This window comes from Pseudomonas sp. BNK-45 (genome assembly GCF_047456255.1).
Lineage (GTDB): Bacteria > Pseudomonadota > Gammaproteobacteria > Pseudomonadales > Pseudomonadaceae > Aquipseudomonas.
In genome coordinates this window covers 1,302,322-1,529,188 of the sequence record NZ_CP179909.1, presented here as the reverse complement: position 1 = coordinate 1,529,188, position 226,867 = coordinate 1,302,322, and the positions used below count along the sequence as shown (strand labels likewise).

Annotated in this window: 204 protein-coding genes, 1 tRNA gene and 1 riboswitch (2 of these 206 running past the window's edge); of the genes, 102 read left to right on the top strand and 103 right to left on the bottom strand. The window is 63.4% G+C overall.

All coding sequences use genetic code 11. From position 1 onward, the window contains the following. Positions 1-473, bottom strand: partial view of an N-acetyl-gamma-glutamyl-phosphate reductase gene (gene argC, locus ACMGG8_RS07030; protein WP_108545156.1) — the beginning only. The gene continues 562 nt to the left of window position 1, outside the view; 473 of the gene's 1,035 nt are visible here — the first part of the coding sequence; its start codon is at positions 471-473; its stop codon lies off the left edge, out of view. Between the two features lie 135 nt (positions 474-608). Between argC and hemJ the strand changes: the two genes are divergently transcribed. From hemJ to coq7, 6 genes are all read left to right on the top strand, one after another. Then, positions 609-1,040, top strand: coding sequence for a protoporphyrinogen oxidase HemJ (gene hemJ / locus ACMGG8_RS07025; RefSeq protein ID WP_060841350.1), 432 nt, complete (start codon positions 609-611; stop codon positions 1,038-1,040). 32 nt (positions 1,041-1,072) lie between these two features. Then, a complete protein-coding gene (locus tag ACMGG8_RS07020; protein ID WP_414159367.1) occupies positions 1,073-2,041 on the top strand; it encodes an NAD(P)H-dependent flavin oxidoreductase in 969 nt (322 codons plus the stop codon). Between the two features lie 96 nt (positions 2,042-2,137). Continuing rightward, complete coding sequence (locus ACMGG8_RS07015) at positions 2,138-3,055, top strand: DUF805 domain-containing protein (protein ID WP_060841352.1); 918 nt, start codon at positions 2,138-2,140, stop codon at positions 3,053-3,055. A gap of 61 nt (positions 3,056-3,116) precedes the next feature. After that, the gene (locus tag ACMGG8_RS07010; RefSeq protein WP_060844779.1) at positions 3,117-3,905 is read left to right on the top strand and encodes an SDR family NAD(P)-dependent oxidoreductase; all 789 of its coding nucleotides are present in this window, start codon (positions 3,117-3,119) and stop codon (positions 3,903-3,905) included. Positions 3,906-3,974: 69 nt separating this feature from the next. Continuing rightward, complete coding sequence (locus ACMGG8_RS07005; RefSeq protein ID WP_016963742.1) at positions 3,975-4,313, top strand: histidine triad nucleotide-binding protein; 339 nt, start codon at positions 3,975-3,977, stop codon at positions 4,311-4,313. 131 nt (positions 4,314-4,444) lie between these two features. Next, the gene (gene coq7, locus ACMGG8_RS07000) at positions 4,445-5,092 is read left to right on the top strand and encodes a 2-polyprenyl-3-methyl-6-methoxy-1,4-benzoquinone monooxygenase (protein WP_011063796.1); all 648 of its coding nucleotides are present in this window, start codon (positions 4,445-4,447) and stop codon (positions 5,090-5,092) included. A 73-nt stretch (positions 5,093-5,165) separates the two neighbouring features. Here coq7 and ACMGG8_RS06995 read toward each other — a convergent pair whose 3' ends face one another. Next, positions 5,166-5,588 carry an OsmC family protein gene (locus ACMGG8_RS06995; protein ID WP_009045862.1) on the bottom strand — a complete coding sequence of 141 codons (423 nt, stop codon included), beginning with the start codon at positions 5,586-5,588 and terminating at the stop codon, positions 5,166-5,168. Positions 5,589-5,822: 234 nt separating this feature from the next. On the opposite strand from ACMGG8_RS06995, the gene crp reads away from it, so the two are divergent. Continuing rightward, complete coding sequence (gene crp / locus ACMGG8_RS06990) at positions 5,823-6,467, top strand: cAMP-activated global transcriptional regulator CRP (RefSeq protein WP_060841354.1); 645 nt, start codon at positions 5,823-5,825, stop codon at positions 6,465-6,467. Here the strand turns inward: crp and ACMGG8_RS06985 are convergent. From ACMGG8_RS06985 to ACMGG8_RS06920, 14 genes are all read right to left on the bottom strand, one after another. Beyond that, positions 6,464-7,165, bottom strand: a complete 702-nt coding sequence (locus tag ACMGG8_RS06985) for a biotin/lipoate A/B protein ligase family protein (RefSeq protein WP_060844781.1) — start codon at positions 7,163-7,165, stop codon at positions 6,464-6,466. The genes crp and ACMGG8_RS06985 overlap by 4 nt on opposite strands. A gap of 67 nt (positions 7,166-7,232) precedes the next feature. Further along, a complete protein-coding gene (gene trpC, locus ACMGG8_RS06980; RefSeq protein WP_060841356.1) occupies positions 7,233-8,069 on the bottom strand; it encodes an indole-3-glycerol phosphate synthase TrpC in 837 nt (278 codons plus the stop codon). Further along, a complete protein-coding gene (trpD, locus tag ACMGG8_RS06975; RefSeq protein ID WP_414159366.1) occupies positions 8,066-9,115 on the bottom strand; it encodes an anthranilate phosphoribosyltransferase in 1,050 nt (349 codons plus the stop codon). The genes trpC and trpD overlap by 4 nt, the downstream gene beginning before the upstream one ends. 9 nt (positions 9,116-9,124) lie before the next feature. Continuing rightward, positions 9,125-9,718: an aminodeoxychorismate/anthranilate synthase component II gene (locus ACMGG8_RS06970; RefSeq protein ID WP_060841357.1), complete on the bottom strand. Its 594-nt coding sequence runs from the start codon at positions 9,716-9,718 to the stop codon at positions 9,125-9,127. A gap of 12 nt (positions 9,719-9,730) precedes the next feature. Beyond that, positions 9,731-11,218: an anthranilate synthase component I gene (gene trpE / locus ACMGG8_RS06965; RefSeq protein ID WP_060841358.1), complete on the bottom strand. Its 1,488-nt coding sequence runs from the start codon at positions 11,216-11,218 to the stop codon at positions 9,731-9,733. A gap of 71 nt (positions 11,219-11,289) precedes the next feature. Next, a complete protein-coding gene (locus ACMGG8_RS06960; RefSeq protein ID WP_414159365.1) occupies positions 11,290-12,108 on the bottom strand; it encodes a phosphoglycolate phosphatase in 819 nt (272 codons plus the stop codon). Beyond that, on the bottom strand, positions 12,105-12,779 hold the full coding sequence (rpe, locus tag ACMGG8_RS06955; RefSeq protein WP_060841360.1) for a ribulose-phosphate 3-epimerase: 675 nt from the start codon (positions 12,777-12,779) through the stop codon (positions 12,105-12,107). The genes ACMGG8_RS06960 and rpe overlap by 4 nt, the downstream gene beginning before the upstream one ends. Positions 12,780-12,859: 80 nt before the next feature. Continuing rightward, on the bottom strand, positions 12,860-14,008 hold the full coding sequence (locus tag ACMGG8_RS06950) for an iron-containing alcohol dehydrogenase (protein WP_414159364.1): 1,149 nt from the start codon (positions 14,006-14,008) through the stop codon (positions 12,860-12,862). A 142-nt stretch (positions 14,009-14,150) separates the two neighbouring features. Beyond that, positions 14,151-14,975, bottom strand: a complete 825-nt coding sequence (locus tag ACMGG8_RS06945) for an ABC transporter permease (RefSeq protein WP_016963813.1) — start codon at positions 14,973-14,975, stop codon at positions 14,151-14,153. Between the two features lie 13 nt (positions 14,976-14,988). Continuing rightward, positions 14,989-16,236 (bottom strand): ABC transporter permease, encoded by a 1,248-nt coding sequence (locus ACMGG8_RS06940; protein WP_060841362.1) that lies wholly within the window; start codon positions 16,234-16,236, stop codon positions 14,989-14,991. 148 nt (positions 16,237-16,384) lie between these two features. Further along, positions 16,385-17,428: an ABC transporter substrate-binding protein gene (locus tag ACMGG8_RS06935; protein WP_060841363.1), complete on the bottom strand. Its 1,044-nt coding sequence runs from the start codon at positions 17,426-17,428 to the stop codon at positions 16,385-16,387. 43 nt (positions 17,429-17,471) lie between these two features. Continuing rightward, positions 17,472-18,596, bottom strand: a complete 1,125-nt coding sequence (locus ACMGG8_RS06930) for an ABC transporter ATP-binding protein (protein ID WP_060841364.1) — start codon at positions 18,594-18,596, stop codon at positions 17,472-17,474. A 261-nt stretch (positions 18,597-18,857) separates the two neighbouring features. Beyond that, positions 18,858-19,487 carry a response regulator transcription factor gene (locus ACMGG8_RS06925; RefSeq protein ID WP_060841365.1) on the bottom strand — a complete coding sequence of 210 codons (630 nt, stop codon included), beginning with the start codon at positions 19,485-19,487 and terminating at the stop codon, positions 18,858-18,860. A 13-nt stretch (positions 19,488-19,500) separates the two neighbouring features. After that, on the bottom strand, positions 19,501-21,900 hold the full coding sequence (locus ACMGG8_RS06920; protein WP_060841366.1) for a PAS domain S-box protein: 2,400 nt from the start codon (positions 21,898-21,900) through the stop codon (positions 19,501-19,503). A gap of 74 nt (positions 21,901-21,974) precedes the next feature. Here ACMGG8_RS06920 and ACMGG8_RS06915 point away from each other — a divergent pair, with 74 nt between their 5' ends. Then, the gene (locus ACMGG8_RS06915) at positions 21,975-22,964 is read left to right on the top strand and encodes an alpha/beta hydrolase family protein (RefSeq protein ID WP_414159363.1); all 990 of its coding nucleotides are present in this window, start codon (positions 21,975-21,977) and stop codon (positions 22,962-22,964) included. Positions 22,965-23,024: 60 nt separating this feature from the next. On the opposite strand, the gene ACMGG8_RS06910 is transcribed toward ACMGG8_RS06915, so the two are convergent. The 3 genes from ACMGG8_RS06910 to ACMGG8_RS06900 are packed head-to-tail and all read right to left on the bottom strand — an operon-like array spanning position 23,025 to position 25,490. Continuing rightward, complete coding sequence (locus tag ACMGG8_RS06910) at positions 23,025-23,792, bottom strand: TerB family tellurite resistance protein (protein WP_060841368.1); 768 nt, start codon at positions 23,790-23,792, stop codon at positions 23,025-23,027. A 1-nt stretch (position 23,793) separates the two neighbouring features. Then, complete coding sequence (murU, locus tag ACMGG8_RS06905) at positions 23,794-24,468, bottom strand: N-acetylmuramate alpha-1-phosphate uridylyltransferase MurU (protein ID WP_414159362.1); 675 nt, start codon at positions 24,466-24,468, stop codon at positions 23,794-23,796. After that, the gene (locus ACMGG8_RS06900) at positions 24,465-25,490 is read right to left on the bottom strand and encodes an aminoglycoside phosphotransferase family protein (RefSeq protein ID WP_414159361.1); all 1,026 of its coding nucleotides are present in this window, start codon (positions 25,488-25,490) and stop codon (positions 24,465-24,467) included. Before ACMGG8_RS06900 ends, murU begins: the two co-directional genes overlap by 4 nt. Before the next feature lie 130 nt (positions 25,491-25,620). On the opposite strand from ACMGG8_RS06900, the gene ACMGG8_RS06895 reads away from it, so the two are divergent. The 11 genes from ACMGG8_RS06895 (at position 25,621) to ACMGG8_RS06845 (ending at position 39,749) form a co-directional block, all read left to right on the top strand. Further along, positions 25,621-28,452: an LPS-assembly protein LptD gene (locus ACMGG8_RS06895; protein WP_414159360.1), complete on the top strand. Its 2,832-nt coding sequence runs from the start codon at positions 25,621-25,623 to the stop codon at positions 28,450-28,452. Further along, positions 28,433-29,749 (top strand): peptidylprolyl isomerase SurA, encoded by a 1,317-nt coding sequence (surA, locus tag ACMGG8_RS06890; protein WP_042942111.1) that lies wholly within the window; start codon positions 28,433-28,435, stop codon positions 29,747-29,749. The genes ACMGG8_RS06895 and surA overlap by 20 nt, the downstream gene beginning before the upstream one ends. Beyond that, a complete protein-coding gene (gene pdxA / locus ACMGG8_RS06885) occupies positions 29,746-30,735 on the top strand; it encodes a 4-hydroxythreonine-4-phosphate dehydrogenase PdxA (protein ID WP_108545147.1) in 990 nt (329 codons plus the stop codon). The genes surA and pdxA overlap by 4 nt, the downstream gene beginning before the upstream one ends. Beyond that, a complete protein-coding gene (gene rsmA / locus ACMGG8_RS06880) occupies positions 30,732-31,544 on the top strand; it encodes a 16S rRNA (adenine(1518)-N(6)/adenine(1519)-N(6))-dimethyltransferase RsmA (RefSeq protein ID WP_016967935.1) in 813 nt (270 codons plus the stop codon). Before pdxA ends, rsmA begins: the two co-directional genes overlap by 4 nt. A 126-nt stretch (positions 31,545-31,670) precedes the next feature. After that, positions 31,671-32,051 (top strand): Co2+/Mg2+ efflux protein ApaG, encoded by a 381-nt coding sequence (gene apaG, locus ACMGG8_RS06875; RefSeq protein WP_060841373.1) that lies wholly within the window; start codon positions 31,671-31,673, stop codon positions 32,049-32,051. Next, positions 32,051-32,920, top strand: coding sequence for a symmetrical bis(5'-nucleosyl)-tetraphosphatase (locus ACMGG8_RS06870; RefSeq protein ID WP_414159359.1), 870 nt, complete (start codon positions 32,051-32,053; stop codon positions 32,918-32,920). Before apaG ends, ACMGG8_RS06870 begins: the two co-directional genes overlap by 1 nt. 33 nt (positions 32,921-32,953) lie before the next feature. Then, a complete protein-coding gene (gene glpE, locus ACMGG8_RS06865; protein WP_060841375.1) occupies positions 32,954-33,283 on the top strand; it encodes a thiosulfate sulfurtransferase GlpE in 330 nt (109 codons plus the stop codon). 299 nt (positions 33,284-33,582) lie between these two features. Continuing rightward, positions 33,583-35,505, top strand: coding sequence for a PrkA family serine protein kinase (locus ACMGG8_RS06860; protein WP_011063831.1), 1,923 nt, complete (start codon positions 33,583-33,585; stop codon positions 35,503-35,505). Positions 35,506-35,623: 118 nt separating this feature from the next. After that, positions 35,624-36,895, top strand: a complete 1,272-nt coding sequence (locus ACMGG8_RS06855; RefSeq protein ID WP_060841376.1) for a YeaH/YhbH family protein — start codon at positions 35,624-35,626, stop codon at positions 36,893-36,895. Beyond that, the gene (locus ACMGG8_RS06850) at positions 36,892-38,454 is read left to right on the top strand and encodes a SpoVR family protein (protein ID WP_060841377.1); all 1,563 of its coding nucleotides are present in this window, start codon (positions 36,892-36,894) and stop codon (positions 38,452-38,454) included. The genes ACMGG8_RS06855 and ACMGG8_RS06850 overlap by 4 nt, the downstream gene beginning before the upstream one ends. A 65-nt stretch (positions 38,455-38,519) precedes the next feature. Beyond that, the gene (locus ACMGG8_RS06845) at positions 38,520-39,749 is read left to right on the top strand and encodes a multifunctional CCA addition/repair protein (protein WP_414159358.1); all 1,230 of its coding nucleotides are present in this window, start codon (positions 38,520-38,522) and stop codon (positions 39,747-39,749) included. A gap of 52 nt (positions 39,750-39,801) precedes the next feature. On the opposite strand, the gene folK is transcribed toward ACMGG8_RS06845, so the two are convergent. Further along, positions 39,802-40,317 (bottom strand): 2-amino-4-hydroxy-6-hydroxymethyldihydropteridine diphosphokinase, encoded by a 516-nt coding sequence (gene folK, locus ACMGG8_RS06840; protein WP_060841379.1) that lies wholly within the window; start codon positions 40,315-40,317, stop codon positions 39,802-39,804. Further along, positions 40,308-40,661, bottom strand: a complete 354-nt coding sequence (gene folB / locus ACMGG8_RS06835) for a dihydroneopterin aldolase (protein ID WP_060841380.1) — start codon at positions 40,659-40,661, stop codon at positions 40,308-40,310. Before folB ends, folK begins: the two co-directional genes overlap by 10 nt. Before the next feature lie 74 nt (positions 40,662-40,735). Between folB and plsY the strand changes: the two genes are divergently transcribed. Then, a complete protein-coding gene (gene plsY / locus ACMGG8_RS06830; protein WP_060841381.1) occupies positions 40,736-41,305 on the top strand; it encodes a glycerol-3-phosphate 1-O-acyltransferase PlsY in 570 nt (189 codons plus the stop codon). A 45-nt stretch (positions 41,306-41,350) separates the two neighbouring features. Here plsY and tsaD read toward each other — a convergent pair whose 3' ends face one another. Continuing rightward, positions 41,351-42,376 carry a tRNA (adenosine(37)-N6)-threonylcarbamoyltransferase complex transferase subunit TsaD gene (gene tsaD, locus ACMGG8_RS06825; protein WP_060844790.1) on the bottom strand — a complete coding sequence of 342 codons (1,026 nt, stop codon included), beginning with the start codon at positions 42,374-42,376 and terminating at the stop codon, positions 41,351-41,353. A 200-nt stretch (positions 42,377-42,576) separates the two neighbouring features. On the opposite strand from tsaD, the gene rpsU reads away from it, so the two are divergent. Then, positions 42,577-42,792: a 30S ribosomal protein S21 gene (gene rpsU / locus ACMGG8_RS06820; RefSeq protein WP_002551877.1), complete on the top strand. Its 216-nt coding sequence runs from the start codon at positions 42,577-42,579 to the stop codon at positions 42,790-42,792. Between the two features lie 336 nt (positions 42,793-43,128). Here rpsU and ACMGG8_RS06815 read toward each other — a convergent pair whose 3' ends face one another. Beyond that, positions 43,129-43,275 (bottom strand): hypothetical protein, encoded by a 147-nt coding sequence (locus ACMGG8_RS06815; protein ID WP_159426288.1) that lies wholly within the window; start codon positions 43,273-43,275, stop codon positions 43,129-43,131. On the opposite strand from ACMGG8_RS06815, the gene dnaG reads away from it, so the two are divergent. The 4 genes from dnaG to ACMGG8_RS06795 all read left to right on the top strand — a co-directional run bounded on the left by dnaG (position 43,274) and on the right by ACMGG8_RS06795 (position 51,109). Further along, positions 43,274-45,247 (top strand): DNA primase, encoded by a 1,974-nt coding sequence (gene dnaG / locus ACMGG8_RS06810; protein ID WP_060841383.1) that lies wholly within the window; start codon positions 43,274-43,276, stop codon positions 45,245-45,247. The two genes, ACMGG8_RS06815 and dnaG, sit on opposite strands and share 2 nt — an antisense overlap. Positions 45,248-45,314: 67 nt before the next feature. Beyond that, positions 45,315-47,162, top strand: coding sequence for an RNA polymerase sigma factor RpoD (gene rpoD / locus ACMGG8_RS06805; RefSeq protein ID WP_016967955.1), 1,848 nt, complete (start codon positions 45,315-45,317; stop codon positions 47,160-47,162). Between the two features lie 111 nt (positions 47,163-47,273). Further along, complete coding sequence (locus tag ACMGG8_RS06800) at positions 47,274-51,017, top strand: EAL domain-containing protein (RefSeq protein ID WP_414159357.1); 3,744 nt, start codon at positions 47,274-47,276, stop codon at positions 51,015-51,017. A gap of 15 nt (positions 51,018-51,032) precedes the next feature. Next, a tRNA-Ile gene (locus tag ACMGG8_RS06795) sits at positions 51,033-51,109 on the top strand. A 108-nt stretch (positions 51,110-51,217) separates the two neighbouring features. On the opposite strand, the gene ACMGG8_RS06790 is transcribed toward ACMGG8_RS06795, so the two are convergent. Next, entirely contained in the window at positions 51,218-52,123 is a 906-nt protein-coding gene (locus ACMGG8_RS06790) for a LysR family transcriptional regulator (protein ID WP_060841385.1), read from the bottom strand. Positions 52,124-52,239: 116 nt separating this feature from the next. On the opposite strand from ACMGG8_RS06790, the gene ACMGG8_RS06785 reads away from it, so the two are divergent. Then, the gene (locus ACMGG8_RS06785; protein WP_060841386.1) at positions 52,240-53,082 is read left to right on the top strand and encodes a type 1 glutamine amidotransferase domain-containing protein; all 843 of its coding nucleotides are present in this window, start codon (positions 52,240-52,242) and stop codon (positions 53,080-53,082) included. Between the two features lie 221 nt (positions 53,083-53,303). Then, the gene (locus tag ACMGG8_RS06780) at positions 53,304-54,017 is read left to right on the top strand and encodes a type 1 glutamine amidotransferase domain-containing protein (protein ID WP_060841387.1); all 714 of its coding nucleotides are present in this window, start codon (positions 53,304-53,306) and stop codon (positions 54,015-54,017) included. A gap of 180 nt (positions 54,018-54,197) precedes the next feature. Here ACMGG8_RS06780 and ACMGG8_RS06775 read toward each other — a convergent pair whose 3' ends face one another. After that, positions 54,198-56,573 carry a glucose/quinate/shikimate family membrane-bound PQQ-dependent dehydrogenase gene (locus tag ACMGG8_RS06775; RefSeq protein ID WP_060841388.1) on the bottom strand — a complete coding sequence of 792 codons (2,376 nt, stop codon included), beginning with the start codon at positions 56,571-56,573 and terminating at the stop codon, positions 54,198-54,200. A 206-nt stretch (positions 56,574-56,779) separates the two neighbouring features. Here ACMGG8_RS06775 and ACMGG8_RS06770 point away from each other — a divergent pair, with 206 nt between their 5' ends. The 10 genes from ACMGG8_RS06770 (at position 56,780) to ACMGG8_RS06725 (ending at position 67,785) form a co-directional block, all read left to right on the top strand. After that, positions 56,780-57,241 (top strand): Lrp/AsnC family transcriptional regulator, encoded by a 462-nt coding sequence (locus ACMGG8_RS06770; RefSeq protein ID WP_011063845.1) that lies wholly within the window; start codon positions 56,780-56,782, stop codon positions 57,239-57,241. Between the two features lie 176 nt (positions 57,242-57,417). Continuing rightward, entirely contained in the window at positions 57,418-59,100 is a 1,683-nt protein-coding gene (locus ACMGG8_RS06765) for a flavin monoamine oxidase family protein (RefSeq protein WP_047306368.1), read from the top strand. Positions 59,101-59,198: 98 nt separating this feature from the next. After that, entirely contained in the window at positions 59,199-59,993 is a 795-nt protein-coding gene (locus tag ACMGG8_RS06760) for a carbon-nitrogen hydrolase family protein (RefSeq protein WP_414159356.1), read from the top strand. A 48-nt stretch (positions 59,994-60,041) separates the two neighbouring features. Next, a complete protein-coding gene (pqqF, locus tag ACMGG8_RS06755) occupies positions 60,042-62,504 on the top strand; it encodes a pyrroloquinoline quinone biosynthesis protein PqqF (RefSeq protein ID WP_414159355.1) in 2,463 nt (820 codons plus the stop codon). 156 nt (positions 62,505-62,660) lie between these two features. Next, positions 62,661-62,735 carry a pyrroloquinoline quinone precursor peptide PqqA gene (gene pqqA, locus ACMGG8_RS06750; RefSeq protein WP_003194766.1) on the top strand — a complete coding sequence of 25 codons (75 nt, stop codon included), beginning with the start codon at positions 62,661-62,663 and terminating at the stop codon, positions 62,733-62,735. A 103-nt stretch (positions 62,736-62,838) separates the two neighbouring features. Further along, positions 62,839-63,750, top strand: coding sequence for a pyrroloquinoline quinone biosynthesis protein PqqB (gene pqqB, locus ACMGG8_RS06745; protein WP_414159354.1), 912 nt, complete (start codon positions 62,839-62,841; stop codon positions 63,748-63,750). Between the two features lie 74 nt (positions 63,751-63,824). Beyond that, positions 63,825-64,577 carry a pyrroloquinoline-quinone synthase PqqC gene (gene pqqC, locus ACMGG8_RS06740; protein WP_060841392.1) on the top strand — a complete coding sequence of 251 codons (753 nt, stop codon included), beginning with the start codon at positions 63,825-63,827 and terminating at the stop codon, positions 64,575-64,577. Beyond that, positions 64,574-64,849 (top strand): pyrroloquinoline quinone biosynthesis peptide chaperone PqqD, encoded by a 276-nt coding sequence (gene pqqD / locus ACMGG8_RS06735; RefSeq protein WP_016964625.1) that lies wholly within the window; start codon positions 64,574-64,576, stop codon positions 64,847-64,849. The genes pqqC and pqqD overlap by 4 nt, the downstream gene beginning before the upstream one ends. Then, complete coding sequence (gene pqqE, locus ACMGG8_RS06730; RefSeq protein WP_060844795.1) at positions 64,821-65,987, top strand: pyrroloquinoline quinone biosynthesis protein PqqE; 1,167 nt, start codon at positions 64,821-64,823, stop codon at positions 65,985-65,987. Before pqqD ends, pqqE begins: the two co-directional genes overlap by 29 nt. Next, entirely contained in the window at positions 65,953-67,785 is a 1,833-nt protein-coding gene (locus ACMGG8_RS06725) for a S9 family peptidase (RefSeq protein WP_414159353.1), read from the top strand. The genes pqqE and ACMGG8_RS06725 overlap by 35 nt, the downstream gene beginning before the upstream one ends. Positions 67,786-67,826: 41 nt before the next feature. Here ACMGG8_RS06725 and ACMGG8_RS06720 read toward each other — a convergent pair whose 3' ends face one another. From ACMGG8_RS06720 to ACMGG8_RS06710, 3 genes are all read right to left on the bottom strand, one after another. Further along, a complete protein-coding gene (locus tag ACMGG8_RS06720) occupies positions 67,827-67,985 on the bottom strand; it encodes a YqaE/Pmp3 family membrane protein (protein ID WP_011063854.1) in 159 nt (52 codons plus the stop codon). Positions 67,986-68,340: 355 nt separating this feature from the next. After that, complete coding sequence (locus ACMGG8_RS06715) at positions 68,341-69,624, bottom strand: aspartate aminotransferase family protein (protein WP_060841396.1); 1,284 nt, start codon at positions 69,622-69,624, stop codon at positions 68,341-68,343. Further along, a complete protein-coding gene (locus tag ACMGG8_RS06710) occupies positions 69,621-70,319 on the bottom strand; it encodes an MOSC domain-containing protein (RefSeq protein ID WP_060841397.1) in 699 nt (232 codons plus the stop codon). Before ACMGG8_RS06710 ends, ACMGG8_RS06715 begins: the two co-directional genes overlap by 4 nt. 102 nt (positions 70,320-70,421) lie before the next feature. Between ACMGG8_RS06710 and ACMGG8_RS06705 the strand changes: the two genes are divergently transcribed. Further along, positions 70,422-71,351 carry a LysR family transcriptional regulator gene (locus tag ACMGG8_RS06705; RefSeq protein ID WP_060841398.1) on the top strand — a complete coding sequence of 310 codons (930 nt, stop codon included), beginning with the start codon at positions 70,422-70,424 and terminating at the stop codon, positions 71,349-71,351. 237 nt (positions 71,352-71,588) lie between these two features. On the opposite strand, the gene ACMGG8_RS06700 is transcribed toward ACMGG8_RS06705, so the two are convergent. From ACMGG8_RS06700 to bioB, 10 genes are all read right to left on the bottom strand, one after another. Continuing rightward, entirely contained in the window at positions 71,589-73,367 is a 1,779-nt protein-coding gene (locus tag ACMGG8_RS06700; protein WP_060841399.1) for an acyl-CoA dehydrogenase C-terminal domain-containing protein, read from the bottom strand. 185 nt (positions 73,368-73,552) lie between these two features. Further along, positions 73,553-75,349, bottom strand: a complete 1,797-nt coding sequence (locus ACMGG8_RS06695) for an acyl-CoA dehydrogenase C-terminal domain-containing protein (RefSeq protein ID WP_414159352.1) — start codon at positions 75,347-75,349, stop codon at positions 73,553-73,555. 91 nt (positions 75,350-75,440) lie between these two features. Continuing rightward, on the bottom strand, positions 75,441-76,733 hold the full coding sequence (locus tag ACMGG8_RS06690; RefSeq protein WP_060841401.1) for a GGDEF domain-containing protein: 1,293 nt from the start codon (positions 76,731-76,733) through the stop codon (positions 75,441-75,443). Positions 76,734-76,953: 220 nt separating this feature from the next. Continuing rightward, positions 76,954-78,759: a phenylacyl-CoA dehydrogenase gene (locus tag ACMGG8_RS06685; RefSeq protein WP_060841402.1), complete on the bottom strand. Its 1,806-nt coding sequence runs from the start codon at positions 78,757-78,759 to the stop codon at positions 76,954-76,956. 299 nt (positions 78,760-79,058) lie between these two features. Beyond that, positions 79,059-79,355 (bottom strand): hypothetical protein, encoded by a 297-nt coding sequence (locus ACMGG8_RS06680; RefSeq protein WP_060841403.1) that lies wholly within the window; start codon positions 79,353-79,355, stop codon positions 79,059-79,061. Positions 79,356-79,462: 107 nt separating this feature from the next. Next, positions 79,463-80,143: a dethiobiotin synthase gene (bioD, locus tag ACMGG8_RS06675; RefSeq protein ID WP_060841404.1), complete on the bottom strand. Its 681-nt coding sequence runs from the start codon at positions 80,141-80,143 to the stop codon at positions 79,463-79,465. Beyond that, entirely contained in the window at positions 80,140-80,952 is an 813-nt protein-coding gene (gene bioC, locus ACMGG8_RS06670) for a malonyl-ACP O-methyltransferase BioC (RefSeq protein WP_414159351.1), read from the bottom strand. The genes bioD and bioC overlap by 4 nt, the downstream gene beginning before the upstream one ends. After that, complete coding sequence (locus tag ACMGG8_RS06665) at positions 80,945-81,676, bottom strand: alpha/beta fold hydrolase (protein ID WP_060841406.1); 732 nt, start codon at positions 81,674-81,676, stop codon at positions 80,945-80,947. Before ACMGG8_RS06665 ends, bioC begins: the two co-directional genes overlap by 8 nt. Further along, a complete protein-coding gene (gene bioF, locus ACMGG8_RS06660; protein ID WP_414159350.1) occupies positions 81,669-82,847 on the bottom strand; it encodes an 8-amino-7-oxononanoate synthase in 1,179 nt (392 codons plus the stop codon). The genes ACMGG8_RS06665 and bioF overlap by 8 nt, the downstream gene beginning before the upstream one ends. Before the next feature lie 132 nt (positions 82,848-82,979). After that, complete coding sequence (gene bioB, locus ACMGG8_RS06655; protein WP_060841408.1) at positions 82,980-84,035, bottom strand: biotin synthase BioB; 1,056 nt, start codon at positions 84,033-84,035, stop codon at positions 82,980-82,982. Between the two features lie 91 nt (positions 84,036-84,126). On the opposite strand from bioB, the gene ACMGG8_RS06650 reads away from it, so the two are divergent. The 5 genes from ACMGG8_RS06650 (at position 84,127) to rarD (ending at position 89,956) form a co-directional block, all read left to right on the top strand. Further along, positions 84,127-84,867 (top strand): ComF family protein, encoded by a 741-nt coding sequence (locus tag ACMGG8_RS06650; protein ID WP_060841409.1) that lies wholly within the window; start codon positions 84,127-84,129, stop codon positions 84,865-84,867. A gap of 64 nt (positions 84,868-84,931) precedes the next feature. Then, the gene (locus tag ACMGG8_RS06645) at positions 84,932-85,696 is read left to right on the top strand and encodes a TOBE domain-containing protein (RefSeq protein ID WP_414159349.1); all 765 of its coding nucleotides are present in this window, start codon (positions 84,932-84,934) and stop codon (positions 85,694-85,696) included. 83 nt (positions 85,697-85,779) lie between these two features. Continuing rightward, positions 85,780-87,684 (top strand): PhoX family protein, encoded by a 1,905-nt coding sequence (locus tag ACMGG8_RS06640; RefSeq protein ID WP_414159348.1) that lies wholly within the window; start codon positions 85,780-85,782, stop codon positions 87,682-87,684. 158 nt (positions 87,685-87,842) lie between these two features. Next, entirely contained in the window at positions 87,843-88,817 is a 975-nt protein-coding gene (locus tag ACMGG8_RS06635) for a serine/threonine protein kinase (protein WP_060841411.1), read from the top strand. Between the two features lie 251 nt (positions 88,818-89,068). After that, positions 89,069-89,956, top strand: a complete 888-nt coding sequence (gene rarD / locus ACMGG8_RS06630; protein WP_414159347.1) for an EamA family transporter RarD — start codon at positions 89,069-89,071, stop codon at positions 89,954-89,956. 225 nt (positions 89,957-90,181) lie between these two features. Here the strand turns inward: rarD and ACMGG8_RS06625 are convergent, their stop codons facing one another. Then, on the bottom strand, positions 90,182-90,700 hold the full coding sequence (locus tag ACMGG8_RS06625) for a glycine cleavage system protein R (RefSeq protein ID WP_060841413.1): 519 nt from the start codon (positions 90,698-90,700) through the stop codon (positions 90,182-90,184). A gap of 570 nt (positions 90,701-91,270) precedes the next feature. Here ACMGG8_RS06625 and ACMGG8_RS06620 point away from each other — a divergent pair. Further along, positions 91,271-93,448, top strand: a complete 2,178-nt coding sequence (locus ACMGG8_RS06620) for a malate synthase G (RefSeq protein ID WP_414159346.1) — start codon at positions 91,271-91,273, stop codon at positions 93,446-93,448. Positions 93,449-93,525: 77 nt separating this feature from the next. On the opposite strand, the gene ACMGG8_RS06615 is transcribed toward ACMGG8_RS06620, so the two are convergent. After that, on the bottom strand, positions 93,526-93,972 hold the full coding sequence (locus tag ACMGG8_RS06615; RefSeq protein WP_060841415.1) for a response regulator: 447 nt from the start codon (positions 93,970-93,972) through the stop codon (positions 93,526-93,528). A 259-nt stretch (positions 93,973-94,231) separates the two neighbouring features. On the opposite strand from ACMGG8_RS06615, the gene ACMGG8_RS06610 reads away from it, so the two are divergent. The 7 genes from ACMGG8_RS06610 (at position 94,232) to ACMGG8_RS06580 (ending at position 102,638) form a co-directional block, all read left to right on the top strand. Beyond that, positions 94,232-96,166: a putative nucleotidyltransferase substrate binding domain-containing protein gene (locus ACMGG8_RS06610; protein WP_414159345.1), complete on the top strand. Its 1,935-nt coding sequence runs from the start codon at positions 94,232-94,234 to the stop codon at positions 96,164-96,166. A 10-nt stretch (positions 96,167-96,176) separates the two neighbouring features. Next, positions 96,177-96,884, top strand: coding sequence for a PolC-type DNA polymerase III (locus ACMGG8_RS06605; protein ID WP_060841417.1), 708 nt, complete (start codon positions 96,177-96,179; stop codon positions 96,882-96,884). 279 nt (positions 96,885-97,163) lie between these two features. After that, positions 97,164-97,682, top strand: a complete 519-nt coding sequence (locus tag ACMGG8_RS06600) for an RNA polymerase sigma factor (protein WP_060844805.1) — start codon at positions 97,164-97,166, stop codon at positions 97,680-97,682. Then, positions 97,679-98,656 (top strand): FecR domain-containing protein, encoded by a 978-nt coding sequence (locus tag ACMGG8_RS06595; protein ID WP_060841419.1) that lies wholly within the window; start codon positions 97,679-97,681, stop codon positions 98,654-98,656. The genes ACMGG8_RS06600 and ACMGG8_RS06595 overlap by 4 nt, the downstream gene beginning before the upstream one ends. A gap of 182 nt (positions 98,657-98,838) precedes the next feature. Beyond that, positions 98,839-101,268, top strand: coding sequence for a TonB-dependent siderophore receptor (locus ACMGG8_RS06590; RefSeq protein ID WP_414159344.1), 2,430 nt, complete (start codon positions 98,839-98,841; stop codon positions 101,266-101,268). 63 nt (positions 101,269-101,331) lie between these two features. Then, positions 101,332-102,453 (top strand): PepSY-associated TM helix domain-containing protein, encoded by a 1,122-nt coding sequence (locus ACMGG8_RS06585; RefSeq protein WP_414159343.1) that lies wholly within the window; start codon positions 101,332-101,334, stop codon positions 102,451-102,453. Further along, the gene (locus ACMGG8_RS06580; protein ID WP_060844809.1) at positions 102,450-102,638 is read left to right on the top strand and encodes a hypothetical protein; all 189 of its coding nucleotides are present in this window, start codon (positions 102,450-102,452) and stop codon (positions 102,636-102,638) included. Before ACMGG8_RS06585 ends, ACMGG8_RS06580 begins: the two co-directional genes overlap by 4 nt. Here the strand turns inward: ACMGG8_RS06580 and ACMGG8_RS06575 are convergent. Further along, positions 102,585-103,037, bottom strand: a complete 453-nt coding sequence (locus ACMGG8_RS06575) for a hypothetical protein (protein WP_060841423.1) — start codon at positions 103,035-103,037, stop codon at positions 102,585-102,587. The genes ACMGG8_RS06580 and ACMGG8_RS06575 overlap by 54 nt on opposite strands. Positions 103,038-103,137: 100 nt before the next feature. On the opposite strand from ACMGG8_RS06575, the gene ACMGG8_RS06570 reads away from it, so the two are divergent. Then, a complete protein-coding gene (locus ACMGG8_RS06570; protein WP_414159342.1) occupies positions 103,138-103,767 on the top strand; it encodes a glutathione S-transferase N-terminal domain-containing protein in 630 nt (209 codons plus the stop codon). Here ACMGG8_RS06570 and ACMGG8_RS06565 read toward each other — a convergent pair. From ACMGG8_RS06565 to ACMGG8_RS06545, 5 genes are all read right to left on the bottom strand, one after another. Beyond that, positions 103,764-103,934, bottom strand: coding sequence for a hypothetical protein (locus ACMGG8_RS06565; protein ID WP_170002889.1), 171 nt, complete (start codon positions 103,932-103,934; stop codon positions 103,764-103,766). The two genes, ACMGG8_RS06570 and ACMGG8_RS06565, sit on opposite strands and share 4 nt — an antisense overlap. Next, positions 103,927-105,303 carry a cell envelope integrity protein CreD gene (creD, locus tag ACMGG8_RS06560; RefSeq protein WP_414159341.1) on the bottom strand — a complete coding sequence of 459 codons (1,377 nt, stop codon included), beginning with the start codon at positions 105,301-105,303 and terminating at the stop codon, positions 103,927-103,929. Before creD ends, ACMGG8_RS06565 begins: the two co-directional genes overlap by 8 nt. 91 nt (positions 105,304-105,394) lie before the next feature. Next, positions 105,395-106,813 carry a two-component system sensor histidine kinase CreC gene (creC, locus tag ACMGG8_RS06555; protein WP_414159340.1) on the bottom strand — a complete coding sequence of 473 codons (1,419 nt, stop codon included), beginning with the start codon at positions 106,811-106,813 and terminating at the stop codon, positions 105,395-105,397. Further along, entirely contained in the window at positions 106,813-107,493 is a 681-nt protein-coding gene (gene creB, locus ACMGG8_RS06550) for a two-component system response regulator CreB (RefSeq protein ID WP_060842022.1), read from the bottom strand. The genes creC and creB overlap by 1 nt, the downstream gene beginning before the upstream one ends. Before the next feature lie 59 nt (positions 107,494-107,552). Beyond that, complete coding sequence (locus ACMGG8_RS06545; protein ID WP_016963060.1) at positions 107,553-108,053, bottom strand: ATP-dependent zinc protease; 501 nt, start codon at positions 108,051-108,053, stop codon at positions 107,553-107,555. 218 nt (positions 108,054-108,271) lie between these two features. Here ACMGG8_RS06545 and ACMGG8_RS06540 point away from each other — a divergent pair, with 218 nt between their 5' ends. Continuing rightward, positions 108,272-109,159: an acyltransferase gene (locus ACMGG8_RS06540; protein ID WP_414159339.1), complete on the top strand. Its 888-nt coding sequence runs from the start codon at positions 108,272-108,274 to the stop codon at positions 109,157-109,159. On the opposite strand, the gene ACMGG8_RS06535 is transcribed toward ACMGG8_RS06540, so the two are convergent. The 4 genes from ACMGG8_RS06535 to ACMGG8_RS06520 form a co-directional block, all read right to left on the bottom strand. Then, entirely contained in the window at positions 109,160-110,314 is a 1,155-nt protein-coding gene (locus ACMGG8_RS06535) for a glutathionylspermidine synthase family protein (RefSeq protein ID WP_414159338.1), read from the bottom strand. Next, on the bottom strand, positions 110,311-111,078 hold the full coding sequence (locus tag ACMGG8_RS06530) for a DUF1190 domain-containing protein (protein WP_414159337.1): 768 nt from the start codon (positions 111,076-111,078) through the stop codon (positions 110,311-110,313). Before ACMGG8_RS06530 ends, ACMGG8_RS06535 begins: the two co-directional genes overlap by 4 nt. A 10-nt stretch (positions 111,079-111,088) precedes the next feature. Next, the gene (locus tag ACMGG8_RS06525) at positions 111,089-111,517 is read right to left on the bottom strand and encodes a DUF350 domain-containing protein (protein ID WP_060841430.1); all 429 of its coding nucleotides are present in this window, start codon (positions 111,515-111,517) and stop codon (positions 111,089-111,091) included. 160 nt (positions 111,518-111,677) lie between these two features. Further along, positions 111,678-112,241, bottom strand: a complete 564-nt coding sequence (locus tag ACMGG8_RS06520) for a DUF2780 domain-containing protein (protein WP_060841431.1) — start codon at positions 112,239-112,241, stop codon at positions 111,678-111,680. Positions 112,242-112,426: 185 nt separating this feature from the next. Here ACMGG8_RS06520 and ACMGG8_RS06515 point away from each other — a divergent pair, with 185 nt between their 5' ends. The 3 genes from ACMGG8_RS06515 (at position 112,427) to ACMGG8_RS06505 (ending at position 114,456) form a co-directional block, all read left to right on the top strand. Further along, a complete protein-coding gene (locus tag ACMGG8_RS06515) occupies positions 112,427-113,071 on the top strand; it encodes a sigma-70 family RNA polymerase sigma factor (RefSeq protein WP_235759502.1) in 645 nt (214 codons plus the stop codon). Beyond that, entirely contained in the window at positions 113,068-113,742 is a 675-nt protein-coding gene (locus ACMGG8_RS06510) for an anti-sigma factor domain-containing protein (RefSeq protein WP_060844818.1), read from the top strand. Before ACMGG8_RS06515 ends, ACMGG8_RS06510 begins: the two co-directional genes overlap by 4 nt. A gap of 150 nt (positions 113,743-113,892) precedes the next feature. Beyond that, positions 113,893-114,456: a hypothetical protein gene (locus tag ACMGG8_RS06505; protein WP_414159336.1), complete on the top strand. Its 564-nt coding sequence runs from the start codon at positions 113,893-113,895 to the stop codon at positions 114,454-114,456. 62 nt (positions 114,457-114,518) lie between these two features. On the opposite strand, the gene ACMGG8_RS06500 is transcribed toward ACMGG8_RS06505, so the two are convergent. Together ACMGG8_RS06500 and ACMGG8_RS06495 are read right to left on the bottom strand one after the other, a co-directional pair. Continuing rightward, positions 114,519-114,833: a type II toxin-antitoxin system YafQ family toxin gene (locus tag ACMGG8_RS06500; protein ID WP_060841435.1), complete on the bottom strand. Its 315-nt coding sequence runs from the start codon at positions 114,831-114,833 to the stop codon at positions 114,519-114,521. Then, entirely contained in the window at positions 114,799-115,089 is a 291-nt protein-coding gene (locus ACMGG8_RS06495) for a type II toxin-antitoxin system RelB/DinJ family antitoxin (RefSeq protein WP_060841436.1), read from the bottom strand. The genes ACMGG8_RS06500 and ACMGG8_RS06495 overlap by 35 nt, the downstream gene beginning before the upstream one ends. A gap of 451 nt (positions 115,090-115,540) precedes the next feature. On the opposite strand from ACMGG8_RS06495, the gene ACMGG8_RS06490 reads away from it, so the two are divergent. Then, entirely contained in the window at positions 115,541-115,813 is a 273-nt protein-coding gene (locus ACMGG8_RS06490) for a hypothetical protein (protein ID WP_414159335.1), read from the top strand. A 229-nt stretch (positions 115,814-116,042) separates the two neighbouring features. On the opposite strand, the gene fdhA is transcribed toward ACMGG8_RS06490, so the two are convergent. The 8 genes from fdhA to ACMGG8_RS06450 all read right to left on the bottom strand — a co-directional run bounded on the left by fdhA (position 116,043) and on the right by ACMGG8_RS06450 (position 126,178). Next, on the bottom strand, positions 116,043-117,242 hold the full coding sequence (gene fdhA / locus ACMGG8_RS06485) for a formaldehyde dehydrogenase, glutathione-independent (RefSeq protein WP_047289632.1): 1,200 nt from the start codon (positions 117,240-117,242) through the stop codon (positions 116,043-116,045). Positions 117,243-117,413: 171 nt separating this feature from the next. Next, on the bottom strand, positions 117,414-118,271 hold the full coding sequence (gene purU / locus ACMGG8_RS06480) for a formyltetrahydrofolate deformylase (protein ID WP_047306415.1): 858 nt from the start codon (positions 118,269-118,271) through the stop codon (positions 117,414-117,416). Positions 118,272-118,419: 148 nt separating this feature from the next. Beyond that, a complete protein-coding gene (locus ACMGG8_RS06475; RefSeq protein WP_016964293.1) occupies positions 118,420-119,052 on the bottom strand; it encodes a sarcosine oxidase subunit gamma in 633 nt (210 codons plus the stop codon). Positions 119,053-119,185: 133 nt separating this feature from the next. Further along, positions 119,186-122,203 (bottom strand): sarcosine oxidase subunit alpha, encoded by a 3,018-nt coding sequence (locus ACMGG8_RS06470; protein ID WP_060844821.1) that lies wholly within the window; start codon positions 122,201-122,203, stop codon positions 119,186-119,188. After that, positions 122,200-122,502 (bottom strand): sarcosine oxidase subunit delta, encoded by a 303-nt coding sequence (locus tag ACMGG8_RS06465; RefSeq protein ID WP_011063902.1) that lies wholly within the window; start codon positions 122,500-122,502, stop codon positions 122,200-122,202. Before ACMGG8_RS06465 ends, ACMGG8_RS06470 begins: the two co-directional genes overlap by 4 nt. Before the next feature lie 14 nt (positions 122,503-122,516). Then, complete coding sequence (locus ACMGG8_RS06460; protein ID WP_060841439.1) at positions 122,517-123,767, bottom strand: sarcosine oxidase subunit beta family protein; 1,251 nt, start codon at positions 123,765-123,767, stop codon at positions 122,517-122,519. A gap of 23 nt (positions 123,768-123,790) precedes the next feature. Further along, positions 123,791-125,044: a serine hydroxymethyltransferase gene (locus tag ACMGG8_RS06455; protein ID WP_108545118.1), complete on the bottom strand. Its 1,254-nt coding sequence runs from the start codon at positions 125,042-125,044 to the stop codon at positions 123,791-123,793. 393 nt (positions 125,045-125,437) lie between these two features. After that, positions 125,438-126,178, bottom strand: a complete 741-nt coding sequence (locus ACMGG8_RS06450) for a TraX family protein (protein WP_108545117.1) — start codon at positions 126,176-126,178, stop codon at positions 125,438-125,440. A gap of 100 nt (positions 126,179-126,278) precedes the next feature. Here ACMGG8_RS06450 and ACMGG8_RS06445 point away from each other — a divergent pair, with 100 nt between their 5' ends. The 3 genes from ACMGG8_RS06445 to ACMGG8_RS06435 all read left to right on the top strand — a co-directional run bounded on the left by ACMGG8_RS06445 (position 126,279) and on the right by ACMGG8_RS06435 (position 130,150). Beyond that, positions 126,279-127,319 carry a low specificity L-threonine aldolase gene (locus ACMGG8_RS06445; RefSeq protein WP_060841442.1) on the top strand — a complete coding sequence of 347 codons (1,041 nt, stop codon included), beginning with the start codon at positions 126,279-126,281 and terminating at the stop codon, positions 127,317-127,319. Positions 127,320-127,883: 564 nt separating this feature from the next. Further along, positions 127,884-129,329 carry a purine-cytosine permease family protein gene (locus ACMGG8_RS06440; protein WP_060841443.1) on the top strand — a complete coding sequence of 482 codons (1,446 nt, stop codon included), beginning with the start codon at positions 127,884-127,886 and terminating at the stop codon, positions 129,327-129,329. Next, complete coding sequence (locus ACMGG8_RS06435; RefSeq protein ID WP_108545116.1) at positions 129,326-130,150, top strand: nitrilase-related carbon-nitrogen hydrolase; 825 nt, start codon at positions 129,326-129,328, stop codon at positions 130,148-130,150. Before ACMGG8_RS06440 ends, ACMGG8_RS06435 begins: the two co-directional genes overlap by 4 nt. Before the next feature lie 56 nt (positions 130,151-130,206). Here the strand turns inward: ACMGG8_RS06435 and gbcB are convergent, their stop codons facing one another. Then, entirely contained in the window at positions 130,207-131,307 is a 1,101-nt protein-coding gene (gene gbcB / locus ACMGG8_RS06430; RefSeq protein ID WP_060841445.1) for a glycine-betaine demethylase subunit GbcB, read from the bottom strand. Between the two features lie 290 nt (positions 131,308-131,597). Here gbcB and gbcA point away from each other — a divergent pair, with 290 nt between their 5' ends. After that, positions 131,598-132,893 carry a glycine-betaine demethylase subunit GbcA gene (gene gbcA / locus ACMGG8_RS06425; protein ID WP_060841446.1) on the top strand — a complete coding sequence of 432 codons (1,296 nt, stop codon included), beginning with the start codon at positions 131,598-131,600 and terminating at the stop codon, positions 132,891-132,893. Positions 132,894-133,089: 196 nt separating this feature from the next. On the opposite strand, the gene ACMGG8_RS06420 is transcribed toward gbcA, so the two are convergent. From ACMGG8_RS06420 to ACMGG8_RS06380, 9 genes are all read right to left on the bottom strand, one after another. After that, the gene (locus tag ACMGG8_RS06420) at positions 133,090-134,355 is read right to left on the bottom strand and encodes a metallophosphoesterase family protein (protein WP_108545115.1); all 1,266 of its coding nucleotides are present in this window, start codon (positions 134,353-134,355) and stop codon (positions 133,090-133,092) included. Positions 134,356-134,402: 47 nt separating this feature from the next. Next, positions 134,403-136,271 (bottom strand): hypothetical protein, encoded by a 1,869-nt coding sequence (locus ACMGG8_RS06415; protein WP_108545114.1) that lies wholly within the window; start codon positions 136,269-136,271, stop codon positions 134,403-134,405. A 129-nt stretch (positions 136,272-136,400) separates the two neighbouring features. Further along, positions 136,401-139,853 carry a GMC oxidoreductase gene (locus tag ACMGG8_RS06410; protein WP_060841449.1) on the bottom strand — a complete coding sequence of 1,151 codons (3,453 nt, stop codon included), beginning with the start codon at positions 139,851-139,853 and terminating at the stop codon, positions 136,401-136,403. 1,298 nt (positions 139,854-141,151) lie between these two features. Beyond that, positions 141,152-141,922, bottom strand: a complete 771-nt coding sequence (locus ACMGG8_RS06405) for an electron transfer flavoprotein subunit beta (RefSeq protein WP_060841450.1) — start codon at positions 141,920-141,922, stop codon at positions 141,152-141,154. 9 nt (positions 141,923-141,931) lie between these two features. After that, positions 141,932-143,152 (bottom strand): electron transfer flavoprotein subunit alpha/FixB family protein, encoded by a 1,221-nt coding sequence (locus ACMGG8_RS06400; protein ID WP_060841451.1) that lies wholly within the window; start codon positions 143,150-143,152, stop codon positions 141,932-141,934. Further along, complete coding sequence (gene dgcB, locus ACMGG8_RS06395) at positions 143,152-145,101, bottom strand: dimethylglycine demethylation protein DgcB (protein WP_414159334.1); 1,950 nt, start codon at positions 145,099-145,101, stop codon at positions 143,152-143,154. Before dgcB ends, ACMGG8_RS06400 begins: the two co-directional genes overlap by 1 nt. A 227-nt stretch (positions 145,102-145,328) precedes the next feature. Beyond that, the gene (gene dgcA, locus ACMGG8_RS06390) at positions 145,329-147,389 is read right to left on the bottom strand and encodes a dimethylglycine demethylation protein DgcA (protein WP_060841453.1); all 2,061 of its coding nucleotides are present in this window, start codon (positions 147,387-147,389) and stop codon (positions 145,329-145,331) included. Positions 147,390-147,404: 15 nt separating this feature from the next. Continuing rightward, positions 147,405-147,935 (bottom strand): 4-vinyl reductase, encoded by a 531-nt coding sequence (locus ACMGG8_RS06385; RefSeq protein WP_016962810.1) that lies wholly within the window; start codon positions 147,933-147,935, stop codon positions 147,405-147,407. A 162-nt stretch (positions 147,936-148,097) separates the two neighbouring features. Then, complete coding sequence (locus ACMGG8_RS06380; RefSeq protein ID WP_414159921.1) at positions 148,098-149,075, bottom strand: dipeptidase; 978 nt, start codon at positions 149,073-149,075, stop codon at positions 148,098-148,100. A gap of 235 nt (positions 149,076-149,310) precedes the next feature. Between ACMGG8_RS06380 and ACMGG8_RS06375 the strand changes: the two genes are divergently transcribed. Then, a complete protein-coding gene (locus ACMGG8_RS06375) occupies positions 149,311-149,712 on the top strand; it encodes a lysozyme inhibitor LprI family protein (RefSeq protein ID WP_414159333.1) in 402 nt (133 codons plus the stop codon). A 122-nt stretch (positions 149,713-149,834) separates the two neighbouring features. On the opposite strand, the gene ACMGG8_RS06370 is transcribed toward ACMGG8_RS06375, so the two are convergent. The 3 genes from ACMGG8_RS06370 to ACMGG8_RS06360 are packed head-to-tail and all read right to left on the bottom strand — an operon-like array spanning position 149,835 to position 152,087. Next, positions 149,835-150,185, bottom strand: coding sequence for a hydroxyisourate hydrolase (locus tag ACMGG8_RS06370; protein WP_414159332.1), 351 nt, complete (start codon positions 150,183-150,185; stop codon positions 149,835-149,837). Further along, positions 150,182-150,691 carry a nucleoside deaminase gene (locus tag ACMGG8_RS06365; RefSeq protein ID WP_060841456.1) on the bottom strand — a complete coding sequence of 170 codons (510 nt, stop codon included), beginning with the start codon at positions 150,689-150,691 and terminating at the stop codon, positions 150,182-150,184. The genes ACMGG8_RS06370 and ACMGG8_RS06365 overlap by 4 nt, the downstream gene beginning before the upstream one ends. Before the next feature lie 58 nt (positions 150,692-150,749). After that, a complete protein-coding gene (locus ACMGG8_RS06360; RefSeq protein ID WP_414159331.1) occupies positions 150,750-152,087 on the bottom strand; it encodes a nucleobase:cation symporter-2 family protein in 1,338 nt (445 codons plus the stop codon). Positions 152,088-152,265: 178 nt separating this feature from the next. On the opposite strand from ACMGG8_RS06360, the gene ACMGG8_RS06355 reads away from it, so the two are divergent. The 4 genes from ACMGG8_RS06355 (at position 152,266) to ACMGG8_RS06340 (ending at position 154,292) form a co-directional block, all read left to right on the top strand. Next, positions 152,266-153,180, top strand: coding sequence for a LysR family transcriptional regulator (locus tag ACMGG8_RS06355; RefSeq protein ID WP_060841458.1), 915 nt, complete (start codon positions 152,266-152,268; stop codon positions 153,178-153,180). A 99-nt stretch (positions 153,181-153,279) separates the two neighbouring features. Next, positions 153,280-153,534, top strand: coding sequence for a type II toxin-antitoxin system RelE family toxin (locus ACMGG8_RS06350; protein ID WP_092309033.1), 255 nt, complete (start codon positions 153,280-153,282; stop codon positions 153,532-153,534). Continuing rightward, positions 153,518-153,841 (top strand): helix-turn-helix domain-containing protein, encoded by a 324-nt coding sequence (locus ACMGG8_RS06345; RefSeq protein ID WP_414159330.1) that lies wholly within the window; start codon positions 153,518-153,520, stop codon positions 153,839-153,841. Before ACMGG8_RS06350 ends, ACMGG8_RS06345 begins: the two co-directional genes overlap by 17 nt. 34 nt (positions 153,842-153,875) lie before the next feature. Then, positions 153,876-154,292: a DUF3010 family protein gene (locus ACMGG8_RS06340; protein WP_060841459.1), complete on the top strand. Its 417-nt coding sequence runs from the start codon at positions 153,876-153,878 to the stop codon at positions 154,290-154,292. A gap of 55 nt (positions 154,293-154,347) precedes the next feature. Here ACMGG8_RS06340 and ACMGG8_RS06335 read toward each other — a convergent pair whose 3' ends face one another. Beyond that, positions 154,348-155,307 (bottom strand): GlxA family transcriptional regulator, encoded by a 960-nt coding sequence (locus ACMGG8_RS06335; RefSeq protein ID WP_235759482.1) that lies wholly within the window; start codon positions 155,305-155,307, stop codon positions 154,348-154,350. A gap of 194 nt (positions 155,308-155,501) precedes the next feature. On the opposite strand from ACMGG8_RS06335, the gene ACMGG8_RS06330 reads away from it, so the two are divergent. From ACMGG8_RS06330 to ACMGG8_RS06310, 5 genes are all read left to right on the top strand, one after another. Beyond that, positions 155,502-156,446 carry a choline ABC transporter substrate-binding protein gene (locus ACMGG8_RS06330; protein WP_060841461.1) on the top strand — a complete coding sequence of 315 codons (945 nt, stop codon included), beginning with the start codon at positions 155,502-155,504 and terminating at the stop codon, positions 156,444-156,446. Between the two features lie 87 nt (positions 156,447-156,533). Next, the gene (locus ACMGG8_RS06325; protein WP_060844836.1) at positions 156,534-157,421 is read left to right on the top strand and encodes a 3-keto-5-aminohexanoate cleavage protein; all 888 of its coding nucleotides are present in this window, start codon (positions 156,534-156,536) and stop codon (positions 157,419-157,421) included. Between the two features lie 157 nt (positions 157,422-157,578). After that, on the top strand, positions 157,579-158,544 hold the full coding sequence (locus ACMGG8_RS06320) for an L-carnitine dehydrogenase (protein WP_129405947.1): 966 nt from the start codon (positions 157,579-157,581) through the stop codon (positions 158,542-158,544). Between the two features lie 109 nt (positions 158,545-158,653). Continuing rightward, positions 158,654-159,130, top strand: coding sequence for a thioesterase family protein (locus ACMGG8_RS06315; RefSeq protein WP_129405946.1), 477 nt, complete (start codon positions 158,654-158,656; stop codon positions 159,128-159,130). A 24-nt stretch (positions 159,131-159,154) separates the two neighbouring features. Continuing rightward, entirely contained in the window at positions 159,155-160,315 is a 1,161-nt protein-coding gene (locus tag ACMGG8_RS06310) for a gamma-butyrobetaine dioxygenase (RefSeq protein WP_129405945.1), read from the top strand. 316 nt (positions 160,316-160,631) lie between these two features. On the opposite strand, the gene ACMGG8_RS06305 is transcribed toward ACMGG8_RS06310, so the two are convergent. Genes ACMGG8_RS06305 through ACMGG8_RS06295 form a run of 3 tightly spaced genes read right to left on the bottom strand, consistent with a single transcriptional unit; the run spans position 160,632 to position 162,381 of the window. Next, positions 160,632-161,060: a DUF4952 domain-containing protein gene (locus ACMGG8_RS06305; protein ID WP_082729344.1), complete on the bottom strand. Its 429-nt coding sequence runs from the start codon at positions 161,058-161,060 to the stop codon at positions 160,632-160,634. Between the two features lie 3 nt (positions 161,061-161,063). Beyond that, positions 161,064-161,831: a hypothetical protein gene (locus ACMGG8_RS06300; RefSeq protein WP_129405944.1), complete on the bottom strand. Its 768-nt coding sequence runs from the start codon at positions 161,829-161,831 to the stop codon at positions 161,064-161,066. A gap of 10 nt (positions 161,832-161,841) precedes the next feature. Then, positions 161,842-162,381: a PAAR domain-containing protein gene (locus tag ACMGG8_RS06295; RefSeq protein ID WP_267899586.1), complete on the bottom strand. Its 540-nt coding sequence runs from the start codon at positions 162,379-162,381 to the stop codon at positions 161,842-161,844. Between the two features lie 238 nt (positions 162,382-162,619). On the opposite strand from ACMGG8_RS06295, the gene ACMGG8_RS06290 reads away from it, so the two are divergent. Beyond that, positions 162,620-162,883 (top strand): hypothetical protein, encoded by a 264-nt coding sequence (locus ACMGG8_RS06290; protein ID WP_016962894.1) that lies wholly within the window; start codon positions 162,620-162,622, stop codon positions 162,881-162,883. Positions 162,884-162,949: 66 nt separating this feature from the next. Further along, positions 162,950-163,396, top strand: a complete 447-nt coding sequence (aac(6'), locus tag ACMGG8_RS06285) for an aminoglycoside 6'-N-acetyltransferase (RefSeq protein WP_129405942.1) — start codon at positions 162,950-162,952, stop codon at positions 163,394-163,396. On the opposite strand, the gene ACMGG8_RS06280 is transcribed toward aac(6'), so the two are convergent. Next, positions 163,397-164,500 carry a GlxA family transcriptional regulator gene (locus ACMGG8_RS06280; RefSeq protein WP_060841469.1) on the bottom strand — a complete coding sequence of 368 codons (1,104 nt, stop codon included), beginning with the start codon at positions 164,498-164,500 and terminating at the stop codon, positions 163,397-163,399. A 446-nt stretch (positions 164,501-164,946) separates the two neighbouring features. After that, positions 164,947-166,323, bottom strand: coding sequence for an L-serine ammonia-lyase (locus ACMGG8_RS06275; RefSeq protein ID WP_414159329.1), 1,377 nt, complete (start codon positions 166,321-166,323; stop codon positions 164,947-164,949). Between the two features lie 427 nt (positions 166,324-166,750). Between ACMGG8_RS06275 and ACMGG8_RS06270 the strand changes: the two genes are divergently transcribed. From ACMGG8_RS06270 to choV, 3 genes are all read left to right on the top strand, one after another. Continuing rightward, a complete protein-coding gene (locus ACMGG8_RS06270) occupies positions 166,751-167,698 on the top strand; it encodes a choline ABC transporter substrate-binding protein (protein ID WP_060841471.1) in 948 nt (315 codons plus the stop codon). 65 nt (positions 167,699-167,763) lie between these two features. Then, positions 167,764-168,609, top strand: coding sequence for a choline ABC transporter permease subunit (gene choW / locus ACMGG8_RS06265; protein WP_060841472.1), 846 nt, complete (start codon positions 167,764-167,766; stop codon positions 168,607-168,609). After that, positions 168,606-169,784: a choline ABC transporter ATP-binding protein gene (gene choV, locus ACMGG8_RS06260; protein ID WP_060841473.1), complete on the top strand. Its 1,179-nt coding sequence runs from the start codon at positions 168,606-168,608 to the stop codon at positions 169,782-169,784. Before choW ends, choV begins: the two co-directional genes overlap by 4 nt. Before the next feature lie 187 nt (positions 169,785-169,971). Here choV and ACMGG8_RS06255 read toward each other — a convergent pair whose 3' ends face one another. Beyond that, the gene (locus tag ACMGG8_RS06255) at positions 169,972-171,924 is read right to left on the bottom strand and encodes a BCCT family transporter (protein WP_233789252.1); all 1,953 of its coding nucleotides are present in this window, start codon (positions 171,922-171,924) and stop codon (positions 169,972-169,974) included. A 486-nt stretch (positions 171,925-172,410) separates the two neighbouring features. Here ACMGG8_RS06255 and betI point away from each other — a divergent pair, with 486 nt between their 5' ends. The 9 genes from betI (at position 172,411) to yccS (ending at position 186,115) form a co-directional block, all read left to right on the top strand. Beyond that, on the top strand, positions 172,411-173,031 hold the full coding sequence (gene betI / locus ACMGG8_RS06250; protein WP_060841475.1) for a transcriptional regulator BetI: 621 nt from the start codon (positions 172,411-172,413) through the stop codon (positions 173,029-173,031). A gap of 81 nt (positions 173,032-173,112) precedes the next feature. Beyond that, positions 173,113-174,585, top strand: coding sequence for a betaine-aldehyde dehydrogenase (gene betB, locus ACMGG8_RS06245; protein ID WP_414159328.1), 1,473 nt, complete (start codon positions 173,113-173,115; stop codon positions 174,583-174,585). A gap of 144 nt (positions 174,586-174,729) precedes the next feature. Beyond that, positions 174,730-176,433: a choline dehydrogenase gene (gene betA, locus ACMGG8_RS06240; RefSeq protein ID WP_060841477.1), complete on the top strand. Its 1,704-nt coding sequence runs from the start codon at positions 174,730-174,732 to the stop codon at positions 176,431-176,433. 214 nt (positions 176,434-176,647) lie between these two features. Beyond that, positions 176,648-178,090 carry a TldD/PmbA family protein gene (locus tag ACMGG8_RS06235; RefSeq protein WP_414159327.1) on the top strand — a complete coding sequence of 481 codons (1,443 nt, stop codon included), beginning with the start codon at positions 176,648-176,650 and terminating at the stop codon, positions 178,088-178,090. Then, positions 178,090-179,427, top strand: coding sequence for a TldD/PmbA family protein (locus ACMGG8_RS06230; protein WP_060841479.1), 1,338 nt, complete (start codon positions 178,090-178,092; stop codon positions 179,425-179,427). Before ACMGG8_RS06235 ends, ACMGG8_RS06230 begins: the two co-directional genes overlap by 1 nt. Before the next feature lie 74 nt (positions 179,428-179,501). Then, the gene (gene mdtD, locus ACMGG8_RS06225) at positions 179,502-180,932 is read left to right on the top strand and encodes a multidrug transporter subunit MdtD (protein WP_060841480.1); all 1,431 of its coding nucleotides are present in this window, start codon (positions 179,502-179,504) and stop codon (positions 180,930-180,932) included. Positions 180,933-181,165: 233 nt separating this feature from the next. After that, positions 181,166-182,503 (top strand): ATP-dependent RNA helicase DbpA, encoded by a 1,338-nt coding sequence (gene dbpA, locus ACMGG8_RS06220; RefSeq protein WP_414159326.1) that lies wholly within the window; start codon positions 181,166-181,168, stop codon positions 182,501-182,503. A gap of 39 nt (positions 182,504-182,542) precedes the next feature. Then, positions 182,543-183,721, top strand: a complete 1,179-nt coding sequence (locus ACMGG8_RS06215; RefSeq protein WP_414159325.1) for an NAD(P)/FAD-dependent oxidoreductase — start codon at positions 182,543-182,545, stop codon at positions 183,719-183,721. A gap of 219 nt (positions 183,722-183,940) precedes the next feature. After that, a complete protein-coding gene (yccS, locus tag ACMGG8_RS06210; RefSeq protein ID WP_060841482.1) occupies positions 183,941-186,115 on the top strand; it encodes a YccS family putative transporter in 2,175 nt (724 codons plus the stop codon). Between the two features lie 84 nt (positions 186,116-186,199). On the opposite strand, the gene ACMGG8_RS06205 is transcribed toward yccS, so the two are convergent. Further along, a complete protein-coding gene (locus ACMGG8_RS06205) occupies positions 186,200-186,937 on the bottom strand; it encodes a substrate-binding periplasmic protein (RefSeq protein ID WP_060841483.1) in 738 nt (245 codons plus the stop codon). Between the two features lie 277 nt (positions 186,938-187,214). Between ACMGG8_RS06205 and ACMGG8_RS06200 the strand changes: the two genes are divergently transcribed. Continuing rightward, the gene (locus tag ACMGG8_RS06200) at positions 187,215-187,667 is read left to right on the top strand and encodes a GNAT family N-acetyltransferase (RefSeq protein ID WP_414159324.1); all 453 of its coding nucleotides are present in this window, start codon (positions 187,215-187,217) and stop codon (positions 187,665-187,667) included. Positions 187,668-187,670: 3 nt separating this feature from the next. Here the strand turns inward: ACMGG8_RS06200 and ACMGG8_RS06195 are convergent, their stop codons facing one another. From ACMGG8_RS06195 to ACMGG8_RS06185, 3 genes are read right to left on the bottom strand one after another with little or no spacing between them, the layout of a single operon-like run. Beyond that, complete coding sequence (locus ACMGG8_RS06195) at positions 187,671-187,967, bottom strand: winged helix-turn-helix domain-containing protein (RefSeq protein WP_011063952.1); 297 nt, start codon at positions 187,965-187,967, stop codon at positions 187,671-187,673. A 23-nt stretch (positions 187,968-187,990) separates the two neighbouring features. Then, positions 187,991-188,503: a M48 family metallopeptidase gene (locus ACMGG8_RS06190; RefSeq protein ID WP_060844847.1), complete on the bottom strand. Its 513-nt coding sequence runs from the start codon at positions 188,501-188,503 to the stop codon at positions 187,991-187,993. 42 nt (positions 188,504-188,545) lie between these two features. After that, the gene (locus ACMGG8_RS06185; RefSeq protein ID WP_060841486.1) at positions 188,546-190,669 is read right to left on the bottom strand and encodes a putative bifunctional diguanylate cyclase/phosphodiesterase; all 2,124 of its coding nucleotides are present in this window, start codon (positions 190,667-190,669) and stop codon (positions 188,546-188,548) included. A 319-nt stretch (positions 190,670-190,988) separates the two neighbouring features. Here ACMGG8_RS06185 and ACMGG8_RS06180 point away from each other — a divergent pair, with 319 nt between their 5' ends. Then, positions 190,989-191,660, top strand: a complete 672-nt coding sequence (locus ACMGG8_RS06180) for a polysaccharide lyase family 7 protein (protein ID WP_060841487.1) — start codon at positions 190,989-190,991, stop codon at positions 191,658-191,660. A 124-nt stretch (positions 191,661-191,784) separates the two neighbouring features. Here the strand turns inward: ACMGG8_RS06180 and fba are convergent, their stop codons facing one another. The 6 genes from fba to tkt all read right to left on the bottom strand — a co-directional run bounded on the left by fba (position 191,785) and on the right by tkt (position 198,118). Continuing rightward, the gene (gene fba, locus ACMGG8_RS06175; protein WP_003229012.1) at positions 191,785-192,849 is read right to left on the bottom strand and encodes a class II fructose-bisphosphate aldolase; all 1,065 of its coding nucleotides are present in this window, start codon (positions 192,847-192,849) and stop codon (positions 191,785-191,787) included. A 210-nt stretch (positions 192,850-193,059) separates the two neighbouring features. Then, on the bottom strand, positions 193,060-193,389 hold the full coding sequence (locus tag ACMGG8_RS06170; protein ID WP_092308962.1) for an MliC family protein: 330 nt from the start codon (positions 193,387-193,389) through the stop codon (positions 193,060-193,062). A gap of 60 nt (positions 193,390-193,449) precedes the next feature. After that, positions 193,450-193,671: a hypothetical protein gene (locus ACMGG8_RS06165; protein ID WP_060841488.1), complete on the bottom strand. Its 222-nt coding sequence runs from the start codon at positions 193,669-193,671 to the stop codon at positions 193,450-193,452. A gap of 32 nt (positions 193,672-193,703) precedes the next feature. Continuing rightward, on the bottom strand, positions 193,704-194,867 hold the full coding sequence (locus tag ACMGG8_RS06160; RefSeq protein WP_060841489.1) for a phosphoglycerate kinase: 1,164 nt from the start codon (positions 194,865-194,867) through the stop codon (positions 193,704-193,706). A gap of 17 nt (positions 194,868-194,884) precedes the next feature. Next, entirely contained in the window at positions 194,885-195,964 is a 1,080-nt protein-coding gene (gene epd / locus ACMGG8_RS06155; RefSeq protein ID WP_414159323.1) for an erythrose-4-phosphate dehydrogenase, read from the bottom strand. Between the two features lie 156 nt (positions 195,965-196,120). Further along, on the bottom strand, positions 196,121-198,118 hold the full coding sequence (tkt, locus tag ACMGG8_RS06150; RefSeq protein ID WP_414159322.1) for a transketolase: 1,998 nt from the start codon (positions 198,116-198,118) through the stop codon (positions 196,121-196,123). Between the two features lie 258 nt (positions 198,119-198,376). On the opposite strand from tkt, the gene ACMGG8_RS06145 reads away from it, so the two are divergent. The 4 genes from ACMGG8_RS06145 to ACMGG8_RS06130 all read left to right on the top strand — a co-directional run bounded on the left by ACMGG8_RS06145 (position 198,377) and on the right by ACMGG8_RS06130 (position 202,990). Continuing rightward, positions 198,377-199,372, top strand: a complete 996-nt coding sequence (locus ACMGG8_RS06145) for an ArsR/SmtB family transcription factor (RefSeq protein ID WP_414159321.1) — start codon at positions 198,377-198,379, stop codon at positions 199,370-199,372. A 19-nt stretch (positions 199,373-199,391) separates the two neighbouring features. Beyond that, the gene (gene metK, locus ACMGG8_RS06140; protein WP_414159320.1) at positions 199,392-200,582 is read left to right on the top strand and encodes a methionine adenosyltransferase; all 1,191 of its coding nucleotides are present in this window, start codon (positions 199,392-199,394) and stop codon (positions 200,580-200,582) included. Between the two features lie 213 nt (positions 200,583-200,795). Beyond that, positions 200,796-202,469, top strand: coding sequence for an NAD-dependent DNA ligase LigB (gene ligB, locus ACMGG8_RS06135; protein WP_414159319.1), 1,674 nt, complete (start codon positions 200,796-200,798; stop codon positions 202,467-202,469). Positions 202,470-202,594: 125 nt separating this feature from the next. After that, complete coding sequence (locus ACMGG8_RS06130) at positions 202,595-202,990, top strand: DUF1090 domain-containing protein (RefSeq protein WP_060841494.1); 396 nt, start codon at positions 202,595-202,597, stop codon at positions 202,988-202,990. A 28-nt stretch (positions 202,991-203,018) separates the two neighbouring features. On the opposite strand, the gene ACMGG8_RS06125 is transcribed toward ACMGG8_RS06130, so the two are convergent. Next, on the bottom strand, positions 203,019-203,468 hold the full coding sequence (locus ACMGG8_RS06125; protein ID WP_060841495.1) for a c-type cytochrome: 450 nt from the start codon (positions 203,466-203,468) through the stop codon (positions 203,019-203,021). Between the two features lie 131 nt (positions 203,469-203,599). Between ACMGG8_RS06125 and ACMGG8_RS06120 the strand changes: the two genes are divergently transcribed. Next, complete coding sequence (locus ACMGG8_RS06120) at positions 203,600-204,775, top strand: murein transglycosylase A (protein WP_414159318.1); 1,176 nt, start codon at positions 203,600-203,602, stop codon at positions 204,773-204,775. An 81-nt stretch (positions 204,776-204,856) separates the two neighbouring features. Here the strand turns inward: ACMGG8_RS06120 and ACMGG8_RS06115 are convergent, their stop codons facing one another. Next, on the bottom strand, positions 204,857-205,240 hold the full coding sequence (locus ACMGG8_RS06115) for an MAPEG family protein (protein WP_060841497.1): 384 nt from the start codon (positions 205,238-205,240) through the stop codon (positions 204,857-204,859). Between the two features lie 36 nt (positions 205,241-205,276). Next, positions 205,277-206,110, bottom strand: a complete 834-nt coding sequence (locus ACMGG8_RS06110; protein ID WP_414159317.1) for an EamA family transporter — start codon at positions 206,108-206,110, stop codon at positions 205,277-205,279. A 350-nt stretch (positions 206,111-206,460) separates the two neighbouring features. Between ACMGG8_RS06110 and ACMGG8_RS06105 the strand changes: the two genes are divergently transcribed. Next, on the top strand, positions 206,461-207,720 hold the full coding sequence (locus tag ACMGG8_RS06105) for a cation:proton antiporter (protein ID WP_060841499.1): 1,260 nt from the start codon (positions 206,461-206,463) through the stop codon (positions 207,718-207,720). Here the strand turns inward: ACMGG8_RS06105 and ACMGG8_RS06100 are convergent, their stop codons facing one another. Together ACMGG8_RS06100 and ACMGG8_RS06095 are read right to left on the bottom strand one after the other, a co-directional pair. Then, positions 207,721-208,608 carry a formate/nitrite transporter family protein gene (locus ACMGG8_RS06100; protein ID WP_060841500.1) on the bottom strand — a complete coding sequence of 296 codons (888 nt, stop codon included), beginning with the start codon at positions 208,606-208,608 and terminating at the stop codon, positions 207,721-207,723. 100 nt (positions 208,609-208,708) lie between these two features. Further along, complete coding sequence (locus ACMGG8_RS06095; protein ID WP_060841501.1) at positions 208,709-209,104, bottom strand: acyl-CoA thioesterase; 396 nt, start codon at positions 209,102-209,104, stop codon at positions 208,709-208,711. A gap of 188 nt (positions 209,105-209,292) precedes the next feature. Next, a riboswitch (S-adenosyl-L-homocysteine riboswitch) is annotated at positions 209,293-209,399 on the top strand. A 21-nt stretch (positions 209,400-209,420) separates the two neighbouring features. Here ACMGG8_RS06095 and ahcY point away from each other — a divergent pair. The 5 genes from ahcY to ACMGG8_RS06070 all read left to right on the top strand — a co-directional run bounded on the left by ahcY (position 209,421) and on the right by ACMGG8_RS06070 (position 215,996). Further along, positions 209,421-210,830 (top strand): adenosylhomocysteinase, encoded by a 1,410-nt coding sequence (ahcY, locus tag ACMGG8_RS06090; RefSeq protein ID WP_060841502.1) that lies wholly within the window; start codon positions 209,421-209,423, stop codon positions 210,828-210,830. 189 nt (positions 210,831-211,019) lie between these two features. Then, the gene (metF, locus tag ACMGG8_RS06085) at positions 211,020-211,865 is read left to right on the top strand and encodes a methylenetetrahydrofolate reductase [NAD(P)H] (RefSeq protein ID WP_060841503.1); all 846 of its coding nucleotides are present in this window, start codon (positions 211,020-211,022) and stop codon (positions 211,863-211,865) included. 88 nt (positions 211,866-211,953) lie between these two features. Continuing rightward, positions 211,954-213,036 (top strand): hypothetical protein, encoded by a 1,083-nt coding sequence (locus ACMGG8_RS06080; RefSeq protein ID WP_414159316.1) that lies wholly within the window; start codon positions 211,954-211,956, stop codon positions 213,034-213,036. A 56-nt stretch (positions 213,037-213,092) separates the two neighbouring features. Continuing rightward, complete coding sequence (locus ACMGG8_RS06075; RefSeq protein ID WP_060841504.1) at positions 213,093-213,890, top strand: substrate-binding periplasmic protein; 798 nt, start codon at positions 213,093-213,095, stop codon at positions 213,888-213,890. Between the two features lie 240 nt (positions 213,891-214,130). Continuing rightward, positions 214,131-215,996: a DEAD/DEAH box helicase gene (locus ACMGG8_RS06070; protein WP_414159315.1), complete on the top strand. Its 1,866-nt coding sequence runs from the start codon at positions 214,131-214,133 to the stop codon at positions 215,994-215,996. Between the two features lie 304 nt (positions 215,997-216,300). Here ACMGG8_RS06070 and ACMGG8_RS06065 read toward each other — a convergent pair whose 3' ends face one another. Both ACMGG8_RS06065 and ACMGG8_RS06060 read right to left on the bottom strand, forming a co-directional pair. Beyond that, positions 216,301-216,897, bottom strand: a complete 597-nt coding sequence (locus tag ACMGG8_RS06065; protein WP_060841506.1) for a YceI family protein — start codon at positions 216,895-216,897, stop codon at positions 216,301-216,303. A 32-nt stretch (positions 216,898-216,929) separates the two neighbouring features. Beyond that, positions 216,930-217,481, bottom strand: a complete 552-nt coding sequence (locus ACMGG8_RS06060) for a cytochrome b (RefSeq protein ID WP_016968753.1) — start codon at positions 217,479-217,481, stop codon at positions 216,930-216,932. A 319-nt stretch (positions 217,482-217,800) separates the two neighbouring features. On the opposite strand from ACMGG8_RS06060, the gene ACMGG8_RS06055 reads away from it, so the two are divergent. Both ACMGG8_RS06055 and ACMGG8_RS06050 read left to right on the top strand, forming a co-directional pair. Beyond that, positions 217,801-219,207: an adenosylmethionine--8-amino-7-oxononanoate transaminase gene (locus ACMGG8_RS06055; protein WP_414159314.1), complete on the top strand. Its 1,407-nt coding sequence runs from the start codon at positions 217,801-217,803 to the stop codon at positions 219,205-219,207. Between the two features lie 152 nt (positions 219,208-219,359). Continuing rightward, a complete protein-coding gene (locus ACMGG8_RS06050; protein ID WP_414159313.1) occupies positions 219,360-220,079 on the top strand; it encodes a 16S rRNA (uracil(1498)-N(3))-methyltransferase in 720 nt (239 codons plus the stop codon). Positions 220,080-220,207: 128 nt separating this feature from the next. On the opposite strand, the gene ACMGG8_RS06045 is transcribed toward ACMGG8_RS06050, so the two are convergent. From ACMGG8_RS06045 to ACMGG8_RS06035, 3 genes are read right to left on the bottom strand one after another with little or no spacing between them, the layout of a single operon-like run. Beyond that, the gene (locus ACMGG8_RS06045) at positions 220,208-221,110 is read right to left on the bottom strand and encodes a transporter substrate-binding domain-containing protein (protein ID WP_060841509.1); all 903 of its coding nucleotides are present in this window, start codon (positions 221,108-221,110) and stop codon (positions 220,208-220,210) included. A 29-nt stretch (positions 221,111-221,139) separates the two neighbouring features. Next, positions 221,140-221,490 (bottom strand): RidA family protein, encoded by a 351-nt coding sequence (locus tag ACMGG8_RS06040; RefSeq protein ID WP_060841510.1) that lies wholly within the window; start codon positions 221,488-221,490, stop codon positions 221,140-221,142. A gap of 20 nt (positions 221,491-221,510) precedes the next feature. Continuing rightward, positions 221,511-222,752, bottom strand: coding sequence for a D-amino acid dehydrogenase (locus ACMGG8_RS06035; RefSeq protein WP_414159312.1), 1,242 nt, complete (start codon positions 222,750-222,752; stop codon positions 221,511-221,513). 122 nt (positions 222,753-222,874) lie between these two features. Here ACMGG8_RS06035 and ACMGG8_RS06030 point away from each other — a divergent pair, with 122 nt between their 5' ends. Beyond that, entirely contained in the window at positions 222,875-223,780 is a 906-nt protein-coding gene (locus ACMGG8_RS06030; RefSeq protein WP_414159311.1) for a LysR family transcriptional regulator, read from the top strand. 390 nt (positions 223,781-224,170) lie between these two features. Here ACMGG8_RS06030 and trhA read toward each other — a convergent pair whose 3' ends face one another. Next, a complete protein-coding gene (gene trhA, locus ACMGG8_RS06025) occupies positions 224,171-224,788 on the bottom strand; it encodes a PAQR family membrane homeostasis protein TrhA (RefSeq protein WP_060841512.1) in 618 nt (205 codons plus the stop codon). Positions 224,789-224,941: 153 nt separating this feature from the next. On the opposite strand from trhA, the gene ACMGG8_RS06020 reads away from it, so the two are divergent. Continuing rightward, positions 224,942-225,859, top strand: coding sequence for a LysR substrate-binding domain-containing protein (locus ACMGG8_RS06020; RefSeq protein ID WP_016968746.1), 918 nt, complete (start codon positions 224,942-224,944; stop codon positions 225,857-225,859). A 181-nt stretch (positions 225,860-226,040) separates the two neighbouring features. On the opposite strand, the gene madM is transcribed toward ACMGG8_RS06020, so the two are convergent. After that, positions 226,041-226,808 carry a malonate transporter subunit MadM gene (gene madM, locus ACMGG8_RS06015; protein WP_016968745.1) on the bottom strand — a complete coding sequence of 256 codons (768 nt, stop codon included), beginning with the start codon at positions 226,806-226,808 and terminating at the stop codon, positions 226,041-226,043. Positions 226,809-226,813: 5 nt separating this feature from the next. Continuing rightward, a protein-coding gene (madL, locus tag ACMGG8_RS06010; RefSeq protein WP_060841513.1) for a malonate transporter subunit MadL crosses the window boundary here: on the bottom strand, positions 226,814-226,867 show its final stretch. It continues 339 nt past the right edge of the window; only the last 54 of its 393 coding nucleotides appear in the window; the start codon falls outside the window, past its right edge; its stop codon occupies positions 226,814-226,816.

The following is a 226,867-nucleotide window of genomic DNA, read 5'->3' as shown; positions in this document are numbered from 1 at the left end:
CCCAGCTGGGTAGCGGTTGGATAGCAGCCCGGAACAGCGATCAGCCGAGCCTTCTTGATCTGCTCGCGGTTGACTTCCGGCAAGCCGTAGACCGCCTCATCCAGCAGTTCGGGAGCGCCGTGGGGCTGGCCGTACCACTTGGCCCACTCATCGGCATCCTGCAAACGGAAGTCCGCCGACAGGTCGATGACCTTGGTTCCCGCCGCCAGCAACTCCCCGGCCAGGGCATGGGCTACCCCGTGAGGCGTGGCGAAGAACACCACATCGCAAGCCCCCAGGGTCTTGATGTCCGGCACGCTGAAGGCCAGGCCGTCATAGTGACCGCGCAGGTTCGGATACATGTCGGCGACGGCCAGGCCGGCTTCGGATCGCGAAGTGATGACCTCCACTCGCGCTTGCGGATGCTGTGCCAACAGACGCAGCAGTTCGACACCGGTGTAACCCGTGCCGCCGACGATACCGACCTTGACCATAAACCTGCCCTCAACGAACCCACTGGAAAGCTGCCGATAATAGGGGCGGCGCGCCCCTGCGACAACCGTCAAGGTGACGTGCGGCCGCTCTACCCTCTACTATCTTCGCCACCGTGAATCTGGGAATAACTAAAAATGCTCTATCTATGGCTCAAAGCCTTTCATATCGTCAGCGTGGTCTGCTGGTTTGCCGGCCTGTTCTACCTGCCACGCCTGTTCGTCTATCACGCCCAAAGCGAAGACAGCGTCAGCCGCGAGCGCTTCTGCCTGATGGAGCGCAAGCTGTACCGCTTCATCATGGGCCCGGCGATGATCGCGGCGCTGATCTTCGGCATCTGGCTGATCAGCCTCAACCCCAGCGCCTACTTCGGCCAGGGCGGCTGGATGCACGCCAAGCTGACCCTGGTGGTGATCCTGATCGGCTATCACCACATGTGCGGCGCTCAAGTGAAACGCTTCGCCCGTGGCGAGAACACCCGCAGCCATGTCTTTTATCGCTGGTTCAATGAAGTACCTGTTCTGCTATTGCTGGCTATCGTAATTTTGGTCGTTGTCAGGCCGTTCTAACACTGACTAGTCACTTGCCTGGGGGTACTCCAATGTCACTGCCCGTTCTGCTCGAGCAACACCTGCACCTGCCCCTGGTGGCGGCGCCGATGTTCCTGATCTCCAACCCCGAACTGGTCCTGGCCTGCTGTCGCAATGGCGTGGTCGGCAGCTTCCCGGCCCTGAACCAGCGCGAAAGCAGTGGCTTCAAGGCCTGGCTCGAAGAGATCGAGGCGGGGCTGGACAAATTGGAGAACCCTGCCCCCTACGCGGTAAACCTGATCGTGCACAACAGCAATCCGCGCCTGCAGGCGGATCTGCAGATCTGCATCGAACACCAGGTGCCGATCGTCATCACCAGCCTGGGAGCGGTCAAGGAGGTCGTGGACGCCGTACACAGCTACGGCGGCCTGGTGTTCCATGACGTGACCACGCGCCGGCACGCGGAGAAAGCCGCAGAAGCCGGAGTCGATGGACTGATCGCCGTCGCCGCAGGGGCCGGCGGCCATGCTGGCACCTGGAGCCCCTTCGCCCTCATCGCCGAAATCCGCCAGTTCTTCGACAAGACCCTGCTGCTGGCCGGCTGCCTGAACCGCGGCCACGAGATTCTCGCCGCTCAATTGCTCGGTGCCGACCTGGCGTATCTGGGTACACGCTTTATCGGCACCCGCGAAAGTCACGCACCGGACGCCTACAAGGAGATGCTGCTCAGCTCCCGCGCTGCGGACATCGTGCACACCGCCGCCGTGTCCGGGGTGCCCGCCAGTTTCATGCGCCAAAGCCTGGAGAATGCCGGTTTCGACCTGGCTGCCCTGCAGGGCAAGGGTGAAATCAATTTCGGTTCCAAGCTCAAGCCCATCAGCGACGAGGCCAAGGCCTGGAAAACCGTATGGTCAGCCGGCCAAGGCGTAGGCGAAATCGACGACCTGCCCAGCGTCGATCAATTGATCGCCCGCCTGGACAGCGAATACCAGGCCGCCCAGGCACGCGCCGCGCAGTTGGGCAATCGCTGGCCACGTTAACCCGTTCTCATTGTTTTTTGGCCAGCGGGGGGGCGCTGGCCTTAAACTAGCCGCCTTTTATGTAAGCCTTCTTTTCAAAAGACAGGGATGCCCCCCATGAGCGAAACTCGCTACAAGATTGTTTTCGACGGCGCGCTGCTGCCCGGCGTCGAGAAGTCCACCGCCCAACTGAACCTGGCCGAACTGTTCAAAAGCGATGCTGCCGCAGTGGAGCGTCTGTTCAGCGGCCAACGGGTAGAGCTCAAACGCGATCTGACCCAAGCGGATGCCCAGCGCTACCTGGAAGCCCTGAAAAACGCCGGCATCGATGCCCGTATCGAAGCTGAACAGGCACTGGACCTGAACCTGGACGCGGTCACCCATGCCCCGAGCCCGGCGCCGATCAGCGAGTCACCCTACGCGCCTCCCCAAGCCACGGTCGGCGAAGCTCTGCCGCAATACGCCACACTCAATGTCTTCAGCTTCGAAGGCCGCATCGGTCGCCTGCGCTACCTGGCCTGGACCCTGGTCCTGACGGTCGCGATGCTGGCCGTGGTCGGAGTCGGTGCGTTCTTCGGCATTCTTTCCGCTGCTGTGCTCAACTCCACGCTCCTCACTGGAGTGGGGATCGTCGGCGGCATCGTGGTGTTCATCGGTTTCATCGTCGTCAGCATCCAGATCAGCGTGCAGCGCCTGCATGACCTGGGCTGGTCCGGCTGGCTGTGGCTGCTGAACTTCGTGCCAATCGTCGGCAGCATCTTCCCCCTGGTGCTGATGGTCAGCCCGGGCAGCAACGTCGCCAACCGCTACGGCGCCCCACCACCGCCCAATACCACCGCGGTCAAGGTCCTGTCGTGGATGTGGGTGGTACTGATCGTGGCATTGATCGTTGGCATGGTGGCCGGTGGCCTGAGTTCTCTGGAAGATCGCTACAGCGAGACCAGCTACAGCGAAAGCGTGGACTCCGGCAGCGTTGACGAAGATGCTGAACCCGCCGACAGCGCCGCGGCCCCTGTAGAATCCGAGCAAGAATAAACGCGTCCGAGCCTGCGACCCTTCCTGTCGCAGGCGACCGGCCGTTGCGATGGAGAAATGCATGACCCGTTACGCTCTGATCACCGGCGCTTCCAGCGGCATAGGCCTGGCCCTGGCCGAAGCACTGGCCCGGCGTGGGCGCAACCTGCTTCTGGTGGCCCGCCAGCGTGATCAGCTGGAAAGCATCGCCCTGGAGTTGACCCAACGTTTTGGTGTCGAAGTGCTGTTTCGCGCCTGCGACCTGGGGGAGCCCTTGCGCCTGTCCGGCTTCCTGCTGGAACTGGAGGAAGGCGAGCGTCAGATCGATCTGCTGGTCAACTGCGCCGGCATCGGCACCTGCGGCCCCTTCCTGGCCCAGGACTGGATGACCGAACAGGACCTGATCGAGGTCAACATCCTCGCCCTGACCCGCCTGTGTCATGCCCTGGGTAACAGCATGGCGCTGCTGGGCGGCGGACAGATTCTCAACGTCGCCTCGGTAGCCGCCTTCTATCCGGGCCCGTGGATGAGCACCTACTACGCCAGCAAGGCCTATGTTCTGCACTTTTCCGAGGGCCTGCGCGAAGAACTGAAGAAATGCGCCGTCAAGGTCTCGGTGCTGTGCCCCGGTCCGACTCGCACGGGCTTTTTCCGCACGGCACAAATGGACACTCAAAGGCTCAACGACAGCAAACTGCTCATGAGCCCCGAGGAAGTGGCCCTGTACGCGGTCCGCGCGCTGGAGAAGAACCGCGCCATCATCATTCCCGGCCGCCTGAACCGCTGGATGGCTTTCAGCAGCCGCCTCGGCTCGCGCTGGCTGACCCGCAAGATCGTCGGTTACGTCAATCGGGCCTATTGCCCACGTTAGATGCCGGGCTGGGCGCACAGGATGAGCCTGAGTACACTCAGCCCGGACCAACCCAATGGAGAAACAGCTGTGGATACTCTGTTCACCAAGATCATCAACAGAGAAATACCCGCGAAGATCATCTACGAGGACGACCAGGTTCTGGCCTTCCACGACATCGCCCCGCAAGCGCCGGTGCACTTCCTGGTGATTCCGAAAAAGCCCATCCGCACCCTCAACGACCTCACCGAGGACGACAAGGCCCTGGCCGGGCATATTCTGTTCACCGCCCAGCGACTGGCCAAGGAACAAGGCTGTGAAGACGGCTTCCGGGTGGTGATGAACTGCAATGAGCTGGGCGGACAGACCGTCTACCACATTCACATGCATGTGCTGGGTCAACGTCAGATGAACTGGCCTCCGGGCTGATTGCCCCACCCACGCCCCCCCCTGCACGGCGCCCTCTCGTCCGGTCTGCGACGAGGGTGCGCTGATCCAGCGCAGTTTTCGCCCCATCGATTAGAGTAAACTGGCCGCCGTGATTCTTCCCGGAGATAAGCATGACTACCCAACGTCACTACTCGCCGATTGACCGCCTGCTGCTGCAGGCCGATATGGCCATGCGCACGCTGTTGCCGTTCAGTGGCCAACCTTATCGCCCGTCGCCGGCCATCGTGCAGCCGGAAGCGCAGATGAGTGACGAGGACACCCGGCATGTTGCCGGCCTGATGCGCATCAACCACACCGGGGAAGTCTGTGCCCAGGCGCTGTACCAGGGCCAGGCGCTGACCGCCAAGCTGCCCCAGGTACGCCAGGCCATGGAGCATGCCGCCGAAGAAGAGATCGACCACCTGGCCTGGTGCGAACAGCGCATCCGTCAGCTGGGCAGCCATCCCAGTGTGCTCAATCCATTGTTCTACGGCCTGTCGTTCGGCATCGGCGCAGCGGCCGGCCTGATCAGCGACAAGGTCAGCCTGGGTTTCGTCGCTGCCACTGAAGATCAGGTCTGCAAACACCTGAACGAGCACCTGGAACAGCTCCCGGCCGAGGACGAAAAGTCCCGAGCCATTCTCGAGCAGATGCGGATCGACGAAGAACACCACGCCGAAACCGCCCTTGAAGCCGGCGGCTTTCGCTTCCCGGCACCGGTCAAGTTCGGCATGAGCCTGTTGGCCAAGGTCATGACCAAAAGCACCTACCGGATCTGACCCCGCTACTGCCGCTGACAAAAAAGGGCGCTCCATGAGCGCCCTTTGCTTTGCCCGAAACAATCGACGCCAATCAGCCGAGCTCGACGATTTCGTAATCGTGAGTGATGGCCACGCCAGCGGCGCCGAGCATGATCGAGGCCGAGCAGTATTTCTCGGCCGACAGCTCGATAGCGCGCTTGACCTGGGCTTCTTTCAGGCCCCGCCCCTTGACCACGAAGTGCATGTGAATCTTGGTGAAGACCTTGGGATCTTCGGTCGCGCGTTCGGCGTCAAGGAAGGCCTCACAACTTTCCACAGCCTGGCGCGATTTCTTCAGAATGCTGACCACATCGAAGTTGCTGCAACCGCCCACGCCCAACAGGAGCATTTCCATGGGGCGAACACCCAGATTACGTCCACCGGCTTCTGGTGGGCCGTCCATCACCACGACATGACCGCTGCCCGACTCACCGAGGAACATGGCTTCGCCAGCCCATTGGATGCGTGCCTTCATCGCCAAGACTCCACTGCTAAAAAAGGGTCGCCAGCTTAGCACAGGGTTTTGCCCGGGCCGCGCTTTGCCCGCTGTAGGCCTATTGCCGATCCTTACCAAGAAAAATCTTAAATCCGCTTAGGATGTGTCTGTTAAGCTGACGCCAAATGAATGGCGCATCGCCAGCGTCAAACAGCTTCGCTGTTCGCCCCATAACAAACACCTCATACCGTGCAGTCTTTTCGGGATACAACCATGGTTGCTATTGCCCCCACCTCCAGGATCAAAAATCTCGACAAGTTGCTGATGCACTGTCAACGCCGCCGGTACCAGGCCAAGAGCAACATCATCTGCGCCGGCGACGTGTCCGACAGCCTGTACTTCATCATCAAGGGTTCGGTGACCATCCTCATCGAAGACGACGACGGCCGGGAGATGATCATTGCCTACCTCAACGCCGGGGACTTCTTCGGCGAGCTTGGGCTGTTCGAAGAGGCCGGGCAGGAGCAGCAACGCAGCGCCTGGGTGCGCGCCAAGGTGGAATGTGAAGTGGCGGAAATCAGCTATGCCAAGTTCCGAGAGCTGTCGCAGATCGATCCGGACATTCTGTACGTGCTGAGCGGGCAGATCGCCCAGCGCCTGCGCAACACCACGCGCAAGGTCGGCGATCTGGCGTTCTTCGATGTGACCGGACGGGTTGCCCGCTGCTTGCTGGAGCTGTGCAAGCAACCGGATGCCATGACCCATCCGGACGGCATGCAGATCAAGATCACCCGCCAGGAGATCGGCCGGATCGTCGGCTGTTCACGGGAGATGGTCGGCCGCGTCCTCAAGGACCTGGAAGAACGCAATCTGGTTCACGTCAAAGGCAAGACCATGGTGGTGTTCGGCACCCGCTAACCCGGCAGAAAGCCCTTGAGCATCTCGCGGTAGAGACTGTCCAGCCGGCCGATGGCATCGGGGGCGGCAAAAGCCTCATGCAAGGCGATATGGCTTTCGGCCCGGCAACGCTGCTCCAGTCCACAGGCCTGATTGAAGCTATTGACCGCTTCCACCATCGAGGCGCGCTCGTTATCCAGCAACAAGGCTCCGTGTACCAGCCCCACCGGCCGCTGCCCGCCCTTGCTCTGGCGCCAGCGCTGGGCAGTGCCGACCAGTTTGCGACCGTCCAGATTGACGTTGAAGCGCCCATCGCAAAAGGCACCGTCCACCTCTCCCAACGACGGATTGCCTCCCAGCTCAGTGAGCAGGTCGCAAATCGGTTGGCACAAGCGTCGATAGGCCGTTTCAATCCGCCCCTGATCCCCCTCGCTACGCGGCGGCGCGTAGACCAGCGCAATGTTCACCGTGGCCGCCGACTGCGGCACCGGCTCGCCACCGGTTTCCCGCAGCAACACCGGCCAGCCATTGGCAGCCGACACCTGGCAAGCCTGCTCGAATCCGGGCAGGCGGCTCAGGCGCCGCGGCATCACCAGCGCCCGGTCACTGGGTTGCCAGAACAGCAGGCCAAACTCCTGCTCTGTGGCACACACCTGAGCCAGCAGATCCTGCTCGGCCTGCAGGCCGGCTTCGACGGTCAAGGCAAGGGGTTGAGTCATGACAGGGAAAGTCCTTGGCAGTGGATATGAAAAAGCCGGCATCGCCGGCTTGTTCAGTGTTTCAGGTTCAGTCCAGGGTCGAACCGCTGACCGGGACGCCTCGTTCAGGGAAGAACAGGCGTTGCAGCTCGCTGCCCGGACTTTCGGCGCGCATGAACGCCTCGCCCACCAGGAACGAATAGACGTTGCTGATTTCCATCAGCTCAACATCGGCACGATTGAGAATGCCACTCTCGGTAATCACCAGGCGGTCGCGGGGAATCCGCGGCAGCAGGTCGAGGGTGGTTTCCAGGTCGACATCGAAGGTGTGCAGGTTGCGGTTGTTGATCCCCACCAACGGCGTGTCGAGAGTTTTCAGTGCCCGCTCCAGCTCATCGCCATCGTGCACTTCCACCAGCACATCCAGGCCAACGCCTTTGGCCACCGCGGCCAGCTCGGCCATTCGCGCGTCATCCAGCGCGGCGACGATCAGCAGCACACAGTCGGCCCCCAGGGCACGGGCTTCGACGATCTGATAGGGATCGATCATGAAATCCTTGCGGATAACCGGCAACTTGCTGGCAGCCCGAGCCTGTTGCAGGTAAGCATCGGCGCCCTGGAAAAAGTCGACGTCGGTGAGCACCGACAGGCAGGTGGCGCCGCCCTTCTCATAACTCCTGGCAATGTCCGCCGGCACAAAGTTCTCGCGGATCACACCTTTGCTGGGGGATGCCTTCTTGATCTCGGCGATCACCGCCGGTTGCTTGAGCTTGGCCTGCTCCTGCAGAGCCTTGGCGAAGCCACGCGGGGCATCGGCGGCTCGCGCCAGGGTTTCCAGCTCGGCCAGGCTGACACGCGCGCTACGCTCGGCAACCTCCTGCACCTTGCGGGCGAGGATCTTTTCCAGAACAGTCGGCACACTCATCCTTCATTCTCCTGCTTGAACACCGCGGTAAAGGCGCCCAGTTCCTCAAGCTTTTCCCGGGCCAGGCCCGTGTGCAAGGCATCGTGAGCCAGGGCCACGCCCTCTTTCAGGCTGCTGGCATGATCCGCGGCATACAGCGCCGCACCGGCATTGAGCACAATCATTTCGGCGGCCTTCTGGCCATGCTCGGTCTTGCGTCGTCCCAGGGCATCGCGAATCAGCTCCAGGGACGCCGCCGGGCTCTCCACCACCAGGCCAAACAGGCTCTGGCTCTTCATGCCCAGGTCCTCGGGCTGCACCCAGTACTCGCTGATCTGGTCATTCTTCAGCTCGGCCACATAGGTCGGTGCAGCCAGGCTGAACTCGTCCAGGCCATCCTGGGAGTGCACCACCAGCACATGCTTGCTGCCCAGTCGTTGCAAAACCTCGGCCAATGGCCGGCACAGCGCCTGGGTGAACACGCCCACCACCTGATGTTTCACGCCGGCCGGATTCGTAAGCGGGCCAAGCATGTTGAACAGGGTGCGCAGACCAAGGTCGCGACGCGGGCCAGCGGCATATTTCATGGCGCCGTGATGAGACTGGGCAAACATGAAGCCGATACCGACGTTGTCGATGCAGCGAGCCACCTGGACCGGCGTCAGGTTCAGGTAGACCCCGGCCGACTCCAGCAGGTCGGCACTGCCGCTCTTGCCGGACACCGCGCGATTGCCATGCTTGGCGACCGTGCAGCCGGCCGCCGCCACCACAAAAGAAGAAGCCGTGGACACATTGAAAATGTTCGCACCGTCACCGCCGGTGCCTACCACATCCACCACACCGTCGAGGGTCTTGAGCTCGACCTTGTCCGCCAACTCGCGCATCACCGACACCGCGCCGACGATTTCGTCGATGCTTTCGCTTTTCATGCGCATGGCCATCATGAAGGCACCAATCTGCGCATCGGTGCATTGACCGGTCATGATCTCGCGCATCACATCGCGCATCTCGTCGGTGCTCAGGTCCAGATGGCCGACAATACGGCTCAGGGCAGTCTTGATATCCATGAAAAGTCCTTAGCGCGTGCCGCCGCTCTGTTTGAGGAAGTTGGCGAACAGCTCGTGGCCCTGCTCGGTGAGAATAGACTCGGGGTGAAATTGCACACCCTCGATATTCAATGTCTTGTGGCGCAGCCCCATGATCTCGTCGACGGAACCGTCTTCCAGTTGAGTCCAGGCAGTGACTTCGAGGCAGTCGGGCAGGCTGTCCCGCTTGACCACCAGCGAGTGGTAGCGGGTCACCGTCAGCGGCAGGTTCAGGCCGCTGAATACCCCCAGGTCACGATGGAACACCGGGCTGGTCTTGCCGTGCATCACTTGCCGGGCACGTACCACCTGGCCGCCAAAGGCCTGGCCGATGGACTGGTGACCCAGGCACACGCCGAGAATCGGCAGCTTGCCGGCGAAATGCTTGATCGCCTCGATGGAGATACCGGCTTCGGTGGGTGTGCAAGGACCGGGCGAAACCACGATGCGCTCAGGCTTGAGCGCCTCGATTTCAGCCACGGTCAGCTCGTCATTGCGCACCACCTTGACCTCGGCACCCAACTCGCCCAGGTACTGGACGACGTTATAGGTGAAGGAGTCGTAGTTATCGATCATCAGCAACATAGTGGAAACTCCTCAAGCCTTGGATGCGGGGGTTTGTTCAGCCAGTGCCACGGCACGGAACATTGCGCGACGCTTGTTCAGCGTCTCTTCCCACTCCAGGGTCGGCACCGAGTCGGCAACAATCCCGCCGCCGGCCTGTACATGCAGCTCACCGTTCTTGATCACCGCGGTGCGAATGGCAATCGCGGTGTCCATGTTGCCGTTCCAGGCGAAATAACCCACGGCGCCGCCGTAGATGCCGCGCTTGACCGGTTCCAGTTCGTCGATGATTTCCATGGCCCGGATCTTCGGCGCCCCGGACAACGTCCCCGCCGGCAGGATCGCCCGCAGGGCATCCATCGCTGTCAGCCCGGCCTTCAATTGACCGGTGACGTTGGAGACGATGTGCATCACGTTGGAATAACGCTCGATGACCATCTTCTCGGTGAGCTTCACGCTACCGATTTCGGATACGCGACCGGTGTCGTTGCGCCCCAGGTCGATCAGCATCAGGTGCTCGGCAATTTCCTTGTCGTCCGACAGCAGGTCCTGTTCCAGGGCCAGGTCGGCTTCCTCGGTAGCGCCCCGCGGACGGGTGCCGGCAATCGGCCGCACGGTAATCAGGTTGTCCTCGACCCGCACCAGCACCTCCGGCGAACTGCCCACGACATGGAAGTCACCGAAGTTGAAGAAGTACATGTAAGGCGTCGGGTTGAAGCAGCGCAGCGCCCGGTACAGGTCGATGGGCGCGGCCGAAAAATCGATGGACATGCGCTGGGACGGCACCACCTGCATGCAGTCACCGGCCAGGATGTACTCCTTGATAGTGTCCACCGCGCGCTCATAGTCGCCCTGGGTGAAGCTGGAGCGGAACACCGGCTCCGCCGCCGACTGCTTGCTGAAATCCAGCCCGGGGCGTGGGGTGATCGGCTGGCGCAGCTGTGCCAGCAACTCCTGCAGACGCGCCTGGCCGGCTTCGAACGCATTGTCCTGGCTCGGATCGGCCAGCACGATGGCGTGCATCTTGCCCGCCAGGTTGTCGAACACCACCACTGCATCGGAAACCATCAGCAGGATATCCGGCACGCCGATCGGATCCGGATTCGGGCACTGGCCCAAGCGCGGCTCGACATAACGCACGCAGTCATAACCGAAGTACCCCACCAGGCCGCCGTTGAAACGCGGCAGGCCGGCGATGGTCGGTACGTTGTAGCGGGCTTTGAATTCCTCGACGAAGGCCAGTGGATCGGCCACTTCATGGCTTTCGATCTCGATCCCGTCATGGGTCACGCTGACCCGGTGCCCCTGCACACGCAATACGGTGCGGCACGGCAGGCCAATGATCGAATAGCGCCCCCACTTCTCGCCGCCCTGCACCGACTCCAGCAAGTAGGAGTTGGGCTGATCGGCCAGTTTCAGGTAGATCGACAGCGGCGTGTCGAAGTCGGCAAGGGTTTCGCAGGCCAGCGGGATACGGTTGTAACCGGCTGCGGCCAAACGCAGGAATTCTTCGCGAATCATGGGATGCCTCGTGGCTTGAGGGTCTAACAGTCAGGTATGCAAACACGCCGGCAGGGCCGGCCAGACAAAAATCAGGCGCGCCAACGCCAACGGGCCAAGGCCTTGATGACTTTCATCCAGAGTTTGCGAGTGACCACCACGATGGAATTTCCAGAAGGGGATGGAACAGCGTCGGGCAACGTTATCTCAGCGGCAGGTTCTAAGCAACCGGGGATCAGCGCCCGCAGGTTGTCGATCACCAGCGCCGGGGATTCCTCGGCAATCGGCCGACCATGGTTATAGCCGTAGCTCAGCGCCACGCACTTGACCCCTGCGGCCTTGGCCGCCAGCACGTCACTGCGCGAGTCGCCGACGAACAGCGACTGCGAGGCCGGCACGCTGGCCATCTTCATCACGAAGAACAGCGCCGCCGGGTCCGGCTTCTTCTGCGGCAGGGTGTCGCCACCGATGATCCAGCGGAAATACCGGCCGATCTTCATCTGATCCAGCAAGGGGGCGACGAAACGCTCGGGCTTGTTGGTGATCAGGGCCATTTCCACGCCCTGCTTGTGCAGCCACTTGAGGGTTTCGCGCACGCCGGGATAGACCACGGTCAGCTCATGACTGTCCTCATAGGCCGCATTGAACAGCTCAAGAGCGTGCTCGGCCTCGACATCGTCGACGTCCTGGGCCTCCAGGCTGTTGGCCAGGGCCCGGCGCACCAGCATCGGCGCGCCATTGCCGACCCACTCGCGCACCGCGTCGATACCCGCAGGCTTGCGCCCCAGCTTGAGCAGCATCTGATCCACGGCGGCCGCGAGGTCCGGCACCGAATCGACCAGAGTGCCATCCAGGTCGAACATCACCAGCCGCGGCAGACGCCCCGGGAACAGATGCTCAAATGCGCTCATGAGCGCGCCAGCGCCAGTTCGGCGCGCATCTTCTCGATGACTTCCCGGTAGTTCGGCGCATTGAAGATCGCCGAGCCGGCAACAAAGGTGTCAGCGCCTGCTGCGGCGATCTCACGGATGTTGCCGACGTTCACCCCACCGTCGATCTCCAGGCGGATATCACGGCCGGAGGCATCGATCAGGGCCCGTGCCTCACGCAGCTTGTCGAGGGTCCCAGGAATGAACTTCTGCCCGCCGAAACCCGGGTTGACGCTCATCAGCAGCACCATGTCGACCTTGTCCATCACGTACTTGAGCACGTCCAGCGGGGTTGCCGGGTTGAACACCAGGCCCGCCTTGCAACCGCCTTCGCGGATCATCTGCAGGGAGCGATCCACGTGCAGGGTGGCTTCCGGGTGAAAGGTGATGTAGGTCGCGCCCGCCTCGATGAAGTCGCCGATGATGCGGTCCACCGGGGTCACCATCAGGTGCGCATCGATCGGCGCGGTGATCCCGTACTTGCGCAGCGCCGAGCAGACCATCGGGCCGATGGTCAGGTTCGGCACATAGTGGTTGTCCATGACATCGAAGTGGACGATATCGGCACCGGCGGCCAGGACATTGTCCACTTCCTCGCCCAGACGGGCGAAGTCGGCGGAGAGAATCGACGGAGCAATAGCGAAGGGCTGCATGACGCACCTTTTTTGAGCGGAATCACGATGGCGCGCATTGTATACCTCATGCTTTGGGGCGCACACCGTAACCGCGATGTTCAGTAAGCCGCGCGATAGATCTTCTCGATATCGGCGGGGCTCAGCTTGCGCGGATTGTTGCGCATCAGACGCTCGATCCCCGCAGCCTCCACGGCCATGGCGGGAATCGCCTCCTCGGGCACGCCAAAGCTGCGCAAGCCACTGGGAATTTCCACCGCGGCGCACAGGGCGGTCATCGCCTCCACGGCCCGATCGGCGGCCTCGCCGGCACTCAAGTGCGCGATCTGCACCCCCATGGCGTCGGCGATATCCTGCATACGCTCGACACAGGCCATCTTGTTCCAGGTCATGACATAGGGCAGCAGCAAGGCATTGCTGACCCCGTGGGACATATGGAAACGGCCACCCAGGGGATAGGCCATCGCATGCACCGCCCCCACCCCGGCATTGCCGAAGGCCATGCCCGCCATCAGGCTGGCGGTGGCCATATCCTCCCGGGCCTGCAGGTTGGCCGGATTGGCAAAGGCCTTGGGCAGCGCCTTGACGATCAGCTTGATGGCGCCTATGGCCAGGGCATCCGTGATCGCGGAGGCACTCAGCGACAGATAGGCTTCAATCGCGTGCACCAGGGCATCGACGCCACTGGCGGCGGTCACGCTGCGGGGGCAGGTCAGGGTCATCTGCGGACTGACCAGGGCCACGTCCGGCAACAGGTAGTCGCTGACAATGCCCTTCTTCATTTGCGCGGCCCTGTCGGACAGTATCGCCACGTTGGTGACTTCCGAACCGGTGCCGGCGGTGGTGGGGATGGCAATCAGCGGCGGCCCCTTGCGCGGCACCTGATCAATGCCGAACAGGTCTTCCAGGGCGCCGTGATAGCCGGCATAGGCCGCGACACTCTTGGCAATGTCGATGGCGCTGCCGCCCCCCAGCCCGATCAGACCGTCATGCCCGCCTTCGCGGTAAACCTGCATGCAGTCTTCGACGATGGCGATTTCCGGATCGGGCAGCACCCGGTCGAAGATCTCGTAATCGCGCTCCCCCAGATGGGCCAACGCCAGCGCCACCGTGCCCGACTCGAGCAGCGCGGCATCAGTGACGATCAGCGGGTTGTCGACATCCAGGCGGGTCAGCTCAGCAGCCAGTTGCTCGATGGCGGTACTGCCGGTGAGCAGCTTATGAGCGATCTTGAAAGAGGAAATACTCATGTGCGCAGCCTCTTATATAGAAGGTGGAAGCTGGCACAAGCGTAGACGTGGATTATCGGTTGTCGCCTATTCAGCGGACGAATGCCCTGCCGCCCCTCGCCCGGGACCACAGTCAGTGGTCCGGGCGGGGAAAGCGAAGGGTTTACACCTGGGCGGTGCGCAGCTTCTCGCTGCGTCCGCGCAGCCATTCCAGGGTCAGCAGCAGAATCACCGAAAAGGCGATCAGCAGCGTCGCCGCCGCGGCAATGGTCGGGCTGAGGTTTTCACGGATGCCGCTGAACATCTGCCGTGGCAGGGTCGCTTGCTCCGGACCGGCCAGAAACAGCGTCACCACCACCTCGTCGAACGAGGTGGCAAAGGCGAACAGCGCGCCACTGATGACCCCGGGCGCGATCAACGGCAAGGTCACCCGGCGGAAGGTGGTCAAGGGCGAAGCCCCGAGGCTCGCCGCGGCGCGCACCAGGTTATGGTTGAAGCCCTGCAGGGTCGCCGACACGGTGATGATCACGAAAGGTACCCCGAGCACCGCATGCACGATGATCAGCGAGAAGAAACTGTTGCCCATGCCCAGCGGCGCGAAGAACAGGTAGCTGGCGACACCGATGATCACCACCGGCACCACCATCGGCGAAATCACCAGGGCCATGACCAGCGCCTTGCCGGGAAAGTCGCCACGGGTCAGGCCGATGGCCGCGAGCGTGCCGAAGACCATGGCCAGCAGCGTGGCGGCCGGGGCCACGATGATGCTGTTCTTCAGGGCCCGCATCCATTCGGCGGAGGCGAAGAAGTCCTGATACCAGTGCAGCGAGAACCCCTGCAACGGGTACACCAGGAAGCTGCCCGAGTTGAACGACAGCGGGATGATCACCAGCACCGGCAACACCAGGAACAACAGGATCAAGCCGCAGAGAATCCGCAAGCTGTAGAACCAGACCCGTTCGACGGGAGACATGTAGGGGCTCAGCATTTCGATTCTCTCCTTAGCTCAGACGCAGGCGGCTGGCGCCCACCAGCCAGCTGTAGATCAGATAGAGCACGACGGTCGCCAGCAACAGCAGGCCGCCCAGGGCCGTGGCCATGCCCCAGTTGATGCTGGTGTTGGTGTAGAAGGCGACGAAGTAACTGACCATCTGATCGTTCGGGCTGCCCAGCAATGCCGGGGTGATGTAGTAGCCGATGGCCAGGATGAACACCAGCAGGCAACCGGCGCCGACCCCGGCGTAGGTCTGCGGGAAGTACACCCGCCAGAAGCTGGCGAACGGATGGCAACCCAGGGAAATCGCCGCACGCATGTAGGTGGGCGAGATACCTTTCATCACGCTGTAGATCGGCAGGATCATGAACGGCAGCAGGATGTGCACCATGGAGATGTAGACCCCGGTGCGGTTGAACACCAGCTCCAGGGGCTTGTCGATCACCCCCATGGCCAGCAGCGCGCTGTTGATCAGGCCACCGGATTGCAGCAGCACGATCCAGGCCGCGACCCGCACCAGGATCGAGGTCCAGAACGGCAGCAGTACCAGGATCATCAAGAGGTTGCTCTTGCGTGCCGGCAGGTTGGCCAGCAGGTACGCCAGGGGATAGGCCAGGGCCAGGCAGATGGCAGTGATCACCAGGCCCATCCAGAAGGTCCGGGCGAAGATGTCCAGGTAGATGGCCTGGTCCGGGGTGGCCGGGGCCAGTTCGCCCAGGTCATCGATGCGATGGTCCACCGCCGCCAGCAGGTAGTAAGGGGTCAGGCTGCTGGTGTTGCGACGGATCGCCTGCCAATAGGCCGGGTCGCCCCAGCGCTCGTCCAGGCTTTCCATGGCTTCTTTATAGGATTCGGGCTCGGCCTTGAACGGCAAGGCGCGGGCGGTTTTGGTCAGCAGGCTGCGGTAGCCGGCCAGTTCCATGTTCAGGCGCTTGGACAGGTCGCCCAGGGTCTGATTCTTGCGGGCGTCCGCCAGGTCTTCGCTCAAGGCCTTGTAGGCCCCTTCGCCGGGCAGGCCACGACCGTCCCAGGCACTCACGGCCGCCACCGTGCGCGGCATGCCGCCGACCACTTCCGGGTTGCCGACGCTCTTGTACAGCAGCGCCACGATCGGTACCAGGAACACCAGCAACAGAAACAGCACCAGGGGCGCGATCAAGGCCTGCGCCTTCCAGCGGTTGACCCGCTCGGCACGGGCCAGCCGCTGCTTCAAGGTCGGGCCGGTGACCGCGTTCAGGGGAACGGTGATGGTCATGACAAACTCCGCGAATCGATCTTTCGAATACAAGCCACCAGGCGGCAGGAGCGGGCTTGGCCGCAAATCGAAGGGCGTCCTTCAACATCAGGGTTGATGCTGATGACGCCTTCGCGAGCAAGCTCGCTCCTACAACGGCAGGGGGTGGTTACTTGGCTGCCCAGGCGTTGAAGCGCTGTTCCAGCTGCTCGCCGTTGTCAGCCCAGAAGCTGACGTCGATCTGCACCTGGTTGGCGATGTTTTCCGGGGTGGTCGGCATGTCCTTGAGGATGTCCTTGGCCAGCAGCGGCACGGCCTGGGTGTTGGCAGGACCGTAGGCGATGTTTTCCGAATAGGTTTTCTGCTGTTGCGGCTGGACCGAGTAGGCGATGAACTTCTTCGCCGCTTCGGCGCGAGCCTTGTCCAGGCCTTTGGGAATGGCCCAGGCGTCGAAGTCGTAGATGCCGCCGTTCCACACCACCTTCAGGTTGCTTTCCTTCTGCACTGCGGCGATCCGGCCGTTGTAGGCCGAACTCATGACCACGTCGCCGGAAGCCAGGTACTGCGGCGGCTGGGCGCCAGCTTCCCACCACTGGATGTTGGGCTTGAGCTCATCGAGTTTCTTGAAGGCACGATCCTGGCCGTCCTTGCCGGCCAGCACCTTGTACACGTCCTTGGGCGCGACGCCGTCAGCCATCAGGGCGAATTCCAGGGTGTACTTGGCGCCCTTGCGCAGGCCGCGTTTACCCGGGAATTTCTTGGTGTCCCAGAAATCGGCCCAGCTGCTGGGGGCTGCTTTCAGCTTGTCGGCGTTGTAGGCCAGCACTGTGGACCAGACGAAGAAGCCCACGCCGCACGGCTGGATAGCGCCCTTGACGTAATCTTCGCTCTTGCCGAACAGCGCCGGGTCCAGTTGCTCGAACATGTCCTCGTCGCAACCACGGGACAGTTCAGGGGATTCCACTTCCACCAGATCCCAGGACACGCTCTTGGTATCGACCATGGCCTTGATCTTGGCCATCTCGCCGTTGTATTCACCAGCGACGATCTTGCCGTTGCCCGCTGCTTCCCACGGTGCGTAGAAGGCTTTGACCTGAGCCGCCTTGTTCGCCCCGCCAAAGGACACCACGGTCAGGTCCGGGCCCGCCGCCATGGCGTGCGCCGCACCCATCATGCCCAATGCCAGGGCGGTGAATTTCAGGGATCTCAACATTTATTGTGTTCTCCACGTGCAGGTTGGTGTTGCAGGGGGGCGATCAATTCGCCTCTAGAAGCGGGTCAAGCGCGCGAACGTGCTCGACTTGCCAGCCAAGCGGCACCACGTCACCCACTGCCAGCGCAGGATCGAGCTCGGCAATCGGCTGTTTCACGAAGAAGTCGCTCTTGCCGCAGACTTCCAGGCGCACCCGGACGTGGTCGCCCAGATAGATGAATTCCGCCACCCTCCCGGAGAAGCGGTTGACGCAGCTTTCGCTGGAACCGTTGAGGCTCACGCGCTCCGGGCGGATGGACAGGGTCACAGGCTCGCCGATGCGGCCGACGTTCACCGCCAGCGCTTCGACTTTCTCGCCACGCCCCAGCTCCACCACGCAGCGCTCGCCGTTATGGCTGTGCAGGCGGCCGTTGAGACGGTTGTTCTCGCCAATGAAGTTGGCGACGAAGGTGTTCTTCGGTTCTTCGTAGAGGGTCCGCGGCGGAGCGATCTGCTGGATCTCGCCCTGATGGAACACCGCCACCCGGTCGGACATGGTCAGGGCTTCGCCCTGGTCGTGGGTCACGTAGACCACGGTCACGCCCAGGCGCTGGTGCAGGTGCTTGATCTCCATCTGCATGTGTTCGCGCAACTGCTTGTCGAGGGCGCCGAGGGGTTCGTCCATCAGCACCAGCTGCGGCTCGAACACCAGGGCGCGGGCCAGGGCCACCCGCTGCTGTTGGCCGCCGGACAGTTGCGCCGGATAGCGCTGGGCGAAGGCATCGAGCTGGACCATGCTCAGCACGCGCTTGACCCGCTCGCTGATGTCGGTCTTGCCCAGGCCCCGCACCGACAGCGGAAAGCCGAGGTTCTCGGCCACGGTCATGTGCGGGAACAGGGCGTAGTTCTGGAACACCATGCCGATGTCGCGCTTGTGCGGCGGCACATTGTTGATGGCGCGGCCGGCCAGCTGGATCTCGCCGGCGGTCGGGGTTTCGAAACCGGCCAGCATCATCAGGCTGGTGGTCTTGCCGGAGCCGGACGGCCCCAGCAGGGTGAGGAACTCGCCTTTGCGAATTTCCAGGTTGAGGTCTTTGACGATCAGGTTCTCGCCGTCGTAGCTCTTCTGCACACCACGAAAACTGACCAGAACATCGTTGGCCCCAGCGCTTGAAACGACCTCGCTCATACCCACACCTTTTGTTTTAGACGGCTGTGGAGCAAGCCTAGTGGAGCGCGCAGGTCACGCAAATCGGGGCTCAGGAGAGATTCGCCTCAGCCGCCTGGAAGGTTGTCTGTAGGGATTGCCCTACAAGGATGGCGGGATTGGGTAAGGGCAGTGGCCAGCGACACGCTGCAAGCGGCAAGAAACGGCAAAAGCCTGAGGGCGAGGATGTCGCAAATGGATAAGTGCCCTCCCCGGGAGGTGAAGAGAGCACTGGAGCAGGTGTCAGAGCAGCTTGTGCTCCATGGCGTACTTCACCAGCTCGGCGAGGGACGTGACGTTGAGCTTTTGCATCAACCGCGCCTTGTGGGTGCTGATGGTCTTGCTGCTCAGCGCCAGTTGCTGGGCGATGTCGTTGACATTGGCTCCTTGGGCCAGGCGTTCGAAGACCGAGAATTCGCGCTCGGACAGCAGCGAATGCAAGGGGCGGGCGTCGGTCAGACCGACTTCGAAGACCATGCGGTCCGCCAGATCCGGATCGATGTAGCGCCCGCCCGAGGCCACCTTGCGGATCGCGGTCAGCAGCAGCGATGGGTCGCTGTCCTTGGTGGCGTAGCCGGCAGCGCCGATCTTCAACGCCCGGGCGGCCATCTGCGCCTCATCGTGCATCGACAGCACCAGAATCGCCGGCGGGTTGTTCAGCGCGCGAATCCGCGGAATCGCCTCCAGACCGTTCACCCCGGGCATGGAGATATCCAGCAGCACCACCTCGCAGCTCACCTGGCGCAGGGTTTCCAGCAGTTGCTCGCCGTTGCTCGCCTCCCCCACCACGGTGAGATCCTTGGCCAACCCGATCAGCTGCTTGATGCCCTCGCGGACAATGGTGTGGTCTTCGGCTACCAGTACACGGATCACGCGCTTCTCCTCGTTATTGTTCTGGATCCAGGGGCACCCGGACGCTCAAGGTGGTGCCTTCGCCCTGCTCGCTTTGCAGCACCAGGCTGCCGCCCATGATCAGCACCCGCTCGCGCATGCCCACCAGCCCAAAGGAGGTTGGCCGTGCCGAAGCGGTGTCGAAACCAAGACCGTCATCGCTGATGCTCATGCACAGTTCCGCGCCTTCCAGGGTCAGGGACAGTTCCACAGTATGCGCCTGGGCATGACGCATGACATTGGTCAGGGCCTCCTGGAGGATGCGGAACAGGCCGATGGCCTTGGCGTCGCTCAAACGCGGCAGGTTGTCCGGCACCTGCACCAGGCAGGGAATCTGGGTCCGTGCCTCGAACCGCCGGGCCTGCCATTCGATGGCCGAAGCAATGCCCGCATCGAGGATCGGCGGCCGCAGGGCGGTGGCCACGTCTCGCACCAGCTGGAACAACTGGGCAATCAGGCGCTTCATGCTGTTGAGGCGCTCATGCAGGCCCGGGTCGAGCTGGGCATAGGCCAGCTCGCACATGGACGTTTCCAGCTTGAGCACGGTAAGCATCTGCCCCAGTTCGTCATGGACTTCCCGGGCAATGCGGGCCTTTTCTTCCTCGCGCACGCTCTCCAGGTGCGCCGACAGCTCGCGCAATTGCTCCCGGGAGCTGGCCAGTTCCAGCTCGATGCGCTTGCTTTCGCTGATGTCCCAGACGATACCGTCCCAAACGAAGGCGCCGTCATCCAGGCGCCGGGTAATGGCCTTGATCTCGGCCCAGCGCTGCTGGCCCTGACGGGTCAGGATGCGGCCCTGCCAGGACCAGTCGCTGTCGGTATCCAGGGCCTGGTCCTGGGTCTGGTGGTAGCTGGCCTTGTCGTCCGGGTGCACCAGGCTGCGCAGACCGGTGTCCCGGTGAGCCAATACCGCCGGTGGGTAGCCCACCAGGGTTTCGCTGCCTTCGCTGATGTAGGCAAAGTCGATCTGCCCGGTGACCGGCGCCCGTTCCAGGCGAAACACCAGGCCCGGAACGTTGGCGGCAATGCCCTGCAGGCGCGCTTCGCTTTCACGCAGGGCCGCCAGGGCCCGCCGGCGCTCGGTGACGTCGTTGAGATAGACCACCAGGTACTCGCTGTCGCGAAAGCGCAGGAAGCTCAATGACACGTCCGCCGGCAGGATACTGCCATCAGCGCGCACACACTCCGTCTCGAAGCTTTGTACGCCCTCCTCGCTGGCCCGGGCCCGTTTCCACAGGTTGAGCCAACGATCCATGTGCAGGTTGGGTTCGAAATCGATCAACGGCCGGTCGATCACCCCGCCCGCCGGATAGCCGAGCATCTCCTCGGCGGCGCGGTTGGCGTAGCGCACGTGGCTGTCCCAGTTGACCCAGAGAATGCCCACGGTGCTCTGGTCGATGGAAAACTGCGTCAGGCGCAGGGCTTCCTCGCTGGCGGCGCGCAGAGCGATGTCCTCGCGAGCCGCCAACAGCCGCTGCTCCAGGGTGCGTTGCTGACGGCGCTGCCAGAAGACGATCGCCAGGCTGGCCAACAGCAGGATCACCAACAGCAGGCTGAGGTTCTGCCAGACGCCGGGGGACTGCCCCAGCCGCGGGTACTTGGGCTGCAGCCAGCGACTGTGGAGTTGTTCCAGATCCTTGGCCGGAATCGCATGCAGGGCTCTTTCGACGATGCTGGCCAGCTCCGGCCAGTCGCGCCGGGTCGCCACCCGCAACAGCTGCGGCAGGCCAATGTCGCCCACCACCGCCAGCCCGGCGAACTCCGCCTCCCCCGACAGGCGACTGAGCTGGGCCTCGTCCACTACCGCATAACGGGCCTGTTGGCTCAGCAGCAACTGCAGGGCCTGGCGCTCAAGGGGCACCCCTTGCAGGTTCAGATTGGGATAGGTCTGACGCAGGTAGTCGGCCACCGCGCTGGGCATCCGCACCGCGACCCGGGCCTGGCTGTCGAGCTTTTCCAGCTCGACTGCGCCCGCCCCCTTGCGCTCCCCCACCACCAGTTGCGGCACGCGCATGTAAGGGTCGCTGAACAGCCACAGGCGCAGGCCGGCAGGTGTCTGGGTCAGGCCCGGAGCCATGTCCACTTCGCCGTCGCGCAAGGCTCTTTCCAGTTGCGCCTGATCAGGGAAGTTGCGCCAGCTGAGCTCGATCTTCAGCGCCTGGGCCAACGCCTGCATCAGTTCGACGTTGGCGCCGGACAAGCGCTGCAGGCGCCGGTCGTACTGAGCGAAGGGCGCCTGCAGCACCAGTCCCACGCGCAATTCCGGGTGCTGCTCAAGCCATTGCCGCTGCTCCTGGCTCAAGGCCGCCATGGGCCCGGGAGACGTGGGCGCCGCCCAGCCTATCAAGGGAAGGCAGACACAGCCGATAAGCAAAAGGCAGCGAAAAAGCATCATCTGAAGTCTCACACCCTGACAAATACTGACCAACCCATTAGGCTGCCGGAATTACTTCTGGCCTGGAATATCCGATGCCCCTTGTCCACCGCTCGGCACTGCCTGCATTGTGCCTGTCGCTGATCCTGCCCTGGACCTTTTCTGCACAAGCCGCCGATCCGGTTCCGGAAACCAAGGCTCCCGAGGAACAACCGGCGCAACGCCAACCCCTGCCCGAGCGCAGCCAGGAAGACGCCAGCGCCCTGGCACGTCAGTTGCCGGCCCAGGAGCAGCAACAACTGCAAGCCGGCGGTGACACCTTCCTGGCCCTGTGGAAGCCGGCCAACACCAGCGACCCCAAGGGCGTGGTGATTATCCTCCCCGGCGCCGGTGAAACCGCTGACTGGCCGCAAGCCGTGGCGCCACTGCGCAACAAATTGCCAGACACCGACTGGGGCAGCCTGAGCCTGACCCTGCCGGACATGCTCAGCGAAGCGGCCCAGCCGCGGGTAGTCGAGGCGGCTCCAGCCCCCACCGACAAGAGCAACACCGCCAAGGACGCCAGCACTGAAGCCAAGCCCATCGAACAGGTGGCCGGCGGCGAGACCGACGTGGCCGACCGTGTCGTCGCGGAAAGTACCGAGGAGCAGGTCAAGGCCGACGCCGAGCGTATCTTTACCCGGATCGACGCGGCCCTGGCCTTCGCCGAACAACAGAATGCGCGCAGCATCGTGCTTCTGGGTCACGGCACGGGCGCCTACTGGGCTGCCCGTTACCTGAGCGAGAAGCAGCCCTCGCAAGTGCAAAAACTGGTGATGGTGGCCGCTCAAGCGCCGGCCAACGGCAAGCCCCAACTGGCGGAACTGACACCGACCCTGAAATTGGCCACTGCGGACTTTTTCTACGCCGACAAGAGCGCCGCACAGAAAGCCGCCCTGGAGCGGCTGCAAGCCAGCAAGCGCCTGAAGCATTCGAACTTCAGCCAGATCCCGCTCAAGGCCGTGCCGGGCAATGCTGCCGCCCAGCAAGAGCAATTGTTCCGCCGGGTCCGCGGCTGGCTGAACCCACAACCGACCGACAGCTGAAGACACCGGCCGCCATCGCCTGAGTAACGACGACGGCGGCGCGGCCCAGGCTTATCGATCTCAGCGAAAGTCCCGGCGCTGGCGGATCAGGGCATAGGCACTGTGCAGCTCCCGGGTCTTTTCCGTGGCCTCACGTATCTGCTCCGTACTGGCACCACTGCCGGCAATCTTGTCCGGGTGATGGCGGCTGAGCAGTCGTCGATAGGCACGCTTGATCTGCGATGGCTCGCTGGTGGCGGCGACCCCCAGCAGACGTAGCGCCTCCTGATAGGTCAACGGCGCTTCGGCCAGCGCGCGTCTTGCCGGACCATACTCCTGTGCCAGGGCCTGGATCTGCTCCGACGTCCAGCCCAGCCACTTGCCCCAGAGCTGGATCAGTTCACGCTCCGCCGGCCCTACCCGGCCATCGGCCCAGACCATGCGCCAACAGGCACGCAGCACCCCTTCCGCAGCGTGGGGCTGGGCTTTGAGGCGCCGCAGATAGCCGCGCAGACGATCATTGCCCGACTTGCCCCGGTTGAACGCCGCTATGGCCCTGCGCTGTGCTGTTTCATTCATGTCCAGCGAGCGCATTTCCTGGCGTGCTTGCTGAATGTGCCCATCCACCACCCGACCGTCACTTTTCGCCAGGCGCCCCAACAGCACGAACAACAGTTCATCGTTGCGCAACGCAGAGGGTCCACCCAGACGCTCACGCACATGTGCCCAGCTGTGCAGTTGCAGACGCCGGTCCAGCGCCTGCCCCAACAATGCCCCAAGCATGGCCCCCGGAATGCTGGCAATTGCAAAACCCGCTCCGGCTCCGATCAGAGTCCCTGGCCACCACATATCAGCGACTCGCTTGCAGCAGGCGCTCAACCTGCGCCAGGCGCTCGACCGTGCCGACGTCGATCCACTGTCCCTGCATGTGCTCGCCGCTGACCTGGTCCCGGGCCATGGCCTCGCGCAGCAGTGGCGCGAGCTTGGAAGGACCGGCCACGCAGTCTTGGAACAAGTCGGGATGCAGGACCGAAATACCGCTGAAGGTCAGGGCCGCCACTCCAGGGCGAGCGTCGTGCAACATCCCGTCCTCCAGGCAGAAATCACCACCGCTGGGGTGATGAGCCGGGTTGTCCACCATGACCAGGTGAGCAAGCCCGGTCAGCGGGCGGCGTAATGTGGCGAAGTCGTAATCGGTCCAGATATCGCCATTGACCACCAGGAACGGTTGGTCACCCAGCAATGGCAGGGCCTGGAAGATTCCGCCTGCGGTTTCCAGCGGCTCGCTTTCAGCCGAGTAGCGGATGTTCAGGCTCCAGCGTTGGCCATCGCCCAACGCATCCTCGATCTGCTGGCCGAGCCAGGCGTGGTTGATGACGATGTCGCGAAAGCCCGCCCGAGCCAGGGCCCGCAGGTGGTATTCGATCAGAGGGACGCCAGCCACCGGCAACAATGGCTTGGGGGTGGTCAGGGTCAGGGGGCGCATGCGCTCGCCTTTGCCGGCCGCCAGAATCATCGCCTTCATGCCTCACTCCCCGCGGACTGGCGCAGGCTGCACAGCAATTGCCCAAGTTCGACCAGCTCGGGACGGCGGGACAGTACCGCTTCTATATAAGCAAGGAAGCGCGGCACATCCGTGAGGTAACGCGGCTTGCCGTCGCGATGGCAGATCCGCGAGAAGATCCCGATCACCTTGAGGTGACGCTGCACGCCCATCAGGTCGCTGGCACGCAGAAAGGCTGCAAAATCGTCCTGCACGGGAATCCCCAGCGCCCGGGCGCGATTCCAATAGTCGCTGAGCCAGCTATGGACCCGAGGCTCCGGCCAGCTGAGGAAAGCATCCTTGAACAGGCACGTGACGTCATAGGTCACGGGTCCGTAGACCGCATCCTGAAAATCCAGAACCCCCGGGTTCGGTTCACTGAGCATCAGGTTGCGCGGCATGTAGTCGCGGTGCACCAGCACCTTGGGCTGCGCCAGCGCGCTGTCGATCAACAGATCGCTGACCCGCTGCCACTGTTCACGTTGCTGCGCGCTGAAGGTGATCCCCAGCTCGCGTCCGACGTACCACTCGGGAAACAGCTCGAGCTCACGACGCAGCAGAGCCACATCGTAGCTGGGCAGCGGCGCCTCCATCGGCAGTTGCTGAAACGCCAGCAACGCCTGCAATGCGTCGTCAAACAGCGCATCGGCGTTGTGCTCGTCGATCACGTCGAGATAGGTCTTGTTGCCCAGGTCATTGAGCAGCAGGAAGCCGCGCGCCAGGTCCTGTGCATAAATTTTCGGCACGTTGATGCCTGAAGTCGCCAGCAAATGGGCGATATCCACGAAGGGTTTGCAATTTTCCTGGGGGGGCGGGGCATCCATGACCACAAAACTGCGGTCAGCACCCTGCCAACGGAAATAACGGCGGAAACTCGCGTCGCTACTGGCCGCGGTCAATGTTGCCGGGGGCACTTCGCCCCAGCCTTGCTCTGCGTAAACAATCGCCAACTGCTCATCGAGCCAAACTTTCAGGTGTTGCAAGCGTACATCTTGGTCAGGCATTACAAGGGTCTCCGACGGCGCTAGCCGTCAAGCGGGTCATGCTTTATTATCCAGCATCTTTTTCAGACCATCGAGAGGCGTGCGGCCCACACCGCGGGCAGATGGCACGCAGGAAGCCCGGACTAATAAGATGGCATTGAAATCCCCCGCGTTTCGTAAAAAATTCCCGTTGCTGGTTACCGGCGGTTTGCTGGCCCTGCAACCTCTAGCCACTTCCTTCGTGGTCGCTGCGGAACAGTATGACTGCTCAGTCTCTGCTTCGGGTGGCTGGGCCTGTGCGCCGAAAACCAGCGCAGCCCAACTGCCTCCGCGGCCGGTTCACGACGCCAACTCGGTCAGCTCCAGCGTTGCTACAGCGGCTGATGCCGGCGCTGCGGGCGAAGCAGCCAGCGGCGACAAGCCGACGCTGGTGACCGAAGCCAAAGGCCGTGGACTGAAATCCCGCAGTGCGGACTACAGCCACCTCGACTGGGTGCCGCGTGAGAAGCTCACCGCCGCTCAATTGGCCGAGACTGGTCCTTACTGCTCTGGTTCCTATATCGAACCGATTCGTCCTGGCATGAATGACAAGACGAATAAAAGTGACGCCCCGACCTTTATCGGCGCCAAGGCCTCGCGTTATCAGCAGGAAGCACAAGTGGCGACCCTGGCCGGTGACGTGGTCATGCGCCAGGGCAGCATGCAGGTCGAGGCCGACGAGGCCAACCTGTACCAGGCCGAGAACCGTGGCGAACTGAGCGGCAACGTACGGATTCGCGACAACGGCACGCTGATGGTCGGCGACCACGCCGACGTGCAACTCGACACCGGTGAAGCCAAGGTCGACAACGCCGAATACGTGATGCACAAGTCGCGGGTACGGGGCAGCGCGCTGTACGCCAAGCGTGCGGAAAACGCCATCATCCGCCTCAAGGATGGTACGTACACCACCTGCGAACCGAACAGCAACGCCTGGCAGCTCAAGGGCAACAACATCACCTTGAACCCGGCCACCGGCTTCGGTACCGCGACCAACGTGACCTTGCGGGTCAAAGATATTCCGGTGCTCTACACCCCGTATATCTACTTCCCGATCGACGACCGTCGCCAATCCGGCTTCCTGCCACCGAGCATCAGCAGTGGTGGCGACACCGGCTTCATGCTAGTCACGCCGTACTACTTCAACCTGGCACCTAACTACGACGCCACGTTGTACCCACGCTACATGGCCAAGCGCGGCCTGCTGATGGAAGGCGAATTCCGCTACCTGACCAAGAGCAGCGAAGGTCAGTTCGGCGCGGCCTACCTCAACGACGACGATACCGATCGCAGCAAGCAGACCGACTACGAAAAAACCCGCTACATGCTCAACTGGCAGCACAAGGGCGGGCTTGATTCGCGTCTGATGACCGAGGTCGACTACACCAAGATCAGCGATCCTTATTACTTCCAGGATCTGCAGACCGATCAGCTCGGCGTGAAGTCGGCCACCGACTACGTCAACCAGCAAGGTGCCGTGACCTATCGTGGTGATGACTACACCGCTCGCCTCAACGTACAGGCGTACGAGCTGGCCAGCGTGTCCAACATCACCCCGTACAACCGCCTGCCGCAAATCACTTTCAACGGTGCCTTGCCATATCACCCACAAGGCCTGGATTTCACCTACGAGACCGAGCTGGTGCGCTTCGAGCGCGACCTGAGGAAAGGCAACTACTTTGACAAGGACGGCGGCCCATTCGATGCTAATGGCATTGCAATCGGAACTCGCCGCCTGGATGAAAACGTTGCCGGGCTGGCCCGTTCCAACGGTGACCGCCTGAACCTCAAGCCTGGCGTCAGCCTGCCGCTGAACTGGAGCTACGGCTACCTGACACCGTCCCTCAAGTACATGTACACCCAGTACAATCTTGATCTGGATGCGCAAGGCAAAGGCGACTTGGTCAGCAATAGAAACAACGCCTCGGCATTGGGCGAGTCCTACAAGAGCTCGCAGAACCGCGGCGTCCCAATCGCCAGCCTCGACGGTGGCCTGTACTTCGACCGCAACACCCAATGGTTTGGCAAGAACTACCGCCAGACCCTGGAACCCCGCGCGTTCTACCTCTATGTACCCGAGGAAGACCAGAAGGACATCCCGGTGTTCGATACCGGCGAATACACCTTCAACTACGCCTCGCTGTTCCGCGACAACCGCTTCTCGGGCTCCGACCGCGTCGGCGACGAGAACAAGTTGTCCCTGGGCGTAACCAGCCGCTGGATCGAGGACAACGGTTTCCAGCGTCAACGCATCAGCGTCGGCCAGGCTCTGTACTTCAAGGACCGCACCGTCCAGCTCCCGGGTATCGACTACCGCACCCGTGCGGATGCCAAGTCCAACGTCTCGCCTTACGCGCTTGAATACGAATACCGCTACAACCGCGACTGGCGTACCACTGCCGACTACAACTGGGACCCGGACAGCCACAGCCCGCGTTCCGGCAGTGCGATGCTCCACTACCAGCCTGAAGACAACCCGAACAAGGTCATCAACGCCGGCTATCGCTACCGCAACGACCAGATCCGCTATGACCAGAACAGCGGCACCTGGAAAATGGGCGGCGACTACGGCACTCCGGGCCAGCCTGGCTACGTGAAGGACTACTACAAGATCCAGCAGCATGACTTCTCGGTGATCTGGCCGATCGTGCCGCAATGGAACGCCATCAGCCGTTGGCAGTACGACTACAACCGTAACCGCACGCTCGAGGCCTTCGGTGGTTTCGAATACGACAACTGCTGCTGGAAACTGCGCCTGATCAGCCGTTACTGGGTCAAGTATGACGAGTTCAGTCAGAACGCTCCGGAAAACGAGAAAGGCGACCGCGGCATCTTCCTCCAAATTGTTCTGAAGGGTCTCGGTGGCGTCATGGGCACCAAAGTAGAGAGCTTCCTCGACAAAGGCATCCAAGGTTATCGTGAACGTGAAGACCAAGCTTTCTGATTGTCTGCGCCCGCTGATGCTGGGCGCGCTGTTCCTGAGTACCGCGGCCAGCGCCGCGGTGCAGTCCATCGACAAGGTCGTGGCCATCGTCGATAACGACGTGGTCATGCAGAGCCAGTTGGACCAGCGGGTTCACGAAGTCCAGCAAACCATCGCCAAGCGTGGCGGTGGCGTGCCACCTACCAGCGTTCTGGAACAGCAAGTTCTGGAGCGCCTGATCGTTGAAAACCTGCAACTGCAGATTGGCGAGCGTTCCGGCATCCGCATCACCGATGAAGAGCTGAACCAGGCCATCGGCACCATTGCCCAGCGCAACAGCATGAGCATCGAGCAGTTCCGCGCCGCCCTGGCTCACGATGGCCTGTCTTATGAAGACGCGCGTGATCAGGTTCGCCGCGAGATGATCATCAGCCGCGTGCGTCAACGCCGTGTGGCCGAACGCATTCAGGTGTCGGAGCAGGAGGTGAAGAACTTCCTGGCCTCGGACCTGGGCAAGATGCAGCTCTCCGAAGAACTGCACCTGGCCAATATCCTGATCCCGACCCCGGAAAGCGCCAACTCCGAAGCGATTCAGAGTGCCGCCCGCCAGGCCATGGACGTGTACCAGCAACTCAAGCAAGGTGCGGACTTCGCCCAACTGGCGATTGCCCGCTCCGGCAGTGATAACGCCCTGGAAGGCGGCGACATGGGCTGGCGTAAAGCCGCTCAACTGCCTCCACCGTTCGACCGCGAGCTGAGCGCAATGGCCGTTGGCGACATCACCCAGCCAGCACGCACCCCAGGCGGTTTCATCATCCTCAAGCTGCTGGACAAGCGCGGTGGCGGCAATCAGGTGCGTGACGAAGTGCATGTACGCCACATCCTGATCAAGCCAAGCGAAATTCGCAGCGAAGAAGAGACCAAGCGCCTGGCGCAGAAGCTCTACGAGCGCATCGAAGCCGGCGAAGACTTCGCCGAACTGGCGAAAAGCTACTCCGAAGACCCAGGCTCGGCACTCAACGGCGGTGATCTGAACTGGATCGACCCGAACGCCCTGGTACCGGAATTCCGCGAAGTGATGGCCAAGACCCCACAAGGTCAGCTGTCCAAGCCGTTCAAGAGTCCTTATGGCTGGCACGTACTGGAAGTCCTTGGCCGTCGCGCCACCGACAGCACCAGCCAGGCCCGTGAGCAACAAGCCATGACCGTCCTGCGCAACCGCAAGTACGACGAAGAGCTGCAGACCTGGTTGCGGCAGATCCGTGACGAGGCCTACGTCGAAATCAAACTGCCTGGCGCTGAACAGGCGGCACAGTGAAACCCAGACGTTTCGCTCTGACACCCGGCGAACCGGCGGGTATAGGTCCTGACCTATGCCTGCTGCTCGCCTCGCAACCCCAGCCTTACCCCCTGATTGCCATTACCAGCCGCGACCTGCTCCTTGAGCGGGCCGCGCAACTGGGTGTGGCAGTCAATCTGCTGCCGGTGACCCTGGAGCAACTGCCGAGTCAACCCGCCCCCGCAAACAGCCTGTATGTCTGGGACACCCCCCTGGGCAAACCGGTGGTCAGCGGCCAGCTGGACCAGGCCAATGCCGCCTTCGTCCTGGAAACCCTGACTCGCGCCGGCCAGGGCTGCCTGGATGGGCACTTTGCCGGCATGATCACGGCCCCCGTGCACAAGGGCGTGATCAACGACTCCGGAATCGCCTTTTCCGGGCATACCGAATTTCTCGCGGACCTGACCCTCACCGAACAAGTGGTGATGATGCTGGCCACCCGTGGCCTGCGCGTGGCCCTGGTGACCACCCACCTGCCCTTGCGGGAGATTGCCGACGCCATCACCGTCGAGCGCCTGGAGCGGGTCACACGGATCCTGCATGCCGACCTGCAGCATAAGTTCGGCATCCCCCAGCCACGCATCCTGGTGTGTGGGCTCAACCCTCATGCCGGTGAAGGCGGACACCTGGGCCGCGAAGAAATCGACATCATCGAACCCACCCTAGAGCGCCTGCGCAATGAAGGCATGGACCTGCGCGGTCCATTGCCAGCCGACACTCTGTTTACCCCCAAATATCTGGAGCACTGCGACGCAGTGCTGGCGATGTACCACGACCAAGGCTTGCCCGTGCTGAAATACAAAGGCTTCGGCGCGGCCGTCAATGTGACGCTCGGCCTGCCGATCATCCGCACCTCCGTCGACCATGGCACCGCCCTGGATCTGGCCGGCAGCGGCAAGATCGACACCGGCAGCCTGCAGGTCGCCCTGGAAACCGCCTACCAGATGGCCGAGAACCGTTTATGAGCGAGCAATACCAACACCGGGCGCGCAAGCGCTTCGGTCAGAACTTCCTGCACGACGCCGGCGTCATCGACCGCATCCTGCGGGCCATCCACGCCAAACCCGAAGACCGCATGCTGGAAATCGGCCCGGGCCAGGGCGCCCTGACCGAAGGCCTGCTGGGCAGCGGCGCGCAGCTGGATGTGGTGGAGCTGGACAAGGACCTGATCCCGATCCTCAACCAGCAGTTCGCCGGCAAGAGCAACTTCAACCTGCATCAGGGCGATGCCCTGAAGTTCGACTTCAACACCCTGGGCGCGGCGCCAAGCAGCCTGCGGGTGGTCGGCAACCTGCCCTACAACATCTCCACTCCGCTGATCTTCCACCTGCTGCAGAACGCCGGACTGATCCGCGACATGCACTTCATGCTGCAAAAGGAAGTGGTCGAGCGTCTGGCAGCCGGACCCGGCGGCGGTGACTGGGGCCGCCTGTCGATCATGGTCCAGTATCACTGCCGCGTGGAACACCTGTTCAATGTCGGTCCCGGCGCCTTCAACCCGCCACCGAAAGTCGACTCGGCCATCGTGCGCCTGGTGCCCCATGCGGTACTGCCACACCCAGCCAAGGATCACCGACTGCTGGAACGCATCGTGCGCGAAGCCTTCAACCAGCGCCGCAAGACCCTGCGCAACACCCTCAAGGCCCTCCTCAGCAGCGCCGAGATCGAAGCCGCCGGCGTCGACGGCAGCCTGCGCCCCGAGCAATTGGACCTGGCCGCTTTCGTGCGCCTGGCCGATCAGCTGGCCGACCAGCCCAAGCCTGCTGCCGACTGAGCGTTACCTCTGCCCGAGATCGGGTAGGACGCCGGACAGGATGTCTGGTTTACTACCCGGTACTTGACCTAGACTGACTTCCATCAGCTTTGTCCCGCGCCCCGCTTTGCTTTAAAGGCCTCTTGCATGTCCGATCCTCGTTATCAGGTCGATGTCAGCGTCGTCACCCGCTTTCTGGCAGACCAATCGCAACCCGAGCAGAACCGCTTCGCATTCGCCTACACCATCACCGTTCATAACAATGGCTCGCTCCCGGCCAAGCTGCTGTCCCGGCACTGGGTGATCACCGACGGCGACGGTCACGTGGAAGAAGTGCGCGGCGCCGGCGTGGTTGGCCAGCAACCGCTGATCGCCGCCGGCAAAAGCCACACCTACAGTAGCGGCACCGTGATGACCACCCGGGTCGGCAACATGCAGGGCAGCTACCAGATGCTCGCCGAAGACGGCAAACAGTTCGACGCCATCATCGCGCCCTTCCGCCTGGCGGTCCCCGGAGCCCTGCACTGATGGCAACTTACGCTGTCGGCGACCTGCAAGGCTGCCTGGAGCCACTGCAGTGCCTGCTTGAACAAGTCGCCTTCGACCCGGCCCGGGATCACCTGTGGCTGGTGGGCGACCTGGTCAACCGTGGCCCGCAGTCGCTGGAAACCCTGCGCTACCTGTACTCGATCCGCGATTCGCTGGTCTGCGTGCTGGGCAATCATGACCTGCACCTGCTGGCCGCCTGGCGCAACATCGAGCGCTTGAAAAAGTCCGACACCTTGCGCGAGATCCTTGAGGCCCCCGACCGCGAAGAACTGCTGCAGTGGTTGCGCCAGCAAAAACTGCTGCACTACGACGAAGCCCGCCATGTGGCCCTGGTGCATGCCGGCATCGCCCCTCAGTGGTCGCTGAAAAAAGCCCTCAAATGCGCCGCCGAGGTGGAAGAGGCGCTGCGCGACGACAACCTCTTCGAACCCTTTCTGGACGGCATGTACGGCAACGACCCGGCGAAATGGGACAGTGACCTCAAAGGCGTGACCCGCCTGCGGGTCATCACCAACTATTTCACCCGCATGCGCTTCTGCACCAGCGAGGGCAAGCTCGATCTCAAGAGCAAGGAAGGACTGGATACCGCCCCGGCGGGCTATGCCCCCTGGTTCAGTCACAAGGAGCGCAAGACCCGGGACCTGAAGATCATCTTCGGCCACTGGGCGGCCCTGGAAGGCCATAGCAACCAACCCGGCATTTTCGCCCTCGACAGCGGCTGCGTCTGGGGCGGCGCCATGACCCTGCTGAATGTCGACAGCGGCGTGCGCCTGACCTGTGATTGCGATGCTCAGGGACACGCCGCACACCCTTCCCCCAACCCCTTGCCTGTCTCGGCAAAGCGCTAGTCGGCGCTGACTATCAAGCTCCAGGAGCCCGCCATGAGCGAATTCAAACGCATTCCCCCAGAACAGGCCCAGGCGCTGCGCGAGCAAGGTGCCGTGGTGGTGGACATCCGCGACCCGCAAACCTATGCCCTGAGCCACATCAGCGGCTCGCAGCATCTGGATAATCACTCCATTTCCGACTTCATTCGCAACGCCGACCTGGACGCCCCGCTGGTGGTGGTCTGCTATCACGGAAACTCCAGCCAGAGCGCCGCCGCGTATCTGGTGAGCCAGGGTTTTTCCGATGTCTACAGCCTCGACGGCGGCTTCGAGCTGTGGCGCAGCACCTACCCGACGGAAACCGCCCAAGGCGGCGCCGAATAATTTTTTTCCTCAGCTCCAGCCCGCGTACTACGTGGGCTGACGCGCCACCGGACGAACGGTAGTGCGCAACTAATTCCCCATCTCGCCTTGACCTCCCGGATTCCGAACTATCCTTAGCCTCAGGCCATCCAAATCAGGGGAGAGCCGGTACACCGGCGAGTGGGTCATCGGTACTAGCTTTCAAGGTCGATAGCTTTGGAAGTGTTCTGGGGGGTAAACGGCAACTGGATTTTCAGTTGCTCGCCAGCACTTGACTGACTGATCCGACGCCGGCTCAACGTATCGAGCGAGGTGACGTCATGAGTATTTTTAGCCACTTCCAACAGCGCTTCGAATCCACACGCCAGGAAGAGTTCTCACTGCAGGAATACCTGGAGCTGTGCAAGAAGGACCGAAGCGCCTACGCATCCGCCGCCGAACGCCTGCTATTGGCCATCGGCGAGCCGGAACTGCTGGACACTTCGACCAACTCGAGGCTGTCACGAATCTTTTCCAACAAGGTGATCCGGCGTTATCCGGCCTTTGAAGACTTCCATGGCATGGAAGAATGCATCGACCAGATCGTCTCCTACTTCCGACATGCCGCTCAGGGCCTGGAAGAGAAGAAACAGATCCTCTACCTCCTGGGTCCGGTGGGCGGTGGTAAATCGTCCCTGGCCGAGAAGCTCAAGCAACTGATCGAAAAAGTGCCCTTCTACGCCATCAAGGGTTCCCCGGTCTTCGAATCGCCACTGGGGCTGTTCAACGCCACGGAAGATGGCGCGATTCTCGAAGAAGACTTCGGCATTCCCCGGCGCTATCTCAACACCATCATGTCGCCCTGGGCCACCAAGCGCCTGTCGGAGTTTGGCGGTGACATCAGCCAGTTCCGCGTGGTGAAGCTGTACCCGTCGATTCTCAACCAGATCGCCGTGGCCAAGACCGAGCCCGGGGACGAGAACAACCAGGACATTTCGGCACTGGTCGGCAAGGTGGATATCCGCAAGCTGGAAGAATTCCCGCAGAACGATGCCGATGCCTACAGCTACTCCGGGGCACTGTGCCGGGCCAACCAGGGCCTGATGGAATTCGTCGAGATGTTCAAGGCCCCCATCAAGGTGCTGCACCCATTGCTGACCGCCACCCAGGAAGGCAACTACAACAGCACCGAGGGGCTGGGGGCGATCCCCTTCACCGGTATCCTGCTGGCCCACTCCAACGAATCGGAGTGGCACACCTTCCGCAACAACAAGAACAACGAAGCCTTCATCGACCGGATCTATATCGTCAAGGTGCCTTACTGCCTGCGCGTCACCGATGAGGTGAAGATCTACGACAAGCTGCTGTTCAACAGCTCCCTGGCCAAGGCCCATTGCGCCCCCGACACCCTGAAAATGCTGGCGCAGTTCACTGTGCTGTCGCGCCTCAAGGAGCCGGAGAACTCCAACATCTACTCGAAGATGCGGGTCTATGACGGTGAAAACCTGAAGGACACCGACCCCAAGGCCAAGTCGATCCAGGAATACCGCGACAGCGCCGGCGTAGATGAAGGGATGAATGGCCTGTCGACCCGGTTCGCTTTCAAGATCCTGTCAAAAGTCTTCAACTTCGACCCCCATGAAGTGGCGGCCAACCCGGTGCACCTGCTGTACGTGCTGGAACAGCAGATCGAGCAGGAACAGTTCCAGGCAGAAACCCGCGAGCGTTACCTGCGTTTCCTCAAGGAATACCTGGCGCCGCGCTACATCGAGTTCATCGGCAAGGAGATCCAGACCGCTTACCTGGAGTCCTACAGCGAGTACGGCCAGAACATCTTCGACCGCTACGTGCTCTATGCGGACTTCTGGATTCAGGATCAGGAATACCGCGATCCGGAAACCGGCGAGATCCTCAATCGCGTGGCCCTCAACGAGGAGCTGGAGAAGATCGAAAAACCGGCCGGTATCAGCAACCCGAAAGATTTCCGCAACGAGATCGTCAACTTCGTCCTGCGTGCCCGGGCCAACAACAACGGCAAGAACCCCACCTGGCTCAGCTACGAAAAACTGCGGGTGGTCATCGAGAAGAAAATGTTCTCCAACACCGAGGACCTGCTGCCGGTCATCAGCTTCAACGCCAAGGCCAGCAAGGAGGATCAACAGAAACACAACGACTTCGTCACACGAATGGTCGAGCGCGGCTACACCGACAAACAGGTTCGGCTGCTGTCCGAATGGTATCTGCGGGTCAGAAAATCGCAGTGATGCAGCTGCAAGCTTCTAGCTACGAGTTGCAAGCGCGATGCTGCGGAGCCTTCCCGGGCCCCGCCGCTACGCCGCTTGCGGCTTGAGGCTTATGTCTTGAAGCTCCCCGGAGGGGCCCATGAGCTATGTGATCGACCGACGTCTCAATGGCAAGAACAAGAGCACGGTGAACCGCCAGCGCTTCCTGCGGCGTTACCGTGACCATATTAAAAAGGCCGTCGAAGAGGCCGTCAGCCGCCGCTCCATCACCGACATGGAGCACGGCGAACAAATCAGCATTCCCGGGCGGGATATCGACGAACCGGTGCTGCACCACGGCCGTGGCGGCAAGCAGACCGTGGTCCATCCCGGGAACAAGGAATTTACCGCCGGCGAACATATCGCCAGGCCTCAGGGCGGCGGCGGTGGCGGCGGCCGCGGCAAGGCCGGCAACTCCGGCGAAGGCATGGACGAATTCGTCTTCCAGATTACCCAGGAAGAATTCCTCGAGTTCATGTTCGAAGACCTGGAACTGCCCAACCTGGTCAAACGCAACCTGACCGGCACCGACACCTTCAAGACCGTGAGAGCGGGGATCAGCAACGAAGGCAACCCGTCGCGGATCAACATCATCCGCACCTTGCGCTCGGCCCACGCCCGACGCATTGCCCTGTCCGGCAGCAGCCGGGCCAAGCTGCGGGAGGTGAAAGAAGAGCTGGAACGCCTGAAACGCGAAGAACCGGACAACTTCGGCGATATTCAGGAACTTGAAGCAGAAATCGAACGCCTTAGCGCGCGCATTCATCGCGTGCCTTTTCTCGACACCTTCGACCTCAAGTACAACCTGTTGGTGAAACAGCCCAACCCCAGCTCCAAGGCGGTGATGTTCTGCTTGATGGACGTCTCCGGCTCCATGACCCAGGCCACCAAGGACATTGCCAAACGCTTCTTCATCCTTTTGTACCTGTTCCTCAAGCGCAACTACGACAAGATCGACGTGGTTTTCATCCGCCATCACACCAGTGCCCGTGAAGTGGACGAGGAAGAGTTCTTCTATTCCAGGGAAACCGGCGGGACCATTGTCTCCAGTGCCCTGAAACTGATGCAGGAGATCATGGCCGAGCGCTATCCAAGCAACGAATGGAACATCTACGCCGCACAGGCTTCCGACGGCGACAACTGGAACGATGACTCGCCCATCTGCCGCGACATCCTGATCAACCAGATCATGCCTTTCGTGCAGTACTACACCTACGTGGAGATCACTCCACGAGAGCACCAGGCCCTGTGGTTCGAATACGAACGTATCGCCGAGGCCTTCTCCGACACGTTCGCCCAGCAACAATTGGTTTCGGCCGGCGATATCTATCCGGTCTTCCGTGAACTCTTCCAGCGCAGGTTAGTGACATGACCGCCAGAGAGCAGAAGCGCCAACCCATCTCCACCGGCTCGGAATGGACGTTCGAGCTGATCCAGGCCTACGACCGCGAAATCAGCCGTATCGCGGCTCGCTATGCTCTGGATACCTACCCCAACCAGATCGAAGTGATCACCGCCGAGCAGATGATGGATGCCTACGCTTCGGTGGGCATGCCCTTGGGTTATCACCATTGGTCCTACGGCAAGCACTTTCTCAGCACCGAAAAGTCCTACAGCCGCGGGCAGATGGGACTGGCCTACGAGATCGTGATCAACTCAGACCCTTGCATCGCCTACCTGATGGAGGAGAACACCATCTGCATGCAGGCCCTGGTCGTCGCGCATGCCTGCTATGGCCACAACAGCTTCTTCAAGGGCAACTACCTGTTCCGCACCTGGACCGATGCCAGCTCGATCATCGATTACCTGGTGTTCGCCAAGCAGTACATCATGCAGTGCGAGGAGCGCCATGGCATCGATGCCGTGGAGGATCTGCTGGACTCCTGCCATGCCCTGATGAACTACGGCGTCGATCGCTACAAGCGGCCTTACCCGATCTCCGCCGAGGAAGAACGGCGCCGCCAGAAGGACCGGGAAGAGCACCTGCAGAAACAGATCAACGATCTGTGGCGCACCATTCCCAAAGGCGCGGACAAATACAGCGACAAGGACAATGCTCGCTTCCCCGCCGAGCCTCAGGAAAACATCCTGTACTTCATTGAAAAGCACGCACCCCTGCTGGAGCCCTGGCAGCGGGAGATCGTGCGCATCGTGCGCAAGATCGCCCAGTACTTCTACCCGCAGCGCCAGACCCAGGTAATGAACGAGGGCTGGGCAACCTTCTGGCACTACACCCTGATGAATGACCTGTATGACGAAGGCCTGGTGACCGACGGCTTCATGATGGAATTCCTCGCCTCCCATACCAGCGTGGTTTACCAGCCGGGCTTCGACAGTCCTTACTACAACGGCATCAACCCCTACGCCCTGGGCTTTGCCATGTACCGGGACATCCGCCGCATATGCGAGGAACCCACGGAAGAGGACCGCCGCTGGTTCCCGGAACTGGCTGGCACCGACTGGCTGTCGAGCATCAAATTCGCCATGAGCAGCTTCAAGGACGAGAGCTTTATCCTGCAGTACCTGTCACCCAAGGTGATCCGTGATCTCAAGCTGTTCAGCATCATGGACGACGACCAGAAGGACGACCTGCTGGTGCCGGCGATCCATGACGAAAGCGGCTATCGGATCATCCGCGAAACCCTGGCCGCGCAATACAACCTGGGCAACCGGGAACCCAACGTGCAGATCTGGAGCATCGACCGCCGCGGCGACCGCTCACTGACCCTGCGCCACCAGCAACATGATCGCAAACCCCTTGGCGACTCCACCGACGAGGTACTCAAGCACCTGCACCGCCTGTGGGGCTTCGACATTCACCTGGAAACCCTGCAGGGCGATCAAGTGGTGAAAACCCATCACGTCCCGCCAAGAAGCGATCACAACGAAAACGACTACGGTCGGCTGGACCTGGCAGTCATCCACCTCTGAGTCCAACAACAGTCCTCCGTCAGCGCGACACAAGAGTTATTCTGTCGCGCTAACGGAGGTTTTTTATGCGGATTTACAAAGTCGGCGGCGCAGTGCGCGATCGCTTGCTGGGCAGGCCGGTCACCGATATCGATTGGGTGGTAGTCGGTGCCAGCGCAGAAGACATGATCGCTCAGGGCTTTCGCCCGGTTGGCGCCGATTTTCCGGTGTTTCTGCACCCCAAGAATGGCGAGGAATACGCCCTGGCCCGAACCGAGCGCAAGAGCGGACGGGGTTACGGCGGATTCACCTTCCACGCCAGCCCGGAAGTCACCCTGGAAGAGGACCTGATTCGCCGCGACCTGACGATCAACGCCATGGCTGAGGATGATCAGGGTGTCGTGACCGACCCATATAACGGCCAGAAGGATCTTCAAGAACGGCTGTTACGTCATGTTTCCCCGGCATTCGCCGAAGATCCCCTTCGAGTACTGCGGGTAGCGCGATTCGCCGCGCGCTATGCCGGCCTGGGTTTCAGGGTGGCCGCAGAGACGCTCGAACTGATGCGAGAACTCAGTGAGTCAGGCGAGCTGCAGGCCCTCACCGCGGAGCGCAGCTGGAAGGAGATTTCCCGGGCCCTGATGGAAGAACAGCCCCAGGTCTTCATCCAGGTGCTCCGGGACTGCGGCGCCCTGGCGGTGCTGATGCCCGAGGTCGACGCCCTGTTCGGCGTTCCCCAGCCAGCCGCGCACCATCCGGAGATAGACACCGGCCTGCACACCCTCAGCGTTTTGCAGCAAGCGGCACTGCACCATCAGCCCCTCTCGGTACGCTGGGCCTGCCTGCTGCACGACCTGGGCAAAGGCCTTACTCCCGAGCAGGAGTGGCCACGGCACATCGGACACGAACACAAGGGTCTGGAGCTGATCAAGGCCGTCAGCGAGCGGTTCAAGGTGCCACGGGAATGCCAGGAACTGGCATTGCTGGTAGGCCAGTACCACACCCAGGCCCACAAGGCGCAGGAACTGAAGGCCTCGACACTGCTAGAGCTGCTGCAAAGCTTTGACGTGTTCCGTCGCCCGCAGCGCTTCGAAGAGTTCATTGCCGCTTGCGAGATGGATGCCCGCGGACGGTTGGGATTGGAGTCGCGCCCCTACCCCCAAGCGGACTATCTGCGCGGCGCGGCCAATGTGGCCCGGGCAGTGGCGGTCCAGCCGTTGCTTGAGCAAGGCTTCAAAGGCCCGGCACTGGGCGAAGCGCTGAGACTGGAACGACTGAAAGCGCTCAAGGCCTACAAGGAGCCGCCCACACCTTGAGCCCCGCGGGCAAGGCACAAGCCTTGCCCGCCTCACGAGCCGAGGCTGGGGACTACAGCCCGGGAGGCGTCAGTTGCCGGCCCCGCCATTCGAACGGCACCGGCGCCAACACCTGATCGATCTGCGCTTCATGCCAGAGCGCCGCCAGGCTCTTGCCGGCCAGCGGATGCACTCGCTCAGGGGCCATCAGCGACAACGGCCAAAGCACGAAGGCATTCTTCAGGATCTCTGCCCGAGGCAGGATCAGACCATCGAAATTGCCGGTCAGATCGCCATACAGCAGCACATCGATGTCCAGCGGCAAGCCTTTGCGGTCCGGAGCATAGCGGCCGTTGTCCGCCTCGATGAACTTCAAGCGCCGATCCAGTTCAATCAACGGCAGATCGGTATAGCCCGACACCACCAGATTGAAGAACGGGCCGCTCTTGATCCCCACCGGCTGGCTCTCGAACACCGCCGAGCAACGCATATCCACCAGAAAGCCGGCCAGGGCATCAAGCCCGGCGCACAGGTGAACTTCACGCTCGATATTGCTACCGAGCCCCAGAAACACCTGAGTCAGCGACATCCGCGCTCGATCTCCACGCCCACGCCCGCGGCAGCCGGAACGGCACCCGGCTTGGTCAGCTTCAAATGCAGCCACGGAATGTGGAACTCGCTCATCAGCACTTCGGCAAGACGCTCGGCAAAGGTTTCCACCAACTGGTACTGGGCCTGCTCGGCAAACGCCTGGATCCGCGTGGAAACGCTGGCGTAATCCAGCGCCAGCGTCAGATCATCCCCAGCGGCGGCCGGGCGATTATCCCAGGCAAAGCTCAGATCAAGACGCAGGCACTGTCGGATGCCACGCTCCCAGTCGTAGGCTCCAATCACGGTGTCCACTTCCAGTCCTTCGATAAACACTCTGTCCAAGCACTCTTCTCCGCAGCACGACAAGGGCGCAATGCGCCGTTAGAATCAGGGCGTCCTCGCCCGGAATAGTTAGCATGTTTTGGTTACTGGCGATTCTCGCCTACCTGCTTGGCTCTCTGTCCTTTGCCATTTTGCTCAGCCGCCTGACGGGCAATCCCGATCCGCGAATGAGTGGCTCGGGTAATGCCGGCGCCACCAACATGCTGCGCCTGGCCGGCAAGAAACTCGCAGTCCTGACCCTGCTGGGGGATCTCTGCAAGGGCCTGGTGCCCGTGCTGATCGCGCACCTTGCGGGACTCTCGCTGCAACAACAGGCCTGGGTCGGACTCTACGCCGTCCTTGGCCACCTGTTCCCTTTGTACTTCCGCTTTCGCGGCGGCAAAGGTGTCGCCACCGCCGCCGGCATGCTGCTGGGGCTTTATCCTCCAGCCGCCCTGCTGGCCGTCGCCGCCTGGGCGCTGACCTTCTACCTCACCCGTACCAGCTCACTGGCCGCCCTGATTGCCACGCCCCTGACCCTGCCGCTGCTGGCCTGGCAGGCGCCCGAAGCGCTGCTGCCGATGAGCGTACTGACGCTGCTGATCGTCTGGCGCCATCGCGGCAATCTACGCGACCTGTTTGCCGGCCGCGAACGGCATTTCTAAGTCCTCGACGATCAAAAGACTCAAGATTACGCCGCCGCGCACCCTCTAAAGGGCCGACAACTGCTCCATCGGCCAACGCGCCTGCACAGTGATTGCCAGGCTTTCCTGCTGACCGGCCTGCAAACGCTGACAACCGGCAAAGGCGATCATCGCGCCGTTATCGGTGCAGAACTGGGGGCGAGCATAGAACACATTGCCGTTCATCTCCGCGAGCATCTTTTCCAGAGCCTCGCGCAAGGCCTTGTTCGCGCTCACGCCCCCGGCGATCACCAAGCGCTTGAGGCCGGTCTGCTTCAGTGCGCGCTTGCACTTGATGGTCAAAGTCTCCACCACTGCCTGCTGGAACGCGAGGGAGATGTCGCAACGGGTTTGCTCACCGTCGTCTCCAGCGCTGACGCACTGCTGCCAGGTGTTGAGGGCGAAGGTCTTCAAGCCGCTGAAACTGAAATCGAGGCCAGGACGATCGGTCATCGGCCGAGGGAAGACAAACCGCCCCGGTACGCCTTGAGTGGCCAGACGCGCAATTTCAGGGCCGCCGGGATAATTCAGACCGATCATCTTCGCGGTCTTGTCGAACGCCTCGCCCGCCGCATCATCCAGCGTCTCGCCCAGCAGCTCGTATTGGCCGATGCCATCGACCCGAACCAGCTGGGTATGACCGCCGGACACCAACAAGGCGACGAACGGGAATTCCGGTGGCTGCTCTTCCAGCATTGGCGCCAGCAGGTGACCTTCCATGTGATGCACGCCCAGGGCTGGAATGCCCCAGGCGAACGCCAGCGCCTGGGCGCAGGAAGCCCCAACCAGCAGCGCGCCGACCAAGCCGGGACCGGCCGTATAGGCAATGGCGTCGATCTCGGTGGGCACACAGTCGGCCTCCGCCAGAACCTGACGGATCAGCGGCAGCATGCGCTTGACGTGATCACGGGAAGCCAGCTCCGGCACCACGCCGCCGTAGACGCGGTGCAGGTCGATCTGGCTGAACAGCGCATCGGCCAAAAGGCCGCGCTCGCTGTCATAAAGCGCGACGCCGGTTTCGTCGCAGGAGGTTTCTAATCCCAGTACTAGCATGGGTTTGCGCCTTGTAGAGGCTGAATTCGAAGGCGCGCATAATAGTCGCCACTCCCGCGCCCGACCAGCGGTTTTCGATCAGAGGCTTTGCATTCCGAGCGTTGAGGGGTTAACATCCGCAACCCTTAAAAACCGACGACCTCAGCCGCGATTTTTGCGACGAGAACGTTGACCCCGGTAATGAATGAAGGTAGCTCTGGATGCCAGCCGTCAAAGTTAAAGAGAACGAACCCTTCGACGTAGCTCTGCGTCGTTTCAAGCGCTCCTGCGAAAAAGCCGGTGTTCTGGCTGAAGTTCGTAGCCGCGAATTTTACGAGAAGCCGACTTCCGAGCGTAAGCGCAAAGCAGCTGCTGCTGTTAAGCGTCACGCCAAGAAAGTTCAGCGCGAACAGCGCCGCGCCGTACGTCTGTACTAATACACAGACGTTCGCTGCAAGCTTCTGCCAAGCCCGGCCCTCAGCCGGGCTAATGGCATTTGCGGAATACGCTTGATGCTTCACCGTCGAAGCCGCCCATGCGACCCAGACGAATCTGCTTCACCACGTCAGACCTGGCTCTTGCCAGCGGTGCACGTCTTTTCTGACGAGCCTTCCAAGGCTACTGACGAGCACACCCTTACTGATTCCTACAGACGATCAGCCCAAGGCGCACTTCTCCGGCGCCCGCTTAATGAGCTATCCGAGGCCACCCAAAGGCCACTGTCGGACTCAGCGCAATACCTTCAAATAGTCGAATACTGATAGAAACTAACGTCAGTGGACGTTCGGCAGATACACTTCCCGACTGCGATCACGCCGAAAACCCGGACCGAGCCGCGCCACCTTCACGCCTCGCTGCATCCGGTCTTTCGACAGCGTCGCCAGGGCTATTTTTTCCCGCAGTGATGACGAGAACGCCATGGCCGGGCTCATTCCCCAGAGCTTTATTGACGACCTTCTGAACCGCACCGACATCGTCGATGTCGTCAGCTCGCGCCTGCAGATCAAGAAAGCCGGCAAGAACTACACCGCCTGCTGCCCGTTCCACAAGGAAAAGACCCCCTCCTTCAGCGTCAGCCCCGACAAGCAGTTCTACTACTGCTTCGGCTGTGGCGCGGGCGGCAACGCCCTCGGCTTCATCATGGACCACGACAACCTGGACTTCCCCCAGGCCGTCGAGGAACTGGCGAAAGCCGCCGGCATGGAGATTCCCCGCGAGGAAAGCACTCGCGGCCAACGCAAACCCCGACAGCCCACGGACTCCCCGCTCTATCCCCTGCTCACTGCCGCTGCCGACTACTATCGCCAGGCCCTGAAAAGCCACCCGGCGCGCAAGGCGGCGGTGGACTACCTCAAGGGACGTGGCCTCACCGGCGAGATCGCCCGCGACTTCGGCCTGGGCTTCGCCCCGCCCGGCTGGGACAACCTGTTCAAGCACTTGAGCAGCGACACCCTGCAGCAAAAAGCCATGATCGACGCCGGCCTGCTGATTGAAAACGCCGAGACCGGCAAACGCTATGACCGCTTTCGCGACCGGGTGATGTTTCCCATCCGCGATACCCGCGGCCGGATCATTGCCTTTGGCGGCCGGGTGCTGGGGGACGACAAACCCAAATACCTGAACTCCCCGGAAACCCCGGTGTTTCACAAGGGCCAGGAACTCTACGGCCTGTACGAGGCCCGCAAGAACAACCGCAACCTCGACGAAATCATCGTCGTCGAGGGCTACATGGACGTGATTGCCCTGGCCCAGCAAGGGCTGCGCAATGCCGTCGCGACCCTGGGCACCGCCACCAGCGAGGAGCACCTCAAGCGCCTGTTCCGCATCGTGCCCAACGTACTGTTCTGCTTCGACGGCGACCAGGCCGGACGCAAGGCCGCCTGGCGCGCCCTGGAAGCCACCCTGAGCTGCCTGCAGGACGGACGCCGCGCACGTTTCCTGTTCCTTCCGGAAGGCGAAGACCCGGACACCCTGGTGCGCTCCGAAGGCACCGACGCCTTCCGCGCGCGGATCAATCAGCACGCACAGCCGTTGGCGGATTACTTTTTCCAGCAACTGATCGACGAAGCAGACCCGCGCTCTCTGGAAGGCAAGGCCCACCTGGCCACGCTGGCTGCGCCGCTGATCGAAAAGATCCCTGGCGCCAACCTGCGCACCCTGATGCGCCAGCGCCTCAGCGAGATCACCGGCCTGACCAGCGAAACCGTCACGCAACTGGTCCACAACGCCGCGCCGGAAGCGCCGCCAGCCTACGACGCCGGCATTGATTACGACGCAATGCCGGATTACGCCGACTACCATGAGCCCCACCAGGAAACCTACGTCCCTCAACAGGAGTGGACGCCGAAGAAAAATGGCGGCGGCAAGAAGTGGGAAAACAAGCCCTGGGACAAGAACGGCAAGGGCAAGCGCCAGGGCGATCGCGACCAGCCCAGGGGCCCGCGGGTCCCAGCAGCGGTGGAGCCTCCGACACTGGCAGCCCTGCGCACCTTGCTGCATCACCCGCAGTTGGCAGAAAAAGTTGAAGATGCCGGGCACTTTGCCGATGACGACAACATCAATACACAGTTGCTGGTCGCCCTGATCGAAGCCGTGCAGAAAAATCCTAAGCTACGCTCTATTCATCAGTTGATGGCGCGCTGGCACGGCACTCAGCAGGGCCACCTGCTGACTGCCCTGGCAGAAAAAGAGTGGTTGATCGACGGAGATAACCTTGAACAACAGTTTTTCGACACCATTAATAGCTTGTCCGCTCGCCAACGCGAGCGTGTTTTAGACCAACTTCTCAGGAAATCGCGTCAAAGCGAGCTCAGCAGCGAAGAGAAAATTCAGCTGGTTGAGCTTTTAAAACGCAATGTTCCCGCATCGAACCCGACCTCAACTGGCGCGTGAGGTCATAGCTCGGGTATAATCCTCGGCTTGTTTTTTGCCCGCCAAGACCTTCAGTGGATAGGGTGTTATGTCCGGAAAAGCGCAACAGCAGTCTCGCCTCAAAGAGTTGATCAGCCGTGGACGTGAGCAGGGTTACCTGACTTACGCGGAGGTCAACGACCACCTGCCGGAGGATATTTCAGATCCGGAACAGGTGGAAGACATCATCCGCATGATCAACGACATGGGGATCAACGTATTCGAGAGTGCTCCGGATGCGGATGCCCTTTTGTTGGCCGAAGCCGACACCGACGAAGCAGCAGCTGAAGAAGCCGCCGCAGCGTTGGCGGCTGTGGAAACCGACATTGGTCGCACTACCGACCCAGTGCGCATGTACATGCGCGAAATGGGCACGGTAGAGCTGCTCACACGTGAAGGCGAAATCGAAATCGCCAAGCGTATCGAAGAGGGCATCCGTGAAGTGATGGGCGCAATCGCGCACTTCCCTGGCACGGTTGATCACATCCTCGCCGAATACACTCGCGTCACCACCGAAGGTGGCCGCCTGTCTGACGTTCTCAGCGGGTACATCGATCCGGACGACGGTATTACGCCGCCTGCCGCCGAAGTGCCGCCGCCTGTCGACACCAAAACCGCGAAGGCGGATGACGACAGCGACGACGAAGAAGCTGAAGCCACCGAAGACGAAGAAGAAGCCGAAAGCGGTCCGGATCCTGTTATCGCCGCACAGCGCTTTGGCGCTGTCGCCGATCAGATGGAGATCACCCGCAAGGCGCTGAAGAAGCACGGCCGCGAGAACAAGCAAGCCATCGCCGAAATGCTGGCCCTGGCCGAATTGTTCATGCCGATCAAACTGGTTCCGAAGCAATTCGAAGGCCTGGTTGAACGTGTACGCAGCGCCCTGGATCGCCTGCGTCAGCAAGAGCGCGCCATCATGCAGCTCTGCGTGCGTGATGCCCGCATGCCGCGTGCCGACTTCCTGCGCCAGTTCCCGGGCAACGAAGTGGATGAAAGCTGGACCGACGCCCTGGCCAAAGGCAAGACCAAATACGCCGAAGCCATTGCCCGCCTGCAGCCGGACATCATCCGTTGCCAGCAGAAGCTGACCGCTCTTGAAGTCGAAACCGGCTTGAAGATCGCCGAGATCAAGGACATCAACCGTCGCATGTCGATCGGCGAGGCCAAGGCCCGCCGCGCGAAGAAAGAGATGGTTGAAGCCAACTTGCGTCTGGTGATCTCCATCGCCAAGAAGTACACCAACCGTGGCCTGCAATTCCTCGATCTGATCCAGGAAGGCAACATCGGCTTGATGAAAGCGGTGGACAAGTTCGAATACCGTCGCGGCTACAAGTTCTCGACCTATGCCACCTGGTGGATCCGTCAGGCGATCACTCGCTCGATTGCCGACCAGGCCCGCACCATCCGTATTCCGGTGCACATGATCGAGACGATCAACAAGCTCAACCGCATTTCCCGGCAGATGCTGCAGGAAATGGGTCGTGAACCGACGCCGGAAGAGCTGGGCGAACGCATGGAAATGCCTGAGGACAAGATCCGCAAGGTATTGAAGATCGCCAAAGAGCCGATCTCCATGGAAACCCCGATCGGTGATGACGAAGACTCCCATCTGGGCGACTTCATCGAAGACTCGACCATGCAGTCGCCAATCGATGTGGCCACCGTTGAGAGCCTCAAAGAAGCGACCCGCGAAGTACTCTCCGGCCTCACTGCCCGTGAAGCCAAGGTCCTGCGCATGCGCTTCGGCATCGACATGAATACCGACCACACCCTCGAGGAGGTTGGTAAGCAGTTCGACGTGACCCGTGAACGGATTCGTCAGATCGAAGCCAAGGCGCTGCGCAAGCTGCGCCACCCGACGCGAAGCGAGCATCTGCGCTCCTTCCTCGACGAGTAAGCCCAAGACCCCCAGCCCAGCTGGGGGTTTTGCTTTTTGCAGATCCTCGCTCTCCCTCGCCGCATAGCCCGTCTACACTCGAAACATTCCCCGTGCCATAACGAGACGGTTATGCCCAGACTGTCGGCCATGCTACTGCTGGCGCTGCTTACCTGGACGGCAACGGCTGGCGCGCTGACTCTCACCGATGAAGAACGTGGCTGGCTCAAGGCTCACCCGCAACTGCGCCTGGGGGTAGATGCCTCCTGGCCGCCATTCGAATATCGAGACGAGGAAGGTCGCTACCAGGGCCTTGCAGCGGACTACATCCACCTGATCCAGGAACGCCTGTCGGTGAGCCTGACGCCCATCGAGCCCGCCAGTTGGACCGAGGTGCTCGAGGACGCCAAGCAGGGCAAGCTGGACCTGCTGCCCGGGATCATGTCGACCCCGGAGCGCCAGAGCTACATGGCGTTCACCCGCCCCTACCTTGATTTTCCCATCGTCATCCTCGCCCACAGCGGCGGTGCGCAACCGCGCAACCTTCAGGACCTTTACGGCCTGAAAGTGGCCGTGGTGGAAAACTACGCCCCCCACGAACTGCTGCGCACCCATCATCCGGACCTGAACCTGGTCGCCCTGCCCAACATCAGTTCCGCACTGCAGGCCCTGGCCACCGACGAAGTGGACGCCGTGGTCGGTGACCTGGCCTCCAGCGTCTGGAGCCTGCGCCAGCTCAAGCTCGAGGGCCTGTATGTCAGCGGCGAAACCCCCTATCGCTACCAGTTGGCGATGGGCGTCCCGCGCGACAGCAAGATCCTGGTGGGCATTCTCGACAAGGTGCTGGCCGACCTCAGCCCCGATGAAATCAGTGCCATTCAGCAACACTGGGTCGGCAGCGTGCTCGACCATCGAACCTTCTGGTCCGACGTGCTGCTCTACGGGCTGCCCGGGCTGCTCCTGCTGGTCACCGTGCTCGCGGTGGTGATCCGTATCAACCGCCGCCTGAGCTCGGAGATCTCCCGCAGGGTGGCCCTGGAACAGGAGCTGCGCAGCAGCGAATACCACTATCGCAGCCTGGTGGAGAGCCTGTCCGCCATCGCCTGGGAAGCCCGCGTCAGCGACTTCACCTACAGCTACGTCTCGCCCCACGCCGAAGCGCTGCTGGGCTATCCCCTGGCTCACTGGCTGGTTCCCGGGTTCTGGCGCAACATCATCCACCCCGCCGACCTGACCCGGGCCCAGGCGTTCTGCGACCACGAGGTCCAGGCCGGGCGCGACCACAGCCTCGACTACCGGGTGATCACCGCCGACGGTCGCTGTCTCTGGGTACGCGACATCGTCAGCCTGATCGAGCACGGCCAGGAACCGGTGATGCGCGGGCTGATGATCGACATCAGCGAAGCCAAGCACACCGAAGAAGCGCTACGCCTGTCCGAGCAGAAGTTCGCTTCGGTGTTCCAGCAGTGCCCGGACATCCTGGTCATCGCACGCCTGTCCGACGGCTGCCTGCTGGAGGTCAACAAGGCCTTCGAGGAACAGATCGGCCTGAGTGCCGAAACGGTCATCGGCCAGACCGCCACCGAGCTGAACATCTGGGGGATCCCGGGGGTCGGCCCCAGCCTCTTGCAGCGCTTGCAGGCCGGCAGCATCCGCAACCTGGAGATGCCCTTTCGCCGCCACGGTGGCCAGCTGTTCACCGGGCTGATCTCCGCCGAGCCCTTTGACCTCGACACCACCCCGGCGCTGGTGGTGGTGGTGCGCGATATCAGCCAGCTCAAGGAAACCCAGCAGCAACTGCAGACCTCCGAAGAGAAGTTCGCCAAAGCCTTCCACGCCTCCCCGGACGGACTGCTGTTGAGCCGCCAGCGCGATGGCCTGCTGATCGAGGTCAACGAGGGCTTCAGTCGCATCACCGGCTTCAATAGCGCCGTGTCGCTGGACCGCTCGACTCTGGAACTGGGGATCTGGGTCAATCTCAACGAACGCAAACAGATGCTCGATCTGCTGCAACGCGACGGCTACGTCCGCGACTTCCGTTGCCATATTCGCCGCAACGATGGCCAGATCCGCCTTTGCGAGCTGTCCAGCCGGCCGCTGCCCATCGGCGAAGAAGACTGCATGCTGACCATTGCCCGGGACATTACCGATCGCCAGCAAATGCAGGAAAAACTGCAACAGGCCGCCACAGTGTTTGAAAGCACCGCCGAGGGCGTGATGATCACCGATACCCAGCAGCGCATCAGCGCGGTCAATCGGGCCTTCAGCGAAATCACCGGCTACAGCGAAAGTGAAACCCTGGGCCAGACCCCGCGCCTGCTGGCATCGGGGCTGCACGACAGCGCCTTCTACGCCGCGATGTGGCATCAACTGACCCTGGAAGGCCACTGGCAGGGCGAGATTTCCAACCGCCGCAAGAACGGCGAGCTCTACCCCAACTGGTTGACCATCAACGCCGTGCGCAACAAGGAGCGGCAGATCACCCATTTCGTGGCGGTGTTCGCCGATATCTCCAGCCTCAAGCACGCCCAGGCACGGCTCGACTATCAGGCCCACCACGACCCCCTGACCGGCCTGCCCAATCGCACCCTGTTCGAAAGTCGCCTGCTGGCCGCGCTCAACGGCCAGCAGGACAGCGGCGGCCAGGGCGCGGTGCTGTTCCTCGACCTGGATCGCTTCAAGCACATCAACGACAGCCTCGGCCACCCGGTGGGCGATCTGCTGCTCAAGGGCATCGCCGTGCGCCTCAAGGAACAGCTACGAGACATCGACACCGTGGCTCGCCTGGGCGGGGACGAATTCATCATCCTGCTGCCCGGGCTGCACCAGGCCAGCGATGCCGACCACATCGCCACCAAGTTGCTGAACTGCTTCACCGCGCCGTTCCAGGCCGGTGAACATGAGTTCTTCATCAGCGCCAGCATCGGCACCAGCCTCTACCCCAAGGACGGTTGCGACGTCGCCACCCTGATCAAGAACGCCGATGCCGCCATGTACCGCTCCAAGGCCAAGGGCCGCAACCGCGTGGAACGCTACACCCGCGACCTGACCGCCCAGGCCAGCGAGCGGGTGGCCCTGGAACACGAACTGCGTCGGGCCATCGAACGCGATGAGCTGTCGCTGTACTTCCAGCCCAAGATCAGCCTCAGCAACCATGAACTGGTGGGCGCCGAGGCGCTGATCCGCTGGCACCACCCCACCTTCGGCGATGTCCCGCCCGAGCACTTCATTCCTCTGGCCGAAGAAAACGGCATGATCCTGCTGATCGGCGACTGGGTCCTGGAACAGGCCTGCCAGCACCTGCATAGCTGGAACCAGCACTACGAGCACTTCGGACCACTGTCGGTGAACCTGGCCGGCGCGCAACTGCGCCAACCCAATCTCCTGGGCCGCATCGAACAACTGCTGCGCGACTACGACCTGCAGCCTGGTTTGCTGCAGCTGGAGATCACCGAGAACTTCATCATGAGCCAGGCCGAAGAAGCCCTGGAGGTGTTGCACCAGCTCAAGCGCCTGGGGGTGCAACTGGCCATCGACGACTTCGGCACCGGCTACTCGTCCCTGAGCTACCTCAAGCGCCTGCCCCTGGACTTCCTCAAGATCGACCAGTCCTTCGTCCGTGGCCTGCCGGACGACCCCCACGACGTGGCCATCGTCCGCGCCATCATCGCCCTGGGCCGCAGCATGCAATTCACGGTGATCGCCGAAGGGGTGGAAGACCATGACCAGCAGACCTTCCTCGCCCAGGAAGGCTGCGAGCAGATCCAGGGCTATATCGTCAGCCTGCCCCTTGAGGCAGATGAGTTCTGTGCGGCCTTCCTGCGGATCCGGGTTTCCGATTTTTCGGATAGCACAGCCGAGAAACCATCGTTATAATTCGCCGCCTGCTGAGGGCCTATAGCTCAGTTGGTTAGAGCAGAGGACTCATAATCCTTTGGTCCACGGTTCAAGTCCGTGTGGGCCCACCAAATTGAAAGCCGCGCAATGCGCGGCTTTCGCGCTTCTACGGTTCGAAAGACCTCGAATTAAAATCTGCTAACCGTCCACAAAACGTCCACATCAGCCGCTTGAATCGCTCAGGCTTGGGTGTTGTCCAGGATGAACTCGATCAGCGCCCGGGATGCGGCTGACAATTGCCGGTGAGGCGGGTAAATAATCGAGAACGGCCGACTGCGCCCACTCAATTGCGCAAGTATTTCCACCAATTGCCCGCGCTGAATTTTGTCCCGGACGATGAAATCATAGGTCTGGCAGATGCCCAGACCGCTTTCCGCCAGCGAAACGATCCCCAGAACATCATCCGAAACCTCCACATTGGCTTGCGGTAGCCATTCGATATTTTTCCCGTCAAGACAGAACAACCACGATCCGACCTTGCCACTGCTGGGCATGATGAATGGCAGACAAACGTGCTCGCCTAACATCTCAAGCGTCGTAGGGATGCCGGCGCGAGCCAGGTATTGGGGAGACGCGACGAGGCAAAGCCGCGCATCTTCCAGTTTGCGGCCCACCAGACCACTGTCCGGCAACTGCCCCAGACGAATCGCCAGATCGTAGCCTTCGGCGACTAGGTCGACATTGCGATTGGTGATGCTCAGTTCCACCCGCACAGCCGGGTATTGCCGGGCAAACTCACTGAGCAGCGGTGGCAGACGATGATGCCCGTAAGTCGTTGGGACGCTCATCCGAACGCGCCCGCTCAACTCGCCTTCCTGGCCGCAAATATTGCGCTCCGCCTCTTCAATCTGTGAAAAGGCCAAACGGGTTTGTTCCAGGTACAACTTGCCGGCGTCTGTCAGGCTGAGCCTTCGGGTAGTACGTCGCAACAATTGCACGCCAAGGCGCGACTCGAGCCTCGTCAACGCCCGGCTGAGCACCGAAGGCGTGGTCGCCAGGGCAGTGGCTGCAGCACTGACAGTGCCCTGCTCCACCACGCGAATAAAGGCTTCCACATCCCCAAGATGGTCAAATCTACGCGCCATTATTGCCTACAAAGTCCAAATGAATTCCATTTTAGGTAGTTTATCGCCAAATCATACATCAATAGAGTATCCAGGCAGGGGCGGCAACCGTTCGCCCGATAAATTCTGGACACGACATGAGAAAACTGACCCGTATTGCATTAGCCATGGCCCTCGCCAGCACCAGCCTGGCAGCCAGCGCTGACAACGTGCTTGTGGTGCTTTCCGATTCGGCGAAGCTCGATTTGAAGGACGGCAAGGTCTTTGCCACCGGCTTCTACCTGAACGAGCTTTTGCAACCGGTAAAGATGCTGCTCGACGCTGGCCATAACGTCACCTTTGCCACCCCGAACGGCAACGCGCCGACAGTGGACAAAACGTCCATCGATAAAATGTACTTCAACAACGATGAGGCAGCGCTTCAGACCTATAAGAACTTGCTTGACCAACTGAAACTGACCTTGCCGGAACAGTCACCGGTCATCAGCCTTTCTCGGGTAGAGCAGATCGGTTATGCGCACTTTGATGCGGTCTACATTCCCGGCGGCCACGCCCCCATGCAGGACCTGCTCCACAGCCGTCAGCTGGGTCGCTTGCTGGCGAATTTCCATGGACAAGACAAGACCACCGCACTCGTCTGCCATGGCCCGATCGCCCTGCTGTCGACCTTGCCTGACGCCGAAAAATTCACCCGCCAACTCCAGAGTGCGAAACCTGAGAGGGGCAGCGCCGACTGGATTTATGCGGGCTACAAGATGACCGTTATCAGCAATAAGGAAGAGGAAGAAGCCAAAGGTCTGCTCAACGGTGGTGTTATGAAGTTCTACCCGCAAACCGCGCTGGAACAAGCCGGTGGGGTGTACCGCAGCAACACTTCCAATTGGACGCCTAATGTGGTCATCGATCGCGAGTTGATCACTGGCCAGAATCCAGCCTCGGCCATTGAGGTCGGCAAGGCACTGCTCGATCGATTGAAATAACACGACTGCAGCACTGCGCCCTCCCTCGACCCCGGTTTCTGACGGGTATTTGGAGCACTGTAATGAAACCTCACACTTTCCTTATTACCGGTGCGTCAGTCGGTAAAGCGACTTTCTAACGACAACATTTGCGGCTCAGCCGCTCCAGCGAATTCCCCGACTGTGCCAGTGGGCACTGCCACCGGCATTGCTCCTTCAGCTTGAACTCTAGAGAAAAAATCATGACGCCCTCATCCGCAAACCAACACAAACCACTATTGATGGTCCTCACCAGCCACGCCAGCAAAGGCGATGGTGGCGAGCCAACTGGCTTTTACCTCGCCGAAGTCACCCACCCGCTTGCCGTACTCGAAGCGGCCGGCTTTACAATCGAGTTCGCCTCGATCCAGGGCGGCGAACCTCCGGTCGATGGTCTCGACCTGAATGATGTCACCAACGCACGCTACTGGAACGACAGTCGCTTTCGCGCCGCCATTGCCAACACACAACGCCTGGACGCCCTGGATGCGTCGAAGTACGCCGCTATCTTCTTTACCGGCGGCCACGGTGCGATGTGGGATTTCCCGACTAGCCCTGCCGTGCAAAGCATGACCCGCGACCTCTTCGAAGCCGGTGGTGCAGTGGCCGCAGTCTGTCACGGCCCCGCGGCACTGGTGAACGTGACGCTCAGCGATGGCAGCTACCTGGTTGCCGGCAAAAACCTCAGTGCGTTTACCGACGACGAAGAACGTGCGGTCAAGCTCGACAACATCGTGCCTTTCTTGCTGGCCAGCACCCTGAGTGCGCGTGGTGCGCATCATCACGGCGCAGCAAACTGGACTGCCAACGTGGTGGTCGATGGTCGGCTCGTCACGGGACAAAACCCTCAATCCGCCACCGGAGTGGGTGAAGCGCTACGCGATCTGCTGCTCGTTCAGCCAAGCTGTTATCGCTGATGCAGAATTAACCCGGATGCCGACTTAACGCTGCACCATTAGTGGTCAGCTCAAATTCAGACCTGCTAATACTGACAACGCCAAGGCAGGCCCCTGGGCACCACCACCATCGCCAGCCATTTCTTGCCCCCATGAAAAAGCCGCGCATTGCGCGGCTTTTCACTGTGTCGCCGGCTGTCCTTATTTGGGCAGCGCGTAGGCAATCACATAGTCACCGCGATCGGTCGACTGCCGTGCGCCACCGGCCGTGAGCAGGATGTACTGGCGCCCGGTCTTGGGCGATACGTAAGTCATCGGCCCCGACTGACTGCCCACTGGCAGACGCGCTTTCCAGATTTCATTACCGTTGCCGGTATCGAAGGCCCGCAGGTAGAAGTCCTGGGTGCCGGCGAAGAACAGCAGGCCGGATTGGGTCGCCAGGGACGCGCCCAGGGTCGGCATGCCAATCGGGATCGGCAGGTGCATGCGAATCCCCAGCGGGCCGGTGTCCTGCACGGTGCCCACCGGCACCTGCCACATCAGTTTGCGGGTCTTCAGGTCGATGGCCGACATGGTGCCGAACGGCGGCTTCTGGCAGGGAATGCCCACCGCCGAGAGGAAGCGCTGGCGCATGGCGCCGAACGGCGTGCCTTCCTGGGGCACCACGCCCATTTCGATGCCACTGGCACCGGCGCCAATCTGCTCCCGAGGGATCATGTAGTTGGCCAGGCCCAGGCGCATGTCGTTGACGAACATGTAGTGGCTGGTCGGGTCCACCGACACGCTGCCCCAGTTCATGCCACCCAGGGAGCCGGGGAACTGCAGTGCGTGATCCAGGCCAGGCGGGGTGTACACGCCCTCATGGCGCATGCCCTTGAACTGGATGCGGCACAGCAACTGGTCGAACGGAGTTGCACCCCACATGTCGGACTCGGTCAGCGTCTGATTGCCAATCGACGGCATTTCCACCGAGAACGGCTGGGTCGGCGAATAACGCTCCCCCGGCACATTGCCCTGGGGCACCGGACGCTCTTCGACCCGGGCAATCGGCTTGCCGGTTTCGCGGTTGAGCAGGAAGATCTCGCCCTGTTTGGTGACCTGGGCCAATGCCGGTTGCACGCCGCCCTTGTCGTCCGGAATGTCGTACAGCAGCGGCTGCGCCGGAAGGTCGAAATCCCAGAGGTCATGGTGGGTGGTCTGGAAATGCCAGCGCACCTGGCCGGTCTTCACGTCGAGAGCGACGACCGAGGAGCTCCACTTGTCATCGAACTCGCTGCGCTGACCGCCGAAGAAGTCCGGCGTGGCGTTGCCGGTGGGCAGGTACACCAGGCCCAGCTTGGCGTCATAGGACATCGCCGACCAGACGTTCGGGGTGCCACGGGTATAGGTTTCACCCGCCGGCGGACGTTTGGTGGTGGCCGGGTTGCCCGGGTCCCAGGCCCACATCAGCTCGCCGCTGCGCACATCAAAAGCCCGCACCACGCCTGGCGGCTCGCCCGTGGAGAAGTTGTCCGCCACCCGGCCGCCCACGATCACTACAGTGCCCGCCACCAGAGGCGTCGAGGTTTGCTGGTAGTAACCCGGCTTGATCTCGCCCATGTCGGTTTTCAGATCGACCGTGCCCTGGTGGCCGAAGTCTTCACAGGGCTTGCCGGTTTCAGCATCGAGCGCAATCAGGCGCGCATCGCCGGTCGGCAGGAACAGGCGCCTGGTGCAAGCCGCAGGAGCAGCGGCGGGCGCCGAGGACTGGCTTACCGGGACCGCGGAGGCGTCGAAATAGCCCAAGCCACGGCAGCGCTGCCAGTTGGGTGCATAGCCTTGCGGGTCGAACTTCCAGCGCTCGGCGCCGGTGTCGGCGTCCAGGGCGAACACCTTGCCGTAGGCGGTGCAGGTGTAGACGGTATCGCCGATCTGCAGCGGGGTGTTCTGGTCTTCGGCGCCGGCGCCGGTGCTTTGGGGCAGGTCACCGGTGCGGAAGGTCCAGGCCACTTGCAGTTGGCCGATATTGCCCTTGTTGATCTGGTCCAGGGCAGCAAAGCGGTTGCCCGCCGTGGTGTTGCCCCAGTGGGCCCAGTCTTTCTGCTGCTCGGCGGGAGCCACCGGCTGGATGGCCGGTACGCTGTCGGCCTTGACCACATGGGTCGGCACGAACATGTAGGCCAGGGTCGCCACTATGCCAACGCCCAGCAGCCCCGCCAGCCCATGAGCCGCACGCCCGGCGCGGGCACCGGAGGCGCGCATCAGGGTCGGATAGATCAGCGCCACCACCAGGCCGATCACGGCAAAGGTCAGCACCCGCGAAACCAGCGGCCAGTATTCCAAGCCGGCATCCCAGACCGCCCAGATCGCGGTCAGCACCAGGGCCACGCCGTACAGCCTGGCGCCACGAGGATTGGCCCGGGCAATCAGAATGCCGGACACCAGCATCGCCAGGCCCATCAACAGGAAATAGGCGCTGCCTCCCAGACTCAGGAGATAGCCACCACCTCCCGCCAGGCCCAGCCCGATCAGGGCAATCAGAATGCCCAACCCCGCCAGGAGCCATCGGCTGCCGGTGGCAGCCCCCGTGTTTTTCATGTCAAACCTCTGCCATTTGTAAAACTAGGTTGCGAGAATGTACTAACTGGTTACTTATGACAACTTGTCGCAGGCTATTTGTTTCAAAAAAAGTCCCGATGGCGAAAGCTCAGTCCCTGGCCAGAACAGACAATCGGCAGCAGCAGCCAGGGTTTGCCCGAGGCTGTAACATGCTCGCTCCCTCGATAGCCGTGCTGGAGCCCCCCTTGTCCGATAGCCGCCCTCCCGTTCTTGATGAAGTCGATCGCCAACTGATCGCCGCCCTGCAGATCAATGCCCGCGAAAGCGTGGCCATGCTGGCCCGGCAGCTGGGTATTGCTCGCACCACCGTGACTTCGCGTCTGGCGCGCCTGGAAAAGACCCGGGTCATCACCGGCTACGGCGTGCGCCTGGGTCAGAGGGTGGTCGACGGCGGCTTGCAGGCGTATGTGGGGATCAAGGTCCAGCCGCGCTCCGGCAAGGAAGTGCTGCGGCGCCTGAGCGGCATGGCTCAGGTCCAGCAACTGTGCGCGGTGAGCGGCGAGTTCGATTACGTGGCCTGGCTGCGCACCGACTCGCCGGAACAGTTGGACCAATTGCTGGACCAGATCGGCAGCGTCGACGGCGTGGAAAAGACCACCACCTCGATCATCCTCAGCAGCAAGATCGATCGCGGGCATGCGCTCTGAAGCCCCACAGCTGAAAGCGCTCCATCGTCAATCTGAATCATCTATTCGTCAGGTTGATAAATAACAATGCATAACGACGACAGTTTGCGTCTTATTTACGTGTTTCTCCCTCTCTAGAATGGCTGCCATCTTTTCCTATACTCAGCACTCTGCTGAGCCGCCCGCCAAGGTCAGCCATGAACAAGAACAATCGCCATCCTGCAGACGGTAAAAAACCGATCACCATCTTCGGCCCGGATTTTCCTTTCGCCTTCGACGACTGGATCGAGCACCCCGCCGGCCTGGGCAGCATCCCCGAAGCCCAGCACGGCACCGAAGTGGCCATCGTCGGCGCGGGTATCGCCGGCCTGGTCGCCGCTTACGAACTGATGAAGCTGGGCCTCAAGCCGGTGGTCTATGAAGCGTCGAAAATGGGCGGCCGCCTGCGCTCCCAGGCCTTCGAAGGCGCCGAAGGCATCATCGCCGAACTCGGTGGCATGCGCTTTCCGGTGTCGTCCACGGCCTTCTATCACTACGTCGACAAGCTCGGCCTTGAGACCAAGCCCTTCCCCAACCCGCTGACCCCGGCGTCGGGCAGCACGGTCATCGATCTCGAAGGCCAGACCCACTACGCCCAGAAACTCGCCGACCTGCCGGCCCTGTTCCAGGAAGTCGCCGACGCCTGGGCCGACGCCCTGGAGGACGGCTCGCGCTTCAGCGAGATCCAGCAAGCCATCCGCGATCGCGACGTGCCGCGCCTCAAGGAGCTGTGGAACACCCTGGTGCCGCTGTGGGACGACCGCACCTTTTACGACTTCGTCGCCACCTCCAAGGCCTTTGCCAAACTGTCATTCCACCATCGTGAAGTGTTCGGCCAGGTGGGCTTCGGCACCGGCGGCTGGGACTCGGACTTCCCCAACTCGATGCTGGAAATCTTCCGCGTGGTGATGACCAACTGCGACGATCACCAGCATCTGGTGGTCGGCGGCGTCGAACAGGTGCCCCTGGGCATCTGGCGCCACGTGCCGGAGCGTTGCGCCCACTGGCCGGCCGGCACCAGCCTCAGCTCGCTGCACCATGGCGCGCCACGCACCGGAGTCAAGCGCATTGCCCGGGCCGCCGACGGCCGCTTCAGTGTCACCGACAACTGGGGCGATACCCGGGAATACGCGGCGGTCCTGACCACCTGCCAGAGCTGGCTGCTGACCACCCAGATCGAATGCGAAGAGTCGCTGTTCTCGCAGAAGATGTGGATGGCCCTGGACCGCACCCGCTACATGCAGTCGTCGAAGACCTTCGTCATGGTCGACCGGCCGTTCTGGAAGGACAAGGACCCGGAAACCGGCCGCGACCTGATGAGCATGACCCTCACCGACCGCCTGACCCGCGGCACCTACCTGTTCGACAACGGCGACGACAAGCCGGGGGTGATCTGCCTGTCCTACTCGTGGATGAGCGACGCCCTGAAGATGCTCCCGCAGCCGGTGGAAAAGCGCGTGAAGCTGGCCCTGGACGCCTTGAAGAAGATCTACCCGAAAGTCGACATCGCCAGCCGCATCATCGGCGACCCGATCACCGTGTCCTGGGAGGCCGATCCGCATTTCCTCGGTGCCTTCAAGGGCGCGCTGCCGGGCCATTACCGCTACAACCAGCGCATGTACGCGCACTTCATGCAGGACGACATGCCGGCCGAACAGCGCGGCATCTTCATCGCCGGCGATGACGTGTCCTGGACCCCGGCCTGGGTCGAGGGCGCGGTGCAGACCTCGCTCAACGCCGTGTGGGGCATCATGAAGCACTTCGGCGGCGCCACCCATCCCGAGAACCCGGGACCGGGGGACGTGTTCCACGAAATCGGACCGATTGCCCTGGCGGACTGAGCAACGGGCCATGGCGCGCGGCAAGTCCCTGGCGGGGCTTATCGCCGCCTGCGCCAGCCGCTACAGTGGTCGGCCAGTCAGTCAGAGGAGTGAAGACCATGCACGTCGCCTTGTACCAGTGCCCGCCCGCGCCACTGGATGTGGCCGGTAACCTGCAGCGCCTGCACCGGGTGGCCATGGAGGCCACGGATGCCGATTTGCTGGTGCTGCCGGAGATGTTCCTCAGCGGCTACAACATCGGCGCCGAAGCGGTCGGCGCCCTGGCCGAGGCCCAGGACGGCCCCTCGGCCCAGCACATCGCCGCCATCGCCCAGGCCGCCGGCACGGCGATTCTCTACGGCTACCCGGAGCGCAGCAGCGACGGCCAGATCTACAACGCCGTGCAGTTGATCGACGCCCAGGGCCAGCGCCTGTGCAACTACCGCAAGACTCATCTGTTCGGTGATCTGGATCACTCGATGTTCAGCGCCGGTGCGGATGACTTCCCCCTGGTGGAGCTCAACGGCTGGAAGCTCGGCTTCCTGATCTGCTACGACATCGAATTTCCGGAGAACGCCCGACGCCTGGCCCTGGCCGGTGCCGAGCTGATCCTGGTGCCGACGGCAAACATGATTCCCTACGACTTCGTCGCCGATGTGACGATTCGCGCCCGGGCCTTCGAAAACCAGTGCTATGTGGCCTACGCCAACTACTGCGGCCGGGAAGAGCAGATCCGCTATTGCGGCCAAAGCTCCATCGCCGCCCCCGACGGCAGCCGGATCGCCCTGGCCGGGCTGGACGAAGCCCTGATCATCGGCACCCTGGATCGTACGCTGATGAACCAATCCCGGGCGCTGAACCGCTACCTTGCCGATCGTCGCCCCGAGCTATACGACGACCTGAGCAAGCGCTGATCCGCCCATATCCGCTAGCATGGGCGCCTCTCTGTTCTGGAAGTGCTCATGCCCGCGCTGAACCACCCCCTGCCTCACTTGCAAACCCTGGCCAACGGCCTGCGGGTGTCCCTGCGTCATGCCCCTCACCTGAAACGTTGCGCCGCGGCACTGCGGGTCTGCGCCGGCAGCCACGATGCGCCGGCGGCGTGGCCGGGGCTGGCGCACTTTCTGGAGCACCTGCTGTTTCTCGGCACCGAGCGCTTTCCTGCCGAACAAGGGCTGATGGCCCATGTGCGAAACCAGGGCGGACAGCTCAATGCCAAGACCTGTGAGCGCGCGACCGAGTTCTTCTTCGAGCTGCCGCCCAGTGCTCTTGCCGCCGGCCTGGAACGCCTGTGCGACATGCTCGCCCACCCGCGCCTGGACCTTGACGACCAGCGCCGGGAGCGGGAAGTGCTGCACGCGGAATTTATCGCCTGGTCCCGGGATCAGGCGGCGCAGCGTCAGTTCGCGCTGTTCGACGGTCTGTCTGGCGCTCATCCGCTGCGGGCCTTCCATGCCGGCAACCGTTACAGCCTGAACCTGGCCAGCCGCGGTTTTCAGCAAGCGCTACAGCAGTTTCATCAAAAGTTTTACCAGGCCGGGCAAATGACCCTGAGCCTGGTCGGCCCCCAGCCTATGGAAGAACTTCGCGAACTGGCCGAACGCTACGGCGCGACTCTGGCCCAGGGCCGGCATCTTGAGCAGCGCCGACCTCCCGCGCTGTTGCCGAGCGGCACCCGCAGCTATCAACAGCTCGAGGCACAACGCCTGGACCTGCTGTTCGCCTTCGAACAACTGCCCGACGGCGCAGCACCCGCCCTGGACTTTCTCTGTACCTGGCTGCAATCGGCCAAGCCGGGAGGGCTGCTTGCCGGGCTCCAGCAACGCCAGTTGGCCCAGGGCCTGAAGGCACAGACGCTGTATGAATTTGCCGGGCAGGCCTTGTTGCACCTGCAGGTGACCCTAAGCACCCGGGCAACGACAGCCGCGGCCCAGGTCAGCGAGCTGCTCGGAGACTGGCTGGGCTTCTTCAGGACCCAGGGCGATTGGCCCGAGCTGCGGGAGGAATATGCCTTGCTGCAACAACGCCCGTTGCAGGTCGCCAGTGCTCTGGCATTGGCCCAGCGGGACAGCCGCCAGAGCATCGGTGAGCTGAATGCGCAGGGGCTCGCGGCGCTCAAGGCGGTGCTTGCGCAGTTGCAGCCCCAGGTTGTGGATAACTTCAGCAGCGAATGGCGCCTGCCAGCGGCCAACCCTTTCCTGCGCAGCGCTGCCGAGGCGCCGCGGGCGGGACTGATTCGTGGACAGACCAGTGCACACCGCGGGCTGCGCACCTTCGCGCAGGATCGCTCGCGAAGCCGCCGAGAAACCTCGGCACTGCACCTGAGCCAGGCCCTGCCCACGGACGGTCATGAAGGGGCCCTGATTCTACGTTGGCGCCTGGCCTCGCCCGCTCCGGCCGACTTGCACGAACGGCTGCAGCACAGCCTCGCGCCCCTGCGCAGCGACGCCGCCCAGGCCGGTGTGCAATTGAGCTTTGCCAGCGCTGGCGAAGACTGGTTGCTGACACTCAGCGGCCTGCAGCCCCCCCTACCGGCGGTGCTGCAACAGGCCTTGATACAACTGACCCAGCCCGTCGACTCGTTCTGGCAGAAGAACCCTGCCGCCCCCGACGAAGCACCGTTGATGCCAATCCGGCGGCTGCTCAAGGCCTTCAGCGAGCAGCCACAAGCCACCGACGCCCGCTACACGCAGGCATCGGATCTGCAAGCACTGTGGGCCGACGCCCGCTGGGATGGCCTGGCCCTGGGGTTGCCCGCAGGCATTCAGGAGGCCCTCGGTCGGGTGCTGCAGCGGATGCCCGGCAGTGCGGATGCCGGGCTCTGCCAGCCGCCGGCAGCCGAGGCCGTCCGCCGCTGGCAGAGCCTGCCCGGAGATGCCGGGGAACAGGCGCTGTTGCTGTTCTGCCCCACGCCCGGCGCGCAACTGGCCGATGAAGCAGCCTGGCGCCTGCTGGGCCAGCTCTGCCAGACGCCGTTCTATCAACGCCTGCGGGTGGAGTTGCAGCTGGGCTATGCGGTGTTCAGCGCCGTGCGCCAGCGCAACGGCCAGACCGGCCTGCTGTTCGGCGTGCAATCGCCCAGCGCGACGCTCAGCGAAATCCTTCAGCACGTGGAGCAATTTCTCCAGCAATGGCCGGAGCATCTGCGCACGCTCGACGAGGCGTTCTGGAACGAACAGCGACAGGCTTTGGCCCAGCAGTTCCAGGCCTCGCTGCTGCCCCTGGAACAGGCTGCGCAATGGCTCTGGCAGGCGCGACTGGCCGGCCATCCGTCGGATTACCTGACGCAACTGCACGCCAGCATCCTGGCCCTCACGCCCGACACCGTGATTCAGGCCGCCCAGGCCCTGCAGGCGGCGGCCGGTGGCTGGACAATACTGGCCACCGGGCCTTGCCCGGGAGCCCCTTGGCAAGTGGCGCAATGATCATTACCGGCGCTGCAATGAGCTTTCTTAAGATTTGCAGGCAACCTTTTGCGGGAATTTAGTAAGATAGCCCCCTAAGCATCTGAACATCTCCCGCCGGAGGTGGACTATATGTATAGGCAATACCCGTCCCACCCACCTCAAAGGAGCATTTTTATGACCTGGTCCAAACCTGCTTACACCGACCTGCGTATCGGCTTCGAAGTCACCATGTACTTCGCCAGCCGCTGATTTCTGCCTCTGGCCGAAACACGCAGCGCAACGCCTCGGCCCGTCCGGGGCGTTTTTATTTTCAGTTGCCCACCTTGTTCACGTCGTCACCCCGGGAGTGTCCATGTTTGTCCAGATTCTAGGTTCCGCCGCCGGCGGTGGTTTTCCGCAGTGGAACTGCAACTGCGTGAACTGCGCAGGGTTTCGCGACGGCAGCCTGCGGGCCCAGGCCCGCACCCAATCGTCCATCGCCATTTCCGATGACGGGGTGAACTGGGTACTGTGCAACGCCTCCCCGGACATCCGCGCCCAACTGCAGGGCTTCGCCCCCATGCAACCGGGCCGGGCCCTGCGCGATAGCGGAATCGGCGCCATCATCCTGATGGACAGCCAGATCGATCACACCACCGGCCTGCTCAGCCTGCGTGAAGGCTGTCCGCATCAGGTCTGGTGCACCGACATGGTCCACGAAGACCTGAGCACCGGCTTTCCGCTGTTCAAGATACTCAGCCACTGGAACGGCGGCCTGAACTGGAACCGCATCGAACTGGACCAGAGCTTCAGCATCCCCGCCTGCCCCAACCTGCGCTTCACGCCGCTGCCCCTGCGCAGCGCGGCGCCGCCCTATTCTCCGCACCGTTTCGACCCGCACCCGGGGGACAACATCGGCCTGATCGTCGAAGACCTGCGCAGCGGCGGCAAACTCTTCTATGCCCCGGGCCTGGGCAAAGTCGATGCGCCCCTGCTGGAGATCATGGCCGCCAGCGACATGCTGCTGGTGGACGGCACCCTGTGGGAAGACGATGAAATGCAGCGCCGTGGCGTCGGCACCCGCACCGGCCAGGAAATGGGCCACCTGGCGCAGAACGGTCCCGGCGGCATGCTCGAGGTGCTGGAGCAACTGCCCCGCCAGCGCAAGGTGCTGATCCACATCAACAACACCAACCCGATCCTCGACGAAGACTCCGCCGAACGTGCCGAACTGGTACGTCGAAAGGTGGAAGTGGCTTACGACGGAATGAGTATTGAGCTGTAGGCCATATCGCCTACAAGCTCGCTTTGCGTAGGAGCGGGCTTGCCCGCGAAAGGACAGCCCCCCGGAGAACACACATGACCGACACCCCCCTGTCCCCTGCCGAGTTCGAGCAGGCACTGCGCGCCAAGGGCGCCTATTACCACATCCATCACCCCTATCACGTGGCGATGTATGAAGGCCGGGCAAGCCGCGAACAGATCCAGGGCTGGGTCGCCAACCGCTTCTACTACCAGGTGAACATCCCAATGAAGGATGCGGCGATCCTCGCCAACTGCCCGGACCGGGAAGTTCGCCGCGAGTGGATCCAGCGCCTGCTGGACCACGACGGCGCCCCCGGTGAGGACGGCGGCATCGAGGCCTGGCTGCGCCTGGGCCAGGCGGTGGGCCTGGACCCGGAGCAACTGCGTTCCCAGGAACTGGTACTGCCCGGAGTGCGCTTCGCCGTGGACGCCTACGTCAACTTCGCCCGCCGCGCCAGTTGGCAGGAGGCCGCCAGCAGCTCGCTGACCGAGCTGTTCGCCCCACAGATCCACCAATCGCGCCTGGACAGCTGGCCCCAGCATTACCCGTGGATCGACCCGGCCGGCTACGAGTACTTCCGCACCCGACTGGGCCAGGCCCGGCGCGATGTGGAACACGGCCTGGCCATCACCCTGCAGCACTACACCACCCGTGCCGGCCAGGAACGCATGCTGGAAATTCTCCAGTTCAAACTGGACATCCTTTGGAGCATGCTCGACGCCATGAGCATGGCCTATGAACTGAACCGCCCGCCTTATCACAGCGTTACCGATCAGCGGGTCTGGCATAAAGGGATCCCTCTATGAGTTTCGACCGCAGCAAGACCCCACGCTGGCGCCCCGGCTACCGCTTCCAGTACGAACCGGCGCAAAAGGGCCACGTGCTGCTGTACCCGGAAGGCATGATCAAGCTCAACGACAGCGCGGCACTGATCGGTGGCCTGATCGACGGCGAGCGGGACGTGGCGGCGATCATCCAGGAGCTTCAGGTGCAGTTCCCCGGAGTGGCCGAGCTCGGTGACGATATCGAGCAGTTCATGGAGGTCGCCCGTGCCCAGCACTGGATCGAACTCGGCTGAAGCCGTCGTGCCCGACAAACCGCCAGTCGGCCTGCCACTGTGGTTGCTGGCCGAGCTGACTTACCGCTGTCCGCTGCAATGCCCCTACTGCTCCAATCCCCTGGATTTCGCCGAGCAGGGCAAGGAGCTGAGCACCGAGCAATGGATCAAGGTGTTTCGCGAGGCGCGGGAGATGGGCGCCGCGCAGCTGGGCTTTTCCGGCGGTGAGCCTCTGGTGCGCCAAGACCTGGCCGAACTGATCGGCGAGGCGCGCAAGCTGGGTTTCTACACCAACCTGATCACCTCCGGCATCGGCCTCACCGAACAGAAGATCAGCGACTTCAAGAAAGCCGGCCTGGACCACATCCAGATCAGCTTCCAGGCCAGCGACGAGCAGGTGAACAACCTGCTGGCCGGCTCGAAGAAAGCCTTCGCGCAGAAGCTGGAAATGGCCCGTGCGGTCAAGGCCCACGGTTACCCGATGGTGCTGAACTTCGTCACCCACCGGCACAACATCGACAGAATCGACCGCATCATCGAGCTGTGCATCGCCCTGGAAGCCGACTTCGTCGAGCTCGCCACCTGCCAGTTCTACGGCTGGGCCCAGCTCAACCGCGTCGGCCTGCTGCCGACCAAGGAGCAGCTGGTGCGCGCGGAACGCATCACCAACGAGTACCGCGCCAAGCTGGAAGCCCAGGGCCATCCCTGCAAACTGATCTTCGTCACTCCGGACTACTACGAAGAGCGCCCCAAAGCCTGCATGAATGGCTGGGGCAGCATCTTCCTCACCGTGACCCCGGACGGCACCGCCCTGCCCTGCCACGGCGCGCGGCAGATGCCGGTGCAGTTCCCCAATGTGCGCGACCACAGCATGCAGCACATCTGGTACGACTCCTTCGGCTTCAACCGCTATCGCGGCTACGACTGGATGCCCGAGCCGTGCCGCTCCTGCGACGAGAAGGAAAAGGACTTCGGTGGCTGCCGCTGCCAGGCCTTCATGCTCACGGGGGATGCCAGCAATGCCGACCCGGTGTGCAGCAAATCGGAACACCACGGGATGATTCTCAAGGCCCGCGAAGAATCCGAAACCGCCACCCAAACCATTGAGCAACTGGCCTTTCGCAATGAACGAAACTCACGCCTCATCGCCAAGGGTTGAGCCCTTCAGCGCCAACCAGGCCACCGCCGCCGGAACCGATTTTGCCGAACTGCAACTGACGCCCCACGGCCTGTTCTGGAATGAATACCGTCCCGCAGACGCCAGTTGCCGGATCTGGCATTGGCAGCAAGGCCAGGCCCGTTGCCTGACCCCGGCGGGTTTCAGCGCCCGCAGCCGGGTCTACGAATATGGCGGCGGCGCCTTCTGCATCAGCGGCGAACACCTGGTGTTCGTCAATGACGCAGACCAGCAGCTGTATCGCCAGCCCCTGGCCGGCGGCGCGCCAGAAGCCCTGACCCGGGGCGCTTGCCGCTACGGAGATCTGCAGGCTCACGCCGATCAGGTCCTGGCCGTGGAAGAGTGCGCCAACGAGCACCGGCTGGTGGCCATCGGCCTCCGCGACGGGGGTCGGCAGCTGCTCGCCGCCGGGGCCGACTTCTATGCCGCTCCGACCTTGAGCGCCAACGGCCAACGCCTGGCCTGGATCGAATGGGATCGCCCTCATCAGCCCTGGACCTGCACTCGCCTGATGCTCGCCGAGCGCCAAGGCGACGGCACCTGGGGTGAACCGCGCTGCGTAGCCGGGGACGGCGAGCAGGAATCCCTGCAGCAGCCACGCTTCGACCAGGACCAGCAACTCTACTGCCTGACCGATCGCCAGGGTTTCTGGCAACCCTGGGCCGAATCCGGCAGCGGCTTGCGGCCGCTGCCCTGTGCCGCGGCCGACCACGCGCCAGCGCCCTGGCAGCTGGGCTGCAGCACCTGGATGCCCCTGGGCGGTGACGCCTGGTTCGGCAGCTGGACCGAGAATGGCTTCGGCCGTCTCGGCCTGCACCACGCCGACGGTGCGCAACAGGACTTCAGCGGCGACTACAGTCGCTTTCGCGGCCTGGCGCTGGATCAGCGCTACCTGTATTGCATCGCCGCCTCCCCCGTCAGCCCCTCGGCCGTGATCACCATCAAGCGGGAAACCCGGCAGGTACAGGTACTGGCCGGCGGCGTGGCGCCGCTGCCGGCGGAACACATCAGCCGTCCGCAAACCCTGTGCTACCCCAGCGGCGATGGCCAGGCCCATGGTTTCTTCTATCCGGCCATGAACGGGGTCAAGCGACCGCCCCTGGTGGTGTTCATCCACGGAGGTCCGACCTCGGCCTGCTATCCGATACTCGATCCGCGCATCCAGTTCTGGACCCAGCGCGGCTTCGCCGTGGCCGATCTGAACTACAGGGGCAGCAGCGGCTATGGCCGGGTCTATCGCCAGGCCCTGCACCTGCGCTGGGGCGAAGTGGATGTGGAAGATGCCTGCGCGGTGGTGTCCTACCTGGACCAGCAAGGGCTGATCGACCCACGGCAGGCATTCATCCGTGGCGGCAGCGCGGGGGGCTATACCACCCTCTGTGCCCTGGCTTTCGCCAAGGTGTTCTGCGCCGGCGCCAGCTTGTACGGGGTCAGCGACCCCATTGCCCTCAGCCGTTCCACGCACAAGTTCGAGGGCGACTATCTGGACTGGCTGATCGGCGATCCGCAGCAGGACCGGCAGCGCTATCTGGCCCGCACACCGCTGCTGCACGCCGGCGACATCCGCGTCCCGGTGGTGTTTTTCCAGGGCGAGCTGGACGCCGTGGTGGTGCCGCAACAAACCCGCGACATGCTCAAGGCACTCAAGGACCAGGGCATTGCCGCCGAGGCGCATTACTACCCGGATGAACGCCACGGCTTTCGCAAGGCGGACAACCAGGCTCACGCCCTGGAGCAGGAGTGGCGGTTCTATCAGAAGGTGCTGCAGGCGCAGCCTTGAGCAAGGCCCGCCCGTTCCAGCGGAACGGGCGGGCCGGACCATCAGCGTTTGGCGATGATGTAGACCGCGTGGACGATACCGGGGATGTAGCCACACAGGGTCAGCAGGATGTTCAGCCAGAAAGCGCCGCCAAAGCCCACTTGCAGAAATACCCCCAGGGGCGGCAAGAGAATGGCGAAGATGATGCGGATCAAGTCCATAGGGCAGCTCCTGTTGGAAATCGGCTCGGTTGAGCCTTGCCTGCAATCGACCCCGGCCGCGGGCCAGGGTTCAGAACAATCACCCGCCAACCCGCAGGGCGATCTTGTTGCAGTGGCTCTGCCCCAATGGCATTCAGCCGATGACAGCGACGGCCCGGGTCGATAGGCGCAACGAGCCAGCAAGCGACCGAGGTTTCAGGGGCCACACCGGACGCTGAACAACACGGAGACAAAAAAACGCCCCGTGCGAAAAATCGGACACGGGGCGATGCGTTATACCGCGAGACGGTTCAGGAATTCAGTCAACGTGAGGTGGCAGCAAACCTCGGTGAAGCGCGCCGGATCGGCCTGGATATCAGACCACCACCCCCTTGCGGCATTGCAGTTGTGCAGTGCGCACCCGGGAGAACGCCCGGGCCAGGCGCAGCAGCATTTCATCGATATTGCCCTTGCTGACACTCAGGGCCGGGGTGAAGCGCAGGCAGTCCGGTTGCGGGGCACTGAGCAACAGCCCTTCGAGCAGCGCCGCCTTGACCACCGCCTCAGCCGAGGCATCGGCCAGGCTCATGCCCCAGAGCAGTCCATGGCCACGCACTTCGCCCTGTGCATAACGGCTCGCCAGGCGCGTCAGCCCCTGCCCCAGGTACTGGCCATGGGTGCGCACCTGCTGCAGAAAACCGTGCTCCTGCAGACTGTCCAGCACCGCCAGGCCGGCCGAAGTCATCAGCGCATTACCGTGATGCGTGCCGTCCAGTTCGCCCGCTTCGAAACAGCAGGCCTTGCCCCGCGCCAGCAGCGCCGCCAGCGGCACGCCGCCGCCCAGGCCCTTGCCCAAGGCAATGATGTCGGCGCGCACGCCATACAACTGTTCGGCCAGCAGCGTGCCGCAGCGGCCGATGCCGGTCTGCACCTCATCGAGAATCAACAGGATGCCCAGCTCACGACACAGACGTTCCACGCCCTTGAGGTAGTGTTCAGTCGCTGGAATGACCCCGGCCTCACCCTGGATCGGCTCCAGCATGATGGCCACGGTTTGCGCATCCACTGCCGCGTGCAAAGCGGGCAGATCATTGAACGGCACCTGGCTGAAGCCCGGCAGCTGGGGCTCGAAGCGATTGCCCGGGGCACCACGCCCCGCCGCCGACAGCGCGGCAAAACCCCGACCATGACAACTGCGACTGGCGGTGATGATGCCGGCCGCGCCGCCTCGGTGCAGTTGTCCCCACTTGCGGGCCAGCTTGATCGCGGCCTCGCAGGCTTCGCTGCCACTGCTCAACAGATAGGCCTGGTCGCTGCCGGTGCTGCGGCACAGGCGATCGGCAAGCTTGAGCATGCCGCGGTTGTAGAAACCCGAGCCGGGGTTGATCAGCGACTGGGCCTGGGCGGCCAGGGCATTGACCACGACCGAAGGGCTATGGCCCAGGCTGTTGGCGGCTCCGGCCTGGGTGAAGTCAAGATAGGTGCGGTCATTGCTGTCCCATAACCAGGAACCCTGGCCACGGACGAACACCGTCTGGGGGCGCGGCACGCTGGGCATCAGGCACTCACTGGCACAGCCATCGTCCGCGGCAGCCAGACAGGGCTCGACGGCCAGATCCTCCAGACTGGGCGGGGTACGGCGCAGATTGAACAGATTCATGCCCGCAAGCCCTCCAGGGGCAGTCCCAACAAGCGCGAGGACCAGTCCTCGACACGACCGGTGCGCAGGCGCTTGATGGCAATATCGCGCCAGCGCGAGGACAGCGCGGGGCAGTCAATCAGGGTTTTCAGACCGACAGGCTCCAGGGGCTCCCGGAAAAAACAGCGTAGGGCCCAGGCCACGGTCAGGCCGGGATAACTGCGCTGGATCAGTTCCAAGGGTTCGTCCGCCTGGACGAAGCCGGGTTTGAGCACCCGGTAGAACCAGCCACAGCGGCCATTGTCCTGGGCCTGCTGGGGCAGATTGACCAGCCCCCAGCGCCGGCTCAGGCGGTAGCAGGGGGAACGGGGCTGACTGACCTGCAACAACGCACCGCCCCAGCGGAACATGTCCCCCAGGCACACCTGCTCTTCGGTCAGGCCGCGGGTCGAGAGATTTTCGCCAAAGGCCGGGGCCGACCAATCGAACTGTGGATAACGTTTGCGCCAGTGGGCGTAGTGCTCGGCGGGATAGTGATGCAGGGCCCGTTCAGGACCGCTATGAAAGCGCGGATCACCCTGTTCATCGCTGCCCAGGCCTTGTGGCCACAACCAGAGACGGTTTGCAACCGGGTGCTTGTCGGTATCTATGACCAGACCCTGGCCGAGATTTTTTGCCTTGCCTATGTAAACACCATCGACGTAAACGGTATTCATCGCCCTTCTTGGCCCTGTAAGCCTTATGAATAGGCGCTAGACTAGGCGCCTTGCGGGCTCCGGGCCATTTCGATTTTTAAGCTTTTTCGATAAGAAATACTTATGGATTTTAAGCAACTGCGTTATTTCGTCGCGGTGTATGAAGAAGGCCACGTGGGCCGTGCTGCAGAGCGCCTGTCGATCTCACAACCGGCACTGTCCCAGCAGATCCGCCAACTAGAGCAGAACCTCGACGTCAGCCTGTTTGAACGCAGCAGCAAGCGGCTCTTGCCGACCCTGGCCGCCCACACCCTCTACAATCACGCCCTGCCCCTGCTCGATGGCCTGCAACAGGCCCGCGAAGCCTTGCGCAACTTCAAGGGCCAGGCCCTGCGCACCCTGGCCATCGGCGTACTGCAAACGGTGCACACCAGTCTGGTGCCGCAGATGCTCGAACGGGTACGCAAGGCCCAGCCCCATCTAGTGGTGCAGATCTACGAACTGACGGGCCTGGAGATCGAACGGCGCTTGCTCAATGGCTCGCTGGATATCGGCATCAGCTACCTGCCGCCACGCCAGCCCGGCCTGCATGGCGTTCCGCTCTATGAAGACGAGCTGACACTGGTCATCCCCGCGCAACACCCGTTGCGCGAATTCAAGAAGGTGTCCATGAGCCAGGCGGCGGAACTGCCGATGTTGCTACTGGGAGAGGAGTTTCAGGTGCGCCAGATCTGGCAGGCACAACTGGCCAATCTGGGACGGCGCCCGCAGGTACAGGCGGAACTGAACAATATGGCCGGCATCCTCGACAGCCTGCCCCACACCCAGCTGGCCACCGTGCTTCCGGGGCGTTCGCAACAGCAGCACAGCAACAGCGAATTGCTGTGGAAGCCCTTGAGCGAACCCAGGGTGCCATTGAAAGTCGGATTGGTCTGTCGCGATCTGCAGCGTCAGCAGGGGACGCTGGAATTGCTGCGAACCTTGCTGGAAGATTCGATGAGCACCCACGACGGACGCCTGGGCACAACGGTGGTGCCGGACATCCTGGGCTGAACTCGCCGGAATAAAAAAGCCGGGCAAAAGAAAACCCCGCCGAAGCGGGGTTTTGCAGACTGTTTCCCTGACATCCTTTTCACTCCACCATCCTGGCGGAATCCTACGTGTCCGTGTTGTTGCTTTGCGCTTCCTGCGCGACGTCCATGTGAAGTAGATTAGCCTCAGCCGTCATCTACCGATATGGACGATCAGCAGCACGTTATGTAAGAGATTACTTACAAAGTCCCTTGCCCGTTAAAACTGCTCAGCCGGCAGCAGGAACAGCGATTCGCTACCCGCTTTCACCGAGGCGGTCAGGGAGTGAATACGCGGCAGCAGACGTGCAAAGTAGAACCGCGCAGTCCCCAGCTTGCTGGCATAGAACGCCTCTTCCTGCTCCTTGCCCAGGGCCGCCTTGGCCATCAACGCCCACATGTAGGCATAAGCGGTGTAGCCAAACACCTGCAGGTATTCCACCGAAGCCGCACCGATTTCATTCGGGTTGCTGATCGCTCGATCCAGCAGCCAGGCGGTCAGCTCATCCAGATTGTCCAGAGCCGCATTCAACGGCCGGGTGAACTCTGCCAACTGCCCATCGGCCGTCGCGGTGAAATGGCGGATCTCATCGGCGAACAGGCGGTAGAAAGCCCCGCCGCTGCCCACGATCTTGCGCCCCACCAGATCCAGGGCCTGGATGCCGTTGGTGCCTTCGTAGATCTGGGTGATCCTTACGTCGCGCACCAGCTGTTCCTGGCCCCATTCACGAATGTAGCCGTGCCCACCAAAGATCTGCTGGCCATGCACCGTGGTTTCCAGGCCCAGGTCGGTGAGGAATGCCTTGGCCACGGGGGTCAGCAAGGCCACCAGGCTTTCCGCCCGCTGGCGGGTCTGGGCGTCCTCGCTGAACTTGGCGGTATCGAGCTGCATCGCCACATAGGTGGAAAATGCCCGACCGCCTTCGTTGGCGGCCTTCATGGTCAGCAGCATGCGCCGCACGTCCGGGTGCACGATGATCGGATCGGCGACCTTGTCCTTGGCTTGCGGCCCGGTCGGCGCACGACTCTGCAGACGGTCACGAGCATACTCGACAGCGTTCTGATAGGAGCGCTCACCGGTGGCCAGCCCCTGGATACCCACGCCCAGGCGCTCGTAGTTCATCATGGTGAACATCGCCGCCAGGCCCTTGTTCGGCTCGCCTACCAGGTAACCGATGGCCTGATCGAAGTTCATCACGCAGGTGGCCGAAGCCTGGATCCCCATCTTGTGCTCGATCGAACCGCAGCTCACCGGGTTGCGCTCGCCCAGGCTGCCATCGGCGTTAACCAGGAACTTGGGCACCAGGAACAGGGAAATCCCCTTGGGACCGGCCGGGGCGTCCGGTAGCTTGGCCAGCACCAGATGGATAATGTTTTCCGTCAGGTCGTGCTCACCACCGGTAATGAAGATCTTGGTCCCGCTGATGGCGTAGGCACCGTCGGCCCGGGGTTCGGCCTTGGTACGGATGATGCCCAGGTCGGTACCGGCATGAGGCTCGGTCAGGCACATGGAACCGGCCCAGACACCGGCATACATGTTCGGCAGGTAAGTGGCTTTCAGCTCTTCGCTGGCGTGGGCGTTGATCGACAGGCAGGCGCCCGCCGTCAGCATCGGATACAGGCCAAAGGCCAGGCTCGCGGAGTTGACCATTTCCTCGACCTGGGCGGAAACCGCCTTGGGCATGCCCATGCCGCCAAATTCGGGATCACCGCCCACGCCCACCCAACCGCCTTCGGCGTAGGTCTGATAGGCCTGGGGGAATCCCTGGGGAGTGGTGACCGCGGTGTCGTTCCAGTGACAGCCTTCCTCGTCGGCAGCGCGGCTCAGCGGAGCGATACTGCGGGCAGTGACCTTGCCCGCTTCCTCCAGAATCGCCTCAACCGTCTCGGCATCCACAGTCTCAGCCAATGCCGGTAACTGGGCCCAGAGTTTGGCGACCTCGAAAACTTCATTGAGGACGAAGCGCATATCGCGCAGGGGCGCTTTGTAGTCAGCCATGGCAAACCTCGCAGGATCTAAACAAGCGGACCGCAACGGGCCCATTGACGAAAAGCCGAGTGTACCCGAACAACTTTTGCGACACATAGGGTCAACTAGTGACTTTATTGTTATTTTTGGTCACAGCCATGAATGCGCAAGACAAAGCCCGCGCGAAGCGGGCTTCATCCAGGCACCCCGGCTATTTACAGAGCGAACCAACGTGCCGGGAGCTGCATCAGGCAATCACTGCCGGCGTCGATCGCCGCCAGATGCGCAGCGGTACGCGGCAACAGGCGCTTGAAGTAGAACTCACAGGTCGCCAGCTTGGCGCGGGCAAAATCGCTGTCCCCCTGGCCGGCATCGAGCTGTTGCTGAGCCGCCAGGGCCATGCGCAGCCAGAGATAGGCCAGGACGATGTAACCGCTGTACATCAGGTAATCCAGGGCCGCCGCCCCCACTTCGTCCGGGTTCTTCAGCGCGGCCATGCCGATCCGGATGGTCAACTCGCCCCACTGCCGGTTCAAGCCATCAAGTTGCGCGATATAGGCCTTGAGCTGAGGATGCTCGGCATGGGCCCCACAGAACCTGTGCACGATCTTGGTGAACCCCAGCAACAGCTTGCCCTGGCTGCCCAGAACCTTGCGTCCCAGCAAGTCCAGAGCCTGGATGCCGTTGGTGCCTTCATAGATCAGGGCGATACGACAATCGCGCACCAGTTGTTCCATGCCCCATTCACGAATGTAGCCGTGACCGCCAAACACCTGCATGCCGTGGTTGGTCACTTCAAGGCCGGTCTCGGTCATGAACGCCTTGCAGATCGGGGTCAGGAACGCCAGGAGGTTCTCGGCATCCTGACGCTGGGCCGGGTCAGTGTTCAGGTGGGCCACGTCCAGCAACTGGGCGGTGAAATAGGCCAGGGCACGGTTGCCCTCGTTGAAGGCTTTCATGGTCAACAGCATGCGCCGCACATCCGCATGGACGATGATCGGATCCGCCGCCTTGTCCGGGGACTTGGGTCCGCTCAGGGAGCGCATCTGCAAACGATCGTTGGCGTAGCGGACCGCGCCCTGGAAACTGGCTTCCCCCAGGCACAAGCCCTGCATCCCGGTGCCCAGGCGCGCGTGGTTCATCATGGTGAACATGCAGTTCAGGCCCTTGTTGGCCTCGCCCAGCAGAAAGCCCCTGGCCCCGTCGAAGTTCAATACGCAAGTGGCCGAGGCCTTGATCCCCATCTTGTGCTCGATGGAGCCGCAACTCAGCGCATTGCGCTCGCCGGCCTCTCCTGCCGCATCCGGCAGGAACTTGGGCACGATGAACAGGGAAATGCCCTTGGTCCCGGCCGGTGCGTCCGGCAGCTTGGCCAGCACCAGATGAATGATGTTCTCACTCATGTCGTGCTCGCCGGCAGAGATGAAAATCTTGCTCCCCGACACGGCATAGCTACCGTCGGCCTGGGGTATGGCGCGGGTCTTGATCAGCCCCAGATCCGTGCCGCAGTGGGCTTCGGTCAGGCACATGGTGCCGGTCCATTGCCCGGCGGTGAGTTTGCGCAGGTACAACTGTTTCTGCTCATGGCTGCCATGGGCATGAATCGCCGACATGGCACCATGGGTCAGCCCCGGGTACATGCCCCAGGAGGTGTTGCTGGAACCCACCATCTCGCCGATCACCAGTCCCAGGGACTGGGGCAGCCCCTGGCCGCCATAGGCCGGATCGGCGGCCAGGCCATGCCAGCCGCCTTCGACGTATTGCGCAAAGGCCTGCTTGAAGCCCTTGGGGGTGGTCACTGCGCCATTGTCAAAATGGCAGCCTTCCTCGTCGCCCGAGCGATTCAGCGGGGCCAGGACGTTCTCGCAGAACTTCGCGCCTTCCTCAAGGATCGCGTGGACCATGTCCGGGCTGGCATCGCTGGCACCCAGCGCGGCATAGCCGGCATGAAAGTCAAAGACGTGATCGATCAGAAAGCGCATGTCGCGCAGGGGAGCTTGATACTCGGGCATGGTGGTTTCTCCGGCAGCAGATCAGCCCAACCTACTGCCGTCGCCCTCAGCCTGCCAATGACGCTGCAGTCGCTGAATGCACCGTCATCAGTCAACCCGCAGCGGTATCCATGCGCACCGCACCGCGGCGGTTCTGCCCGAACGCCATGACACAGTTACGGCCAGCACCCTTGGCGCTATAGAGCGCCTGGTCGGCGGCCTTGAGCACTTCCTCGGGGGTCCGGTGCTCCATCAGCCGCTCGGCGACACCGATACTGATGGTCACCGAAACACTGGATGCTCCCGCCGCGCCACGGCGCTGGCGCCCCTGTTGGTCATCCTGGGGACGGCTGTCCTGGTTGCGCAGCTGAATGTTGTAGGTGGCGATGATCTCGCGAATCATCTCCAGGTGCGGCATGCATTCATCCAGGGTCTTGCCGGCGAACACCACGGCGAACTCTTCCCCGCCATAGCGATAGGCCCGCCCGCCGCCGGTGACTTTCGACAGCTTGCTGGCCACCAGCCGCAACACCTGGTCGCCCACGTCGTGGCCGTGGGTGTCGTTGAATTTCTTGAAGTGGTCGACGTCGGTCATGGCCAGCACATAGTTGCGCCCCAGGCGCTGCATCCGCTCGTTGAGCGCCCGTCGCCCCGGCAGGCCAGTGAGCTCGTCGCGAAAGGCCATCTGATAGGCCTCATGGGCCACCGCCGCGGCGATCATCAGCATCACCTGGCTGCACATGATGTTCAGGGTGAAGGGCAGGATGAAGGTCTTGGGCAGCATCCAGAACAGCCCCAGCAGGCCCACCAGCTGCGCCGCGTGCAGCGGTCGCGGACTGCGCCAGTACTGGATCGCCAACAACAGGAAGGCGGCGAAGAACACCGGATACGACAACTGGATCAGGCTCATCCAGCTGCCGTGCAAGGCCGGCCAGCGAATCTCCGCCAGCCAGTTCAGCAAGGCCTGCGGGTAACTCTGCTCCAGGCCCAGGGCCACACTGCCAAATGCCAGCAGCACGGCAAAGCGCGCCACCATGTCCTGAAACAGATGGGTGCGCTCCTGCCAGGCGGCGAACAGGCCAAACAGCAAGGGCAGCAGCAGACAGCACAGATGAAACACCACCGCCGCATCTTCGCGGACCCGGCCGTTATCCCGATAGAAGTCGGTCTGGGTATCCAGCAGGAAATAGGCGATGTACACCGTGACCATCAGGAACAGTTCGCGCTGACGACGATACACCGCGCAATAGGCTCCGCCGAGCAACAGCACCAGGGTTGGCAGCACGTTGAACAGCGAAGTGAAGAAGACGTTGAGGTCCTTGACGTAGGCGGCCGCCAGCCCCGCAAGCAAGAGCAGTAAAGACGGTAGAAAGTGACTGAAACGTACAGCGGAAGAACGCGGCAAGGGTAAAACTCCGACCCGGCTGATCAATAGATGGCATTGTGCCTTCGTTTACTGAAGTTGAGCACACTTGCTGTGACGGACATCACATTGCCATCTCTTTAACGGCAGGAAATCGCATCTGCTTAGCGTTTTAGTCGGGAATTTTCATGAAGAATCTGCGGGCACAAAAAAGCCGCTCGACCCGAAGGGCGAGCGGCTTGGCAAAGGCGTTCAGTCAGGCTCAGTAAGCCAGGCCGAAGTCCTCTTCCTTCATGTCCATCAGGTTGTTGGCACCCGACAGCATGCTGGCAACGTGCGTGCGGGTACGCGGCAGGATGCGCTGGAAGTAGAAGCGCGCCGTCTGCAGCTTGGCGGTGTAGAACGCCTCTTCGGTCGTACCGGCTGCCAGTTTTTCAGCCGCCAGGCGCGCCATGTCGGCCCAGAAGTAGGCCAGGCAGGCGTAACCGGAATACATCAGGTAGTCCACCGAAGCAGCACCGACTTCCTCACGGTCCTTCATCGCGGCCATGCCCACTTTCATGGTCAGCTCGCCCCACTCCTTGTTCAGTGCGGCCAGCGGTGCAACGAACTCCTTCACGGCCTCGTTGCCTTCGTTGTTCTGGCAGAACTTGTGGACGATCTTGGTGAAGCCCTTGAGCGCCTCGCCCTGAGTCATCAGCACTTTACGGCCCAGCAGGTCCAGAGCCTGGATGCCGGTGGTGCCTTCGTACAGCATCGAGATACGGCTGTCGCGAACGTTCTGCTCCATGCCCCACTCGGCGATGAAGCCGTGGCCACCGTAGATCTGCACACCGTGGTTGGCGGATTCAAAACCGACTTCGGTCATGAAGGCCTTGGCGATCGGCGTCATGAAAGCCAGCAGTGCATCGGCTTTCTTCTTCTCTTCTTCATCCACGCCGTACTTGACGATGTCCACCTGCTTGGCGGTGAAGTAGACCATCGCCCGGTTGCCTTCGGCGAAGGCTTTCATGGTCAGCAGCATGCGACGCACGTCAGGGTGCACGATGATCGGGTCAGCGGCCTTGTCCGGCGCTTTCGGGCCAGTCAGGGAGCGCATTTGCAGACGGTCGCGAGCGTATTTCAGACCACCCTGGAAGCCGATCTCGGCGTGGGCCAGGCCTTGCAGAGCAGTACCCAGACGCGCGGTGTTCATGAAGGTGAACATGCAGTTCAGGCCTTTGTTCGCCGGGCCGATGAGGAAACCGGTGGCCGCGTCGAAGTTCATCACGCAGGTGGCGTTACCGTGGATGCCCATCTTGTGTTCCAGGGAGCCGCAGCTCACCGCGTTGCGCTGGCCGACGCTGCCGTCGGCGTTGGGCAGGAACTTGGGCACGATGAACAGCGAGATGCCTTTGGTGCCGGCAGGTGCATCCGGCAGGCGGGCCAGAACGATATGGACGATGTTGTCGGCCATGTCGTGTTCACCGGCGGAGATGAAGATCTTGGTGCCGGTAACCTTGTAGGAACCATCAGCCTGAGGCTCGGCCTTGGTCCGCAGCATGCCCAGGTCGGTGCCGCAGTGCGGCTCGGTCAGGCACATGGTGCCGGTCCACTCGCCCGACACCAGCTTGGTCAGGTAGGCCTCTTGCTGCTCGGGGGTGCCGTGCTCGGAAATGGTGTTCATCGCGCCATGGGACAGGCCTGGGTACATGCCCCACGACCAGTTGGCCTCGCCGACCATTTCGCTCACTGCCAGGCCCAGGGACTCAGGCAGGCCCTGGCCACCGTGCGCGACGTCGTGAGCCAGGCTTGGCCAGCCGCCTTCGACGAATTGCTTGTAGGCTTCCTTGAAGCCGGTCGGGGTCTTAACGCCGGATTCACTCCAGGTGCAACCTTCCAGGTCGCCCACACGGTTCAGCGGAGCAAGCACCTGCTCACAAAACTTCGCACCTTCCTCGAGAATGGCGTCAACCATGTCCGGAGTGGCGTCCTGGCAAGCCGGGAGGCTCTGATAGTGCGCCTCATAGCCGAGCAGCTCGTCACGAACGAAGCGAATATCACGCAAGGGGGCCTTGTAGTCAGGCATAGCGATAAACCTCTGCTGATGTAACCGGGAATGAACGACCGCGTTGATTTTTTATAGCGGTCAAACAGGTGTTTGAAACATACGTTTAGGCCCAAATCTTGTCAAGCGCCGCTCCAATGCCTTTCGTCATCGAAACAAAACACACGCGCAGGCCAATACCCACAGCGCTGCCGTGAAGTGTAGGAGCCGGCTCACCGGCGATCAGTTACACAAGGAAATGAAGAAGAGGAACTACAGAAGGGAAAGGCATGAGCAAAAGCCCGCATCCCCTCAGGGAAACGGGCTTTTGCACAAAGCGATCAAGCGTAGGTATCGATCAGGGTACCGAGCGCCTCATCAGAGGCCTTGGCAACCTTGACTCCCAGCTCCACCTGGATCTTGCCCATGGACATATCGACCATGCTGCTGGCCAGGTCCGACTCCTGGCTGCGATCCACGCCGTTCAGGCGATTGACCTGATCGGCAGACGCCCGGCTGTCGGAAGAGCGCTCGACGGCGCTGCTGGCGATCTGGCTGGAACCTTGATCGACACGATTCTGTCCGGCCTGAATGGCATTCAGTCCGGCGTAGAAAGCGCTGTTCCCGGAAATTTCCATGGAAGGACTCGACCTTGAAAATGAGTGACGGGTGTCATTGAAGCAGACGCGTCAAGAAAACACCCGTCAAAAACACTAATGGCAATATGCCTCTTCATAGGCAAAATCTAGTCCAGCAAGTCCAGTTGCAGGTGCTCGGCCACCGCCTCGGCGCTGGCCGGCTTGAGTCGCGGCACTCTGCCAAGGCACGGCGCAGGCAAGCGTTCAGCCAAAGTCGCCAGGTTTTCTTCCAGACGAGAGGTCTTCGGCTCGATGATATTGGCCACCCAGCCCGCCAACTGCAGACCGTCCTGGGCAATCGCCTCGGCGCTCAGCAATGCGTGATTGATGCAACCCAGGCGCACGCCCACCACCAGAATCACCGGCAACCCCAGGGCCATGGCCAGGTCCGACAGATTGTCCTGATCGGCCAGGGGCACCCGCCAGCCCCCGGCCCCTTCAATCAGGGTGAAATCCGCGCCCTTGGCCAGCAATTCACGCATCGGCATCAACAGCGATTGCACCGTCAACGCCACACCGGCCTCCCGCGCCGCGAGATGGGGCGCGATGGCCGGCTCGAAGGCGAACGGGTTGACCTCTTCATAGCTCAGTGGCAACGACGACTGGGCCAGCAACGCCAGGGCATCGGCATTGCGCAGGCCCTTGGGACCCACCTCGCAACCGGAAGCCACCGGCTTGCCCGCCGCGGTGCTCAACCCGGCCAGACGCGCCGCGTGGAGCAGCCCGGCAGCGATGGTGGTCTTGCCCACATCGGTGTCGGTGCCGGTAATGAAATAGGCAGGACTCATGGCGCTTTCTCCAACACGGCGTAGACCACCTGATAAGTCGCCGGCAGCCCCCTGGACTGACGAAAGCCTTCATAAGCCTCAATCAGCCCGGCGATACGCGCCCGTCCAGTGAGGCCGCCGGGGCGACCGGGGTTCAGATTGTGCGCACCCAAGGCCTTCAACTCATGGGTCAGGCTGCGCACATCCGGGTAATACAGCACATGGGGGCTCTTCTCCAGGCTGCGCACCTGCAGGCCGCTGGCCTCACACAACTGACGATAGCGTTCGAACTCACGGAAACGATTGACGTGCACCTGCCCGTCGACCCGCCCCCAGCTCTCGCGCAACTCGTGCAAGGTGCCGACACACAAGCTGGCAAAGGCCAGCACGCCCCCCGGTTGCAGCACCCGCCGAGCCTCGCTGAGCACCGCCGAAAAATCCGCACACCACTGCACCGCCAGGCTGGAAAAAATCAGTACGCAACTGTCGTTCTGCAAGGGCAGGCGCTCGGCGTCGCCGGCGATGAAATGCTCGGCCCCGCCCAGAGGCCGCGCATGTTCGAGCATGCCCTGGGCGATATCCAGGGCCAGCCCCTGGCTGCCCGCAAAGCGTTGCCCCAGCACACGACTGAAATGCCCGGTGCCGCAACCCAGGTCCAGCCATCTGGCGGGGACGAGTCCTGCAGGCAAGCGATTCAACAACTGCTGGCCGACCGCTCGCTGCAACTCGGCGACACTGTCGTAACTGGCCGCAGCGCGGGAAAAAGAAGCCGCCACCTGACGCTTGTCAGGCAGGCCTGCGGGCAAGACAGCAACAGACAGATCAGTCATCACCGGACTCATGCAAGAAAGCCTGGATCGCCCCCGCCACTCCATGGGGATCCTCCAGAAGAAAACCGTGGCTGGCCTGCTCGATCAGGCCAACTTCTATATCCGGCAGCAAGGCCAGCAACTCGGCGGCCGCCTCGGCAGGCACCAGAGCATCCAGCCCGGCGAACAGGTGCAACTGCGGGCCGCGAAACCCCAGCAGGGCTTCGCGCGTATCCAGCTGCGCCAACAACTCCAGGCCCGCCATCAGCACCGGCCCCGGCGTGGTCGGCGCGCCGCCCAGCAGCATCCGCGACAAGCCGCGGGGATCGGCCGCACCCTGGGCACACAGCAGGGAAAAGCGCTTGAGGGTGGTGCGCGGATCAGCGGCGCAGCCGGCCAGGAAGCCGTCGAACGTCTCACCGGCCATGGCACTGGACCATTGCTCGTGCGCAACGAAACTGGGGTTGCTGGCCAGGGTCAACAAGCCGCAGCAGCGCTCGCCGCGTCGGGCCGCCAGCTCCGCGGCGAGCATACCGCCCAGGGACCAGCCCCCCAGCCAGGCGTCATCCGGCACCGCGTCATCGAGTTCGTCCAGCCATGCCTGCGGATCGCTGGAGGTCAGTTCCGGCAGGGGTTCGATCTCCACCCGCAAGTGTTCATCCAGCCCCTGCAACGCGGCAGCCAGGGGTTCCAGGGGCGACACGCCCAGCCCCCAGCCCGGCAACAGAATCAGTCGATCACGCATGGCTCGGCCTCGTTTGCAGTTCACTGAAACAATCCGCCAACGCGCTTAACAATAGCTGCACCTGCGCCTCGCTGTGGGCGGCGGACAACGTCACCCGCAGCCGCGCACTGCCGGCCGGCACGGTCGGCGGACGGATGGCGGTGACCATGATTCCCCGCGAGCGAAGCATCCGTGACAACTCCACGGCCCGGGCACTGTCGCCGACCATGATCGGCTGGATCGGGGTAAAGCTGTCCATCAGCTCCAGGCCAATCTGCTCGGCTCCCAGCCGGAACTGGCGGATCAGATTGGCCAGGTGCTCGCGCCGCCAGTGTTCGCTGCGCAGCAACTCCAGGCTCTTGCGCGTGGCGCAGGCCAGCGCTGGCGGTTGGCTGGTGGTGTAGATGTAGGGCCGGGCGAACTGGATCAGGGTTTCGATCAAGTCCTCGCTGCCAGCGACAAAGGCCCCGGCGGTGCCGAACGCCTTGCCCAGGGTGCCCACCAGCACCGGCACTGCATCCAGCCCCAGGCCGAAGTGCTCCACCAGTCCGCCGCCATTGGCCCCCAGCGGGCCGAAACCATGGGCGTCGTCCACCATCAACCAGGCACCGCGGGCCTTGGTTTCCCGGGCCAGGGCCGGCAGGTCGGCGACATCGCCGTCCATGCTGAACACCCCGTCGGTGACCACCAGGGTATTGCCGGTGGCCTTTTCCAGGCGCTTGGCCAGGCTGGCTGCATCGTTATGCAGATAGCGGTTGAAGCGGGCTCCCGAAAGCAGCCCGGCATCCAGCAGCGAGGCATGGTTGAGGCGATCCTCCAGCACCGTATCGCCCTGCCCGACCAGGGCCGTGACCGCACCGAGATTGGCCATGTAGCCCGTGCTGAACAGCAACGCCCGCGGGCGCCCCGTAAGGTCCGCCAGGGCTTCTTCCAACTCGTGGTGAGGCGTGCTGTGGCCAATCACCAGATGCGAGGCCCCACCGCCCACGCCCCAGCGGCTGGCCGCGTCGCGCCAGGCTTCGATCACTTGCGGATGATTGGCCAGGCCCAGGTAGTCGTTGTTGCAGAAGGCCAGCAACGGCTGCCCGTCCACCACCACTTGCGGCCCCTGGGGGCTTTCCAGCAGCGGACGCTGGCGATACAGATGTTCGGCACGGCGGGCAGCGAGGCGCGCGGCGAGATCAAAAGACATGCAGGCCTCGATGTTGGCTCACAGACACATTACCCGTAGGAGCGGGCTGGCCCGCGAAGCGAACAACCCGCCACCCGCCGGATTCGCGCGGTTCACGGGGTTCGCCGGCAAGCCGGCTCCTACGGCACAGGGTCAGACGGCGGCGTTGTAGAACTGCTCGCTGCTTTTCTGCTCCACCAGGGCCTGCTCGATAGCCGCCTGATGCACTTCGTCGGCATGCTCTTCCCGGGCTTCGGGCTGGATGCCCAGGCGGGCGAACAGTTGCATGTCCTTGTCGGCCTGGGGGTTGGCGGTGGTCAGCAGCTTGTCGCCATAGAAAATCGAGTTGGCACCGGCGAAGAAGGCCAGGGCCTGCATCTGCTCGTTCATCGCTTCGCGACCGGCGGACAGACGCACGTGGGATTGCGGCATGAGGATCCGCGCCACCGCGAGCATGCGGATGAAGTCGAACGGATCCACGTCTTCGGCGTTCTCCAGCGGGGTGCCGGCCACTTTCACCAGCATGTTGATCGGCACCGACTCCGGATGCTCCGGCAGGTTGGCCAGCTGGATCAGCAAACCGGCGCGGTCGTCGAGGGATTCGCCCATGCCGAGGATGCCGCCGGAGCAGATCTTCATCCCCGCGTCGCGCACGTAGGCCAGGGTCTGCAGGCGCTCACTGTAGGTGCGGGTGGTGATGATGCTGCCGTAGAACTCCGGCGAGGTGTCGAGGTTGTGGTTGTAGTAGTCCAGGCCGGCCTTGGCCAGGGCTTCGGTCTGCTCCTGATCCAGGCGCCCCAGGGTCATGCAGGTTTCCAGGCCCATGGCCTTCACGCCTTTGACCATCTCCAGCACATAGGGCATGTCCTTGGCCGACGGGTGTTTCCAGGCGGCGCCCATGCAGAAACGCGTGGAACCAATGGCCTTGGCCCGGGCGGCTTCTTCCAGGACCTTCTGCACTTCCAGAAGTTTTTCCTTTTCCAGGCCGGTGTTGTAGTGACCGGACTGCGGACAATATTTGCAATCTTCCGGGCAGGCGCCGGTCTTGATCGACAGCAGCGTGGAAACCTGGACCCGATTGGCATCGAAATGCGCGCGGTGCACCGTCTGCGCCTGGAACAGCAAGTCATTGAACGGCTGGACGAACAGGGCTTTGACTTCAGCCAAAGTCCAGTCATGACGCAGGGTAGCGGTGGTGCTGGCGCTCATGGGCGATTCCTTGATTATGCTTGGCAAGCGGCGCTGGACAGGGAAGGTCCACGGCCGCGACACGGATGTCCGGCATATTTATGGAAGCGCCATGCACTGTCAACCCGATTACAAAGGACCGGTTTACATCTGGTCAAAAAACACACAGACCTGCCTGCTGTGCGATGAGCCCAGCGATTCGCTCCTGGCCCTGTGCAGCGCCTGCCAGGATGAGCTGCCCTGGCTGGGCGCCCAATGTTCGGTCTGTGCCCTGCCGCTGCCCGCCGCCGACCTGACCTGTGGCCAGTGCCTGCAACGCCCTCGCGCCTTTCAACGGGTCATCGTGCCCTGGCGCTACGACTTTCCGCTGGACAGCCTGATCAGCCGCTTCAAGCATCAGGAGAAATGGCCTTTTGGCCGCCTGATGGCCGAACTTCTTGCCCAGTTCCTGCGTTTTCGCTTCGACGAGGGCCTGCCCCGGCCCGACTGCCTGCTACCGGTGCCGCTGTCCCGCCGACGCCTGCGAAAGCGGGGGTTCAACCAGGCCGAGATGCTCGCCCGATGGCTCGGACAGCCCCTGCACCTGGCAGTGGAGCCTGACCTGCTGCGACGCATCCAGGACACCCCGGCACAGCAGGGCCTGAGTGCACGGGCCCGGCGACGCAACCTGAGCCAGGCATTCGCCCTCACCGCCAACGCACCCGTGGCGGGCCGGCACCTGGCCCTGGTGGACGACGTCCTCACCACCGGAGCCACCGCCCAGGCCCTGGCGCAGTTGCTGATGGAGGCCGGTGCCCGACAGGTGGATGTCTATTGCCTGGCCCGCACGCCAGGGGCCGAGCACCGCGACTGACTTGACTCTCATTGCCCAAGTCGCAAACTCCCTGTCCACCTTCAGTGCCCGAAGCCGCCCAGCCATGTCCCTGCCCACTCTGTTGACACAGCACATCGTCCGCCGCCCGCAGCGCATAGCCCTGCTCCAGCACATTGCCGAACAGGGCTCCATCACCCGCGCAGCCAAAAGCGCCGGCCTGAGCTACAAGGGCGCCTGGGACGCCATCGACGAGCTGAACAACCTGGCCGCAAGCCCGCTGGTCGAGCGCAGCGTCGGCGGCAAGGGCGGCGGCGGTGCCAGGCTGACGCTCGAAGGCCAGCGCGTGCTGCGCCTCTACCAACGCCTGCAAACCCTGCAAACCCAGGTCCTGGAAGCCGCGGAGGAGGCCAGCGACCTCGACCTGCTGGGACGCCTGATGCTGCGCACCAGCGCCCGCAACCAGCTGCACGGCAAGGTCCAGGCCATCGCCCGTCAGGGCTGCAACGACCTGATCAGCCTGGGGCTGGCCGAGGGCCTGATTCTCAAGGCGCAAATCACCCACGACAGCACCCAGCGCCTGGAACTGGCCGCCGGCACCGAGGTGGTGGCGCTGATCAAGGCCGGCTGGCTGGAGCTGCACCCCATCGGCGCCCCGGCAACAACTGGACACAATTGCCTGAACGGCACCATCGAGCAGATTCTCGACGCCGAAGATGGCCCCTGCGAAGTCAGAGTGCTCCTGCCCAACGGCCAGACCCTCTGCGCCCTGGCCGAGCCCTGCCGGCTCAAAGACCTCGGGCTTGGAGAACGCCAGGCCGTCCAGGTGCACTTCTCCCCCGCCCAGGTCTTGCTCGGCACCCCGCTCTAAGCCGTAACCGGCGTCTTGCGACTGCAACCTGTTCGTCATAGAGGCTCACTAAGGTGGCTGCAAAAACCTTCAGGGAGCCTGATATGAGCCTGCTATTGGAAGAAGACCAACCCACCGACCTGGAACAGATGGTCGGCCTCAGCCGCCGCGGTTTCATCGGTGCCGGAGCCCTGTGCGGCGCCGCGCTGTTTCTCGGTGGCGGACTGCTCGGCCGCAGCGCCCTGGCCGCCAGTGTCAGCGCCGGCAACAGCCAGTTGCTGGGCTTTACCGGCATTGCTGCGGCCACCAGCGACAGCATCACCCTGCCACCGGGCTACCGGTCCTCGGTGCTGATCAGTTGGGGCCAGCCGCTGGCCAAGAACGGACCGGCCTTCGACCCCAGCGGCAATGGCACCGCCCAGGCCCAGGAAGTGCAGTTCGGCGACAACAACGACGGCATGAGCCTGTTCGCCTTTGCGGACGACAAGCACCGGGCGCTGATGGCGATCAACAACGAATACACCAACTACCGCTACCTCTATCCCCATGGCGGCCAGCCACAGTCGGCCGAAGACGTGCGCAAGGCCCAGGCCAGCGAAGGGGTGTCGGTGATCGAAGTGCAGTACAGGAACGGACAATGGCAGTTCGTCCAGGGCTCGCGCTACAACCGGCGCATCCACGGCAACACACCGACCCGCCTCAGCGGCCCCGCCGCCGGCCACGACCTGCTCAAGACCGCGGCCGATCCCAAGGGCAAGAAGGTCCTCGGCACCTTCCAGAACTGCGCCAACGGCAAGACGCCCTGGGGCACCTACCTGACCTGCGAAGAGAACTTCACCGACTGTTTTGGCAGCAGCAACCCCGAGCAGAAGTTCGACGCCGCGCAGAAACGCTACGGCGCCGTGGTGGCCAGCAAGGAGATCAACTGGCATCCCCACGATCCGCGCTTCGACCTGGCGAAGAACCCCAATGAACTCAACCGCCACGGCTGGGTGGTGGAAATCGATCCCTTCGATCCGCAATCGACCCCGGTCAAGCGCACCGCCCTGGGCCGCTTCAAGCATGAAAACGCCGCCCTGGCGCAAACCCGTGACGGACGCGCCGTGGTCTACATGGGCGATGACGAGCGCGGCGAATTCATCTACAAGTTCATCAGCCGCGACAAGATCAACCACCGCAACCCCAAGGCCAACCGCGACCTGCTGGACCACGGCACCTTGTACGTGGCGCGCTTCGATGCCGGTGACGGCAATCCGGACCGGCCCAAGGGCCAGGGCCAGTGGATCGAGCTGACCCACGGCAAGAACGGCATCGACGCCAGCAGCGGCTTCGCCGACCAGGGCCAGGTGCTGATCCAGGCGCGCCTGGCCGCCAGCGTGGTCCAGGCCACCCGCATGGACCGTCCGGAATGGATTGTGGTCAGCCCCAAGGACGGCCAGGTCTATTGCACCCTGACCAACAACGTCAAACGCGGCGAAGACGGCCAGCCGGTGGGCGGGCCCAACCCGCGGGAGAAGAACGTCTACGGGCAGATCCTGCGCTGGCGCACCGGCAACGACGATCATGGCGCCCTGAGTTTCACCTGGGACCTGTTCGTGGTCGCCGGCAACCCCGGCGTGCATCCCGGCCAAGCCAAGGGCGGCTCGTCCAACATCACCCCAGAGAACATGTTCAACAGCCCCGACGGCCTGGGTTTCGACCAGGCCGGACGCCTGTGGATCCTCACCGACGGCGACTACAGCAACAGCGGCGACTTCGCCGGCATGGGCAACAACCAGATGCTCTGCGCCGACCCGGAGAGCGGCGAGATCCGCCGCTTCATGGTGGGGCCCGTGGGTTGCGAGGTCACCGGGATCGCCTTCGCCCCGGACCAGAAGACCCTGTTCGTCGGCATCCAGCACCCCGGAGAAAACGGCGGCTCGACCTTCCCCGAGCACCTGCCCAACGGCAAGCCGCGCTCCTCGGTAATGGCCATCACCCGGGAAGACGGCGGCATCATCGGCGCCTGATCCTGCTTCCCGTCCGGCCGGTCCCTACCCGTGCAGGGGCCGGCTCGCCGACGAGCCCGGCGCCCTGCCCGACCGCCGGAAAACCCTCCCCCGCTGGCCCGCCGTCTGCGTTACCATGCCTGGCCGGACGCGGCAGCCTGCTGCGAGCAGGAGTAAGCATGTCGCACCCGTTTGAAACACTGACCCCCGACCTGGTCCTGGACGCCGTTGAAAGCATCGGTTTTCTCAGCGACGCCCGTGTATTGGCGCTCAACAGCTACGAAAACCGCGTCTATCAGGTAGGCATCGACGAAAGCGAACCACTGATCGCCAAGTTCTACCGGCCCCAGCGCTGGACCAACGAAGCCATTCTCGAAGAGCACCGCTTCACCTTCGAACTGGCCGAGTGCGAGGTTCCGGTGGTGGCGCCCATCGTCCACGACGGCGCCAGCCTGTTCGAACACGCGGGCTTTCGTTTCGCCCTGTTTCCCCGCCGCGGCGGCAGGGCCCCGGAACCGGGCAACCTGGACCAGCTCTATCGCCTCGGCCAGCTGCTCGGGCGCCTGCACGCCGTGGGCGCGACCCGCCCCTTCGAGCACCGCGAGGCCCTGGGGGTGCAGAACTTCGGCCACGAGTCCCTGGCCACCCTGCTGCAAGGCAACTTCATTCCCAAGAGCCTGCTGCCGGCCTACGAGTCCGTGGCCCGGGACCTGCTCAAGCGGGTGGAAGAGGTGTACCAGGCCACCCCGCACCAGAACATCCGCATGCACGGCGATTGCCACCCGGGCAACATGATGTGCCGCGACGAGATGTTCCATATCGTCGACCTGGATGACTGCCGCATGGGGCCTGCCGTGCAGGACCTGTGGATGATGCTCGCCGGCGATCGCCAGGACTGCCTCGGCCAGCTCTCGGAACTGATGGACGGCTACAGCGAGTTCCACGATTTCAACCCGCGGGAGCTGGCCCTGATCGAACCGCTGCGGGCCCTGCGCCTGATGCACTACAGCGCCTGGCTGGCCCGGCGCTGGGACGATCCGGCGTTCCCCCACAGCTTTCCCTGGTTCGGCAGCGAGCGTTACTGGGGCGAACAGATCCTGGCCCTGCGCGAACAGCTGGCGGCCCTCAACGAAGAACCTCTCAAGCTGTTCTGACCCTGCCTGCAGGAGCTGGCTTGCCAGCGAAGGGGCCCATGAGATCGCCTTCGCCGGCAAGCCGGCTCCTACAAGAATCCGCCTTGATACAGCGCCAACTGTAGGAGCCGGCTCGCCAGCGAAGAGGCCCGTAAGTTCGCCATTGCCCACAAGCCCTCCCCCAAAGAAACGGGCGGCGCAAAAGTCAGGACAGGTCTAGACAATTGTCCTTACAATTGCCGCTTTGTTAGCTGCCTAAGCAAGGACTCTGCATGCAAGCCGCCAACCCGCGTCGCGGGTACATTCTGGGCCTGACCGCCTACATCATCTGGGGTCTGTTTCCGCTCTATTTCAAAGCCATCGCCAGCGTTCCCGCCGTGGAAATCATCATCCACCGGGTGCTCTGGTCGGCGCTGTTCGGCGCCCTGTTGCTGATGGTGTGGAAGCATCCGGGCTGGTGGCGCGAGCTGCGGGACAACCCCAAGCGCCTGGCGATCCTGGCCCTGAGCGGCACCTTGATCGCCGGCAACTGGCTGACCTATGTCTGGGCGGTGAACAACGGACGCATGCTCGAAGCGAGCCTGGGCTACTACATCAACCCCCTGGTCAATGTCCTGCTGGGCATGCTGATTCTCGGCGAACGCCTGCGCCGCCTGCAGTGGCTGGCGGTGATCCTGGCGGCGCTGGGGGTGGCCCAGCAAGTGTGGCAGGTGGGCAGCCTGCCCTGGGTGTCGCTGATACTGGCCCTGAGCTTCGGTTTCTATGGGTTGATCCGCAAACAGGCACCGGTCAAGGCCCTGCCCGGGCTGGTGGTGGAAACCTGGATGCTGGTGCCCATCGCCCTGGCCTGGCTCTTGCTGCACCCCGATGCCAGCAGTGCCCATGCCGAATTCTGGAGCAGCTCCCAAGCCTGGTGGCTGGTGGCCGCCGGTCCAGTCACGCTGATTCCCCTGGTGTGCTTCAACGCCGCCGCCCGGGACCTGCCCTACACTACCCTGGGCTTCCTGCAATATCTGGCGCCGACCCTGGTGCTGCTGCAGGCGGTGCTGCTGTTTGGCGAACAGCTGTCCTCCAGTACCCTGCTGGCCTTCATGTTCATCTGGGCGGGACTGGCGGTGTACAGCGTCGATGCCTGGTTCAGCCTGCGCGCCCGGCGCTGATCAAAAAACACCCAACACTCTGCAGGCCAAGCCAGTCGTGGCCTGCAGCGGTTCTTCCCAAGGTTATCCACAACCTGATCCCCGCCCTTTGTGCACAAGCCCTTGAAATTGATGGTTTTTTGATCAAGCTCCGGAAAGCCGCGGCGCCGTTGGGCTAGCGCCGGGTCTCTACAGGTTATCCACAGGCGCATGCACGGTTTACTGGGATAACCCGCAGGGCGACACTCAGACCTCGCTGCGCAGCACCAACTCCACCATCAGGTCGTCGGCCAGGGTTTCCAGGCGCGACTGCAATACATCCAGCGACAGGGTCAGAGGCACCGCCAGAATCGCCTCCGCGTGAAACAGCGGCTCGCTGCTCATGGGCGCCGGGCGCACCTCGGTCACCAGCCGTTCGAGATTGACCCCCTGCTCCGCCAGCAAGCGCGTGATGTCGCGAACGATCCCCGGGCGGTCGTTGCCCACCAGCTCCATGGCGATGGGTTTCCAGGTGCAGGACTGTTCGATGCCACTTTCGGCGATCAACACCCGGATACCCTGGGCCGACAAACCCTGCAAGGCATCCACCAGCTCGTCGTAGGCCTCGGCCGGCACCCCGACCCGCAGGATGCCGGCAAACTGCCCGGCCATGCGCGAGAGGCGGCTTTCCAGCCAGTTGCCCCCATGTTCGGCGATGCACTGGGCGATCCGCTCGACCTGTCCGGCCTTGTCCGGGGCGAATACCGTGAGAACGAGATGGTCCATGGCGCAGCCCTCTTGGGTGAGTGAAAGAGCAATTATAGGCAGCCTCATTCCCCGCGCCTTGCCGCTCCATCGCAAGGGGCAAGGATCAAAGCGGGCGGGTGCAGGGGCTGGCATGCCAGCCAAGGCGCGGGAAAGACCGGCACAGACCCCAAGGATCCTTTCGCCGGCCAGCCGACACCTGGAAGCGCGTGCAGGGCAAAACACAAATCGTGTACAACTTTTTGTATTTATATGGAACAATCCACCGGCTTTTTGAGAACACCGCGTCCCCCAGCGTGACCGCACTGCATTCTTAAGTCGCGGAACGACGAATTTAGTCTAATTTTCACAACCGCAATTCATCATGTAGTATGCCGCAGCGCGCACTACATAACGTTGGAACGATGTCCGCCAAGGCCTGACTGCAACCCCTGCAACCCCCCATCAGCAAGGCTCTGCCGTTGATTGGAAGCACCCAGCCGCCCGCAATGGCATGTACTGGTGAACAGGGTTGTGCTTTAAATGGCCGCCGGCTTCATTGTTAATTTGAAGAGCTGAAAAGCGAAATAGCTGAGCAGAGTGAGGCAAGCAATGACTGAACACGTTCAAGTCGGTGGCCTGCAGGTCGCCAGAGTCCTGTTCGACTTCGTGAACAACGAAGCCATTCCCGGTACCGGCCTCACCGCCGACGCGTTCTGGGCCGGTGCCGACAAGGTCATTCACGACCTGGCACCGAAGAACAAAGCCCTACTCGCCAAACGCGACGATTTCCAGGCGCGCATCGATGCCTGGCACCAGTCCCGTGCCGGCCAGGCACACGATGCCGTGGCCTACAAAGCCTTCCTGCAAGACATTGGTTACCTGCTGCCAGAAGCGGCGGATTTCCAGGCCACGACGCAAAACGTCGATGAAGAAATCGCCCACATGGCCGGCCCGCAGCTGGTGGTGCCGGTGATGAATGCACGCTTCGCCCTCAACGCCTCCAACGCCCGCTGGGGCTCGCTGTACGACGCGCTGTACGGCACCGACGCCATCAGCGAAGCCGATGGCGCGCAAAAGGGCAAAGGCTACAACAAGGTCCGCGGCGACAAGGTCATCGCCTTCGCCCGCGCCTTCCTCGATGAGTCGGCCCCGCTGACCGCCGGCTCCCACGTGGATTCGGTGAGCTACAAGATTGTCGGCGGCAAGCTGGTGGTGGGCCTCAAGGGCGGCAGCAACAGCGGCCTGCGCGACGACGCGCAACTGATCGGCTACCAGGGCGATGCCGCGGCCCCTACCGCGATCCTGCTCAAGCACAACGGCCTGCACTTCGAGATCCAGATCGACGCCGCAAGCCCGGTCGGCCAGACCGACGCCGCCGGGGTCAAGGACCTGCTGATGGAAGCGGCCCTGACCACCATCATGGACTGCGAAGACTCGGTCGCCGCCGTCGATGCCGATGACAAGGTGGTGATCTACCGCAACTGGCTCGGTCTGATGAAGGGCGACCTGGCGGAAGAGGTTTCCAAGGGCGGCCAGTCCTTCACCCGCACCATGAACGCCGATCGCGAATACACCGGCGTCAACGGCGAGCCGGTGAAACTGCACGGTCGCTCGCTGCTGTTCGTGCGCAACGTCGGCCACCTGATGACCATCGACGCGATCCTCGACAAGCACGGCAACGAAGTGCCGGAAGGCATCCTCGACGGCCTGGTCACCAGCCTCGCGGCGATCCACAACCTCAACGGCAACACCTCGCGCAAGAACAGCCGCACCGGCTCGGTGTACATCGTCAAGCCGAAGATGCACGGCCCTGAAGAAGCCGCGTTCACCAACGAACTGTTCGGCCGCATCGAAGAGGTGCTGAACCTGCCGCGCAATACCCTGAAAGTCGGGATCATGGACGAGGAGCGCCGCACCACGGTCAACCTCAAGGCCTGCATCAAGGCGGCCAGCGAGCGCGTGGTGTTCATCAACACCGGCTTCCTCGACCGCACCGGCGACGAGATCCACACCTCCATGGAAGCCGGCGCCATGGTGCGCAAGGCCGACATGAAGGCCGAGAAATGGATCGGCGCCTACGAGAACTGGAACGTCGATATCGGCCTGTCCACCGGCCTGCAAGGCCGTGCGCAGATCGGCAAGGGCATGTGGGCCATGCCGGACCTGATGGCCGCCATGCTCGAACAGAAGATCGCCCACCCGCTGGCCGGTGCCAACACCGCCTGGGTGCCGTCGCCAACCGCCGCCGCCCTGCACGTACTGCACTACCACAAGGTCGACGTGTTCGCCCGTCAGGCCGAACTGGCCAAGCGCCCCCGCGCTTCGGTGGACGACATCCTGACCATCCCTCTGGCCAGCGACACCAACTGGTCGGCCGAGCAGATCAAGAACGAACTGGACAACAACGCCCAGGGCATTCTCGGCTACGTGGTGCGCTGGATCGACCAGGGCGTGGGTTGCTCCAAGGTGCCGGACATCAACGACGTTGGCCTGATGGAAGACCGCGCCACCCTGCGCATCTCCAGCCAGCACATCGCCAACTGGCTGCGCCACGGCGTGGTGACCCAGGAGCAGGTGCTGGAAAGCCTCAAGCGCATGGCCCCGGTGGTTGATCGGCAGAACGCCGGCGACCCGCTGTACCGCCCGCTGGCGCCGGACTTCGACAGCAACATCGCCTTCCAGGCCGCCCTGGAGCTGGTGATCGAAGGCACCCAGCAGCCTAACGGCTACACCGAGCCGGTATTGCACCGTCGTCGTCGCGAGTTCAAGGCCAAGAACGGCCTGTAACATCGCCTGGCCACGCCCATGAAAAAGCCCCGGTCCAGTGGACCGGGGCTTTTTTTGTTCAGCGTGTCGAAAGCCTTCTACCGCACCACGCCCAGCTCATGCTTGACCAGGGCCAGCAGCTTGCCGGTATCGATGGGCTTGAGCAGGAAATCCACCACGCTCAGGTGCATGGCGGCAATCGCATCCCGCACATCGGCGTCGCCGGAAATGATGATGATCGGCAACGCGGCGCGCTCCGACTCACGCACCTGGCGAATCAGCTCCAGGCCACTGCAGGGCGCCATGCGCAGATCGGTGATCAGCAGGCCGATGGATTTGTTCGATTCGAGCAATTTGAGAGCGGCCTTGCCGCTGGCTGCGGTCATGCAGCGAATGCCATCCAGACCCAGAATCTCCGCTAGCAGCTCCCGGGCATCCTTGTCGTCATCGGCAATGAGCACACGCTGAGCGGGCAGGTCCGGCTCGAGCATGGCCTCGCTCAGAGCCTCGCGCTCGGCGTCACTCAAAATATCGTGGTCGGGCATACATTTCTCTACATGAACCAATCAATCCCCTAGCACTGTGGTCAGACATCGCTAAGCAGGTTTCCAATGTGCACTTCGTCGGAAAAATTGCCAAGTGCCCCGATCAGAGCTTTTTCGCATGGATGACTGCAGGCTCAAAGCCAAATGCCCTGGAACGCGAGCGCTACCTAGACTTACGTCCAATGGGCACTCCCGCCCCAGGCGCCGACCATTGCCGTGATCCGACCACAACAACTCCAAAAAGACTGCGGTAATCGTTATGAGTAAAGCGGACGCCTTCACCCAGGCCGGCAAGACCGCGGTGTTGCAGAACATCCAGGGGACCGTGCAGTTCCTGCAGCGCTTCCCGCCCTTCAACCAGATGGAAAACCTCCACCTGGCCTACCTGGTGGAACAATGCCAGCTGCGCTTCTATGGTCCGGGCGACAGCATCATCAAGCCGGCCGACGGTCCGGTTGAGCACTTCTACATCGTCAAGCAGGGGCGGGTGGTGGGCGAACGCACCCACGCCGCCAAGGGCAGTACCGAAACCACCTTCGAAATCACCACCGGCGAGTGCTTTCCCCTCGCCGCCTTGCTCGGCGAACGGGCGACCCGCACCGAGCATCGAGCCGCCGAAGACACCTTCTGCCTGCAACTGAACAAGAACGCCTTCATCAAGCTGTTCGCCCTGTCCGCGGAGTTCCGCGATTTCGCCCTGCGCGGGGTCAGCAGCCTGCTGGACCAGGTCAACCAGCAGGTCAAGCAGAAGGCCGTGGAAACCCTCGGCACCCAGTACTCGCTGAACACTCGCCTCGGCGAGCTAGCCATGCGCCATCCGGTGGCCTGCAGTCCGCACACACCGTTGCGCGAAGCCGTGGCGCTGATGCACGAGCAGCAAGTGGGCAGCATCGTGGTGGTGGACGAAAACAAGGCGCCCCTGGGGATCTTTACCCTGCGCGACCTGCGCCAGGTGGTGGCCGACGGCAGCCAGGACCTCAACCAGCCCATCGAACGCCACATGACCCAGGCGCCGTTCTTTCTCAGCCCGGACCACAGCGCCTTCGACGCCGCCATCGCCATGACCGAACGCCATATCGCCCACGTCTGCCTGGTCAAGGACCAGCGCCTGTGCGGCGTGGTGTCCGAACGCGACCTGTTCTCCCTGCAACGGGTCGATCTGGTGCACCTGGCCCGGACCATCCGCAACGCCCCCCGGGTCGAGCATCTGGTGGCGCTGCGGGGCGAGATCGGCCAGTTGGTGGAACGCATGCTGGCCCACGGCGCCTCCTCGACCCAGATCACCCACATCATCACCCTGCTCAACGATCACACCGTATGCCGGGTGATCGAAATGACCCTGGCGGACAAGGGCGACCCCGGTGTGCCCTTCAGCTGGCTGTGCTTCGGCAGCGAAGGCCGGCGCGAACAGACCCTGCACACCGACCAGGACAACGGCATCCTGTTCGAAGCCCGGGACGCTGCCCATGCCGCGGAAATTCGCGGCAAGCTGCTGCCCATTGCCCAGCAGATCAACCAGTGCCTGGCCCAGTGCGGCTTCACCCTGTGCAAGGGCAACATCATGGCCGGCAATCCCGAGCTGTGCCTGTCCCGCGCCGAATGGGCCCGACGCTTTGCCGCCTTCATCCGCGAGGCGACCCCGGAAAACCTCCTGGCTTCAAGCATCTATTTCGACCTGCGGGTGGTCTGGGGCGATGAACAAGGCGCCGAACAACTGCGCCGCGCCATCCTCGACCAGGTCGCGGACAACCGCCTGTTCCAGCGCATGATGGCGGAAAACGCCCTGCGCCAGCGCCCGCCGGTGGGACGCTTTCGCGAGTTCGTGCTGGCCCGCAAGAACGGCGAAAAGGCCACCCTCGACCTCAAGGTCCAGGGCCTCACGCCCTTCGTCGACGGCGCGCGCCTGCTGGCCCTGGCCAACGGCATCGGCGCCATCAATACCCTGGAACGCCTGCGCCAGCTGGTGTCCAGGCAAGTCATCGAGCCCCTGGACGGCGCCGCCTATGAAGAGGCCTACCACTTCATCCAGCAGACCCGCATGCAACAGCATCAACGCCAGACCCGGGAGAACCAGCCCTATTCCAACCGGGTCGACCCGGACAGCCTGAACCACCTGGACCGGCGCATCCTGCGCGAATCCCTGCGCCAGGCCCAGCGCCTGCAAAGCAGCCTGGCCCTGCGCTACCAGTTATGAGCTATCCGTTATGAGTCTGTTTGCCTGGTTCCGTCCCGCGGTCAGCGTACTGACCGCCGAGCAGCAACAACGCCGCGACCGTCTGCCAGCCTTCACCGAACTGGGTGAAGGCAGCCTGCGTGAACAGCGCTGGGTAGTGGTGGACCTGGAAACCACCGGCCTCAACCTCAATCGCGACCAGGTGCTGTCGATCGGCGCGGTGGTGATCGAGGACGGCGCCATCGACTTCAGCCAGCAGTTCGAGCGCACCCTGCAGCGCGAGGGCCACAAACTCAGCCCCAGCGTGCTGATCCACGGCCTGGGCCCCAGCGCCATCGCCGCCGGCTGCGATCCGGTAGAAGCCCTGCTGGATTTCATGGAGTTCGTCGGCGACAGCCCGCTGCTGGCCTTTCATGCGCCCTTCGACCAGCACATGCTCGGCCGGGCCTTGAAGGACAGCCTGGGCTATCGCCTGCAGCACCGCTTCCTCGATGTGGCGGACATGGCGCCCATGCTCTGCCCCCAGGCCCACATCCGCGAAGCCGGACTGGACGACTGGATCAGTGAGTTCAAGCTGCAAGTGGTGGAGCGCCACCATGCGGCGGCCGACGCCCTGGCCACCGCCGAACTGGCATTGATCCTGTTCAACCGCGCCCGCCAGCAACAGATCCACAGTCCGCTGAACCTGCAACAGCGCCTCAGCCAGTGGAAGCGTCGCCAGCAGGTCCCTTCGTTCTGATCCATCAAACCGTGGCGAGGGCGCTTGCTCCCGCTCGGCCGCGCAGCGGCCGTAAACCCGCGTCCCGGTTCCACCTGACACAGAGCCTTGGGCGTGCGGCGCACGCCAGCGCGAGCATGCTCCCTCGCCACAACGGGCTTTCTCTGCAGGCAAACCTCTTCAGCACCCGCCACCTTCCTCGACAAGACAGCCGACCGACGTCAATTGCGCCGCTGTTTCGCCTCTGCGACAATCGCGAATAATTCTCGTTAATTCAAACCTTTCGGTGGGTGAACCCGGTTGTCGTCAGTCCAAAGCCCTCGCAATGAGCTGGTTGGTGCGTTGTATCGCGACCATCGCGGCTGGCTCCTGGCCTGGTTGCGGCGCAACGTGGCCTGCAGCCAGCGGGCCGAGGACCTGAGCCAGGACACCTTCGTCCGCCTGCTGGGTCGCGACGAACTCCAGGCGCCCCGGGAGCCCAGGGCCTTTCTGCTGGCGATTGCCAAGGGCCTGCTGTTCGATCATTTCCGCCGCGCAGCCCTGGAACAGGCCTACCTCAACGAACTGATGCTGATCCCCGAAAGCGAGCACCCCTCGCCGGAGGAGCAGCAGATGATCCTCGAAGACCTCAAGGCCATCGACCGCCTGCTGGGCAAGCTTTCCAGCAAGGCCCGCATGGCCTTTCTCTATAACCGCCTCGACGGCCTGAGCCACGCCGAGATCGCCGCACGCCTCGGGGTCTCGGTGCCGCGGGTGCGCCAGTACCTGGCCCAGGGCATTCGCCAGTGCTACATCGCCCTGTACGGGGAGCCGCTATGACCCCCATCAGTTCCAAACCGGTTTCGGCACGGGTACTGGACGCCGCCATCGCCTGGCAGCTGTCGCTGGATGGCGGCGCCAGCGCACTGGAGCGCGAGGAGTTCGCCAAATGGCACGCCGCCCATGAAGAGCATGCCCGGGCCTGGCGCCAGCTGGGCATGCTTGACCAGCGCGTCAGCGTCGCCTCGGGGCCTGCGCGCAACGCCTTGCTGCAATCGCGCGAAGGCCTGCGCCGGCAGGTACGCAAGCTGGGACGTGGGGTCGCCAGTGTGGTGCTGGTGGTCGGGCTGGCGCTGTTTGCCGGGGAGCGTTACCTGCCAGTGGATTACTGGCTGGCCGACCAGCGCACCGCCACCGGCGAGCAGCGCACCCTGCACCTGAGCGATGGCACGCGGATCAACCTCAACACCCACAGTGCGCTGGACGTGCGCTTCGATGAGCAGCAACGGCGGATCGTGCTGCAGGAAGGCGAGATCCTCATCGAGACCGGGCACGACGACAGCCGCCCCTTCATCGTCGAAACCCGCGACGGGCGAATGCGTGCCCTGGGCACGCGGTTCCTGGTCCAGCGTGAAGACCAGGGCACCCGTCTCGGCGTGCTGCAATCGGCGGTGGCGGCGCGACCGCAAGCCGCTCGGGACGAGCAGGTGTTCAAGCAGGGCCAGCAAGTGCTGATGCGCCGCGCTGGCCTGGACCCGCTGCCGCCCCTGACCCCGGGGGCCGACGCCTGGACCCGGGGCATGCTGGTGGTGGACAACGCGCGCCTGGGCGACCTGATCAAGGAACTGGGACGTTACCGTCGCGGCTACCTGGGGGTCGCCCCGGAAGTGGCCGACTTGCGCATTACCGGCAGCTTTCCGCTGCAGGACACCGACCTGGCGCTCAATGCCCTGCTGCCCACCCTGCCGGTGACGATCGAGCGGCACACCGACTGGTGGGTGACCGTGGCGGCCAAGGCCGACGCCAAGCGCTGAGGTCGGCGTCGCGGCCTTGGCCAGCAAGCAGGCTCCTACACCGATCCCGTAGGCGCTGGCTTGCCAGCCAATCGCCCGCCATCAATCCGAATCCAGATTATTTTCAATCCGCCCCTATCACTTTTCCAATCTCGTCCGGCACCTAGGCAATTGCGAAACATTTCCATTCAGGAGCCGCCCCCATGTCCCGCTCGCTAGACACCCTGTTACGCCCCAGCCTGCTGGCTGTCGCCATCGCCCTCTGCGCCCCGCTGGCCAGCCAGGGACTGATGGCCGCCGAGCAAGCGTCCAGCGTGCGCGCCTACGACCTGCCGGCCGCGCCCCTGGCCAGCACCCTGAACCAGATCGCCAGCCAGGCCGGCCTGGCCCTGAGCCTCGATCCGTCCCTGGCGGCGGGCAAGCGCTCGGCCCCGGTCAAGGGCCAGTTCGACGCCCCCGGCGCCCTGCGTGAGGCCCTGCGTGGCAGCGGCCTGCAGCTGCAACGCAGCCCTGCCGGCAGCTACAGCCTGGTGGCGATTGCCGACGACGTGGTGACCCTGGCGCCCACCAGCATCACCGGCCAGCAGGCTGGCGAAAGTGCCTGGGGCCCGGTCGACGGTTACCTCGCCACACGTACCGCCGCCGGCACCAAGACCGACACCGCGCTGGTTGAAGCGCCGCGCTCGATTTCCGTCGCGACCCGCCAGCAGATGGAAGACCGCAACGTGCAGAACCTCGACGATGCCGTGCGTTACATGCCCGGTATCGTCTCTGCCAGCTACGGCAGCGATACCCGCTATGACTGGATGCGGGTCCGTGGCTTCGAGCCCACCCAGTTCCTCGACGGCCTGCCCCTGCCCCGCGGCGTGTATGCCAACCCGAAAGCGGAAACCTGGAACCTCGACCGCCTGGCCCTGCTGCGCGGCCCGGCATCCTCGGTGTATGGCCAGACCCCGCCGGGCGGCCTGCTGGACATGGTCAGCCGCCGCCCCAGCGCAGACACCAGCCATGCCGTGCAGATCCAGTACGGCAGCGACAACTACCGCCAGATCAACTTCGCCAGCACCGGCAAGATCGACGACGAGGGCCAGTTCCTCTACGGACTCAGCGGCGTGGTGCGCGATGCCGGCACCCAGGTCGATCACATCGACAACAAGCGCTACAACATCGCCCCCAGCCTGACCTGGAACATCGATACCGATACCCGCCTGACCCTGCTCACGCAGTTCACCCGCGACGATACCGGTGCCACCAGCCAGTTCATGCCGATCCAGGGCACCAAGATCAAGTCGCCACTGGGCGAGGTCTCCCATCACAAGAACCTGGGCGACCCGGACTACGAGTTCTACGACCGCACCTACTACGCCCTGGGCTACGCCTTCGAGCACCGCTTCAACGATGTCTGGCAGTTCCGTCAGAACCTGCGCTACACCAAGTCAGAACTGTCCTTCCAGCAGTTGACCGTGGGTTCCTATGCCTACTCCCCGGCTGATGCGGCGGGCAACATCAGCCGGACCTCGACCAACGTCAACGAAGACATCGGCCAGTTCGCGGTCGACAACAACGTCCAGGCCAACTTCGCCACCGGCGACATCGACCACACCGTGCTCATCGGCCTGGACCACCAGCGCACCAGCACTTCGTACCTGTCGATCTATGGCGACGGGGGCAAAACCAATATCTTCAACCCGGTCTATGGCCAGCCGATCGTTCGTCCGTCGCGCACCGACGCTTACTACGACTACGACCAGAAAACCATTCAGACCGGCCTCTACGTCCAGGACCAGATGGCCCTGGACAACTGGCGCCTGACCCTGGGTGGCCGTGAGGACTGGGTGCACCAAGGCACCACCTACCTCAACAAGAAAGACGCGACCAATACTGATCGCAGCAAGAACTTCAGTGGCAATGCGGCGCTCAGCTATGTGTTCGACTCGGGTGTCGTGCCGTACATTTCCTACGCCGAATCCTTCCAGCCAGCGAGCAACGCCAGCGTTTCACCGACCGAATCGTATAAACCCACGGAAGGTAAACAGTGGGAGCTGGGCATCAAGTATCAACCGCCGGGTTCGAACACGCTGCTGAGTGCGGCGGTCTACGACCTGACCCAGAAGAATGTCCTGGTCACCAGCATCGGGGCAGGAGGCGAATCGATCACCAACCAGACCGGCGAAGTGAAGGTCAAAGGCCTGGAACTGGAAGCCGTGTCTGACGTGACCGACAACCTCAAGGTCATCGCGGCCTACACCCTGGCCAAGTCCGAGGTACAAAAAGGCATCCACAAAGGCAACCGCCTGCAACTGATGCCTAACCAGCAAGCCTCCCTGTGGACGGACTACACCTGGCACTCCGGCGTACTCGACGGTTTCGGCATCGGTGCCGGCGCCCGCTACACCGGCAATACCTATGGCGACCAGGCCAACACCTGGCTGGGCAAGGCCGACGCCTACACGGTGTTCGACGCTGCCGTGCATTACGACCTCGGTCGCCTGGACAACAGCCTCAAAGGGGCGTCGCTGAAACTCAACGCCACCAACCTGTTCGACAAGGACTACCTGTCCACCTGCGATGGTTCCTACTGCTATTTCGGCGATCAGCGCAGCGTGGTCGCCAGCGCCACCTATCAATGGTAATCGGCTGAATTAACAACCAGGCCGTCCGACTAGGACGGCCTTGGTGTGCCTGAAGGCTAAGAAATGAAAAGCAAGACAATCCGCCGCTGGTCCTTTATCCACACCTGGAGCAGCCTGATCTGCACGGTGTTTCTGCTGCTGCTGGCGCTCACCGGGCTGCCGCTGATCTTCCACCACGAGATCGACCACCTGCTGGGGGACGCGCCACAACTGCGAGAGCTGCCCGCCGACACCCCGCACCTGGACCTGCAACAGCTGGTCAAGGCCGCCGAGGCCCATCGCCCGGGGGAAGTCATGCAGTACTTCGGCTGGGACGAAGACGAGCCCAACGGTGTGATGGCGATCATGGCCAAGACCGCCGGCACCGAGCCCAATTCCTCCCACACCTTCATGCTCGACGCCCGCACCGGCGAAGCCGTGGCCATGCCCTCGGCCAATGGCGGGCTGATGATGGTCATGCTGCGCCTGCATGTGGACATGTTCGCCGGGCTGCCGGGCAAGCTGCTGCTGGCCTTCATGGGCCTGCTGTTTGTGCTGGCGATCATCTCCGGCACGGTGCTCTACCTGCCGTTCATGCGCCGCCTGAAGTTCGCCACGGTGCGCCAGGACAAATCCAGCCGCCTGCGCTGGCTCGACCTGCACAACCTGATCGGCGTGGTGACCCTGACCTGGGCCCTGGTGGTGGGCGTGACCGGGGTGATCAGCGCCTGCGCCGACCTGATCATCGCCGCCTGGCGCAATGACAGCCTCAGCGCCATGGTCGCGCCCTACCGCGACGCCCCGCCCCTGACCGCGCTGGCTCCCGCCAGCCGCCTGCTGGACATCGCCCGGGAAGCCGCCCCGGGCATGCAGCCGGACTTCATCGCCTTTCCCGGCACGCGCTTTTCCAGCGAGCACCACTACGCGGTGTTCCTCAAGGGCGGCAGCCACCTGACCTCGCACCTGCTGACCCCGGTGCTGATCGATGCCAGCAGCCTGCAGGTCACCGCCGTCGGCGAGCGGCCCTGGTACATGGACGCCATGGGCATGTCCCAGCCCCTGCATTTCGGCGACTACGGCGGCCTGCCGATGAAGCTGCTGTGGGCGGCGCTGGACGTCCTGACCCTCATTGTCCTGGGCAGCGGCCTGTACCTGTGGATCGTCCGCCGGCGGGCCGGCAAGGCGACCCGGGAGGGGCAGCGATGAAGCCGCGGCAAGCGAGTTTCTGGAAGGTCTTCGGTGCGCCCCTGGCGCTTGGCCTGCTGAGTGCCGCCGGGTTGTTCGCCGCGCTGCTGGGCGACGGCGCCTGGGACAGCCTGAGCTGGCTGGGTCTGGGCCTACCGACCCTGATCGCCCTGCACGGCCTGCTGCGGCGCAAGCCGGCGGCCTGAACCCGGCGCCGGGAAGCCGCGCCACAGGTACATCGCAAGCCCGAGGCCGATCAGCATCACCGGGATGAACACACGGTTTTCCTGGAACGCCTCGATGGCCACCAGCACGCTGAACAAGGCCAGCCCCAGCAGCGGCACATAGCTGGCCGCCAGGCTCCAGCGCCACAGCTGGGTCACCGGGTCGGGACCGCGCAAGCGCAACAGGGCGCAGGCCAGGCCCGGCAGGGCCAGTGCCGGCAGGGCCCAGTACCAGGCGATGTAAGCGAACGCCATGATCAGCTCCGGCTCACCCTCGCCCTTGCGACGAAACTCGTATTGCAGCGCCAGGTACACCGCCAGCGCGCCCAGCAAGGTCAGGGCCAGGCTGTACAACCCGTGTAAAAGATAGGACCTGCGCACTCATCACTCCTTGTCTGTACTGCCGCTCGCCCCTGTGGCCCATGCCCCAGGCTGCGCTAAGATCCCCGGGCTGCGAGACTTTCACCCGCGAGGAATATTCATGTCCACCCCAAGCATGACGCTGTTCCACAACCCGGCATCACCTTTTGTACGCAAAGTCATGGTGCTGCTGCATGAAACCGGACAGTTGAACCGGGTTGCCCTGCAAGCCAGCCAACTGAGCCCGGTCAACCCGGACGCCACCCTGAACCAGGACAACCCCCTGGGCAAGATTCCCGCCCTGCGCCTGGCCGACGGCCAGGTGCTGTATGACAGCCGGGTGATCCTCGATTACCTGGACCAGCAGCACGTCGGCAACCCGCTGATCCCCCGGGACGGCTCGGCCCGCTGGCGCCGCCTGACGCTCGCGGCCCTGGCCGACGGGATCATGGACGCCGCGGTGCTGGTGCGCTACGAGCTGGCCCTGCGCGCCCCGGAAAAACACTGGGAGCAATGGCTCGACGGCCAGCGCGACAAGATCCGCCGCGCCCTGGCGGTGCTGGAGGCCGAGGCGATTGCCGAGCTGGCCAGCCACTTCGACGTGGCCGCCATCAGCGTCGCCTGCGCCCTGGGTTACCTGGACTTCCGCCACCCCGACCTGGAATGGCGCCAGGACCAGCCTCAACTGGCCGCCTGGTACTTCGAGGTCAGCCAGCGGCCGTCGATGCTGGCGACCCGACCGCCGGTCTAGTCGGTCAGGCGCTCGGCCCTGTTCGCCGGCAAGCCGGCTCCTGTAGCACGGGGAGCAGCTTGCTGGCGCACCCGCCACCACGCCTCCGGTGGAAACAACTGGCCAATCCGCTGCGTCAGGCGCTCGCGCTGACGCTGGTCCTCACGCAAGCCCAGTGACTTACTCATGGATGGCCTCCAGGTCGAACTGCAGGGGCGCCGGGGTCTTGCTTTGGCCCAGGCCATACCAGTCCAGCTTGCGGGTCAGCACCATGAACACGCCCAACAGGCCGAACAGCAACAGCGAGCCCATCAGCAGCGCATAGTCCTCGGCGCTGAGCAGGCCATAGAGCAAGCCGTACAAGGCCGCCAACGAGAGCGCGAACACTGCGCCGTTACGCCAACTGTGCAGCACATGGCTGACATAGAAACCGATCAAGCCCACGCAAGCCGCCGCCGACACGCCGTAGGCCAGTTCGAAACCCAGGTGCTCCGACAGCGACAGCAGCAACAGGTAGAAGAACGCCAGTGCCACGCCCACCAGGGCGTACTGGATCGGGTGCACCGACAGGCTCTTGAGCACTTCGAAGAGAAAGAAGCCGGCAAAGGTCAGGCCGATGAACAGCAGGGCGTATTTGATCGCCCGGTCGCTTTTCAGGTACTGGTCCACCGGGTCGATGAAGCTCACGCCAAAGCTGCGGCTGTTGAAGTCCTGGCATTGGCTGCTGTAAGCGCAGCGCTCCATGGCCTGTTCCAGGTTGGTGGAGAAGAACGAGGTCTGCCAGAGCGCCGAAAAGCCCTGCTCGGTAATCTCACGCTGCACCGGCAGGTAGTTGCCGACAAAGCTCGGGTGCGGCCAGTTGGCCGTCAACAGCACCTTGCTGGTCTTGCCCACCGGCAGCACCTGCAACTGGCCGGTGCCCTGCAGGCGCAGGTCGAAGGCGAAGTCCAGGCGGGTGCTCTTCTTCAGGTCCAGGGGCGGCAGCAGCACGTGCACGCCTTCGTCCAGCCAGCTGACAAAAGTGCCGGGGGCAAAGTCCAGGGTCTGGCCGTTGAGCTGCAGTTGCAGGGCGTTTTCGATGCCGCGGATGTCGCTGATACCCACCGCCAGGAACGGCTGGTCGAACTGGTAATCCGCAAAATCCTCCTTGATGCCGTACTGCTCGGGCACCGCAAAGTGGCCGCTGATGTGGTTGTCGGCGTGGAACAGCCGCGCCTCGTAGATCCCCCGGGCGCGCAGCTCGGTCTGGGCCTTGCTGTCCAGTTCGAAATGCTCGGGCAGGAAGAACAGCCGTCCCTGCTGCTCGCTGGTTTCCTGGTAGCGCTTCTTGGTCTTGTCGTCGGTTTTCCAGGTGCGCACGGTCTTGCGGTAGTCCACTACCATCACCGGGCCGCTGATCTGCTGCTGGGTGCTGGAGCTGCGGGCGATATCCTCGAGCACGCCATCGCGCAGGCTCTGGCGCTCGCCGATCAGGCCGCTGATCATCAACAGCGGTATCAGCAACAGCACGATCAACAGGCCAATGGCCCCGAGTTTGAAGGTCAGGTTACGGTTCATGAGGCTCTCCCAGTTGGAATGGGCGAGAGTCTGGAACCCGGGCATGGGGGTTTTATGGGGGCAATGTGGAGACTCTGTGGAGAATCCCCGCTCAGGGCAGCCGCAAGGTCACCTGCACCCCACCCGCAACGTTCTCAATGCGCATCTGGCCGCCATGCAGTTGCACCACTTCCTCGACGAAATTCAGCCCCAGGCCGGTGCTCTTGCGTCCGCTGTCCGGGCGCGGCAGCGAGTAGAAACGCTCGCACAGGCGCGGCAGGGCATAGTCCGGAATCGGCTCGCCCTGGTTGAACAGCACCAGCTCCACGCCGTCCTCCACCCGCTGCGCCGAGCAGCGCAACAGGCCACCCACGGGGCTGAAATCCAGGGCATTGGTCAGCAGGTTACCCAGGGCCTGGCGCAGCAGGAACGGCTCGCCGGACCAGGCCAGGTCCGCCGGCACCCGCAGTTGCACCTGCAGCTGCTTGCCTTCGATACGCCCGTGCTGGCTGTTCAGCAGCTCCTTGCACAGCGGCACCAGGGGCACGCTGACCCGCTCTTCCAGGCCCTGGCGCTGCTCCACTTGTGCCAGGTTCAACAGGCGTTCGATCAACTGCTGCATGCGCGCGCTTTCACTGTCGATATTGCCGACGAAGCGCTGGCGCTGCTCCAGGGGCATCTCGCTCTGCAGCAGTTCCGCCGCCCCGCGAATCGCCGCCAGGGGGCTCTTCAGTTCGTGGGTCAGGGTGTGCACGTAGCGCTCGACATAAGCCTTGCCTTCGAGCTGGGTGCGCATGCGTTCCACCGCCGTTGCCAACTGTTCCAGCTCGCCACCGCGATAGTGCGGCAGCTCGGCCCGGCGCCCTTCACTCACTGCCAGGGCATAGGCGGTCATGCGCCGCAGCGCCGCGCTCAGCCACCAGGACAGCAAGGCGCCAAACAGCAGACCCATGGCAATCAGCCCGGCGCCGTACCACAGCAGGCGGCGTTCGGTGCGGTCGACGTAGGGCTGCAGGGAACTGTTGGGCTTGGCCACGGTGACCACGCCGATGATCTGGCCGTTGTCACGGATCGGCGCGCCCACGTGCATCACCGAGGAATTGGGATCGTCGACCAGCGAGCGCGACGAACGCGCGCCATATTGGCCGCGCAAGGTCAGGTACACGTCGTTCCAGCGCGAATAATCCTGGCCCACCGCCAGGCCACTGGAGTCCAGGACCACGATGCCCTTGGCGTCGGTGACGTAGATGCGGTGGTTGACCTGATTCTTCGGCAGGCCCCAGATGGTCGCCGCCGGTTGCCGCTCGCCATAGGCCCGCAGCAATTGCGGCCAGCGGTTCTCGCTGAGGGTGCCGGCCTTGAAATCGTCCCGCAGGATCTCCGCCAGCAGGTTGGCGGTGTCCACCAGGGTTTCCTCGGTGGACTGGCGCACGCCGGGGCGGATCTCCTTCATCACCGTGCTCAGCACGAAATAGCCGGTCAGGCTGATGAACAGCAAATAGACCAGGAAGATGCGGATGCCCAAGGTCATCAGGCGTGGCTCGGGCTGTAGCTGTAGCCCAGGCCGCGATGGGTCTGGATCGGCTCGGCCTCGGCCGCCACCAGGCGCAGCTTGGCCCGCAGGCTCTTGATGTGGCTGTCGATATTGCGCTCGTAGCCCACGTCCGCCACCACCCCCAGGGCATCGAGCAACTGCTCGCGGCTGAACACCCGCTCGGGCTGCTCCAGCAGGCATTGCAGCAGGCGGAACTCATGCCGGGTCAGGCTCAGGGGCTGGGCCCGGTAACTGATCTGCACCCGCTCGGCGTCGATGACGAACAGCGCCGGGGCTGCCTCGGGAGCCGCTCGCGGAGCCATGCGCTTGAGGATCGCCTTGACCCGCGCCGCCACTTCCCGGGGGCTGAAGGGCTTGACCACATAATCGTCGGCGCCGATTTCCAGGCCCACCACCCGGTCGATCTCACCGTCCCGGGCGCTGAGGAACATCACCGGCACCTCGCTGAAGCGCCGCAGCTGTTTGCAGGTTTCAAAGCCGCTGATATCCGGCAGGCCGATATCGAGGATGATCAGGTCCGCCGGGGTTGCCCGCTGATGCTCCAGGGCCGCATGACCCAGGCTCAGCCAGGTGGTGGTGAAGCCTTCGCCTTGCAGGGCGAAGATCAGGGTGTCGGCAATCGCCGCTTCGTCTTCGACAATCAGGATATGGGGCATGGCATCCAAGCACGCAAATTCAGTGGGCGAACGGTGCCGGATGCCTGGTAAGCCGTCAATCAGCAGTCGGGTTTATCCGCGGTGTAGCGCCGCGCCGGGTTCACCGCCGCACCGAACTCCCGCAGCGCCTTGGCACCGATCAGCAGCGGATAGTTGAAGCTGCTGCGGTCGGTGAGGTTGACCTCCACCGTGCGCTTGACGTTGCCCAGGCACATCTCCAGCTCCACCACCGGGCGCTTGGCCGACTGCGGTTCTTCAGCCTCATCGCCCTCGTCGGCGCGGCTCTTGATCTTGCTGATGCGCGCCACCTTGTGCTCGTAGACCTTGTTCCCGGCATCCTTGGTCGCCAGGCGGAAACGCACCCAATCCTCGCCATCGCGGGTAAAGGTCTGGATATCCCTGGCCGACAGCGACGCGGTCAGGGCCCCGGTGTCCATCTTGGCCTGCAGGGTTTCGCCGATTTCCGGCAGGCGGATGTATTCGTAACGGCCATACAGCGTCGGCTCGGCGGCCATCACCGGCAGCGCCAACAGCGAAACAAGAGCAAGGACAGATTTCACGACAGTGGATTCCTTGAAGAGAGGGGCAGCGGGATTTTAGACCGCAGCCAACGAATTGGTTCGTATAGAAGCAGCCTCAAGCCTCAAGCCTCAAGCTTGGAGCTTGGAGCTTGCCGCTTGCCGCTTGCCGCTTGCCGCTTGCCGCTGCCACTTAGAATTTGGCCTGCCCACCGAAGCTGCTTATCATGGCGCGCCCAAAAGATTGCAAAGAGTGCCTTATGCGCCGCCTGCTCACCGGCTGTTTCGTCACCTTGCTCCTGCTGCTCAACACCCTGGTGCTGTTCGGCCCGCTGATGGTGTTTGCCCTGCTCAAGCTGGTTCTGCCGGGACGCCTGCGCGATTACGCCTCGGCCGCGGTGATGTGGATCGCCGAGACCTGGGCCGAGATCGACAAGCTGATCTTCGCCCTGTGCATCCCGACCCGCTGGGACATTCGCGGCGGCGAAGGCCTGCGGGTCGACACCTCCTACCTGGTGGTGAGCAACCACCAGTCCTGGGTCGACATCCCGGCGCTGATCCAGACCCTCAACCGGCGCACGCCGTTCTTCAAGTTCTTCCTCAAGAAGGAGCTGATCTGGGTGCCGTTCCTCGGTCTGGCCTGGTGGGCCCTGGACTACCCCTTCATGAAGCGCTACAGCAAGGCGTTCCTGGCCAGGTACCCGGAGCTGCAAGGCAAGGACCTGGAGATCACCAAGGCGGCCTGCGAGCTGTTCAAGCGCCAGCCGGTGACTGTGGTCAACTACCTGGAAGGCACCCGCTTCACCGATGCCAAGCGCCAGCAGCAAGACTCGCCCTTTCAGCACCTGCTCAAGCCCAAGGCCGGCGGCGTGGCCTTCGTCCTCGCGGCCCTGGGCGAACAGTTGGACGCGGTGCTGGACGTGACCGTGGTCTATCCCCAGCAACGCATTCCCGGTTTCTGGGACCTGATCAGCGGCAGCGTGCCCAAGGTGATCATCGACATCCGCACCCGCGAGCTGGACCCGGCGCTGTGGCACGGCGATTACGAAAACGACCCGGCGTTCCGCCAGCAGGTGCAGGACTGGGTCAACCGGCTGTGGACCGACAAGGACCAGCGCATCAGCGAACTGCTGAACGAACGCCGCTGATCAATCGCTGATCACGTGGGGCAGGAAGCGGCTGCTGTCCTTGGTGATCGGCGAGTGGTCCTCGCGAATGCCAATCCCCGCCGGCTGATCGCCAATCACCCAACTGCCAATCACCGTGTGGTTGCCGGCAAACACCGGCAGCGGATGAAACCGCTGGCGGATGCACGGCCCGCCATAGGGCCCGGCCTCGATCAGGCGCTCACCGCCCTCAGTGCAGATTTCCACATTGGCGCCCTCTCGGGAAAAGAACGGCTTGCGCACCCAGCCCGGGCCCAGGCTGGCAGCGGGATCGTCGTCGATGAACGCCGGCAACAGGTTCGGATGCCCCGCATGCCGCTCCCAGAGCAGGGCCAGCGCGCCCTTGTTGGAAAGAATCGCCTTCCACGGCGGCTCGACAAACTGCGTGCCGCTGCCGGCAAGCGCCGGGCCATAGGCTTCGGTGAACAGCTGTTCCCAGGGATAGAGCTTGAACAGGCTGTCGATGGGCATCTCCAGCAGGTCGACGAAACGCCCACCGGCATTCAGGCCGATGTCCTCGATATTGATCAGGCGCGTGCCCAGGCCCGCCTGACGGGCAATGTCGCGCAGGTATTCGACGGTGCCGCGATCCTCCAGCGAGTCCCGCACCGAGGCAAAGTGCATCGGCGACTTGAAGCCGCCCTGGACGAAGGCCTGCAGCAGCTTGTCCTCGATGCTGTTGAACTGATCGCAGCCAGCCGGCAACTGCCCGCGCTGCAACTGCTGCTCAAGCCAGACGTACTGAAAGAAACTCGCCTCATACAGCGACGTCGGCGTGTCGTAATTGGTCTCCAGCAGCTTGGCCGGGCCCGTGCCGTCGTAGCACAGGTCCATGCGCCCGTAGAGATGGGGGTCGCCCTGCTTCCACGACTGGCGGATCAAGTCATGAAAGGCCGCAGGGATCGCCAGGCGCTCCAGCAAGGCTTCGCTGTCCACCACTTCGGCCACCAGGGCCATGCACAGCTCGTGCAGTTCCCGGGTCGGGTCTTCCAGGTCGTCCTCGATCTGCCGCAGGCTGAAGCGGTAGTAGGCCGACTCGTCCCAGTACGGCTCGCCGTCGAAAGTGTGGAAGGCAAAGCCCAACTGCAGCGCCGTGGCCTGCCAATCCGCACGCGGGGTGCTGGGGATGCGCTTCAAGAACCGAAGCTCCAACTGCTGCGGCTGGAGGAACCGAAGCCGCCACGACTGACCACTTCATGGGCACCGGCCAGGGGATTGCCGGCGCTGGTGAAGTGGTCCGGGCTGGAAATGCCGAAGCGTCCACCGTTGGCGCCGGAGAAGGTCTTGCCGGCCTCCACCTGCTGGCTGAGGGTGCTCAGTTGCGAGCCGCCCCGACCGTCACGCTCCTTGTACAGCGTCTCGCTGAAATAGCGCGGCTCGGGCGTGGAATCCAGGCCGATCCAGCGCCAGAAGCTGGAACCTGCGCGGGCGCCATAGGAGTGACCACCACCACCACCACCACCACCACCACCACCACCACCACCACCACCACCACCACCACCACCACCACCACCACCCGAACTGCTGGAGCTGGCCTGCTCGGGTTGTTCGTCTTCGGGCTGAACCGGCACCGTGCGCTGGGTGGTCAGGGCGAGGCCCTTGGCAATCGGCACGTAGGCGCGGTTGTCTCTGGACACCATGCAGTTGCCCGCGAAGAAGTCGTCTTCACAGCGTTGCAGGTCGAGATAACGCGGCGCTATCAGCTCTCCACGCTCGCGGGCATCATCGAAAGCGGCCTGGCAGATCGCGGACGGAACCTGTGCCAGTACGCAGTCGCGGACACTGCTGAAATGCTGGGTCTGGCGCACTTCGCGGGTTGCCTGAGGCTGGCCGTCACAGGCAACCAGGGCGAACGGCACACTGCCCAGCAGCACCAGGCGCACGCTTTTACTGCGTTTCATGCCGGCGCCCTCAGACCGATGGAGTCATGCAGGCCGCATTCAGCAGGCCGACACCGACAGACACCGCCGCCACCAGGATCGCCGCGGCGTTTTCCTGGTTGGCAATGCGCTGGGACAGGCCCTTGAGGGTCAGGCTGACCACCAGGAACGTGAGCAATTGCACCACCGCGGCGATGCCGGCCCAGAGCAGGAAATCGATGATCGAGATGGAATGGGAAATCGCGCTGGCCACCGGAATGGCAAAGCCCAGCAAGGCGCCGGACAAGGCGATGGAAGCGGCACTGTTGCCCTGGCGGATCAGGGCGAATTCGTTATAGGGGGTCAGGCGCGTGTAGATGAACGCGTAGAGGGCAAACACCAGGGCAGCGCCCAGCATGTAGAGCATGAAACCGAGCACCGCGTCGGCGGGCAGAGACATCTTCAGTGCATCCATGAACATCGCGTTCAAGCTTCCTTGGAAAACGGGGCGCGAGATATAGCACAGGCCGGATGGGGCGAAAACTGCGCAAAGGTAAAGTTTCAGGGCTCGGGGCAAGCTTCGACACCGCGCGCTCCGCCACCGATGGCCCCGACGCCGATCGCGCCGGGGCCGGGAGGCGTTACTGGTTCACGCCCCAGATGCCACCCAGGCTTTGCAGCAGGGACCCGCCAACGCCCTGCTGGCCCAGGTACTGCAGGATCAGCGGGGCAAACTGGCCGATCATGCCGCTGTCCATGCCCAGGGCGCCAAAGGCGTTGTTCAGGTCTTGAGTGTCCTTGACGTTGCCCAGGGCGCTGCCCAGGCCGGCGCTGTTGCCGGAAGACTGGCCGAGCAGGCCGCTCAAGGCGCCCAGGCTGCCCAGGGCGTTGCTGCCCGAGAGCTGGTCCAGGCCCGGTACGCTTTGGCTCAGTTGCGAATAGTCGGTGCTGCTGAGTTGATTCTTCGCCAGGCCGAGCATGGCGCCGGTGCCGCCGATGGCCTGCTCAGGGGTGACATTGAGTTGCGCCAGGGTGCCCAGCAGGCCGGCGGTCTGGGAAGTCGGCGCGGCGGCAGCGGCCTTGTCGCCGCCCTGCATGCCGGCAATGGCGTTGGCCGCATCGCTCAAGCTGAAACCGCCGGCCAACGCCGAACCGGCTGCCAGGGTCATCAGGGTAGCCAGGGCAAAACCGCGTGGAATATTCATCGAAACAACCTCATGGGGCGGGAAACCGTCCGGACTCGGACGGCGGGAAAACAGCGTTTTGACTGAAACCCCAGGCGAATGTTCCAGCGCCTGCCCTGCCGTCCGGCGCCTGCATCCAGCTGCGCTGCTGCTGCGTATATCGTCCACAAGCGCCACCTTCGGGCTCCGGCATGAGGCAGCAGGACGTGAATGGAACAACCACCCACCCTGGACTAATCTCTGGCTGCGTCGGTCGGCGCTTGTCGCTGGCCCTTGTCCCAGTTCCTGTCAGGAGAATCGCCATCTCGAGCCTCGACACCGATCAGCTGCGGCACCTGCTGGCCCAGTGTTCACTGGGTGATCGCCGGGCCTTCGAAACCCTCTATCGCATGGTTGCCCCGCGCCTGCATGGCGTCGCCCTGCGCTTCATGGGCCGTCGCGATCTGGCCGAGGAAGTGCTGCAGGAAAGCTTCGTGCGCATCTGGAACAACGCCGTGCGCTACCAGCCGCACCTGTCCGCGCCCCTGACCTGGATGGTCAACATCACCCGCAACCAGGCCATCGACCAGTTGCGCAAACAGCGCGAACGGCCCCTGGGCGAACTCGAAGAACAACAGCTGGAGGATCAAAGCCCTTCGGCCCACGACCAACTGGACAGCGCCCGCGCCGCCCGGGCCCTGAACCGCTGCCTGGACAGCCTCGACGGCATGCAGCGCCAATCCATCACCGTGGCCTACTTCCAGGGCCTGTCCTGCTCGGAGCTGGCCGAACACCTGGCCGCGCCCCTGGGCTCGGTCAAATCCTGGATTCGTCGGGGCATGGAACGCCTGCGCCGGTGCCTTGAATCATGAACTATCGAACCCCTGAACGCCGCCGCGCCCTGGCCGCCGACTACGCCATCGGCCTGATGCAGGGCGCCGCCCGCCGGCGCTTCGAAATGCTCCTGCTGGACGACGCCGCCCTGCGCGAAGAACTGGCGCAGTGGCAGGAAAGCCTCGCCAGCCTGACCGAAGCCCTGCCTGAAGCGGCGGTGCCGGAACGGGTCTGGGCGGGCATCCAGGCACGCATCGAACCGCAAGTGCTGCACGTACCACAGAAGAAACCGCTGTGGATGCGCCTGCGCCTGGCGCTTGCCGCCTGCGCCGTGCTGGCGACCCTGTACATCGGCTTTATCCAGCAGAGCGACCAGGTGCGCTACAGCGCCACCCTGCTCAGCGCCGACCAGCAACCGGCCCTGCGGATCAAGGCCCATGCCCAGTACCTGCAAGTCGAACCCCTGACCCTGGCCGCCATCGGCCTGGACCGCAGCCTGGAACTCTGGGCGATCCCTGCCGACGGCCAGCCGATTTCCCTCGGCGTGGTGCCGGTCGGCGGCCAAGGCAAGATCAACCTGAGCCCGGCCCAGCGCGCCCTGCTCGATACGCCGATTGCCCTGGCGGTAAGCCTTGAGCCCCACGGCGGCTCGCCCACCGGCCAACCCACCGGACCGGTGCTGTACCAGGGCCAACTGGCCGCGCTGTAACAGGCACCTGGTGGCGTAGGAGCGGGCTTGCCCGCGAACGCCGTCAGGGTAAACTCCGCGCCCAGGCCCCCCGCTGCCTCCTTGCAGGCAGGCCCTTGCCTGCCATGCAAGCCCCCGCCTCGCCTGGCGCCATCCACCGAACGGACTCTTATGAAAGCTGCGCTCTACAGCGGCCTGCTGCTGGCCCTGGCAATCGCCGTCTTGCTCTGGCGAATCGGCACCCCGATCGATAGCAGCCAATGCACCAACACGGCCCCGGGCCCCCTGACCGGCTTTATCCGCCAGCACTTCAGCGACCGCCAGGGAGCCGACTGGCGCGACGACGGCAGCGCCTTGGGCATTCTTGGCGTTGCCGAGGCCCAGCCGTTCGCCCGCCAACCCGAGCGTTACTACTGCGAAGCCCTGAACCTGCTGCAGGACCCACAGCGAACCCAGACCGAAAAGGTGCACACCACGGCCCTGATGCTGTCCCTGCCCCTCGATTACTACCTGGACCTCATGGACCGCAGCCACCAGCTGTACCAGCGCAAGGCCATGGACCGCCCCGTCCTGACCCTGGTGCTGATACCAAGAGGCACGGCGCTCAATTACTGGTGGCTGCCCCAGTGGCGCTCACGCTTCGAGCGGGATGCGCCAGGCATCCTGGCCGAGACCGACATAAAGGAAATCCTGAGAGGCGAACACTGGTTCGACTACCCGGGCAGGGGCTATTGATCGACTCGGGTTCGCAGGCAACGAAAAGCCCGCCAATGGGCGGGCTTTTCAGTCGGTATGAACTATCTGAACAACTCGGCATGGCTGCCAAGATCGACAAAGGTCACCAGCCCGGCTCGGGCCACGTCATAAATCAGCAGAAAATCGCCACCGATATGACACTCCCTGAAACCGTCCCACTCCCCCTTCAGCGCATGATCGAGGTACTGGGCCGGTAGTGGCTCCCCCAGGAACAGCAGCACCATGACCTTGCGCACTTCGTGCATGTCACGACGCCCCGCGCGCTGGTAGCGCTCCCATGACTTCTTGAACTCTGCTGTTTGCGCGCACTGCCTGGGCAGGTCAGCGCGCTTTTGCTTCTTCTCCGGCTTCGCCATCAGCATCCCTCAACATCTCGTCGATCGAATCGTACTGACGTCGAATCTCACGCGCCTGCGCCATGGCACGAGCGGTTTTCTCCGATGGGACACGCACTTCGAAAGGCAGTCCCTGCACGGCCACAACCTGACGCAGGAACAGGCGCATGGCCTCACTGAGGCTCAGCCCGCAGGCTTCCAGCACAGCAGTAGCACTCACCTTCAAGTCCTCGTCTATGCGGCAACGCACATCAGTGGTTTTCAGTAATGCAGCCAAGGTATCACCTCTATTAGTTATTTGTAGCTACGTTGTGGCCACGAAATGCATTCTGGGAGCTTTGCCTTTTTCGGTCAACCGATTTCAGTGGACCCGACTCGTGAACAGGACCTCGTGCACGTTCAGCGACGCCACAGCAGACGAAACCTCCTGCAAGACATCCACCCCCCAACGCCTTGCCGCCCCTGCGCCGGCGGCTTATAGTCCGCCGGTCGCCGAGATGGCGACCGGGTTTGGCGACCCGTCAGATACAAGGCGTACACGGTTTCCGCGCACAGTGGAAAACGTGAGCGCATGCGCATCCGTTGCTTTATGGCAGCTGTGCGCGGGAGACCTTCGGGTCTGCCGGGTTCTTGTGTCTCCGGTTCGCCAACCTGCGTACAGCTGCCACCCAATGCTTGGCGACAAATGAGTGGCGGCATTCAGGAAGACGACACAGGAGTGTTATCGAATGAACCGTTACATGCCGATCACCGGCCACGACTGCAATATCCCCTCCCTACTGATCGATACCCAGGCGCCGCTGGATGTGCTCCATGAAGCCGCCGCCTTCCGTATCCGCGCCGTGACCCAGGTCCTAGAGCAACTGGCCTTGAGCGATGCGCTGGGCAAGGACCCGGTACTGGCCCAGGAGTTGGCCCAGCTCTGCGCCATGCCCCTGCGCGATGGCTGCGACCTGATGGATGTGCTGGGAAGGCGCTTGCGCGCCACGCTGATCGCCTGACTGCAACCGCTGGATGTGGCGAGGGAGCTTGCTCCCGCTGGGGTGCGCAGCGCCCCCCGATAGCGTCTACGCGGTGAGCCTGACAAGCCACGGCAATACGCTACGCGCCGGGGCGCCGGCCGGCCGGGCGGGAGCAAGCTCCCTCGCCACAGAAAAAACGCCGCGTTCTCGGCAAGAGAAGGCGGCGTTTTTCGTTATCGGCAGGCTTCAAGCCAAAGGCTGACGGTCCTCAGGCGGCGCTGAACAGCTTGTGCGGGTCGATGACGAATTTCTTCGGCACGCCGGCATCGAACTCGCCATAGCCGCGCGGGGCGTCGTCGAGGCTGATGACTTGCACGCCCACCACTTCGGCGATGTTGATGCGGTCCCACATGATGGCCTGCATCAGTTGGCGGTTGTACTTCATCACCGGGGTCTGGCCGGTGTGGAAGCTGTGGGACTTGGCCCAGCCCAGGCCGAAGCGGATGCTCAGGCTGCCCATCTTCGCCGCGGCGTCCACCGCGCCCGGGTCTTCGGTGACGTACAGGCCGGGAATACCGATCTTGCCCGCCACACGCACCACGCCCATCAGCGAGTTGAGCACGGTGGCCGGAGCCTCGTGCTGGGCACCGGCATGGCCGTGGCCACGGGCTTCGAAGCCCACGGCGTCCACCGCGCAATCGACTTCCGGCTCGCCCAGCAGGGCGGCGATCTGTTCGTGCAGCGGGGTGTCCTTGGACAGGTCGGCAATTTCAAACCCCTGGGCCTTGGCGTGGGCCAGGCGCACCGGGTTGACGTCGCCGACAATCACCACCGCCGCCCCCAACAGGCGCGCAGACGCAGCGGCGGCCAGGCCGACCGGGCCGGCACCGGCGATGTAGACGCTGCTGCCCGGGCCAACGCCGGCAGTCACCGCGCCGTGATAGCCGGTGGGCAGGATGTCGGAGAGGCAGGTCAGGTCGCGGATCTTCTCCATGGCCTTGTCGCGATCCGGCAGTTTCAGCAGGTTGAAGTCGGCGTAAGGCACCAGCACGTACTCGGCCTGGCCACCGGTCCAGTCGCCCATGTCGACGTAGCCGTAGGCGCCACCGGCGCGGGCCGGGTTGACGGTCAGGCAGACCCCGGTGTGCTGTTCCTTGCAGGAACGGCAGCGCCCGCACGCGACGTTGAACGGCACCGACACCAGGTCACCGATCTTCAGGTTCTCGACGTCGCTGCCCTTCTCGATCACTTCGCCAGTGATTTCATGACCCAGGACCAGGCCGACCTGGGCGGTGGTACGGCCGCGGACCATGTGTTGGTCCGAGCCGCAGATGTTGGTGGAGACTACGCGCAGGATGACGCCGTGCTCGATCTTCCTGCCGCGCGGGTCCTGCATTTTTGGATAGTCGATTTTCTGTACCTCGACCTTGCCGCTGCCCAGATACACGACACCACGATTACCAGACATGCTTTCACCTCGCTGTTGTTGTTATGGAACCGCGTTACCCAAAGGGGGAAACACGTGGATTGCTCGGGTACGGATGCTGTTTCGTTTTCAAAATCGTTTTCGCGCAAACAGGCACAACGCCTGTAGGAGCGAGCTTGCTCGCGAAGGGCTGCGCAGCAGCCCCAAGAATCATCAGAGCACCACCGTGCGGTTGCCGTTCAAGAACACCCGCCGCTCGATGTGATAGCCCACTGCCCGGGCCAGGGTCAGGCCCTCGATGTCGCGCCCCTTGGCGATCAGGTCTTCAGGGTAGTAACTGTGGTCCACCACCTCCACGCCCTGGGCGATGATCGGGCCTTCGTCCAGGTCGTTGTTGATGTAGTGCGCGGTGGCACCCACCAGTTTCACACCCTTGTTGTAGGCCTGGTGATAAGGCTTGGCGCCCTTGAAGCCCGGCAGCAGCGAGTGGTGGATATTGATCGCCTTGCCATCGAGCTTGCGGCACAGCTCCGGCGACAGCACCTGCATGTAGCGGGCAAGAATCACCAGTTCGGCGCCGGAGTCCTCGATCACCTGCCACACCTGACGCTCCTGGGACGGCTTGTCGTTGGGGTCGAGGGGGAAGTGGTGGTAGGGAATCTGGTGCCAGTCGGCCAGGGGCTTGAGGTCCGGGTGGTTGGACACCACCGCCACCACGTCCATGGGCAACTGGCCGATGCGCTGGCGATAAAGCAGGTCGTTGAGGCAGTGATCGGCCTTGGAGACCATGATCACCACCTTCGGCCGGTAGTGCGGCGCGGTCAGCTCGAAGTTCATCGCGAAGGCTTTGGCGCGCTCGGCCAGCCCCTGGCGAAAGCCCTGTTCGTCGAGGCCGTCGGGCTGGCGAAATTCCACGCGGATGAAGAAGCGACCCGAGAGCCGGTCATCGAAGGAGTGGTGCTCGGTGACGTAGCAACCCTGCTCGAACAGGAAGCGGGTCACCGCGTCCACCGTGCCGAGCACGCTGGGGCAGTCGGCGGTGAGAATCCATGTATCGGGGGCGCGGCTCATGGGCAGTAACTCCTGTTCGTTGGGGCAACCGCAGCGCGGTCGATTCTCTGTAAGAGCGAGCTTGCTCGCGAAAAATCCAAGGGCGCTGTGGTCCTCCGGGAAATCCATCCTTCGCGAGCCAGCTCGCTCCTACCAGGCCAAGCGGGGTTCAGGCCTGGACGCTAAGGCCGTATTCGGCCGCGGCATCCTGCAGCCACATCCACCAGTAATCGGAGAAGCTGCGGCGTACCAGCAGCTCCCAGGTGTCTTCGCCGGTGCGGCGGATCACCAGTTGCGACTTGGCGAACACCGTGCCCACCGCCTTGCCCACCGGGAAGTTGTTGGGGTGCACGTCGTAGCTGGTGGACTTCATCAGCACCTGGCGCACGTTGGGGCCGGACAGTTCGAGGATCTGCTGGCCGCCGCTGACGTTGACGATCTGGATATGCAGGTCGCCCAGGGCGGCGCGCAGATTCTGCTCGGCGGCGAATTCTTCGCCGCTGGGCACGATCAGCAGCCACTCATCCGGGCCCAGCCATTGCAGGCTGCTCTCGCCCTTGACCACCACGCTCAGGGCGCCCGGCAATTCGATGCCCAGGGCCTTGTGCACCCCGGCGGCGAAGGCCGGGTCGTGGCCGTCGCCACGGATCGTCAGGTGACCGAGGAGTTTTTTCTCGCGCAGGATCACACCGGCGTTCTTGCGGCCCTTGCCCACCAGGCTCGGCAGGTCGGCGTGGTGCAGGGGCGACTCGGCCTTGGCCCCGGTGGTGGGGCGCTGTTGGTAAACGTTGACTGCGGTCATAGAGCACCTGTCCTGAATTCTGTTGATAACGCCCTGTAGGAGCCGGCTTGCCGGCGAAGAGGCCCTTGGGCCTTGTGGCAGCCTTGAGGCCGCCTTCGCTGGCAAGCCAGCTCCTACATGGGCGTGTTGTGCCTTAGATGTTCTGGCGGTCGCCTTTGGGGTCGAAGAACACCGAGGAAACGATTTCCGCCTCGATCACCCGGCCATCGGCCAGGGGCGCGAAGACCCGCTCGCCCAGGCGCTTGAGGCCGCCCTTGACCACGCCCAGGGCAAAGGAATAACCCAGGGAGTTGTGGGCATAGCTGGAGGTCACGTGACCGACCATGCTCATCGGGATCGCCTGCTTGGGGTTGAACACCAGTTGCGCGCCTTCCGGCAGCCACTGGGTCGGGTCGATCGGCTTGAGGCCCACCAGTTGCTTGCGCTCCTCGCGCACGCAGTCTTCACGGTTCATCCCGCGCCAGCCGATCCACGAGAACGGCTTGGTCCGGCCCACGCACCAGCCCATGTTCAGGTCGTCCGGGGTCATCGAGCCGTCGGTGTCCTGGCCAACGATGATGAAGCCCTTCTCGGCCCGCAGCACGTGCATGGTTTCGGTGCCGTAGGGGGTCAGGTTGTACTTCTTGCCAGCCTCGACGATCTGCTCCAGCACGCCCATGGCGTAGTCGGCCTGGACGTTGACCTCGTAGGACAGCTCGCCGGTGAACGAGATACGGAACACCCGCGCCGGCACGCCGCCCACCAGGCCTTCCTTCCAGGTCATGAACGGGAAGCCGTCCTTGTCCAGGTCGATGTCGGTGACTTCGCTCAGCAGCTTGCGGCTGTTGGGGCCCGACAGGGTCATGGTGGCCCAGTGGTCGGTGACCGAGGTGAAGTACACCTTGAGGTCCGGCCATTCGGTCTGCTGGTAGATTTCCAGCCACTGCAGCACGCGCGCCGCGCCGCCGGTGGTGGTGGTCATCAGGAAGTGGTTGTCGGCCAGACAGGCGGTCACGCCGTCGTCGAAGACCATGCCGTCTTCCTTGCACATCAGGCCGTAGCGGGCCTTGCCCACGTCGAGCTTGGTCCAGGCGTTGGTGTAGATGCGGTTGAGGAACTCCCGGGCGTCCGGGCCCTGGATGTCGATCTTGCCCAGGGTCGAGGCGTCCAGCAGGCCGACGCTGTCGCGCACCGCCAGGCATTCACGCTTGACCGCGGCATGCAGGTCTTCGCCGTTTTTCGGGAAGTACCAAGGGCGCTTCCACTGACCGACGTCCTCGAATTCGGCGCCGTTCTTCACGTGCCAGGCGTGCAGCGCGGTGAAGCGTACCGGCTCGAAGATGTGCCCGCAGTGACGCCCAGCCACGGCGCCGAAGGTGATCGGCGTGTAGTTCGGGCGGAACATGGTGGTGCCCATCTGCGGAATGCTGACGTTCAGCGAACGAGCGGCGATGGCCAGACCGTTGACGTTGCCCAGCTTGCCCTGATCGGTGCCGAAGCCCAGGGCGGTGTAGCGCTTGACGTGCTCCACCGACTCGAAGCCCTCGCGGGTCGCCAGTTCGATGGCGGCGGCGGTGACGTCGTTCTGCAGGTCGACGAATTGCTTGGGCGCGCGAGCGGTGCCTTTTTCATGGGGCACCTGGAACAGCGCCAGGGTCGGTTCTTCCAGGCGGGCCAGGGCTTTGGGCAACACGCCCTCAACGCTCTGGAACCCGGCTTCGCTGGCGGCGCGCACGCCACCTTCGAAACCGTCGGCCAGGGTGTCGCCGAGGCTGTAGACGCCGTTGATGCCACCGACGCACACGCGCTTCTGCGGTGCTTCACCGGGCACGAAACCGAGGATGTCTTCGCGCCACACCGGCTTGCCGCCCAGGTGCGAGGCCAGGTGCACCACCGGGCTGTAGCCGCCGGAGCTGGCGATCAGGTCGCAGTCGAGCCATTCGCCGGGGCTGGTGACCTTGTGCGCCTTGACGTCGATGGCTGCTACGCGTGCGCCGGTCACGTGCTTGCTGCCACGGGCCTCGATCACCGCGCTGGAGGTGAGGATGCGAATGCCCTTGGCCCGGGCTTCCTCCACCAGGGCGCCGCGGGGGTTGTGCCGCGCATCGGCGATGGCCACCACTTGCAGGCTGGCGTCGAGCCAGTCCAGGGCCACGCGGTAGGCGTGGTCGTTGTTGGTGGACAGCACCAGTTTCTTGCCCGGGGCCACGCCGTAGCGACGCACGTAGGTGGACACCGCACCGGCCAGCATGTTGCCCGGCACGTCGTTGTTGCCGTAGACCAGCGGCCGCTCATGGGCGCCGGTGGCCAGCACCACGCGCTTGGCGCGGACCCGGTGGATACGCTGGCGCACCTGACCGATCGGCGCGCGGTCGCCGAGGTGATCGGTGAGGCGCTCGTGGATGGTCAGGAAGTTATGGTCGTGGTAGCCGTTGACCGTGGCCCGTGGCAGCAGCAACACGTCCGGCAGCGACTTGAGCTCGGCGACCACACTGGCCACCCACTCCACCGCCGGCTTGCCGTCCAGGCTTTCGCGACTGTCCAGCAGGCTGCCGCCGAACTCTTCCTGCTCATCGGCGAGGATCACCCGGGCGCCGCTACGGGCAGCGGCCAGGGCGGCGGCGAGGCCGGCCGGGCCGGCGCCGACGATCAGCACGTCGCAGTGCTGGTTCATGTTGTCGTAGGTGTCCGGATCGTTCTCGGTGGGCGAGCGACCGAGGCCCGCCGCCTTGCGGATGTACTTCTCGTAGGTCATCCAGAACGATTGCGGGTACATGAAGGTTTTGTAGTAGAAGCCCGGCGGCATCAGCTTGCCACCGACCTTGCCGAGAATCCCCATCATGTCGTTGTTGACGCTGGGCCAGCCGTTGGTGCTGGTGGCCACCAGGCCCTGGTACAGCGCCTGTTGGGTGGCGCGCACGTTGGGGATCTGGGTGGCTTCGGTGGCGCCGATCTGCAGCACCGCGTTGGGCTCTTCGCAGCCCGCGGCGAAGATGCCCCGAGGCCGGGAGTACTTGAAGCTGCGACCGATGATGTCCACGCCGTTGGCCAGCAGGGCCGAGGCCAGGGTGTCGCCTTCAAAGCCTTTGTAGCTCTGGCCGTTGAAGGTGAAGGTGATGACTTTGTTGCGGTCGATGCGTCCGCCGTTGGACAGGCGATTGGTCTGGCTCATACCTTCTCTCCAGCAGCCTTGGCGGTGAACTGCGGTTTGGTGCCTATCTTGTAGGTTTCAAGAATTTCGTAGGTCACGGTGTCGCGGGTGGCGTTGAAGTACTGGCGGCAACCGGCGGCGTGAATCCACAACTCGTGGTGCAGGCCGCGGGGGTTGTCGCGGAAGAACATGTAGTCGCCCCACTCCTCGTCGGTGCAGGCGTTGGGGTCCAGGGGCCGGGGAATGTGGGCCTGGCCGGACGAATGGAATTCCTCTTCGGAGCGCAGCTCGCCGCAGTGAGGACAGAAGATATGCAACATAGGGAGTTGTCCTTTTAGTGGGCGACCGCAGCAGCGCCGTGTTCGTCGATCAGCGCACCGTTGTGGAAACGGTCGATGGAGAAAGGGGCGGCCAATGGATGCATTTCGCCCTTGGCCAGGCTTGCGGCAAACACGTTGCCCGAGCCCGGGGTGGCCTTGAAGCCGCCGGTGCCCCAACCGCAGTTGAAGAACATGTTCGGCACCGGGGTCTTGGAAATGATCGGGCAGGCGTCCGGGCTGGTGTCGACGATGCCGCCCCACTGGCGGTTCATGCGCACCCGGGAAAGGATCGGGAACATCTCGACGATGGCCTGGATGGTGTGCTCGATCACCGGGTAGGAGCCGCGCTGGCCGTAGCCGACCCAGCCGTCGATACCGGCGCCGATCACCAGGTCGCCCTTGTCCGACTGGCTGATGTAGCCGTGCACCGCGTTGGACATGATCACGCTGTCGATGATCGGTTTGATCGGCTCCGACACCAGGGCTTGCAGCGGGTGGGATTCGATCGGCAGGCGGAAGCCCGCGAGCTTGGCCATGTGCCCGGAGTTACCGGCGGTGACCACACCGACGCGCTTGGCGCCGATAAAGCCCTTGTTGGTCTCGACGCCGATGCACACGCCGTTTTCCTTGCGAAAACCGATGACTTCGGTCTGCTGGATCAGGTCCACGCCCAGGGCGTCGGCAGCCCGGGCAAAGCCCCAGGCCACGGCGTCGTGACGGGCCACGCCGCCACGGCGCTGGACCGTGGCACCGAGGATCGGATAACGGGTGTTTTTCGAGCAATCCAGGTAGGGAATTTCGTCCGCCACCTGCTGGGTGTTGAGCAGCTCGCCATCGATGCCGTTGAGACGGTTGGCGCTGACCCGACGCTCGGAATCACGGATGTCCTGCAGCGTATGGCACAGGTTGTAGACCCCGCGCTGGGAGAACATCACGTTGTAGTTGAGGTCCTGGGACAAGCCTTCCCACAGCTTCATGGCGTGCTCGTAGAGCTGCGCCGACTCGTCCCACAGGTAGTTGGAACGCACGATGGTGGTGTTGCGCGCGGTGTTGCCGCCGCCCAGCCAGCCTTTTTCCACCACCGCGACGTTGGTGATGCCGTGTTCCTTGGCCAGGTAGTAGGCCGTGGCCAGGCCATGCCCGCCACCGCCGACGATGACCACGTCATAAACCTTCTTCGGGGTCGGCGTGCGCCACATGCGCTGCCAGTTTTCATGGTGGCTGAGAGAGTGCTTGAAGAGGCCGAAGCCCGAATAGCGTTGCATAGTCATTGCTCCAGTTGCGGCTCTCAGCGGTAAACCGGGAAATCAGCGCACAGGGCTGCCACCTGGCGAGCGACATTGGCCTCGACATCGGCATCGCCGAGGTGATCGAGGATGTCGCAGATCCAACCGGCCAGTTCAGTGCACTGGGTGACCTTGAATCCGCGGGTGGTGACCGCCGGGGTGCCGATGCGCAGGCCGGAGGTGACAAACGGCGACTGCGGGTCGTTGGGCACGGCGTTCTTGTTCACGGTGATGTGGGCGCGGCCCAGGGCGGCATCGGCATCTTTACCGGTCAGGCCCTGACGGATCAGGCTGACCAGGAACAGGTGGTTGTCGGTGCCACCGGACACTACATCGTAGCCGCGTTTGATAAATACGCCGGCCATGGCCTGGGCGTTGTCGATCACCTGTTGCTGGTAGGCCTTGAACCCGGGCTCCAGCGCTTCCTTGAAGCACACCGCCTTGGCGGCGATCACGTGCATCAACGGACCGCCCTGGGCACCCGGGAACACCGCAGCGTTGAGCTTCTTCTCGATCTCTTCGTTGGCCTTGGCCAGGATCAGGCCACCACGGGGACCGCGCAGGGTCTTGTGGGTGGTGGTGGTGACCACATCGGCATAGGGCAGCGGGTTGGGATACAGACCGGCGGCCACCAGCCCGGCGACGTGAGCCATGTCGACGAACAGCAGTGCCCCGACCTTGTCGGCGATCTGCCGGAAACGCGGGAAGTCCAGGGTCTTGGAGTAGGCCGAGAAGCCGGCGACGATCATCTTCGGCTTGTGTTCCACGGCCAGACGCTCGACTTCGTCGTAGTCGATCAGCCCGGTAGTGGTATCGATACCGTACTGCACGGCGTTGTACAGCTTGCCCGAAGACGACACCTTGGCGCCGTGGGTCAAGTGGCCGCCATGGGCCAGGCTCATGCCGAGAATGGTGTCGCCGGCCTGCAGCAGGGCCAGGTACACCGCGCCGTTGGCGGAAGAACCGGAGTGCGGCTGGACGTTGGCGTAATCGGCGCCGAACAGCTGCTTGGCACGCTCGATGGCCAGGGCCTCGACCTTGTCCACATGCTCGCAGCCACCGTAGTAGCGCTTGCCCGGATAGCCTTCGGCGTACTTGTTGGTCAGCCCGCTGCCTTGCGCCTGCATCACCCGCTTGCTGGTGTAGTTCTCCGACGCGATCAGCTCGATGTGATCTTCCTGGCGTTGTTCCTCGGCATTGATCGCCGCCAGCAGTGCATCGTCGTAACCCTGGATCTGGTCTTGCTTGCTGAACATCACGTCTCTCCCAGCGGCGGCGCTGCGCCTTTCGTCTCGGTGAGGCCAGCCTTAAAGCTGCGCCCTTTGGATGCGATGGTATGACCGGCAAGGGGAACTCAAATGCCTATGGACGCCACGCAAAGGTGCGTTTACGACATGCCTTGGCGCACGGAGATAAATGCCTCGGGCCACAGCCGGGCGAAGGCTCTGGATCGACACCTTGCGGCGCAGCACAGGTCCAGGCCGCAGGCGAAAGGCGCCCGCCCCTGTAGCCGCTGCTGAGCCTGCGAAGCTGCGCAAAGGTCCGCAGGACCTTGCCTGGCGATCTCCAGCCACACCTCTACGCCCTCAAGATCGCCGCGTCTGCTACGTCGCAATGCCGCCCAAGCCGTTCGCAGCCTGCGGCAGCGGCTACAGGAGTTGGCGCAGGGCCAGCAGCAGGAGAAAGTGCACCGGGTACAGCAGGTAGGCCCAGCGCCGCATCGCCGGCACCGTACAGCCGCGCAACACTCGCAGCAGCATCACTCCCAGCCACGGCGCCAGCAGACAAACGGCAATACCGCAGGTCGCCACCGGATTGCCCAGGCGCGCCGCCGGGAACAAGGTTTCCCATTGGTTGGCCGCCAGGCATAGCCCTCCAGGCAGCAGGCTGAAATACCAGGGTCGGCGCAGCACCAGCAGCAGGGCCAACGGCAGCAATACCCCGAAGGCACCAAACATCAGCCACTCACTGCCCCCCAAAGCCAGGACCAGGGCCAACAGGCCGAGCCCCCGATCCAGTCCCCGAGGCTGCTGCCAGCCCCGGGCCACCAGCAAGCCCAGGGCCAGGGTCGGCAACACATTCAAGGTGTCGGGATCAGGCACGAACAGCCGATAGGGAATCTCACTCAGCGCGCTGAACAGCAGCAGCCAGCCCAGGTAGCGCCATTGCCCGGTCGGGCGTCCGGCACGCTCGCTCAGGCGCGTCAGATTCACCGCCATGGCCAGACAGAACCAGGGAAACGCCAGCCGCCCCGGCACATACAGCCAGTCCAGGCTCAGGCCCACATACCGCAGGTGATCCAGCACCATGCTCAGCAGCGCCAGCCACTTCAGTGCATCCAGCGCCCCATCGCGCTGGCGGTTGTCGGTTTTCAGCATCGCATCACGCATAAATCCTTATGGGCCCTGCATTATTCCTGCATAAACAGAGCGTGTGCTGAGCCATTAATCTTGGGTAAAGTGCGCACCATCATCGACCACGGAGCCGGCCATGACCGACAAGAGCCAACAATTCGCCAGCGACAACTACTCCGGCATCTGCCCCGAAGCCTGGGCCGCCATGGAGCAGGCCAACCACGGCCACGAGCGCGCTTACGGCGACGATCAGTGGACCGCTCGCGCCTCGGATCATTTCCGCAAACTGTTCGAAACCGACTGCGAAGTGTTCTTCGCCTTCAACGGCACCGCCGCCAACTCCCTGGCCCTGTCGTCGCTGTGCCAGAGTTATCACAGCGTGATCTGCTCGGAAACCGCCCACGTCGAAACCGACGAATGCGGCGCCCCGGAGTTCTTCTCCAACGGTTCCAAGCTGCTGATCGCCGGCACCCAGAACGGCAAGCTGACCCCGGAATCGATCCGCGAGATCGCCCTCAAGCGCCAGGACATCCACTATCCCAAGCCGCGGGTGGTGACCCTGACCCAGGCCACCGAAGTGGGCAGCGTCTACACCCCGGAAGAAGTCCGCGCCATCAGCGCCACCTGCAAGGAACTGGGGCTGAACCTGCACATGGACGGCGCGCGCTTCTCCAACGCCTGCGCCTTCCTAGGCTGCACCCCGGCGGAGCTGACCTGGAAGGCCGGCGTCGACGTGTTGTGCTTTGGCGGCACGAAAAACGGCATGGCGGTGGGGGAAGCGATCCTGTTCTTCAACCACAAGCTGGCGGAAGACTTCGACTACCGCTGCAAACAGGCCGGCCAGCTGGCCTCGAAAATGCGCTTTCTCTCGGCGCCCTGGGTCGGCCTGCTGGAAAACGACGCCTGGCTCAAGCACGCCCGCCACGCCAACCACTGCGCACAGTTGCTGGCCCAGCTGGTGGCCGACATCCCTGGCGTGGAGCTGATGTTCCCGGTGCAGGCCAACGGCGTGTTCCTGCAACTCTCGGAACCGGCGATTGCCGCCCTGACCGCCAGGGGCTGGCGCTTCTACACCTTCATCGGCAAGGGTGGCGCGCGCTTCATGTGCTCCTGGGACACCGAAGAAGAGCGCGTGCGCGAATTGGCAGCGGACATCCGCACCGTGATGAGCGCCTGACCCATCCCCTCCGCATGTAGGAGCTGGCTGGCCAGCGAACAGGCCCGCAACCCGGGCGCCGATCTCACGGGCGCCTTCGCCGGCAAGCCGGCTCCTACAATAGCCAGAGCACCTCCCGCCCGTAGGAGCTGGCTGGCCAGCGAACAGGCCCGCAAGCCAGGCGCCGATCTCACGGGCGCCTTCGCCGGCAAGCCGGCTCCTACAATAGCCCGCGCACCTCTCGCCCCGTAGGAGCTGGCTGGCCAGCGAAGAGGCCCGCAACCCGGGCGCCGATCTCACGGGCGCCTTCGCCGGCAAGCCGGCTCCTACAATAGCCAGAGCACCTCTCGCCCCGTAGGAGCTGGCTGGCCAGCGAACAGGCCCGCAAGCCGGGCGTCGGTCTCACAGGCGCCTTCGCCGGCAAGCCGGCTCCTACAACGACGCGCCCTCCTCCACGGGAACTGGCTGGCCAGCGAAAGCATCAGTTCACAAATTCCTGAACTGATTATTTGCCCCTGCTGATTCAACATCCGCCACCTTTGTCCGAGACTCCGGGGTCGACCTATAAAAACAAAGGCTCCACCCATGACGACTCAGTCTTGCGTCACCGAAAAGGCCCAGTCTCCCGGCCTTGCGATCGAAACCCGCTCCATCGACTACGTGCCGCGCAACGAGCGCCACGGCAAGGTCTGGCACCAGGGACCGTTCTGGTTCACCGGCAACTTCGTGCTCACCACCATGGTCACCGGCTTCACCGGCGCGGCCCTGGGCCTGGCCCTTCCCTATGCCATTCTGGCGATCGTCATCGGCGTGTGCCTGGGCACCTTCTGCATGGCCTTCCACGCCAACCAGGGCCCGCGCATGGGCCTGCCGCAGATGATCCAGTCCCGCGCGCAGTTCGGCCTGCGGGGCGCCATCGTGCCGTTCACCGCGGTGGTGTTCGTCTACATCGGCTTCAACGTGTTCAACGTGATCCTCGCCACCGACGCCATCAACACAGTGATTCCCGGGGCCCGGGCGCCCTGGTACAGCCTGATGATCGCCGTGGCGGTGCTGATCGCGGTGGTCGGCCATGACCTGCTGCACACCGTGCAGCGCTGGCTGACCTACGTGATGATCAGCGTGTTCGCGGTGCTCACCGTCAGCGCCCTGCTGACCCTGCAGGCCGACTCCGCCGTGGCCGATGCGCATTTTTCCTGGTCGGCGTTCCTGATCCAGCTGTCGGCCGCCGCCGGCTACCAGATCAGCTATTCGGTGTACGTCTCCGACTATTCGCGCTACCTGCCGCACCAGACGCCGTCGCGCCAGGTGATTTTCTGGACCTACCTGGGCGCCGCCGGCTCGGCCCTGTGGCTGATGTCCCTGGGGGCCTTCCTGGCGTCCGCCCTGCCCTCGCCGGACGCCATCGCCAGCGTGCGCGAAGTGGGCAACACCCTGATTCCCGGCTTTGGCACCTTCACCGTGCTGATCGCGGTGCCGGCGCTGGTGGGCATCATGGCGGTCAACTGCTACGGCGCCATGCTCACCGGCATCAGCGCCATTGACGGTTTCAAGTCGATCAAGCCCAACCTCAAGAGCCGGGTGACCGGCATCCTGCTGGTGGCGGTGGTGATCTTCCTGATCGCCATGAACATTCCCGAAAGCTACCTGGGCAGCTTCAACACCTTTGTCCTGCTGATGCTGTACTTCCTGGTGCCCTGGACCGCGGTCAACCTGGCGGACTTCTACCTGGTGCGCAAAGGCCATTACGCCATCAGCCACATCTTCAATCCCGCCGGCATCTATGGCCGCTGGTCCAGCGCCGGGTTGCTGGCCTACTTCCTCGGCTTGCTGGCGATGGTGCCGTTCATGTCCCTGAGCTTCTATCAGGGGCCGCTGTCCCAGGCCCTGGGCGGCGCCGACATTGCCTTCGTGATTGGCCTGGCGGTGGCCGGGCTGGTCTACTGGGGCCTGACCCGTAACCTGGACCTGGAAGCCGAACGCCTGGCCATCCAGGCCAGCGAACAGCAACTGGAAGGAGGCGCGCAATGATCCCCCAGACATCCCTGAAAGTGGCCTGCCAGCAACTGGCACCACGAATCGGCGACCTGGACTACAACCGCACCCTCAGCACCGAGGCCATCCGCCAGGCCGCCGCTCGCGGCGCCCAGGTGGTGGTGCTGCCGGAACTGGTGCAGAGCGGCTATGTGTTCCGCGACCGGAAAGAAGCGCTGGCACTCTCGGAAACCCTCGACGGACCGACACTGAGCCTATGGAAAACCCTGGCCGAAGAGCTGCAGGTGGTGATCGTCGGTGGCTTCTGCGAGCGCCTGGATGAGGAGCGGGTGGCCAACAGCGCGGCGCTGATCGAGCCCGAAGGAACGCTGACGGTGTATCGCAAGGCCCACCTGTGGGATCAGGAAAACCTGATCTTCACCCCCGGCGACGAACCGCCACCGGTGGTGCCCACCCGCTTCGGGCCGATCGCCATGATGATCTGCTATGACCTGGAGTTTCCCGAATGGGTGCGCCTGCCGGCCCTGGCCGGGGCGGCGCTTTTATGCGCGCCGGTGAACTGGCCGGACGGCCCGCGCCCGGCCAGCGAACGCCCGGCGGAGATGATCCGGGTACAGGCCAACGCGGCGGTCAATCGGATGTTCGTTGCCGCTTGCGATCGCTGTGGCCAGGAGCGCGACGTTGACTGGGTGGGTGGCTCGACCATCGTCGATGCCGACGGCTATCCGCTGGCGGGCAAGGATCGGCACGGTGCCGAGCAGTTGCTGCTGGCGGAGCTGGACCTGGCCCAGGCCTGGCACAAGTCCATCAGTGAACATAATCATGTGCACCTGGATCGGCGCCCGGCGTTGTATTGAGCGCAAGGCCCGCGTGGGGTGAGTGAGCGGCTTGCTCACTCACCACCAGAGCGGGATCAGTATTCCACTCGCACGTCGCCCTTGGGCACGCTGCAGCAGGACAGGATGTAGCCTTCGGCTTCGTCTTCCTCGGTGATCCCGCCGTTGTGTTCCATCACCACTTCGCCGCCCAGCTTGAGCACCTTGCAGGTTCCGCAGATGCCCATGCCGCAGGCCTTGGGGATCATCAGGCCGAGCTTGGCTGCCGCCGCGTGCACGGTTTCCCCCGGGGCCACGCGGATGCTCTTGCCGGAGGCGGTGAACTCCACCTGATGCAGATCGGCCAGGTCCGGCTCCGGCGCCTCGGCCGCCTGTTCGGCATGTTCCACGGCGTCGGCCCGGGCTTCGGGCGGGGTCGCGCCGAAGGATTCCTCGTGGTAGCGCGCCATGTCGAAACCGGCAGCTTCCAGCAGGCGCTTGACCGCGTTCATGTAGGGCGTCGGTCCGCAGCAGAACACTTCCCGCTCCAGGAAGTCCGGAGCCATCAGCTCCAGCATCTTGTGGTTCAGGTAGCCGCGGTAGCCGGCCCAGGGCTCGCCCAGTCCGTGTTTCTCGCAGATCAGGTGCAGGCTGAAGTTGTCGATCCGCGAGGCCATGTGCTCCAGCTCGCGGTGGTAAATGATGTCCTTGGGCGAACGGGCGCTGTGGATGAACACCATGTCGACGTTGCCGTTGGTGTCGTAGAACCAGCGCGCCATGGACATCACCGGGGTGATGCCGACGCCGCCGCTGAGGTAAAGCACTTTCGGGCTGGGGAAATCGATGGCGTTGAACAGCCCCACTGGCCCGTGCACCGCCAGCTCCTGGCCTTCATGCAGGGTGTCGTGCAGCCAGTTGGAGACCTTGCCCCCCGGCACGCGCTTGATGGTCACCGAAAAGCTGTAGGGCACCGACGGCGAGCTGGAAATGGTGTAGGAGCGCATCACCGGCTGGCCTTCGATCTCCAGCTCCAGGGTGACGAACTGCCCGGGCTTGAAGAAGAACATGATCGGCTGGTCGGCCATGAAGCAGAAGGTCCGCACGTCCCAGGTTTCCTGGATGACTTTGACGCAACGGACGATGTGACGGCCATTGGCCCAGGTCTGGGTGGTTACCGGGTTGAGGAAGGTGTTGGACATGCTGTTCTCCACGGCCGACTGTCGGCGTCTTGTCAGCGATTCTGCGTAAGGCTTCTCGCGCCCATTTACCTATCTGCGACATTCACATGCTTATCGCGACCAGCCCCCAGCTGCCGGGGCTGGCGCGTCGGGAACAGATTGGGCCATGTCGCCCATGGATAAGGTTCAAGGCGCCCGCGGACCCACACTCGCCTCAAACACGACAACCGATTTTTCGTGACTTGCGTAGCACCCACCGTAGCCACTATTTAATTCGCCGGCCGCACAGAACGGCCATGAGGACTTGAACGATGGACGTCACCGCAACCCTGAGCTTGGGCGATCCACTGGAACCTGCACGCAAGGCCACTGCACAGATGCTGCAGGAGCGCGAGCGGACCTTCTCCCTGCCGCAGCCCTTCTACTGCGATGAAAGGCTGTTCGATATCGACATGCAGGAGATCTTCCAGAAGGAATGGCTGATCGCCGGCATGACCTGCGAGATCCCCACCAAGGGCAACTACATCACCCTGCAGATCGGCAAGAACCCGATCATCGTCATCCGCGGCGCCGACGGCGTGGTCCACGCCTTCCACAACGTCTGCCGCCACCGCGGTTCGCGGCTGTGCACCAGCGACAAGGGCAAGGTCGCCAAGCTGGTCTGCCACTACCACCAGTGGACCTACGAACTGGACGGTCGCCTGCTGTTCGCCGGCACCGAGATGGGCGCCGACTTCGACATGAAGCAGTACGGCCTGAAACCGGTGAACGTGAAGACCGCCGGCGGCTACATCTTCATTTCCCTGGCCGAGAACCCGCCGGCCATCGACGACTTCCTGGCGACCCTGGCCCATTACATGGAGCCCTACGACATGGAGAACACCAAGGTGGCGGTGCAGACCACCTTGCATGAAAAGGCCAACTGGAAGCTGGTGCTGGAGAACAACCGCGAGTGCTACCACTGCGGCGGCTCGCACCCCGAATTGCTGAAAACCCTGCTGGAATGGGACGACGTCACCGACCCGCGGGCCGACCAGGCGTTCAAGGACCACGTGGCCGCCTCCGCCGCCGCCTGGGAAGCCGAGAAGATCCCTTACGCCCACGCCAGCTTCGGCCTGCGCAACCGTATCGTGCGCATGCCGCTGCTCAAGGGCACCGTGTCCATGACCATGGACGGCAAGCAGGGCTGCGCCAAGCTGATGGGGCGGATCAAGAACCCGGACCTGGGCTCGATGCGCATCCTGCACCTGCCGCATTCGTGGAACCACTGCATGGGCGACCACATCATCGTGTTCACCGTGTGGCCGATCAGCGCCCAGGAAACCGTGGTCACCACCAAGTGGCTGGTGCACAAGGATGCCGTGGAAGGTGTCGATTACGACGTCGAGCGCATGCGCCAGGTGTGGGACGCCACCAACGACCAGGACCGGCGCCTGGCGGAAGAAAACCAGCGCGGCATCAACTCCACCGCCTACCAGCCGGGCCCGTACTCCAAGACCTACGAGTTCGGCGTGGTCAACTTCGTCGACTGGTACAGCGAGCGCATGCTGAGCAACCTCGGCGCGGAACCGGCGCCCTACCTCAAGGGCGTGCCGGTCACCGGCTGACCCCCCAGGCTCGGCAGCGGCTACAGGGTTGGTGTAGCCGCTGCCGCAGGCTGCGAACGGCTTGGGCGGGATTGCGACGTAGCGCGCGTAAGGATCTTGCAGGCGACAGAGGTTCGTCTGGCGACCGTCAAGCAAGGTCCTGCGGACCTTGTCGCAGCCTCGCGGGCTCGGCAGCGGCTACAGGGTTTCAGGGGGTTCAGGGCCTTCGAGGCAGTGACCAACTGACTGCGCCGGTCTCGCCAATGAAGTCTTCGCTGATCTGCGCCCCATCCAGCTTCACCCTCACGTAACCGTTGCGCACCCGCAGCGGGTAGTTCGGATCATCCGCCGACAGGGTTTCCGACCACAGCACCTGAGGGTTGCCTTTCAATTCGCGGGTGACGCCATAGGGAATCGCCCCGTGGCCGATGCAGCGCCCGTACATGCCGTCCTTGGGCGCATAGCAGATGCCATTGTGCAGGTGCCCCCAGTACCAGTAGTCCGGCACCCGGCCCAGGGCCGCGACCACCTGCTTGTACAGCGCGGTCTGCTGCTGGCCGCTGATATCCAGCCCCTGGTGATGACTGAGCAGCATGATCTTGCGCCCCTGGCCCTTGCTGGCCACCAGGTCCTTGAGCCACTGCTGCTGCGGGGGATTGAGGTTGCCGTCCATGTACAGGTTCATTTCGTCGGCGGCATAGGCGCTGTCCAGGCCGACGATCAGCCAGTGGCTGTTGAACAGGGCGAAGTAGCTGGTGCCCTGCTGCTGGGGAAACAGCGCGGCGATCTCGGCAAAGTAGCCATGGGCACCGCTGTACATTTCATGGTTGGAGTTGAGGCTGAATGACGCCTGGCGGCCCATGGGCCAATCGGCAAGGTCGGCGTTCTCTTCGCTGCCAGTACCGGCGTAATACACATCTCCCAGGTGGACGGTGAAATCCGCCTGGTCCTGCTTGATCAGGTCCGCCACCCGCTGCGCCGCCGAATGGGGCTGGAAGTAGCCGGTGCCCCAGTCCCCGGCCATGTCCAGCAGCACGTTGTCGGCCATCTCGATCAGCGCCGGGGTGGTGCCGAAGGGCGCGTGCTTGCGCAGGTTCTCGATCCAGTTGAGCAGCGCCTCGCTCCAGCGCAGGTCCAGCAGCTCCCACTGGCGACAACCCAACAGGGTGCCGTCCTTCATCACCTGGGTCTGCAGCTCGGCCACCGTTTGCGGCAGGGGCTTGGCGTTGCCCAGGTGCAGCACCGACAGGCCGTGGGCCAACTCCCAGGGCACCGGCGCCTGACCGGGGGGCAAGTCGCCGTGAATCAGGGCGTACTGCGCCTGGTCATGGGCGCGCTGCAGCAGTTGCACGATCGCCTGCAGCTCCGCCGGCTCAAGCTGGCTACGGAGTTTTTTCCAGGCCAGGTCGAGCCTGGCCAGCAGCCCGTCGACCCGGGCTTTCACCTGTTCGTATTCGTGTTCCAGATTGCTCACAAATGACATGTCGGCATCCCTCTTGATGGTCCCTTTGCCCAAACGCCGAACGGGCGTCACAGGGTCTTCATGTACTCGATCAGTTGCCACTTCTGCTGCTCTGAAAGCTGCGTGCCATACAGGTGGCCGCTGTTGCTGTTGCCCTCCAGATGCGTGTCGTACTTGAAGGAGCCCGGGCCCTGCAGCGTCGGGCCGCTGGTGACGAAGCCAACCTTCTGCGGGTCATACACATCCGAGCCGGTGTAGAACACCTGGGGCCGCAGTTCCGGCGCCTGCAACAGGTCCCAGAGGCTGGGCACCGAGCCGTTGTGCAGGTACGGCGCGCGCAGCCAGACGCCGTCGGTGGGGGTGTTGCTGTAGCTCTGGGTCTTGCGATAGGCGCCAAAGTCGAACGGCGGCTTCTTGAAACCGTGGAAGGCCTGGACCAGCCCGGTGGTGAAGGAATCCAGGCGATGGGGATCGGTGCCCAGCGCCTGGATATTGGTGGTGACCTGGCCGGTGTCGGCCTTGCCGAAATCATGGCAACCGGCGCAGTTGGCTTCCCACAGCGGCTTGCCCTGGGCCACCTTGGCCTGATCGAGGGCGAACGGCCAGGCCGGCGGCTTGTGCCCCAGCAACCAGTTGGTGACCCGGTTGAAGCTCTCGGGCAGCACCGATTGCGGGGTCGCGCCCACGGCCATCGCCGCCGCGTAGTTGCGCTCGCGGATCTGGTTGTTGTTGCCGTCCCAGTGCAGGTACATCGACTCCCGGGGCTTCTGGTTCCAGATCTGCGGCAGGTCCACGGTGCCAATGGTGGAGTCGTCGGGGAAACCGAACACCACCATCTTGGTCGGGTTGAAGGTGTCGGTGCGCCCCGGCCCTTGCGGCGGCCGCAACTTCTGCCAGGCGTAGGCCTGCTTCTGCTTGAGCAGCGCGCTCCTGGCCATGGGCATGATCAGGTAACGGTTGTACAGGCGCTCGATGAAGCCCAGCTGGAACTTGGCGTTGATCGCGGTCATCAGCGCATCCACGGTGAATTTCGGATCGCTGGCGCAATCGTAGGCAAACCACTGGAAGGCCTGGAGCTGCATCAGGTTGGCCGGCGCCGTGGGCACCACCTGGGACACATCGCCGGCGCTGGCGCGGTAGGCACCGGTGTGACACAGGGCGCAGTTGGGCTCCACCGTGGGGTAGCCGAGCTGCCGCTTGGCCATGCCCACCGGCAGGTCCCGGCCGTTCTCGTAGAGGAAGCCGAAGACTTCGTAGCCGCCGGGCCGGGGCAGTTTTTCCGGGCACATCTGTGGCAGCACGGCGAACAGGTAGTAGGGAATCCGCGCCTCGATGCCCAGGCCGATGGCGGCGTACTTGAAGTGGTCCTCGTCGGAGGCTTCCACCGGCTGCGGCACCTCGCGCAGCATGTTGACCCAGGTCTGGTAGCCAACAAACCCCAGCACCAGCAGCGTCACCAGGGCGCCGACACGAAAGCTGTGGCGCGCCCAGCAGGCGGCCCAGTGTTCACGCAAGGCCTGCAGCCCGGCACAGAGCAGGGCCCAGGGCCGATTGGCCGGGGCACTGCCCAGGTACAGCAGGAGGCCGAGCACCAGGAACATGCCGAGGTCGCCCATCAGCATGGGCACGAACACCTGGGACTGGTTGCTGGTGTTGATCAGGTAGATCCAGAACGCCACGGCGATCAGCCGCGACAGCACGCACAGCCAGGAATGCACCACGAAACGCGGAGCGTTGCAGCCCGAAGGCATGTAGAACAGGCTGATGCCCACCAGCAGCATGCCGGTGTTTTCCAGCCAGGGGTCCGACAGCACCGGCGGCAGGCCGACCACCGCGGTCAGCAGCGCCGGGGCAAACAGCGCCGGCAGGGCGAACACCATGTTCATGGCGATGCCCAGCCAGATGAAGCGTTGGAACCAGCGGATATAAGCGTTCATCTCAACCTTCCCTGCATCCATGTGTAGCGGCCGCCGCAGCCTGCACTCGACCTCGAAGCGTGCTTGCTGCGGTGCCTGTTCCCTGACCTGGCCCAAGCCCGCGGCAACCGCGCCGCGGGCCGGCCAGGGTCAGCCCCGGGCGGTCTTGTCCAGGTGCGCGAGGATCAGCGGGTACACATCCACCACCGCGTTCTTGCCGAAAATGCAGTCGATGTGCCCGTAACCCGGCACCACATGGCGGCTGAACAGCTCGGGACCATGCAGCTGGCACAGGCGCTCGTAGGTCTTCTGCGTGCTTTGCGGCAGGTAGCACTGGTTGTCGGCGCCGCTGATGAAGCAGATCGGCAACTTCAGCCGGTCGAAATGCGGCATGTAGACGTCGCGCCCCTTGAAGTCCACCAGGTGGCCCTTGCGACAGATCAGCGCCAGGTGCTCGAAGGTTTCGATGTTGGACGCGCCGAACAGCTCGTGCAGGTTGTCGTGCAGGGTCTGGTTGAGGGTGTCGTGGCGGTACAGCGAGGCGTACATGAAGGTGATGCGGTGGCACACCGGGTTGGTGCAGTAACCCTGGGCTTCAAGCCGGGCATAGCCGTTGAGGGCCGTGTCGTAGAGCTTGTTGAACCAGCTTTCCTTGCTGTCGGCATAGGCCGTCAGCGACTTGATGCCGATGGCGTCGAGCATGCCCGGCAGGTGCAACCCGGCCTTGATCCCGGTGGCGGCGGCCACCACGGTGTCGGCGGCGATCTGCGAGCAGACCACCGAACGCACGTCCTGCAGCCCCGCCAGCAGCGACATGAAGAAGGTCGTGGCGCCATAGCAATGCACCACGCATTGCACGTCCCGAGCCCCGGTCGCCTGCTTGATCTGGCCGATGGCGGCCTTGAAATCGTAGGCGGCGATCTGGTCGCCATTGCATTCCTGCTTGCTCGCCGGCAGCAGGATGCTGACCCGGAAATCCAGGAGCCAGACGTCATAGTCGTGCTTGCACAGGTACTCCAGCAGGTTGGTCTGGATGGTGTCGGTGGAGAAGATGTTGGAGCCCACGCCCAGCCCGTGCACCAGCATCACCGGGCCCTTGCTGCCGGCCTGATAACGGGTCAGGCGCAGGTGCACATGGTCCTCGGTCTGGAAGAAATGCACGGTCGGCACCGGCGCGTCCAGGGGGCGTTTCAGCCGGGGCGGCGCATCGGGGTTGAAGTAGATGTCCCCGGCGAAGACCCCGCCATAGCTCTCCCAGAGAATCCCGGCGAAAAACTTGCCAAAGCGCGCCAGGGCCTCGATGCGCTCGCGTTCGTTGCGCGCGTTGAGCACCTTCATGGTGGTCATCTGCCGGGCGAAGTCCGCCGGCAGGATGTGCATCACCCCGCTGCCCAGCACCGGAGCGTTCTTGTCCCGGCCGCGGTACAGGGTCACGTAGAGGGTGCTGGTGTCGGGCCAGATGTTCAGCACGCCGTGATCCTCGGGCACGGTCTTGAAGGCGCTGAAGAAATACTCGCTGCCGTCCTCGGCACTCAGGCGCATGTCGTAGTTCATGTGGCGCACGCCAACCTGCTCCTGGTACTCCTCGAACAGGTTGAACACGCCGTGGCTGGCCACCAGGGGCTGGGCCGACAACAGCGGGGCATTCAGGGTGCCGACCAGGGTCGCGGCGTGCTCGGGTTCCTTGATCATCCGGTCGAGGTCGGCGGCGGTGATGGTCAGGGTGAATTCGATGGGCGAGTTCTGCGCTTCTCCGCGCTGGGCCGCTGCCTGGTAAAGCGCCAGATCGGTGCCCTGGGGCTGGGTGAAGTCGGTGGAAAAGTAGCCCTTCATGGTTTCGGTGAACTGCACGCCCAGGGTCGGCGCCGGCACCGCCTTGCTCGGCGCCGAGGGCAGGCGGTAGTCGATCTTCCAGCCGCGGTCCTCGGCCAGCAGGCGCATGTTGCGCTCGCTGACCGCCGAGATGGTCAGCAGCGGATTGACCGCCAGTGACGTCGGAATCACCGCGCCGTCGGCCACATACAACCCGGGATAGACATCGCTGCCGCTGGCGCCGCAAAACACCTGGCCCTTGTGGTTGACCACGCCCTGCCCGGCATCCTCGCCCATCACGCAGCCCCCCAGCGGGTGCACCGAGACGATGCTGTGCTTGAGCAACTGGGTCCAGATCGGGTTCTCCACCCAGATCCCGCCCAGGGCCTTGGTGCACTGCTGCAGGCGTTCGTTGCCGAGGACCACATTGGGCTGCTCGCCAACGCCCGGCCAGTCGATGCGCAGCTGGTCCTGGTCATCGAGCAGCATGCGCCCGCGGCCGTTGTCGTGGCTCATGATCAGGTAGGTCTGCATGTTGTGCAGGGCGCCGTAGTAGGGCCCGCGCAGAAAGCTTTCGGCCTCGCGCTCCTTGTAGCCCAACTGACCGCTGAGGCTGTTGTCGGTGGCCTTGCCCAGGGTCCCGGCGAACAGCGCCATGCTCGGCACCATGGCCCGGCCCAGGGCGCCGGGAATCGAACCCTCCTCGATCACCATGCGGCTGCGCCAGTCGCCTTCGGTGCGCAGGTCGATGACCGAGGTGATGCACGGCCCCACGGGTTTGAGCTCACTGGCCGAATGGGTGCCGAAGCCGATGCCATTGATGGTCTGCTCGCAGTTGTGGCCAAAGCCGAGGATGTCGCCGTTGCCGCTCATGTGCTCGCCGAGCTGGGCCGAGGTGGACAGGCCCTTGGCCCGGGAACGCAGGAGGATTTCCGTGGAGCCCAGGGTGCCGGCACTGAGCACGACGATGTCGGCCTTGACGAACAGGGTCGGCGCCGAGAACTTCTCGCGGCCGCTGTCCAGGTACTGGAAGTGCACGATCCAGCCGTCACCGTCACGCTCCAGGTAGCGCACCTGGGCCTGGCAGAAAATCTGCGCGCCATGGTTGCAGGCGTCCGGCAGGTAGTTCATCAGGGTGGTGTTCTTGGCCTTGTTGTTACAGCCCGAGACGCAGTCGCCGCAGTGGTTGCAGGGCAACTGCTCGACCCCGACATGGTTGAGGTTATTGGGCAGCTTGCTGAAGGTCACGTTGATCGGCGGCTTGTAGAAGTGCGAGCCCTGCTTGAGAAACTCCGCGGATTTGCGGTGAGCCACCAGCTTGGGCAAGGTCGGCGCCGACTCCGGATAGGGATTGGGCTTGAGCATCTCCCGGGCCCGGGCGAAGCCTTCCTTGAGCAGGGTGTCACGGTGTTCGCGCACCGCCTGGGGCCAGCGCGGGTCATCGAAGACTCCGGGTTCGGGTTCCAGGGCAACGTTGGCGTTGATCAGCGAAGTGCCCCCCAGGCCACAGCCCACCACCACGTTCTGCTGGGCGTTGACGTGCAGATCGAAGAGCCCGGTTCGCGAACCGATATGACCTTCGGGGTCATGCACCTGCAACTCCTCGGTGGCGCTGGCCAGGGTGTTGGGGTACTCGCCGGGCTGGATTTCCCGCCCCCGCTCCAGCAGGCAGACGCGGCGCCCGGCCCGGGACAGTCGGGAGGCGGCAATGCCGCCGCCATAGCCGGAGCCGATGACGATCACGTCGTAGTGTTCCTGGATCTCGCTGATGGGGGTCGCGATCCGAGTCATGGCGGAGTTCCTCTCAGGCAGATGGGGCAACTCGTGGGTTGCCTCTAATGGGTGCATCCGTTGACGCGCAGGCAGCCGCACAGGCAGGCCCAGGCGCCTGAAACATCAGCAGTGCAGTCAGTGACGGAACAAAGCGCAGGGCAGGGCTATAGGCGTGCGCGCTGGTTGGCGGCACGGCGACGGGTACGTCTAGGGAGGGGGGCCCCGGTCGGATAAACCTGCGATGAACGACAATCCATTGCCTGCGCTCCCTGAGCCGGATGTGGATAAGTTGCCGCTAAGTCCTTGATGCCTCAGTGAAGACAGGCCCATTGCCAGTGTCAAGAAAGCCCTTAGAACTGTATGAAATTTGACCTATTGCCGGGCACGCTATGAATAACAAGGGGTCCAGCCGTTGGCGAACACCTTATCCACACCTTGACCCACAGCAACTGTGGGCAAGTGCACCGGGGGTGGGGATAGTTCGTCGGCCAATGGCAATAAAAACCGTGACTTATGCAGAATCAGCGGTTTTGGACAGCATTGATCAGTTTTTGAACAGAAGCCTGAAAGCCACGTCTGCCGTGGCCCGCAGCGGAAGGCGAACACCTTATCCACAGAAAGGCCAACAGACTTTGGGGGCAACTGTGGTGAATGACCCGGCGCACTGTGGAAAACCCTTGAAAGCCGCGAATAATCGGGTTCATGGCGGGGTAACGGGTAGAAAAAGCCGCATTTGGCTGTTTTTTGATCAAAAGCCTGCAAGGCACGATCTGCAAGGCCTGTAGCGCTAAGCGAACATCTTATCCACAGAAGCGCCAACAGACTTTGGGGGCAAGTGCTGTGCAAAAGTCTCTGCGGCTGTTGCCCTGCCCAGGAAAAAAAGCCATGAAAAACGCCAGCTTAGCCTGATCAAATTTCGTACAGACGGCTACAGGGCTTGTTGCATAGGGGCTTGAGCAAGGCGCGAACACCTTATCCACAGGTACGCACACAGGGATTGTGAGTAACCCATCGCTACTCTTGTAGGCGCTGGCTTGCCAGCGAACGGCGGTGCCCAGAGATGTGCAAAACCATGACGCCCCCTTCGCCGGCAAGCCGGCTCCTACGGTGGGTGCAGACGCGATTTCCCTGGTAGGAGCTGGCTTGCCAGCGAACGGCGGTGCCCAGAAATGTGCAAAACCATGACGCCCCCCTCGCCGGCAAGCCGGCTCCTACGGTGGGTGCAGGCGCGATTTCCCTGGTAGGAGCTGGCTTGCCAGCGAACGGCGGTGCTCAGAGGTGGGTGCACGGCCCGAGGGCTGTGCATAAACCTGAGCTCAGCGCACCACGCCTTCTTCGATGAGCAACTTGAGAATGGCCTCGGCGCCGGCCTCGGGGCTGACGCCCTTGAGGACCTGGCCGGTGCCACCGCTGGCCTTGGCGGTGGCGGCCTTCATGCGATCCGCGCCGCTCTTGGCCTTGATCACCTTCAGGCGCTTGGGCCGGGGTTTGGCCGGTTGCAGGCTGGAGGTGGTGAACAACTCGTCCTCCACCACCATGACCTGATCGGCCTGCAACAGACCACGGCGCGCCGGGCCGTAGGCGCTCTGGCGCGGTTTCGGCGCAGCGTTATCCACAGTGGCAAGGAACGGCAGGCGCACCTTGAGCCGGCGCCGCTGGCCACGGGGCAAGGCTTGCAGCACATGGGCCACGCCGTCGGCCAGGGACTCGACTTGCGCCAGCCCCACCACCAGGGGCCAGCCCAGGTTTTCCGCCAGCAAAAACGGCAGCATGCCGGAGCCTTCGCCGGTTTCCGCCTGGCTGCCGGTAAGCACCACCTGGGCGCCCGCCTCGCGCAGGTACTGGGTCAGGATCGGCAGGGCATCAGCGCCCGCTGGCTGTTCCAGCACGTGCAGCTGTTCCAGGCCCATGCCCAGGTAAGCGCGCAGGGCCGGTTCGGCGACGTCGCCGGCATGCAGCACCTGCAGCTTGTCCCCCGCCAGTTGCAGGCCCAGTTCCACCGCGCGGGCGTCCTGTTCGGCGCGCCGTGGGCGGCCGGAAGTCGGGTGCGCGCCTATCGATACCAGGCTGATCACATTGCTGTTCATAACGTCCCCTTAAGCCGCATCGCGCTTGGCGTCGTTGCGGTAGGCCGCTACCGCCGCGATCAAGGCCCTGAGAATTTCCGCGCTGTCGCCAATCACCGACAAGTCGGCGCGCTTGATCATGTCGCAACCCGGATCAAGGTTGATCGCCACCACCTTGTCGCAGGCGCCAATGCCTTGCAGGTGCTGGATCGCCCCGGAAATCCCCACCGCCACATAGACCCGCGCGGTGACCCAGATGCCGCTGGCCCCCACTTGCCGGTCACGGGCCATGAAGCCGTCGTCCACCGCCACCCGCGAGGCGCCTTCGGTGGCGCCCAGGGCCGCGGCGGTCTGGTGAAACAGTGGCCAATCCTTGACCCCGTTGCCCCCGGAAAAGATGAATTCGGCCTCGGCCATGGGAATCGCCGCCGGGTCCACCGCCACCGCGCCCAGATCCTCGATGCGCGCCAGGCTGCGGGCCACGCTTGTGGATAACTCCACCGGCAAGGCTTCGTGACGGGTTTCGCTGACCGGCTCGGCGCATTCGGCGGCGGCCAGGATCAGGCGTGGCGCCGGCCGCGCCAGGTCCTGCAGACCAGCACCGGCCCGGCCGATGCACTGCCCGTCCTTGACCTGCCAGACCCGGGTCGCCGGGCGTTCGCCCAGGGCCGCGGCCAGGCGCCGCCCCAGTTCGCCGCCACCGGTGCGGCTGTCGGGCAGCAGCCAGTGACGCGGGCTGAACTGGTTATCCACAGCCCGCAGGCCCTGCACCCGTTGTTCCGGTGCATAACCGTCGAACTCGCTGCCAGGCAGCACCAGCAGGCGGTCGACGCCCGCGGTGGCAAAGGCCGACTCCTTGTGCTCGCCAAACACCACTGCCAGCACCGCGCCGTCCTGGCCCGCCAGTTGCCGGGCCAGGCCCAGCAGGTCGCGGTCGTGGCTGCTCAGGCGGCCGCCGACCATGTCCGGCACCACGTTGATGTAGAACGCCGGTTGCGCCACCTGATGCAGCGGCAACTGCACCTCGGCCGCCGCCGTGCGCTTGGCACTGCCGCCCTGCTGGGCGCCGCTGCGGTCGATGCGCTTGAGGCCGTTGGGGCCGATGAAACCGATGCCGTGGGGGTTCTTGCGGATCAGGCCATTGGGCCCCATCCAGCTGTGCTGCGCCGGCTGCATGGCCGCATGCAGCGGGTGCAGGCGGTTGCGGGCGATCCACTCGGCGCGGGGATCGCGGCGGATAATCTCGCTCATCAATGCACCTCCGCAGGTTCGGGTTTCACCGCCGCCGGGGCTTTGCCCGGGGCGACGTCTTCGAGCAAGGCATCGGCCACCAGCTCGGCGATGTCCTTGATCATCGGCCGTGGCTCCACCACCCCTTCGAGCATCGCCGTGCACTGTGGACAACCCACGGCCACCAGCTCGGCGCCGGTCTCGCGGATGTCTTCCATGCGCATGTCGGGAATCCGCTGCTTGCCCGGAATGTCGGTGATCGGCGCGCCGCCGCCACCGCCGCAGCAACGGGAACGGAAGCCCGAGCGCTGCATTTCCTTGATCTCGATGCCCAGGGCCCGCAGCACTTCGCGCGGCGCTTCGTACTCGCCGTTGTAGCGCCCCAGGTAGCAAGGGTCGTGATAGGTCACGCTGCTGCCCTTGTGCTGGCCCAGGTTCAGTGCACCGGCGTCGATCAGCTCAGCCAGGTAGGTGCTGTGGTGCTGCACCAGATAGTGGCCGTTGAAGGCGCCGTATTCGTTCTTCAGCACATGGAAACTGTGGGGATCGCAGGTGACGATGCGCTTGAAGCGGTACTTGGCCAGGGTCTGGATATTGCGCTTGGCCAGCAGCTGGAAGGTCGCTTCGTCCCCCAGGCGCCGGGCCACATCGCCGCTGTCGCGCTCTTCCAGGCCGAGCACGGCGAAGTCCACCTTGGCCGCCTTGAGCACCTTGACGAAGGCCCGCAGGGTGCGCTGGTTGCGCATGTCGAAGGCACCGTCGCCGACCCAGAACAGCACATCGGTACTCTGCTTGTCGCTGAGCAGGGACAGGTTCAGGTCCGCCGCCCAGTTCATCCGTCCGCCCGGGTTGAAGCCGCCGGGGTTGTCGGTGGCGATGAGGTTTTCCAGGACCTCGGCGCCCTTGTTCGGGGTCGCGCCCTTCTCCAGGGTCAGGTGGCGGCGCATGTCGACGATGGCATCGACGTGCTCGATCATCATCGGGCATTCCTCGACGCAGGCCCGGCAGGTGGTGCAGGACCACAGGGTCTCGGCGTCCACCAGGCCGTTGACGATAGGCTGGTGCGGATGGCCGCCGTGCTCACCGATGGGCTTTCCTGGATAGGGACTGCCGGCGAACTGCGCGTCGGTGCCACCGGCCAGGCCGACCACCATGTCCTGGATCAACTTCTTCGGGTTCAGCGGCTGGCCGGCGGCGAAGGCCGGGCACGCCGCCTCGCACTTGCCGCACTGCACGCAGGCATCGAAGCCCAGCAGCTGGTTCCAGGTGAAGTCCTTGGGTTTTTCCACGCCCAGGGGCGCGCTCGGGTCTTCCAGGTCCAGCGGCTTGAGGCCGGTGGAGCGGCCGCCGCCAAAGCGCTCGGCGCGGCGGTGCCAGGCCAGGTGCAAGGCGCCGGCGAAGGCGTGCTTCATCGGCCCGCCCCAGGTCATGCCGAAGAACAATTCGGACACGCCCCACAGCACGCCGACCGCCAGGATCGCCGCCAGCACCCAGCCACCGAAGTGTTCCGGCAGGATCCCGGCCACGGGCAGGGTCACCACAAAGAAACTCACGGAAAACGCCAGCAGACTTTTCGGCAGGCGCATCCACGGGCCCTTGGACAGCCGCGCCGGTGGGTTGCGCCGACGCTTGGCGACAAACAGCGCGCCAACGAACATCAGCGTGGTGGCCAGCAGCAAGGCGTAGCCGAGGATGCGGTTATGCAGGCCGAAACCATGCACCAGGATCGCCAGCACCGCCGCCAGGACAAAGCCGCCCGCCGTGGCCACGTGGGTGTTGGCCATGTACTTGTCCCGGGCCACCACATGGTGCAGGTCCACCATGTAGCGCTTGGGCATGGCCAGCAGGCCACCGATCAGGTCGACCTTGGAGGCCCGCCCCTGGCGCCACAGGGCCACGCGCCGCAGCGCGCCGAGGACCGCAAGGCCGACGGCGGCGAACAACAGAATGGGAAGAAGGGTGTTCAACATCACAGTCACCTTACAGTCAGCTGCAAGCGGCAAGCTTCAAGCGGCAAGAAAGAGCAATGTGAGCAGTGCTTTCGCTTGCAGCTTGCAGCCGGAAACTTGCAGTTGCCGCTAAAAATCCTCACAGAGCCGAGTGCGTCCTATCGACCGCGGGCTTCCAGCAGCAAGAAAGAGCAATCGCGAACGCCTGCTTCAACTTGCCGCTTGCAGCTTGAAACTGGCCGCTGCCGCTAAAAGTCCTTGCACAGGCGCAGTGCGTCGTAGATCGCGGCATGGGTGTTGCGCTGGGATACGCAGTCGCCGATGCGGAACAACAGGTAGCCCTCCCCCGTCTCGCTCAGGCACGGCTGCGGCTTGATCGCGAACAGCGCCTCGACGTCGATCTGGCCCTTGTTGCGCGAACCTTCCTTGAGCCCGTAGTAGAGCTCCTCGTCGGGACGCACGCCGTTTTCCACCACCACCTGATCCACCACCCGCTCTTCGCGGGCGCCGGTGTATTCGTTCTCCAGCACCGCCACCAGTTTGTCGCCCTCGCGGTAGACCTTCTCTAGGGTCAGGTCCCCGGTCATGATCACTTCCTTGGGGTACAGGCTGCGGTAGTAGGTGGGGAACGAGGTGCCGCCGACGGCGATGCCCGGCTTGATGTCATCGGTGACGATCTCCACTTGCGAGCCCTTGTCGGCGATGAAGTCGGTGACCGACATGCCGGTGAACTCGCAGATGGTGTCGTAGACCAGCACGTTCTTGCCCGGCGCCACCTTGCCGTCGAGGATGTCCCAGCTGCTGACCACCAGCCCTTCGGCGGCGCCCCAGTGTTCGTTCTGCTCGATGAACGGATGGCCGCCCACGGCCAGCACCACCACGTCGGGGCGCAGGTCGAGGATGGTCGCGGTGTCCGCCGCAGTGCCCAGGCGCAGGTCGACTTTCAGGCGCGCCAGTTCCAGCTGATACCAGCGGGTGATACCGGCGATCTGATCCCGTTGCGGGGCCTTGGAGGCGGTGGTGATCTGCCCGCCAATGGCGTCCTTCTTCTCGAACAGGGTCACGTCGTGGCCACGTTCGGCGGCGACACGGGCGGCTTCCATACCGGCAGGACCGGCACCGACCACCACCACCTTGCGCTTGATGCCGGTGGTTTTCTCGATGATGTGCGGCACGCCCATGTACTCACGGGACGTGGCGGCGTTCTGGATGCACAGGACGTCCAGGCCCTGGTACTGGCGGTCGATGCAGTAGTTGGCGCCGACGCACTGCTTGATCTGATCGATCTGGCCCATCTTGATCTTGGCGATCAGGTGCGGGTCGGCCATGTGGGCGCGGGTCATGCCGACCATGTCGACGTAACCGCCTTCGAGAATCCGCGTGGCCTGGTTCGGGTCCTTGATGTTCTGTGCGTGCAGCACCGGAACCTTGACCACTTCCTTGATGCCCGCCGCCAGGTGCAGGAACGGCTCCGGCGGGAAGCTCATGTTGGGGATCACGTTGGCCAGGGTGTTGTGGGTGTCGCAGCCCGAGCCGACCACGCCAAGGAAGTCCAGCATGCCGGTGTCGTCGTAGTACTTGGCGATCTGTTTCATGTCCTCGTGGGACAGGCCGTCCGGGTGGAACTCGTCACCGCAGATGCGCATGCCGACGCAGAAATCGTCACCGACTTCGGCGCGCACCGCCTTGAGCACTTCCAGGCCGAAACGCATGCGTTTCTCGAAGGTGCCGCCCCATTCGTCGGTACGCTTGTTGACCCGCGGGCTCCAGAACTGGTCGATCATGTGCTGGTGCACCGCCGACAGTTCGACGCCGTCCAGGCCGCCGGCCTTGGCCCGGCGCGCGGCCTGGGCGTAGTTGCCGATCACCCGCCAGATCTCTTCCGGCTCGATGGTCTTGCAGGTGGCGCGGTGCACCGGCTCACGCACGCCGGACGGCGACATCAGGGTCGGCCAGTTGAAGCCGTCCCAACGCGAGCGGCGGCCCATGTGGGTAATCTGGATCATAATCTTGGCGCCATGCTTGTGCATGGCGTCGGCCAGGTTCTGGAAGTGCGGGATGATGCGGTCGGTGGACAGGTTCACCGAACTCCACCATTCCTGGGGACTGTCGATGGCCACCACCGAGGAACCACCGCAGATGGCCAGGCCGATGCCGCCCTTGGCCTTTTCTTCGTAGTACTTCACATACCGTTCGGTGGTCATGCCGCCGTCAGTCGCGTAGACCTCGGCGTGGGCGGTACTGAGCACGCGGTTGCGGATGGTCAGTTTGCCGATCTGGATCGGCTGGAACATCGCTTCGAAAGCCATTTGTCTTAACTCCGCTTACAACGGTTTGACGACGAACAGGCCATCGTCGTGGCCTTCTTCGGAACCACCGTAAACCTGCTCTGCCACGGTGCGGATCTTGCTGCCACGGGCGGCCAGGATCTGGTCCATGGCGCCGGCGAACCAGCCGGTGAACATGTAGTCGACCTTGCGCCCGACCTTGCCGTACACGTAGACGAACGCCGAGTGTTCGAGCTTGACGCTGGCGGTGCCTTTATCCAGGTCGATGTCCTGGATCTTGAACAGCCCCCAGCCGCGCTGGGACAGGCGCTTCATGTAGTGCTCGAACACTGCGACGCCTTCCAGGCCGTGGCATTCAGCTTCTTTTTCGCACCAGTGCCAGGCGGATTTGTAGCCGGCCTTGTAGAGGATCTCGGCGTAGGCCTCGGCGCCCAGGACTTCCTCGATGCCCATGTGGTTGTTGACGAAGAAATGCCGCGGCACGTAGAGCATCGGCAGGGCGTCGGAGGTCCAGACACCGGTTTCGCTGTCGACTTCGATAGGCAGTTGCGGGGCGATCTTGGCCATGTTTCAAAACTCCGGAATTCTGTGGATAAGTACGTCTGTAGCCGCTGCCGAAGGCTGGGAAAAGGCTCGAAGAGCCTTCCGAGGGCCGCTAGAGCGCGTCTCCTTCGGAGCCGATCGCAGCCTGCGGCAGCGGCTACAGGAATGTGCTGTGGGGGGGTGGTCTTACTCGCCCCAGACGTCCTTGAGGACATTGACCCAGTTCTCGCCCATGATCTTGCGCACCACCCGCTCGCTGTGGCCGCGTTTGAGCAGGGTTTCGGTGAGGTTGGGAAACTCGCCCACGGTGCGGATCCCCAGGGGGTTGATGATCTTGCCGAAGTTGGTCAGCCGGCGGGCGTAGCCCTTGTCGTGGGTCAGGTATTCGAAAAATTCCTGGCCGTGGCCCTGGGTGAAGTCGGTGCCGATGCCGATGGAATCCTCACCGACGATGTTCATGGTGTATTCGATGGCTTCGGCGTAATCGTCGATGGTCGAATCGATGCCCTTGGCCAGGAACGGCGCGAACATGGTCACGCCGACGAAACCGCCGTGGTCGGCGATGAATTTCAGCTCGGCGTCGGACTTGTTGCGCGGGTGTTCCTTGAGCCCGGACGGCAGGCAGTGGGAGTAGCACACCGGTTTCTTGGATTCGAGGATCACTTCCTCGCTGGTCTTGGAACCGACGTGGGACAGGTCGCACATCACCCCGACGCGGTTCATCTCGGCGACGATCTCGCGGCCGAAGCCCGACAGGCCGCCGTCGCGCTCGTAGCAGCCGGTGCCTACCAGGTTCTGGGTGTTGTAGCACATCTGCACGATGCCCACGCCCAGCTGCTTGAACACCTCGACATAGCCGATCTGGTCCTCGAAGGCATGGGCATTCTGGAAGCCGAAGAGAATGCCGGTCTTGCCCACTTCCTTGGCCTTGCGGATGTCCGCGGTGGTGCGCACCGGCATCACCAGGTCGCTGTTTTCGCGGATCAGTTTCTGGCTGGCGGCAATGTTGTTGACCGTGGCCTGGAACCCTTCCCAAACCGACACCGTGCAGTTGGCTGCCGTCAGGCCGCCCTTGCGCATGTCCTCGAACAGCTCGCGGTTCCACTTGGCAATGATCAGCCCGTCGATAACGATGCTGTCGGCGTGTAATTCGGCTGGGCTCATCAGGCTGTCCCCTTGTTGGCGATTCATGCGCCGAATCGTCTGCCGGCGCTTTGGGGTCAGCATATGCTTGAGGGCCGGGGCGCCTGGGTGCAAAAACGACAGGGGAATTGCCGAAAGCGTCAAGCACCGACAAAGGGCCGGACGGAGGGCACGGGCCACCTCTGTTCTTTGCCGGGGGCTTGCGCCAGAATTCGCCGCTTCAACGAAAGCATCACTGGATGAGGGCAGCGCTGCAATGAAACCGATCTTCCTGGCCTTGTTACTGATAGCGACCGGCGTACAGGCGGCCGAAGAGACCGACAACACGCCCTGCGACGGGGTGGAAAACGACGTGCAGACCCTGGAATGCGCGACCTACAACCGCACCACCGCCGAGCAATTGCTGAGTGACAACGTGCAAAGCCTGCTGGAACGCCTGGGCACCTTGTACGGCAACGACAAGGCGCAACTGGCCGACATCAGCGCCAAGGTCAAGAACGCCCAACAGTTGTGGCAGAAGCAGCGCGAAGCCGACTGCGCGGTGGAATCCTTCCCGGCCAAGCCCGGGACCAAGGCCTACACCATCGCCACCAACGATTGCCTGGCGCGGATGAGCGACGAGCGTTCGGAATTCATCGAATCCATCGCCCAGGAATGACCCGCTAGCGCGGGCAGGAGCGGGTTTGCCCGTAAAAAACGCCCTGCCGAACCCGGTGCGGCGGTTGCGGGGGTTTCGCGAGCAAGCTCGCTCCTGCAAGTCAACGCCAGGTCAACACCGGGTCAGGCGCCGCCGCGAAAGCATGAGACGCCCCAGGCGGTGAGCTTGAACGGCAGGTGGTAATGCTGGCGCGGGTCATCCAGGCCGAAGCGGTACACCAGCACATCGAGGAAGGGCACCGGCGGCAGCGCCTGGCCTAGCTCGCGATAGAACGCCGCCACCTCCAGCTCCACTTCGTAGACGCCCGGCCCGAAGCTGGCCGCGCACTCCGGTAGGCCATCGAGCAGGCCATTGCCGCCGATCCGCCCCTGGCATAGCCAATCGCCGCCCAGGCGCCGCACCCGCACCGCCATGCCTTCGGCCACCTGGCCGCTGGCGACATCCACCACGTGGATCGACACCCCGCCATTCATTTCCAGAACCCCACATGGGCCCGGGCCGCTTCGTGTTCCAGCATTGGCCCCAGCACCGGGATCTGCCGCTGCCCGCGGGCAAAGACTTCACGGCACGGCAGGGAAAAGGTCGGGTTTTCCGGGTGATCGCCGGTCAGTTCCAGCAAGGCGTGTTCGGACAGGGCGTAGACCACCCGGCCAATCCCGGTCCAGTAGATGGCCCCGGCGCACATGCAGCAGGGCTCGGCGCTGGTGTACAGGGTGCACTGGGCCAGCTCCTCGGGGCCCAGGAGCCTTGCGGCCTTGGCGGCAGCAGCCAGTTCGGCGTGCTGGGTCGGGTCGCCTTCGGGGGGCATCGAGTTGTTGCCGGCGCTGGCGATGACCTTGCCGTCACGGTCCGCCACCAGGGCGGCGAACGGGTGGCGGCCACGGGCCTTGGCTTCTTCGGCCAGTTCGATGCTCTGACGCAACAGGTGCAGGTCCAGTTCGCTGACGCCGGCAGGGATGGGAGACAGTATCTGGGTCATGGTGACCTCCTTTTCATGGGCAGAGTCCCGCCGCAAAAGGCGGGTTGGAAAGCAACCGTCAATCATTGAGCCCGGCATGGGCCGGCAACGCATCAGCCGCCGGCTCGCGAGGGTTGAGCAGCAGATTGAGGACGATGGCGGTGATGGCGCCGAGAAAGATGCCGCTTTCCAGCAGCAGCTTGAGCGGCCCGTGGGCGTGGGCGAACAGCGCCGGAAAGGACATCGGCAGCACCCCGACACTGACCGACACCGCGACGACGATCGCGTTGCGGGTGCCCTCGAACCTCACCCGCGACAATTCCTGGATACCGGCCACGGTGGTCATGCCGAACATGACGATGGCGCAGCCGCCGAGCACCGGGGTCGGCACCGCAGCCACCAGGGCGCCGAGCTTGGGAAACAGGCCCATGAGCACCATGATTGCCCCAGCGGCGGCCACCACGAAGCGGCTCTTGACCCGGGACAGCGCGATCAGCCCGGTGTTCTGGGTAAAGGCGTTATAGGGAAAGCTATTGAACAGGCCGCCCACCAGGGTCGACAGGCCGTCGGCGCGAAAGGCATCGCCCAGGGTGCGCGGGGTGGTCGGCCTGCCGGTGAGCGTGCCGATGGCCAGGCAGTTGCCGGTGGTCTCGGCCATGATCACCAGCATCGCCAGGGTCATGATCAGGATCGGCATCAGGGAGAACTGCGGGGTGCCGAAAGCCATGGGCGGGCTCAGTTCGAACCAGGCCGCATCGCCGACCTGGGCGAAGTGGGTCATGCCGAAGGCGGCAGCAATCAGGCTGCCCGCCAGCAGGCCGATCAGCACGCTGAGGTTGCCGATGAACCCGGAAAACTTGCCGTAGATCACCAGGGTCACCGCCACCGTGGCCAGGCCCAGCAGCAGATTGGCCGGCGCGCCGAAATCCGCTGCCGCCGGGTTGCCGCCCCCCAGCCAGATCGCCGCCGCCGGCATCAGGGAAATGCCGATGATGGTGATCAGGCTGCCGATCACCACCGGCGGAAAGAACCGCAACAGGCGGCTGAACAGCGGCGCCAGGGCCATGGAGATGAGGCCCGCAGCGATCACCGCGCCGAACACTTCGGTCAAACCGAACTGCTTGCCGATCATGATCATCGGCGCCAGGGCAATGAACGAGCAGCCCTGGATCAACGGCAGCCGTGCGCCGAACCGCCAGAAGCCCAGGGTCTGGATCAGCGTGGCAATTCCGGAGGTCAGCAGGTTGGCGTTGATCAACAAGACCACCTGGGCCGGGGTCAGGCCCAGGGCATTGCCTAGAATCAACGGCACCGCCACTGCACCGGCATACATCACCAGCACGTGTTGCAGGCCGAAGCTGAACAACTGGCGAACGGGCAGGACCTCGTCCACGGGATGAACACGGGAAATAGTCATGTCACAGGTCTCCTGAAGGTGCGGCTGTTGTTGTTCTGGCAGGCATCCGGGAGCAGCGCCCCGGCAGGAAGTTCGGACGGCGGCGCCCATGATCTGTGCTTGAATGCGATGCAACAAATGAGCACCCATCGTTTTTAACGATGGATTGCACCAGCCTGTCCTTGGGTCGGGAGACGCGATGCACTTCTCACTGGAACAACTGCAGATGTTCGTCCAAGCCGCACAAACCGGCTCGTTTTCGGCCGCGGCACGCAAGCTGGGCAAGACCCAGTCCACGGTCAGCGTGGCCATCGCCAATCTGGAGGCCGACCTGGGGGTGGAGCTGTTCGACCGCAGCAGCCGCAGCCCGGTCCTGACGGCCAGCGGGCGCAAAATGCTGCTGCAGGCCGAGGCGGTGCTGGAGCGCTGCCTGACCCTGCAGGCCAGTGCCGATTGCCTGTCCCAGGCGCTGGAGCCGCAACTGACCCTCGTCATCGAAACCCCTTACGGCCCGCTGATGCCGGTCTTGCGCGAGTTCGAACAGGCCTTTCCCTATGTCGACCTGTTGATCCGTCATCCACTGTCCGGAGATGCCAGCGAACTGGTGGCCCGGGGCGAGGCCATGCTGGGGATCGCCTTCTCCCAGCCCGGTTACCCCCGGGAGCTGGAGTTCCAGCAGTTGGGCAAGCTGATCATGCTGCACGTCTGCCACCCCGAGCACCCCCTGGCCCGGCTGGAACGGGTGACCTTCGACGACCTGCATGGACACCGGCGCCTGGCCTTCAGCGCCCACGCCGACAAGCTGCCCAGCAGCGAGTACCTGCGCTGCAGCCAACTGTGGCAGGCGGAAAACTACCTGGCGCTGCTGGAGATGGTCCGCGCCGGCCTGGGCTGGGCCACCCTGCCCCGGCAACTGATCCAGCGCGAACTGGCCCAGGGCGAGCTGGTGGAACTGCAACTGGACGCCTACCCCCACACCGACTGGCTGGTGGGCGTGGACCTGCTGTGGGCCCGGCAGCGAGTGATGGGCAAGGCCGAACGCTGGCTCAAGGAACGGCTGCTGCGCCAGAAGGTGTACGAAGTGGACCGGCGCGGGCAGTCCACGACCTGGTGACGGCGGCACGGGCAACAAAGGGACAAGGTTCTGCGCTTGGCCGGACAGAAAATATAAGCAAGGATTCGCAATCCTTATAAAAGGCTTATATAGTCCGCCATGAACGAAATCCTCTGGAGTAGAAAAGCGGTCAAGCAGCTGCTGCGACTGCACCACGAGCATCAGGTCCAGGTTCGCGATGCGATTTCCCTGCTGGCCGACATGCCCGCCAGCGGCAACGTCAAAGCCCTGTCCGGCCACACCTATGCCTATCGCCTGCGGGTTGGCCAGTACCGCGTGCTGTTTGATTGGGACGGGGTTATCCATATCGTCAGTGTTCAAGAGGTCAAAAAACGTGATGAACGCACCTACTGACATCCAGATCATCCACGGCCCGGACGGCAAGCCGGCGTTCGTGGTGATTCCCTACGCGCAGTACATTGCGCAGCAGAATGAGCCTGATCTGATCCCCCATGGCGTGGTCAGCCGCATGGTCGACGGCGCCACGCCGATCCGCGCCTGGCGCGAGCACCTGCACCTGACCCAGGACGAAGTCGCCAGGCGCCTGGGGATCTCTCAGCCGGCCTTTGCCCAGCAGGAAAGCGTCGCCCGCCCGCGCCGTGCCACCCGGGAAAAGATCGCCGCCGCCTTCGGCATACGCGCCGACCAACTGGAGCTGTAAGCTGCGCCTCACTCACTGATTGAAAGGGTTCCCCATGAGCATTTGCGGTATCGAGATCAAAGGCAGCGAAGCCATCTTCGCCCTCGCCACCCTGCAAGACGGCACGCCGCAGCACCTGGCGCTGGCCACCAAGAAGATCGCCCTGGAAGACGACGATGAGGCGGGTAACGTCCGGGCCTTCGCCGCCCAGGTCGGCGCCTTTGTCCGCGAACACGGGATCACCCGCATCGCCATCAAGAAACGCAGCAAGAAAGGCGAATTCGCCGGTGGCCCTACCACCTTCAAGATCGAGGGCGTGTTTCAGTTGCTGGACAATTGCGAGGTGACCCTGCTGTCGCCACAGACCCTCAACGCCCAGCACAAGAAGCACGACTTCGCCCTGCCGGCGAGCCTCAACAAGTACCAGCACGAAGCCTACAAAGCGGCCTGCGCCGCCCTGTTCAAAAAATAACCCCAGGAGCCGGCTTGCCGTTGCTAACGGGTCTGCCAGCGTTAACGAGCACGAGTCAAGCCAGCTCCCGGCCACCGCCCGACTGACGCCGGTCTTCCCGCGGACAATTCACAAAACGCGCGCGGTAGCTGCGGGTGAAGTAGGACGGCGACTCAAAGCCGCAGGCGATGCTCACCTCCAGCACGCTCATGTCGGTCTGGCGCAGCAGCTGCCGGGCTTTCTCCAGGCGCAGGCCCAGATAGAAGTTGCTCGGGGTGTCGTTCAGGTGCAGGCGGAACAGCCGCTCCAGCTGGCGTCGGGTGACCTTGATCGACTCGGCCAGGGCCAGGGTGCTCAGGGGCGGTTCGCTGTGCTGCTCCATCTCGCCGATCACCTGCACCAGCTTCTTGTTGCTGATGCCGTAGCGGCTGGCGACTTCCATGCGCTGGTGATCCTTGCGCGGGCGGATGCGCCCGAGCACGAACTGCTCGCTGACCTGGATCGCCAGTTGCGGGCCGTGGGCCTGGGCGATCAGGTCGAGCATCATGTCGATGGACGCGGTGCCGCCGGCGCAGGTGATGCGCCGCCGATCGATCTCGAACAACTCCTGGGTCACGCTCAACTGCGGATAGGACTCCTTGAACGCCTCGATGGCTTCCCAGTGCAGGGTCACCCGATGCCCCTCCAGCAGCCCGGCTTCGGCGAGGATCACGCTGCCGGTGTCGATGCCGCCAAGGGTCACGCCCTCCAGGTCCAGGCGGCGCAGCCAGTGCTCCAGGGCTGGCGTCAGGCACTTCAACGGTTCGAAGCCGGCCACCACCCACAGGGTCGCGCCCTTCTTCAGCGGCTCCAGGGCCGCGTCAACATTGACCGACATGCCGTTGCTGGCCAGCACCGCTCCGCCGTCGGCGCTGAGCACATGCCAGCGATACAGCTCGCCACGAAAGCGATTGGCCACCCGTAGCGGCTCGATGGCGGAGATGAAACCGATGGCGGAGAACCCCGGCATCAGCAGGAAATAGACATCCTGGGACATGCAACCCACTCCGGTGACGGCCAGCGTGGGCCCTGTGATACGCCAAATGCCCCCCAGCCACAAGGGGCCAGGTCGCTGCAGTGCAAGAGTCGGTCGCCGCTGTGCGTTTGCCGTCCGCGGCGCCTGCGTACCTTGAGCTCACCGACGCACCAAGACGTCGGAACCGACAATAACGACCTGCCGAGGGAACCCTCATGAAACGACTGATCAGCCGCTGTGTGCTTGCGCTTGGTGGTAGCGTTTTTCTGATGTCTGGGGCCATGGCCGCCGACGCCCCCAGTTGCCAGAACGTGCGCCTGGGCGTGGTCAACTGGACCGACGTGATCGCCACCAGCGCCATGACCCAGGTCCTGCTCGACGGCCTCGGCTACAAGACCAAGCAGACCAGTGCCTCGCAGCAGATCATCTTTGCCGGCATCCGCGACCAGCGCCTGGACCTGTTCCTCGGCTACTGGAACCCGCTGATGACCCAGACCATCACCCCGTTCGTCGAGGCCAATCAGGTCAAGGTCCTGGCCGAGCCCAGCCTCAAGGACGCCCGCGCCACCCTGGCCGTGCCCGCCTACCTGGCGGACAAGGGGCTGAAGACCTTCGCCGACATCGCCCGCTTCCAGAAGGAGCTGGGGGGCAAGATCTACGGCATCGAACCCGGCTCGGGGGCCAACACCCAGATCAAGGAAATGATCGCCAAGAACCAGTTCGGCCTGGGCCAGTTCCAGCTGGTGGAGTCCAGCGAGGCCGGCATGCTGTCGGCGGTGGCCCGGGCGGTGAAGCGCAACGAAGCCATTGTGTTCTTCGGCTGGGCGCCGCACCCGATGAACGTCAACTTCAAGATGACCTACCTCAGTGGCAGCCAGGATGCCCTGGGCCCGAACGAAGGCCAGGCCACGGTGTGGACCGTCACCGCGCCGACCTACGCCGAGCAGTGTCCGAACGTGCACCGGCTGCTGACCAACCTGACCTTCAGCGCCGAAGACGAGAGTCGCATGATGCAGCCGCTGCTGGATCACAAGGACGCCCTGGAATCGGCCCGACAGTGGCTCAAGGATCACCCGCAGGACCAGCAGCGCTGGCTGGAAGGGGTGACCACCTTCGATGGCAAGCCGGCCGCCGAACACCTGCAACTGACCAGTAAATAAACCACCCACACTCGCGCCCCGCAGCCCGCCCAGGGCTGCGCACGGCCACCCCACGCCCCCAGCAAACTGCCTGTAAGGAACCGCACCATGAACCACGACGTCATCATCACCTGCGCACTCACCGGTGCTGGCGACACGACCGCCAAGAGCCCCCACGTGCCGGTCACCCCGAAACAGATTGCCGCCGCCGCGGTGGAGGCCGCCAAGGCCGGGGCCACCGTGGTCCACTGCCATGTGCGCGACCCGGCGACCGGCAAGTTCAGCCGGGACGTGGCGCTGTACCGCGAAGTCATGGAGCGGATTCGCGAGGCCGACATCGACATCATCGTCAACCTCACCGCCGGCATGGGCGGCGACCTGGAGATCGGCGCCGGCGAACGCCCCATGGAGTTCGGCCCCAACACCGATCTGGTCGGCCCCCTGACCCGCCTGGCCCATGTCGAGGAACTGCTGCCGGAGATCTGCACCCTGGACTGCGGCACCCTCAACTTCGGCGACGGCGACACCATCTACGTGTCCACCCCGGCCCAGCTGCGCGCCGGCGCCAAGCGCATCCAGGAGCTGGGGGTAAAGGCCGAGCTGGAGATCTTCGACACCGGCCACCTGTGGTTCGCCAAGCAGATGATCAAGGAAGGCCTGCTGGACGACCCGCTGTTCCAGCTGTGCCTGGGCATTCCCTGGGGCGCCCCGGCGGACACCACCACCATGAAGGCCATGGTCGACAACCTGCCGGCGGACGCGGTCTGGGCCGGTTTCGGCATCGGCCGCATGCAGATGCCCATGGCCGCGCAGGCGGTGCTGCTGGGGGGCAACGTGCGGGTCGGCCTGGAGGACAACCTGTGGCTGGATCGCGGCGTGCTCGCCACCAACGGCCAACTGGTGGAACGGGCCACGGAGATCCTCAGCCGCCTCGGCGCCCGAGTCCTGACCCCGGCCGAAGGCCGCCAGAAAATGGGTCTCAAGCAACGCGGCTAACCCCAATCCACCTCTCTGCGTAGGAGCGAGCTTGCTCGCGAAGAGGCCGTCACATCAGCCCCCGTAGCAGCCAGCTTGCCGACGAAGGGGCCCGCAAGGCCGCCAAGCGCTTCGCTGGCAAGCCAGCACCTACAGACTCTTTTTTCAGGAAGACGCGATGACTTTTATCACCAACATCAAAACCTTCGCCGCCCTGGGCAGCGGCGTGATCGGCAGCGGCTGGGTGGCCCGCGCCCTGGCCCACGGCCTGGACGTAGTGGCCTGGGACCCGGCCCCTGGGGCCGAAGCCGCCCTGCGCAAGCGAGTCGCCAATGCCTGGGGCGCCCTGGAAAAACAGGGACTGGCCCCGGGCGCGTCGCCACAGCGCCTGCGCTTTGTCAGCACCATCGAAGAGTGCGTGAAAGACGCCGACTTCATCCAGGAAAGCGCTCCCGAGCGCCTGGAACTCAAGCTGGAACTGCACAGCAAGATCAGCGCCGCGGCCAAGCCCGACGCCCTGATCGGCTCCAGCACCTCGGGCCTGCTGCCCAGTGAATTCTATGAGGGCTCGACCCACCCGGAACGCTGCGTGGTGGGCCATCCATTCAACCCGGTGTACCTGCTGCCGCTGGTGGAGGTGGTGGGCGGCCAGCGCACCGCACCCGCAGCGATCCAAGCGGCAATCAAGGTCTATGAATCCTTGGGGATGCGCCCCTTGCATGTGCGCAAGGAAGTACCGGGGTTCATCGCCGACCGCCTGCTCGAAGCGCTGTGGCGCGAAGCCCTGCACCTGGTCAACGACGGCGTGGCGACCACCGGGGAGATCGACGATGCGATCCGCTTTGGCGCCGGCCTGCGCTGGTCGTTCATGGGCACCTTCCTCACCTACACCCTGGCCGGGGGCGACGCCGGCATGCGCCATTTCATGGCCCAGTTCGGCCCGGCGCTGCAACTGCCCTGGACCTACCTGCCGGCCCCGGATCTGACCGACAAGCTGATCGACGACGTGGTCGAAGGCACGGCCGAGCAACTGGGCACGCACAGCATCTCGGCCCTGGAGCGCTATCGTGATGACTGCCTGCTGGCGGTGCTGGAGGCGGTGAAAACCACCAAGGCCAAGCACGGCATGCACTTTCACGACTAACCCAACCCCCGTAGGAGCTGGCTTGCCAGCGAATAGGCCCTCAAGCCAGGCGCACACCCAACGGACGCCTTCGCCGGCAAGCCGGCTCCTACCGTTATCCGGTGATCCCATGCCTGCCCTGACCACCTACAGCACCCGCATCATCAAAGACTGGGTCGACTACAACGGCCATCTACGCGATGCCTTCTACCTACTGATCTTCAGCTACGCCACCGATGCCCTGATGGATCGCCTGGGGCTCGACAGCGACAACCGCGACGCCAGCGGCCACTCGCTGTTCACCCTGGAACTGCACCTGAACTACCTGCACGAGGTGAAGCAGGGCACCGAGGTCGAGGTCCATACCCAGATCATCGGCCACGACCGCAAGCGCCTGCACCTGTATCACAGCCTGCACAGGGCCGGTGATCCCCAGGAGCTGGCCGGCAACGAGCAGATGCTGCTCCACGTCGACCTGGCCGGACCGCGTTCGGCGCCGTTCAGCGAGCCGGTCCTGCAGCGCCTGCAAGCCCTGACCGCCGAACAGGCCGATCTGCCGCGCCCCGCCTACATCGGCCGGGTCATCGGCCTGCCCGCGGAAAAATAATCAGCCGTAGAAAAGGAGATCACCGTGAACACCGCCGCCCTTGCCGACTATCGCCGTTACCCGCTGATCAGCCCGTTAAGCGCCGTCCAGGTATTGCCGGACCGGGTTCAGGTGCGCTGGGCCGATGATCGCCTCAGCCCCTTTCATCACCAGTGGCTGCGGGACAACTGCCCCTGCACGCAATGCGTCTACAGCGTGACCCGCGAACAGGTACTGGAAATCATCGACGTGCCCGAAGACCTCGGCTGCCTCGGGGCACGCATCGACAGCCAGGGCTGCCTGTGCCTGGACTGGGCGGACGGCCACCAGAGTCGCTTCGACCCCGGCTGGTTGCGAGCCCACGCCTATGACCGGCAATCCCGCGAGGAACGCCGCGCCAACAAAGCACAGAGCCAGCTGTGGGACAGCCGCCTGCAACTGCCGGTATTCGACTATCAGGCCCTGATGGACGACCCCAAGGCGCTGCTGCAATGGCTGCTGGCCCTGCGCGACATCGGCCTGACCCAGGTACGCGGCGCGCCCACCGAACCCGGTTCCCTGGCCCTGATCGCCCGGCGTATTGCATTCATCCGCGAGAGCAACTTCGGCGTGCTGTTCAACGTGCAGTCCAAGGCCGACGCCGACAGCAATGCCTACACCGCCTTCAACCTGCCTTTGCACAGCGACCTGCCGACCCGCGAACTGCAACCGGGGCTGCAATTTCTGCATTGCCTGGTGAATGACGCGACGGGCGGCGAAAGCATCTTCGTCGACGGTTTCGCCATAGCCGATGCCTTGCGCCACGAAGACCCCGACGCGTTCCGCGCGCTGTGTGAAATACCCGTGGAGTTTCGCAACAAGGACCGCCACAGCGACTACCGCTGCCTGGCGCCGATCATTGCCCTGGATGCCCTGGGCGAAGTGGCGGAAATCCGCATGGCCAACTTCCTGCGCGGTCCCTTCGACACCACCGAACAACAGATGCCCCGGCTGTATCGCGCCTACCGACGCTTTATAGCCCTGACCCGCGAAGCCCGGTTCCGGGTGATCCAGCGCCTCGATCCGGGCCAGCTCTGGTGTTTCGACAACCGCCGCACCCTGCACGCGCGCAACGCCTTCGACCCGGCCAGCGGCGCCCGACACTTCCAGGGCTGCTACATCGACCGCGACGAACTGCTCTCCAGAATCCTCGTGCTGCAACGCTGATCCTCACCCCGCCAGCACCGGCTCCCGGTAGGAGCCGGCTTGCCGGCGAAACTTGCCGGCAGCCTTCCCCAGGCAAAAAAAAGCCCCGATCAAGCCGTGACAGGATCGAGGCAGGGACTACTGCTGAGGAACTGCGGTGAGAAGGTGACCAAACCATCACGACGCCAGCTGGGTTCAGTCTGCCGATTCGGCCCTGACTCCAGTTAGCCGAAAGCGACGTGTTCATAGGTAAAAGGGTCATGCCGGCTATCATCGGCCCTCGGCAACCCATCCAACAACTTCCGCAAAACAGATATAAAACTACAACCTTGTTTGATCAAACGTCTTCCATGAAACGAACAACCGTAATATAAAAATAGCCAATCTTCCCCCAATCATCTCTTTTATTGTAGATAGTTTCTTCGGAGCTCATTCTAATGTGATACGTGATGCCGGTTTTCTTGTCTTCGTAAGAGGTCATCCCTCTAACTTCCCAGAGACAACAAACAAACTTCAGATACTCACTCACACCAAATTTATCATGCAGATACTGTTCTACTGCTTGCGCATCCCTTCCTTTAATCCGATATAGAGCGGTCAAAGGAGCACTTTGCCTCTCTGGTTCCGAATCGCATTTAACATATTCGATAGTATCTGAAACCCCCACCATCGCCCTCAAAAAGTCCCCACATTCATCCGCTGCCGAAGCGACATGAGAAGATAGGCACAACAATACAGACACGCAAATACTGAAAAACACCCTCATCAACTAATGCTCCACTATTAGATAACCCACAAATCTTCCCTGAGCCCCAGGCACGCGCTTATTGATCAGATACTCATATAAAGCATTCCACTTTATTAACTCATAGAGCGTTACACACCCTTCTGACACATGGCCAATATGTATATATCGCGTACTGTTGGTTTCCGTACCCTCCAAGGCAATAGGAAACCAGACATCGGTGCAAATTATCTTCCCAGGATAAGCAGCTCTATATCCCGAAGTGTCAACTTCTGCGTGAGAGAAATCAGGGGCCATGATTCGGTGCCTACCTGGGGCTATGGGCGTAAACGCCCTGCCCCAGACGCTGTTAAGCGTAACCCTTGCGCTGATTCCTGAAAACTCAGCCACAGCCCACTGCTGAGTGAATGCAAAATTCTTGATTTCTGACCTGACCCCTGTCTCTAAATTCGCGTATTTCACTCGGATCGTTGCCGCATTTTTTTCTGGCCCAATGTCAGACAGATACAAGGGGACATTGCGGTGACTCAAAGCCACTTCTTTACCAATAAAGCCACTATTGCCATCCTTCACTTGGAAGTGAGCATATTTTTCTGACGCTTTTACCATGACCAATTTGGTGTATTCACACAAATAGATAAAACTCGCCTCATGGGAAAACATAGGTCTAAAGCCCAGCCAGCCCTTGTCATCCGCCCGTCTCACATACTTGGTCGTTACCCCGACACGTTGCCGAGCGCTCACATCCCGGGTAGCGGCATGCACATTATTCGCAAGCACAATCTGACTCATGAACAACGCCTCAAACCGAGTCATCCGGGTCTATTTGGAGCAGCCCGCTGACGTCAGTAAAAAACCGTTGCGTCAATCCATTTTGATCCGTAATGCCCCTATATACCTTGCCGTCCGGCGTCACGACCTTGTACTTGAAATCAGGCACAGGTTCGCCATCGGTATCCAGCAGCTCAAACTGTGCGTTGTGGCGGTGCTGAATGGCCAATGGCGTGATGGGAGTAAACTCAGCAACGGTGACCGTAGTCCCGATAATGACCGTTCCCGACCCGCCAATAACCACATTGCCGTGGCTACCCAACGAATCCGTGGTGGCCACGGGTCGTCCATTGATCAGCACATTGCTGATCAAGTTACCCGTCAGAACCGCTCCACAAGCTGTCTGGTCACCCTCACGGGCAACGGGTAGACCATCGAAAATGACATCGGGCGAGCCACTGACGATGGGATTCACGCCATGCCCGGGAATTGGGCAGGCGGTGGGGTCGGTGGCTCGTGCGGCGGGCTTCCCTGACATGATGATTGCTCCTTGAGAATGGCGTTCAGCGATAACGCCTGAATCATTGCGCTACCTCTTATGCCGCCAGGAGCCAGGTCAAACAAGGCGGAAAATTCTGAAATGCAAGTCAGATCCATAGCAGCGCGACAACCGGCTCCAGGCCACCGAGTTAGCCGAAAACGACCTGTTCATAGGTAAACGGGCCATCACGACAATCTGCCCTTGCCGCCACCCGGACGCCCTACCAGAATCGGTTGACGACCACGCTCCCTGAACAAGGATAAAAGTCATGATGCATGCGGATCTGATTGACCAGGACGACCTGCTGGGACAACTCCGGGCCCTGGGTTTCGAAATGCCCGCAGGCGCCAGCGCCGAGCAGGCCTGCGAATGTGCGGTAAGGGGTTTGAGCGACGCGCGGGCCAAGGCGCTCAAGGGCATGGTGGAGCAGATGCTCACCGGCAATGCGACCATTCTGCCGGCGGTGCGCCAGGCCATCGACCGTCAGTTGCTGCCGGCCCTGGCCGAATACCTGCAGCACAAGCGCGCGTGAATGTCCCCAACGCCTGAGTCGGTTGCTAGAGTCCGCTCTTCCCACACCGACACAGGCCATTTCCTCATGATCCGCATTCAATCCGGCACCCTCAGCGAACAGTCCGACTGGCTGCAATTGCGCCGGGAGCTATGGCCCGACTGCCCGCCGCAAGAGCACCAAGCGGAGATCCGCCAGATGCTGGCAGAACCTCAGCGCTATGGCTGCTGGCTGGCCTATGGGGCAGACGGGGTGGCGGCAGGACTGGCCGAGGCGGCGTTGCGCCACGACTACGTCAACGGTACCGACAGCTCGCCGGTGGTCTTTCTCGAAGGGATCTATGTGGCTCCCGAGTCCCGCCGCCAGGGCATCGCCCAGCGGCTGATCGAGCAGGTGGCTGCATGGGGACGACAACAAGGCTGCGTGGAGCTGGCCTCGGATACCAGCCTGGACAATCTGCCCAGCCAGACCCTGCACCACGCGCTGGGTTTCGAGGAAACCGAGCGCGTGGTGTATTTCAAGAAACGCCTGTGACTACAGGCGCACGCTGGCGAAGGTCGATTCGTTGCGCGCCTGGCTCAGGGCCGACAGCGGCCCGGACAGCGGCGCCAGGACCATGGCTTGCGGCAGCGGCATCATCGCCACCTGCTGGGTAGTGTTGGAACCGATGCGCTCGTCACGGGGCGGAATGCCGAAGTACTCGCGGTAGCACTTGGAGAAGTGCGGCGTCGAGACGAAACCACAGACCGAGGCCACTTCGATGATCGACATCGGCGTCTGCTTGAGCAGTTGCCGCGCGCGGATCAGCCGCAGCTTGAGGTAATAGCGCGACGGCGAGCAGTGCAGGTACTTCTGGAACAGCCGCTCCAGCTGACGCCGGGACACGGCGACGTACACCGCCAACTCGTCCAGATCGATCGGCTCTTCGAGGTTGGCCTCCATCAGCGCGACGATTTCCTGAAGCTTGGGCTGGTTGGTGCCAAGCATGTGCTTGAGGGGCACGCGCTGGTGATCCTGTTCGTTGCGGATGCGTTCGTAGACGAACATTTCCGAGATCGCCGCCGACAGTTCACGGCCATGATCGCGGCTGATCAGGTGCAGCATCATGTCCAGTGGCGCGGTGCCGCCGGAGCTGGTGAAACGGTTGCGGTCGAGGGTGAACAGGCGGGTGCTCATGGCCACCCGGGGAAAGGCTTCCTGCATAGACGCCAGGCATTCCCAGTGCACGCTGCAATCGAAACCGTCCAGCAGGCCGGCGCAGGCCAGGGCCCAGCTGCCGGTGCACACCGCGCCGAGGCGACGGGACTGGCGCGCCTGGCTTTGCAGCCAGGACACATGTTCACGGGTCACGGTGCGCTGGATGCCGATGCCACCGCAGACGATCACGGTGTCGAGGCTGGGGGCTTTGTGCATGGAGGCGTCGGGGGTGATTTGCAGACCGTCACTGGCCCAGACCTGACCGCCATCGACGCTGAGGGTGGTCCAGCGATACAGCTCGCGGCCGGACAGTTGGTTGGCCATGCGCAGGGGTTCGACTGCGGAGGCCAGGGAAATCAGCGTGAAATTGTCCAGCAGCAGAAAGCCGATGGATTGAGGCGCACGGTTCTGGGGTTGGGCCCCGGAGTTGAACGACGTCATCGCGATATCTCCTCACACAAAGCGGGTGATGGCCTCAGGCGGAGGCTCTTTTTATGTGCCCTGCGACGCTTCGGAGGCGGGCTTGGTATTCACAGAGCAATTGCCATGCCTAAAGTTGAATGGGCATTCAATAACTCCTGAAAACGACGTCGCGACGCGTCTATATAGCCCTTGTCAATGTGCGGATAAGAAGCGCCGAAAGGCGCGGCGCACAGGCGCCGACAAAAGCGGTGAGCAGTTAGGTAGCACTTGGGCCGCCAAGGCGTTGCGCCGAGGCCGGCGAGTGTCACTCAAAGCACAGCGCGCCGACCCACCGACTGGTCCGCCGGCGCACCGGGCAACTTGTCTATTCGCGACGCGCTAAAAGGTGGCGCGCGGTGGCCCGAGTGAGCCATTTGCGCGCGCCGGCGTCCCTGGTTCGCACCCGGCTGGCCAGCGAGGGCGGCTCAGCATTCCACCGCGCTCACGGCCAGGCCGCCACGGGACGTCTCTTTGTATTTGTCGTGCATATCGGCGCCGGTATCGCGCATGGTGCGGATCACCCGGTCCAGGGAAATGAAGTGCTGGCCGTCACCGCGCAAGGCCATCTGCGCGGCATTGATCGCCTTCACCGCGGCAATCGCGTTGCGCTCGATGCAGGGCACCTGCACCAGCCCGCCCACCGGGTCGCAGGTCAGGCCCAGGTTGTGCTCCAGGCCGATTTCCGCGGCGTTGCACAACTGCTCGGGGCTGGCCCCGAGAATCTCCGCCAGCCCCGCCGCCGCCATGGCGCAGGCCGAGCCCACCTCGCCCTGGCAGCCGACTTCGGCCCCGGAGATCGAGGCGTTCTTCTTGCACAGGATGCCGATGGCCGCCGCGCCGAGGAAGAAATCCACCACGTTGGCGTCAGTCACGTCCTCGCTGAATTTCATGAAGTAGTGCAGCACCGCCGGAATGATCCCCGCCGCGCCGTTGGTGGGTGCGGTGACCATGCGTCCACCGGCGGCGTTCTCCTCGTTCACCGCCAGGGCGAACAGGTTGACCCACTCCATGGCGCTCAAGGTGGAGCCGATCACATTGGGCTTGTTCAGTTCCTGCAGGCTGCGATGCAGCTTGGCTGCCCGCCTGCGCACATTGAGCCCGCCGGGCAGGATGCCTTCGTGCTTGAGCCCCTGTTCCACGCAATCCTGCATCGCGCGCCACAGCGCCATCAGGCCGTTGCGGATTTCCTCCTCCGAACGCCAGACCTTCTCGTTGGCCAGCATCAGCTCGGCAACCCGCAGGTTGTGCTTCTGGCACAGGTTGAGCAGTTCCACCGCGCTGGAGAAGTCATAAGGCAGCTCGCTGCGATCCAGGTCCGCCACGCCACTGCTGGCCTGGGCCTGGTCGACGACAAAACCGCCGCCCACTGAATAGTAGGTATCGCGGTACAGCTCCGTGCCTTCCGCCTCTGCCACCAGGGTCATGGCGTTGGGGTGAAAGGGCAGGTTCTCGTCCAGGAGGCGCATGTCCCGAGCCCAGACGAACGGCACCGGCAGGCGCCCGTCCAGCAGCAAGGTGTCGCTGTCGCGCAGCTGCTGGATGCGCGGGCCGATCAGCGCAGGGTCGATCGCGTCCGGCCACTCCCCCATCAGCCCCATGATCACCGCGTTGTCGCTGCCATGGCCGATGCCGGTGGCCGACAGCGAGCCGAACAACTGCACCTCGACCCGCCGCACCTGCTCCAGCAGGTGCCTTTCCTTCAATGCCTGGACGAACAGCGCCGCGGCACGCATGGGGCCGACGGTGTGGGAACTGGAGGGGCCGATGCCGATCTTGAACAAGTCGAAAACACTGATAGCCATTACTGCTTAACTCCTCGATGAGCACAGTCCAGGCGTCGAAAACGCCCTCTGACGGAGCTGCTACGCTCAAGCTGCAATCCGCCGAGAAGGGCGCATCATCAGGCTTTTACAGCGACTCGCGGCGTCTGACACCGACCCACTCATGCCCACCAACGCCGCCTGGCGCGAGGCTCGGGTTCTGGGCGTTTTTTGCGGTGCAGATGCAGGAAAAAATGCCCGGAAACACTGTAAGCGACCTCACCGACACTGGATGCGACCCTCCCTGTACTGGATACGACGCACCCCGTAGGCGACAGTTTTTCACTGGTACATGATCAGTCTCGACTCGATTGCAAGGCACGGTGGTAGAGCTGTCCCCGGCACACCAACCGCCACACTTATAAGCGCGGTCCATACGCCGCCAGAAAAACATCCAGGAGTCCCCCCTATGAAAGGTTCCCCGTCGTTGTTGTTGGCCGCCATGCTGAGTCTGCCGCTTCTGGCACACGCCGCAGAACCGGAGCAATGCAGCACCGTAAACTTCTCCGATGTCGGCTGGACCGATATCACCGTGACCACCGCCACCACCAGCGTCGTGCTCAACGCCCTGGGCTACAAGACCAAGACCACGATGATTTCCGTGCCGGTGACCTACAAGTCCCTGGCCGACGGCAAGAACATGGACGTGTTCCTCGGCAACTGGATGCCGACCATGGAAAACGACATCAAGCCCTACCGCGACGCCGGCACCGTGGAAACCGTGCGGGCCAACCTGGAAAACGCCAAGTACACCCTGGCAGTGCCCGAGTCGCTGTATGACAAGGGCCTGAAAGACTTCGCCGACATCGTCAAGTTCAAGAAGGAGCTGGACGGCAAGATCTACGGCATCGAGCCGGGCAACGATGGCAACCGCACCATCCAGACGATGATCGACAAGAACGCCTTCGGCCTCAAGGACGCCGGCTTCAAGGTGGTGGAGTCCAGCGAAGCGGGCATGCTGTCCCAGGTCGAACGTGCTCAGCGACGCGACACCGCGGTGGTGTTCCTGGGCTGGGAACCGCACCCGATGAACACGCGCTTCAAGATGAAGTACCTGACCGGGGGCGACGAGTACTTCGGCCCCAACTTCGGCCAGGCCACCATCTACACCAACACCCGCAAGGGCTACACCAGCGAGTGCAGCAACGTTGGCCAGTTGCTGAAGAACCTGTCGTTCACCCTGAACATGGAAAGCACCCTGATGGGCAACGTGCTGGACGACAAGATGAAGCCTGACGCGGCCGCCAAGGCCTGGCTGAAGAAAAACCCACAGGTGCTCGATACCTGGCTCGCCGGCGTGACCACCATTGACGGTAAACCTGGCCTGGAAGCCGTGAAAGCCAAGCTTGCCCAGTAATCGCTTACGCCGGGCGGGCTTGCCCGCCCGGGCTGTTTTTTCCTTGCATGCGGACGTTCAATACCATGCTCACTGATCAGAAAATCCCCCTGGGCCAGTACATCGCGGCTTTCGTAGAGTGGTTGACGAAACACGGTGCCAGCACCTTCGACGCGATCGCTACCACCCTGGAAACCATGATCCACGGCGTCACGTTCGCGTTGACCTGGTTCAATCCCCTGGCCCTGATCGGCCTGATCGCCCTGCTGGCGCACCTGATCCAGCGCAAATGGGGCCTGACTGTTTTCGTCGTGCTCTCCTTCCTGCTGATCCTCAACCTGGGGTACTGGCAGGAAACCATGGAAACCCTGGCCCAGGTGCTGTTTGCCACCCTGGTCTGCGTGCTGATCGGCGTGCCCCTGGGCATCGTCGCCGCGCACAAGCCGCTGTTCTACACCATGATGCGTCCGGTCCTGGACCTGATGCAGACCGTTCCCACTTTCGTCTACCTGATCCCGACCCTGACCCTGTTCGGCCTGGGGGTGGTGCCCGGCCTGATTTCCACCGTGGTGTTCGCCATCGCCGCGCCGATTCGCCTGACCTACCTGGGCATTCGCGATGTTCCACAAGAGTTGATGGATGCGGGCAAGGCCTTTGGCTGTTCGCGCCGTCAGTTGTTGTCGCGCATTGAGTTGCCCCACGCCATGCCGAGCATCGCCGCCGGCATCACCCAGTGCATCATGCTATCGCTGTCGATGGTGGTGATTGCCGCCCTGGTCGGCGCCGACGGCCTGGGCAAACCCGTGGTCAACGCACTCAATACCGCCGACATTGCCCTGGGCTTTGAAGCCGGTCTGGCCATCGTGCTGCTGGCGATCATGCTCGACCGTATCTGCAAACAACCTGAAGCCAAAGTAGGGGGTGACGCATGAGCATAATCCGCTTCGACAACGTAGACGTTATCTTCTCCAAGGACCCTCGGGAGGCGCTCAAGCTGCTGGACCAGGGCATGACCCGCAACGAGATCCTGAAAAAGACCGGGCAGATCGTCGGCGTGGAAAAAGCCAGCCTGGACATCCAGAAAGGCGAGATCTGCGTACTCATGGGCCTTTCCGGCTCCGGCAAGTCCAGCCTGCTGCGCTGCATCAACGGCCTCAACACCGTGAGCCGCGGCAAGCTGTTCGTCGAACACGAAGGCAAGCAGATCGACATTGCCTCCTGCACCCCCGCCGAGCTGAAGATGATGCGCACCAAGCGCATTGCCATGGTGTTCCAGAAGTTCGCCCTGATGCCCTGGCTGACGGTGCGCGAGAACATCAGTTTCGGCCTGGAGATGCAGGGCCGTCCCGAGAAGGAACGGCGCAAGCTGGTGGACGAGAAGCTCGAACTTGTGGGCCTGACCCAATGGCGCAACAAGAAGCCCGACGAACTGTCCGGCGGCATGCAGCAGCGGGTCGGCCTGGCCCGCGCCCTGGCCATGGACGCCGACATCCTGCTGATGGATGAACCCTTCTCGGCCCTCGACCCGCTGATCCGCCAGGGCCTGCAGGACGAACTGCTGGAGCTGCAACGCAAGTTGAGCAAGACCATCGTCTTCGTCAGCCATGACCTGGACGAAGCCCTGAAACTGGGGAGCCGCATCGCCATCATGAAAGACGGGCGGATCATCCAGTACAGCAATCCGGAAGAGATCGTGCTCAATCCTGCGGACGACTATGTGCGCACCTTCGTCGCCCACACCAATCCGCTGAACGTGCTCTGCGGGCGCAGCCTGATGCGCAGCCTGGACAACTGCAAGCGGGTCAACGGCTCGGTGTGCCTGGACCCGGGTGGAGATTCCTGGCTCGACCTGGCGGAAGGCAACACCATCAAGGGCGCGCGGCGCAATGGCTCGCACTTGGACCTGCAGAACTGGGTTCCGGGGCAGTCCGTGGAAGAACTGGGCCGGCGTCCGACGCTGGTGGACTCCAACATCGGCATGCGCGACGCGCTGCAGATCCGCTACCAGACCGGCAACAAACTGGTGCTCCACGACAACCAGAAAGTGGTGGGCATCCTTGGCGACAGCGAGCTCTACCACGCGCTGCTCGGCAAGAACCTGGGTTAAGCAGCAGACACAAAAACGCCGCGAGCAATCGCGGCGTTTTGCTTTAACCACCAACCACCTTCTGTAGGAGCTGGCTTGCCAGCGAACAGGCCCTGAAGCCTTGCAGTGCCCTTGAGGGCGCCTTCGCCGGCAAGCCGGCTCCTACAGCAGGTGGAACCGCTCCGTCGGGAGCGGATCGCTACTTCACTCAGCTATAGACACGGCCGAGGAGCTGCCGATGGCTTTCGAACTGATCGAGCACGTCACGGGTGATCTGCTCCTGGGTGAAGCCCATCAAGTCGTATTCCTGGCTGCCGTTGTGCAGGTAGACCTCGGCGCGGTAGAAACGACTACGGACTTCGCTGTCCGCCCCTTCCGGCTGGGCCGATTCGCTCGGCGCCGCCAGGTAGCCGTCCAGGCTCACTTCATAGACGAAGGGATTGCCCTCCTCCATTTCCACCCGCAGGCCCAACAGGTTCTTGGACTTGCCCAGGTTGGTCTGCACCTCATGGCCGAGGTTGCGCAGTTGCGCGGCAGCTTCCTGCAGGGCCGGGCTGATGTGCTTGTCCATGTAGCGCTGGACCACCGACTGGGTCGGTTGCAGGTCCAGCTGGCTCAGGCGCTCGCTGAAACCGCGACGCCCGCGCTCGGCCAGTTGCGCTTGTTCCTGTTCGATCTGCACGTCCTGGCGCATGGCCTTGTGCAAGCCGAACATGAAGCAGATCAGCACCACCGAGAACGGCAGGCCGGCCAGCACCACCATGGTCTGCATGGCTTCGAAGTTGCCGGCAAACAACAGACCGATGGTCACCAGGGTGATCACCACCGACCAGAAGATCCGCAGCCAGTGCGGGGCGTCTTCGTCGACGTTGCCGCCCTTGCAGGACAGGTTGGCCATCATCACCGCGCCGGAGTCGGCAGGGGTCAGGAACAACACGAAGCCGACGAAGATCGAGACACCGATGACAATCTTCGAGGCCGGGTAGTGTTCAAGCAGCTGGTAGATCGCCATGGACGGTTGTTCCAGGGCCGTCTTGCCCAGTTCCACCGCCCCTTGATTGACCACCAGGTCCAGGGCCGAGTTGCCGAAGACCGACAGCCAGGCCAGGGTGAAGCCCAGGGGAATCAGCAGTACGCCGGCCACCAGTTCACGCACGGTGCGACCGCGGGAGATGCGCGCAATGAACATGCCCACGAATGGGGCCCAGGAAATCCACCAGGCCCAGTAGAACAGGGTCCACAGGCCCAGCCAGCGGTCGGACTTGGCGTTGTCGCCTTCGTACACGTAGAGGTCGAAGGTCTTGAGCACCACGCCGTTGAGGTAGTCGCCGATGTTCTGCACGAAGCCGTTGAGCAGGTGCAGGGTCGGACCGAACAGCAGGACGAAGATCAACAGGCCGCTGAACAGCACGATGTTCAGGTTGGACAGGCGGCGAATGCCGTTTTCCACACCGGACACGGCGGCGATGGTGGCCACGGTGCTCATGACGATGATCACGATCAGCAGGTTGGTGTTGCTGTGCTCCATGCCGAACAGGTTTTCCAGGCCGGAAGACACCTGCATCGAGCCGATCCCGAGGTTGGTCACCAGGCCCAGCAGGGTCACGAACATGCCGAAACCGTCCACCGCGTGGCCGGCCGCGCCCTTGACCCAGCGCTCGCCCACCAGCGGGTACAACGCCGAACGCAGCGCCAGCGGTTGATTATGCCGGTAGGCGAAGTACGCCACCGCCAAACCCACCAGCGCATAGATCGCCCAGCCGTGCAGGCCCCAGTGCAGGAAGGTCAGTTGCAGCGCCTGGCGTGCCGCCAGGTTGCTGCCGGGTACGCCTTCGGGCGGGTTGAAGTAGTGGTCCAGGGGTTCGGAAGCACCGAAGTACAGCAGCGAGATGCCGATGCCGGAGGAGAACAGCATCCCGGCCCAGGCGCCGTAGCTGAAGTCCGGGGTGTCTTGCTTGGTCCCCAGCTTGAGCTTGCCGTAGGAGGAGAACGCCAGGCCCACCACGAACACCAGGTAGGCGGCGATCACCACCATGTAGTACCAGCCGAAGCTGCGGGACAACCAGGCCTGGGCAATGCCCAGCAATCTGCCGGCCTCTTGCGGGGCGATGATCAGAATGGCGGTCAACAACAGGATCAGCGCGGTGGAGGTGTAGAACACCCAACCGTTGACCCGCACCTTCTCCGGTGGGGTCTTTATAAGAGAGGCAGAACTCATTGCACAGATGCTCCAGGCAGTGCGAGAGAAGGACACAAGGCAACACCGCACCCGACCAATCGGTTAGTTGGCAGCCGATCATCGGGTGATATAAAGACACCCCGAAAAAGCCCGAAACCGCAAAAGCCGCGTTGCGCACCCGCATCCAAGGTCAGTGACGAACCTGCAGCTCGTCGTCTGTTCCCCGGAGCGTCCTGCCCCTTCAACACGTCCTTACTCTTGCCGGTCCACGCCATGCCACGTGTAAGTTTTGGGCTATTTCGGAGGTCGTTTTCCCGCCGTCCGCGAGTAGGAAAACCTCCCCAGGCAGCGACGATTTGTCGCAGATCTTATTCTTTGTTGATTGAACGTTCAATCAAAACAAAATAGACTGGCCCACAAGTCGACCGGCGTCATACGCCCGCCGACAGGCCTAAGGAGAGGTATCAGATGCCCAAGGTCGGTATGCAACCCATACGCCGCCAGCAATTGATCGAAGCCACGCTGCAAGCGGTCGATCAGGTCGGAATGGGGGACGCCAGCATTGCGCTGATCGCCCGTTTGGCCGGTGTTTCAAACGGCATCATCAGTCACTACTTTCGGGACAAGAACGGCCTGATCGCAGCGACGATGGGTTACATCATGAGCATGCTCAACGAAGGCGTCCGAGCACGCCGCCAGGCTCTGACGGACGACAGCCCGCGCGCTCACCTGAAAGTGATCATCGAGGGCAACTTCGATGCCAGCCAGGTGAACGGCCCGGCAATGAAAACCTGGTTGGCCTTCTGGGCCTCCAGCATGCACCAGCCCGATTTGCACAGGTTGCAGCGGATCAACGACCACCGCTTGTATTCCAACCTGTGTTGCCAGTTCCGCCGTGCCCTGCCGCTCTACCATGCGCGCAAGGCAGCTCGCGGCCTGGCGGCTTTGATCGACGGTTTGTGGTTGCGTGGTGCCTTGTCGGGTGATGCGTTCGATACCGACCAGGCGATACGGATCGCTTACGAATACATGGATCTACAACTGGCTAAGCAGGAGCGCCAGAGCACAAAAGACACGCTCGGTCCCTGACCCGCCACTGATCAACGTGTCCTGAACTTCGGGATACGTCCGGTGGTCAAGCCCACTACTTAATGCACTTGCGAGGACACTATGGCCCGTTTCGGACTGCAAAAACTCTACATCGACGGCGGCTACACCGATGCCGGCAGCGACGCTACCTTCGATGCCATCAACCCGGCCAACGGTGAAGTTCTCGCACAAGTGCAACGTGCGACCTTTGACGACGTGGAACGCGCCGTGGTCAGCGCCGAAAAAGGCCAGAAGATCTGGGCCGCCATGACCGCCATGGAGCGTTCGCGCATCCTGCGTCGTGCCGTGGAAATCCTCCGCGAGCGCAACGACGAACTGGCCGCTCTGGAAACCCTGGACACCGGTAAAGCCTTCTCCGAAACCAAGTACGTGGACATCGTCACCGGCGCCGACGTGCTGGAATACTACGCAGGCCTGGTACCGGCCATCGAAGGCGAGCAGATCCCGCTGCGCACCACATCCTTCGTCTACACCCGCCGCGAGCCGCTGGGCGTGGTCGCCGGCATCGGCGCCTGGAACTACCCGATCCAGATCGCCCTGTGGAAATCCGCGCCAGCCCTGGCCGCCGGCAACGCAATGATCTTCAAGCCCAGCGAAGTCACCTCGCTGACCACCCTGAAACTGGCCGAGATCTACACCGAAGCCGGCGTACCGGCGGGCGTGTTCAACGTCCTGACCGGCAGCGGCCGTGAAGTCGGCACCTGGCTGACCGAGCACCCGCGCATCGAGAAAGTCTCCTTCACCGGCGGCACCGACACCGGCAAGAAGGTCATGGCCAGCGCTTCCAGCTCGTCGCTCAAAGACGTGACCATGGAACTGGGCGGCAAGTCGCCGCTGATCATCTTCGACGACGCCGATCTGGATCGCGCCGCCGACACCGCCATGATGGCCAACTTCTACAGCTCCGGTCAGGTCTGCACCAACGGCACTCGCGTGTTCGTGCCAAGCCACCTGAAAGCCGCTTTCGAAGCCAAGATCGCCGAGCGCGTTGCGCGCATCCGCATCGGCAACCCGGAAGACGAAAACACCAACTTCGGTCCGCTGGTCAGCTTCCAGCACATGGAAAGCGTGCTGGGCTACATCGCCAAGGGCAAGGAAGAAGGTGCCCGCGTACTGTGCGGCGGCGAGCGCCTGACCGACGGCGATTTCGCCAAGGGTGCCTTCGTTGCGCCAACCGTGTTCACCGACTGCACCGACGACATGACCATCGTCCGTGAAGAAATCTTCGGCCCGGTGATGGCGATCCTGACCTACGAAACCGAGGAAGAAGTGATCCGCCGTGCCAACGACACCGACTTCGGCCTGGCCGCCGGTATCGTCACCAAGGATCTGAACCGCGCCCACCGCGTGATTCATCAGCTCGAAGCCGGTATCTGCTGGATCAACGCCTGGGGCGAATCCGACGCCAAGATGCCGGTTGGCGGCTACAAGCAGTCGGGTGTTGGCCGTGAGAACGGCATCAGCTCGCTGAACAACTTCACCCGCATCAAGTCGGTACAGGTCGAGCTGGGCGACTACGCCTCGGTGTTCTAAGCAGCCGCTAGCAGCCAGCTACAAGCGGCAAGCCAGGGCAACAGCCTGGCTTGCCGCCTGCTCCTCATTCAATGCCAAGCCCGCTTCGCTGCCTTTAACTTGCAGCTTGAAGCTTGAGGCTTGCAGCTCTCCACGGAGGCTCCAATGGCCCAAGAATTCGATTACATCATCATCGGTGCCGGCTCGGCCGGTAACACCCTGGCGACCCGTCTGACTGAAGACGAGGGCGTCACCGTCCTGCTGCTGGAAGCCGGCGGCCCGGACTACCGTTTCGACTTCCGGACCCAGATGCCGGCGGCCCTGGCCTTCCCTCTGCAAGGCCGGCGCTACAACTGGGCCTACGAGACCGACCCGGAGCCACACATGGACGGTCGGCGCATGGAGTGCGGTCGCGGCAAGGGCCTGGGCGGCTCGTCGCTGATCAACGGCATGTGCTACATCCGCGGCAACGCCATGGACTACGACGGTTGGGCCAAACTGCCAGGCCTGGAAGACTGGACCTACCTGGACTGCCTGCCGTACTTCCGCAAGGCGGAAACCCGTGACATCGGCCCCAACGACTACCACGGTGGCGAAGGCCCGGTCAGCGTGACCACGCCCAAGGCCGGCAACAACCCGCTGTTCCACGCCATGGTCGAAGCCGGCGTGCAGGCCGGGTACCCGCGTACCGAAGACCTGAACGGCTACCAGCAGGAAGGCTTCGGCCCGATGGACCGTACCGTCACCCCCAAAGGCCGTCGCTCCAGCACTGCCCGTGGCTACCTGGACATCGCCAAGAAACGTTCGACCCTGACCATCGTCACCCACGCCCTGACCGACAAGATCCTCTTCGAGGGCAAGCGCGCCGTGGGCGTGAGCTACCTGCAAGGCAGCACCGAAGAGCGCGTGGAAGCCCGCGCCCGCAAGGAAGTGATCGTCAGCTCCGGCGCCATCGCCTCGCCGCAACTGCTGCAACGCTCCGGCGTCGGCCCGCGGGCCCTGCTGGAAAGCCTGGACATTCCGGTGGTTCACGACCTGCCGGGCGTCGGCGAGAACCTGCAGGACCACCTGGAGCTGTACCTGCAGTACGCCTGCACCCAGCCCGTTTCGCTGTACCCATCGCTGCTGTGGTGGAACCAGCCGGCCATCGGTGCCGAGTGGCTGTTCAACGGCACCGGCATCGGCGCCAGCAACCAGTTCGAAGCCGGCGGTTTCATCCGCACCCGTCCGGAATTCGCCTGGCCGAACATCCAGTACCACTTCCTGCCGGTGGCGATTAACTACAACGGCAGCAACGGCGTGAAAGAGCACGGTTTCCAGGCGCACATGGGCTCCATGCGCTCGCCGAGCCGTGGTCGCGTGCAGCTCAAGTCCAAGGACCCGCGCCAGCACCCGAGCATTCTCTTCAACTACATGGCCACCGAGCAGGACTGGCAGGAATTCCGCGACGGCATCCGCCTGACCCGGGAAATCATGCAGCAGCCGGCCCTGGATGCCTTCCGCGGTCGCGAGATCAGCCCGGGTATCGAAGTGCAAACCGATGAGCAGCTGGACAAGTTCATCCGCGAGCACGCCGAGACCGCGTTCCACCCGTCCTGCTCGTGCAAGATGGGCACCGACGACATGGCGGTAGTCGATGGCCAGGGTCGCGTGCACGGCATGCAGGGCCTGCGCGTGGTGGATGCCTCGATCATGCCGATCATCACCACCGGCAACCTCAACGCGCCGACCATCATGATGGCCGAGAAAATCGCCGACAAGATCCGTGGCCGTCAGCCGCTGCCCCGCAGCAAGGCCGACTACTACGTAGCCGGCGACGCTCCGGTACGTGGCAAGCCGCTGCGCGACGTCACTGCGACCGCCCAGTAAGCGACACGGGCGCCGACCGCAAGGGTCGGCGCCCTGCTTCACTTCCCCGCCTCCCCCCAGAACTACATCCTTGATCGCAGCCTCCGGCAGCGGCTACAGTTCTGCAACTTGCACATCCCCTTCGCCCCTGAGCCCATCAGCCTCTACACCTGTAGAAGCCAGCTTGCTGGCGAAACGCGCCAGCCCGCTCGCGCGCCTCACAAGGAGGTCCCCCATGTTCGACTTTCACCCCCAGCTCAAGCAGCGCTTCGCTGCCTTGCGCACGGGCGCAGAATTCTTTTCCCTGCGCTATGTGCGCGAGTCGAACCAGTACCTGTCGGTACGCAAGAACATTGCCGAACCACCGAGCCTGGGCCGTGACGAAGGGGCGATGCTGACCGTGCGGGTACGTGGCGTGGAAGCCTACGCCGCCACCAACGACCTGTCGCAACGTGGCCTGCAGGCGGCCCTCGAGCGGGCCGAGCAACAGGCCCGGGTGATTGCCGCCCACGCCCTGCTGGACCTGCGCGAGCAGCCGGTGTCCAGCCACCGCGGGGACTACCTTTCGCCGAACCTGGAGCAAGCATTTCCGTCCCTCAGCGACTGCTACCAGTTGCTGGGCGACGAGTCGGCCTCGGTACCCAAGGATGAACGCCTGGTGAACTGGCAAGTGGGCATCGGCGTGACCCAGGTCGAGCAGATCTACCTCAACAGCGCCGGCGCCGAGCTGCGCCAGGCCCAGCGCTTCGTCTACCCGGGCCTGGACGTGACCGCCTACGACGGCAGCGACAGCCAGACCCGCAGCCTGGGCCGGGAAAACTTCGGCCAGCAGGGCGCCGGCGATGTGATCAGCCGCTGCGGCCTGCTGGGGGCCGCGCCCCGAGTGGCCGACCAGGCCCTGCAACTGCTGCTGGCGCCGAACACCCCGCAAGGCCAGCGCGACCTGCTGCTGATGCCGGACCAGATGATGCTGCAGATCCACGAATCCATCGGTCACCCCCTGGAGCTGGACCGCATTCTGGGCGACGAACGCAACTACGCCGGCACCAGCTTCGTCAAACAGGAAGACTTCGGCCGCCTGCAATACGGCTCCTCCCTGCTCAACGTGACCTTCGACCCACAGATCCCCGAGGAACTGGCCAGCTACAGCCATGACGACGACGGCAGCGCCGCCAGCAAACAGTTCCTGATCCGCGAAGGCCTGCTGGTGCGGCCGCTGGGCAGCGCCCTGTCGCAATACCGCAGCGGCCTCGACGGGGTTGCCAACAGCCGCGCCAGCAGCTGGAACCGCGCCCCCATCGACCGCATGGCCAACCTCAACGTCGAGCCCGGCGACCAGCCCCTGGACCGCCTGATCGGCCAGATCGAGCACGGCATCCTGATGTCCACCAACCGTTCCTGGTCCATCGACGATGCGCGCAACAAGTTCCAGTTCGGCTGCGAATGGGGCCAACTGATCGAAAACGGCGAGCTCAAGGGCGTGGTCAAGAACCCCAACTACCGGGGCATTTCCGCGCAGTTCTGGCGCAACCTCAGCGCGGTGGGCGATCACAGCACCTTCCAGGTCCTGGGCACGCCCAACTGCGGCAAGGGCGAACCCAACCAGGTGATCCGCGTGGGCCATGCTTCGCCGGCCTGCGTGTTCAGCAAGATTGACGTATTTGGAGGAGATGCCTGATGACCAGGACGATGAATCAGGCCGAGCAGTTCAAGGACCTGGTGCAATGGCTGCGGGAAGCGATCAGGGCGCCGGAGCAGTTCACCCTCAGCTACTCGGCCGAAGCCTCGGAGTTCATCCGCTTCAACCACGCCAAGGTGCGCCAGGCGGGGCAGGTGCAACAGGCCAGCCTGCGTTTCAAGCTGATCGAGGAGGGCCGTCACGCCGACCTGGACATCACCCTGAGCAATGACCCCGAGGTGGATCGCCAGCGCCTGGCCGAAGGCTTGCAACAGCTGCGGGACACCTTGGCGCTGCTGCCGGTGGACCCCTACCTGATGCTCAACCACAGCCAGTGGCAATCCCATCACGTACAGGAACACCCGCTGCCCGGCAGCGAGCAGGTGGTGGCACAGATCGGCCGCGCGGCGGCGGGCCTGGATCTGGTGGGCATCTACGCCGCCGGCCCCATCAGTCGCGGCTTCGCCAGCTCCGCCGGGGCTTTCGGCTGGCACCAGGCCAATAGCTTCAATTTCGACTTCAGCCTGTTCCACGCCAACGGCGAAGCGGTGAAGGCCAGCTATGCCGGACACGCCTGGGACAGCGACGCCTTTGCCCAGCGCTTCGATCAGGCCCGCCAGCAATTGGAATTTCTCGGCCGCCCGCTGCGCACCCTGGCGCCCGGGCAATACCGGGCCTACCTGGCACCGGCGGCCCTGGAGGAAATCATGGGCATGCTGGCCTGGGGCGGTTTCTCGGCCCAATCGATTGCCAGCAAGCACAGCCCCTTGCAGAAACTCTATGCCGGCGACGCCGCCCTGAGCCCGCTGATAGCCCTTGACGAACAGGTCAGCGGCTCCCTGAGCCCGGCGTTTTCCGACGAAGGCTATCCGCGCAGCGACCTGTCGCTGATCGCCCGGGGCGCGGCCAATGACCGCTTGATCAACTCCCGCAGCGCCGCCGAATACGGCCTGAGCAGCAACGGCGCCGGCAGCGGCGAATACCCAAGCGCGCTGAACATGGCGGCGGGCCAGCTCGCCCAGCAGGAGATCCTCAAGCAGCTGGGCACCGGCCTGTACATCAGCAACCTGTGGTACCTGAACTACTCGGACCTGCCGGCGGCGCGCCTGACCGGCATGACCCGCTTCGCCACCTTCTGGGTGGAAAACGGCGAGATCCAGGCCCCGGTCAGCACCATGCGTTTCGACGACAGCGTCTACAGCCTGCTGGGTTCACAGCTGGAAGCGCTGACCGAACAGCGGGAGCTGCTGCTTTCGGCCAGTACCTACGGCCAGCGCCAGACCGCCTCGATGCACCTGCCCGGAGCACTGATCAGCCGCCTGACCCTGACCTTGTGAAATCAGCCTCAAGCTGCAAGCCACACGCTTGCAGCTTGAAGCTGGCCACTTAACGCTGCCCTGACTGAGGTCCCATGCCCGAACGCTCGCCGCTCGACGCCACCACCGCCCGCTGGCTGCCCTGGGTGGTGGCCATCGCCTTCTTCATGCAGTCCCTGGACGGCACCATCCTCAACACCGCACTGCCGGCCATGGCCCAGGACCTGGCGGAAGACCCGCTGCGCATGCAGGGGGTGATCATCGCCTACATGCTCACCGTGGCCCTGCTGATCCCGGCCTCGGGCTGGATCGCCGACCGCTTCGGCACCAAGAAGATCTTCTTCGGCGCCATTTTGCTGTTCAGCGTCGGTTCGCTGCTGTGCGCCCTGTCCAACACCCTGAGCCAACTGATCGGCGCCCGGGTGATCCAGGGCCTGGGCGGGGCACTGATGCTGCCGGTGGGCCGGCTGGTGGTGCTGCGGGCCTACCCGCGCTCGGAGCTGGTACGGATCATGGGCTTCATTACCATTCCGGGGCTGTTGGGGCCGTTGATCGGCCCGACCATGGGCGGCTGGATGGTGCAGTACCTGACCTGGCACTGGATCTTCCTGATCAACCTGCCGGTGGGGGCTGTGGGCTGCTACGCGGTATGGCGCTTCATTCCCGACCTGCGGGGCAGCGAACGCACGCGCTTCGACGGCCTGGGCTTTGTGCTGTTCGGCGCGGCGATGGTGCTGATCACCATCGCCATGGAAGGCCTGGGTGAACTGCACCTGCCGCACCTGCGGGTGATGTTGCTGCTGTTTGGCGGCCTGGCCTGCCTGGCGGCCTACTGGCTGCGGGCCGGACATGTCGATAACCCGCTGTTCGCCCCGTCGCTGTTCAAGGTTCGGACCTTTGCCGTGGGCATCCTCGGCAACCTGTTCGCCCGCCTCGGCAGCGGAGCCCTGCCGTTCCTGGTGCCCCTGCTGCTGCAAGTGGCCCTGGGCTACTCGCCATCCCAGGCCGGGATGAGCATGCTGCCCCTGGCGGCCGCGGCCATGGTGGCCAAGTCCATTGCCCGCCCCCTGATCGAGCGCCTGGGCTACCGCATCGTGCTGACCGGCAACACCCTGGCCCTGGGCCTGATGCTGGCGAGCATGGGGCTGGTCAGCGAACAGACGCCATACCCGCTGCTGCTGGCCATGCTGGCGGTACTGGGAGCGATCAACTCGCTGCAGTTCACGGCCATGAACACCGTGACCCTGATCGACCTCGACGATGCCGCCGCCAGCAGCGGCAACAGCCTGCTGTCGGTGGTGGCGCAACTGTCCCTGAGCCTCGGGGTGGCCTGTGCCGGTGCGCTGCTGGGTGGCTTCACCGCACAAGTGGGCAATGACGGCGTGGACACCGTGCTCGGTGCCTTCCAGCTGACGTTCCTCACCGTAGGCATCATGGCGATGCTGGCCGCGGCAATCTTCCTCCAGTTGTCGCCCACCGACGGCCGTCGCGCACGCAAGGTCGAGGAACAGCACATCGAACACTGAACCCACATACCTCTCCCCGTAGGAGCCGGCTTGCCGGCGAAGAGGCCCTTGAGCCTTGCGTCCGCCTTCGCTGGCCAGCCAGCTCCTACCCAGAACCGCCCCTGCGCGGTTGCTCGTCCAGAATTTGCAGGTTGTGGGAGCGGGACTGATACACTGCGCGACATTTTGTTTTGCAGGCCAGTCCCGTGACCACCATTGCCACCGCTTTTAATACTTTGCCCCTGTCTCCCGCCATGCTGGCTAACCTCGACTCCCTCGGTTATACCCAGATGACGCCGATCCAGGCGCAAAGCTTGCCGGTGATTCTCAAGGGCATGGACCTGATCGCCCAGGCCAAGACCGGCAGCGGCAAGACCGCAGCCTTCGGCATCGGCCTGCTGAACCCGATCAACCCGCGCTACTTCGGCTGCCAGGCCCTGGTGATCTGTCCGACCCGCGAGCTGGCCGACCAGGTGGCCAAGGAAATCCGTCGCCTGGCCCGCGCCGAAGACAACATCAAGGTCCTGACCCTGTGCGGCGGCGTGTCCTTCGGCCCGCAGATCGCCTCCCTGGAACACGGCGCGCACATCATCGTCGGCACCCCGGGGCGTATCCAGCAACACCTGCGCAAGGGTTCACTGGTGCTCGACGGCCTGAACACGCTGATCCTCGACGAAGCCGACCGCATGCTCGACATGGGGTTCTACGACGCCATCGAAGACATCATCGAGCAGACCCCGTCGCGCCGGCAGACCCTGCTGTTCTCCGCCACGTACCCGGTGGGCATCAAGCAGCTGGCGTCGAAGTTCATGCGTGATCCGCAGACGGTGAAAGCCGAAGCGTTCCACGACGACACGCAGATCGAACAGCGTTTCTACGAGATTTCCCCGGAAGAACGCATGAGCGCAGTGACCAAAGTCCTGCACCACTTCCGCCCGGCTTCCTGCGTCGCTTTCTGCTTCACCAAGCAGCAAGTGCAGGAAACCGTCGATCACCTGACCTCCAAAGGCATTTCCGCCGTCGGCCTGCATGGCGATCTGGAACAGCGTGACCGCGATCAGGTGCTGGCGATGTTCGCCAACCGCAGTACGTCGGTACTGGTCGCCACCGACGTGGCCGCCCGCGGCCTGGACATCGATGCGCTGGACATGGTGATCAACGTCGAGCTGGCCCGCGATTCGGAAATCCACATTCACCGCGTCGGCCGTACCGGTCGCGCTGGCGAAAAAGGCATCGCGGTCAGCCTCGTCGCACCGTCCGAAGCCCATCGCGCGCAAGCCATCGAGCAGCTGCAGAAAGCCCCGCTGAACTGGGATCAGATCGACAACCTCAAGTCCCAGGGCGGCGCCCCGCTGCAGCCACCGATGAGCACCCTGTGCATCGCCGGCGGGCGCAAGGACAAAGTGCGTCCGGGCGATATTCTCGGTGCACTGACTGGCGACGCCGGGATCCCGGGCGCCCAGGTCGGCAAGATTGCGATCTTCGACTTCCAGTCGTATGTGGCGGTTGAACGCAGCGTGGTCATGCAGGCCCTGCAGCGCTTGAACAACGGCAAGATCAAGGGCCGTTCGCTGCGCGTGCGCGTCCTCTAACCCCACCGCCCCTACACAAATTTGTGCGAGGACTCCGTTTTGCGTTCTACCGAAGTCGTGATCATCGGCGCTGGCGCCGCCGGCCTGATGTGCGCCCTGACCGCGGCCGGCCGGGGCCGCCAGGTGCTGTTGCTGGACCACGCCAACAAGGCCGGCAAGAAGATCCTGATGTCCGGCGGTGGCCGCTGCAATTTCACCAACATGTACACCGAGCCCGCCAACTTCCTTTCGCAGAACCCGCATTTCTGCAAATCGGCCCTGGCCCGCTACACCCAGTGGGACTTCATCGGCCTGGTGGCCAAGCACGGCGTGCCCTACCACGAGAAGAAACTCGGCCAGCTGTTCTGCGATAACAAGTCCAGCGACATCCTCGGCATGCTGCTCGACGAATGCGATCAGGTCGGCGTCGAACTGCGCCTGGACACCTCGATCCAGCAGATCGAGAAGCTTGAGTCCGGCTACCTGCTGCAGACCACCCTGGGCGCGGTGCAGTGCCAGTCCCTGGTGATCGCCACCGGCGGCCTGTCGATCCCGACCCTGGGTGCTACCGGTTTTGGCTATCAGGTCGCCAAGCAGTTCGGCCATGAACTGCTGCCGACCCGTGCCGGCCTGGTGCCCTTCACCATCACCGATCAGCTCAAGGAACTGTGCGGCGAGTTGTCGGGCACCTCGGTGGACTGTCTGGTGAGCTGCAACGAGCAGAGCTTTCGCGAGAACATTCTGTTCACTCATCGGGGCCTCAGCGGCCCGGCGATCCTGCAGATTTCGTCCTATTGGCAGCCCGGCGACAGTGTCGAGATCAACCTGCTGCCAGACCACGACGCCCTGGGCTGGCTGCAACAGCAGCAGGCCGAGCGCCCCAACAGCGAACTGAAAACCCTGCTGGGGGAGATCTTCACCAAGAAGATGGCCGGCCTGCTGGCCGAGCACTGGTTCGTCTCCAAACCGATGAAGCAGTACACCCCGGCGGAGCTGGCGGACGTGGCGCAGAAACTCGGCAGCTGGCAGCTGGTGCCGGCGGGCACCGAAGGCTACCGCACCGCCGAAGTGACCCTGGGCGGGGTCGATACCCGCGAGGTGTCGTCCAAGACCATGGAGTCGCTGAAGAGCCCGGGGCTGTATTTCATCGGCGAAGTGCTGGACGTCACTGGCCACCTGGGCGGCTTCAACTTCCAGTGGGCCTGGGCCTCGGGCTACGCGGCGGCGCAGTACGTCTGAGCCGCTGTAGGCGCTGCCGCAGGCTGCGAACGACCCGAAGGGGCGCGGCGATCCAATGTCCGCTGAGGTCCCGCGGACCTGTCGCAGCCTACGGCAGCGGCTACAGGCGCCCGACCGGCAACGGCAACAGAATTTGCCGGCGGATGTGACGACGGCATTGCGCCGTCGTCAATACTGGCTCAATTTAGCTGCATCGCCCCGGAAGGCCTGTCCCACTCCATGTCATCGACCTCTTTTCGTCAGTCTCTGCGCCGCCTCTGGGCGCTGGATAAATTCAGCTACAGCGTGCGGGTATTCATCGCCCTGACCGGCAGCATGGCGCTGTGCTGGTATCAGGATGAAATGGGCCTGCTGATCCCGCTGTTTCTCGGCATCATCGCCAGCGCCCTGGCGGAAACCGACGACAGCTGGCAAGGCCGGCTCAATGCCCTGGCCGTGACCCTGGTGTGCTTCAGCATTGCCGCGCTGTCGGTGGAACTGCTGTTCCCCTACCCCTGGATCTTCGCCATCGCCCTGGCCCTGGCCAGCTTCGGCCTGACCATGCTCGGGGCACTGGGGGAACGTTATGGCGCCATTGCCTCGGCGACCCTGATTCTCTCGGTCTACACCATGATCGGCGTGGACCAGCGCGGCGGCGCGGTGATCGACTTCTGGCACGAGCCGGTGCTGCTGGTGGCCGGCGCCGCCTGGTACGGCCTGCTCTCGGTGCTGTGGCAGGCACTGTTTTCCAACCAGCCGGTGCAGCAGAGCCTGGCCCGGCTGTTTCGCGAGCTGGGCTTCTACCTCAAGCTCAAGTCGTCGCTGTTCGAGCCGATCCGCCAACTGGATGTGGAGGCCCGGCGCCTGGAACTGGCCCAGCAAAACGGCAAGGTGGTGGCGGCCCTCAACGCGGCCAAGGAGATCATCCTGCACCGGGTCGGCAATGGTCGGCCGGGATCGAAGGTCAGTCGCTACCTGAAGCTGTATTTCCTCGCCCAGGACATCCACGAGCGCGCCAGCTCGTCCCACTACCCGTACAACGCCCTGGCCGACGCCTTCTTCCACAGCGACGTGCTGTTCCGCTGCCAGCGCCTGCTGCGCCAGCAGGGCAAGGCCTGCCGCGCCCTGGCCGAATCCATCCAGTTGCGCCAGCCCTTCGTCTACGACGCCAGCTTCGCCGAGGCCCTGAGCGACCTGCACGCCTCCCTGGAACACTTGCGCATCCAGAGCAACCCGGCCTGGCGCGGGCTGTTGCGTTCGCTGCGGGCCCTGGCGGCGAACCTCGGCACCCTCGACCGCCTGCTCAGCGACGCCAGCAACCCCGACGCCCTGGCCGACGCCACCGACAGCAGCCTGCTGGATCGCTCGCCACGCAATCTCAAGGATGTCTGGACCCGCCTGCGCACCCAGCTGACGCCGACTTCGCTGCTGTTCCGCCATGCCCTGCGCCTGCCCCTGGCGTTGAGCATCGGCTATGGCATGGTGCACCTGATCCACCCGTCCCAGGGCTACTGGATCATCCTCACCACGCTGTTCGTCTGCCAGCCCAACTACGGCGCCACCCGGCGCAAGCTGGGCCAGCGGATCGTCGGCACGGCCATCGGCCTGACGCTGGCCTGGGCGCTGTTCGACCTGTTCCCCAGTCCCCTGGTGCAGTCGTTGTTCGCCATCGCCGCCGGGGTGGTGTTCTTCACCAACCGCACCACCCGCTACACCCTGGCCACGGCCGCCATCACCCTGATGGTGCTGTTCTGCTTCAACCAGGTGGGCGACGGTTACGGGCTGTTCCTGCCGCGGCTGTTCGATACCCTGCTGGGCAGCCTGATCGCCGGGCTGGCGGTGTTCCTGTTCCTGCCGGACTGGCAGGGCCGGCGCCTGAACAAGGTGCTGGCCAACACCCTGACCTGCAACAGCATCTACCTGCGCCAGATCATGCAGCAGTACGCCGCCGGCAAGAGCGACGACCTGGCCTACCGCCTGGCCCGGCGCAACGCCCACAACGCCGATGCGGCGCTGTCCACCACCCTGGCCAACATGCTCATGGAACCGGGGCATTTCCGTAAGGAGGCCGACGTGGGCTTCCGCTTCCTGGTGCTGTCCCACACCCTGCTCAGCTACCTGTCGGGCCTGGGCGCACACCGGGAGACCCAACTGCCGGGCGAAGTGCGCGAGCATCTGATCAATGGCGCGGGCGTCAGTCTGGCGGCGAGCATCGATGAAATCGCCCAGGGCCTGGCCAACAAGACCCCGATCGCCATCCAGAGCGATGCCGAGGAAGCGCTGGCCAATGAGCTGGAGCAGATGCCGGATGAGATCGACGAAGGCCAGCGCCTGGTGCAGACCCAGCTGGCATTGATCTGTCGCCAGTTGGGCCCGTTGCGGACCCTGGCGGCGCACCTGATCAAGGCAGCTTAAGAGCAGCGGCAAGCTTCAAGCCACAAGCGGCAAGCACTGCGTGAACGGCTCTAGCCTGCCGCTTGCAGCTTGCCGCTGCCCCTCTTACATGCCGTGCTGGCGCAGCAGGCGATCGTAGCTGCCGTCGGCTTTCATGGCGGCAATCTCCCGATCGAACCGCGCCACGATCTGCGCATGCTCGGGATTCTTCAGGCTCACCAGGATATGCAGGCTGTTCTCGCTCAACGGCTTGGGCAGGAACTCCACGGCGTTGCGCACCCGCGGTGACTCGCGGGCCAGGTAGTAACGGGCGACGTATTCATCTTCCAGGGTCAGCTTGACCCGGTCCGCCGCCAGCATGCGCACCGCCATGGCGAAGTTGTGCACCGGGACCTTCTGCAGGTCCGGGTCATTGTCGAACTCCGGGGAATAGGCATAGCCGCGCACCACGGCCACCGGGTACTCGTGCAACTGCTTGAGGTTGTTGTATTCCAGCGGGGCGTCCTTGCGCTTGATGAAGCGCACCCGGTTGATCATGTACTCCGCGGAGAACTGCCCCAACTGGGTGCGCTCCTTGTTGTACCAGGCATTGACCAGCACGTCGTAGCGACCCTCGCCGATGCCGAGCAAGGCCCGGGCCCAGGGCACCTGTTCGAACTCGCTGGCATAGCCGGCGCGGGACAGGGCGGTACTGACGATGTCGGTGGCCACGCCACCATTGACCAGGGTCGCGTCAGTGAAGGGAGGCCAGGCGTCAGCGACCAGTCGCAACTTCTCCGCAGAAGCGCTGTGGCCCAGCAACAGCAATCCGATCAAGGCTAACGCTCGATGCAATCGCAGCATGCTAATAGATCCTTAGCGGGCACAGAGCCCGGCGCTTTCCAGCCCACACCCAAGGGTGGCGACCCACGCTCGACGGCTCGCCCCAGGTCCTAACATTAGCTCATCAACGCCAATGCACAGGACTTGAAAACAGATTACACAAAGAAGACAAACGGCGGTTAGCGCAGTAATGGCATTTTGACCTATCTCACAGAAACAACTTCACCGCGCCAACCCACGAGACATCCTCGGGCGATGTGCCTAGTATTTCGCGCAGCACTTTCTAGAGGAGTTGGAAATGACCATCGAATGGGTCTGCAAGCATCACACCGATCTGGGCAAGGAGCAGCTGTACGCCATCCTGCAACTGCGTACCGAAGTCTTCGTCGTGGAACAGAAATGCCCCTATCAAGAGGTCGACGGCCGCGACCTGGAGGGCGACACCTGTCACCTGATGGCCTGGGACGGTGACCGGCTGGTGGCTTACCTGCGCCTGCTGGACCCCATCTCCCAGGGCGGTGACGTGGTCATCGGCCGCGTGCTCATAGCTGAACAGGCGCGAGGCCAGGGCCTGGGCCACACCCTGATGGAACAGGGACTGAAGCAGGCCGAACGGCATTGGCCCGACACCCCGATCTACCTCTCGGCCCAGGCTCACTTGCAGGCCTACTACAGCCGCTACGGATTCGTGGTGGCGGGCGAGGAGTACCTGGAAGACGATATTCCACACATCGGCATGCGCCGGCCCTGAGCCTCAGGGATAGCCCAGCACGGCCTTGATCTGCCGCAGGTTGGGCTCGATCCAGCCCTTGTCGATGGCGCCCCAGTTGTGAATCCGATAGCGCCCGGCGTGATTGCGGGCGCCGTCTTGCTGTTCGAATTCGCAGAGGATATCCAGGTCCGCCAGGGCGGCGATGGTGTCCTGGGCGGTGCGCCGGGGCATGCCGGTGACTTCGGTGAGCGCCGGTACGCTGCTGGCCAGCCCGCTGTCGATCAGATACGCCACATACAGACGGCGGTAGAAACTGCTCTTGGTCTTGCTTACATCCATCGCCCACTCCCTATTGCCATGAGTTAATCCGCCGTCCCCGACCTGGCCTGCAGGTCGCGCCAGGTCAGGTAGACCCGCAGGTCGAATTCCAGCTGGTGATAGCCCGGCAGCATGTGCTCGCAGAGCTTGTAGAACGCCTTGTTGTGTTCCGACTCCTTGAAGTGCGCCAACTCGTGCACCACGATCATCCGCAAAAACTCCGGCGCCGCCTCCTTGAACAGCGAGGCAATGCGAATCTCCTTCTTGGCCTTGAGCTTGCCGCCCTGCACCCGGGACACCGTGGTGTGCAGGCCAAGGGCGCGGTGGGTCAGGTCCAGGCGGTTGTCAAACAGCACCTTGTCGATGGCCGGCGCGTTGCGCAGGTACTCCTGCTTCAGCTCCAGGGCGTAGCTGTACAGCGCCTTGTCGCTCTGCACCGAATGCTTGTGCGGATAACGCCCTGTGAGGTACTCCCCGAGGCGATCTTCGACGATCAGTTGACGCACTTGCTGTTGCAGAGCGACGGGATAGGCCTGGAGGTATTTGAGTGCGGTCATGGAGGGGCAGCGCAAGGTACGAAGGGCGCCAGTGTAGCGAATTCAGGCCGGCAACGCGCTCCAGTCAAAGGGCTGGGCAAACTGGCTGGCGCTGGCGGCGGTCAGCGGCCGGGCCACCAGGAACCCCTGCACGTATTCGCAGCCGTTGGCCTTGAGCCATTGGTACTGCTCGTGGGTTTCCACGCCTTCGGCGATCACCAGCAAGCCGAACTGCTTGCACAGGTCGATCACACTGCGGGCGATGGCGGCGTCCCGCGGCGAGGTCAGCAGGCGGGCGATCAGGTGCCGGTCGAGCTTGAGGGTGTCCAGTTGCAGGTCGCGCAGATAGGCCAGGCAACAACTGCCCGAGCCGAAATCGTCCAGGGCCACCCGCACCCCCAGTTGATGCAACTGCTGCAACTGCTTGCGGGTCTCGGCCAGGTTCTGGGTCAACGCTGCCTCGGTGACCTCCACTTCCAGCTGGCGCGGCTGCAAGCCATGGCGCACCAGCACCTGGCGCAATTCATTGGCCAGATTGGGCATGCCGAACTGGGTGGCGCTGAGACTGACGCCCAGCACCAGATCAGGGCTGAACACCTGCTCCCAGTCCTTGCGCTGGGCCGCCCCCTGTTGATAGATCCAACTGCCCAGGCGACTGATCAACCGCGCCTCTTCCAGCAGCGGCAGGAACAGCCCCGGCGGCACATCGCCAACACTTGGGTGACGCCAGCGCAGCAAGGCCTCAAAGCCGCGCAAACGGCCATCGGCAATGGCCACCTGAGGCTGATACACCAGGGTGAATTCCTTGCGCTCCACGGCGCTGCGCACGCTTTCCTCGAGCATCAGCCGGGAACGTGCTCGGCCATTCATCTCGTGATCGTAGTAGCGGTACTGCTGGCGCCCCGCACGCTTGGCTTCGTACATGGCGATGTCTGCCGCCCGCAGCAGGCCGTCCAGGTTGGAGCCGCAGTCGGGATAGATGGCGATGCCGATGCTGGCGCCCAGCACCACCTCCAGGCCGTCGATCTGCTGGCTGATGGACAGGCGCTCGATCAGCTTCTCGGCGACTTTCGCCGCCTGCTCGGGGAAGCTCAGTTCCAGCAGGGCAGTGAACTCGTCACCGCCCATGCGCCCGAGGATGTCGAAGGAATGCAGGCACTCCTTCAACTGCTCGGACACCCAGCGCAGCACCCGGTCGCCGGCATCGTGCCCCAGGGAGTCGTTGACCCGCTTGAAGCCGTCAAGATCCAGGTAGAGCAGGACCAGGGTCTTGCCCGGACGATCACTGCGCAACAGGATGTTTTCCACCGTCTGGTAGAAACCGCGGCGGTTGAGCAGCCCCGTGAGCGGGTCGGTGACCGCCTGATACTCCAGTTGCTGGTGCAGGTGGCGCACTTCGGACATGTCCAGCAGGGTCACCACCATGGCCTTCTGCTCGCTGGGCAAGGGCGCACAGGACAGCGCCACGCTGAGCTGCTGCCCAGGCACGGTACGCAGCAGAGCGTCATGCAGGCGGTAGGTCTGCCCGCGTCGATAGCAGGCCAGGAGCTCGGATTCGCTCCAGTCGGGAACATGGGGCTTTTGCAGGTAGTCGAGGAACAGCGAGCCCTCCAGCTCTTTCACCTGGGCATTGAGCAAGCGCGAAACCGCCGGATTGGCGTAGCGCACCAGTCCGCCCTCGTCCACCACCAGGATGCCTTCGGCTGCGTTGTCCAGCACCGAGGCGTTGAACGCCCGCGCCACTTCCAGATCGTGACTGAGCTGCTGCAGGGCCCGACGATTGCGCTGGTGCTCCAGCAGCGCCTGGACCTTGGGCTTGAGGATCTGCGGGTCGAACGGCTTGAACAGGTAATCCACCGCACCGCTGGCATAGCCCTTGATCACGGCATCCTGGGACTGTTCGTTGGCGGTGAGGAAGATGATCGGAGTCAAACGCGTGCGCTGGCTGCCGCGCATCAGGCGGGCCACTTCGAAACCATCCATGCCGGGCATCTGCACATCCAGCAGGACCAGATCCACTTCATGCTCGAGCAGCAGGCCCAGGGCCTCAAGACCGGAGGCCGCGGTCATCACCCGCCAGTCCTGGCGCTGCAACAGTGCCCGCATGCTCAGGAGGTTTTCAGGATAGTCATCAACGATCAGAAGAGTGGAGTCGCCTTCGAAGGCCTCCGGTTGCACGCATTCCATGCTGCTTCTCTTGTCTGTAGTAAGACTGAACGGGTGAGAAAACCTGACAAATCTGTGGACCACTCTAGACCCGGATCCTGAAAAGCAGAAGCTGCCACCCGGCCATCACTTCACCAATGGCCCCGGCACCCGACTAACGGTCACAGTTATGCCTTATGAAACCCGGGGAGGATGGCATTTCGACATTTTGCTGACGTCATTTATCCGCCATACGGGCATTCCAGGCAGCCGGTTCTGCGCTATAAAGACGCCCCAAGAAGCGCAGGCTAAAGCCTTCGGCGACCTGCACCAGACCCTCCCCCCTTGCGGAATCTCCAGCATGATCGACCTGGCAACCTGGAACCTCAGCGTTCCCGTCGGCAACCCTCCGGCGACCATCGACACCCCGACACTGGTCAAAGGATTCAAGGACCGGTACTTCCACGCCGATAGCGGCACTCTGTTCTTCTGGTCACCGGTCACCGGCTCGAAAACCGAGAACGCCATCTATCCGCGCACCGAGCTGCGCGAGACCTATGCCGACGGCACTTTGCGCAACTGGACCTACCCCGAAGCCGACAACCTGCTGTACGCCACCTTGGCGGTGAACCAGGTGCCATCGTCGGGCAAGATCGTCGTGGGTCAGATTCACGCCTACAACAGCACCAAGCCCCTGGTCAAAGTGGAGTACCAGTACAAGACCAGCAAAGGCAGCGGCAATATCGTGGCCAAGGTGCGCATGCGCCCGGACGACGAAGAGGGCCGGGTCATCACCCTGGCCGAAAACGTGCCCATGAATCGCGACTTTTCCTACTTGATCCACCTGAGCCCAGGCGGCGCCCTGGGGCTCAGTGCTGCCGGCCAGCAATGGGGTGGGCAATTGAGCGCCAAGTGGCGCGACAAGCCGCTGTATTTCAAGGCCGGGGTATACGTCCAGGACAACAGCGGCTACACCAGCGAAGGCGGCAAGGTGACCTTCTCCAAGCTGGATATCGACCACAACAAAATCTAGCTGCCGGCGCAGGCAGCCTTGAGCCCCGCGCATGCCCAGTGGCTCTCTTCGCTGCCTGCCGAGGCAGAAACGCCAGGCATAAAAAAGCCCGCATCGCTGCGGGCTTTCCGGATGACGCTAGGGCTTAGTTGACCTTGGCGTTCAACTCACCCTTGAGGTAACGCTGGAACATCGCTTCCAGGGAGATCGGCTTGATCTTCGAAGCGTTGCCGGCGGTGCCGAAGGCTTCGTAACGGGCAATGCACACGTCGCGCATGGCGGTCACGGTGGCACCGAAGAACTTGCGCGGGTCGAACTCGCTCGGGTTGGTGGCCATCAGACGACGCATGGCACCGGTGGACGCCAGGCGCAGGTCGGTGTCGATGTTGACCTTGCGCACGCCGTACTTGATGCCTTCGACGATTTCCTCAACCGGTACGCCGTAGGTTTCTTTGATGTCGCCGCCGTACTGGTTGATGATCGCCAGCCACTCTTGCGGAACCGAAGACGAACCGTGCATCACCAGGTGGGTGTTGGGGATGCGCTTGTGGATTTCCTTGATGCGATCGATGGCCAGCACGTCGCCGGTAGGCGGCTTGGTGAACTTGTAGGCACCGTGGCTGGTGCCGATGGCGATGGCCAGGGCGTCGACCTGGGTCTTCTTGACGAAGTCCGCGGCTTCTTCCGGGTCGGTCAGCATCTGGCTGTGATCCAGCACGCCTTCGGCGCCGATGCCGTCTTCTTCACCGGCCATGCCGGTTTCCAGGGAGCCCAGGCAGCCCAGCTCGCCTTCTACCGACACGCCGCAGGCGTGGGCCATGGCCACGGTCTGCTGGGTGACGCGCACGTTGTACTCGTAGTCGGTGGGGGTCTTGCCGTCTTCGCCGAGGGAGCCGTCCATCATCACCGAGGAAAAGCCCAGCTGGATGGAACGCTGGCAGACGTCAGGACTGGTGCCGTGGTCCTGGTGCATGCACACCGGGATATGGGGGAATTCTTCGATGGCGGCCAGGATCAGGTGGCGCAGGAACGGCGCGCCGGCGTATTTGCGGGCGCCGGCCGAAGCCTGGACGATCACCGGAGAGTCAGTCTTGTCAGCGGCTTCCATGATGGCGCGCATCTGCTCAAGGTTGTTGACGTTGAAGGCTGGAACGCCGTAGCCGAATTCGGCTGCGTGGTCCAGCATCTGGCGCATGCTGATGAGTGCCATTGTGTGTGTCTCTCCCGGTCGAGGGTCGTTAATCGTGCAAGCCTGCCGTAGCGGCGACTGCTGTTCAAGTGATTGCAGATCGGGGGTCGGCCCGCTCTGTTGTATCCGTTAAAACCAAATCTCTACAGCCTTGTCGGAGCCGGCTGGCCGGCGAATGGGGCGCAGGGCCTTGCACAGGTCCGGAGGCCGCCTTCGCTGGCAAGCCAGCCTCTACATGGCCTTGCAGCCGCGGCCGATCAGGTCGTTGGTGGCAACCCAGTAGACCAGGCCCTCCTCGCCCTTGACGTGAAACGCCAGCATGTCGTCGCTGTACAGCGAGCCCGAACCACTGGGCTCAAGCTTCAGGCGCCGAACCTGGTCGTCGCCCCCCAGGCGCACGTCGACCGTCTTGCGGCTGTCGTCGGTGTAGCGCCACAGCACCTGGGCCTGGCTGTCGCAGGTCCAGGTCGTCCAGTTGTCGGTAGCCGGCGACTTGAGCAGGTTAAGGTTGGCGCAACCGGCCAAGGCACCCAGCATCGCCACGGCGATCAAAGCTTTCATCAATGTTCCTCGGCCGGCAGCCCAGGGGCCCCAGCGCATTGCGTTATCCGATCTGACCGGTCAAGGGCAACCCTGTTCCCTGGTCTTTGACGGTGTCTCGTACTTCTCCAGGCCTTCGGGGCCCAGGCGCTTGTTGATCACCGGCGCGGTCTCGGCCTGCCAGTCGGCCTGATAACAGCCCTGGCCCGGCTCGCCGGTCTCGTCCGCCGGTTTTGCCGGCGGAGCACTGGAGCACCCCGCCAGCAACGCCACGGCCATCAACAGTGGCAACGTCTTGACCATCAGAACACTCCTTTGCCCGGCCAACGGGACTCTCAGGCCTTGGCCCGGGCTTCCAGGACTTCAACCGCCGGCAGCACCTTGCCCTCGACGAACTCGAGGAACGCGCCACCACCGGTAGAAATGTAGGAGATCTGCTGGGCCACGCCATACTTGTCGATGGCCGCCAGGGTGTCGCCACCACCCGCGATGGAGAACGCGGCGCTGTCGGCGATGGCCTGGGCCAGCACCTTGGTGCCGTTGCCGAACTGGTCGAATTCGAACACGCCTACCGGACCGTTCCAGAGGATGGTCTTGGAGGATTTCAGCAGCTCGGCGAACTGCGCAGCAGTCTGTGGACCGATGTCGAGGATCATGTCGTCAGCGGCAACATCAGCGATCAGCTTGACGGTAGCTTCGGCGCTTTCGGCGAACTCCTTGGCCACGACCACGTCCACCGGCAGCGGTACGCTGACCTTGGCGGCGATGGCACGGGCGGTGTCCAACAGATCCGGCTCGTACAGCGACTTGCCCACCGGATGCCCGGCAGCAGCGAGGAAGGTGTTGGCGATGCCGCCACCGACGATCAGTTGGTCGCAGATCTGGCTCAGGCTGTTGAGCACGTCCAGCTTGGTGGACACCTTGGAGCCGGCAACGATGGCCGCCATTGGCTTGGCCGGGTTGCCCAGGGCCTTGCCCAGCGCGTCCAGTTCAGCGGCCAGCAGAGGACCTGCGGCGGCCACCTTGGCGAACTTGGCCACGCCGTGGGTCGAACCCTCGGCCCGGTGCGCGGTGCCGAAGGCGTCCATCACGAACACATCGCACAGGCCGGCGTATTGCTGGGCCAGTTCGTCGGCGTTCTTTTTCTCGCCCTTGTTGAAGCGCACGTTCTCGAACAGCACGACGTCGCCGGCCTTGACCTCGACGCCACCCAGGTAATCGGCCACCAGCGGCACTTCGCGACCCAGGGCACGGCTCAGGTAATCGGCTACCGGCTTGAGGCTGTTCTCGGCGGAGAACTCGCCTTCGGTCGGACGGCCCAGGTGCGAGCAGACCATCACAGCCGCGCCCTTTTCCAGGGCCAGCTTGATGGTCGGCAGCGAAGCCAGGATCCGCGCATCGCTGGTGACAACACCGTCCTTGACTGGGACGTTGAGGTCTTCGCGGATCAGCACACGCTTACCTTGCAGATCGAGGTCGGTCATCTTCAACACGGTCATGGGTCGCAATTCCTGGGTTACTGTTGTTCAGAAACAGAGAGTTTAGTGGCAGGGCGTGGAGTGGCTGTTTGCAGGTAGTGCCCAGCAACATCCAGCATCCGGTTGGCAAAGCCCCATTCGTTGTCGAACCAGGCCAGGATGTTCACCAGCCGAGGGCCGGAAACACGGGTCTGACTGGCATCGACGATCGCCGAATGGGGGTCATGATTGAAATCACAGCTGGCGTGAGGCAGCTCGGTATAGGCCAGCAGGCCCTTGAGCGGACCGCTGGTGGCGGCCTCGCGCAGGATCCGATTGACCTCGGCGGCGTCGGTATCGCTCACGGTCTGCATCGTGATATCGAGGCAGGACACGTTGACCGTCGGCACCCGCACTGCTTTGGCCTGGATTCTTCCGGCAAGTTCCGGCAGCAGGCGCTCGATGCCTCGCGCCAGACCGGTGGACACCGGAATCACCGACTGGAACGCCGAACGGGTCCGGCGCAGGTCTTCGTGGTGATAGGCGTCGATCACCGGCTGGTCGTTCATCGCCGAGTGAATGGTGGTGATCGACACGTACTCCAGGCCAATGGCCTGATCCAGCAGGCGCAACAGCGGCACGCCGCAGTTGGTGGTGCAGGAGGCGTTGGACACCAGCAGCTCGGCGCCGGTCAGGCAATCCTGATTGACCCCGTAGACGATGGTGGCGTCGACATCCGCCTCGCTGGCCATCGGCTGGGAGAACAGCACCCGCGGCGCGCCGGCGTCGAGGAAACGCTGGCCGTCTTCGCGGGTGTGGTAGGCACCGGAGCATTCCAGCACCAGATCGACGCCCAGGGACGCCCAATCGATGCCTTCGGGGGTGGCACTGCGCAGCACTTTCACGCAGTTGCCATTGATATGCAGACAGTCGCCGTCGACTTTCACCTCACCGGGAAACCGCCCGTGGGTGGAGTCGAAGCGTGTCAGGTATTCGACACTGGCCATGTCGGCCAGATCGTTGATGGCGACAATCTCGAACCCGGCCGCAGCCCCTCGCTCGAACAGAGCACGCAAGACGCAACGACCAATCCGGCCGTAGCCGTTGAGTGCAACTTTATAGGGACGCGGTTGAGGCATGGGGTTCTCGATCAGGCACAGGCAGACGAACTTGTTATACGCACCCATCGTAGGAGCTGGCTTGCCAGCGATCAGCGGTGTGTCAGGCAGACCGCGAATCGCTGGCAAGCCAGCGCCTACAAAGGGATCGCGGTGGCTGGGCCACCGCGTGCTTTTTTAGTCTTCCAGCAGCTCTTCGGCCTGGCCCAGGATGTTGTCCAGGGTGAAACCGAACTCTTCGAACAAGGCCGACGCAGGCGCCGACTCGCCGTAGGTGGTCATGCCGATCACGCGGCCTTCCAGGCCCACGTACTTGTACCAGAAGTCGGCATGGGCGGCTTCGATGGCGATCCGCGCGCTGACCTGCAGCGGCAGCACCGATTGCTTGTAGCCTGCATCCTGGGCGTCGAACACGCTGGTGCACGGCATGGAAACCACCCGCACCTTGCGGCCCTGCTCGGTCAGTTTGTCGAAAGCCTGAACCGCCAGGCCCACTTCCGAACCGGTGGCGATCAGGATCAGCTCAGGCTCGCCTGCACAGTCCTTCAACACGTAGCCACCGCAGCTGATATCGGCGATCTGGCCGGCATCGCGGGTTTGGTGCTGCAGGTTCTGGCGGGAGAAGATCAGCGCCGAAGGACCGTCCTTGCGCTCCAGGGCGTACTTCCAGGACACCGCCGATTCCACGGCGTCGGCCGGGCGCCAGGTGTCGAGGTTCGGGGTACTGCGCAGGCTGGTCAGTTGCTCGATCGGCTGGTGAGTCGGGCCGTCTTCGCCCAGGCCGATGGAGTCGTGGGTGTAGACGTGGATCACCCGCTGCTTCATCAGCGCCGACATGCGCACCGCGTTGCGGGCGTATTCCATGAACATCAGGAAGGTCGCGCCGTAAGGCACCAGGCCGCCGTGCAGGGCAACGCCGTTCATGATGGCGGTCATGCCGAATTCGCGCACGCCGTAGTACATGTAGTTGCCGCTGGCGTCTTCAGCGCTGACGCCCTTGCAGCCTTTCCACAGGGTCAGGTTGGAACCGGCCAGGTCGGCCGAGCCGCCGAGGAACTCGGGCAGCAGCGGACCGAAGGCGTTCAGGGTGTTCTGGCTGGCTTTACGGCTGGCGATGGTTTCGCCCTTGGCCGCCACTTCAGCGATATAGGCATTGGCCTTCTCGGCGAAGTCCGCTGGCAGATCACCGGCGAGGCGACGCACCAGTTCGTTGGCTTCGGTCGGGAATGCGGCGGAGTAGGCAGCGAAACGCTGGTCCCACTCGGCTTCCACGGCGCGACCGGCTTCCTTGGCGTCCCACTCGGCATAGATGTCAGCCGGGATTTCGAACGGGCCATGGTTCCACTTCAGCGCAGCGCGGGTCAGGGCGATTTCCTCGGCACCCAGTGGCGCGCCGTGGCAGTCTTCCTTGCCCTGCTTGTTCGGCGAACCGAAACCGATGGTGGTCTTGCAGCAGATCAGGGTCGGCAGCGGGCTCTTGCGCGCGGTGTCGATGGCCGTCTTGATCTCTTCCGGATCGTGGCCGTCGACATTGCGGATCACCTGCCAGTTGTAGGCTTCGAAACGCTTGGGCGTGTCGTCGGTGAACCAGCCTTCGACTTCACCGTCGATGGAGATGCCGTTGTCATCGTAGAAGGCGATCAGCTTGCCCAGGCCCAGGGTACCGGCCAGGGAGGCCACTTCGTGGGAAATGCCTTCCATCATGCAGCCATCACCCAGGAACACGTAGGTGTGGTGATCGACGATGTTGTGCCCCGGACGGTTGAACTGCGCCGCCAGGACTTTTTCCGCCAGGGCGAAGCCCACGGCATTGGCCAGACCCTGGCCCAGGGGACCAGTGGTGGTTTCAACGCCCGGGGTGTAGCCGAACTCCGGGTGGCCCGGGGTGCGGCTGTGCAGTTGGCGGAAGTTCTTCAAGTCATCGATCGACAGGTCGTAGCCGGTCAGGTGCAGCAGCGAGTAGATCAGCATCGAGCCATGACCGTTGGACAGCACGAAGCGGTCACGGTCGGCGAAGGATGGATTGCTCGGGTTGTGCTTGAGGTAGTCACGCCAAAGCACTTCGGCGATATCCGCCATACCCATGGGGGCACCTGGATGGCCGCTGTTGGCTTTTTGCACGGCATCCATGCTGAGGGCACGAATGGCATTGGCACGCTCACGACGGCTGGGCATCGCTGATCTCCTGAGGATTGAATAAAACGAAACGGAAAAAAGGCCTGCATTTTCCCTCAGGCGTCTGGCGGGGGCAATGACAGATAGTCACTCAGGCATGTTTTTCCCATGGATAAGCCGGCAATCCACTGAGCAAACCCGCTTGTCGCCGGCCGACAGGGCCACCAGGGCTCTGGCAGAAGCCCCTTGAGGGGCAATATCAAAACTTTTTGATATTGATCTTGCAGGCCTTTGCAGGCACCTCTAGACTGCGCCCCTATGAACCTGAGCGCACCCTCCATTGATCATGACGATTGCGACGAGCTGGCCGCCCTGTGCAAGGCCGGCGGCGATCCTCTGCGACTCAATGTATTGCGCGCCCTGAGCAACGACTCGTTCGGCGTACTGGAACTGGCGCAGATCTTTGCCATCGGCCAGTCGGGCATGAGCCACCATTTGAAGGTCCTGGCCCAGGCCAGCCTGGTGGCGACCCGCCGTGAAGGCAACGCGATTTTCTACCGCCGTGCCCTGCCCCACACCGAACTCTTGGGCGGCAAGCTGCACGCCGCCCTGCTGGACGAAGTCGACCAGGTGCGACTGCCGGTGGATGTCCAGAACCGGATTGGCCTGGTGCACCGGCAACGGGCCGCGGCCAGCCAGGACTTCTTTTCCCGGGTGGCGGATAAATTCCGCGCCCAGCAGGACCTGATCGCAGGACTGCCCCAGTACCGCGACAGCGTGCTCGCGCTACTGGACAAGCTGAGCTTCAAAGCAATGGCCACGGCCATTGAAGTGGGTCCCGGCGACGGTGGTTTTCTCCCCGACCTGGCCCGACGCTTTGCCCGGGTCACCGCGCTGGACAACAGTCCGGCGATGCTTGAACTGGCCCGTCAGCTGTGTGAACGCGAAACACTGGCTAACGTCAGCCTGCAACTGGCCGATGCACTGGATGGCGTACAACTGACGGCCGACTGCGTGGTGCTGAACATGGTCCTGCACCATTTCGCCGCACCGGCCGAGGCCCTCAAGCAGATGGCCCAATTGCTGCAACCAGGCGGCAGCCTGTTGGTAACAGACTTGTGCAGCCACAACCAGAGTTGGGCCAAAGAGGCTTGCGGCGATCTCTGGCTAGGGTTCGAACAAGATGACTTGGCCCGTTGGGCCACCGCTGCGGGACTGACTCCCGGGGAAAGCCTCTATGTGGGCTTACGTAATGGTTTCCAGATCCAGGTCCGCCATTTTCAGCGACCGGCTGGCGACACTCACCATCGGTAAATTTTAGGAAACCGTCGAGATGAGCGAATACTCCCTTTTCACCTCCGAGTCCGTGTCTGAAGGACATCCGGATAAAATCGCTGACCAGATTTCCGATGCGGTGCTGGACGCCATCATTGCCCAGGACAAGCACGCTCGCGTTGCTGTGGAAACCCTGGTCAAGACTGGCGTGGCCATCGTCGCTGGCGAAGTCACTACCACTGCCTGGGTCGACCTGGAACAGATCGTTCGTGACGTGATCTGCGACATCGGCTACACCAGCTCCGACGTTGGCTTCGACGGCGCCACCTGCGGCGTGATGAACATCATTGGCAAGCAGTCCCCCGACATCAACCAGGGTGTCGACCGCGCCAAGCCTGAAGATCAGGGCGCCGGCGACCAGGGCCTGATGTTCGGCTACGCCAGCAACGAAACCGCCGCGCTGATGCCGGCGCCGATCGCCTTCTCGCACCAGCTGGTCCATCGCCAGGCTGAAGCACGCAAATCGGGCCTGCTGCCATGGCTGCGCCCGGACGCCAAGTCCCAGGTCACCTGCCGCTATGAAAACGGCATCGTGGTCGGCATCGACGCCGTGGTGCTGTCGACCCAGCACAACCCTGAAGTGTCGTACAACGACCTGCGCGAAGGCGTGATGGAGCTGATCGTCAAGCACGTGCTGCCGGCCGAACTGCTGCACAAGGACACCCAGTTCCACATCAACCCGACCGGCCAGTTCATCATCGGTGGCCCGGTGGGCGACTGCGGCCTGACCGGGCGCAAGATCATCGTCGACAGCTACGGCGGCATGGCCCGTCACGGCGGCGGCGCGTTCTCCGGCAAGGACCCATCCAAGGTCGACCGCTCCGCGGCCTATGCCGGTCGCTACGTGGCCAAGAACATCGTCGCCGCCGGCCTGGCCGAGCGCTGCGAGATCCAGGTGTCCTACGCCATCGGCGTGGCTCAACCGACCTCGATCTCCCTGAACACCTTCGGCACCGGCAAGATCAGCGACGACAAGATCGTCAAGCTGGTTCGCGAGCACTTCGACCTGCGTCCTTACGCAATCACCACCATGCTCGACCTGCTGCACCCGATGTACCAGGAAACCGCAGCCTACGGTCACTTCGGCCGTGCTCCGCAAACCAAGACCGTGGGTGACGACACCTTCACCACCTTCACTTGGGAAAAGACCGACCGCGCCGACGCCCTGCGCGCTGCCGCCGGCCTCTAAGCGTCACCCGGTAACAGACAAAGCCCCGCCGGCACCACCGGCGGGGCTTTTTTGTCGCCAGAGGTTTCTCTCAGCAGGGCAATTGTCCAGGTATCCACTGGCCAAGCCAGCGCCCAAGGCCATCATGAAACACCCCGCAACCACCTCGCCGAAAAATCGCCCCACGCCCACCTACCCTTCAAGGCATGCCCATTCCGAGCAAGGACGCTCCCCATGCTGCCAAGACTCTTCCTGCTGTTTCTGGCCCTCACCGGCCTGCCCGCCCTGGCCCAATGCCCCGACTGGTCCAGTGCCCGGGCCGAACGGGAACTCACCGCCCTGCAACAACAGCTCGAGGCCTGGGACATCCGCTATCACCGATACGGTCAATCGCCCGTCGCCGACGAGCTCTATGATCAGTCCCGGCAGCGCCTGACCCGCCTGCAACAATGCTTCCCCCAGCTTCCCGTCGCCGCGGATCATCCCCTGCTCGGCGCCCGGGGCCCCGTGCCCCACCCCATCGCCCACACCGGGGTGGAAAAACTCCCCGACGACAACGCGGTACAGCTCTGGCTGAAAGGCCGTGAAGGCATCTGGGCGCAACCCAAGATCGATGGCGTGGCGGTCACCCTGATCTACCGCCAGGGCCGTTTCCACCAGGCACTGAGCCGGGGTGATGGCTGGCACGGCCAGGACTGGAGCGCCCGCGCCCGGCAGATCGCGGCCATCCCCAAACAACTGCCCCAGCCCGTGGACCTGCTCTTGCAGGGAGAGCTCTATCAACGACTGGAGCAACACATCCAGGCCCGCTCCGGCAGCCTCAATGCCCGCAGCCGGGTCGCCGGATGGCTGGCACGCAAACACCTGTCGGCGGCAGAGGCGGCACAAATCGGCCTGTTCGTCTGGGACTGGCCCCAAGGCCCCGCCACCCTGAGTGAACGCCTGGAGCAACTGGCGCAGCTGGGCTTCACCGAAGGCGCCGAGTACAGCCGCCCGATCGCCGGGTTCAGCGAAGCCCGGCACTGGCGAGAACACTGGTACCGTTCGCCCCTGCCCTTTGCCAGCGACGGCATCATCCTGCGCCAGAGCCTGCGCCCCGCCGCCGAACGCTGGCAGGCCAGGGCCCCACATTGGATTGCAGCCTGGAAATACCCCTATGCCCAGGCCCTGGCCAATGTGCGTCAGGTGCGCTTCCGGATCGGCCGCACCGGGCGCATCAGTCCCTTGCTGGACATCGACCCGGTGGTCCTCGATGACCGACAGATCCGCCGCGTCAGCGTCGGCTCGCTGCAACGCTGGCAAGCCCTGGATATCGTCCCCGGCGACCAGGTGGCCATCAGCCTGGCCGGACTGACCCTCCCCCGCCTGGATGGCGTGGTCCTCAGGAGCCAGCAACGCCAGGCGATCCAGGCGCCAGCGCCGGAGGACTTTCATGCCCTGAGCTGCTGGCGGCCAACCCCCGGATGCGAAGGCCAGTTTGTCGCCCGCCTGGCCTGGCTCAGCGGCAAACAGGGACTGCACCTGGACCATATCGGCGAACAAACCTGGGCCAGGCTGGTTGAAACAGGCCGTATCAAAGGCCTTTTGGATTGGCTGACCCTGGATCAGGCAGAGCTTGCTACCATTGCCGGCTTCGGCGCACGCAGCAGCCTGCGACTGATCGAGAGTCTGCAACAGGCAAGGCAGCGACCCTTCGCACGCTGGCTCAAGGCCCTGGGCCTGCCGCCCAGCGGCTCGGCGGAACTGAACGGTCCATGGCAGGTGCTGGCTTCACGCAACAGCCTGGACTGGCAGAACGAAACCGGTGTCGGCCCGGAACGGGCTGCGCAGTTGGTGGCGTTTTTTCGCGAGCCCCAGGTGCAGGCCTTGCAGGCGACCCTGAATCAGGCCGGAATCAACGGCTTTTAGGCCGCAATCCGGGAGCGCACATTGAACCACCCCGGCAGGAATGCGCTCCAACAGCCCATTCCCGGTATGACAGTCAGTATTTTTTCATTGGTTATTTTTTGATCTTTTTTCACCTGGAGCCTTCCATGAAACTGTTTCCGTCCCTCGCTGCCCTGACCCTGTGCAGCCTGATGAGCGCGCCCCTGCTGGCCGCCGAACAAGCCCAGCCACTGACCGGCTGCGCCGCCAAGCGCCAGGCGATCATGACCCAGATCGAACAGGCCAAGGCCCATGGCAACAGCGATCAGCAGGCCGGCCTGGAGCGCGCCCTGAGCGAAGTCACCACCCATTGCACCGATGCCTCGTTGAAGAAGGATCGGGAAAACAAGGTGCTGGAAGCCAAGCATGAAGTCAGCCGGCGTCAGGCCGACCTGGAAAAGGCCATGAAGAAAGGCGACTCGGAGAAGATCAACAAGCGCAAGGACAAGCTCGCCGAGTCCCGCAAGGAACTGCAGCAAGCCCTGGACGAACTGGACAAGTAAGCGCTGCCCTCCCTGGCAACGACCTCACTCAGTGATTACGAAACTCCTTGTGGCAGGCACTGCAGACGTCCTCGACTTTCTGCACGGCCGGCCCCAGATTGCTGGCCTTGTAGGGCTGGACCTGGCTGATGGTCACCAGCTCGGCGGTGGCCGCTTCAAGGTTGCGCGCCAGCTCCTGGAAACGCGCCTGCTTGCGCCAGACATCATCGGTGGCGCTGCTGTGGTCCTGCTCCCTGACCTCGGGAAAATGCTTCCAGGGCTCATGGGACAGGGCATCCAGCTTCACCGCGCCTTCGGCAAAACGTGCGCCGTCGAAAGGAATCCGCCCACGCAGCATTCCCCCCAGGTCCTCGCCGGTCTTGAGCATCTGTTTGAAGATCGCCTTGCGCTGGCCCAGGGGAGAGTTGGGGTCGACACCGCCACAGGCGGAAAGCGTCAGGCAGGCCAGCAATACAACGGAAAGTCTTTTTAGCGTCATGGTGGCTTCAGGTCAGGTCACGGAAACGGCGGCCAGTATCCTCGCCTCCCCGGCAAACACCAATAGCCCTATTAACAATAGGGGTTGTCCATCGTCATGCCGCTGATGGATACCCCCCAAGGAAACACAGCATGAACCCGAGCTTCCTCCGCTGGCGTCGCCACCTGCTCTGGGCCCTGCCAGCCCTGGCACTGCTCGCCGGCTGCAACGGCGGCGACAACAGCAAGGCCCCACAGACCCACGCCCTGGCCACTTACAACAGCGCCCCCTGGGAGTCCCTGCCCAGCGTTGCCGATAACGACCTGCTGGCCGGCTTCGGTGCCTGGCGCAGTGCCTGCACCCGCTTGAAGGCTGATCCGATCTGGGGTGCCACCTGCGCTGCGGCGGCCAATGTGCCGCAGACCCCGACAGCCATCCGCGGCTTTCTCAAGGAGCACCTGGAGGTCTACGGCCTGCGCTCGGGCAGCGGCAACAGCACCGGCCTGATCACCGGCTACTACGAACCGGTGTATCCCGGCAGCCTGACCCAGACACCGAGCGCCAGTGTGCCGGTGTACGGGGTGCCGGAGGACATGATCATCGTCGCCCTGGACAGTCTCTACCCGGAACTCAAGGGCAAGCGCCTGCGAGGCCGGCTCGAAGGTCGGGTGCTCAAGCCCTATGACGACGCGGCGACCATCGAAACCAAGGGGGTCAAGGCTCCGGTGCTGGCCTGGCTGACCGATCCGATGGACCTGCAATTCCTGCAGATCCAGGGTTCGGGAAGGATCCAGCTGGACGACGGACGCCAACTGCGGATCGGCTACGCCGACCAGAACGGCCACCCGTACCGGCCCATCGGACGTTGGCTGGTGGAGCAGGGCGAACTGAAGAAAGAAGACGTGACCATGGGCACCATCGCCGCCTGGGCCAAGGCTCATCCGACGCGGATTCCCGAACTGCTGGGCAGCAACCCGAGCTACGTGTTCTTCAACCGCAACCCGGACAGCAACGAAGGCCCCCGAGGCTCATTGAACGTACCGCTGACTTCCGGCTACAGCGTCGCGGTGGACCGCAAGGTGATTCCCCTGGGCAGCTTGCTGTGGTTATCCACCACGCGCCCGGATGGCAGCAGCCTGGTGCGCCCCGTGGCCGCTCAGGACACGGGCGGCGCGATTACCGGCGAAGTCCGTGCCGATCTGTTCTGGGGCACTGGCGAGGCGGCCGGGCAACTGGCCGGCGACATGAAGCAGCAGGGGCAGATCTGGATGCTCTGGCCCAAGGGCGCGCCCCTGCCCAAAGTGCCGGAAGTGCCCGATACCCCGTGACCCGCTACAGGAGCAAGCTTGTCGGCGAAGGCGACCATGAAGGCGCTTTCGCCGACAAGCCGGCTGCTGCAAGAGGGTGTTTCAGACTGAAACGAAGAAGAAGCTGGCGATCAGGCCCATGCCCACGAACCACACCAGGGAGCGCAGGATCGCCCAGTCCGCCAGGTAGCAGATCATGTACAGCAGGCGACTGGTGATAAACAGCACCGCCAGCACGTTGATCGTCACCAGCTCGGCGTTGCCCGCCACATGGGCGATGATCACTGCCGCCGCAAATGCCGGGGTCACCTCGAAACCGTTGAGCTGCGCGTTATGGGCCCGCTTGGGCAGCCCCTCCAGGGTATTCAGGAACGCCCGCGGATCATGGTTGTAACGAAGCCCATATTTGCCGGCGCCCTTGGCAATGGCGGTACACAGGTACGGCAGGACAATTGCGATCAATACACACCAGAAAGCGACAGTCATGGAGCACATCCTTTTTTATGAGTTTTCAGGGGGTCTTCAGAACTTCATCACCAACATGCCGATCAGCACCAACCCACAGGCTAAGAGCCGGGGCCGGCCGAAAGGTTCTTTCAGGTAGCGCATGCCGAACAGCACCACCAAAATCACACTGATCTCGCGCAACGCCGCCGCTTCGGCAATCGACCCCAACTGCATGGCCCACAGCACCAGGGCGTAGCTGAACAGCACACAGAATCCGACGCTGAGCCCCAGGCGCCACTGTTCACGCCAGAACAGGATGAAGGCCGGGCGCTTGCAGACCATGGCCAACAGAGGAAAGGGCCAGGCACTGAGCAGGGTGACCCAGGTCAGGTAGTCCAGCGGATGGGACCAGCGGCGCAAGGCCTGGCCGTCGATGAAGCTGTAGCAACCGATGCACAGGCCGATCAACGCCACCACCGGCAACATGTTCCAGGGCAGGCGCGCCCCACCGCCCCCCTGCCAGAGCAGGCAGAGCATGCCGAAGGGAATCAGCAGGATGCCGAGGATCTGCTGGGTATTGAGCTCCTCGCCGGCAAAGATCAGGGTCAAGGCCAACACCACCAATGGCGACAGACCGCGCATCAGTGGATAGACCAGCCCCAGGTCGCCCACCCGATACGCCTGGATCAACAGATAGCGGTACAAGAGTTCGAAGGCCGCCGAGGCGATGATCCAGGGCCAGAGTTCCAACGGCGGCCAATGCAAGAAAAACAGCATGCTCGCCACGAACAGCAGAGCCACGCTGTCCATGCAGGCCACCACCAACAGGCGCTCGCCGCTGAACTTGATCAGGGTGTTCCATGCCGCATGCAGCAGCGCCGCCACCAGAACCAGACTTGTCGCCAGCACCTCACACTCCCTGTTGGCCCGAAAGAGAATCGATTCATCCTGCGTTCCCGGCCGCCTATACTTGCGCCGACCGCCGAGGGCGAATCCTCGCATGACGCTGGCCTGCCTGCACGGACTGCCGGCATTTTTGGCAGCGATAGCACGCACTTCGTCAGCATGGGCTTGCTGCCCGACGTCACCCCAGCCGGGTCCCGATACCCGCCTTTTTAGGCAAGCGCCTGCAACATCGTGCCACTACTGCGGTCAATGGGGCGGGTAAACCCCAGCACCAACCACCTCAGGCCCCTGGCCAGACGCTGCACACCTGCCGCTTGAAGCTTTTTTCCCTGCGATCATCCAAAGGAGTCCGGATGCTTGAACTTGTCGCCGCCTTTATCTGCCTGACCACCCTGCTCACTTATGTGAATTTCCGTTTTATCGGCCTGCCACCGACCATCGGAGTGATGGTCACCGCCCTGCTGTTCTCGCTGTTGCTGCAGGGCTTGAGTTACCTGGGCTTCCCTGGCCTTGAGGAACACGTCGAGGAACTGATCGGCAAGATCGACTTCGGCGATCTGCTGATGAACTGGATGCTGTCGTTCCTGCTGTTCGCCGGCGCCCTGCACGTCAACCTCAACGACCTGCGCAGCTATCGCTGGCCCATCGGCCTGCTGGCCACGGTCGGCGTGCTGATCGCGACCTTCGTCATCGGCAGCCTGGCCTACTGGATCTTCGGCCTGTTCGGCTGGCACGTGAGTTTCCTCTACTGCCTGCTGTTCGGTGCACTGATCTCGCCCACCGATCCCATTGCGGTGCTGGGCGTACTGCGTACCGCCAACGCGTCCAAACCACTGAAGACCACCATCGTCGGCGAGTCGCTGTTCAATGACGGCACCGCGGTGGTGGTGTTCACCGTGCTGCTGGGCATCGCGCAACTGGGTGAAACCCCGACAGTGGGCGCCACGGCCTGGCTGTTCGTGCATGAAGCCATTGGCGGCGTGCTGTTCGGCGGACTGATCGGCTACCTGGTCTACCTGATGATCAAGAGCATCGAGCAGCACCAGATCGAGGTGATGCTGACGCTGGCCCTGGTGATCGGCGGCTCGGCGATGGCCAGCGAGATCCACGTCTCGGCACCGATCGCCATGGTGGTGGCGGGCCTGATCATCGGCAACCTGGGGCGCAACCTGGCGATGAACGACATGACCCGGCGCTACCTGGACGGCTTCTGGGAACTGCTGGACGACATGCTCAACGCCCTGCTGTTCGCCCTGATCGGCCTGGAACTGTTGCTGCTGCCGTTCAATTGGCTGCACCTGGCGGCCGCAAGCCTGCTGGCGGTAGCCATCGTGCTCTCGCGCCTGCTCACCGTGGCCCCGGCGATCCTGCTGCTGCGGCGCTGGCGCAGCGTGCCCCGGGGCACCATCCGCGTGCTGACCTGGGGCGGCCTGCGGGGCGGCGTCTCGGTGGCCCTGGCGCTGGCCCTGCCCCTGGGTCCGGAGCGTGACCTGGTGCTGAGCATCACTTACATCGTGGTGCTGTCGTCGATCCTGTTGCAGGGACTGAGCATCGGCAGACTGGTGCGTCATGTCACCCAGGATGCCCCGGCGGCCACGGCTCAAGGCCATTGATCATTTCTTGATCCCACGCGGATCGGGCGCCGTCGCCCGATCCGTGCGGCCACTTGGTTTGCCGCTCTCGCTGCGCACCTGAGCGTGGCTGATCAAGGCAAAGATGAAACTGCCGCCGATGATGTTCCCTGCCAGGGTCGGCCCGGCAAACACCAGCCAGAAATCCCGCCACCCCAGCTCCCCGGCAAACACCAGGTAAGACACCTCGGCCGAACCCACCACGATGTGAGTGAAATCCCCCAGCGCCATCAGGTAGGTGATGAGGATGATGATCCACAGCTTGGCGCTCTCCATGGACGGGATCATCCAGACCATGGTGGCAATCATCCAGCCGGAGATGATGCCTTTGGCGAACATCTGCGCGCGGTCGTTCTCCATCACCTGGCGACCGATTTCCAGAAAGGCCTGGTCGGTGCGGCTGTCGAAGATCGGCAGATGCAGCATCACGTATGCCACCAACAGGGTGCCGCACAGATTGCCCGTCAGCACCACACCCCATAAGCGCAGGAGGCGCCCGGCATTCTTCAGGCTCGGCTTGCTCATCACCGGCAGCACCGCGGTCAGGGTGTTCTCCGTGAACAGTTGCTGGCGCGCGAGGATCACCGCCAGAAAGCCCGCGCAATAGCCGAAGCTGGCGACAACCTTGAAGGCTTCGCCCTCCGGCAGCCGGGAGTTGAGCAGCCCCATGCCCATCAGAGACAGGCCCATCGTCAGGCCGGCGGCCAGGGCCGACCACCACAGGGCGGCGACGCTGCGCTCCAGTTCCTGGTCGCCCTGCGTGCGGATGATCTCGTGCAGTACCGCCGCACGAGGCGGCTGGTTGCGGTCGACGTCCTGTTGCTCTTCGACTGAAAGTCCGGGGGTTTTACCGTCGTTGCGAGTGTCCATGGGAGTCCTGAACCAGGTGAGTCGTATGGTTACGACACGCGGGGTTCAGGGCTGTTCCGTCCGGAGCGGGGCGCGCTTGCCGGGCAATCTCCGCCTGCTGTCAGGCTTCGTCCTTGAACTGGTCCTTGACGTATTTGATCTCGGTACGGCCGTGGGGTGCCGGCAGGCCGTCTTCACCGAGGTTGACGAAGACCATCTTCTCGACGGTGAGAATGGATTTGCGGGTGATCTTGTTGCGCACTTCGCACGTCAGGGTGATGGAGGTGCGACCGAACTCGGTGGCGGTGATGCCCAGCTCGATGATGTCGCCCTGGCGTGAGGCGCTGACGAAGTTGATTTCCGAAATGTACTTGGTGACGACCCGCTGGTTGCCCAGCTGGACAATGGCGTAGATCGCCGCTTCTTCGTCGATCCAGCGCAACAGACTGCCACCGAACAGCGTGCCGTTGGGGTTGAGGTCTTCGGGCTTGACCCACTTGCGGGTGTGGAAATTCATGGGGGACTCCAAGGTGCTTGAACGAGTGCAATTGACGCTCCCAGCTTCAAGTTTCAAGCCACAAGCTGCAAGTAAAAACCGACCTGCTCTTACTTGCTGCTTGTGGCTTGCACCTTGCTGCTTAAAGAAAGCTATAATCGCCACCGTTTCAAAACGGTCATCTGCACCTGATACCGTTTTCCCGCCACCTGTCCGAGGGGCGCTGCAGCAGGCATGACCTGTCAGGCTCGGATGGGGCGTTGTCGGTACAGGCTTCCCTGTACGGACACTAAACGCACAACGGCGCCCATTCGCACACTACGAATGGAGGCTCTTCATGAGCGCTGTAAACACGCCTGCAGATTTTACCGACTACAAAGTCGCCGACATTTCCCTGGCCGCCTGGGGCCGTCGCGAAACCATCATCGCCGAGTCGGAAATGCCGGCCCTGATGGGTCTGCGCCGCAAGTACCTGGCTGAACAGCCACTCAAGGGCGCGAAAATCCTCGGCTGCATCCACATGACCATTCAGACCGCCGTGCTGATCGAAACCCTGGTTGCCCTGGGTGCCGAAGTACGCTGGTCGTCCTGCAACATCTTCTCGACTCAAGACCAGGCTGCTGCCTCCATCGCCGCCGCCGGCATTCCTGTGTTCGCCTGGAAAGGCGAAACCGAACAAGAGTACGAGTGGTGCCTGGAGCAGACCATCCTCAAGGATGGCCAGCCTTGGGACGCCAACATGATCCTCGACGACGGCGGCGACCTGACCCAGCTGCTGCACGACAAATACCCACAGGTGCTGGAACGCGTTCACGGCGTGACCGAAGAAACCACCACCGGCGTACACCGCCTGCTGGACATGCTGGCCAAAGGCGAGCTGAAGATTCCTGCGATCAACGTCAACGACTCGGTGACCAAGAGCAAGAACGACAACAAGTACGGCTGCCGTCACAGCCTGAACGATGCCATCAAGCGCGGCACCGACCACCTGCTGTCCGGCAAGCAAGCGCTGGTCATCGGCTACGGTGACGTGGGCAAGGGCTCCGCCCAGTCCCTGCGTCAGGAAGGCATGATCGTCAAGGTGTCCGAAGTCGACCCGATCTGCGCCATGCAGGCCTGCATGGACGGTTTCGAACTGGTTTCGCCGTTCATCGACGGCATCAACAACGGCACCGAAGCCTGCATCGACAAGGCCCTGCTGGGCAAGATCGACCTGATCGTGACCACCACCGGCAACGTCAATGTCTGCGATGCCAACATGCTCAAGGCCCTGAAGAAGCGCGCCGTGGTCTGCAACATCGGCCACTTCGACAACGAAATCGACACCGCCTTCATGCGCAAGAACTGGGCATGGGAAGAAGTGAAGCCACAGGTGCACAAGATCCACCGCACCGGCCACGGCGACTTCGACCCACAGAACGACGACTACCTGATCCTGCTGGCCGAAGGTCGCCTGGTGAACCTGGGCAACGCCACCGGTCACCCAAGCCGCATCATGGACGGCTCGTTCGCCAACCAGGTACTGGCGCAGATCTTCCTGTTCGGCCAGAAGTACGCCGACCTGTCGCCGGCCCAGAAAGCCGAGCGCCTGACCGTTGAAGTACTGCCGAAGAAACTCGACGAAGAAGTGGCCCTGGAAATGGTCCGCGGCTTCGGCGGCGTGGTCACTCAACTGACCAAGCAACAGGCTGACTACATCGGCGTGACCGTCGAAGGCCCGTTCAAGCCAGACGCCTATCGCTACTAAGAGCAGCTGCAAGCGTTGAGCTACACGCGGCAAGCCAGGGCCACAAGCCGGGCTTGCCGCACAAAGCCTCACGCTTTGCCCCTATTTGCTTAAACAGCGTCAGGCAACGAGCTCCAGGAACAGGAGACGAGCGCACCCACGCTTCTCCTGGACCTTGCGGCTTGCGGCTTGTAGCTGGAGGTTCCCTCCATGTCCCAAGAACGTCGTTACAGCTTCGAGTTCTTCCCCACCAAGACCGATGCTGGACATGAAAAACTGCTCGCCACTGCCCGTCAGCTGGCCGGCTACAACCCCGACTTCTTCTCCTGCACCTACGGCGCCGGCGGCTCGACCCGTGATCGTACGGTCAACACCGTGCTGCAACTGGAGAGCGAAGTAAAAATTCCCGCGGCGCCGCATCTGTCCTGCGTCGGCGACAGCAAGGACGACCTGCGCGGCCTGCTCAAGCAGTACCAGGCAGCCGGCATCAAGCGCATCGTCGCCCTGCGTGGCGACCTGCCTTCGGGCATGGGCATGGCCAGCGGCGAGCTGCGCCACGCCAACGACCTGGTGAGTTTCATTCGCGAAGAGACTGGCAGCCACTTCCATATCGAAGTCGCCGCCTACCCGGAAATGCACCCACAGGCGCGCAATTTCGAAGACGATCTTCGCAACTTCGCCCGCAAGGCCAATGCCGGTGCCGACAGCGCGATCACCCAGTACTTCTTCAACGCCGACAGCTACTTCTACTTCGTCGAGCGCGTGCAGAAGATGGGCGTGAACATCCCGATCGTGCCGGGCATCATGCCCATCACCAACTACAGCAAGCTGGCGCGCTTCTCCGACGCCTGCGGCGCCGAGATCCCGCGCTGGATCCGCAAGCAGCTGGAAGCCTATGGCGACGACAGCGCCAGCATTCAGGCTTTTGGCGAGCAGGTGATTAGCGAAATGTGTGAACGCCTGCTGCAAGGCGGAGCACCAGGGCTGCACTTCTACACCCTGAACCAGGCCGACCCGAGCCTGGCGATCTGGAACAACCTGAAGCTGCCGCGCTGAAATGACGTAGCACTTAGCAAGGAGGCCCTGGCGAAATCCAGGGCCTTTTTTTCACCCCACTCACATTCTCCATGGATGATCGCTGTAGATGTCGACCACTCGCCCCGCCACAAACCCTCAGCTGATTTACCTGGTTTACGGTGCCAACACTTATCACCAGGAGGCGGTGTTCAGCATTGCCAGTGCCTTGGCCGGTCTGCGCGAAACACCGGGAGAAGGGTTGGATATTCAGGTCTTTACCGACAACCCCGCGCCTTATCAGGGTTTGCCGGTTCGAGTGCGTGAGCTGGACGAGAACACCCGCAAGACATGGATCGCCCCCCATGGCTACCACTTCCGCTCCAAGCACGTAGTGATGCAACAGGTGCTGCAGGAGGCTGAACGGGCCCTGCTGATCGACACCGATACCTTTTTCCATTGCTCGCCGCTGGAGCTGTTCCGGCGTATTGAGCCCGGAACCTTGTTATGCAATGCCTTCGGCCTGCAGTACGGCAGCAACAAAGAAGCCGGTCTGTATCAAACCCTGGCTGACGTGCTGCGCCAGAGAAACCTGGCGGATGACCAGATGCCACTGCTCAACTCGGGCGTCATCGGACTCGACCGCGCCGATGCGGGCGTTCTGGAGCAATCGATCGCCTTGATGGACGAGTTCTACCCTCTGGCACAGGGTGCCTACACCCTAGAAGAGTTCTGTCTGTCGGTAGCCGCCTACCGCACCACCCAGGTACGCGAATGTCCCGACCTGATCCATCACTACTGGAGCCGTAAACAGCTGTTTCGCGCCAAGACGAAGGCCTGGCTCGACAAGCACGGGGCCGATCCGACCAGCACCTTTGCGCTGGATGAAACACGCCTGGTGACTGCCACGCTGCCACGACCGCCGGCGGCCCAGCGCATGGCCTATAAACTCGTGACGCTGTTCCTTCCCAAGCAACAGCGCCAGTTCATGCGAGAGATCCTCTACGGCTGCTACCAACACTCCAACCCGTTCGATCAGGCTTGCATGCCTGTCTGGTGGGAAAAGGCCCGCGAGAACGTTGAACGTCGTCTTGACAGCCCCCTTGAAAACCATCAGCTCGAAAACTGGTTCAACCACCCGATAGTCCGCCTGGTACTGGGTGAGCGGCGCAAGGCGATCTACTTGCATCTGGTGCAGACAAAACCCGACTAGCCCTTGATCTAGAGCACCTCTAGCTATTTAACCGGCGCCCGTCGTAATCTCCAGCAATGTCTGTCATTGCCCGGCTGCTGATCACCCTTCTCTGCACTTGCCTGAGCCTCGCGGCCCATGGCGAGAAGCTGCGTATTGTCACCGAGCCCTGGGCGCCCTACGTCTACGAAGAAAACGGCAAGGTCCTGGGGCTGGACTACGAAACCACGGCCATTGTCTTTCAGCGCCTGGGGATAGATGTGGAATGGCAATTCCTGCCCTGGAAGCGCTGCCTGGCGATGCTGGAAACCGGCCAGGCCGACGGGGCCCTGGACATCTTTCACAGCGACCAGCGCGACAGCACCCTGCTCTACCCCAGCGAGCCCCTGTCGGACGTCGAGTTCGTGATGTTCTACGCCAAGCAGCGCCCCCATCCGTTCAAGCATCTGGATGAGCTCAAGGGCCTGACCATCGGCACCTCGCCCGGCTACCTGTACAGCGATGACTTCAGTCAATCGACCCTGTTCAAGCGCGAACCGGCACCGACCCACGAAGCCAACTTCGGCAAGCTGCTGCTGGGGCGGATTGACCTGCTGATCACCGACAAACGGGTCGGCCAGCACCTGCTGGACAGCTTGGGCATCCGCGATCAGGTGAGCCAGAATTCCACCGTCATCAGCCGCCAGAGCCAGTACCTGGCGCTGCGCCGCAATGCCGGGATGGACCTGCTGGTGCAACGCTTCGGCGCCGAACTCAAGCGCTTCAAGCGCGAACCGGCCTACGCCGAATTGAGCGCCAAGTACGGCGCGGAACCCATTCTGCCCCCTGTCAGGTCTTCATCCACCCGAGAGTCAGAAAAAACCGTTGAGCAGTAGGAAAGCAGCGCACATCGAATGCTCTGTTATACTCCGGCCTCCCGCCAGGCTCACGCCCGGACGCTGGACCCTGTTCAAGGCCTCTCCACCCCGCTACGGCGCAGCCATCCGGCCCGCGCGAGCCACCGGTGATGAGCCTTCAGGCCAGCAGGACCGGACGGGATTGCGTCCTCTTAAACGCCATTCACGCTCGGCAAGATTATCCCTTTGGGCCAAGCCCTCACTAAAACAGGATTACTCATGTCCTTTGCTTCCCTCGGTCTCTCCGAGGCTTTAGTCGGCGCCATCGAAGCCGCCGGCTACACCCAGCCTACTCCGGTGCAACAGCGGGCCATCCCCGCCGTGTTGCAAGGTCGCGATCTGATGGTCGCGGCACAGACAGGTACTGGTAAAACCGGCGGTTTCGCCCTTCCGATCCTGGAGCGGTTGTTTCCCAACGGTCATCCGGACAAATCCCAGCGTCACGGCCCGCGCCAACCCCGCGTCCTGGTCCTGACCCCGACTCGCGAACTGGCCGCGCAAGTGCATGACAGCTTCAAGCTGTACGCCCGCGACCTGAAGTTCGTCAGCGCCTGCATCTTCGGCGGCGTCGGCATGAACCCCCAAGTCCAGGCCATGGCCCGTGGCGTGGACGTGCTGGTGGCGTGCCCCGGCCGTCTGCTGGACCTGGCCGGCCAAGGCAGCGTCGACCTGTCCCACGTGGAAATCCTCGTGCTCGACGAAGCCGACCGCATGCTCGACATGGGCTTCGTGCATGACGTGAAGAAAGTCCTCGCGCGCCTGCCGGCCAAGCGCCAGAACCTGCTGTTCTCCGCGACCTTCTCCAAGGACATCACGGACCTGGCCGGCAAGCTGCTGCACAACCCCGAGCGCATCGAAGTCACTCCGCCCAACACCACGGTGGAGCGCATCGAGCAGCGGGTGTTCCGCCTGCCCGCCAGCCACAAACGCTCGCTGCTGGCGCACCTGATCACCGCCGGCGCCTGGGAACAGGTGCTGGTGTTCACCCGCACCAAGCATGGCGCCAACCGCCTGGCCGAATACCTGGACAAGCACGGCCTGAGCGCCGTGGCGATCCACGGCAACAAGAGCCAGAACGCCCGCACCAAGGCCCTGGCCGACTTCAAGGCCGGCGACGTGCGGATCCTGGTGGCCACCGATATCGCCGCTCGCGGCCTGGATATCGACCAACTGCCCCACGTGGTCAACTTCGAGCTGCCCAACGTCGACGAAGACTACGTGCACCGTATCGGCCGTACCGGCCGCGCCGGTCGCTCGGGCGAGGCCATCTCCCTGGTGGCCCCGGACGAAGAAAAACTGCTGAAAAGCATCGAGCGCATGACCAAGCAGAAGATCGCCGATGGCGACCTGATGGGCTTCGATGCCAGCGCCGTGGAAGCCGAGAAGCCGGAAGTGCGCGAGCGTCCGGACGTACGCAACCCGCGCAATCCTCGCGGCCCACGCGGCGATGGCCCGAACGGCGGTGGCGGTGGCGGCGGTCGCAAGGACAAGGGCAAGGACAAGGGCGGCAAAGACAAGCCGGCCCGTGGCGAACGCCCGGCCCGCGAGCAGAAGCCCCGCGAAGGCACCCCGACTCGCGAACAGCGCCAGCCGACGCCCCGTGCCGATCGGGCACCGGACGAGTTCCTCGACGACGACGTGGACAACTTCGGTAACCGCGCCGACTACGTCAGCCCCTACCAGAACAAGAACAACCAGGGCCGCGGCCGCCGTCCAGGGGCTCCGGCCCAGGGTGCAGGCGCCGGTGCCGGCAATCCACCTCGCGGCGGCGGCCAGGGTCGCTCCGGTAGCCCGCGCAACAGCAACGGCAGCACCACCGGCACCGCGCCCGCCAAGCGCAGCGGCGGTCCACGCAACGGCGCCCCGCGTGACAGCCAGGGCCGTCGCGACGAATCGCGCAATCGCCGGCCGAACCGTGACGATCAGGCCCGCCAGGAACCTGCGGTGCAGAACCCTCGGAGCAACCAGCCGAAGATCATGCACAAAGAGTCCAAGATCGATCGTTTCCCGACGCCTGAGCAACTGGACCAGTTGCCAAGCCGTCCACGGGGCGAGAAGCCGGCGCTGCTGACCCGCAATCGCTGAGTCACCGCGCTGAAATGAAAAACGCCCCTGGTCGCAAGACCCGGGGCGTTTTTTGTGGGAGCTGGTCGAGAGTGCTTTCTGTAGCCACTGCCGCAGGCTGCGAACGACGGGGAACCCGGCGCAAGGGCCTGCCAGGCTCACCGGGCTGTATGACGGGCAATAAAAAACGCCCCCGATTTGTGGTCGGGGGCGCTTTTTTTGCCTTGGCGCAGGTTGCGATCAGTCCAGTAAGGGCTGTGCGAATTGAATCGCGGAGGCCCTGCGGGCCTTGTCGCAGCCTGCGGCAGCGGCTACAGGCGAAGCATTACTTCGCTTTCACACCTTCAAAGCTGATGTACAGGTCGACGTTGTTGGACGCCGGGCCCAGGTCCATCATCTTGCCGAAATCCTGGCGATTGATGCTGGTGGTGCCTTCGAAGCCGGCACGGTAGCCGCCCCATGGATCCTTGCCTTCACCCAGGAAAGTGGCCTTGACCACGACCGGCTTGGTCACGCCGTGCAGGGTCAGGTCGCCCGCCACGTCGGCGGTCAGCTTGCCATCGGCATTCTTGCCGGTGGGCTTGACGCTGGTGGAGACGAACTTGGCATCGGCAAACTTGCTGGATTCCAGGAAGTCCTTGCTGGTGATGTGCTTGTCACGTTCGGCGTGATTGGTGAACACGCTGGCGGTGCGCACGTTGACTTCGATCTTGGCGTCTTCCGGCTTGGCCGCGTCGAAGCTGAACTTGCCGTCCAGGTCCTTGAAGGTACCGGTGATGAAGCTGTAGCCCAGGTGGCTGATCTTGAAGTCGACGAAGGCGTGCTGGCCTTCCTTGTCGATCACGTAGTCCGCTGCCATCACTTGACCGGCCGCCAATACAGCAGAACCGATGGCCAATGCGGCGAGAGTCTTTTTCAACATGCTTTCTATTCCTTTTGAGTCAAGGTTGAACATCAGGCTTTGCGACCCAGCATACGGGTGAGGGTCGCATCACGATCGATAAAGTGGTGCTTCAAGGCGGCCAGGCCATGGATGCCGGCGAAAATCACCAGCGCCCAGGCCAGGTACAGATGCACCACACCTGCTACATCTGCCTGGTCCGGCAGTCCGGAAACCAGGGCAGGAACTTCAAACAAGCCAAACACCGGGATACCCACGCCGTCTGCGGTGGAAATCAGGTAGCCGGCAATCATCACCGCGAACAGACCCAAGTACAGGAACCCATGTCCCAACTTGGCCCCCAGGCGGGTCAGACGTCCATGGTTGGCCGGCGCTGGCGGCGGTGGGCTGACAAACCGCCACAACACCCGCAGCAGCATGATCGCGAACAGCGTCAGGCCAATGCTCTTGTGCAGGTCCGGCGCGTCTTTGCGCCAGGTGCTGTAGTAGTCGAGGCCGACCATCCACAGGCCCAGGGCGAACAGACCGAAGACTGCCAGGGCCACGCCCCAGTGCAGAACAATGCTTACCCAGCCGTAGCGAGAAGAAGAATTACGTAACTGCATCAGTTGCATCCTGTAAGAAACGCTGACCAAGACTAGCGATTTACCTATCGAATTAAAGCGAAAAAATTTGCTTTGAAATATCGAGAAATACGATCAGTACTCTGGGCTCAGGGTATTAAGAAAAGATTAAGGGCATTTTCTGACGCTTTCGAGGCCATCGCCACCCGTGCCCTGGCAGCGAGCGGCTACGTCTTTACCCCTGGGTCGCGCCATCCCCGGTTGCCGCCCTGCACAATAGGTTGTCCCGCGGCCATGCATTGCATAGGCTTGCCCGATTGTTCGCCCGCCCCCTCAGCGAGCTGCCTCCAGGAGACTGTACATGGGCCTGAATAACCAGTGGATGCAACGCGATCTTGCGGTGTTGTGGCATCCCTGCACCCAGATGAAAGACCACGAACAACTGCCGTTGATCCCGATCAAGCGCGGTGAAGGCGTCTGGCTGGAAGACTTCGAAGGCAAACGTTACCTGGATGCCGTCAGTTCCTGGTGGGTCAACGTCTTCGGCCACGCCAACCCGCGCATCAACCAGCGCATCAAGGACCAGGTGGACCAACTGGAACACGTGATCCTCGCCGGTTTCAGCCACCAGCCGGTGATCGAGCTGTCCGAGCGCCTGGTGCAGATCACCCCCGAAGGCCTGACCCGCTGCTTCTACGCCGACAACGGTTCGTCGTGCATCGAAGTGGCGATGAAGATGAGCTTCCACTACTGGATCAACCGCGGCCAACCGAACAAGAAGCGCTTCGTCACCCTGAGTAACAGCTACCACGGCGAAACCATCGCGGCGATGTCGGTGGGCGACGTGCCGCTGTTCACCGAAACCTACAAGGCCCTGCTGCTGGACACCCTCAAGGTGCCGAGCCCGGACTGCTACCTGCGTCCCGATGGCATGAGCTGGGAAGAACACTCGCGAAACATGTTCGCCGCCATGGAGCAGACCCTCGCCGAACACCACGACACGGTAGCCGCGGTCATCGTCGAGCCATTGATCCAGGGCGCCGGCGGCATGCGCATGTACCACCCGGTGTACCTCAAGCTGCTGCGCGAAGCCTGCGACCGCTACGGCGTGCACCTGATCCACGACGAGATCGCCGTCGGCTTCGGCCGCACCGGCACGATGTTCGCCTGCGAACAGGCCGGCATCCGCCCGGACTTCCTGTGCCTGTCCAAGGCCCTGACCGGCGGCTACCTGCCCCTTGCCGCGTGCATGACCACCGACGACGTCTACAGCGCCTTCTACGACGACTACCCGACCCTGCGCGCCTTCCTCCACTCCCACAGCTACACCGGCAACCCGCTGGCCTGTGCGGCGGCCCTGGCGACCCTGGACATCTTCGAGCAGGACAACGTCATCGCCAACAACCGCGCCCTGTCCCAGCGCATGGCCAGCGCCACCGCGCACCTGGTGGACCACCCCCACGTCGCCGAAGTGCGCCAGACCGGCATGGTCCTGGCCATCGAGATGGTCCAGGACAAGGCCGGCAAGACCGCCTACCCCTGGCAGGAGCGGCGTGGCCTGAAGGTGTTCCAGCACGCCCTGGAGCGCGGCGCGCTGCTGCGTCCCCTGGGCAGCGTGGTGTACTTCCTGCCGCCCTACGTGATCACCCCGGAGCAGATCGATTTCCTCGCCGAAGTGGCCAGCGAAGGCATCGACATCGCCACCCGCGACAGCGTCAGCGTGGCCGTGCCCAAGGACTTCCACCCGGGCTTTCGCGATCCGGGCTAGAGCAGGCCATCAATGGTGGCGAGGGACCGCGCAGTGGTCCCAAACCAGGCTGAGCACCTCGGCGGCTTCAACGACGGCTTCGCCGCCGAGCGGGAGCCAGCTGCCTTGCCACTAAAGGCTTTCCACCGATACACATTCAACAGAGAACCCAGATGAGATTGTCCCGCTTCTTTATCGACGCCCCCCTGAGCCTCGGCGAGCACGAACTGCCGGAAGCCCAGGCCCACTACATCGGGCGCGTGCTGCGCATGGCCGAAGGCGATGCACTGCAAGTGTTCGACGGCTCGGGAACGGAGTTTCGCGGCACCCTGGTGGAAGTGGGCAAGAAGCGCGTGCGCGTGCAGCTGGATGAACGCTTTGCCGGCCAGCCAGAGTCGCCGCTGCGGATTCACCTCGGCCAGGGCCTGTCCCGGGGCGAACGCATGGACTGGGCGATTCAGAAAGCCACGGAGCTGGGGGTCAGCGAGATCACCCCGATCTTCAGCGAGCGCTGCGAAGTGCGGCTCAAGGACGAACGCGCCGACAAGCGCCTGCTGCACTGGCGCCAGGTGGCCATCAGCGCCTGCGAGCAATGCGGGCGCTCGCAAGTTCCGGTGATTCATCCGCCCGTGCTGCTGGCGGACTGGATCAAGCAGACCGAGGCCGACCTGAAGCTGGTGCTGCACCCGGTGGCCCAGCCCCTGGAAAGCCATGCCAAACCGCAGACCCTGGCCTTCCTGATTGGCCCGGAAGGCGGCCTGTCCGATGCCGAAGTGGAGCAGGCCCACGGCGCCGGCTTCCTGCCCGCCCGCCTCGGCCCTCGCGTGCTGCGTACCGAAACCGCCCCGGTGGTGGCCCTGGCCGTGGCCCAGCAACTGTGGGGCGATTTCTAAAACAGTCCCCGGTCAAACACCCACCGTAGGAGCTGGCTTGCCAGCGAAGGCGCCCATCAGTCCCGTACACGTCTCAAGGGCCCCTTCGCCGGCAAGCCGGCTCCTACAGGTGGCGGCGCAACAGCCGGTTACTCCACCGGATCGCTGGTGGGCCGGGCGATGATGGCTTTCAGCTCGGCGGTCATGGGGAACTCCAGGTTCAGGCCCTTGGGCGGAATCGGCTGCTGGAACCAGCGCTGGTAGATGCCGTTGATTTCCCCGGAGCGGTACAGATCCGCCAAGGCGCCGTTGACCAGCGCCAGGAACTGCGGATCATCCTTGCGCACCATGCAGCTGTAGATCTCCCGCGACTGCTCCTCCCCCACCACCACCCAATTGTGCGGATCGCGAGCCTTGGCCCGTTCGCCGTAGAGCAGCGCATCATCCATGTAGAACGCCGCCGCGCGCCCGGTCTGCAGCATCTGGAACGCCTCTCCGTGGTCCTTGGCGCTGATCACGAACATGTCGATCTTGTGCTCGACGTTGTAGTTCTTGAGAAACCGCTCGTTGGTGGTCCCCGCCGTGGTCACCACGTTCTTGCCCCGCAGGTCGGCGAAGCTTTTGATCCCACTGTCCTTGGCGGTCAAGAGTTGCCCTTTGACGTAGATAAAACCGTAGGAGAACGCCACCTGCTTCTGCCGCTCGGCGGTCACCCCGGTGGAGCCGCATTCCAGGTCCACGGTACCGTTCTGCACCAGGGGAATGCGCGTCTGCGAGGTCACCAGGTTGTACTTCACATTCAGCTTGGGCAGGTGCAACTGCTGCTGGATGCGCTCCACCACCTTGCTCGCCAGCTCCACCGAATAGCCCATGGGCTTGCCGCTGTTGTCGCCCACGTAGGAAAAGGGCACCGAAGCGTCGCGATAACCCAAGGTAATGCTGGCGCTGTTGGCGATCTTGGCCAGGGTGCCATCCAGGGGCGCCTCGTTGGCCTGGGAAATGGCGCTGAACAACAGCCCCAGGGTGCAGCCGAGCAACGTGATCTTATGCATTGTTATTCTCCGTTGTGGGTTAAGGCGGCTCAGCGGCGAACCGCGATGACACTGATTTCGACGAGGATCTGCGGGCGTGCCAGGGCCGCCTGCAAGGTGGTACGCGCCGGCGCCTGACCGGGAGACAGCCAGGCCGACCAGACTTCGTTCATCACCGCGAAGTCGGCCTGGATGTCCTTGAGGTAGATCGTCGCGCTCAAGAGATGGTCCTTGTCGCTACCGGCCTCGGCCAGCAAGGCGTCGATCTTCTCCAGCACCTCGCGGGTCTGGCCGCCGATGTCGCTGCTGGCCCCCGGCACCTGGCCGGAGAGAAACACCAGTTCGGCAAAGGTCACCGCGCCACTCAGGCGCTCGTTGCTGTGGATACGCTGGATACTCATCTGAAGACTCCCTTGAACGTTCAGGCGACGCGGGGCGTCAGGCCCTGCATGTCGATGCTGGTGGAGCGCTGGCCGATCAGTTCGCCCAGCAACTGGCCGCTGCCACAGGCCAGGGTGAAACCCAGCGCGCCGTGGCCGAGGTTGAGCCACAGGTTGCGGTAGGCGGTGGCGCCGATCAGCGGCACGCCGCTGGGGGTGGCCGGACGCATGCCGGCCCATTCGATGGCGGCATGATAATCGCCGGCGTCGGCGAAGGTCTGCTCGGCCTGCCGGCGCATCAGGGCCAGGCGATCCGGGTCCGGGGACGGATCGAAACCGACGATGTCGACCATCGCCGCCACCCGCAGTTGCTGGCCGATACGCGCGTAGACGATCTTGCGGTTGTAGTCGGTGATGCTGATCTCCGGTGCCCGGTGCTGCGGGCCGATGGGCACGCTGAGGCTGTAGCCCTTGAGCGGATACAGCGGCAGCTTGAGCCCCGGCAGGCGCAACTCGGGGCTGCGATGACCGGCCGCCAGCACCAGCTGTTGCACCGGCAATTGGCGCTCGCCCAGGTCGATGGCCTGGACCCGGTCGCCCCCATGGTGGATGGCCCGGACCCGCTGGCCGAGGAGGATTTCGCAGCGCCCGGAAGCCCGCAGCCACGCCGCCAGCTGCTGGCAGAACGCGTGGCAGTCGGCCACTTCTTCATCCGGGGTATAGATGCCACCGACGAAGGGCGTGTCCCCCAGGGTCGGCTCCAGGGCGGTGCATTCGGCACCGGACAACACCTGCTGCTGGCGGCTGTCCGCCAGGTTGCGCCGGGCATGTTCGAAGCTGCCGGGCTCGCGAAAGGTCACCAGCTTGCCGTTGCGCCGCCAGTCGAAGCCCTGCAGGCCATCCTCTTCGCGCCAGCGTTGCAGGGTGCTCTGGCTGAGCAGCGCCAGGCGCAGCAGGTGAGCGCCATTGCGCTGGTTCACCGAGTGCCGGCAAGCCCCGAGAAACCCCGCCAGCCAGCGCCACTGTGCCGGGTCCAGGCGCGGGCGCAGCTTGAGCGGCGAGTCGCCCTTGAGCATCCAGCCCAGGGCCTGCCAGGGCACGCCGGCATCGGCCAAAGGCGCCACATAGCGATAGGACAACTGCCCGCCGTTGGCGAAGCTGGTCTGGCTACCCAGGGACTCCTGGGCCTCCACCAGGGTCACCTCGAAGCCCTGGCGGACCAGGGCGTAGGCACTGGCCAAGCCGATGACGCCGCCACCGATGATGCAAACCTGCTGACTCATGACTGCCCCTAGCCCGTTATTCGATGACCCGTTGTTCGATGGCCCAAGGTTAGGGGCAGGTGACAGGCGCCGGACAATGAATAAAGATGCACCTCCCATAAACAAAGGTTATGGACTGCCCCATGCGCCTGCGTCATATCGAAATCTTCCAGGCCATCCGCCAGGCCGGCTCCATCAGCGGCGCCGCGCAGTTGCTGCACGTCTCGCAACCGGCGGTGACCAAGGTCCTGCAGCACGCCGAACTGCAGCTGGGTTTCCCGCTGTTCCTGCGGGTGCGGGGCAAGTTGCAGCCGACTCCGGAAGCCCTGGAGCTGGAGCGCGAAGTGGACAAGGTCAGCGAAAGCCTGCAAGGCGTGCGGCGCCTGGCCCAGAACCTGCGCCGGGCACCGGGCCACAGCCTGCGCATCGGCGCCACCCCGGCCCTGGCCCTGGCGCTGCTGCCACCGGCCATCCGTGAATGGACCCGCCTCTACCCGGACAGCCTGTGCGAACTGTCCAGCGCCCACAGCCGCGAACTGGTGCAGAACCTGCTGATGCGGGAAATCGACGTGGCCCTGACCCTGCAGCGCCCGGATCACCCCGGGCTCTGCGCACAGCCCCTGGCCGAGGGCGTGCTGGTGGCCCTGGCGCCGCTGGACTATTGGCCGCCCGCCGTGCGCGGCCAGCCGCTGGCCCTGATGGAACTGGCGAACGCACCGCTGATTGGCCTGAGCAGCAGCGACCCGCTGTCGGCGCGCCTGGACAGCTACCTCAAGGCCGTGGAGCCACCGCCGCGGATCAGCATTGCCGTACAGACCTACTCCCTGGCCCGGGCCATGGTCGAGTCCGGCGCCGGGTTGGCGCTGATCGACCCGTTCACCGCCCTGGGCGCATCAACCGCCAGCACCGTCATCCGGCCCCTGAGCCCGCCGCTGCCGATCGCCCTGTACGCGGTGACCCGCGCCGCCGAACCGCCGCCCCATACCCTGGCCAGCCTGCTGGAGATCTTCGCCCGCCAGGCCCAGGCCCAACTCGACCATCCCTTGTAGGCGCTGGCTCGCCAGCGAGGGCGGCCGCAAGCGCGGTGCAAATCCCGAAGGCCCCCTTCGCCGGCCAGCCGGCTCCTACACCAATCTGCAGTCCCTCGCCCCGTAGGAGCTGGCTTGCCAGCGAAAGCGACCGCAAGCCCGGTGCAAATCGCGAGGGACTCTTCGCCGGCCAGCCGGCTCCTACACCAATCTGCAGTCCCTCGCCCCGTAGGAGCTGGCTTGCCAGCGAAAGCGGCCGCAAGCCCGGTGCAAATCGCGAGGGACTCTTCGCCGGCAAGCCGGCTCCTACGCCAATCCGCAGCGCCCCGCCCCGTAGGAGCTGGCTTGCCAGCGAAAGCGGCCGCAAGCCCGGTGCAAATCGCGAGGGACTCTTCGCCGGCCAGCCGGCTCCTACAGGACGTAGAAGAGGATGGCGACGAAATGCAGCAGGCTGCCGGCAATCACGAACAGGTGCCAGATGCCGTGGGCATGGCGCAGGCGGCTGTCCAGGGCGAAGAAGATGATGCCCACGGTGTACAGCACCCCGCCCGCCGCCAGCCAGGCAAACCCGGCGGTTCCCAGGGCCGCCAGCAACGGCTTGACCGCCACCAGGACGATCCAGCCCATCACCGCGTAGATCACGATGGAGAGGATCCGCGCCTCGGAACGCGGCTTGATCTCCTGGAGGATGCCGATCAGCGCCAGCCCCCAGACAATCCCGAACAGGGTCCAGCCCCAGGGCCCGCGCAGGGTCACCAGGCAGAACGGCGTGTAGCTGCCGGCAATCAGCAGGTAGATCGAAAAGTGATCGACCTTCTGCATGATGTTCTTCGCCCGGCCGCGCACGCTGTGATAGACCGTGGACACGCTGTAGAGCACCAGCAAGGTGAAGGCGTAGATCGCCACACTGACGATCTTCCACGGACTGCCGTCGATACTGGCCAGCACCACCAGCCAGATGCCGCCGATAAACGCCGCGATCGCCCCCAGCAAGTGGGTCCAGGCGTTGAATCTTTCTCCGTGATACATCGGTCACTCACCCTTGAAACATGAAAAACCACGCAAGGCTCAGGCCTGCAGTTTGAAAGCGCAATAGCTCAATGGGGGCACGGCGATAAAAAACCAGCGGCCACTTTCGGACTCATCGGGCATCATCAGCCCCTCATCAGCCGAGGCCGGACCATGCTCATCGACGAAGAGTTGACCCTGAAAAAGCTCGAAGTGTTTCTGGCCTTCATGCGCACCGGCAACCTGGCCCGCGCCGCCGCCGAGTTGCAGACCAGCAATGTCAGCGTGCATCGGGCCATCCACTCCCTGGAAAACGCCCTGCGCTGCCCGCTGTTCAAGCATGAAGGACGCAACCTGACGCCGCTGGAAAGCGCCTTCGTGCTGGAGGAACGCGCGCAGAAGCTGGTGCAGGACGTGGTCGAGAGCGTGCGCCTGACCCGTGAAGCGGCAGGCTTCTCTGCAGAACGCTTCAAGCTCGGCGCGCTTTACTCATTGACGGTGAAAACCGTGCCGCAACTGATCATGGGCCTGAAGCTGCGCCGCAGCGAACTGAATATCGACCTGATCCTGGGCTCCAACATCGACCTGCTGTACAAGCTCAAGAACATGGAAGTGGACGCCATCCTGATTTCCCTGGACGACAGCGTCAACGACCCGGACTGCGAGCAGTTGCCGCTGTTTTCCGACGATATCTTCCTCGCCACCCCGGCCGATTCGCCCTTCGCCCAGCAGCGCGAAGTGGACCTGGCCGACGTGCGCGACGCCACCTTCATCACCCTGACCCAGGGGTTCGCCACCCATCAGGACGGGGTGCGAGTGTTCAAGCAGGCGGGGTTCGAACCGAAGGTGGCGATGCAGGTCAACGACATCTTCACCCTGCTGAGCATGGTCAGCTCCGGGGTCGGTTATGCGTTGCTACCGGGAAGGATTGCCGCGGTGTATGAAAACCGCGTGAAACTGATACCGCTGCAGGCGCGCTACCGCCTGCAGCAACATATCGGCGTGGTGTTTCTCAAGGCCAAGGAGCGCGACCCGAACCTGTTGGCGCTGCTGGCCGAATGCCGGATGTACGCCAACCGGCAAAGTACCTAGAAGCCCGCCCAACGGCGCTCGGCTCGGCCTTGCTTGGCGCTGGCTTGCCAGCGAAAGCACGCGCAAGCCCGGCACAAACTCCGAGGGCCCCTTCGCCGGCAAGCCGGCTCCTACACGAAATCCGCGATGCACTCACCTCGTAGGAGCTGGCTTGCCAGCGAACGCGCCCGCAAGCCGGCCCCTACGCGCCCAGCAGGCCGCGCATCAGCAGGAACAGCAACGACGGCCCGAGCAGGCAACCCAGGGCGGTGTAGAACGCCGCCGTCAGGCAACCGTAGGGCACCAGCTTCGGATCGGTGGCCGCCAGGCCCCCGGCAACGCCGCTGGAGGTGCCCATCAGGCCGCCGAAGATCACCGCGCTGCGCGGGTTGTTGAGGCCGATCAACGGCGCCACGAACGGCGTCATCACCATCACCAGGATCGCCTTGATCAACCCCGCGGCAATCGACAGCGCCATGACTTCGGAGCTGGCGCCAATCGCCGCACCGGTCACCGGGCCGACGATGTAGGTCACCGCCCCGGCGCCGATGGTGGTCAGGCTCACCGCATCGGTGTAGCCAAAAGCCATGGCCACGCCGACCCCGGCGACAAAGGACGAGCCAACCCCGACAAACAGCGCCAGCACGCCCACGAACCCGGCACGCTTGAGCTCCTCGACACTGACCCCGAAGGCCGTGGCGACAATCGCGAAGTCCCGCAGCATGGCCCCGCCCAGCAGGCCGATGCCCGACAACAGCGGAATGTCCACCACACCCTTCTGCCCGCCGGTGAAGGCGCCACCGACATAGGACAGCACCAGCCCCAGCAGAATGGCGATGGCCGAGCCGTGCAGGCGGCCCTTGGTAAAGGTGTTGGAGATCCAGTAGGACACCCACATGGTGATCCCGATCACGGCGAAACCGCTGATCAGCCCGTAGCCGGTAATGACCTTCATCATCGATTCGTACATGGCCCTTACCCCACTGTTTTCTGAGCAACGGCCGCATCCGGCGCCTTGTTGCCGATGCG

What these genes read in the sequence shown, in the direction of transcription:
- hemJ (WP_060841350.1), top strand. Translation starts at nt 609, where the DNA reads ATGCTCTATCTATGGCTCAAAGCCTTTCATATCGTCAGCGTGGTCTGC.
- ACMGG8_RS07020 (WP_414159367.1), top strand. Translation starts at nt 1,073, where the DNA reads ATGTCACTGCCCGTTCTGCTCGAGCAACACCTGCACCTGCCCCTGGTG.
- ACMGG8_RS07015 (WP_060841352.1), top strand. Translation starts at nt 2,138, where the DNA reads ATGAGCGAAACTCGCTACAAGATTGTTTTCGACGGCGCGCTGCTGCCC.
- ACMGG8_RS07010 (WP_060844779.1), top strand. Translation starts at nt 3,117, where the DNA reads ATGACCCGTTACGCTCTGATCACCGGCGCTTCCAGCGGCATAGGCCTG.
- coq7 (WP_011063796.1), top strand. Translation starts at nt 4,445, where the DNA reads ATGACTACCCAACGTCACTACTCGCCGATTGACCGCCTGCTGCTGCAG.
- ACMGG8_RS06995 (WP_009045862.1), bottom strand. Translation starts at nt 5,588, where the DNA reads ATGAAGGCACGCATCCAATGGGCTGGCGAAGCCATGTTCCTCGGTGAG.
- crp (WP_060841354.1), top strand. Translation starts at nt 5,823, where the DNA reads ATGGTTGCTATTGCCCCCACCTCCAGGATCAAAAATCTCGACAAGTTG.
- ACMGG8_RS06985 (WP_060844781.1), bottom strand. Translation starts at nt 7,165, where the DNA reads ATGACTCAACCCCTTGCCTTGACCGTCGAAGCCGGCCTGCAGGCCGAG.
- trpC (WP_060841356.1), bottom strand. Translation starts at nt 8,069, where the DNA reads ATGAGTGTGCCGACTGTTCTGGAAAAGATCCTCGCCCGCAAGGTGCAG.
- trpD (WP_414159366.1), bottom strand. Translation starts at nt 9,115, where the DNA reads ATGGATATCAAGACTGCCCTGAGCCGTATTGTCGGCCATCTGGACCTG.
- ACMGG8_RS06970 (WP_060841357.1), bottom strand. Translation starts at nt 9,718, where the DNA reads ATGTTGCTGATGATCGATAACTACGACTCCTTCACCTATAACGTCGTC.
- trpE (WP_060841358.1), bottom strand. Translation starts at nt 11,218, where the DNA reads ATGATTCGCGAAGAATTCCTGCGTTTGGCCGCAGCCGGTTACAACCGT.
- ACMGG8_RS06960 (WP_414159365.1), bottom strand. Translation starts at nt 12,108, where the DNA reads ATGAGCGCATTTGAGCATCTGTTCCCGGGGCGTCTGCCGCGGCTGGTG.
- rpe (WP_060841360.1), bottom strand. Translation starts at nt 12,779, where the DNA reads ATGCAGCCCTTCGCTATTGCTCCGTCGATTCTCTCCGCCGACTTCGCC.
- ACMGG8_RS06950 (WP_414159364.1), bottom strand. Translation starts at nt 14,008, where the DNA reads ATGAGTATTTCCTCTTTCAAGATCGCTCATAAGCTGCTCACCGGCAGT.
- ACMGG8_RS06945 (WP_016963813.1), bottom strand. Translation starts at nt 14,975, where the DNA reads ATGCTGAGCCCCTACATGTCTCCCGTCGAACGGGTCTGGTTCTACAGC.
- ACMGG8_RS06940 (WP_060841362.1), bottom strand. Translation starts at nt 16,236, where the DNA reads ATGACCATCACCGTTCCCCTGAACGCGGTCACCGGCCCGACCTTGAAG.
- ACMGG8_RS06935 (WP_060841363.1), bottom strand. Translation starts at nt 17,428, where the DNA reads ATGTTGAGATCCCTGAAATTCACCGCCCTGGCATTGGGCATGATGGGT.
- ACMGG8_RS06930 (WP_060841364.1), bottom strand. Translation starts at nt 18,596, where the DNA reads ATGAGCGAGGTCGTTTCAAGCGCTGGGGCCAACGATGTTCTGGTCAGT.
- ACMGG8_RS06920 (WP_060841366.1), bottom strand. Translation starts at nt 21,900, where the DNA reads ATGATGCTTTTTCGCTGCCTTTTGCTTATCGGCTGTGTCTGCCTTCCC.
- ACMGG8_RS06915 (WP_414159363.1), top strand. Translation starts at nt 21,975, where the DNA reads ATGCCCCTTGTCCACCGCTCGGCACTGCCTGCATTGTGCCTGTCGCTG.
- ACMGG8_RS06910 (WP_060841368.1), bottom strand. Translation starts at nt 23,792, where the DNA reads ATGTGGTGGCCAGGGACTCTGATCGGAGCCGGAGCGGGTTTTGCAATT.
- murU (WP_414159362.1), bottom strand. Translation starts at nt 24,468, where the DNA reads ATGAAGGCGATGATTCTGGCGGCCGGCAAAGGCGAGCGCATGCGCCCC.
- ACMGG8_RS06900 (WP_414159361.1), bottom strand. Translation starts at nt 25,490, where the DNA reads ATGCCTGACCAAGATGTACGCTTGCAACACCTGAAAGTTTGGCTCGAT.
- ACMGG8_RS06895 (WP_414159360.1), top strand. Translation starts at nt 25,621, where the DNA reads ATGGCATTGAAATCCCCCGCGTTTCGTAAAAAATTCCCGTTGCTGGTT.
- rsmA (WP_016967935.1), top strand. Translation starts at nt 30,732, where the DNA reads ATGAGCGAGCAATACCAACACCGGGCGCGCAAGCGCTTCGGTCAGAAC.
- apaG (WP_060841373.1), top strand. Translation starts at nt 31,671, where the DNA reads ATGTCCGATCCTCGTTATCAGGTCGATGTCAGCGTCGTCACCCGCTTT.
- ACMGG8_RS06870 (WP_414159359.1), top strand. Translation starts at nt 32,051, where the DNA reads ATGGCAACTTACGCTGTCGGCGACCTGCAAGGCTGCCTGGAGCCACTG.
- glpE (WP_060841375.1), top strand. Translation starts at nt 32,954, where the DNA reads ATGAGCGAATTCAAACGCATTCCCCCAGAACAGGCCCAGGCGCTGCGC.
- ACMGG8_RS06860 (WP_011063831.1), top strand. Translation starts at nt 33,583, where the DNA reads ATGAGTATTTTTAGCCACTTCCAACAGCGCTTCGAATCCACACGCCAG.
- ACMGG8_RS06855 (WP_060841376.1), top strand. Translation starts at nt 35,624, where the DNA reads ATGAGCTATGTGATCGACCGACGTCTCAATGGCAAGAACAAGAGCACG.
- ACMGG8_RS06850 (WP_060841377.1), top strand. Translation starts at nt 36,892, where the DNA reads ATGACCGCCAGAGAGCAGAAGCGCCAACCCATCTCCACCGGCTCGGAA.
- ACMGG8_RS06845 (WP_414159358.1), top strand. Translation starts at nt 38,520, where the DNA reads ATGCGGATTTACAAAGTCGGCGGCGCAGTGCGCGATCGCTTGCTGGGC.
- folK (WP_060841379.1), bottom strand. Translation starts at nt 40,317, where the DNA reads ATGTCGCTGACTCAGGTGTTTCTGGGGCTCGGTAGCAATATCGAGCGT.
- plsY (WP_060841381.1), top strand. Translation starts at nt 40,736, where the DNA reads ATGTTTTGGTTACTGGCGATTCTCGCCTACCTGCTTGGCTCTCTGTCC.
- tsaD (WP_060844790.1), bottom strand. Translation starts at nt 42,376, where the DNA reads ATGCTAGTACTGGGATTAGAAACCTCCTGCGACGAAACCGGCGTCGCG.
- rpsU (WP_002551877.1), top strand. Translation starts at nt 42,577, where the DNA reads ATGCCAGCCGTCAAAGTTAAAGAGAACGAACCCTTCGACGTAGCTCTG.
- dnaG (WP_060841383.1), top strand. Translation starts at nt 43,274, where the DNA reads ATGGCCGGGCTCATTCCCCAGAGCTTTATTGACGACCTTCTGAACCGC.
- ACMGG8_RS06815 (WP_159426288.1), bottom strand. Translation starts at nt 43,275, where the DNA reads ATGGCGTTCTCGTCATCACTGCGGGAAAAAATAGCCCTGGCGACGCTG.
- rpoD (WP_016967955.1), top strand. Translation starts at nt 45,315, where the DNA reads ATGTCCGGAAAAGCGCAACAGCAGTCTCGCCTCAAAGAGTTGATCAGC.
- ACMGG8_RS06800 (WP_414159357.1), top strand. Translation starts at nt 47,274, where the DNA reads ATGCCCAGACTGTCGGCCATGCTACTGCTGGCGCTGCTTACCTGGACG.
- ACMGG8_RS06790 (WP_060841385.1), bottom strand. Translation starts at nt 52,123, where the DNA reads ATGGCGCGTAGATTTGACCATCTTGGGGATGTGGAAGCCTTTATTCGC.
- ACMGG8_RS06785 (WP_060841386.1), top strand. Translation starts at nt 52,240, where the DNA reads ATGAGAAAACTGACCCGTATTGCATTAGCCATGGCCCTCGCCAGCACC.
- ACMGG8_RS06780 (WP_060841387.1), top strand. Translation starts at nt 53,304, where the DNA reads ATGACGCCCTCATCCGCAAACCAACACAAACCACTATTGATGGTCCTC.
- ACMGG8_RS06775 (WP_060841388.1), bottom strand. Translation starts at nt 56,573, where the DNA reads ATGAAAAACACGGGGGCTGCCACCGGCAGCCGATGGCTCCTGGCGGGG.
- ACMGG8_RS06765 (WP_047306368.1), top strand. Translation starts at nt 57,418, where the DNA reads ATGAACAAGAACAATCGCCATCCTGCAGACGGTAAAAAACCGATCACC.
- ACMGG8_RS06760 (WP_414159356.1), top strand. Translation starts at nt 59,199, where the DNA reads ATGCACGTCGCCTTGTACCAGTGCCCGCCCGCGCCACTGGATGTGGCC.
- pqqF (WP_414159355.1), top strand. Translation starts at nt 60,042, where the DNA reads ATGCCCGCGCTGAACCACCCCCTGCCTCACTTGCAAACCCTGGCCAAC.
- pqqB (WP_414159354.1), top strand. Translation starts at nt 62,839, where the DNA reads ATGTTTGTCCAGATTCTAGGTTCCGCCGCCGGCGGTGGTTTTCCGCAG.
- pqqC (WP_060841392.1), top strand. Translation starts at nt 63,825, where the DNA reads ATGACCGACACCCCCCTGTCCCCTGCCGAGTTCGAGCAGGCACTGCGC.
- pqqD (WP_016964625.1), top strand. Translation starts at nt 64,574, where the DNA reads ATGAGTTTCGACCGCAGCAAGACCCCACGCTGGCGCCCCGGCTACCGC.
- ACMGG8_RS06725 (WP_414159353.1), top strand. Translation starts at nt 65,953, where the DNA reads ATGAACGAAACTCACGCCTCATCGCCAAGGGTTGAGCCCTTCAGCGCC.
- ACMGG8_RS06720 (WP_011063854.1), bottom strand. Translation starts at nt 67,985, where the DNA reads ATGGACTTGATCCGCATCATCTTCGCCATTCTCTTGCCGCCCCTGGGG.
- ACMGG8_RS06715 (WP_060841396.1), bottom strand. Translation starts at nt 69,624, where the DNA reads ATGAATCTGTTCAATCTGCGCCGTACCCCGCCCAGTCTGGAGGATCTG.
- ACMGG8_RS06710 (WP_060841397.1), bottom strand. Translation starts at nt 70,319, where the DNA reads ATGAATACCGTTTACGTCGATGGTGTTTACATAGGCAAGGCAAAAAAT.
- ACMGG8_RS06705 (WP_060841398.1), top strand. Translation starts at nt 70,422, where the DNA reads ATGGATTTTAAGCAACTGCGTTATTTCGTCGCGGTGTATGAAGAAGGC.
- ACMGG8_RS06700 (WP_060841399.1), bottom strand. Translation starts at nt 73,367, where the DNA reads ATGGCTGACTACAAAGCGCCCCTGCGCGATATGCGCTTCGTCCTCAAT.
- ACMGG8_RS06695 (WP_414159352.1), bottom strand. Translation starts at nt 75,349, where the DNA reads ATGCCCGAGTATCAAGCTCCCCTGCGCGACATGCGCTTTCTGATCGAT.
- ACMGG8_RS06685 (WP_060841402.1), bottom strand. Translation starts at nt 78,759, where the DNA reads ATGCCTGACTACAAGGCCCCCTTGCGTGATATTCGCTTCGTTCGTGAC.
- ACMGG8_RS06680 (WP_060841403.1), bottom strand. Translation starts at nt 79,355, where the DNA reads ATGGAAATTTCCGGGAACAGCGCTTTCTACGCCGGACTGAATGCCATT.
- bioD (WP_060841404.1), bottom strand. Translation starts at nt 80,143, where the DNA reads ATGAGTCCTGCCTATTTCATTACCGGCACCGACACCGATGTGGGCAAG.
- bioC (WP_414159351.1), bottom strand. Translation starts at nt 80,952, where the DNA reads ATGACTGATCTGTCTGTTGCTGTCTTGCCCGCAGGCCTGCCTGACAAG.
- ACMGG8_RS06665 (WP_060841406.1), bottom strand. Translation starts at nt 81,676, where the DNA reads ATGCGTGATCGACTGATTCTGTTGCCGGGCTGGGGGCTGGGCGTGTCG.
- bioF (WP_414159350.1), bottom strand. Translation starts at nt 82,847, where the DNA reads ATGTCTTTTGATCTCGCCGCGCGCCTCGCTGCCCGCCGTGCCGAACAT.
- bioB (WP_060841408.1), bottom strand. Translation starts at nt 84,035, where the DNA reads ATGAGCGCCAGCACCACCGCTACCCTGCGTCATGACTGGACTTTGGCT.
- ACMGG8_RS06650 (WP_060841409.1), top strand. Translation starts at nt 84,127, where the DNA reads ATGCACTGTCAACCCGATTACAAAGGACCGGTTTACATCTGGTCAAAA.
- ACMGG8_RS06645 (WP_414159349.1), top strand. Translation starts at nt 84,932, where the DNA reads ATGTCCCTGCCCACTCTGTTGACACAGCACATCGTCCGCCGCCCGCAG.
- ACMGG8_RS06640 (WP_414159348.1), top strand. Translation starts at nt 85,780, where the DNA reads ATGAGCCTGCTATTGGAAGAAGACCAACCCACCGACCTGGAACAGATG.
- ACMGG8_RS06635 (WP_060841411.1), top strand. Translation starts at nt 87,843, where the DNA reads ATGTCGCACCCGTTTGAAACACTGACCCCCGACCTGGTCCTGGACGCC.
- rarD (WP_414159347.1), top strand. Translation starts at nt 89,069, where the DNA reads ATGCAAGCCGCCAACCCGCGTCGCGGGTACATTCTGGGCCTGACCGCC.
- ACMGG8_RS06625 (WP_060841413.1), bottom strand. Translation starts at nt 90,700, where the DNA reads ATGGACCATCTCGTTCTCACGGTATTCGCCCCGGACAAGGCCGGACAG.
- ACMGG8_RS06620 (WP_414159346.1), top strand. Translation starts at nt 91,271, where the DNA reads ATGACTGAACACGTTCAAGTCGGTGGCCTGCAGGTCGCCAGAGTCCTG.
- ACMGG8_RS06615 (WP_060841415.1), bottom strand. Translation starts at nt 93,972, where the DNA reads ATGCCCGACCACGATATTTTGAGTGACGCCGAGCGCGAGGCTCTGAGC.
- ACMGG8_RS06610 (WP_414159345.1), top strand. Translation starts at nt 94,232, where the DNA reads ATGAGTAAAGCGGACGCCTTCACCCAGGCCGGCAAGACCGCGGTGTTG.
- ACMGG8_RS06605 (WP_060841417.1), top strand. Translation starts at nt 96,177, where the DNA reads ATGAGTCTGTTTGCCTGGTTCCGTCCCGCGGTCAGCGTACTGACCGCC.
- ACMGG8_RS06595 (WP_060841419.1), top strand. Translation starts at nt 97,679, where the DNA reads ATGACCCCCATCAGTTCCAAACCGGTTTCGGCACGGGTACTGGACGCC.
- ACMGG8_RS06590 (WP_414159344.1), top strand. Translation starts at nt 98,839, where the DNA reads ATGTCCCGCTCGCTAGACACCCTGTTACGCCCCAGCCTGCTGGCTGTC.
- ACMGG8_RS06585 (WP_414159343.1), top strand. Translation starts at nt 101,332, where the DNA reads ATGAAAAGCAAGACAATCCGCCGCTGGTCCTTTATCCACACCTGGAGC.
- ACMGG8_RS06580 (WP_060844809.1), top strand. Translation starts at nt 102,450, where the DNA reads ATGAAGCCGCGGCAAGCGAGTTTCTGGAAGGTCTTCGGTGCGCCCCTG.
- ACMGG8_RS06570 (WP_414159342.1), top strand. Translation starts at nt 103,138, where the DNA reads ATGTCCACCCCAAGCATGACGCTGTTCCACAACCCGGCATCACCTTTT.
- ACMGG8_RS06565 (WP_170002889.1), bottom strand. Translation starts at nt 103,934, where the DNA reads ATGAGTAAGTCACTGGGCTTGCGTGAGGACCAGCGTCAGCGCGAGCGC.
- creD (WP_414159341.1), bottom strand. Translation starts at nt 105,303, where the DNA reads ATGAACCGTAACCTGACCTTCAAACTCGGGGCCATTGGCCTGTTGATC.
- creC (WP_414159340.1), bottom strand. Translation starts at nt 106,813, where the DNA reads ATGACCTTGGGCATCCGCATCTTCCTGGTCTATTTGCTGTTCATCAGC.
- creB (WP_060842022.1), bottom strand. Translation starts at nt 107,493, where the DNA reads ATGCCCCATATCCTGATTGTCGAAGACGAAGCGGCGATTGCCGACACC.
- ACMGG8_RS06540 (WP_414159339.1), top strand. Translation starts at nt 108,272, where the DNA reads ATGCGCCGCCTGCTCACCGGCTGTTTCGTCACCTTGCTCCTGCTGCTC.
- ACMGG8_RS06530 (WP_414159337.1), bottom strand. Translation starts at nt 111,078, where the DNA reads ATGAAACGCAGTAAAAGCGTGCGCCTGGTGCTGCTGGGCAGTGTGCCG.
- ACMGG8_RS06525 (WP_060841430.1), bottom strand. Translation starts at nt 111,517, where the DNA reads ATGTTCATGGATGCACTGAAGATGTCTCTGCCCGCCGACGCGGTGCTC.
- ACMGG8_RS06520 (WP_060841431.1), bottom strand. Translation starts at nt 112,241, where the DNA reads ATGAATATTCCACGCGGTTTTGCCCTGGCTACCCTGATGACCCTGGCA.
- ACMGG8_RS06510 (WP_060844818.1), top strand. Translation starts at nt 113,068, where the DNA reads ATGAACTATCGAACCCCTGAACGCCGCCGCGCCCTGGCCGCCGACTAC.
- ACMGG8_RS06505 (WP_414159336.1), top strand. Translation starts at nt 113,893, where the DNA reads ATGAAAGCTGCGCTCTACAGCGGCCTGCTGCTGGCCCTGGCAATCGCC.
- ACMGG8_RS06500 (WP_060841435.1), bottom strand. Translation starts at nt 114,833, where the DNA reads ATGGCGAAGCCGGAGAAGAAGCAAAAGCGCGCTGACCTGCCCAGGCAG.
- ACMGG8_RS06490 (WP_414159335.1), top strand. Translation starts at nt 115,541, where the DNA reads ATGAACCGTTACATGCCGATCACCGGCCACGACTGCAATATCCCCTCC.
- fdhA (WP_047289632.1), bottom strand. Translation starts at nt 117,242, where the DNA reads ATGTCTGGTAATCGTGGTGTCGTGTATCTGGGCAGCGGCAAGGTCGAG.
- purU (WP_047306415.1), bottom strand. Translation starts at nt 118,271, where the DNA reads ATGAGCCGCGCCCCCGATACATGGATTCTCACCGCCGACTGCCCCAGC.
- ACMGG8_RS06475 (WP_016964293.1), bottom strand. Translation starts at nt 119,052, where the DNA reads ATGACCGCAGTCAACGTTTACCAACAGCGCCCCACCACCGGGGCCAAG.
- ACMGG8_RS06470 (WP_060844821.1), bottom strand. Translation starts at nt 122,203, where the DNA reads ATGAGCCAGACCAATCGCCTGTCCAACGGCGGACGCATCGACCGCAAC.
- ACMGG8_RS06465 (WP_011063902.1), bottom strand. Translation starts at nt 122,502, where the DNA reads ATGTTGCATATCTTCTGTCCTCACTGCGGCGAGCTGCGCTCCGAAGAG.
- ACMGG8_RS06460 (WP_060841439.1), bottom strand. Translation starts at nt 123,767, where the DNA reads ATGCAACGCTATTCGGGCTTCGGCCTCTTCAAGCACTCTCTCAGCCAC.
- ACMGG8_RS06455 (WP_108545118.1), bottom strand. Translation starts at nt 125,044, where the DNA reads ATGTTCAGCAAGCAAGACCAGATCCAGGGTTACGACGATGCACTGCTG.
- ACMGG8_RS06450 (WP_108545117.1), bottom strand. Translation starts at nt 126,178, where the DNA reads ATGCGTGATGCGATGCTGAAAACCGACAACCGCCAGCGCGATGGGGCG.
- ACMGG8_RS06445 (WP_060841442.1), top strand. Translation starts at nt 126,279, where the DNA reads ATGACCGACAAGAGCCAACAATTCGCCAGCGACAACTACTCCGGCATC.
- ACMGG8_RS06440 (WP_060841443.1), top strand. Translation starts at nt 127,884, where the DNA reads ATGACGACTCAGTCTTGCGTCACCGAAAAGGCCCAGTCTCCCGGCCTT.
- ACMGG8_RS06435 (WP_108545116.1), top strand. Translation starts at nt 129,326, where the DNA reads ATGATCCCCCAGACATCCCTGAAAGTGGCCTGCCAGCAACTGGCACCA.
- gbcB (WP_060841445.1), bottom strand. Translation starts at nt 131,307, where the DNA reads ATGTCCAACACCTTCCTCAACCCGGTAACCACCCAGACCTGGGCCAAT.
- gbcA (WP_060841446.1), top strand. Translation starts at nt 131,598, where the DNA reads ATGGACGTCACCGCAACCCTGAGCTTGGGCGATCCACTGGAACCTGCA.
- ACMGG8_RS06420 (WP_108545115.1), bottom strand. Translation starts at nt 134,355, where the DNA reads ATGTCATTTGTGAGCAATCTGGAACACGAATACGAACAGGTGAAAGCC.
- ACMGG8_RS06415 (WP_108545114.1), bottom strand. Translation starts at nt 136,271, where the DNA reads ATGAACGCTTATATCCGCTGGTTCCAACGCTTCATCTGGCTGGGCATC.
- ACMGG8_RS06410 (WP_060841449.1), bottom strand. Translation starts at nt 139,853, where the DNA reads ATGACTCGGATCGCGACCCCCATCAGCGAGATCCAGGAACACTACGAC.
- ACMGG8_RS06405 (WP_060841450.1), bottom strand. Translation starts at nt 141,922, where the DNA reads ATGAACAGCAATGTGATCAGCCTGGTATCGATAGGCGCGCACCCGACT.
- ACMGG8_RS06400 (WP_060841451.1), bottom strand. Translation starts at nt 143,152, where the DNA reads ATGAGCGAGATTATCCGCCGCGATCCCCGCGCCGAGTGGATCGCCCGC.
- dgcB (WP_414159334.1), bottom strand. Translation starts at nt 145,101, where the DNA reads ATGTTGAACACCCTTCTTCCCATTCTGTTGTTCGCCGCCGTCGGCCTT.
- dgcA (WP_060841453.1), bottom strand. Translation starts at nt 147,389, where the DNA reads ATGGCTTTCGAAGCGATGTTCCAGCCGATCCAGATCGGCAAACTGACC.
- ACMGG8_RS06385 (WP_016962810.1), bottom strand. Translation starts at nt 147,935, where the DNA reads ATGGCCAAGATCGCCCCGCAACTGCCTATCGAAGTCGACAGCGAAACC.
- ACMGG8_RS06380 (WP_414159921.1), bottom strand. Translation starts at nt 149,075, where the DNA reads ATGAGCCCAGCCGAATTACACGCCGACAGCATCGTTATCGACGGGCTG.
- ACMGG8_RS06375 (WP_414159333.1), top strand. Translation starts at nt 149,311, where the DNA reads ATGAAACCGATCTTCCTGGCCTTGTTACTGATAGCGACCGGCGTACAG.
- ACMGG8_RS06370 (WP_414159332.1), bottom strand. Translation starts at nt 150,185, where the DNA reads ATGAATGGCGGGGTGTCGATCCACGTGGTGGATGTCGCCAGCGGCCAG.
- ACMGG8_RS06365 (WP_060841456.1), bottom strand. Translation starts at nt 150,691, where the DNA reads ATGACCCAGATACTGTCTCCCATCCCTGCCGGCGTCAGCGAACTGGAC.
- ACMGG8_RS06360 (WP_414159331.1), bottom strand. Translation starts at nt 152,087, where the DNA reads ATGACTATTTCCCGTGTTCATCCCGTGGACGAGGTCCTGCCCGTTCGC.
- ACMGG8_RS06355 (WP_060841458.1), top strand. Translation starts at nt 152,266, where the DNA reads ATGCACTTCTCACTGGAACAACTGCAGATGTTCGTCCAAGCCGCACAA.
- ACMGG8_RS06350 (WP_092309033.1), top strand. Translation starts at nt 153,280, where the DNA reads ATGAACGAAATCCTCTGGAGTAGAAAAGCGGTCAAGCAGCTGCTGCGA.
- ACMGG8_RS06345 (WP_414159330.1), top strand. Translation starts at nt 153,518, where the DNA reads ATGAACGCACCTACTGACATCCAGATCATCCACGGCCCGGACGGCAAG.
- ACMGG8_RS06340 (WP_060841459.1), top strand. Translation starts at nt 153,876, where the DNA reads ATGAGCATTTGCGGTATCGAGATCAAAGGCAGCGAAGCCATCTTCGCC.
- ACMGG8_RS06335 (WP_235759482.1), bottom strand. Translation starts at nt 155,307, where the DNA reads ATGTCCCAGGATGTCTATTTCCTGCTGATGCCGGGGTTCTCCGCCATC.
- ACMGG8_RS06330 (WP_060841461.1), top strand. Translation starts at nt 155,502, where the DNA reads ATGAAACGACTGATCAGCCGCTGTGTGCTTGCGCTTGGTGGTAGCGTT.
- ACMGG8_RS06325 (WP_060844836.1), top strand. Translation starts at nt 156,534, where the DNA reads ATGAACCACGACGTCATCATCACCTGCGCACTCACCGGTGCTGGCGAC.
- ACMGG8_RS06320 (WP_129405947.1), top strand. Translation starts at nt 157,579, where the DNA reads ATGACTTTTATCACCAACATCAAAACCTTCGCCGCCCTGGGCAGCGGC.
- ACMGG8_RS06315 (WP_129405946.1), top strand. Translation starts at nt 158,654, where the DNA reads ATGCCTGCCCTGACCACCTACAGCACCCGCATCATCAAAGACTGGGTC.
- ACMGG8_RS06305 (WP_082729344.1), bottom strand. Translation starts at nt 161,060, where the DNA reads ATGAGGGTGTTTTTCAGTATTTGCGTGTCTGTATTGTTGTGCCTATCT.
- ACMGG8_RS06300 (WP_129405944.1), bottom strand. Translation starts at nt 161,831, where the DNA reads ATGAGTCAGATTGTGCTTGCGAATAATGTGCATGCCGCTACCCGGGAT.
- ACMGG8_RS06290 (WP_016962894.1), top strand. Translation starts at nt 162,620, where the DNA reads ATGATGCATGCGGATCTGATTGACCAGGACGACCTGCTGGGACAACTC.
- ACMGG8_RS06280 (WP_060841469.1), bottom strand. Translation starts at nt 164,500, where the DNA reads ATGACGTCGTTCAACTCCGGGGCCCAACCCCAGAACCGTGCGCCTCAA.
- ACMGG8_RS06275 (WP_414159329.1), bottom strand. Translation starts at nt 166,323, where the DNA reads ATGGCTATCAGTGTTTTCGACTTGTTCAAGATCGGCATCGGCCCCTCC.
- ACMGG8_RS06270 (WP_060841471.1), top strand. Translation starts at nt 166,751, where the DNA reads ATGAAAGGTTCCCCGTCGTTGTTGTTGGCCGCCATGCTGAGTCTGCCG.
- choW (WP_060841472.1), top strand. Translation starts at nt 167,764, where the DNA reads ATGCTCACTGATCAGAAAATCCCCCTGGGCCAGTACATCGCGGCTTTC.
- choV (WP_060841473.1), top strand. Translation starts at nt 168,606, where the DNA reads ATGAGCATAATCCGCTTCGACAACGTAGACGTTATCTTCTCCAAGGAC.
- betI (WP_060841475.1), top strand. Translation starts at nt 172,411, where the DNA reads ATGCCCAAGGTCGGTATGCAACCCATACGCCGCCAGCAATTGATCGAA.
- betB (WP_414159328.1), top strand. Translation starts at nt 173,113, where the DNA reads ATGGCCCGTTTCGGACTGCAAAAACTCTACATCGACGGCGGCTACACC.
- betA (WP_060841477.1), top strand. Translation starts at nt 174,730, where the DNA reads ATGGCCCAAGAATTCGATTACATCATCATCGGTGCCGGCTCGGCCGGT.
- ACMGG8_RS06235 (WP_414159327.1), top strand. Translation starts at nt 176,648, where the DNA reads ATGTTCGACTTTCACCCCCAGCTCAAGCAGCGCTTCGCTGCCTTGCGC.
- ACMGG8_RS06230 (WP_060841479.1), top strand. Translation starts at nt 178,090, where the DNA reads ATGACCAGGACGATGAATCAGGCCGAGCAGTTCAAGGACCTGGTGCAA.
- mdtD (WP_060841480.1), top strand. Translation starts at nt 179,502, where the DNA reads ATGCCCGAACGCTCGCCGCTCGACGCCACCACCGCCCGCTGGCTGCCC.
- dbpA (WP_414159326.1), top strand. Translation starts at nt 181,166, where the DNA reads ATGCTGGCTAACCTCGACTCCCTCGGTTATACCCAGATGACGCCGATC.
- yccS (WP_060841482.1), top strand. Translation starts at nt 183,941, where the DNA reads ATGTCATCGACCTCTTTTCGTCAGTCTCTGCGCCGCCTCTGGGCGCTG.
- ACMGG8_RS06205 (WP_060841483.1), bottom strand. Translation starts at nt 186,937, where the DNA reads ATGCTGCGATTGCATCGAGCGTTAGCCTTGATCGGATTGCTGTTGCTG.
- ACMGG8_RS06200 (WP_414159324.1), top strand. Translation starts at nt 187,215, where the DNA reads ATGACCATCGAATGGGTCTGCAAGCATCACACCGATCTGGGCAAGGAG.
- ACMGG8_RS06195 (WP_011063952.1), bottom strand. Translation starts at nt 187,967, where the DNA reads ATGGATGTAAGCAAGACCAAGAGCAGTTTCTACCGCCGTCTGTATGTG.
- ACMGG8_RS06190 (WP_060844847.1), bottom strand. Translation starts at nt 188,503, where the DNA reads ATGACCGCACTCAAATACCTCCAGGCCTATCCCGTCGCTCTGCAACAG.
- ACMGG8_RS06185 (WP_060841486.1), bottom strand. Translation starts at nt 190,669, where the DNA reads ATGGAATGCGTGCAACCGGAGGCCTTCGAAGGCGACTCCACTCTTCTG.
- ACMGG8_RS06180 (WP_060841487.1), top strand. Translation starts at nt 190,989, where the DNA reads ATGATCGACCTGGCAACCTGGAACCTCAGCGTTCCCGTCGGCAACCCT.
- fba (WP_003229012.1), bottom strand. Translation starts at nt 192,849, where the DNA reads ATGGCACTCATCAGCATGCGCCAGATGCTGGACCACGCAGCCGAATTC.
- ACMGG8_RS06170 (WP_092308962.1), bottom strand. Translation starts at nt 193,389, where the DNA reads ATGAAAGCTTTGATCGCCGTGGCGATGCTGGGTGCCTTGGCCGGTTGC.
- ACMGG8_RS06165 (WP_060841488.1), bottom strand. Translation starts at nt 193,671, where the DNA reads ATGGTCAAGACGTTGCCACTGTTGATGGCCGTGGCGTTGCTGGCGGGG.
- ACMGG8_RS06160 (WP_060841489.1), bottom strand. Translation starts at nt 194,867, where the DNA reads ATGACCGTGTTGAAGATGACCGACCTCGATCTGCAAGGTAAGCGTGTG.
- epd (WP_414159323.1), bottom strand. Translation starts at nt 195,964, where the DNA reads ATGCCTCAACCGCGTCCCTATAAAGTTGCACTCAACGGCTACGGCCGG.
- tkt (WP_414159322.1), bottom strand. Translation starts at nt 198,118, where the DNA reads ATGCCCAGCCGTCGTGAGCGTGCCAATGCCATTCGTGCCCTCAGCATG.
- ACMGG8_RS06145 (WP_414159321.1), top strand. Translation starts at nt 198,377, where the DNA reads ATGAACCTGAGCGCACCCTCCATTGATCATGACGATTGCGACGAGCTG.
- metK (WP_414159320.1), top strand. Translation starts at nt 199,392, where the DNA reads ATGAGCGAATACTCCCTTTTCACCTCCGAGTCCGTGTCTGAAGGACAT.
- ligB (WP_414159319.1), top strand. Translation starts at nt 200,796, where the DNA reads ATGCTGCCAAGACTCTTCCTGCTGTTTCTGGCCCTCACCGGCCTGCCC.
- ACMGG8_RS06130 (WP_060841494.1), top strand. Translation starts at nt 202,595, where the DNA reads ATGAAACTGTTTCCGTCCCTCGCTGCCCTGACCCTGTGCAGCCTGATG.
- ACMGG8_RS06125 (WP_060841495.1), bottom strand. Translation starts at nt 203,468, where the DNA reads ATGACGCTAAAAAGACTTTCCGTTGTATTGCTGGCCTGCCTGACGCTT.
- ACMGG8_RS06120 (WP_414159318.1), top strand. Translation starts at nt 203,600, where the DNA reads ATGAACCCGAGCTTCCTCCGCTGGCGTCGCCACCTGCTCTGGGCCCTG.
- ACMGG8_RS06115 (WP_060841497.1), bottom strand. Translation starts at nt 205,240, where the DNA reads ATGACTGTCGCTTTCTGGTGTGTATTGATCGCAATTGTCCTGCCGTAC.
- ACMGG8_RS06105 (WP_060841499.1), top strand. Translation starts at nt 206,461, where the DNA reads ATGCTTGAACTTGTCGCCGCCTTTATCTGCCTGACCACCCTGCTCACT.
- ACMGG8_RS06100 (WP_060841500.1), bottom strand. Translation starts at nt 208,608, where the DNA reads ATGGACACTCGCAACGACGGTAAAACCCCCGGACTTTCAGTCGAAGAG.
- ACMGG8_RS06095 (WP_060841501.1), bottom strand. Translation starts at nt 209,104, where the DNA reads ATGAATTTCCACACCCGCAAGTGGGTCAAGCCCGAAGACCTCAACCCC.
- ahcY (WP_060841502.1), top strand. Translation starts at nt 209,421, where the DNA reads ATGAGCGCTGTAAACACGCCTGCAGATTTTACCGACTACAAAGTCGCC.
- metF (WP_060841503.1), top strand. Translation starts at nt 211,020, where the DNA reads ATGTCCCAAGAACGTCGTTACAGCTTCGAGTTCTTCCCCACCAAGACC.
- ACMGG8_RS06080 (WP_414159316.1), top strand. Translation starts at nt 211,954, where the DNA reads ATGTCGACCACTCGCCCCGCCACAAACCCTCAGCTGATTTACCTGGTT.
- ACMGG8_RS06075 (WP_060841504.1), top strand. Translation starts at nt 213,093, where the DNA reads ATGTCTGTCATTGCCCGGCTGCTGATCACCCTTCTCTGCACTTGCCTG.
- ACMGG8_RS06070 (WP_414159315.1), top strand. Translation starts at nt 214,131, where the DNA reads ATGTCCTTTGCTTCCCTCGGTCTCTCCGAGGCTTTAGTCGGCGCCATC.
- ACMGG8_RS06065 (WP_060841506.1), bottom strand. Translation starts at nt 216,897, where the DNA reads ATGTTGAAAAAGACTCTCGCCGCATTGGCCATCGGTTCTGCTGTATTG.
- ACMGG8_RS06060 (WP_016968753.1), bottom strand. Translation starts at nt 217,481, where the DNA reads ATGCAGTTACGTAATTCTTCTTCTCGCTACGGCTGGGTAAGCATTGTT.
- ACMGG8_RS06055 (WP_414159314.1), top strand. Translation starts at nt 217,801, where the DNA reads ATGGGCCTGAATAACCAGTGGATGCAACGCGATCTTGCGGTGTTGTGG.
- ACMGG8_RS06050 (WP_414159313.1), top strand. Translation starts at nt 219,360, where the DNA reads ATGAGATTGTCCCGCTTCTTTATCGACGCCCCCCTGAGCCTCGGCGAG.
- ACMGG8_RS06045 (WP_060841509.1), bottom strand. Translation starts at nt 221,110, where the DNA reads ATGCATAAGATCACGTTGCTCGGCTGCACCCTGGGGCTGTTGTTCAGC.
- ACMGG8_RS06040 (WP_060841510.1), bottom strand. Translation starts at nt 221,490, where the DNA reads ATGAGTATCCAGCGTATCCACAGCAACGAGCGCCTGAGTGGCGCGGTG.
- ACMGG8_RS06035 (WP_414159312.1), bottom strand. Translation starts at nt 222,752, where the DNA reads ATGAGTCAGCAGGTTTGCATCATCGGTGGCGGCGTCATCGGCTTGGCC.
- ACMGG8_RS06030 (WP_414159311.1), top strand. Translation starts at nt 222,875, where the DNA reads ATGCGCCTGCGTCATATCGAAATCTTCCAGGCCATCCGCCAGGCCGGC.
- trhA (WP_060841512.1), bottom strand. Translation starts at nt 224,788, where the DNA reads ATGTATCACGGAGAAAGATTCAACGCCTGGACCCACTTGCTGGGGGCG.
- ACMGG8_RS06020 (WP_016968746.1), top strand. Translation starts at nt 224,942, where the DNA reads ATGCTCATCGACGAAGAGTTGACCCTGAAAAAGCTCGAAGTGTTTCTG.
- madM (WP_016968745.1), bottom strand. Translation starts at nt 226,808, where the DNA reads ATGTACGAATCGATGATGAAGGTCATTACCGGCTACGGGCTGATCAGC.